This window comes from Tardiphaga sp. 172_B4_N1_3, assembly GCF_052076035.1.
GTDB lineage: Bacteria > Pseudomonadota > Alphaproteobacteria > Rhizobiales > Xanthobacteraceae > Tardiphaga > Tardiphaga robiniae.
In genome coordinates this window covers 745496-976181 of record NZ_CP197238.1, presented here as the reverse complement: position 1 = coordinate 976181, position 230686 = coordinate 745496, and the positions used below count along the sequence as shown (strand labels likewise).

Below are 230686 nucleotides of genomic sequence, written 5' to 3'. Positions count from 1 at the left end.
GCGCGACGACGAGAGCGAGCGCATCGGCGACAAATCCTTGAGCCTCGCTCCAATCTCCGTCTCGGTTTCCTCCGGCACCAGATAGCCACCATCGGCATTGGAGCCGACCGACATCGCCTTCGTCTCGATGGCGCGCAGGGCCCCACTCTCACCATTGCGAATATAGGCATCGAAGGCTGACTTGTGTTCGGAAGGTTGGGGGCGCGCGGCGCCGTCCGCAGCAAGTGCGGGCCGCGCGCCCTTCAGGGAAAGCTGATCGAGACGTTGCTGATGCGCGTCGAGGGCGGCGTCGATGCGCGCCACCTTCTCCTCGACGAGAACATCGCCGGATCGTTTCTCGATACTGACGAGGCGCGCATCGTTCTCGGACTTGAAGTCTTCGAAGGTGCGCATCATCGCGTCATAGACGTCCTGCGCATCGCCGGAGGGAATGCCGGCCTTGATTTCGAGCGCGCTCTGGTTGTGGTCGAAGGTCATTCGCTTCTCCTGGTAAGACATGGGTGAAGGAGCGGTACGGCGATGCCGTAACGCGTTGTAAAAACTGAATTTTGGGTCGTGTTTGCCGCCGCGTCGGGTTGACCGCCTGGCCACAATGTTCTTATTTTGTTCTTATGTCGTCAGAGGGCCAAAACAGACGTTTCCCGCCGCCTTGGCGGGTCCAGAGCGACAACGCCGATAGCTTTCGCGTGGTCGATGCCAACGGCATCACGGTCGCCTGGGTATACAGCCGCGACGATCTGCAGAAGTACAGTTTCGGCCACGACAAGCTGACATCCGACGAAGCCCGGCGCATCGCCAAAGGCATCGCGCGGCTGCCGGAATTTCTGATGAAGCGGCATGGCTTCTATCCGCGCGGCTCGGGTCATTATCGGTGGCGTTCGGACCGCCCCTATCATGTCGCGCTCGAAGACACCTATGTGCGCGAGAACTGGTTCGACATCGACGAGATTTGCAAGTTGAACGGCATCCCCTTCAATCCCACCGGAGAGCGGATCGGTGGCGGCGGCCGATGGCGTGTCTTCGATTTCACATGGCAGATGGACGCCATTCTGTTCTGGAATCACTTTCAGGCACGATGGCTGCACGGCAGCGAATTTCATTATCCGGACAAGCCGGCAGACTTGCCGCAACTGAAACTGCCGCAGTCATATCGGTTCAACAAACCACGGCCGGAGCGATAAACTTCAACGGCCGAGGAATGTCACACTTTTTAGTTGATAACAAAACAACATCAAGACGGCCGCCACTCATCGCGGTTAGAAGAAGCAAGCGACGGTTCATATCTCTGCTAGGTGCGGTGCATGACAAGAACAATAAGCCAAGCCAAGCCGGGACTCGGTCGTCCCTTCGCTTTTGCACTCCTCGCGCTATTCATTTTAGCAACTGCCATTATCGGTACCGCGATCTACGTAGGATACCATAATGTTGACTGGTACAAAGACCTCGGAACGTGGGGAGATTTTTTCGGCGGTACTCTCAATCCAATCCTGACGTTCCTTACGTTCATCGGCGTTTTGCTAACAATCGCCCTTCAGAAAATCGAAATGAACCTGACGAGAGAGGAACTCGGTCGTTCTGCTGATGCTCTGGAGAATCAAATTCAAACAACGCGAAAGCAAATTTTCGAGTCAACGTTCTTTCAAATGCTCTCGCTGCACAACAACATCGTCAACTCAATCGATCTATTTAACAGCGAGACCGGCGTTACAACGCAAGGCAGAGATTGCTTTCGAGCTTTCTATACTCGGTTGACAAAAATTTATCGCGACAATCAAAAAAAGGCTCAAAAAAATCATTCAGACGAAAAAATACTTGAGCTCTCCTACAAGCTCTATTGGAAAGAAGTGCAACTCGATCTCGGTCACTATTATCGCTACCTCTTTAATATGATCAGGTTCGTCAAGAAGAACTCACCGGATGACGATTTTTACATCAAGCTGATACGATCCCAGCTTTCTGATCAGGAACTCTTACTGCTATTTTACAACTGCCTTTCGGAGCAGGGCCAAAACTTCAGACTGTACGCTGAAGAATTTGCATTGTTCGACAATATGCCACGACGATTACTTGAACAGGAACATCGCGCCAGATTTTCTCCGGCCGCTTACGGCGAGCAGTAAGTATTCGGCGATCACTCCCAATCCAGTGCGAATATTCGGAAGCGTGGCGCAATCGTGATATGAAATTTGATCTGGAGCAGCGAACCCACTAGCCTGAACGGCGTTATGGTTCGGTATTCCGGTAGATTGCCACGCACGGAGTTGGCGATGATGAAGCATGCTCAACCACCGATGACGAAATACGACCAGTTCCTGCAACAGGCGAACGAACAGATGCTCGCCTTCGAGCGGCGCGAGCGTGAATTCCGCAAGCAGGATCGTGAGGAGCGCGCGGCGCAACTGCACCTGCCGATCCCGCGCAACGAGCTGCACTAGAGCCGTTCGCGCGTTGCGCCGCGCAACGCAGCGGCGCAGCCAATTTTTCCCAGTGCTATTTTCCGGCCAGCGCGAGAGCGCAGCGAACAGGCCTGTGTGGGCCCGCACACTGCGCTCCCGCGCCGTGTCACCGACGCCGGTGCATCCGCGGCGCCGGCAAGACCTGTCCGATGTGAGCTTGCGAGGTTTGTCCAGTCGCGCGCGGCAGCGCAAAGGCCGCCTTGTGCTCGGGCGCAGCGTCGGTGATGTCGTAGGTCATGGTGTGGTCTCCGTGGGGGTTCGTGAACGTTGGAGGAAATCGGGCACGCGAACGCGCCGCGCGGCGTTGATTGGCGATGATCGAGGTCACTTGTCTCGGACGCGGCGGAACTGTGCGGAATGGCACAGACCCGCCTTCCCCGCTCTGCCTAGGCTGCTGCAAGCGGGGATTCGCCCCGCCGCAAAGGGGGGAACGACATGCGCAACATCACCATGACTGGAATGCTCGCCGGCCTGGTCGCGGCCGGAGCCGCGCAAGCGGCCGATGTGACCGTCAAGGCGCCGCGGCTGCCGCCGGCCGAGACCTCGTGGGTGCCGCACTCCGGCTTCTTCGTCGGCATCGGCGGCAGCGCCAATACGCTCGATTTCGGCACCCAGAATGTCTATGCGGTGGGGACGTCGGACGTCTTCACCAACGGCGTGCTGACCTCCTCGGGATCGGCCGCCGGCCCGGCGACGCTGTATCCGGACGACCGTGCGCAGATCGCCTTCTCGGCGCAGGGCGGCTACTTCTCCCGTTTCTCCGGCAGCGACTGGCTGTGGGGCGCCAAGTTCGGCTACAGCTATCTCGGCGCCAGTTCCAACATCCGCGCGGCGCTGCTGCCGCAGGTGGGATCGTTCACGCCGACCGGCACGAGCACGGTGGTGCCGTTCACCGGCAACGCGCTGGTGCAGTCCTACCAGATCCATATCGATCACCAGATGACGTTCGTGCCCTTCATCGGCCATGCGTTCGACCGCGGCTTCGTCTATCTCGGCGCCGGCCCGACGCTGACCCGGGTCCGCACCGACCTCAACGGCCTGATCGGCTTCGCCGACCTCAACGGCAACCGCACCGACGTCTCCGGCGCGCCGATCAACCTGACCAGCAAGAGCTGGGTGCTCGGCGGCGCCGCCATGGTCGGCGCCACCTACTTCCTCGATCCGACCTGGTTCGTGGATGTGAACTACATGTTCGCCATGACCGAAAACAACACCGCGAACTATGCGAGCCCGTTCACCAATCCGAACGGCACCGGCGGCACCACCAACCAGGGCACCATGGTCGGCACCGCCGCCGCGCGGACCCAGACCCAGGCGATCACGGCGACGATCAACAAACTGTTCTGAGCGCGCATCGCGGCGCGGCGCGTTGTCCTCAGCGCCCGGCGAACCGGGCGTGGGCGGCGACGCCGTGCAGCGCGCGTTTGCGATCGGCGCGGGCGCGCAGCGAACAGGCCTGGACAGGTCCGCCCGCTTTGCGCCCACGCCGGATGACCAGCGCCGGTGCATCCGCGGCGCCGCTCAAATCGGTGCGATATGAGTCGATGACGTGTTGGCCGGTGAGCTGGGTCCAGTCGCGCTCGGCCTGATCGCGTAGCCGCGACATTGGCGCGTCCTTCACGGCACTCACCCGCGCGCCGTTCAGCAGCGGGAATGTGACGATGGACACTTCCCAGAGATCGACCTGATAGAGTTTGCGCACCCGCGTCTTCGGCTCGATCTGGCCGCGCTGGGTGCGATAGCCGATCGACAATCCATCCACCGCGCCGGCCTGCAGCAGCGCCAGCAATTCGCGGGCGCGTATCACATCCGGGATCAGCCGGCCCCGCGCCCATAATCCGCGCAGGTCTTCCTTCATCTCGAGCCAGACGCCGACGGGCTCGGAGGGATCGTGCTGGAACAGCATCGGGATCTTTCTGAGACCGCGCTGCTTCAGCGTCTGCGTGAAGGCGCCGGGCATCACCATGTCGCGCGCCTGATCGATCTCGCCGAACAGCGAGGCATAGCCCTCGATCACGCCGTCCGGCGTGAGTGCGAGGCGCGCGGGAGATGGCTGGGGGAATGGCGTCAGGAATGGCGTCGGGGCATGCATCGGCGGCCTCCCAGGATGCGGGGGGGAAGAAGAGCGACAATCGATGTCAGGAGTGTCCCCTCTCCCCCGGGCGCAGCGCAGCTGCGTCTGGCGGGAGAGGGTCAGGGAGAGGGGGCGCGACACGCGACGTCGCTTGCGGCGCCCTCTCCCGCCTTCGCTACGCTCAGGCACCCTCTCCCGCGGCGCACGGCTTCGCCGTGCTGGAGGAGAGGGAAAGAAAGAATGCGAACTACACTTTCGCGCGCCGCGGCGGCTTCCGTCGTGCCGCCGGCTTCACCCGCGGCCTCGAAGCTAGCGCCTTGCGCTGCAACTGATCGAGATGAGCGAGAAATTCCCTGAAGACACTGAGATGATCCTTGCCCGCTTTCGTCTCCGGGCGGATCGAACGCATCACGTCGTGCAGACTGTCCATGGATGATCCCTCTCAGATGTCATCGGTGTCGTCGCGCATGCGGTGGCGGCGATGCGCACGGCGGTTGAAGCGCGCGAGCTGGCGCACGAATTCGTCGAAGCGGCGCGAGGCGCCGGCGAGTTCGCGCAGCGCGAACAGAGCCGCAGCGCTGGCGACGCTCGCCCACAGAAACAGAGCGAGATGCGCGAGGTCGCCGCGCTCAGTGAAAATGCGGATCAGGTCATCCATGGCGATTGTACTTCCATCTTGCGCGCACCCGCTGCCGCGTTCACGCGCCGTCGAACCTTTCGGCTGACGCCGCCGACCAAGCAGCAACGCCGTCCCGGCTCCCTCGCCATCCGAGCACGACACATGCACCCGAACGCACGATCTGGCCTGTCCTTGCGCCTATCCTTGCGCCTGCCGTTTTGCAGCACGCTGATGGCAATGGCGCTGGCCGCCAGTGCCGCCGCAACGCCGACTTATGCCACTGCCGCCACACTGGCCGGCCCTGGCGGCGATTATGCCATGTGCCTGAAAGGCCGCGGCACGAAGGCGATGGAGGCCTGCGACCGCGCCATCGGGCTCGACTATTACCGCGGCGGAGATCTGGCGGCGCTGCATCGCAGCCGCTCGCTCTTGCATGAGACCTATAGCGAAACGGATGCAGCCATCGCCGACGCCGACGCCGCCATCCGACTCGAGCCGGACGACGCATCGGGCTACGCCATGCGCGGCCACCTCTGGCAGGTCATGAAAGTGTATGACCGGGCCATCGCCGATTTCAGCGCCGCCATTCGGCTGCGGCCCGACGATGCAGACTTCTACAAGGACCGCGGCAGCATCTGGTTCGACACCGCCAAGCCCGACCAGGCCATCGCGGATTTCGATGCCGCGATCCGCCTCGCGCCGAACGACGCCTCCGCGCATGAGCGCCGCGCCCGGGCCTGGAAAGACAAGCACGATCTCGACCGGGCCATCGCCGATTACAGCGAAGCGATCCGTCTCGATCCCACCAATGCCGTGACAGTCTATTGGCGCGGCCGCACCTTTGACGACAAGGGCGACAGGGACCGCGCCATCGCCGATTTCGAGACAGCGATACGGATCAGTCCGGACTATCCCAGCGCCTATAACAGCCGCGGCGTCATCCACTACATGCGGAACGATCTCGACCGCGCCATCGCCGATTTCAGCATGGCCATCAAGCTCACCCCCGAGTCTGAGCTCTATCTGTTCAACCGCGGCGCGGCCCTGATCGACAAGCACGAGCCGCTGCGCGCTATCGCCGATTTCGATGCCGTGCTGACGCACACGCCCGACAATGCCAAGGCGCTGTATTACCGCGGCGTGCAGAAACGCGTCACCGGCGATGCCGAAGGCGCACTCAACGATATCGCTGAGGCGACCCGCATCGATCCCGACTGGGTCGCGGCACAAACCACGCACTAGACGCCTTTGCGGGGAGCCGTAACGCGCAGCGCGATACGCACCGCCATCTGTCAGCGATCGCGATGGACGTCCCAGTAATTGGTCACACCCTCTTCATGATTCCTGCCGCTGGGCGGCGCCCGCGGCGTGTGCAGGAAGGCGCGATATAGAACGGCGAGGATTCCGATCAGCAGCAGCAGCGGCAAGATCCAGTCCGGCATCGGCATGTCCCTTCGTGTGTTACTAGGCCGCAAACAGCGGTTCCATCGGCTGGCCGTCGAGATCGCGCAGATCGTAAGCGGCGCCGAGCGTCACCAGCGCATGATGCAGCAGGCCGAACGGATCGGCGGGAATCCCGAGGCCGAGCTGTTGCTGCAGCAGCGGGCGATTGGTTTCGATGGCCGGATCGTTATCGATGGCGTCCGCGTCCAGGTCAGCGCCCTCGTCATCCAGCATTGCGCGCATCGCGGCCAGATCACCGTCGCAGCCCGATGCGATCTGTTCCCACCAGGGATGTTCGACAACGAGTTCGAGGAATTCCTGCAGGCTGGCGGCGACGATGCCGGCCTGCCCTTCGCTCGTCAGGTGCAATACATGCTTGATATCGCCGACCAGCGCGAAGACCCCGCCCGATCCGTTCTGCCCGACGACCTCGAATGGCTGCAGCGCGGTGACATCGATCCAGACCGGACCGTGGGATTGATTGTCCGTGACCGTGAATTCGAACGGCCACAACATGTCGCGCAGCGCTTGGCTGGCGCCGAGCATCGCCGGTGTCACAGTCATGGCGATCACTCCGTCCGCGTCGCCACCGCGCGGCGCAGGCGCCAGAACCACACCAGCAGCAACCCACCAGCACCGATGCCGACAAGACCACCGATCACCAGTGCCTGCACGCGCTCAGTGCCGGATGACGACAGTGCCACGACCGCGCCGGCCACGAGGCAGGTCGCTCCTACGGCGTCCCCGACCCATGGCCATCGCGCTGTCACCCAGCCCCAGACGAGCTCGGCAAAAAATTCGACGACGGTTTCGATGATCGAGGACATGCCAGCGTGCCGGTTCAGTTGCGTTGCCGGTTAGGCGTCGCGGCGCGGTCTTTGGTTCAAGAGGTCATATCCGCCTCAAGGCGCCGGCGGCGCGGTGATCTCGATCAGCTCCACCGGCCCGCCCGGCAGCGCGTCATCGAACACGCCGATCACCAGCCGGCCGGTTTTCCAGGCATAAGTATCAAGATTGCTGCGGCCCTGTTTCAACAGCGGCCCATCGGCATGGCGGTCATGGCCATGCACCACATGGCGCGCGCCCTCGCCTGCATCATGGCCGGACGCGTCATCATCCGCATAGCGCTTGGTCATCAGCAATACCGGATCCTGCTGCGCCAGCGGCAGCGCGGGATCGACGCCGGCATGGACATAGACGCGATGCGCATCCATGTGCCACAGCGGCCGGCCATCGAGCCAGTCGATGTCATGCACCGGCACATCGGCGATGTCGCCGCCATAGGAGGCGAGCGCGGTATCGCCGCCTTTCGTCATCCAGTTTGCCATCGCCACATCGCCGCGCAGCGCCGCCACCATCAGCGCATCGTGATTGCCCTTGAGCATCGCCAGCCGCAGGCCAAGTGCCACCCCTGCCCGCAGCCGCGCAATGACGCGGCGCGAGTCCGGCCCCTTGTCGACATAGTCGCCGAGCACAATAAGCGTGGCGTCTTCACCAGCCCGATGCGTCTCGATCCGCAGCAGTGCCGCATCGAGCAAATCGCGTCGGCCGTGCAGATCAGGAATGACGTAGGTGCGGGGCATCGCGCAATCATATCCCAACCGGCGCGATCTCTCCACCGGCGCAACTGGGCAGCGGTGATACGTCCCGTTCTCTGTCATTCATGTGACATGAGCCGCATGCTCCGTGCATTGCCACAGAAAAAGCCCGGCACGAGGCCGGGCTCTTACGTTTTCGGGACAAGATCTCAGGTCATCAGTAGCGCGCAACCACCGGGCTGCCGAACTTGTAGTTCAAACCGACGCGCACGGTATGGAATGTGAAATCCTGCGAGATGTTCTCGCGGTAGTTGAAGCCCGGCGGAGCGAAGGTGCTGCCCGGAAGATAAGTCGAGTTATAGGAAATGCTGCCGAGGTCGGTGTAGAGATATTCGAGTTTCACCGTCCAGTTCGGCTGGAAGGCATGCTCGACGCCAGCGCCGACCGTCCAGCCGACCTTGGTTTCGCTGCCCGAGCCGGTCTTGTTGTAGCCATTGCTCGACAGCAGCGTCCAGCTGCCCTGCACATCGCCGACCGCCAGACCGCCAGTGGCGTACCACAGCGTATTGTTCACCGCGTAACCCAGGCGCGGACGCACAGTGGCGAACCAGTCGCTCTTGGTGGTCTCCGTGAAATTGCGGGTGATGAAGCCACCATTGAGGCCCGACAAGGCAATCGTCTTGCTCATGCCGGACGCGTTGATATCGGCCTCGAGGCCAAACACCCAGCTGCCGACCTGATAGTTGTAGCCGACCTGCCCACCGCCGACCACGCCCTGCGGGCTGTAGCGCTGGTTGCTGAGGCCGATCAGTTCGTTGCGGAAAGCAGGCGATTCAATGGCCCAGCTGCTGGTCGGATCGAGAACCGTATCGGCTCCGCTGCGACCGAAGCCGTAGCCGACATTGCCGCCGATATACCAGCCGGTCCAGCTGTAAACGGGATCGACCATCACCGGCGCTTTCGTGTATGGGCGCGGCGCCATATCAGCGGCCCATGCAGAGGTTGCGCTCAAGGCGAGAACCGAAGCTGCCAGAATGATCTTGTTCACGAGAATCTCCCAAGTCTGTCGTCTTATTATGTCAGCGATCCTAGGCCGCCCACGGCCCGAATGCTGTCACGCGACGGCAACACCCACGGTCAAACTCAACCCCTGATTGTGAACAAATGCGCAATACACTCCAGTACTGTTCGCGTCTGTCCATGACGTCGGGCGGGTCCGTCCGCACCGCTTGGGGAACGCGTTGCAGTCACCTACCCCAGCCGGTCCCCGCCCTCCACCGGCGCATAGCCCACCGCTTCGCGCTTCTCGTTCAGCGTCAGGAAGTCCGCGCTGCTGACGCGCTCCCACAGCGCGGTGCGATCGGCGGCGAGCGCATCGACGCGGTCGGTGTCGATGTCGATGCGGATGCCGTCGCCGAATTCGGGCGCCAGCCATTGCGCCAGCGCGTTGCCGGTGCGCGCCGCCAGCGGCAGCACGGTCTGGCGGAAGAACACGCGGTTGGCTTCCTGGAAGTTCGCGAATGTGTTGTCGCCGGGGATCCCCAGCAGCATCGGCGGCACGCCGAAGCTGAGCGCGATCTCGCGCGCGGCATTGTGCTTGGCGTCGAGGAAATCCATGTCCTTCGGCGTCAGCGACATCGCCTTCCAGTCGAGCCCGCCTTCCAGCAGCAGCGGACGCCCGGCATTGGCGGCGCCCTGATAATTGCCCTCGAGTTCGCGCTTGAGGCGATCGAATTGCGGCTCGGACAGCACCGATCCCTCCGGTCCCGCATAGACCAGCGCCCCCGACGGCCGCGCCGCATTGTCGAGCAGCGCCTTGTTCCATTTCGACGAGGCATTGTGGGTGTCGAGCGCCGTCGCGGCGGCGTCGATCGGTGCCAGACCATAGTGATCGTCGAGCGGATGAAAGAAAGTCAGATGCAGGATCGGCGGTACGCCCGACGCCCGCTGATCGAAGCGCACGCTGCGGCCGCCGACGCTGTAGTCATAGGCCTCGGCCCAGCCGTCGCTGCCAGGCACGACTTTCATGCGATCCGGCCGCAGCGCGTAGAGTTCGCGGACCTCGTGCTGCCGCACCTGCGTGTCGAGCATGACGGCTTCGACATAGGCGTTGCCGGCGAGCAGCAGATGCGCATAGAGCGTTTCGAAGAACACCCCGCCATCCTGCCGCGGATTCGGCCGCGTCAGCAGCTGCGCCAGCGGATGCGCCTCGCGTTCCTGCGCACCGTCGAAGACGAGGAAGCTGCATGCCGCAGCATTCTCCGCGATCAATCGCACGGCGCGATGCACGATGGCGTTGGAGAGATAGCCTTCGCGGGCGAGCGCCGCAAAATCCTTCGGCGTCCAGCGCGCACGCCCGCCGCTCTCGAATGCGAGCACGCGCGCGGTGCGCGACGCCTTCACTTCCGGCGCGGCCAGATAGGCTTTCAAGCGATCGAACATGATATGATCCAATTCAACTGTGCACGGGACACGAGGTCACAACACCCTGATCCTTGGCCCATCCCCGCGCGGCACCAGCGCCAGCGAGGCAACCGCCCAGACCATGGCGTCGAGACGATCCGGCGAGTGCCCCGACGACAGGCCCGAACTTGCGAAGTCGCACATCTCGTCTTCCAGCGCGGCAAAACTGCCGGCATGTTTCACGCGGCCCTGCTCGTACAGGGTCGCCACCGGCTCGGCGCGCAGCCATTTGCCGCGCAAGGCGCGCACCGGCGTCACCGGCACGGTGTGGTCCACCTCGTTGATCACACTGCGCACCATCTCGCCGCCCTGGTTGACTTCCACCACCAGCGCGTCGGCCTCCAGCTTGCGCCACAGCGCGATGGCCTTGTTGGCCCAGGCTGTCGGCGTCACTGACGATACGGTGTCATCGGCCAGCACATAGACGATGCCGCCCTCGGCGATCCCCGCCGCAACGATGCCACAGGCATCCGCACGTTTGCCCGACGACACTGGCGGATCGACAGCCACGACGATGCGTCGGAGCGGCGGCACCTCGCGCACGCGGCATTGTTCGAGCAGCGCTCGCGACCACAATGCATCGGGCCGATCCTCGATGATCTCGCCGTCCAGTTCCTGCCGTCCCAACCGCGTGCCAGCATAGCGATCCATCACGCTCTGCAGAAACGTCGGCGCGAGGTTGAACGCATTCACTACGGTTGCGGCGCGCGTCGTCACCGTCGTCGGATCGCCCATCAGGCGTTTCAGCAGCGCCGTCGGCCGCGGCGTCGTGGTGATCATCTGCCGCGGCCGGTGGCCCAGCCGCAGCCCGAATTGCAGCATGTCGAACGTGGCTTCGGCATAGCGCCACTTCGCCATCTCGTCGGACCATGCGCAGGAGAATTGCGGGCCGCGCAGGCTCTCGGGGTCCTCCGCGGAAAACACCTGAGCGACCGCGCCGTTGCTCCATTCCAGCCGCTTGCGCGACGGCATCCAGACCGGGCGCTCGTGATCCGGATGCACACTGAGCAGCCCGGACACTCCCTCGATCATCACTTCACGCACGTCGTGTTCAGTTTCGCCAACAAGCGCAATGCGACGGGCTTTTTCGTGCGCTAGTGGCGCCTGACCGAGCGCCTGCGCACGCACCCATTCGGCACCGGCGCGTGTCTTGCCTGCGCCTCGTCCGCCAATCATGAGCCATGTCAGCCACGGCGCACCATTCGGCGCGATGTCAGGCGGCACCTGATGCGCATGCGCGAAGACATTCCAGCACTCACTCAGGAAGCCTCTCTCGCCCCGCGTCATTCCCGTCGACAGGAATTGGCGGTCGCCCGCCAGGCCGTCTTGCAAGACGTTCAGCAATGCGTCGACGGAGTTCGTCGAGGTCTCGGGGGCGGTCGTCATCTTCGGCGGGCCTCTGTTCGTTGTCGCCCTGCACTTTCTTCAGTTCGGTCAATGTGCGCGCCAGGGAAGCCAGCGTGCGGGCGCGGCGCTCGGCCTCTGTGCGCAACGCTTCATTCAAGCGCCGGCGGCCAACGATCTTCTGGATCGAATCGAGTTCGCGTTCGATGGCATGGGTAACGCGATCGGTCAGCGGCGCGTCAGGCGGCAAATCATTGAACCGATCGACGGCCGTTCGCCGTCTTGCACGCGGAGCGCTGGACCGCTTCTTGGTAACAGCTTTCATTGCGGCCGGTCGCTTCTTGATTTGAGTTGGAGGTATATCAACTTCAGCAGCGGATGCTGGTTTCGGCCTCCCCGGTCCGGCGAAGATTGTCGTTGCCGCAATCGTCCTCTTCCGGGCCGCCACGCTGGCCCGGATTTTTTCAGCGGCTGCTGCCATGGTGGCCGGGTCAACGGCGCTCCATGTTTTCTGTGAATTCTTTACTTTCGAGTTCTTGGAGCTCTTCTTCGCCGCCCTTGGTTTCCGCGCGGCCTTCACAACGACAGAAGCCCGCGCCGGCTTTCTCGCCGGGCGGGCTATTGGCTTTCTGACCATGTTGGGAACTCGTTGCTGCTGTCAGTCGATCGTGCCGGACTGACTGAAATTGATCGGCCGATCGCCGAAACCGATCACGTCCTGAAGAACACAAACCAGACCACGCCGAGGATCAGCACAGCGAGGCCGAGGCTGATCGCCAAAAGCGCGAGGATCGACGGACCCGGTTCGGCCTGGCGTGCCTCCGTCGCGGATTCGACGATCTGCTCTTTTTGCTTGGTTGCCGAATTCCTGATTATCATGGCACCCTCGTTTGGCTTGCTGTTGGATGCCGATGAGATTCCTTGCGGCACCGTATGGAAAGCAACGCAGGATTTGGATCGATGTTCCGGGTATTCACCGCACACCGGGCTAAACAGCACGGCGCAGATTCGCCGCCAATCAGCAGCGGCGTTTCCTGCGAACCCAATTGTGGAGCATGCCGCAAACCTACTTCGACAGCGCAACGCTGTCAAGGCTAAAAGTCCTATGACTTGAATTTAGTCCTTAACTCGGAGTTTTGTCCGCGCGATCAACGCGCTGGCTATCGCGGCGGCTGCGACCACGCCGCTCCCGGCGCACCGGTGATCTTGCCGGGATAGTCGATATTGACCACGCAATTGCCGCGCAACGCAGCCGCGGCCTGCAGGCACTGCTGATAGTCGAAGAACCGGCAGATCTGCGGCACACTCCCCGGCCCGCGGGGGCCGCCGGTCAACACGCAGAACGGCGGAATACCGGAGCTGGCCGCGACCGATGGCCGCGCCTGCGCAGAATCCACAGCCGGCAACGACGCCGCCGCGATTGCAATCGCGGCCACAGCCCATACGAGCCCGCGAATCCTTGTTGTCATCGATGTGTCCCTCACGAACCGGCGATCACTCAACGCGCGCGCCGGCGACGTTGGGGCGCGGGTTCCGTGGCAGCTCCGCCGCGATACTCGACATTGCCCACGCAGTTGCCTCGCGTACCGACGGCAGCATTGATGCATTGCTGGTAGTCAGAAAAGATGCAGTTGCTGACATAGGAGGATTCGCCGTTGGCGCCACTCTGGGCGATGCAGAATTGCGCACCAGCCGCCGAGGCCGGCGTTGCTCCCGCGAGGACGAATGCCGCAAATCCCAAACCGGCCAATGCCGAAAGCTTCAAACGCGAATTCAATGTCATGATGGTCATCCATATGAAAATACGCAGGCTCGAGGCCCGCGCACGATCATATAGGGTGCAACACCGCAATCGATAGGACATTCACAACATTGCGTTTCGACAAGACAGCCATGTCTTTTGTCGATTGCAATGGCGGCGCGCCCGGCACCGGCTGGTCTTCGCTGCCCTATTTCAGCGAGGTATTCACGGCGGCGTAGCGCCCGTTCAGCGTGGTACCAAGGCCCTGCACAGCCACGATGATCGCGAGGCTGATGCCAGCAGCGATCAGCGCATATTCGATGGCCGTTGCACCGGACTCATCGTCGATAAATTTCGAAATCAAACGCAACACGGAAATCTCCTCATACGGCCGCGGATTTCTTCCACGCCGTCCCCTGAAAACTGCACTCAACCTAAGCGGCAGAGGTTGCAGGAAGGTTCACCAACAGGCTCAATTATGAATTAATCATGCGGTAACTATGTGTGCGCTCGCCCGGAGCAGCGGGACTTGGGAGTATCGTGGGGCCGGGTATCGTCTGCATTTCAGCTTGCGCTTAACCAGAAGTGTCGAGGCTTGTCCCAATGGCATCTGAACCTGTCGCATGCAGCCAATCCGTCGCGACATTCATTCCCGAATTCGAGCATCTTGTCGTAGAGGTCATGAAGGAGTGGAAGGTCCCGGGCCTCGCCGTCGCTATCGTGCAAGACTTGGAGGTTGCGTTCGTCGGGACCTATGGCCTTCGCGATATCGAAGCCGGCCTGAACGTCACGACGGATACGCAGTTTCAAATCATGTCGGTCTCGAAGTCGTTCGCTGCTACGGGCCTGGCTCTATTGGTTGACGAGCGACACATGGATTGGAAGAAGCCGGTGCGGGAATATATCCCGGAATTCCGGCTCTATGACACCGTTGCGAGCGACCGCGTCACGGTGCGCGATCTGCTATGCCACCATTCCGGATTGCCACGTCACGATTGGATCTGGCTACCCGGCGATCTGCCACCCGCCCAAATGCTGGCAGCGCTGCCCTATCTCGAACCGAGCGCCGACATTCGCAGCGCCTTTCAGTATTCGAACCTCGGCTACCTCATTGCGAGCATGGTGGCCGAGCGCGTCAGCGGTCGGTATTGGGCCGACTTAACCCGCTCGCTGACCGACAAGCTGGACATGAAGGTGACGTTCACTGTGGAGGAGCTTGCCGCAGCTACCGACGCGGCCGTGCCCTACGGGATGATGGGAGACACTTGTCAGCGCACGAAACTCTGGCCCATCAGCGTGCCGGCTGCGGGCGGCATGAGCACGTCGATTGCAAGCTTCGCGAACTGGCTTCGTTTTCATCTCGGCCAGGGCGCGTTTGAAGGACAACGTCTTCTGTCATCCAGCCTGATACAGGAGCTCCAGAAGCCGCGGGTGCATGTCGGGGCAACCGGATTCGCCGACTACAGCGATGTGCATTACGGTTTCGGCTTCCGCTCACACTGGTATCGCGGAGAACGCGTGGTGTGGCACGGAGGCGGCTTCACCGGCACGAATGCGCTGATGATGATGTTGCCCGATCGGGGCGTCGGTGTCGCGGTGCTCGCCAACAACGGAATGACTCCGGTCCTCGCTCCGCACATCCTCGCGAATTATGTCTTCGACCGCGTCTGCGGCAAGGAACCGGTACCCTGCTTCGATCGCTTCCGCGAGCAACGCCGCAAATTCGTGACGCAATACGAGGCCTGGCTGCAGGCCGAGAAAGCGGCACCGACGCCGGCCGCCCAGCGGCCCCGTAACCTCGCGGATTATGCCGGTGAGTACGCGCATCCAGGCTACGGTTGCATGACCATCACGCATGCCGCAGGCAAATTATATTGGGCGTTTCGCGGCATGTCGGAGCCACTCGCGCATCGAAACGGGGATACGTTCGAACTGCTCAAAGCACCGGGGTCGCCCGGCGGCCTGATGCCGAGCCGGCTTTCCCTCTCATTTTCCACCGGAAGCGACGGGAATATTGCGAGCGTGGCAGTCCCGCTCGAGCCGCTGGTCAAGGACATCGCCTTCACACGCGTGGCAGCGGAACATTTCTGAAGTCGGATGACGGCTTCGCCTACTCCGAAACCAGCGACGGCTTCGCCTTTGCCGGCCCTGCCAGCGGGCGTTCCTCCATCAGCAGCAGGAACAGTGTCGACAGCGCCAGCAGAGCCGCCGCGGCTTCGAACACGTAACGGAAGGCGCTGACCATATCGCTGGCCGCAATCGGATGCGTGCTGGCGGCATGCTCGCCTGAGATCGAGATGTCCGTGCCGAGCGCCATCAGGAGAATGGTGGTGAAGGCGGCGACGGTGAAGGACGCCATCAGCGCGCGAAAGAAGTTCATGGCGCCGGTCGCGGTCCCGATCTGCGGGCGTGGCACGGCGTTCTGGATCGACACCAGGCTGACCGGAAATGCCGTGCCGAGCCCGATGGAGAACAGGCCGAGCATCGTGAGCAGCGCCCACAGTGGCAGCGGCGTCGCGAGCGCCAGCGCCAGACCCATCAGCGCCGACATGGCGGTGCCGGCGATGGCGACGCGCTTGTAGTGCCTGGCCTTGGTCATCATGTGGCCGGCAAAGGCAGCGCCGCCGACGGACACCGCCGCGATCGGGATCAGCGCAACGCCGGCTTGACCTGCAGTCAGACCGTAGACCACTTCGTAATAGAGCGGCATGTGTACGGTCAGCCCGAGCATCGCACCCATCGCGCAGCCGCCGGCGGCCATCGCGAAAGGCACCACCGAGCCCGACATCAGCGGTAACGGCAGGAACGGCTCATCGTGATGGATCGCATGCCAGATGAAGGCGAAACCCATCACCGCTGCTGCGCCGATCATCGCGACGATGGTCGGCGACGCCCAGGAGAATTTGGTGCCGCCCCATGTCAGCACCAGCATGAAGACGACGGCGGACGCCATCAGCAGCACGCCGCCCAGCCAGTCGACCTTGCGGCGGCGATGAAACACAGGAAGCTTCTTCATCTTCGGCAACAGCAGCGCCAGCGATCCCACACCGAGTGGAATGTTGATCCAGAAGATCATGGACCAGTGCAGATGTTCGGCGAACAGGCCGCCGATGATCGGGCCGCCGATGCCGGCCGCCACCCACACGCCGCTGAAATAAGCCTGATACTGGCCGCGCTCACGCGGCGACACCACGTCGGAAATCACCACCTGCACGATGGGCAGGATGCCGCCGCCGCCGAGGCCCTGCAGGGCACGTGCGATGATCAGCACGATCATGTTCGGCGCCAATGCGCACATGATCGAGCCGACCATGAACAGCGACATCGCGGTGATGATCATGGCGCGGCGGCCATAGATATCGCTGAGCGTGCCGAACACTGGCGCCACCGCGGTCGATGCCAGCAGATAGGCGGTGATGACCCAGGACAGGTTGTTCACGTCGGCGAATTGCCGGCCGATGGTCGGCAGCGCGGTGGCGACGATGGTCTGGTCGAGCGCTGCCAGGAACATGGTCAGCAGCAGGCTCATCAGGATGGTGCGGACTTCGGCGGGGGTCAGCGGCGCCTTCACAGTAGGCGCGTCGCCGGGTTCGATTACTTCTGTGGGGATCCGCGACAGTTCCTGCGCGATTTCGTCCGACAGGAGCTCATCCGACGAGATTTCCTCGGGCAATACCTGATCATCGGCCGCTGACCGGCTCTGTCGCTCGAACTTGTTCATGAAACTTCGGATTCAAAGGACTTGGGAGGTAACCCGAGAGCCATATCGGCGCGAACTCCCGCGCACAGACTCTCTTTGAAAGAAATCTATTCCCCTGCCCTATGCAGCAACAGTTGTTTCCTTGCATGGGAGCGTCCCGCGGCGATCATCTGACCGTCATATGCGCGTGATCGGACACCGCGCGCTGCGGATTCTACGCCGGCCGCTTCTTCAGCTTCGCCTTGCGTGGCAGCAGCGCCGGCCAGGTCACAATGTGATCCTGCAACTCGTCGTCGGAGATCGTGTCCTCGCTGCCCTCGACCCGCCCGCGGACCGATACGCCGGCTTCATGGACGGTGTCGGGGCTGCCGGAAATCAGCGGATGCCACCAGTAGAGATCGCGCCCCTCGGCTGCGAGCTTGTAGCCGCAGCTCGGCGGCAGCCAGCTCAGGGTGCGGACATTGTCGGGGGTCAGCCGCACGCAATCGGGAACATGGTCGGAGCGGTTCGGATAATCCTTGCAGGCGCAAAGACCCGCATCGAGCAATCGGCAGGACACATGGGTGTAATAGATCTTGCCGGTATCCTCGTCTTCCAGCTTTTCCAGACAGCAGCGTCCGCAGCCGTCGCACAGGCTTTCCCACTCGGCGCCGGACATCTCTTCCAACGTCTTGGTTTTCCAGAACATTCCCTCCTGTGCGGAAGGACGCGGGGGACGCGCGGTCATGCGATTTGAACGATCCAGGTTGCGGCGAAACGCCCTTCTAGGAGGTGCGGCGCAGGCTCTGCAAGCAACATCGTGTCGGCCGGCTCGCAAACAAGGGCAAAACCGGCAAGCTGTTAGCCCTGTCGTGCAAATGATAAGCAATGCCATTGGTTTATCCGCCCTGCTCGGCTAGAACTTGAACGACTCTCCGGCGGCCGCAAACCTGCCGCCGGGTTGCCGCATTATTTCAGCATGACGTCCGCGCGGTGCCGGTGGGTGCACGCGAGCGCTGCAACAAACCAAGGGCCCCTGTGCCTCAGATCGTGCCATCCCGTTGGAAGACCAAATTCCGGCATTTCCTGCTGGATCTGGATGCGCGCATCGATTCCGGCCTGTTCTCGTCCGGCCGCGGCACCCGCGAGCTGTGGGAGCGCTACTCCACGTTTATGGACCGCTTCTATGTCGGTCGCTGGAAGCGCTGGGTGTTCATCGAGCCGCTGTCGGAAATGGCCACCATCGGCCTCGGCGGTCTGATCCTCATGCTCGCTCTGGCGCAGCCGGCGTTTCGCGAAACCGCCGATGAAGACTGGCTGAAGAAATCCGACCTCGCGGTCACGTTCCTCGATCGCTACGGCAATCCCATCGGCAGCCGCGGCATCAAGCACAACGACTCGATCCCGCTGGAAGACTTCCCGGACAATTTGATCAAGGCCACCCTCGCCACAGAGGACCGCCGCTTCTACGATCACTTCGGCATCGACATCGCCGGCACCGCGCGCGCTCTGGTCACCAATGCGCAGGCCGGCGGCGTGCGCCAGGGCGGTTCGTCGCTGACGCAGCAGCTCGCGAAGAACCTGTTCCTGTCGAACGAACGCACCATCGAGCGCAAGGTCAACGAAGCGTTTCTGGCGATCTGGCTGGAAACCCGCCTGACCAAGAACGAAATTCTGAAGCTCTATCTCGACCGCGCTTACATGGGCGGTGGCACGTTCGGCGTCGACGGCGCAGCGCATTTCTATTTCAACAAATCCGCGCGCGACGTGAACCTCGCGGAAGCCGCGATGCTCGCCGGCCTGTTCAAGGCCCCAACCAAATACGCGCCGCATATCAACCTGCCCGCCGCCCGCGCCCGCGCCAACGTGGTGCTCGACAACCTCGTCGATGCCGGCTTCATGACCGAAGGTCAGGTTTTCGGTGCGCGGCGTAATCCCGCCGTCGCCGTCGATCGTCGTCAGGAAATCTCGCCGAACTACTATCTCGACTGGGCCTTCGACGAGATGCGCAAGCTCGTCGATACATTCCCGAAATCCTATGTCGAACGCGTTTTCGTGGTCCGCACCGCCATCGATATGAATGTGCAGCGCGCCGCCGAAGCCGCCGTGGAAAACCAGCTTCGCCAGTTCGGCCGCGACTATCATGCGACGCAGGCCGCCACGGTGGTGTCGGACCTCGAAGGCGGCGTCCGCGCCATGGTGGGTGGCCGCGACTACGGCGCAAGCCAGTTCAACCGCGCGGTGGACGCGATGCGCCAGCCCGGTTCCTCGTTCAAACCCTATGTCTACACGACGGCACTGCTCAACGGTTACAAGCCGACCTCGATCATCCTCGACGGCCCGGTCTGTATCGGCAACTGGTGCCCGCAGAACTATGGCCACTCCTATTCCGGCAACGTCACGCTGACGCAGGCCATCACCCGTTCGATCAACGTCGTGCCGGTGAAGATTTCGATTGCGCTCGGCAAGGGCGCGCAGAATCCGGCCAAGGCCGGCCGCGTCAAGATCGTGGAGACCGCGCGCCGCTTCGGCATCACGGCGCCGTTGCTTGATACGCCGTCGCTGCCGATCGGCTCCACCGAAGTCACCGTGCTCGAACACGCCGTCGCCTATGCGACTTTCCCGAACAAGGGGCGCTCGTCGAAGCCACATGCCGTGCTGGAAGTCCGTACCGGCGCCGGCGATCTGGTCTGGCGCTTCGACCGCGACGGCCCGAAACAGTTGCAGGCGATCCCGGCCTCCGTCGCCGCCGATATGGCCGGCATGATGAGCCACGTGGTCAGCGAAGGCACCGCACGCCGCGCGGCGCTGGACGGCATTCCGACAGCAGGCAAGACCGGCACGACCAATGCGTATCGTGACGCATGGTTCGTCGGCTATACCGGCAACTTCAGCTGCGCAGTCTGGTACGGCAATGACGACTACTCGCCGACCAACCGCATGACCGGCGGATCGCTGCCAGCGCAGACATGGCACGACATCATGGTCGCAGCCCATCAGGGCATCGAGATCAAGGAAATCCCGGGTGTCGGCGCGGGTACCAAGAATCCTGCCGCAGCCGCCTCGTCCGTGATGGCCGCCAACGCGCAGGACGCCAAGCCCGGCCCGCCACCGGTGCTGACGCGCCGCGGCGCCGACGTCCTGCTGCGTGTCGAGAAGCTGCTCGATGACGCCGGCAAGACCGCCGGCCGCACATCATCCAACGAACCGTTGAAGCCCCGCGCTTCCTCCGCGTTGGCCTTCCCCGAGAGCTACGCGTCGGCGAATGATGCACCGGATGCCAAAACGACCACATCCGCAACCGCCCCCGCGTCGCGCAAGAACTGAAGCTGCTATCATGACGGTGCGCACGTGCGGCTGATCTTCCTCACGCTCCTGGCGCTCGCGATCGCCACTGCTGTCGGTCTCGGCCTGACCTGGACCACCGCGACCCGCGGCACAGACCTTGGCACGCTCACCATCGGTGCCTGGACTGCGCGCCCGCGCACCGGCACCAGCGAGATTGATCCCTATGCGCGTGCGTCCATTGCACGGTCCGGCGAATTGCCGATCGGCACGGGCGACGGCGTCACTTTCACTGCCACCACCGATGACAAGAAAAAGCCGCTAGACGGTCGCTGCGATATCGTCGTGTCAGGCGTGACACCGGCTGCGCGCTTCTGGACGCTCTCGCTCTATGACACCAAGGGCCGCCTGGTGCCCAACACATTGCAGCGCTACGGCTTTACCAGCCAGGAAGTGGTGCGCAATGCCGACGGCGCGTTCGAGATCCGCATCGCTGCACGCTCGCGCGCCGGAAATTGGCTGCCGACATCAGCGCTGGAACGCTATGTGTTGATGCTGCGGCTGTACGATACGCCGGTTGGCGTTGCCACCCGGACGCAGAAAGACGCACCGATGCCCGCCATCGCCACGGTGAGCTGCCCATGATCCGGCTGATGTTTGCGCTCATCGGGGGTGTCGTGCTTGGCGGCATCGTGCATCTTGTCAGCGTGCTGGCGCTGCCGCGTATCGCGACGCAGGACGCCTATTCGCGCCTCGCTTCGGTGACGAAAGAAAATGCGGTGACAGCATTGCCGCAGACCGAGCCGGCCAATGCGCTGCTGCCATTCATGGACCCGGCCTTCGCCATGGCGGTCTGCCGCTACGATCTGGCCAAAGGACCGATCAAGCTCACCGTGCCGGTCAGCCAGTCCTATACATCGGTGTCGTTCTACACCCGCAGCGACGTCGCCTATTATGCGATCAACGACCGCTCCGCCGGCCGCCGCGTCATCGAGCTCGATCTGATGACCGAGGCGCAGCACGAAGCCCTGCCCGAGGAAGAGGACGTCACGTCCGCCGACCGCCTCATCATCGACTCGCCGACCGCGACCGGCCTGATCGTACTGAAGGCGCTCGCCGCCGAACCCGGCCTGATGATCCAGGCCCAGGCATCCCTCGCCGCATCGAATTGTCGGGTGCAGACCGATCCGCCGGCTGCGCCGGTGAAAGGCAAGCGCTGATAAGCGATCGTCATCGTAGGATGGGTAGAGCGTCTTCGCGAAACCCATCATGTCGTCGTGTGTATTTGATGGGTTTCGCTGCGCTCTACCCATCCTACGTGCGCTATCCCGTAGCCAGCGGCGTGCCGATATCCGCAACGAGCTTCACGAGATCGGCCTGCCGCGAGCTGCCGGTCTTGGCATAGATCCGGTTGAGATGTGTCTTCAGCGTATTCTCCGAGATCCCGAGCGAAGTGGCCGTCTGGGACGGGTTGAGCCCCTTGCCGGCGCTCACGAGCACGCGCGCTTCGGCCGGCGTGAGCTCGAACAGCGTCGTCAACACGGCTTCGGGCATTGGAGAGGCCGAGGTCGTTGTCGAGACGAAGACGGCGGCACATGCGGGGCGGAAAGCGGCACGCGCCGTACCAGCGGTCAAAGGCAGGACATAGGCGACCGCGGGCGGTTGTCCTGCCGCCGACACCGGCAAGCCAATGCCTTTGGCGCCGAGCGAGAGATCCGATGCAGCGCTTGCGATCGCCTGCAGCAAGGCATCGCCCATTAATGCGTTCTGTGCCTGAATGGTTCGCCCCTGACGCAGGATCGGACCATCAGTTGCGAACATGCGTTCGGCACTTGCATTGGCATGGAGCACCGATCCGACCGCGTCGGTCAGCACGACGGGCACTGCAAGATTCTCGAGGGATTCGCGAAACAGATGCGCCGTCACGCGCACGTCATCGAGCAGGTCGCTGATCATCGCAGCCCTGCGCAAATGCGGAGACAGCAAGGTCAAAAACCGTTGATCCTCGGCAGATACGGCAGCCTTGTCCGCCCAGGTGGTGCAGCCGAGTAGACCGATGCGATCCGGCGTATGAACGAATTTGACAATGCACCCCTCCCGCAATCCCTGCGGTCCGGCCCAATTGCGAAAGAACGCGGTCTGCTGCAATTCACTTTCAGGCATCAGCGAGAGCGTGGATACGGGCGTATCGATATCGCCGACCACCGCAGCTTTCAGGCCCGGAATATCATCGAAACTATAGTCCTGCAGCGCGCGCATGCGCTCGGCATCCCAGGGCGACTGGGCAGCAAACCGGCCATGATTGTCCGATGTGCCTGCCAGGGCGATCGTCGTGTAAGCCGCATCCATCGTCTGCGTGATGCGGGTGAGAACACGCGACCATCCCTCACGGTTCAGAACGCAATCGTAGATATCTCCGATGATTGAAGAGAGTACGTCATTGTCGACAACGTCCATGAACATTCCAAATCCGTGATTGCGCGCGCTCTGGTGTGGCAGGGCGAGATCGAAGTCAATTTCCGGACGCGCACACGCAGCATATTTTACCACATCATACTTCGGGGTGACGACACGGGATTCCGCCACGCGTAGCAGTGGCGATGGCGACTCTCGACTTTTCGGGGGCGCGAATGAGCGGCCTACTTGTCCGGCGGGCCCGCACGTCTGGAAGTCACGTCTTGAAGTACTGGAGATCTCGATGTCGAAATCCGCTAAGTTGGCCTGCGTGATCGGCTGCGTTCTGCTTGTGTCAACGCCCGCGCTAACCGCGGACAATCTCGCTCAACCGCATTACAAGGCGGCAGTATCCCCACAAATCGTAACATGGACAGGCGCCTATATCGGCGCCACCTTGGGCTATGGCTGGACCGAAAGTGCGTCCACCATTACGGCCATCGACACGATCATCACGCCATTTTTCCTGTCGCAGGGCACGATGCCCCGGTCGCTCAATTCCCGCTTCGATGGATTCATCGGTGGCGCTGAAATCGGCTACAACTGGCAGATCGACCGTTGGGTAACAGGTCTGGAAACAGACTTGTCCTATTCGAAAATGGGCGCGGGCGTCACTTATTACGCCCCGGAGATTGGTGCCAATCCGGAAACCCTGACCAGCCATAACACCGAGCTGAGCTGGTTTGGTACCGCGCGTGCACGATTGGGCTATCTGGTGACACCGGAGACATTGTTCTTCGCTACCGGCGGTCTGGCCTACGGCCACGTGAAAGTCTCGTCCACTCTTGTGCCGGAGCCGACATTTCCATGTGCCCGGAACGCTCTCTGCTCCGCAGGGTCTGCATCGGAGACACGGATCGGCTGGGCGATCGGCGGCGGCGTGGAATCGAAGATCGCATCGAACTGGACAGCGAAGGTCGAATATCTGCATTTCGATCTCGGAACGATCAGCGATACGACGTTGAGCAAGGCCACCTTCGCGGCCTGGCCAGGAAAACCGATCATGGGCGTTAATTCGGACATCACAGGCAATATCGTCCGCATCGGCGTGAATTATCAGCTGTAAGACGACCTCGGCGTGACGTTTTTCCGCATAGAAAACGTCCAGGGAGCCCTCTGGCGTAATCTGCCTGCAATCTCCCGCAGCGAAGCTCCGCATCCATCGCCGACCCACGAATCGGCGCGAATGCGGGGCCTCCATGCAACACGACCAAGAGCCGTCCGATACGGCCGTCAGCTATTTCCTGTCCCTGATCTGGTGGCCGCTGCTGTATTTCGGGGCGCTGTTCGGTGCCGGCATGGCTTTCGCCAGCAATGCGCCGCTGTTCTGGTTCAATATCGTCTATGCCGCGCTTCTGCTGGCGATTGTGCTGCTCGAACGCATGACGCCGCATCGCGCCGAGTGGCTGGAGCATGATGGCGAAACGCTGAATGACCTCGGTCACACGTTGCTGACCAAGGGGGCGGCGCAACTGGCCGTCGCCGCGACCTCGATTGTGCCGATGGCGGTGGCGACCGTAACGCGCGCGGACGATCACGCCTCGCATTTGTGGCCGACACAGTGGCCGCTGATCGCGCAGGTCGTGCTCTCGCTGGTGATTGCCGAATTCGGCCTCTACTGGTCACACCGGATCGCCCATGAAAACCTGTTCTTCTGGCGCTTCCATGCGCTTCATCACAGCGTGGTCCGGCTCTGGGTGGTGAATACCGGACGCTTTCACGTGATCGACTCGCTGATCAAGATGGCGCTCAGCCAGGCACCGCTCTACCTGCTCGATGCGCCGTTGCCGGTGTTCCTGTGGGTCGGCGCGGTGACGGCGATCACCGGCCTGCTCACCCATTGCAATGTGGAGACGCGCACGGCGCTGTTCGATCCGATCTTTGCGACGCCAAAACTGCATCGCTGGCATCATTCGAAGACGCTCAAGGAAGGCAACAGCAACTATTGCGAGAACATCATGGTGTGGGACCATGTGTTCGGCACCTATCTCAATCCCGCCAAGGCATCGCCGGACCGGCTCGGCATCAGCGGCAAGGTTGCACCGGATTTTCTGGGACAGATCGTGCAGCCGTTTTCGCGCAAGGGCGCGCGGCAGATTCTTGGCCGCCAGACCGTGCCGGATGATCAGGTGAAGCCAGTGGAAAAGTCCGACGCCGTAGCGCGGATCAGCGAAGCGTAATCCCCCTACACTTCCAGCCCTACACGTCCAGCTATCCGCCGACCTGGAGCACCTTGCCGGGGCGAACCGGCGTGAGGCTGCCGGCCATGGCCGTGGTCTGCGCCGCCAATTCGCCGATCAGCATATCGGCGCCGGATGCCATGCCATCGGGGGCGTGGATCACCATGCGTTCCAGCGCCCACTTATAGGACGACACCCGGCGCTGCAGACATTGCTCGACCCACTGCACGATCAGCGCGTTCTCATCCATGCGCGCGATGGCGTCGGCGCGCTCCTTCGGCTCCAGCGCCGACACCAGCTTCAGGCTGGCATTGCGCTTGCGATCGAGCTCGACGACCTTTGCGGCCGTCGCATAGAAGGCTTCGAAGCGCAGGATGTCGTCGCGCGCGTCGTCCATCAGCACGCTGTAGCGCGATGTATGCGAGCGATGCGGCTCGTCGATCAGGAGCCGACCATAGGCCGTGCGATCGTAAGTGACGTTCTGCCGCCATGGCGATGCGATCGGCTTGTAGTCGCCGAACACACTCTTCCACAGGGGGCGCGAATGCGGCGGCTCGATCAACGGATAAGCGAGATCGCGCATCTGGCGTTCGAGATCGGTGAGCTGAAATTCCGACGACTTCAGGCCGACGCTGCCGGTCGCCTCGACACCGATCCAGCGATGCATGTCGTCGGTCACCGCATTGTTGCGGGTACGGCCGAAATCGCCGCCGGCGCAGCCGCCGAGCGTGCTGCCTATCAAGCTCGCAAGTACGAAACACGGCGCAAGAAACGACGTCTTGCGCCGAAGCCGTATCCGGTTCGGATGGGATATCGCCGACATCAGAACAGGTCCGGGGTCAGGAACGGGCGCGGCGCTTGCGGCGGCGTCCCGGCGCAGTGCCCTCTTCCGGGCCGCTGCCGCCATTGCTGTCGTCGATCTGACGCTCGATTCGGATCACCGGCAGGATCAGGATTTCTGCGGCGGTTTCGCGGGGAGACGGCGCCACATTCACGCCCAGCCGTCGCGCTGCCGCATCCGCCGGGAACTTGATGATGGTGCTCATTATCCAGTCTCTCCGCGCCGCTTCGCCCGTTTTGCCGACGCACGATCATTAAGGACAGTCATGGTTAATAGCGTGTTAACGCCACAGGTGTCGTCGAAACAACGGTTCGTTGATGCCGCGCGATGTCAACGAACGCGCGCTCCGCTCGCACCCGCATCGTTGAAGCGACTCGTCGGAATCAGGTCTGCCTCGGCCAGAGGCCCATGGTTAAACACATATTAATGCGTCCGCGATAATTTGAGGCAAGGTTCCCTTAGTAAGCGTATGCCATGCCTGCCTCACCTCCAATGTTTCCGGGCTTTGACGGATTGCTGACGCTCTCGCGTCGCGAAGGTGTGGACGTGCGACCGACCTTGCTGCGCGTGCTGACGGATCTTTATGTCCAGGCACCGAACCATACGATCGACGAAGAGAAGCAGTTCGTCGAACTCACCGCGCGCCTGATCGATCAGGTCGACGACGCCACCCGCGCCGCTGTGCGCGCTCGGCTGTCGATCTATCCGAACACCCCGCGCGCGATCCTCAACCGGCTCAATCTGCGCCCGACCGAACCCGGCCAATCGGTGCCGCTCGCGCAGCCCATTTCCGCCGCGGAATCTGCCGCGCCGACCGTGAAGCAGCCGAGCGAAGCGCAGATGCGTGTCGCCGCCAACATGGCCATGGCACCCAGGGACGCGTCCGAGATCAGTACGCTGTTCTTTGCCGCGTCGAGCAGCGAGCGTGCGCAGATCCTGCATAACCTCGCCGAAACGCCGCTGCGATCCTCCGCCCGGATTCCGCAAGCGCGCGCCGCACGCGCGATGCACATTCTTGAAATGGCCGCCTTCGCCGAAGACCGCGACAACTTTGCGCGCGAGCTGAGCGAAGCCCTGATGCTGCCCGCTAGCATTGCCGAGCAGGTCGTGAGCGATCCCGGAGGCGAGCCGCTTGCCTGCTGCGCCAAGGCGCTCGGCATGAAGAGCGACATCTTCCAGCGCGTGTTGCTGTTCCTCAATCCGGAATTCGGCACGTCGGTGCCCAATGTCTACCGGATCGCACGCATGTATGACGTGCTCAGCGAGCGCTCGGCACTGATCATGGTGGCCGCCTGGCGCGGCGCGCATATGGCAGCGACGCGCGCCAAGTTCCGCCCTGCGCTCTATGACGACGAACGCCATCGCGCACGGCCGAGCGCGCCGCAGGCACGGCCAAGCGTCCAGCCGGATGTGGATATCACGCGCGTGACGCGGAATTTGTCGAGCCGTTAAAATTGAAGCTGTGAAGGCGTCGGGAAAGATACGCTTTTGTAGCAAGCTGCCCCGATGAGCGTTTTGCCTCTACCCAAATGGGTTCGAAACACACGTAGAACTATCCTATGCGTCGGCATCGGATGGCCCGCGATTGCCTACATGATTTCCCTCGGCCATCCCGCAGGCGGAATCTGGTTCGCGATAGGCAGCATATTTCTGGCAATAATCTTTCTTCCGGGAGTCCTGCTTCTAACGTTCGTGCTCCCGACCTACAGAAGCAGGATCATCGCAATTCCCCCGCTTCTACTTTTTATCTTCTGGCTGATATCCCGCCAGTCACACACCTATGACAGCTTCTCGCTACCGGTCCCAATGCTGCTTTGGATCTGCACTTTCATGGCCATTGCGATGCTTATTCCGCAATGGTCGAGCATTGAGCTGGCAGCCCGACGGCTTTTTCGCCGGCAAACCACTTGGTATTGAAGAGCTGATCCTAGCCCTTCGCCAGTTCAAGGAAATGCCGTCCAGCCTTGTCCTCGGTCTCGACGATCCACACGTCGGGATCGAACGAGATCTCCTTCTGCAAGCGCTCTTCGATCTTGCGTTCTTCGACGGGCTGCGGCGGTGAGGCTGCGAAGACGCGATCGACAGGGCGGCTCTCGTCATAGGCGGTTTGCGGCGCCGGCGTGTAGAGCATCGCGGTGCCATCCAGCAGCGCGACCTTTACGAACACGGCGCCCGCCTCCTCCGCACCACGACGGCGCACGGCGCCGAACACGCCTTCGGTCTGGCAGCGGCGCAGATATGCGGCCACCCATATTGCTGACTTCAATCTCATGGAATCGACGATAAGCCAGCCGCAGGGCTGGCGCTAGTCGATCGCGCGCCCGGTGACGGTGGCGAGTTCGCGCACCATGCGATCGGACACCTGCCCGGTGACCGGCAGCTTGCGCTCACGCTCGAAGCGCTGGATCGCAGCCGCGGTGTCCGAGCCGACATTGCCGGTCGGCTTGAGCTGACCATAGCCGTATTCCGTCAGCGCACGCTGAACAGCGGCGACGCGGCGCGTATTGGTGATGAGATCACCGAGCGGATCGGTGCGGGTCGCATTCGGGATCGCCGCCGGCGGGCGCGCCACGGCGCCCGTGGTCGCCGGTGAGGCCGGTGGTGCCGGCGCCTTCAGGAGATTGCCGACCGGATCGGCCGCGCGCTGCTCGACGGGTTTGGCGGCGAGTGACGGCTTCGGCTCATTGGCGCTGTTGACCGGCTTGGAATCCAGCATGCGGGAATCGAGCTTGGTGTCCGGCGAAGCAGCATCCAGCGGACGCGGCTTGGGCAGCGGATTGGCGACCTGCGCCGGTGCCGGAAATGCAACGACGGTGCTCGAACCGAACATCGGCGACGGATGATGGCCCTTCTGCAGGAAAATGGCATTGGCGATGATGGCGCTGACCGCAGCGAATGCGATCAACCCGGCGACCATGTCCTTCGGGCTGTGCAGCAGCACGCGCAGGACGATACCGCGCTCCGCGGGCTCGTCGACGATGGCGACGGCGCGGCCGCGTTTGGACTTGGTCGCTTTGGAACTGGCTTTAGGCACTCTTCTTCACCTGATGGGCTTGGTCGGACGGCGCGGTGCGCGCCGCGGGATTCAAGATCGCGATATTACTGACGTGTTCAGCCTGCGGCGTAAACTCCAGCGGCAGCGCGATGGTGATGGTGGTGCCTTCGTCGATCCGGCTCTGCACCTGCATCTCGCCACCATGCATGCCAACGAGGCTCTTCACAATGGACAGGCCGAGGCCGGTGCCCTCATGGCGCCGCTGATAGGTCTTGCCGGCCTGGAAGAACGGATCGCCGATGCGGGCGAGATCGTCCGATGCAATCCCGACGCCGGTATCGCTGACGCGCAGCATCAAGCGTGATCCTTCGACGCCCGCTGCCACGGTGACGCTGCCGCCGCGCTCGGTGAACTTGATGGCATTGGACACGAGGTTGAGCAATATCTGACGGAATGCGCGCGGATCGCCGTTGACCTCAGGCAGATCCTTCGGCGCATCGGTGATGAGATCGATGCCGTTCTCGCGCGCCTTCAGCGCCAGCAGATTGCAGCAATTGATCAGCGCGGGACGTGGGGCGAAGGGCTCCGGCGAAATCTCGAAGTTGCCGGATTCCAGCTTCGACATATCGAGGATGCCATTGACGACTGACAGCAGGTGCTGGCCGGAATCGTTGATGAGCTGGGCATATTCCTTGCGCTTGGTCGCATCGAGCATCATCAGCTCTTCCTGCACCAGCATGTCGGAGAAGCCGATAATGGCATTCAGCGGCGTACGCAGCTCGTGGCTCATGGTGGCGAGGAAGCGCGTCTTCGACGCATCGGCGCGCTCGGCTTCGATGCGGGCCTGCGCCAATGCCTCTTCCTGCAGCTTGCGGTCGGTGACATCGCGCAGCACCGCGACGACTTCCGCATCGGCATTGGACGACGAGATATCAGCGCCCTGCTCCAGCGGCCGGCAGCGCATCTCGACCCAGATGAATTCGGCGCCAGACGGACGCATGCGATCATTGCCGCGCACAACATCGCGGCGCAGGCGGAATTCGACGGAGCGGGCTTCGCCGCCGCGTGCGGCGTCGGACAGAGCCGTGAGATAGGCCGGGCGATCCGCAACATGGACGCGATCGAACAGGCCATGGCCCAGCAGTCGCTGTGCCGGGGCGCCGACCAGTGCTTCAGCCGCGGGCGAAATGAACTGCACGGCGCCATTGTGACGATGACGCGAGATCACGTCGCTCATATTGCGCGCCAGTAGGCGATAACGGTCTTCCTCGACATAAAGCAGCGAGACGCTGGTGCGCGCCAGCGACTCCGCGCCGAAGGCCAGACCGGCTGCATAGATGGTGGCGGACGCAATACCGAATGCCATGAAGACGCCATGGCCGGCGACACTGGCTTCGGATACAGGCAACCAATCGAGGCTGGTCAGCACGATGAGAATGCCGACGCAGGACAGCGCCAGCGCCGATGCAAAGGCGACGATACGGCGCGAAGCCGAGAGTGCCGCCTCGATCGGCACCACGACAAGCCAGATCGCCGCGAACGAATTGATGCCACCGGTGGAGATCGCCATCATCATCACGAGGCCGGCGAGCGCGACGGACGACAGCACCTGTGCGCTTTCATAGCGGCCGGTACGCGACAGAAAATATGAACAGAGGATCGGCGCCATCAGCCAGGCGAAAGCTGCGACCTCGATCGCGTTCGGCGCGCCGCGCAGCGCGAGATAGACAGGAAAAGCCGCAAAGGCCGCAAGACTGCCGAGCAGACGCGGGGCCATGAATGCGCGATGACGCGCGCTCGTCAGCGCATCGTAGCGCACTGAAGGGTGCAGCATGGCATCAAGGCAGTCGCGGATGATGGTCGATACTGTCACTGGTCTCGCTTCGGCTTGATCGTCAATTCAGACGCGCCGAAACGCCTCCTTTTATCGTTGCGCCAACGTGTCAGAGCGACATTAAGCGAACACTAAAGTGACCGCCGCGTTCGCCATGCCTAACGTGTAAGTGCTGATTTAAGAGGAGTTTTCGCGTTTCCATTCGACAACGATGGTGAACGAGTAGTTTCCATCGCCGCGTCCATATGGTTTCGAAAGTGTGCATCCCCAACATCGTGTCGGAAAACACACGAACGGCTCATCAATGGAAAATTTACGCCAAACCGAATGAAGCTAATTTTCGTCGATTTAACCGCATCGCAAATACTTGCAATTTATCGACTGCTGCTAACTTCGATCCCAATTGCGACAAATCGCAACGGTTCGAAGAGACTAACGGGGTTCGCGATGTTCTTCCTGCTTCGCATGGCATTCTGGCTCGGGCTCGTGCTCGTGCTGCTGCCGAGGGACAAGACGCCGGAATCGGACAAGCTGCCGCAGATCGGCGCGTCCGATGCGGTATCGGCTGCGAGTGCGGCGATGTCCGACATGGCTCAATTCTGCAAGCGCCAGCCGGCCACCTGTGAAGTCGGCGGCCATGCGGCCACCGTGATCGGCGAACGTGCCAAGGACGGCGCGAAGAAAATCTACCAGATCATCACCGAGAAGAAGCCCGATACCACCGGCTCGATCGGTGGCGAAGGCGAAGACCAGGGCGCGGTTGCCATGGTGAAGCCTGATACGCTCACCCAGGACGACCTCGCCGCCGAGTGGCAGCCGCCCACCGTTGCTCCCTAAACGGCTGATTGCGGCGGATAATTACCGCAAACGGCGGTCGCTTTCGGCGCTGTTCGTCCCTATATAGGGCCTGACATTGCTTGCAGGCCCCGATGACCACGATTGACGATATCCGCGATAATTTCGAGCTACTCGAGGACTGGGACGACCGCTACCGGTACGTCATCGAACTCGGGCGCAGCCTCACGCCGATGCCGGATGAGGAACATTCCTCCGCCAACAAGGTCAACGGCTGCGCGAGCCAGGTCTGGCTGTCGCGCCAGGTCGCCCGCGACCACGGCACGCCGGTGCTCAGCTATCTCGGCGACAGCGACGCACATATCGTCCGCGGGCTGATCGCGATCCTGCTGACGCTGTATTCGGGCCGCAAGGCCGAGGACATCCTGGCCACCGACGCCATCAAGGTGTTCAACGAGCTCGGCTTCAAGGAACACCTCACACCGCAGCGCTCCAACGGCCTGCGTGCCATGGTCGAGCGCATCCGCCGGGACGCCACCGAGACCCTGGCAGATGCGAACCAGGGCGTGACCCCATAGGCTCGAGCGTCCGCAGGCGCTGCGCCAAAACGCCCGCCAGGGATTTGCTGACTGGAGCCCAGCTGAGGCACGTTTACCGGGCTTCAGCCCCAGGCGCGCCCGACCGAGCCCTCGCCTGCAGCCGGGACACCGCTTCGGCCAAAGGAACGTCGGCCTGTGAGCCATCGCGCTCGCGGAGGCTCACCCGGCCGTCCCTCATCTCGCGCCCGCCTACGATCGCCATCACCGGCACCGCCATGTCATGAGCCGCCACGATGCGCCGCGAAAGCGTATCGGCGCCGTCATAGGCAATGGCCCGGATCCCCGCATCCTCGAACGCTGCCACGACGTCAGCGCCGTAGCCGGCCTGGTCTTTCGAAATCGGCGCAACGGCGACCTGATCCGGCGACAACCAGAAAGGAAGCACACCGCCGTGGTGCTCGAGCAGGATCGCGATCATGCGGCCAAGCGATCCGAAGATGGCATGGTGGATCATCAGGGGCCTCGCGCGGCTGCCGTCGGCGGCGATGTAGGACGCGTCGAGCCGCTGCGGGAGCACGCTGTCGAGCTGCACCGTGCCACACTGCCAGGATCGTCCCAGCCGGTCGCGCAACGCGAATTCCAGCTTCGGTCCGTAGAACGCGCCTTCGCCAGGATTGATTTGAGACGCGAGGCCGCATTGCCGCGCGGCATCGCCGAGCTTCGCCTCCGACCAGTCCCAGGTCGCATCGTCGCCAGCGCGCACCGGTGGTCGCGTCGACAGCGCCACTTCGTAATCGGGAAAACCGAGGTCGCGATAGACCTCGCCCAGCAAAGCGATGAAGCGCGCAACTTCGTCCTCCACGTCCTGCTCGCGGCAGAACACATGCGCATCGTCCTGCTCGAAGGCGCGCGTTCGCATGATGCCGTGGAGCGAACCGGATGGCTCGTTGCGGTGGCAAGCGCCAAACTCGGCATAGCGGATTGGAAGTTCTCGCCACGAGCGCAGACCCTTGTTGAAGATCTGCACGTGGCAAGGGCATGACATCGGCTTCAGTGCCATCGCCAATTCGCCGTCATCGACCCGGAACATGTGCTCGCGGAATTTGTCCCAGTGGCCGCTGCGGCTCCAGAAGTCCTTTGGCAGCAGCTGTGGCGTTTGGACCTCGACATAGCCGGCTTGGCGCATCTTGCGCCGGAGATAGTCCTCCAGCACCCGGTAGATCGCGTAGCCGCGCGGATGCCAGAACACCATGCCCGGCGCATCGTCCTGCAGGTGCCAGAGTTTGAGTTGTACGCCGAGATTTCTGTGGTCGAGATCGTCCATGACTGTGTTCCTTACGAGGGGAAAAAGCGCGGACGGGGATCATCAAAAACAGAAAAGGCCCCGTCCGTCGCCGGCGGGGCCTTTTCTGGATGAAGTACGCTTGTCTCTAGCGCGCGCGACCAGAAGGCGATCCGCCGTGAGCGGTCGCCGTGGTGGTCAATGCAGCTGATCGAAGCTTGTTCATGCGCTGTATATGGCGGCAAAACACGCAGGCGTCAACGAAAGCTGCTTGGCGTCGCAGATATATGATGCGCGGGCCTATGAGCGCGGCGAACGACTTGGCCGTCGTCAAGCTCGCATCCATCAGCATCTGGCTGCGCGCTATCGACTCCACACCCTAGCTCTCGAACGCCGCATCGTCTGCGAGCCAGGTTCGCACTTTCGATGGCTGCCCCCTGACCTCACTGGCGAAGCCGTAGTGCCGCGCGAGGCGATCCAGCGCGAGTTGCAGCACGACCTTGGCGGAGCGGGCCGGCCAGTTGCGTTCGCGCTCGATGTCTTCGAGGCCACGCAGAAAACAGCACACATCCATCAGAACCCCTGAAAACTCGGGCCCGCAAGCCTCCAGCGCCTGACTGACGCGCTGGCGCGCTGTCATCATGATATCCGTCATCTCGCCGGGGCTGCTGCCCGCCCCGCGTGGTCGGCTACCGGTCGGCGCGGCCCAGTTCGCCGTCATGCGCGGCGCCATGTTGCCGCGCGTGAAATCGGCACGCAGTTTCTCGCCGGCGATGAACTGATGCGGACTGATCATGCTGCGGCCATCGCGGCCCTTGCGCCGGGCCAGCCAGCCGAGCGGGCTTTCACTGTCGTTCACGAGGACGCTGGCGACGCCGTCCTCGGTGAGGATCTGTCGCGTCTCCAGCGACAGATGCTGCGCGCGATGGTGATCGACGCGGTCGGGATGCCTGGTGGTGCTGCGGGATGTCTTCATCGGGGCGACTCCATTTAGGATAATAAGCTCACATCCCGAATGGCGCCGCAAGCAGAAATTTAGACTTTATTCCTTTATGGGCTTTTATTCAAAAGAACCAGTGCCTTCGCACGATCGCTCGAAGCCGCGGCGTTGAGAAAGCGGGTTTCCGGCGGCGACAGCGATTGATCCGCGGGCGGCGCGCGCGAAGAGTTCATCGCAGTCCTCGGCCACGACCTGCGGGCAAAGCCCTCCCCCGTCGTACGACAGATCACTTCCAGATTCGCGGCACGGCATCGATGCGCGGGATGGCTTCAACGTCCGCTTGAAAGTCTCCCGTCATACCCGCCAAGTTCACGTATCGCCTGCCTGTGTTGTCACACACCAATTGCGCGTGGCGGGAGATGTATCCCGCATCCTGACGTAGAACTTTCTTCGTCTCCGATTTGTTCTATATTGGTTCCTGCGGATGGAACCTGACTTTATTGCTTAGCTTTACTTGTGCGGATTACTTACGGGATCACTCGCCCAGATCGCTTGCTCAAGTCACCTGTTCAGGTCACTTGCGCCGGCGGCGCTGCTGACCCAGCCCCATTTTCTTGGCGAGCTGCGAACGCGCCACCGCATAGTTCGGCGCGACCATCGGATAGTCGGCCGGCAGGCCCCATTTCTCGCGATACTGTTCCGGCGTCATCGCGTACTGCGTGCGCAGATGGCGCTTCAACGACTTGAAACGCTTGCCGTCCTCGAGACAGACCAGATATTCGGCGGTCATCGATTTCTTGACGGACACCGCCGGTTTGGCCGGCTCCGCCGCGACCTCCGGCCGGCCGTTCGACACCCGCACCAGGGCGGCGTGAACCTGACCGATCAGCGCCGGCAATTCGGACGCCGGTGTTGGATTGTGACCGACATAGGCCGACACGATCGTCGCCGTGAGATCGATGAAGCTCTTGCCGGCGATGTCGTTCATGGTCCGTCGTCTTTCAAGGATTGGAGCCGCACTTTACTTGACAATCATGCGGGCATTACAGCCACAAGGGCAAGAACAACGTATAGCGCGCCGGTTTCATTCTGCGTGCAAGATTAGTCGAGATCAGCTGAAAGTGACCGCCAACGGAAATGGCTGAGCGGCGTCAGCCCCTGTTGTCGAGATGCTCGCGCAACTCGTCGATCGAGGCGAAGCGCATCATGCCTTCGGGCATCTGCGCCTCGATGGAGCCGTCGGAATACAGCGAATAGGCCATGCCATCGACGACCCCCGATTTCAGCACGGTGACGTCCGATGCCTGCGGCGGCTCTTCAGCCGGCGTCGGCGGAACGTAGCGATCCGGAATCAGCGCGGCATCCGGCAGCTTGTCGCTTGGCGACGACGAGGTACGGGCGGCACGGCGGATCGCGTCGGAGCGTGATCGATCCGGCTGCGGCCAGGCATCTTCGAAACTCTTCGGCTGCTCGGCGGGCGCCTCCGGCGTTGGCATGGCCGCCTCGAATGCGGCAGCTGCCTCGGCCCTCTCCCGCTCCCGGCGCGATGACTGGAACAGCAGATTGCGACGCTTCGGCTCCTCAGGCACCGGTGCCTCGGCGGCAGCGGACGCAAGCCGCTCACGGTCGCGCAGCACTTCGTCCTGCCACGGGGGAACACCTGGCTCCGGAACGGCAGGTCGCGCGGCCGGCTGGTCGCGGCTGAACAGCGGGGTCGGCGCGGGCGCGTCATCCGCCTCCTCAGCGCCCTCCCCCGGAACCGGCGGCAGCTTCAGTTCCCGGCGCGGCAGCCGGGGCGACGGAACCGGTTCATCGATCTCGCCCTGCGGCCCAAACTTCTTGAGCTCGCCGACGGCGAGCGCCATGCTCACCATGATCAGGCCGGTGCAGGCGCCGACCGTTCCAGTCAGGATCAGGGTATTGCCGAAGCCGAATTCCTTGACCGGAATGCCGAAGCCGATCGCGGCAAGGCCCGCCAGAATGACCCCGATCCCGGCAATCAGCAGCAATTTCATAGTCTTCGAACTCCTCGACGGACCACTCGCGAGTCTCGTCATGGGTGCCACGATAGCGTCATATTGCGTGCACCGCCAAACGGCATTTTGCGTTCATCCCTTGTACATCGGCCTGGTGGTAAGTTTTGGGAGAGTTTTCTTCCACCGGAGACAACAGGTTTGGGACAGCCGACGCCGATCTATCCCTAAACGGTAAAGCTTTTACCTTGTCCCGTTTGTTGCAACGCATTAAGAAACTTCAGCCACAATTCTCAATTACTTCAAAAGAGAAGTGCGCTATATCGATGCCGGGGAAACGAGGCTCAAAGAGCGCTAAAGCCGAGCCATTGGGGACACCGGGTTATCCATCGCCATGTCATCGATTACGACTGCGGCCATCGACACGCCAGTAAGGCGCTCGGTGGAACGGACGTGTGACGACCTCGCCATCCTGGCGCTTGTCGTTGTCAGTATCGTCGCAAGCTTCACGTTCCGGGACTATGGTCTCGGATGGGACGACTATACCCACGCTGAATATGCAGATCTTCTATTGAAGATGTACGGGTCGGGCTTCACCGACACCGGCGCTTTGTCGTTTGCAAATCTCTACATGTATGGCGGCGGCTTCGATATGGCGGCCGCGCTGCTGCACAAGATCATCCCGCTGGAGCTGTTCGAGACGCGACGCCTGCTCGGCGCGATCGTCGGCGTCATCGGCCTCGGCGTCACCTGGCGCCTCGGGCGCCGCGTCGCCGGCCCCGTGGGCGGCCTCGCCACGCTGTTGCTGCTGGCGCTGTGTCCGACCTTCTACGGCCATATGTTCATGAACCCGAAGGATGCGCCTTTCGCCGTGGCGATGGTCATCCTGATGCTCGGGCTGGTGCGCCTTGCGCAGGAATATCCAAACCCGTCGCCGCGCACGGTCCTGATCCTCGGCCTCGGTGCCGGCTGCGCGATCGGCTGCCGCATTCTCGCCGGCCTCACGCTGATCTATGCGGTGATCGGTTTCATGCCTCTGTGGATCGAGGATGTCCGCACCAATGGTGTGCGCGAGAGCGTGCACCGCTTGCTGCATGTCCTTTACGTGCTGCTGCCCGGCCTCGCCTTCGGCTATCTGATCATGGGCCTGATCTGGCCGTGGTCGATTCTCGAACCCGCCAATCCGCTGCGCGCACTGGGCTACTTCTCTCACTTCTTCGAAAAGCCGTGGAAGGAGATGTTCGACGGCGCGATGATCTCGGTGCCGGACATGCCGTGGTCCTATCTGCCGACGCTGTTCGCGCTGCAGCTTCCGGAAGTGCTGCTCAGCCTCACCTTCGGCGGCATCGCGCTGACCATCATGTCGCTGTCGCGCGACACCGTGCCGGCGCGTCGCAAGACCATCCTGTTGATGCTGACCTTTGCCGCCACTCTGCCGCTGGTGATCGCCATGGTGAAGCGCCCGGCGCTGTATAACGGGATCCGGCATTTCATCTTCGTGCTCCCACCGATGGCGGTGCTCGGCGGCGCGGCTTTCGCGGCGCTGATGGACTGGCTGCGCGTCAATCATCGCGGCGCGCAAGCGGCTGCCGTCGCCGTGTTCTCCTTCGGCCTGATGCTGCCGACGGCCGAGATGATCCGGCTGCATCCGTATCAGTACACCCACTTCAACTACATCGCCGGCACCGTTCGCCAGGCCGATGCGCTGTACATGCTGGACTATTGGGGCCTTGCGCTGAAGCAGGCCTCCGATGCGCTGCGCGAGCAGATCGTCGAGCGCCAGGAAAGCCCGCCGGTCGGCCGCAAGTGGAAGGTCGCCGTGTGCGGCCCGCAGCGTCCGGCACAGGTCGCGCTCGGTCCCGACTTCACCATCGGCTGGGACAGCCAGTCGGCCGACTTTGCGATGACGCTTGGCGAGTTCTACTGCAAGGGCCTCACCGCCCCCGTGATTGCCGAGATCAAGCGCGACGACGTCGTCTTCGCCAAAGTCTACGACATCCGCGGCAGCAGCATTTCGAGCCTGCTCGCGATCCCCGCGCCGTAAAATTCTGCGTTAGTACTAAGTTCCAAGTTTTCGTCATGGCCGGGACAAGCCCGGCCATGACGACTCTTGTTGTTCATGGCCCGTGTCGGCCCGCGTCGTTGACTAACGCGCCGCCTGAAACCTGATGTCGCCGTTGTTCAGAAAGCACGTCTTGCTGAACAGGCCGAGATCGACAGGATTCGGCAACCGGACATCGTCCAGATCGGGATATGGCTTCACGGCCGGATCGTAGGACCGGTGGATCTGCGAGATGAAGACGAAGATCAGCCCGCGCTCCCTGGCGAATGACTGCAGCGCGCGCACCTGCACCATCAAGGCTGGGTTCTCGCGTTTCTGATCGAGCAGTTGCAGATAGTCGATCACCACAAGCGTGCCGCGCGGCGCGTCCGCCAGTTTCCGGGCGATGTAGTCGGCGCTGATATCGTCGGAATTGTCGAATTCGAACAGAGTATCGAAACGCCCCCGCTCCACGCCGATGGCACTGAAACGGTCCAGCACGTCCTTTTCGCTGTATTCCAGCGAAAAGAACACGCTGCGATGGCCGGATTGCATCGCCTCTACGGCGAGCTTCAGGCTCATCAGCGTCTTGCCATGGCCCGGGCGCGCGCCGACCAGCACGAGATCGCCCGGAGACAGTTGTTCGAACAGTTTCGCGGCAGGTGTCACCGAAGACATCCGCGCCACGAGCAGGCTCCAGGCAGCAAAGCCTTCTCGCACGGCGATCCGGTCGAGTGCCTCGTGCAGCGGAATGTTATCGGCGCGGGAGAGAAGCCTGGCCTTGCGCTTCAATTGATAAACAGGCGCAGAAAGACGCATTGTGAGAACCTCCTGGTGCGAGCGTTGTCACAACCCCTCCTTATGCTTGATGCTCGAACAGTTGGTTCGGTGATCAGAGAGCCCGGTATGATCGATACTTTCCCGCTGGAGGGGGGAGGCGTGGGCCGCGCCAGAATCAGAGTGTAGCGCAATCCCCTTCCCCGCGAAATTGCCGATCCGCAATCGCCCGCCATCAATTCTCCCTCTTCGCCCGCGAATGACACGCCATGATGATCAATCGACGAACATTGCTGGCGGCTGCGCCGGCGCTCATGGCCTGGCCGGCCTTTGCCAAGGAAGCGGCAAAGGACGCGCCGGCAGCGTTGCAAGCTTATGAACGCGACACCGGCGGCCGGATCGGTGTCTATGCCGAGAACCTGAAGACGGGCGCAAAGATCGCGTGGCGCGCCAATGAGCGCTTCGTGATGTGCAGCACGTTCAAGGCCTCGCTCGCCGCCTGCGTGTTATCGCGGGTCGATCGCGGCGAGATGAGGCTCGACCGGATGATCGCCTACCGCGAAGCCGACGTTCTCGAATACGCGCCGGTGGCGCGCGACAATCTCGCCAAAGGCGCGATGTCGGTCGAGGAGATGTGCAAGGCTGCCGTCGAACTCAGCGACAACACCTGCGCCAACATGCTGCTCGACCTCGTAGATGGCCCGCGCGGGCTGACGGCGTTTTGGCGCAAGACCGGTGACGGCGTCTCGCGTCTCGACCACAACGAGCCAGCGCTCAATTTCTCGAAGCCCGGCAATCTGCAAGATACCACAACGCCCGCGGCGATGGCCGGCAATCTCAGGCGCTTCCTGCTCGGCGACGTGCTGAAGCGGGAATCGCGTGTGCGGCTCACCGACTGGATGGTGAATTGCAAGACCGGCGCCAAACGCCTGCGCAGCGGCCTGCCCAACGACTGGACAATCGGCAACAAGACCGGCAGCAGCGGCAAGGACGCGGCCGGCGATATCGCCATGGCGTGGCCGAAGCCGGACACGCCGATCCTGATCGTCGCTTACACCCAGGGCGGAACACCGGTGCCGGCGCAATTCGAGGCCGCGTTTAAGGCGATTGGCGAGATGGTCGGGCGGCAGTTGGGATAGGCTGCGCCGCGGGTCGCGCATCCGGCCTCTTGCGCGACATCGTTCCGATGACAATCCCGCCAAGGATCATGGCCATCGCTGCGATCAGCGACAGCTCGATCGCCTCGCCCAGCACCAGTGCGGAGATCGCGACGCCCATCACCGGCGTCGCCAGCAGCCCGAGCGACGTGATGGTCGCCGGCAGGCTGCGGTTGATGATCACCATCGCCCAGTGCGCCAGCGCCGTGCCGAAGATCCCGCCGAACAGCAATGCGCCGACAAGTTCGCGCGTCCAGGCGATATCAGGGACACCTTCGCGGATCTGCGCCAGCACTGTCAGCAGCACACTCGCGAGCAGCGCCTGCCAGAACACGAGTTGAAACGGCTCGGAGATCCAGCGGTGGCCACGGACATAGACGATGTTCGCCGCCCAGCACAGCGCCGCGAGCAACAGCAGCCCGCTGCCGATCAGCGCATTGCCGTTGCTCCAGTCGAATGCCGACGGGTTGAACATGACAGCGATGCCGGCAAGCCCAAGCACGATGCCCGCGAGACGTTCTCGCGGAACGGGTTCGCGCAGCAGCAGCCACGCGGCGGGCGCGACCCAGAGCGGCGTGGTGTAGCCGAGGACGATGGAGCGCCCGACCGGCACGAATTGCAGGCCGAAGGCAACGAGCACCGAGAATAGGCCCATATGCAGCACCGCGACACTGACGATCACAGGCATGTCGCCGCGCCGCGGCACGATGAATTGCCGGCGCGCCAGCGTAATCGCCGCAAGAGCGAGCGTGGCAACGATCGCGCGGATCGCCACCGACCACAGCGGCGAAATGTGCTGCACCAGAAATTTCGTCAGCGTCCAGTTCAGCCCCCACATGGTCACGACGACGGCAAACAAAAGCAGCGCCGTGCGGCGCGACAGGGGATATTCGGACATGGCTTCATCTCACGGCTTCGGTGCATGGCGCACTCGACAGACCGAGGACACTAGGTTTTACTGGCCCCAATCAAAGATCCATTCCAGTAAAAATGACTGAGCCAGTTTGATGGGCGACATTCTCGCAGGGCTGATCGATATCGCTCGCGGATCCGCGAGCGGCGAGACGTTGACGCGGCAGCTCTATGATCAGCTCCGCGCGGCGATCCTGAGCGGCGCGCTGCCGCCGGGCCATCGCCTGCCGTCGAGCCGCGACTGCGCGCAGCAGCTCGGCCTCGCCCGCAACACCGTCTCGTCCGTCATCGATCAGTTGGCCATGGAAGGCTATCTCGACGTCGCGCAGGGACGACGCCCGACGGTCGCCGCCGCTGAGCGCAAGGCGTTGCTGACCGGGCCCAACATTGCCGGCAAGACGCCGAAGCCGCTCGGCCTGTCGCGCTGGGCCGAGCGCGTGCAGAAGTCGGATTGGCCGTTCATCAACAAAGGGCGGCCACTGCTGTTGGCCCCGGCGCTGGCAGATGCGCGGCTGTTTCCCCACGACATCTGGGCGCGCTGCCTGCGCCGCGCGGCGCGACGCGGATCGACCGGCGATCCCGCCATCAATCGCGCCTCGTTGCGCAACGCCCTGCTCCGCCATCTCATCGCCTATCGCGGCGTGCGGGCCGAGGCACGACAGATTATCCTGATGCCATCGGCGCAGTCTGCGCTTGAACTCATCGCGCGCGTGTTACTCGATGCCGGCGATCTCGCCTGGGTCGAAAGCCCCGGCTATGGCGGCGCATATGCGGCGCTCAATGCGGCCGGCGCGACCATGCGCGGCATTTCGCTGGATGGCAGCGGCCTCTCCATCAAAGGCCGGCGCGATCGCCCGCGGCTGATCTTCGTGACCCCGTCGCATCAGCATCCCACCGGACGGCTGATGCCTGTGAGCCGGCGGCAGCAATTGCTTGCATTTGCCAATGACATCGGGGCTGCCATCGTCGAGGACGACTATGACAGCGAATTCCACTATGACGGCCGCCCCGTCGCCGCCCTGCAGGGCCTCGATGACAGCGGCCGCGTGTTCTATGTGGGCACGTTCTCGAAACCGATGTTCGCGGATGTGCGCAGCGGCTACGCCATCGTGCCGCCGGATCTTGCCGACCTGTTCGAAAAGGCGCAGCGCCACGGCAGCCATATCGTGCCGGCGCCGGTGCAGGATGCGCTGGCCGAATTCATCGACGACGGTCACTTCGCGGCGCATATCCGCAAGATGACGCGTGTCTATCGCAACAGGCGCGATCACCTGCTGCAGGCACTGCAAGTTCATGCCGGCGATCACCTGACGATCGAACCGCCGGCCGGCGGCATGCAGTTGCTCGCCCATCTCGATCTCGATCGCGACGACCGCACCATTTCCGCACGACTTGCCGAGCTCGGCGTGACCGGCCGCCCGCTATCGATGTATTTCACCGGACCTGTGGCCGGCCAGGGATTGTTCATGGGCTTTTCCGCCTGGAACGAACAGGAGATCGACAAGGCCGCCGCCATCGTCGGACAGGTGCTGCGCGCCACAGCTCCGCCACGCGGCCGCTCCGGCAAGGCACCGAAGCGGCCGAAGGGCTGACGCGTTCCTATGCAGCCGCGAGCTTTTTCTCGACGGCCAGCGCAGCCGGCAGCGGTCGCCACAGCACCGTCATTTCCTGGATCAGACCGGCATCGTTCACACGCCAGTAGTCGACGCCGTCCAGTTGTTCCGTGCCGACGGTGATCCCGAAGAAGGCAGACACGTGTTCGGGCCCCTGCAGCACTTCGCGGAAATCGAAACTGTCGACGACACCCAGCAGCGCCGTCACCACCGGGCGGATCGCAGCCTTGCCCTTGAATGGCTCGGCAGCAAGCGGCGTCTTCAGAACGATGTCGTCGGCCATATGCGAGAGCATGGCATCGAGGTCTTTGCGCTGCATCGCTTGGGTAAACGCATGGATGTGCGTGAGGTTCATGGTCATGATCCTTTCGATCATATTAGATGCGGCTTGCGCAATTCACTCCGCCGCTGTCGGCACGATGATGCCAAGCTTCGTCGCGATGCGTTGTGCGGTGGCCTCGCGTTGCGCGGTGATCTTCGCCACCGACTGACGGGTCTGCGCCAGCACCGTCGCCGGTGCGGTTTCGGGCGTGCCACTGTTGAACGGCGGCTGTGGCGCATATTCCATGAACAGCTGAATTCCCTGCGCCACCTCGTCGCCGCGCAATTCCGCAGCCAGACGCAGCGCGCCATCGATGCCCGACGTCACGCCGGCGGCGAAGATCCAGTCGCCGTCGATCACCACGCGCTCGTTGACCGGCGTTGCGCCAAAATAGCGCAGCAGATGAAACGACGCCCAATGCGTGGTCGCGCGGCGCCCCATCAGCAGGCCCGCAGCGCCGCAGATCAGCGCGCCGGTGCAGACCGAAAAGATTCGAGCATGTCCGGCCTGCTGACGGAGCCAATCGAGCACAACCGTATCGTCCATCAGCGCTTCCTGGCCGAAGCCGCCGGGCACATGCAGCACGTCGAGCTGGGGCGCGTCGCCAATGGCGGCATCCGGCGTAATACGGAGCCCCCTGTAGTCGCGCACGGGATCGGTGGTCTTGCCATAGATTCGATAGGTCGAATTCGGGATCCGCGACAGCACTTCGAACGGGCCGGTGAGATCGATCTGGTCAAGCCCCTCAAACAACAGCGAGCCGATCTGGAGATGTTGGTCTGGCGGGATCATGGAATGCTCCAAGCATTTGTGAATGGACAAGCCGAACCTAGCCCGGCACAGTCTGGCGAATATGCCAAAGACCCCTCGTTCTCCGCCAAACTCTGTTGCGACGGTTCCGCGCGTTATCGACGTGCTGGCGTTCCCGTCGGTGCAACTGCTCGACGTGTCCGGCCCGCTGCAGGTCTTCGCCACGGTCAATGAGATCATGCAGCGCAAGGGACAACCTGCGCCCTATGTGCTGCGCGTGATCGCGCGCGGCGGCCATAGTGTGACCGCCTCTGCCGGACTTGGCCTCGCCGTGAGCGATCTGCCGCGCCAGGCCGAACCGATCGACACGCTGCTCATTGCCGGCGGTCCCGGCGTCCATGCCGCCGCTTCCGATCCCGCTATGGTCGCCTGGGTGCGCAAGCGCGCGGCCAAGGCGCGGCGCACCGCCTCGGTCTGCACCGGCGCGTTCCTGCTTGCGTCAACCGGCGTGCTCGACGGCCGTCGTGCCGCCACCCACTGGTCCTGGTGTTCCGAACTCGCGCAGCGCTTTCCCGACGTGCATGTGGAGTCCGACCCGATCTTCGTCCGCGACGGCGTGTTCTGGACATCGGCCGGCGTAACCGCGGGAATCGATCTCGCGCTGGCGCTGGTGGAGGAAGACCTCGGACGCAGCGTCGCGCTGATGGTGGCGCGTCATCTCGTGGTGTTTCTCAAGCGCCCCGGCGGCCAGTCGCAATTCAGCGCGGCATTGTCGCTGCAGACCGCGGACGACAAATTCGGCGCGCTGCATGACTGGATCGGCAAGCATCTCGCCGACGATATCTCGCTGCCCATGCTGGCCGAACAGGCCGGCATGAGCGAGCGCAGCTTCAGCCGGCACTATGCGGACGCCACCGGCATCACGCCCGCCCGCGCCGTCGAGCAGTTGCGCGTCGAAGCCGCACGGCGGCTGCTCTCGGAAACGAAACTGCCGGTGAAACGCATTTCGCAACGCTGCGGCTTCGGTTCCGAAGAAACCATGCGACGCAGCTTCCTGCGATTGCTTTCTGCCACGCCGCAGGACTATCGCGCGCGTTTCAGTTCCTGAATGTCGCGATCGGGCCTTCTGCCACCCTGGTAAGCATGTCTGCCGCGCAAACCGTCTGGCTTGCTGCCGCAACAGGGCGGGATTAGGCTGGCTTCAGCCAAACGCCAAAACACTGCCAGTCAATCCGGGAGCACTCAACATGTCACCAGCCGAAGCCCGCCTCAAGGAAGTGCCGTCGCATATGAGTGAGGGCGAATGGGCCCAGCGCGTCAATCTCGCCGCGGCCTACCGTCTCGTTGCGCTTTACGGCTGGGACGATCTCATCGACACCCACATCTCCGCCCGCGTGCCCGGCCCCGACCATCACTTCCTGATCAATCCCTATGGCCTGATCTTCGAAGAGATCACCGCATCGTCGCTGGTCAAGGTCGATCTCGACGGCAACCAGCTCTCCGAAAGCGAATACAGCATCAACCCGGCCGGCTTCACCATCCATTCGGCAATCCACGAAGTCCGCGAAGACGCCGGCTGCGTGATGCATCTGCACACCCCGGACGGCACCGCAGTGGCCTCCTGCATGGAGGGCCTGCAGCCCCTGAACCAGACTGCTCAGCTCGTGATCCCCGAACTCGCCTATCACGACTATGAAGGCGTCGCGCTCGATCACGACGAACGCCCCCGCCTGCAGAAGGATCTCGGCACCAAGAACGCCATGCTGCTGCGCAATCACGGCACGCTGACCGTCGGCCGCTCGGTCGCCTCGGCGTTCGAGCGCATGTATTACCTGGAACGCGCCTGCACCATGCAGGTCCGCACCCGGATGCTCGGCCCGACCGCCTATCCGGTCGACCAGATCGTCATCGACAAGAACGCCGCGCTGGTGGGCAACCCCGACAAGGCCGAATTGCGCTCGACCAAGCTGGTCTGGCCGCCGATGCTGCGCAAGCTCGACCGCCGCGATCCGTCTTACAAGACCTGAGATTTGGTGCTATAGAGAGGTTACATACCTCTACACAGTGATTCAAAACGCCGTCCAATTCCGGGCGGCGTTTTTTATTTGCGCTTCAGCCACACTCGTCATTCCGGGGCGCCCGCTCTTGCGGGTGAACCCGGAATCCCGGCATGGAAAGCTCCCGCGGACGCTAGGCCACATCGAGATTCCGGGTTCGCGCCGCATCGCCTGCGGCGACGCACCGCGCCCCGGAATGACGAGGAAATCTCACGGCCGCATGAACGCAAAATCCGTGTCGGGATCGCAATTATCGGCAACGAAACGCAGCTCCGATTGAACGTCAGCCGTGGTCCTTGTCTCCAGATACTTCGAGACCACGAGATTCACGAGGGAGCGACAGACGCTGTCCTGATCGACCCCGGCGGTCTGTGCTGCCGCCATCGCGGCAGAGAAATGAGTATTGGCGATTTCGGCTGCGGACATTGCATCCTCCCTTTTTTATCTTTCGATCAGGAAAGCCTGACGCAAGCCTTGATGTGGGTCAACGCGCAGCCATACTCGTCATTCCGGGGCGGAACGGGCGCCGAAGGCGACAGGACCGAACCCGGAATCCCGCAGTGATGAACACGTCGAGATTCCGGGTTCGCGATCGCCAAGTGGCGCTCGCGCCCCGGAATGACGAATGTGTAGCTTACTTCTTCACATCCGCCAGCGCCGCAATGATCCGCGCCCACGACCGGATGCCCTTGTGGAAGCTCTTGAGGTCGTACTTCTCGTTCGGCGAATGGATATTGTCATCATCGAGGCCGAAGCCGATCAGGAGCGAGTCCAGACCGAGCGTGCGCTTGAAATCCGCGACGATGGGAATCGACGCACCTGAGCCGATCAGCAGCGCCTGCTTGCCCCATTCGTCGGTCAGCGCATCGCGCGCAGCGGCGAGCGGCTTCATGTTCCAGTCGAGCGCGATAGCCGGCGCGTTGGAGTGATCGAGAAACTCCGCGGTGCAATCGCCGGGCAGTTGATCGGTGACGAATTTGCGGAACGCATCGCGGATCTTGCCGGGGTCCTGACCCTCGACGATACGGAACGAGACTTTCGCCGACGCATGCGAGGCGATCACGGTCTTGGAGCCCTCGCCCGTATAGCCGCCGACGATGCCGTTGATGTCGCAAGTGGGGCGCGACGTGATCTGTTCGATCAGTTCGCGGCCCTTCTCACCGGCCGGAATAGAAAGACCGATCGGCTTGAGGAAGCTCTCCGCGGTGAGACCGAGGCCCTTCCACTGCGCCAGAATATCGGCAGGCAAATCCTTCACGCCATCATAGAAGCCGGGAATGGTGATGCGGCCATTGTCGTCATGCAGCTTGCCGAGAATATTGGTCAGCACGCGGATCGGATTGCGCGCACCGCCGCCATAGATGCCGGAATGCAGATCGCGGTTGGCTGCGGTGATCTTCACCTCTTCGTAGACGAGCCCGCGCAGCGACGTGGTGATCGCCGGGGTCGACGGGTCCCACATGCCGGTGTCGCACACCACCGCGAAATCGGCGGCGAGATCCTTCTTGTTGGCTTCGAGGAACGGCACGAAATTCTTCGAGCCGACCTCCTCTTCGCCTTCGATGCAGATGGTGAGATCGATGGGCAGCGAGCCCGTGACATTCACCCAGGCGCGGCATGCTTCCACGAAGGTCGAGAGCTGGCCCTTGTCGTCCTGCGCACCGCGCGCAACGATGATGTCGCGGCCATCGGCATGTTTGGTGACGACCGGCTCAAACGGCGGACGATGCCACAGGTTCAGCGGATCGACCGGCTGAACGTCGTAATGACCATAGAACAGAACATGCGGCCGCTTGCCGGTGTTGCCCTTGGCGGTGGCGACGATAGCGGGATGGCCCGCCGTCGGCCGTACCTCGGCGTTGAAGCCCAGGCCCTCGATCTCGCCGGCCAGATGCTTTGCCGCCGCCTTGCAGTCCTCGGCGTAAGCCGGATCGGCGGAAATCGACTGGATCCGCAACAGCGCGAACAACCGCTCCAGGGCCTTGTCGAAATCGGCATCGACGCGATCGAGAACGGATGCAAGCTGCGTATTGGACATGAGCGAATTTCCTTAAGCGTGGTGGTCCGGAATTTCGGTGGAATCTAGCAGCACCGGCGGGTGGTGCATATGCCAGATCAATCCGCCTGCGAGGATGGCCGTTGCCAGCAGATTATTGCCCCAGGCCTGCAGCATGGCCGGGAATACCGGGATCGACAGCGCCATCAGCATGCCAATGATGCCAAGCAGCCACCATGTCCCGGTCCGTACATTCGGCCTGGGATCATCGGCGGCGCGATGCATCAACACCGTGAGCGGCAGGAACAGCCACATGAAGTAATATTGCCGCGCCAGCGGCGATGCCACCGTCATCAGGCAGAACAGGATGCCGAGTTCTTCGGCACGTGAGCGCGGCGTGAGTTTCGATCGCGGCAGCAGCGACCAGATGAAGCCGAGGCCGATCAGACCGGAGACTGCGAGCACGATCAGGTTCGCGGTTTTGTAGCTGACATCGATCACGTTCATCGTGGCCGATCCACGCTTGCGATCATCCTGGAAATAATCGATCGGCCGCACCAGACGATGCGTCATCGCGATGATCGACTGATTGACCCATGACCAGTTCTGTTCGTCGCGCTGGCCGAACCCCTTCTCGGAGCTGGAGCCGACCATTTCGGTGTACCAGGTCTTCACCTCGGCCGCATTGCGTTCGAAGCCGCGAAACGGCGCCGGCACCACATAGAGCAACAGCAGCGTGCAGATGATCATGCTCGCCGAGGCGGCCCAGTGCCGCCGCCAGATCAGATAGGGCAGCACCGCCACCGGGAACACCTTGATGGCCGTGGCGAGCGCGAACATGCTGCCGCCGAGCCACGGCCGATCCTTCTGCATCCACCAGAAGCCGAGCAGCATCATCGCCAGCAGCACGAGATTGGGCTGGCCGAGATCGTACATGTCGAACACGAAGGTGATGGTCGCAAAGCCCGGCAGCGCCGCAAGCCACGCCGCCGGAATTTTCTTCGAGCCGGTCATGGCATTGGACAGCTGGCTGGTGATCGCCCAGGCCGCCGAATTCAGGATCGAGAGCAAGAGATAAAGCGGGATCTTGCCGAACCAGCTCGGGAGCGCCAGCAAAACCGCCGACAGCGGCGGATAGATGAAGTCCAGCGCACCATTGGTCTTCGCCTCATAGAGCGGCGCACCGTGCAGCACCTGCCGCCCGGCCCAGAACCACAGCGCGTAGTCCTTGGTCTTGCCGTTGCCGAAGATTTCCGGAACGAGCACATCCGCCGTCAGCAGGACGCAGGTGATCAGGAACAGCACGTCCAGCGGCTGCCGCAAGGACGGCCACCGCAAAACCGGCATTTCGCCGTCACTTTTCGTCACTTCGCAGTCCCGCTTAAAAGACCCGCCGGCACGGCGCGGTTCAGACCGCGGTGGGTAGCAGATGGCGCCGGGACCTGCAAAGCCGCGGGCGGGTGCATAATGGACAGTCTGGACGGTCCTTACCGCTTCAAAATCCCGCCCAGCGTCCCGCGTACGATCTCGCGGCCGATCGAACTGCCCAGCGAGCCGCCCACCTGCTTGCCGATATTGGCGACGATGCCGCCGACGACCTTGTTGGTCACGCTGCGGGTGACGCTGCGCGCAATCACCTGGCCGGTGGAGAGCCTGTTGCGGCCGGTATTGGTGCCGAAGATGGTGCCGACGATCGCACCGAGCTGGCCCAAAAATCCACCACCGCCGCCACCGCCCGCCGCGTCGCCAGCCTCGGCCGGCGTCGCCGCCGTCCCGGCGATGCGCTTCTGCAGCGTCTCGTAGGCGGATTCGGAATCGATCGCGGTGTCGTATTTGCCCTTCACCGGGCTCGCCGCGAGGATCGCCTTGCGCTCCTCAGGCGTGATCGGCCCGATACGTGCGGTCGGCGGACGCACCATGATGCGTTCGACCATCGCAGGCGTGCCGTTGCCTTCGAGGAACGAGACCAGTGCCTCGCCCTTGCCGAGTTCGGTGATGACCGTGGCCGTGTCGAGTTTCGGATTGGCACGGAAGGTCTGTGCCGCCGCCTGCACCGCCTTCTGATCGCGCGGGGTGAAAGCGCGCAGAGCGTGCTGAACGCGATTGCCGAGCTGGGCGAGTACGCGATCGGGCACATCGATCGGGTTCTGGGTGACGAAATAGACGCCGACGCCCTTGGAGCGGATCAGGCGCACGACCTGTTCGATCTTGTCGAGCAGCGCCTTCGGCGCATCGTTGAACAAGAGATGCGCTTCGTCGAAGAAGAATACCAGTTTGGGCTTCGGCAGGTCGCCGACTTCGGGCAATTCCTCGAACAGTTCCGAGAGCAGCCACAGCAGGAAGGTTGCGTAGAGCCGCGGGCTCGACATCAGCTTGTCGGCAACGAGGATATTGACCATGCCGCGACCGTCGCGGTCGGTCTTGAGAAAATCTTTCAGCTCCAGCGCCGGCTCGCCGAAGAATTTATCGGCGCCCTGGTTCTCCAGCACGAGCAATTGGCGCTGGATGGTACCGATTGTCGCCTTGGTGACGTTTCCGAAGCTCAAGGCCGACTTGCGGACATCGGCAAGCGGATCGACCTCGTCCTTCTTGGCGGTCATTGGCACGATGGCGTCGAGCAGCGCGCGCAGATCCTTCATGTCAAGCAGCGTCAGGCCGTTCTCGTCGGCGACGCGGAAGGCGACGTTGAGCACGCCTTCCTGCACATCGTTGAGATCGAGCAGCCGCGCCAGCAGCAGTGGCCCCATCTCCGAAATGGTCGCGCGCACCGGATGGCCCTGCTCGCCGAACACGTCCCAGAACACGGTCGAGAACTGATCGGGCTGGAACGTCAGCGCCATCTCCTTGGCGCGCTGCAAAATGAAGTCCTTGCCCTCGCCGACTTCGGCTATCCCCGAGAGGTCGCCCTTGATGTCCGCAGCGAAGACCGGCACACCGGCACGTGCAAAGCCCTCCGCCATCACCTGCAGCGATACGGTTTTACCTGTTCCCGTCGCGCCCGTGACGAGACCGTGGCGATTGCCGAGGGCCAGCGTCAGCCATGCCGGTTGGTCGCCCTTGCCGATGAAGATCTTGCCGTCGGTATCGCCTGACTTCAGTTCGGTGGTCGCCATCGGATCGCCTCTGTCGCGCGCATCAAGAAAAAGATTTCAAAAAAATTTGCGGCTCACCATGATCTTACCGCATCTTGGCGAGCGATTGAAACGCAAAGCGTTCCCGCCACACCTGAAACCCGTCCGTCGTTCCCACGGACGAAACACAAGCCGTATCTTTTTGCTCTTTCCAAAGTACGGCGCTGTCGCATCTGCGAACAATTGACCAAAATTTCACGTTTGCTCTTGCATTGGTGCAACACTCGATACGCGATCACACTGAATCGCACGTCGGGCGAGTTGGCGCGCTTGTAATTCGAATCACAGCGGCTCAAGATCACTTTTCAACATAAGGGCATCGGCACTCAACCGATGTGAGGCGGGGCATCATGGACGAATTGATCAAAGCGCTGACCGCAAAGGTCGGCATCGACGAAGCTGTGGCTGAAAAGGCTGTCGGCATTATCTTGGGGTTCCTGCGCAAGGAAGCACCGGCCGCGCCGGTCAATGCGCTCATCGAAAAAATTCCGGGTGCGGATGCAGCCATCGCATCTTCAGAGGGCGGTGGTGGATTGAGCAGCCTGATGGGCGGCGGCATCATGGCCCTGGGCAGCAAGCTGATGGGTCTTGGCCTCGGCATGGGCGAGATCCAGAGCGTCGCGCGCGAACTGTTCAAGTTCGGCCGCGAGAAGATCGGCGCGGATGCCATGGACGAGATCGTTGCCGGCACACCTGGCCTGAGCCAGTTCTCCTGACCGTCTGTTACGTCAGCAGCCGCGCGTAAGCGTCCAGCATCTTCATACGTCCGATCTTCATACGTCTGAGTACCATGACATATCCCATCTCCAAGATTGACGGTTTGACGGCCTTCGCCGCAACCAAACTGAAAAAGGCAGGCATCCGCACCATGGAAGGGCTGCTGGACGCCGCTCACTCCGCGAAGTGCCGCAAGGAACTCGCTGCCAAGACCGGGTTCAGCGAACAGCAACTGCTCGAATGGGCGAACCTCGCCGACTACCTGCGCATCCCCGGCATGGGCAAGGCCAAGGCCGAACTGCTCCGCGCCTCCGGCGTCAACACGGTACGCGAATTGACCCACCGCAACCCGTCCCGCCTGGCTCAGGCGATGCGCGAGGCCAACGACAAGCGCAAGCTGGTGCGGGTGATGCCCTCGGAGAAATCGGTCGGCGACCTGATCGAAAAGGCGCGCCAGCTGCCGCTGAAGATTTCGTATTGAGCCTCTCGTCATTCCGGGGCACGCGCAGCGCTAGCGGAGCGTGAACCCGGAATCCCGAGATGGCTGAAACGCCGGATCGCTTCACACTGCAAGATTCCGGGTTCGCCTGCGGCTCACGCCGCATGCGCCCCGGAATGACGTTTTGATCCATCTTGACTCCCTCCCCCTGACCGCGCAAAGCGACCTCATGATCGCGCGTCCGACAACGTCTGCTCCGACGGTCCACCCGGTGCTGGCCGCGCTGCTGGCATCGCCGGTGCCTGCCGTGATGGGCATCCTGAACGTCACCCCGGATTCCTTCTCCGATGGCGGCCAGTTCGATGCCCCCGAGCGTGCGCTGGCGCAGGCCAGGCGAATGATCGCCGAGGGCGCGGGGATCATCGACATCGGCGCCGAGTCCACGCGCCCCTATGGATCCCGGCCGGTCACTGCCGATGAAGAATGGGCGCGGCTCGTGCCGGTGCTGGCCGACGTCATCGCGCTCGGCACGCCGGTATCGATCGACAGCATGAAGGCGTCCGTCGTCGCCAAAGCGCTCGCCGCCGGCGTCGCCATCGCCAATGACATCTGGGGCCTGCAGCGCGATCCCGACATGGCACGCGTCATCGCCGAGCACAGCGCGCCTGTCGTCGTCATGCATAACCGTGAGACCGTCGATGGCAGCATCGATATCGTCGCCGACATGAAAAGCTTTTTCGCGCGCTCGCTGGAGATCGCCGCCCGGGCCGGCATCCCTGCGGGCCACATCGTACTCGACCCCGGCATCGGCTTCGGCAAGACGCCTGAGCAGAGCATGATTGCGCTGGCGCGGTTCGACGCGCTGACCAGCTTCGGCCTGCCGGTGCTGATCGCCGCCTCGCGCAAGAAATTCATATCGACCGTCGTGCCGTCGGAGCCGCAGCAGCGCATCGGCGGATCGCTCGCCGCGCATCTGCTCGCGGTGCGGCACGGCGCCAAAATCGTCCGCGCCCATGACGTCGCGGAAACCGTTCAGGCCCTGCGCGTCACCGCAGCCATCGAGGACTTAAGATGACCGACATGATCTTCATCAAGGGCGTATCCGTGCATGCCCATCACGGCGTGCTCGATTACGAAGGCGTCGTCGGGCAGCGCTTCGTCATCGATCTCGAACTCGATGCCGATATCGACCTTGCCTCGCGCACCGACCGCCTCGCCGATACCGTGTCCTATGCCAATGTCGTCGCCACCGCGATCGCTGCTTTCAAAGACACCAATTACAAGCTGCTAGAACGCGCCGCCGGTGCGGTGGCCGATGCGGTGCTCGCGGATTTTCCGCGCATCAGCTCGGTCAAGGTCACCGTGCACAAGCCGCACGCGCCGATCGCCGCGATCTTCGACGATGTCGGCGTGGTACTGCGCAGATCGCGGGCGTAACCGATGGCCAGCGTCCTCATCGCGCTCGGCGGCAATGTCGGCGATGTCCGCATGACCTTCCGCAAGGCGATCGGCAATATCTGCGGCATGACGCAGGCCGCGTTGATCGAACGCTCGGCAGACTACAGCACGCCGCCAGTGGGCGATGTGCCGCAGGACCACTTCGTCAATGCGGCAATCGAGATCGAGACCGAACTCGATCCGCACGCGCTGTTGTTCACGCTGCACAGGATCGAACACAAGTTCGGCCGCAACCGCGTTGCCGAGGGGCACTGGGGTCCGCGACCGCTCGATCTCGACATGATCGCCTATGACGACGTCGTCATCGCCAAGCCGGAACTGCACCTGCCACATCCCCGCGCCACGGAACGCGCCTTCGTCCTGGTGCCGCTGGCCGAGATCGCCCCGGACCGGGTGATATCAGGCAAGACCGTTGCCGAGCATCTGAAGACCCTCTCAACCGACGGCATCGAGAAGCTGCCGGATCTGGATTGAGCGCCAACACGCCGGAACTATCCTCACAAGATCACTCGCAGATCCCACGGCGCGACCAGCTCCGACCAGATTGGTTTGGCTCTGTGCCCCGCCCCTCACCCGTCGTCGCTGCGCGACGCCGCCCTCTCCCCGCATTGCGGGGAGAGGGAAGAAAGCGCCAATTCCGCGCATCCCCATGCTCGAACAGCCATTGGCAACCCCTTCTCGGCATGGCATTTTCCGGCTCAACCACGAAGCAATACCGGGAGTGAAGTTCCTCAATGTCGACTGCGACTGATGACCTGCGGCTGGCCGCCGATTTTGCGCCTGCGAGTTACGATGACTGGCGCAAGCTCGTCGATGGCGTGCTGAAAGGCGCGCCGTTCGAGAAGCTGATCAGCAAGACCTATGACGGCGTCAAGATCCAGCCGATCTATCCGCGTGCCCATGATGCTGCCCCGATCGCCGGCCGGCCGCCCGCGGCGCCCTGGCAGATCATGCAGCGGATCGACCACCCGGATGCCGCGAAATCGAACAAGCAGGCGCTGCACGATCTCGAAAACGGCGCCACTGGTCTCACGTTGGTGTTCGAAGGTGCCAATGGCGCGCGGGGGTTCGGCCTCGTCGCCTCGCCCGACACCATCGAGACGCTGTTCGACGGCATCTATCTCGACGCCGGGATCGGCATCGAACTCCATGCCGGCCCGCAGTCGCGCATGGCCGTGACGCATCTGGCCGATTACATCAAGACGAAGGGCATCGATCCCGCCACATGCGATATCCGCTTTGGTCTCGATCCCATCGGCGCCACCGCCGTATGGGGCACCAGCGCTTATAACTGGTGGGAGATGGCGCCGGCCGTCACCGACACCATCAAGAAGCTCGCCGCGCAAGGCTTCAAGGGCCCGTTCGCCGTCGCCGACGGCCGCATCATCCACGATGCCGGCGGCTCCGAAGTGCAGGAACTGTCCTACGTTCTGGCGGTGATGGTGTCCTATCTGCGCGCGATGGAAGACCATAATATTCCGCTCGAGGCGGCCCGCAGCATGGTCTATGCGCGTCTCGCGGCCGATGCCGATCAGTTTCTCACCATGGCGAAATTCCGCGCGCTGCGCCTGCTTTGGGGGCGCGTGGAGGAAAGCTGCGGCCTGACACCGAAGCCACTGTTCATCGCCGCCGACACCGCATGGCGCATGCTCACGCAGCGCGATCCCTATGTGAACATGTTGCGCGCCACCATGGCGACTTTCGCGGCTGGCCTCGGCGGCGCCAACTCCATCTGCGTGCTGCCGCATACGCTGGCGCTCGGCCTGCCCGATGGCTTTGCGCGCCGTGCTGCGCGCAACACCCAACTGGTGCTGCTGGAAGAGTCCAATCTCGCCAAGGTCACCGATCCCGCCGCCGGTGCCGGCGGCATCGAGACGCTGACGCGCGAACTGTGCGACGCCGCATGGGCGCAGTTCCAGGACATCGAAAAAGCCGGCGGCGCCTTCCCGGCGCTTGGCAACAATGTGATCCAGCCGAAGGTCGCCGCGACCCGTGCCGCCCGTCAGGCCAGCGTGGCCAAGCGCCGCGAAGTGCTCACCGGCGCCAGCGAATTCCCGAACCTGCATGAGGGCCGCGCCAGTGTGCTGAAGGTCAAGCCGATCCCCGGCAAGCCCTATGGCAAGGACAAGATCAAGTTCAACCCGCTGGAACCGATCCGGCTGGCCTCGCCCTTCGAGGTGCTGCGCGACAAGTCGGATCACCTGCTGGCACGCAAGGGTGCCCGTCCGAAGGTCTTCCTGGCCAATCTCGGCACGCCCGCCGATTTCACGGCACGCGCGACCTTCGCCAAGAGCTTTTTCGAGACCGGCGGCATCGAAGCCCTCGACAGCGACGGTTTCTCCGATCCGGCCGTACTCGCCAAGGCCTGGAAGGCCTCCGGCGCCGCGCTGGTATGTATCTGCTCGTCCGACAAGCTCTATGCCGGCCAGGCCGCGCCCGCAGCAAAGGCGCTTCAGGCCGCCGGCGCGAAGCATATCTATCTGGCAGGCCGCCCCGGCGACCTCGAGGCGCCCTTGCGCCACGCAGGCGTTAGGGATTTTATCATTGCCGGCGGCGATGCGCTGGCGATGCTGGTGCAGGCCCATAATCTACTAAATTCGGCCTGATGGAGTAAGCCATGACGGCAACGGCGAGCAAACCCGCGCTGACCGGCGGCTGCCAATGCGGCGCGATCCGCTTTGCGCTGTCGGCTGCGCCGACCCGGGTCAGCATCTGCCATTGCCGCATGTGCCAGAAGGCCACCGGTGCGCCCTTCGCCTCGCTCGCCGATATCCCGAACGAGAATTTTGCGTGGACCCGCGGCAAGCCGGCGGCGTTCAAGTCATCGTCGATCGCGGAACGCGACTTCTGCGCCAAATGCGGCACGCCGCTGAGCTACCGCGCGATCGGCGGCCCCAAGATCGAGATCATGACCGGCGCCTTCGACCGCCCGGACCGCGTGGTGCCGACGCAGCAATTCGGCACGGAGTCACGCCTGGGCTGGGTCGGCAACGTGTCGAACCTGCCGAGCAAGACGACGATGCAGAATTTCGGACCGGAGAAATGCGCGGAAGTGTTCAGCTATCAGCATCCGGATCATGATTGAGATAGCGTGTTTCAACAAGGATCGCGCGCATGGGCAGTTTGCTATTCGACTTGCTGATGTGGCCGATCGCCAAGGTGCTTGAAAAAGTGTTTGACGTGGTACTCTGGCGGAAAACTGAAACGCCCCCGTCAGACGACCCGACCTACAAGAAGAACGTTCAGAGACTCATCGAACGCAATCGAGAATTCGAGAAACGACCATGACCAAGATTCCTGACTTTACCAACATCGCTTTCTCGCCCATTGCCGCCGGCGCGCCGTCGCAGGGCGAGCCGTGGCTGACGCCGGAAGGCATTCTGGTGAAGCCAGGTTATGGCGAGGATGACGTCAAGGGCATCGATTTCCTCGATACCTATCCCGGCATCGCGCCATTCCTGCGCGGCCCCTACCCGACCATGTATGTCAACCAGCCCTGGACGATCCGGCAATATGCCGGGTTCTCCACCGCGGAAGATTCCAACGCCTTCTATCGCCGTAATCTCGCCGCCGGCCAGAAGGGCCTCTCGGTCGCGTTCGATCTCGCCACCCATCGCGGCTATGACAGCGATCATCCGCGCGTGTCGGGCGACGTCGGCATGGCCGGCGTTGCGATCGATTCCATCTACGACATGCGCACGCTGTTCGCCGGCATTCCGCTCGACCAGATGAGCGTGTCGATGACCATGAACGGCGCGGTGCTGCCGATCCTCGCGCTCTATGTCGCCGCCGCCGAAGAACAGGGCGTGCCGCCGGAAAAACTGACCGGCACCATTCAGAATGACATTCTGAAAGAGTTCATGGTGCGCAACACCTATATCTACCCGCCGACGCCCTCGATGCGGATCATCTCCGACATCTTCGCCTACACCTCACAGAAGATGCCCAAGTACAATTCGATTTCGATCTCCGGCTATCACATGCAGGAAGCCGGCGCGACGCAGGATCTCGAACTCGCCTATACGCTGGCCGACGGCGTCGAATATCTCCGTGCCGGTCTCGCCGCAGGTATCGACGTCGACCGCTTTGCGCCGCGGCTGTCGTTCTTCTGGGCGATCGGCATGAACTTCTTCATGGAAGTCGCCAAGATGCGCGCCGCGCGGCTGCTGTGGGCCAAGCTCCTGACGCAGTTCAATCCGAAGGACCCGAAATCGCTTTCGCTGCGCACCCATTGCCAGACCTCGGGCTGGTCGCTGACCGCGCAGGACGTCTACAACAACGTGATGCGCACCACCATCGAGGCGATGGCGGCGACACAGGGCCACACCCAGTCGCTGCACACCAACGCGCTCGACGAAGCATTGGCGCTGCCGACCGACTTCTCCGCGCGCATCGCCCGCAACACGCAGCTGTTCCTGCAGCAGGAAACCGGCACCAACCGCATCATCGATCCATGGGGCGGCTCCTATTATGTCGAGCGCCTGACCCACGATCTCGCCACCAAGGCCTGGGCGCATATCCAGGAAGTAGAAGAGCTCGGCGGCATGGCCAAGGCCATCGAGGCCGGCGTGCCCAAGCTGCGCATCGAAGAAGCCTCGGCCAAGACCCAGGCCCGCATCGATGCCGGCCGCCAGGCGGTGATCGGCGTCAACAAGTACAAGCCGGAGAATGAAGAAGCGCTCGACGTGCTCAAGGTGGAAAACTCCACCGTGCGCCGGCTGCAGATCGACAAATTGAAGAGGCTTCGTGGCGAGCGCAGCCAGGCCGACGTCGATGCCGCGCTGGCGGCGCTGACGCGCTCGGCCAAGGACGGCAACGGCAACCTGCTGGCGCTGGCCATCGACGCGGCGCGGGCCAAGGCCACCGTCGGCGAAATTTCGGACGCGATGGAGAAAGTGTTCGGCCGCCACCGCGCCGAGATCAAATCCATCACCGGTGTCTACAAGCGCGAGGCGTCCACCATGAACGACAAGGTCCAGAAGGTTCAGGCGCTGATCGACGCCTTCGAGGACGCCGAGGGCCGCCGCCCGCGTATTCTCGTCGCGAAAATCGGCCAGGACGGCCACGACCGCGGCCAGAAGGTGATCGCGTCCGCTTTCGCAGACGTCGGTTTCGACGTCGATATCGGGCCGCTATTCGCCACCGCCGATGAAGCCGCCCGGCAGGCCGTCGAAAACGACGTGCACATCCTCGGCCTGTCGTCGCTGGCCGCAGCCCATCTGACCGCGGTGCCCGAACTCAAGGCCGCGCTCAAGAAGCAGGGCCGCGAGGACATCATGATCATCATCGGCGGGGTCGTCCCCCCGCAGGATTACGACGAACTCTACAAGGCCGGCGCCGAGGCGATCTTCCCGCCCGGCACGGTGATCTCCGAGGCCGCCGAAGAGCTGATCCACAAGCTCAATGCGCGGCTGGGCCACAGCGAGGCAGCGGAGTAATCAAGACCACAATCAACCAATCGGGTGCCTGATGAGCTGGTCCATGGAAACTGGCACAATTCCGCCACCGTCCGTTGCAGAGCGTTTCTCGCATATCTACGAGAAAATTGCGCTGGTCGAAGAAGCTATCGCTGGTCGCACGTCGGCAGACCTCGCCAAGGACATGAGGACTTGCGTGGCCATGGAGCGGTTTTTCGAGATTATCGGAATTGCTTCGGATCACATCCCGAATGAGATAAAGAAGCGCGAAGCTGAAGTAGACTGGACAGCGGTTGCCGAGATGAGTGATCGTCTCGGCAACGTCGCAATCAGAGTTGGGCCAGACACTCTTCTACATTGGGCTCACGATTTGATGCCTCCTCTCGAACGGTGCGCCGCGCGGCTCAGGTCTCCAGAATGAAACTTGCTTATATCCGTAATACTTCTCGTCTCGCAGGCTTGGCCTGTGCCTTCCTAATCACTTCCATAGCGATCTCCCTCGCCGCCGAGCCAAAGCCCGACATCCAGCTCAAGGCCAAATACACCGAGGTCGCCGTCTTCTTCGATGCCGCGATCAAGTCCGATGCGCCGCTGCTGAAATATCTCACATCCGCCAGCAATGGCTGGGCTGCGAAGACGCTGAAGGAACTGGCCGAGCAGCGCAAGGACATGCGCGATCTGCCTGCCGATATCCGCAACCGGCCCTGGGAATCGGAGCGCAGCTATACGCAGAGCTCGCTCGTCTCCAGCCGCTATGTCAGCATCATCCGCGCGGACTACAACTACACCGGCGGCGCGCATCCCAATCGTGCCAACGACACGCTGCTGTGGGACAGACAGGCCGGCAAGATGATCAGCATCCGCCCTTTCTTCACCGAGCTCGCCGATGGCGGGCCGGCGATGACGGCGATCCGCGATGCGGTCGTCGCCGATCTGAAACTCGAGAAGAAAAAACGCGACAACGACAATCCCGACATGAGCCTGGTCGAGGCGCTGGAGCCGAAGCTGCTCAAGATCGGGCCGGTATCGCTGACGCCATCGACATCGGCCGGCAAGAGCTCCGGTCTCAGCTTCCATTACGGCCCCTATGCGGTCGGATCCTATGCCGAAGGCGACTACGACGCCTTCGTGCCGTGGGAGACACTCAAGCCCTATCTGTCCGCCGAGGGCAGCGCGATCTTCGCCGGCGAGCGGCCGAAGGACGACGACAAGGGGCCGCAGTGACGAAAGCCCCCATCGACATCGACGCGCTCGCCAAAGACCTCCGCGCCGGCAGCCGCGCCGCGCTGGCGCGGGCGATCACGCTGGTGGAAAGCCGCCGCGCCGATCATCAGGCCGCCGCGCGCGAACTCGTGCAGGCACTGCTGCCCGCCACAGGCAAAGCGTTTCGCGTTGGGATCACCGGCTCGCCCGGCGTCGGCAAGTCGACCACCATCGATGTGCTCGGCATGTATCTGATCGAGCGCGGCCACAAGGTCGCGGTGCTGGCCGTCGATCCCTCCTCGGCGCGCACCGGCGGCTCGATCCTCGGCGACAAGACGCGGATGAACGATCTGTCGGCTCATCCGAACGCCTTCATCCGCCCCTCGCCGTCCTCCGGCACGCTCGGCGGCGTCGCGGCGAAAACCCGCGAGGCCATGTTACTTTGTGAAGCCGCCGGCTTCGACGTGGTGCTGGTGGAAACCGTCGGCATCGGCCAGTCGGAAACCGCGGTCTGCGACATGACCGACTTCTTTCTGGCGCTGATGCTGCCCGGCGGCGGCGACGAGTTGCAGGGCATCAAGAAAGGCCTGATCGAACTCGCCGACATGATCGCCATCAACAAGGCCGACGGCGACAATCTCAAGCGCGCCAATATCACCGCCGGGGATTATCGCGGCGCGCTGCATATCCTGGCGCCGCGGTCGGAGCACTGGCATCCGCCAGTCGTGACCTATTCGGCGCTGACCAAGACGGGTATCGCCGAACTCTGGGACAAGGTCGTCTCACATCGCACGGCGATGAATGCGTCCGGCGATTTCGCCGGCCGCCGCCGCGAGCAGCAGGTGAAATGGATGTGGACCATGCTGGAGGATCGGTTGAAGGCGCGGCTGCGCAGCGATCCCGGCATTCGCAGCAAGGTCAAACAAGTCGAACGCGACGTCGCCGACGGCACGATGACGCCGGCCGTCGCGGCGGAAGCGATCGTGGAGTTGTTGAGGTAGCGCGCCCTAACCTCTCCCCGCTTGCGGGGAGAGGTCGGCTGGCGGAGCGCAGCGAAGCCAGACGGGTGAGGGGGACTATCCACTCGCTCCGAGTTCGTGGAGAGTCCCCCTCACCCGCCTTCCACATGCTTCGCATGTTACAGGCGACCTCTCCCCGCAAGCGGGGAGAGGTTAGCGCGCCGTCGCGATCATGGAGGCGAATGTTGAACCGTCCCGGTACATCCCCCCGCATCCTCATCACCGGCTTCGGCCCGTTCCCCGGCGCGCCGTTCAATCCAACGCAGGCGCTGGTGCGGAAACTCGCAACGCTGCGCCGTCCCGCTTTCGCCGACGTCACCCGCATCGCGCATATTTTCGACGTCACCTATGCCACCGTCGATCGCGACCTGCCCGAGCTGATCGCACGCCATCGTCCGGATGCGCTGCTGATGTTCGGCCTCGCCGCGCGCACGCCCTATATCCGGATCGAGACGCGCGCCCGCAACGCGGTGTCGATGCTGTGGCCCGATGCCGGCCACACAACGGTGCGCCGCGCCTGCATCGTGCCTGGCGCCAACGCGCAAAACTTCGGCCCGCACACGGCGCGCCTGTTCCGGGCCGCCCTCGCCAGCGGCGCCGATGTGCGCCCCTCACGCGATGCCGGCCGCTATCTCTGCAATTATCTGTCCTGGCGCGGCATCGAGGCCTCCCGCACCCCCGGCGGCCCGCACCTCGCGGCCTTCGTCCATGTGCCGCTGGCACAAGACACCGCGTCGCGTCGCATGACCTCCGATGAGCTTACCGATACCGGTGAAGCGATCCTGCTGGAGATGCTCCGCATGACCCGGGTCAAGCTGCGTGACGCAGCCCGGAATTCCGGGGTGTGAGGCCGTCGAGACGGCGCCCCCGGTTATTCTCTGAACATTAATTCATAAGTTGGGGAAATTCCGCCGGTTTCCGCGACGCAGCCATGCCGAAAGTCAACTTGTGCATCGCAACATGAAGACCCTAATGGCGGGAATGCTTTCAGGGACAGCTTTGTGACCGACATCAACGCCGACGCCCCCCTCGCGGTGTCATCGACCCATAGCCCAATGAAATTTGGCGAATTCGTCGTCGTGATCGCTTCGATCATGGCGCTGAATCCGCTTGCCATGGACATCATGCTGCCGGCGCTGCCGCATATCGGTGCGGCCTTCAAGGTCCCTGATGCCAACCACCTTCAGACCGTCCTCTCGGTCTTCCTGCTCGGCTTCGGCGTGGCCCAATTCGCCATGGGCCCGCTGTCGGACCGCTACGGTCGGCGCCCCATCCTGCTCGGCGGAATGGCCGTCTATTGCGCCGCGAGCGTGCTCGCGCTGTTCGCACCGTCGTTCGAAATCCTACTGCTTGCCCGCCTGCTGCAGGGCGTCGGCACCGCGGCGACGCGCGTGATCGCGGTGTCGATCGTCCGGGACTGCTATGCCGGCGGTCGCATGGCCAGCGTCATGTCACTGGCCATCATGGTTTTCATTTCCGTGCCGGTCATCGCCCCGTCTTTCGGGCAGGCCCTAATGGTGTTCACGGAATGGCGGGGCATCTTTGTCGTGCTGATGCTATACGGCCTTCTGACGCTGGCATGGAGTGCCTGGCGAATGCCGGAGACGCTGCCGGTCGCCAAACGCCGCTCGCTCGCCATTCGTGATGTGCTCTATGCCTATCGGCAAACCGTCAGCCATCGGCAGACGCTCGGTTACGGCCTCGCTGCCGGCATCCTGCAGGGCGCACTGTTCGCCTTCGTGTTTACGTCGCAGCAGGTGTTCACCGAGATTTTCCATCTTGGGCCATATTTCCCGCTTGCCTTTGCTTCCATCGCTTTCGGCGTCGCTGCGGCCAGCTTCTTCAACTCGCGCGTAGTCCATCGCCTTGGCATGCGCGCACTCTCCCACGGCGCCCTGCTCGGTTTCGTCACTGCTGGCGCGGCGATGTTATTGGCCGTGGCGATGGGTTTCATGCCGCTATGGTTGTTCATCGCGCTGTCGATGCTCATGATGTTTGCCTTCGGCCTGATGTTCTCGAATTTCACCGCACTGGCGATGGAGCCGCAGGGCCACATCGCCGGCACGGCCTCCTCTCTCTACGGGACGCTGACCACGCTGCTGGGTATCGCCATCGGCACGGTTATCGGCCAGCACTATGACGGCACTCTGCTGCCGTTCGCGACCGGCCTTTTTCTTTGCACCCTCACTGCATTCGCGGTGATCCTCGTGGTGGAAAAGGGCCGCCTGTTCAAGTCTCACAAGATGGTGAGCTGAACGCTCTCGCGACGCAGCCGAATGGCCGCCGCGCAATTTTGAAATGTCTGGGAATACGTCGGGGCGAACCCGACGCCGCCATGAACGTTATCAATTTTTACCGGAGCAATCCGATGCCCTATGCACTGTTCTGTGACGACGCGAAACTGAGTAAAGCCTATCCGACCGAAGCCGACGTGTGGAAACTTGCCGCCGAGAGCGGCCTTGTCACCGATGTCGAAGCCAAGAATTCGAAGCCGACACCGCGCCGCGTGCTCGACAACGACTACGAGATCCGTCCCTGCCAGGCGGAGCCCGGTGAATGCCCGGAAAAGAACGAACGCGACGCCCAGGCCGAGAAGGATTTCCAGCTCGCGCTGACGGGACGATAGCGCCCGGGGCCCTCGGGCGCCCCAGCGAAGCGACGTTCGACATTAAGCGCCTGCGCGCTCCGCCGTTGGCATTCTCCCCACCACACGTCGTCATTCCGGGGCGCGCGTCGCCGGCGAAGCCGGCAGAGCGAGAACCCGGAATCTCGAAGTGTTGCTGAACAGGTCGGGATTCCCCGCCACTCCAATTGGAGTGGCTGAGGTTCGCCTGCGCGAAGGCGCGCAGCCGCCCCGGAATGGCTTGGGGCGATACGGCACGGGAACATTTTTTCCTATTTTCTCTTGACAACATCCTCGTCAGGTTTATATTCCCCTGTGTCCTGCCCCACCGAGAGGGGCGATCGCGATCGTCACGTTCGCGGGGTGGGATGCGGTGGACGCCGGAGATGCGGCGTTACGCGGTTTGGGGGTGACGTCTGTCTTCGGGCAGGACGGATCTGCGCCAGCACTGCCACTGGCAAGGAGACGGCCGACCTTGAGATGGAAAGATCCCTGGACAGTGTGACGGACGACCAAATCGAAACGCGTTCGGCCAAGTGCTTTGCGGCTACCCTGTCCCTCCGCCCTGGGACATTAATTTTGGCGATGGGACCGTTCGCCATGGCAGATGTGCAAGCAACCGAAAAAACACCGCATGCGGAACGCCGGGCACTTGCTCGGCGCCTCCGAAAGTCCTGATGCACTCTCAATTGCGGAAGACCGCATTCGCATCAGGCCCAAGGGTGCAACGGGCACCCGGCGTTCCGCACGCCCTCTCACAAGGGGGCGGGAATGCAAGCAACGACGGCGCCCCCGCGCCGCAAACAATGGGGGTGATGACGCATGTCTGAAGAGCAGTGGCTGTTTGACAGTTGAATCTGCGATGGCGCGACGAAGGCGCCGCACCCACAGGTGTCATCCCCGGGCTCGACCCGGGGATCCAGCTTGGCCCGCACACCGTCGCACAAGACAAGGTGGATGGCCGGGTCAAGCCCGGCCATGACGTGGGGAGAAGCCTGGGATTATCACGAAGCTCGCTTCGCGCTGTCGGGCCATGACGACCGGGAGTGATGCACGCGCGTGCCGCCTGTCCAGCGCGCGCAGGTGAGCGCATCATTAACCCTACCCTGCACATTCATCGCGGCCACTCTCGCCTGGCAACGTCACACGCATCATCTTGCGTTACCTCATCAGCGGACATCCACCGGGACCTCGAACCATGGACCTGCATCGCCGCCATCTGCTGACTGCGTCCGGCGCGGGTCTCGCCGCCGGCGCATTCGCCGCATCGAGCGATGCGGCACGCGCCGCCCCGCTCACCTCGACGCTCGGACGCGACGCCGCGCAATATGGCGTGCGCGCCAATAGCCAGGACGACCAAACGCGCGCATTGCAACGCGCCATCGACGAGGCGGCACGTGCGCAGGCACCGCTCGCATTGCCGCCCGGCAACTATCGCACCGGCATGCTCAGGCTCGCGCGCGGCTCGCAGATCATCGGCATGCGCGGTGCAACGACCCTCACCTTCAGCGGCGGCGCGTCACTGCTGTCAGGCGAAGGCGCGGACTATGTCAGCCTCAGCGGCCTCACGCTGGACGGCAATTTTGCCAACCTGCCGCCGCGGCGCGGGCTGCTGCACATGGTGCAGGCGCGCGAACTCCGCATCAGCGATTGCACCGTGACCAATAGCGGCGGCGCGGGCATCTGGCTGGACAACACGGCGGGCGCGATCACCGGCAATACACTCACCAACATCGCCACCACGGCCATCGTCTCGTTCGATGCGCAGGGATTGATCGTCGCGCAAAACACCATTTCCGGCACCAGCAGCAACGGCATCGAGATCCTGCGCACCGCCATCGGCGACGACGGCACGCAAGTGATCGACAATCGTATCGAGGATATCAAGGCCGGCCCTGGCGGCTCCGGTCAATATGGCAACGCCATCAACGCCTATCGTGCGGGCAATGTCATCGTCTCCGGCAATCGCATCCGCAACTGCGATTACTCGGCGGTGCGCGGCAACTCAGCATCGAACATCCACATCACGGGCAACAGCGTGTCGAGCGTGCGCGAAGTCGCGCTCTATTCGGAATTTGCCTTCGAGGCTGCGGTGATCGCCAACAATACCGTCGATGGTGCGGCGCTCGGTGTCTCCGTCTGCAACTTCAACGAGGGCGGCCGCATCGCAGTGATACAAGGCAACATCATCCGCAACCTGCTCCCGAAGCGGCCGATCGGTACGGCGCCCGACGACGATGCCGGCATCGGCATCTATATCGAGGCGGACGCCAGCGTCAGCGGCAATGTCGTCGAGAACGCGCCGTCCTTTGGCATGATCGCGGGCTGGGGCAAGTATCTGCGCGATGTCGCCATCACCGGCAACATCGTGCGCAACAGCTTCATCGGCATTGGTGTATCGGTCGCACCGGGCGCCGGCACCGCGCTTGTCAGCAACAACATGATTTCAGGCGCGCCACGCGGCGCTGTCGTCGGCCTCGATCATGCAAAGCCGGTGACACCTGACCTCACCGCCGATGGCGCACAGCGCTATCAGCAGGTTGCGCTGTCCGGGAACACGGTGCGCTAAAGCGCTGTCCGCAGCATCGGATAGCGCGCGCTCATGACCAGAGGATCAAGCGCCTTCTGCCAATCCAGATCTGCCGGCGTCACCGCCGCTTGGCGTGGCGGTGCCTGCCGCAACAAGGTTTCGATCGGAATCAGGACGGGCGAAGCCGCTTCAGCCACCGGCTCGATGTCGGGCTGCAAGGGCGCAACCGCTGCAATGGCAGGAGCCGCGACGGCAGCAGGCCGTGGTTCAGGGGCGCGCGGCGCCCGGTAGATCACGCCTTCCGGAGACAGCACGCGCCTCACGGCGGCAGTCTCGCCCTCGACCATCAGCCGCCAGCGCTCAACCGCTTCCTTGGCTTCCTGAATGTTGTCGAGGAATTCAGCTTCACTGTGAAAACGGCGCCACCGCCCGCTCTCGAACAGTTCTGTCAGGTAATCCAGCCGGCTCTCGGCAAGAGCGCACCAGCGCTGGGCCAGTGGCCGACCGATGCCGGCATGCGGGTAAGGAAAATTCAGGTGAGATGACATGGAAATGTCCGCAAGAGAAAAAACGGACGCAAAGCAACAAACGAATCACTCACCAATACTTGGAGAGTTTCTGTGGAAAAGTTTTCGGGGTCCAGCGCAATGTGGTCAAACTTGGACAATTGCGTTGGAAACACGTGAGAAAGCCCCGTCAAACCTGAGGTATTGCAGTCAAGCCTTGCTTGAGCCTTGCTCGATGCCGGGCCATGCACCGGCAATCTATGACCTGAAGGTTAAAATTTTTGGTTAACAAAAACGAAAGACCCGTCCGGGGGGACAACCGGACGGGTCAAGCTATACCGGCACGAATGTTTGGGCGCATGCGCCGGATACGGCCTCGTTGGGGAGGGAATGCCGCTCCCACATCCATATGTCCGGTCCACCCGGCCAAACGTTCAACGATCAGCGGATTATTTTTGGACGTCTGACGCCATCGACGGCGACGACGCCTCGACCGCACGCGTCGTCGGCGCCGGAGCGGTGACGACAACCGGCGTGACCGGCGCAGGCACTGTCGCCACGGGTTGCTGAGCGCCCTGCTGCACTGCCGATACCGCACTATAGGCATCCGCCGCGCCGGCACCGAACAGGTCGTCACGGCCGGGCGCACCAAGATCACGCGCGGTTGTCATCAGGATGCTGCGGATCTCGTTCGGCTGTAGTTGCGGATTGCGCTCGATCATCAATGCGGCGAGCCCGCTGATGTAAGCCGCCGAGAACGAGGTGCCCGACGTCATCTGGTACTTGTTGTCCGGCGCGGGCAGGAAGATATCGACGCCCGGCGCAGCCACCGCGATGTGGCTGCCACGGTTCGACGCGGAGAACAGCCTGTCATACGCATCGGTGGCGCTGACTGCGATCACGCTGGGGCTTGCAGCAGGATAAAGCGGCGGCGATTTCGGTCCGGCATTGCCTGATGCTGCGACCATCACGATGCCCTTGCTGGCTGAGGCCGCAATACCGCGCTCGATCAGCGGATCCTGCGGGCCGGCAAAACTCATATTGATGACCTGGGCGCCATTCATGGCCGCGTGGTTGATACCCTTGAGGATCACGAAAGACGAACTCTCGGCACCGCCCTGCGACACACCAAAAGCGCGAATGGCCAAGATGCGCGCGCGCGGCGCGCTGCCCATCAGCCGCGCATGCGATACGATCGCACCCGCAATGCCAGTCCCGTGCACATGCGCACTTTCCTTGCTGCCAAGCGCATCGAACGAACCCACGATGGCATCGGCGAGTTCGGGATGCGCGACGTCGATGCCGGAGTCGATGACAGCGACCGTGACATTGGCACCGGCGGACAGCTTGTGCGCCTCGGGCAGACGAAGCTTCGCCAGCGCATATTGCGCGGGATCGCCCTCGCCCAATGCGGGCATTGTCACCTGATCCTGCAGGACATAGCGGAAGTTGGGTTGCACAGCGCGCACGTCGGCCTCGGCGCGCATCTGGGACTCAACAGTCTCGACCGAACGATTGTCGGTGATCCGGAACAGGTTGATCGTCGCGCCGATCAGCGGAAAATCCTGCGACGACAGACGCTCCAGGCGCAGACGGCGCGCCAGCGCATCTGTCTGGTCGGGCGTCAGCGCGCTGTCGAGTTCGGCGACGATCTGCCGTGGGACATAACGCGTGTTCAAAGCCGTCTGTGGGCCATTGCTGCGCGGTCCACCACCAGCATTCTGGCTGCGCGGCGTCGGGCCGCCGCCGCCGAGATCTGCAACGAATGGCTTCTCGTTGCATTCGCCGGATGCCGCGCGATTGGCATAGGCGCAGCTCGGATAGGTGTTGGGGGAATAGCGCACATAAGGAATGGTTGGCAGCACTCCCACGATCTTCAGCGGCGGCGTACGCCCTGGCCGCGAGGATATGGGCGGTGTCCGGCTGGCTGTCGTGCCGATCGCCGCCCCGCGCGGGCCGACGCTGGTGATACCGACGCGACCAGCAATGGGTCCGCGGCTCGCGATACTCGGGCCACGGCCGGCGATGCCGCCCGCGCCGGCAGCGATGTTCGGATTAATGCGCGGTGTTGTGCTGGGTGCGATCGTGGGAACGCGCGAACCGATATTGAGGCTCGGCGAGCGCATCATGCTCTGCGCGCCCGCGACCGAAAGGCCGAACGGCCACGCGACGGCGAGCGAAAGCACAGCGGCCGTGCATTTCATCATTGGTCCGGAGGCACCACGATCATGTCTCATGGAACAGGCCTCGCACGCACAATGCGGATCGGATCAACCGACGGCGCCTACTGCGCCTGAACCGCCATGCTGACGATCTTCTCGTTCTCCAGCCGGCGGATCAGCCCGGCGATCTGGTCCTTGGTCATCACCCGATTGCCGAACTGCAGCCGGAACAGCCCGTCCTTGCCGCTATCGACAATCGTGCCCTGATAGCCGTCGAGCAGCGCTGTGATGTCCGACACCCGCGCAGTCGGCGCAAAACGGACGAACAGGCGCGTCGGAGCTTCTACCGAGGCCGGTGCCGGCGCGAGCGACCGGGTGACGGTGGTCGGTGCACTTGCTGGCGAGGGTGCGGCTTCATAGGACGCGGTCTGGAATGAGTGTGTATCGCGCTGCATCAGCACGGTACCAATCACACCCGCCTGCAGCATGATCGCGAGCGCGCCAACAGCGGCCGAAGCCGCCAGCGTCCGCGGCGAAAGCGATGCGAAAAATCCGGAAATCCGCGCCGACAGACCGACCGATGTCGATCCGCTGCGCACCGGCTCGGCGTCAATCGCAGCAAACAGCCTCTGCATCGCCCGCGAGGACGGCGCACCGAGGCTCTCATTGAGGCCAATGGTCTCCGCGTATTCCTCCTGGATCACGGCATATTGCTTCGCCAGTTCCGGATCCTTGGCCAGTGCATCATCGACGCGACGCGCATCACGCGCGTTGAGCGTGCCCGCGGCGTGCCAAGGCAGCAATGCCTCGATCTCGCCTGGCTCCTGGGTCGGCACTTTGTTGCTCATCGCCATCATGGCCAGCCTCGTTCAATGCCGGCTGCCTTGAGCAGATCGGCTAATTTCTTGCGCGCATAAAACAGGCGCGTCTTGACGGTGTTCTCGGGAATTCCAACGATCTCGGCCACCTCTTCCACGGACTTCTCGTGGTAGTAGACGAGATCGACGATTTCCCGATGCTCGGGCGAAAGGGATGTCAGGCACTTTCGCAACGCGTCACTGGTATCCTTTTTCTGAACCGACACTTCGGGATTATCGGACGTATCCTCGATCGCGTTGGCCGTCTCGTCGTCCAGTTCGGCGTCCTTGCGCTTGCGCAGCGCGGACAGCGCCTTGAACCTCGTAATCGCCAGGAGCCAGGTCGAGACCGCGGAACGACCTTCGAATTTGCCTGCCTGCCGCCACACATCCAGGAACACTTCGCTGATAAGATCCTCAGCAATCTGTTCGTTCCGCACCAGCCGAAGGCCGAAGCGAAACACCCGGACGTGGTGCCTGCCATAAAGCACCTGCATGGCAAGACGGTCGCCTTGCGCAATCCGGGCGATCAGAATCTCATCCGATGCCGCCTGTGTTGCACTCACTGCCCGTCTCGCAAGGTTGGTCTGAATGAGGATGTAAGAGGTTCGATTGACAAGATAAAATCTTCTCGAATGGGCAGGAATATACCGGCCGCGGCTGCTTTAGCCGTGCCGAACGGGCTTTTACCGCCCTTTTCTTGGGCGGAACGGGTAACAGGTAGCATAATGCTGGGGCATTTCCGACCCGAACGCCAGCGATTCACACGGCAACCTTACCAAGTCGTGGCTTCCGGAACAGCCTTGAGACGGCGGAACCTGCATTTTGCAGCCATATCCCGAAACCCTCGTCAATGAATACCGTAACTTGTCCTGGCGGCTTGTCCGCCACATCAAGTCAACTCGCCCGGGCCCGTCATCGGTCCGGGCATTTTTAATTAAACAACAAAGCTATTCCTGAAACCTTCTGGCAGTCCCGCTGCACGCGATCTGTCGACAGATGTCGCCGGGAGCAGCAAATGAGTAGCCGGTTACCAGATTTGACTTGCGGCAATAGATACCAAACCTAAAGGCTTTGAGCACTAGAGTTTCGTCAGCGAAACCCATCGATGGGCTCAATGACCGCAGCCGCTTCATCAGTCTTGAATCCAGTCAACGGCGACTTCGAAGCCGTCGATGGAGAGTTGCGGTCTGATATGCTGGCCCGTCGCCTGAAGCGGCGACGGCAAATGCTCGCATTGGCGGCTGCCAGTCATGCCGTCAACGTGGTGCTGCTTTTCGTCTTCCTTGCAGCAGGCACTATCGATGGCACCATCGTCGCGGCCTATGCCGGCTGCGCTTTTGCTTCTGTCCTGATCTTCCTCGCGATCTCCGAGAGCGGCTTGACGGATGACTGGCGCGATCATTTCTTCGCAGCGCCCTACACGGCTGTCACTTACGCACTTCTGCTCGCCTTCGTTTACACCGCGCCCAATGTCGCCGTCGTGTTTCTCTGCGCATTGTTTCTTGTGGCCAATGTCATCGCCTTGCGTACCTCGCCCCGTGAAGGTGTCGGCGCCTGGACCGTCATGACCGGCGGCCTCGCGCTGCTGTATTTCTTCGTCGATCTGCCCTTGACACTCCCCTCCAGCAACTCGATCGAACGCTTCGGCACCTTGCTGACATTCTCGATGACCATCGCCCGCAGTATGTTCATTGGCATTTTCTCCAGCTCGCTACGCGACGCGCTGTTTCGGCGCCGCGTCGAGCTCGAAGCCGCTTACAAGCGCATCGAAGAGCTCGCAGAACTCGATGAACTGACGGGGTCGTTCAATCGCCGCTGCATCATGCGGCTGCTTGACGATGAAATCATCCGCGCACAGCGCAGCAACACACCCTGCACCGCCGCGCTGATCGATCTCGACTGGTTCAAGCGGATTAACGACAATTTCGGACACCCAACCGGCGACGAAGTACTGCGGACCTTCGCCATCACCATTTTCGCCAATATCCGCAGCATCGACAAATTCGGCCGCTATGGCGGCGAGGAATTCCTGCTGGTGCTGCCGGACACGCCGCATGACAAGGCCGTGCAAATGCTCGACCGTTTGCGGGGGATTGTCGAAGCCCTGGATTGGAGCGCATTTTCCGACGGCTTGACCGTGACGATTTCGGGCGGCGTTGCGACATTGGGTCCGAACGACACGCCAGACACCTTACTCGCACGCGCCGACAGCGCACTCTACGCCGCCAAGGAGCGCGGGCGAAATCGAATTGCAAGCGCCTGAACGAATTTCACGACCCCTGGCCGCAACATATTAGCGGCAGGACACGATTAGAATTACGGGATTTGATTTATGTCTTCGAAGTCACCGTTATCGGCAAATTTACTCGACGAACTTGACGCCGCACTGGCCCACGGAACGGTCGCACGGCGCGTGGAAACGCTGCGCCGTGTCACGGATCTGTTCGTCAACAATGCCGTGGACTACTCCGATGCGCAGATCGCAGTGTTCGATGACATCTTCGATTGCCTGCTGACGCATATGGAAGCGTCTGCAAGGACCCTTCTGGCCGAGCGATTGGCACCCGTCTCTGTCGCACCGCCCCGGGTCGTCCGGACTCTCGCATTCGATGATTTGATCGAGGTCGCCGCCCCCGTGCTCTCTCAATCGGAGCAACTGGACGACCATGCGCTGATCGAAAATGCACGCACCAAAAGCCAGGACCACCTGCTGGCAATTTCGACGCGCAAGGTCCTGAGCGGCGCCCTGACGGATATTCTCGTCGAGCGCGGCAACGACGCCGTCGTCACCAGCACCGTCAACAACCGCGGTGCCGACATTTCAGAGCGCGGGTACAATACCCTGCTCTCCCGTGCCGAGGGCAACGACGCGATCGCGACATGTGTTGGCCTGCGTCCCTCCATTCCGCGCCACCACTATCTGAAGCTCGTCGCCAAGGCGTCGGCCTCGGTCCGAGCGAAGCTGGAAGCCACCAACGCACACCACACCGCCGACATATCGCTTGTGGTTCAGCAGGTCGCGCGGCGGGCACGCTCCGCACCAGGCGGCATCAGTCAGCAGACCATCATTGCTCATGGTCTCGTGCGCTCGCTGTTTGAAGACGGTCGACTGGATGAAAACGAAGTGGCGAAATTCGCCGAAGCCGGCAAGTTCGACGAAGCAAACGCCGCGCTCGCGTGCCTGGCCAACGTGCCAATCTCCGTCGCGGAAACCATGATGGTCGAATCCCGCAGCGAGGGCATTTTCATTCTGTGCAAGGTCGCAAATTTTTCATGGAAGACCGTCAAGACCATCATCAACATGCGCGAGCAACTCGCTGGAACACAGCTGTCTGACAGCGCGACCGACCGCGAGACCTATGAACGTCTGCGCATCTCCGCGGCACAACAGGTCCTGCGCTTCCACCGTATGCAGCAGGCGACGTCCGACCTACCTGCCGCCTGACGTTTGTCAGTCGACATGTTTCCACGCGAATGGCCGCAGTCTGGCCATTGAGACCGAGCGCCGCAACGCCAATTGCGCTGAGCAGCCATTCCGTCAGCAGGCATCGACTTGCCAGTGAAGGCGCTGATAGTGATGCCTCGATCACGGCGAATAACGCCGGAACGGGTTGGCATCAAGCAGGGCGGGATTCATGCGCGTCTTGATTACAGGCGCCGGTGGCTTCATCGGCAGAACACTCACTTCTGCGCTGCTTCAAGCAGGCGCGCTCACCAATACTGCAGGCACAAGCGAAACAATCGAGGAGCTCCTCCTTCTCGACACACATTTGCCGCCTGCATCCGACCGACGTGTGAGGCACTTGCAAGCCGACATCGACGCACCCGATACGCGGAAAAAAATCGCTGCATGGAAACCCCATAGCGTGTTTCATCTCGCCGCTGTGCTGACCAGCGCCGCAGAACAGGACCCGGCGCGCGCGCTGGCGGTGAATGTTTCGGCGCTGGCGGAATTGATCGACGCGATCGGCGCGAAAGATGCTCCGCCGCGCCTGATCTTTCCAAGTTCGATCGCGGTCTTCGGCGGCCTATTGCCTGATCATGTCGATGACGATCATTTGCAGCGTCCACAAACCTCCTATGGCACGCACAAGGCCATCGCCGAATTGATGCTGGCGGACGCCACGCGTCACGGAATGGTCGATGCACGCGCCCTGCGCCTGCCGATCGTGCTGGTGCACCCCGGCCCGCCAACACAGTCGGTATCTGACCGGATCGCGGGCATCGTTCGTGATGGCGTCGCCGGAAAGCCGTCGATTTGCCCATTGCGCGCCGATACGAAAGTGCCTGTCGTCTCGGTGGAGACCGTTGCGCAGAATTTGATCACGCTTCACAATACCGATCAGGTCAAGCTGCGCGGCAAACGCGTGCTCAATCAACCTGCTCTGACGATCAGTATGGAAGATATCATTGAATCGATCGCACGGGTCACCAACACCGCCCCGAATGTGACCTACGCCCCCGACCCGGATCTGAAGAAGATCGTCGATAGCTGGCCAAAAGGCTCTATCTCTACCCGCGCGCCATCCGTCGGCGTCGTCGCCGACAAGAGCTTTGAGGACATCGTGAGCCAGTATCGTCAGAAACTCGCCAAGAAATCTGCTGCATGACCGAGCCTGCAGCCGACATCTGCATCATTGGCGCCGGGTCATCCGGCATTGCCGTTGCCAAAGCCCTACACGACAAGGGGCTCCGTTTCGACATCTACGAGAAGGGCTCAGACATCGGCGGGATGTGGCGCTACGGCAACGACAATGGCCTATCCTGCGCCTATCGCAGCCTGCATATCGACACCAGCCGCAACAATCTCGGCTATTCCGATTTTCCGATTCCAGCCGACAAGCCCGACTTCCTGTCACACCAGCAATTGCTGGACTATCTGGAAGCCTATGCTGATCGGTTTGGCGCACGATCTCGCATCCGCTTCAACTGCGAAGTGACATCGGTCGAAAAGACCGATGTCGGCTGGCGCGTGACGACGAAGGAAAACACCCGCGAATACAAGACGGTGATCGTTGCCAACGGCCATCTCTGGGATCCGCGTTGGCCGACCTTCTCTGGCACATTCAACGGCACCGCGATTCATTCCAGCCAGTATCGCACCGCGCAGCCTTTCGAGGACAAGAAGGTGCTGGTCGTTGGCATCGGAAATTCGGCCGTCGATATCGCCGTCGATCTTTGCAAGCGCGCCAGCAGCGTCGTACTCTCTACGCGAACCGGCACCCACATCATGCCGAAATACATGATGGGCATCCCGATCGATCGCTGGTCGGCCTTCTTCGCGCGCAAGCTGAAATTCCCGACACTGCTGACGCGCATGATCATGGCACGTCTGATCTATCTCGCCGTCGGTGATCAGACCCGCTTCGGCGTGCCAAAGCCGAGACATCCCATGTGGCGCGAACATGCGACGTTGAGCCAGGAACTGCTGCCTTATATCGGCCATGGCTGGATCAGCATCAAGCCGAACGTCACCGCGCTGGAGGGGGACGCCATCGCTTTCGCCGATGGCACGCAGGAGAGCTTCGACGCGGTGATCTACGCAACCGGTTACAAGGCCAGCTTCCCGTTCCTCGCGTCCGAGATCTTCTCGGTGCCGGAAGACGGTGGCATGGTCGATCTCTATCGACGCATCACGCCGCCGAACCGGCCCGGCCTGTTCTTTGCCGGATTGGTGCAGCCCATCGGACCGACCATTCCGCTGGTCGAAATCCAGGCCCGGTGGATCGCAGCCGTACTGACAGGCAAAGTCGCCCTGCCCAGCCCCGGCGATATGGCGCTGGAGGTCCGCGACTTCCACCAGAAGAAGATCAACACCTGGCTGAATTCGGCGCGCTACACGCTGGAAGTCGACTTCAAGGACTATGCCAGCGAGTTGAACGGCGACATCGCGAAGGCGGCGAGCGGCCGTCCTGCGGCCGTGGCATCGGCCTGACCGGATTCATTCTCTCGGAACGCGTGGCTCACGCGCTGCTCAATAGCGCAGTACTTTCGAACCGATGGCTGCCCCCAGCGCCGCCACGACGAGGGCTGCGAGCGTGTACCAGGTCGCCACAAACAGCGGCGAGTCGTCTGCGCAATGCGCGGCGTAAAACGTCGCCCCTAGGCCGGCTGACATCAATCCCGCGAGCGCACCGGCAACGGCGGGGCGTGACGGCGCGCCGTGGCGCAGCGCGATCATCGTGCCGCCGAGGATCGGCAGCGACAGCAATGTGATCGCCGCCGAACACAGCGACGAGTTTCTGCCGATAATACGCACCATCATCGGCGCGCGCTGCGGCATCGTCATTTCGACGATCAACGCGACGATGAGAATAAACGGCGACAGCAGCAACAGCCAGATCCAGCGTCCCAACGACGCCTCGGGCCGGGACAGATGGACACTGATCACGATCGCGGGAATAGCGAGCGCCAAGGTCACCAGAAACTTCGTATCGAAGAACGGATTACGCATCGCCGACATGAAGTCCGGGCGAATGCCAAGCGTCACCAGCAACATCGCGGCCACGACCGGCAGCGTGACCAACAAGGCCATCGCGAGCTGCGTGCTCACGGGACGCGGCCTCTGATCATTGTCGGCGGCGAGCGTCTGAATCAGGCGATCGGTATCCATGGTCAATCCTTTCGCAGCTTGGCTGCGAGGCTCGCGAGCCCACGATGCAACGCCACGCGCACGGCGCCTTCGGTCATCGACAATTTCGACGCCGTGGTCTTGATGGATGCGCTTTCCACCGCGATCGATCGCAACACGTCGCGCTGCCGCGGCGGAAGATCGGCGAGATGATTGGATATCTCGACGGTGGGTAATGTTTCGGCGGGCGGTTCGCTCGGAATCGTCTCGGCAAAATCGTCGATGTTGACGAAGGTCCGACGCCCGCGCCGGCGCAGCGCATCGATCAGTTTGTTGCGGGCGATCGCAAACAGCCACGGCGCGAACGGCGCGTTCGCGTCCCAGGTTTGCCGCTTCAAATGCACCGCCAGCAAAATGTCCTGCACAATATCCTCGGCCTGATCGGACGGCTGGCCAGCCCGTGACAGGCCCTGCCGCGCTCCGGCACGCAGCACGGGCGTAACCGACTTCAGCAGGCGATGATAAGCAACGCTATCTCCTGCATTGGCCGACCGCATCAGATCGGTCCATTCGTCGTCACGTCCGCGCACGCGCGCTCCTAAAGCCAATTCGGCGGATAGTTCAATTTGTTACGTCAGCTGAGAGAAAAATCACGGAACCGTGAAGCCCCTCACCTACGTCCCAATCCCGGACCGAAGATTTCAAAGATATCCGGCTCATAACATCGAACCGTCAGAGTGGCATCCGTCGCCTTGATTTCAAAGGCAGATTTTTCCTGAGGCCTGTGGAGACGATGGCTGCGGCGGTGTTCATGCCCCGTTTTTGCCGGACTCGTCCGAAGATTCCCTTTTTTTGCCCCGGTGTGAACACCTGCGCAGTTTCCCTTGCGGCCATTGGGGGCCGGTATTTTGGGGAGATTTCCATGAACATCAGAGCCAGCGGGCGTGCGGCATTGGTCATCGCAGCCGGATTGTGGATCTGCACATCGGCACCGCTTCACGCGACCGAAAACGACGCCGCGGCATCCGAGCCGGCCGCAGCGGTCGGCAGCGCCGCAGACACCTCCGCCGAACCAGCAGCGAAGGCCACCAAGCACCGCAGTGCCAGGAAGAGCGAAACGAAATCGCGCAAGTCCGACCGGCAGGCAACCAAGGCGTCGAAAAAGCCCGCTGAGGAGGACGCCGCCAAGACGGAAGACGCGAAGCCGGGAAGCAGCGATACTGCCATCCCGTCATTGGTCGCCAATGCCAATGCGCAATGGCCCTCTGAGACCGCAGCAACCAACACCTACAACATGTCATCGCAAGCCGGCGGCGCGCTCGGCCAAATCAGCGGCCAGCAGGAACAGCCCGCAACGACGTCGCCGGATTCCGGCGCCAGCAACGCGCAGCTCGTTGCCGCTGACCAGCTCAACGACCTCGATCGTGCCATCAGCAACGACAAGCCGCCGCTGACGCTCGCAAAGGCCACTATCGATACGCCGGCACCGGAAGTCGCCAGCGAGAACAGCACGACCTGGGACAAGACCTCCCTTGTTGGTAAGATCTTCATCGCATTTGGCGGTTTGCTGACCATGGCCTCTGCGGCCCGTATGTTTATGGCTTGAACCCCATCCCCTGAGCGGGCAAATTGCGCGGGGCCGCCGATCCTGGCGGCTTCGGCAAAAAATCCGCGGGATGGAACATGAGCAGCTACGAACACCTCATCGTTGAGCGCAAAGGCGCGGTCGGCATCATCACGCTGAATCGCCCGAAGATGCTCAATGCGCTTTCTTTCGGTGTGTTCAGCGAAATCAAGATCGCCGTCGACGAGCTGGAAGCGGACACTGCCGTGGGCTGCATCATCGTGACCGGCAGCGAGAAGGCATTTGCCGCCGGCGCGGATATCAAGGAGATGCAGCCAAAGAGCTTCATCGACATGTTCTCCAGCGACTTCACCGCGATCGGCGGCGACCGTGTCGCTACCTGTACCAAACCGACCATTGCTGCCGTCTCAGGCTATGCGCTCGGTGGTGGCTGCGAGCTCGCCATGATGTGCGACATCATGATCGCAGCCGACACAGCCAAATTCGGCCAGCCGGAAATCACGCTTGGCACCATTCCCGGCATCGGCGGCACCCAACGCCTCACCCGCGCCATCGGCAAATCAAAGGCGATGGACCTCTGCCTGACGGGCCGCATGATGGATGCGGCGGAAGCCGAGCGCTCCGGTCTCGTCAGCCGCGTTGTCCCGGCCGACAAGCTGATGGAAGAAGCCATCTCCATGGCGGAAAAGATTGCGGCCATGTCGCGGCCCGTGGCGACGATGGCGAAGAACGCCGTCAACCGCGCTTTCGAGACACCGCTCACCGAAGGCCTCAAGGTCGAACGCGATCTGTTTCATGCGACCTTTGCGCTAGAGGATCGCTCCGAAGGCATGGCCGCCTTCATCGAGAAGCGGAAGCCGGTCAACAAGAACCGCTAGACGGACGCACTACGCGCGAGCGCCGCGGACACCAGCACACGATAGGCACGTTCGGCCCATGTGGCCGGACGATCGAGCCCAAGCCGCGCAAGCGCCGCTTCATCTGACGCACTCGGTGCGTGTGTCATGCCCTGCCAGAACAAGCCTGCGAGTTGTTGTGGCGACACCGATGCGGCGCTCAGGACCTGCAGCGCAGGGATCAGGCGCTCCTCCACGTCAGTGAAATCGCTCCCAAACGGGAACATGGGCAGCAGACCGGCGTCCCGCGCCGGCCTGAGGACAGCGGAGATTCGCTCGGGCACGTTGTCGCGATACGCAGCAGGAATGTCATAGCTCTTGGGAAGCTTTCCAGCCTCCTTGGCTTGTCGCATCAGCTCCGGCTGAAAGCGCGAGTCCGACACCTGCAGCATGGCCGCGATCACATCGGCATCCGATTTCCCGCGCAGATCGGCGACACCATACTCCGTCACGATGATATCGCGCAGGTGTCGCGGGATCGTGGTGTGACCGTAGCTCCAGCGAATATTGGAGGCTGGCTTCTTGCCGGCGCGCGTCGCTTCGAGAGTCAGGATCGAGCGTGCACCCTCCAGAGCAAAAGCCTGTGAGACGAAATTGTACTGCCCGCCGACCCCGCTCACGACCTGGCCGTTCTCGAGACCGTCGGAGATCGCGGCGCCCATCAGCGTCGCCATCATCGTGTTGTTGACGAAGCGCGCATCGACGCGCGCACGGCGCTTGGCATCTTCGTCACCGTAGAGTTCGTTGGTGAATGACACCGGCATCATCTGGATTTTCGCCAGACGCTCCGGCGTCATGTCGCGCAGCGCCTGATAGAATGCCTTCGGCCCAAGAAAGAACGCGCCATGCACGATGGTGTCATCCACCTCGCGCTTGAGAATGCCCGCATCAATCAAACCGAGAAATGCTTCGAACAGCATTTCGCTGACGCCGTAGAGGCCACGTTCGAACGTTGCGACTTCCTTCGGAGGCGCGTCGGGGGCAAGATGCTGCATCAGACTGCGGAACGCCGCATTGTCGCGGTGGCGAACGATCAGGCCCTGCGCCAGCGCATCACCCACTTGTCCAATGCCGATCTGCAGCGTGCCGCCGTCGCGCACCAGGCCGGCAGCGTGCAATCCAATCGCGTATTTGGTGTCGTTGACCGGTTCGGACGGGGGCGCAAACAGCGGAAATTCAGTCTCCGGGCTTTCGAGCACCGCGTGAAACTCATCGCTGGTAAGATCACCCTGCCCCGGCATGAAGGGCAATTCCGAATTGACCTGACCGATTAGCCTGAACGAGACGCGACCTTCATTGCGCGCCCGCATCAGATCAAGCGTGGTGTCGGTATTGCAGCTCAAACTGTAGCGCGCGGCGCCATCGACCACACGCTTCGACACCAATTGCGTGATGACGTTGAGCCCGCGCGTCAGAAGATAGGACGACGCATGGGTGTAGTTCGCCGAAATATAGTGCTGCTGCGCGTCGGCAACCCGCAGCCATTTTCCCGCAAGGAAGAAGAATTCGTTGACCTGAATGTTGGGCGGGAGCTCGCCTTTATGCAACGCGTTTGCATAAGCGAGATCGGGATAGCCCCCGAACAGCCGTTCGATCACCGGATTGATGAAGCGCTTCTCCAGCTCGCTGGATGGTCTCGGCTTCTCCAGTGTCAGGGCAGAAAAGAACGTCAGTCTGACATTGCGATCGGCCAGCGCGCGCTGATAGAGCGCATTGATGATATGGTTGGCCTTGCCAAGCCCGAGCGGCAGCCCGACCACGAGCGTCGTCCCAACGTCGCGAATGATGTCTTCGGCGATGGCGTCGGGATCAGTGAAGATCTTGGGCATAGGCATTCCGGCTGGGCAGGATCGGCAGCTCCTCAGCGCAATCGCGCAGCAAAGCCGGACAGAGTTACCACTGCGTGCGGTTATTCAGAAATGTGCCCGACATGCAACACACGCGGCCATGTGAAGCGGGTTTATTCGTCGCATTCACGGAGCGCTTCATCCTCCCTAGAGTCCTGATCAATCAAGCAAATCGGGGCAGCCAAATGCCCTGTGGGGAAAGCGCAAAAGCCCGGAGGTTCTTCGCCGGATGGTTTGCCTGCAAAGGCAACGCCCTCTAAACATACCTAGACGTCAGCGGGGGCGGACGTCCGAAGATTGCTTTGGGATAATATGGTTCGTCACGGCATATTTGGCCTCGCCGCAAGGCGCGCGCTTCGGACAGGCACGGCCCTGAGCCTGATTGGCTACGGCATTTTTGCTGCGGTCGATGCCCGAGCCGAAACGGTGTCGGAAGCCCTTGCCAAAGCCTATCAGTCCAATCCGCAGCTGAACGGCGAACGGGCCCGCCAGCGTGCCACCGATGAGAACGTTCCGCAGGCGATGGCCGGCTACCGGCCCCAGGTGGCAGCCACACTGAGCTATGGCCTTCAGGCCGTGCGCAACCTGCTCGTAGACAACACCATCCAGGGCGCAACGCTGAAGCCATGGACCATCGGCGTCACGGTCACCCAGACGCTTTATAACGGAAACAAGACAGCCAACAGTGTCCGCGTCGCGGAATTGCAGGTCCAGTCCGGCCGGGAAGCGCTGCGCAATGTCGGCCAGGGCGTGCTGCTCGATGCTGTCGTTGCCTATACCAATGTTCTCGCCAACCAATCGCTGGTCGAAGCCCAGCGCACCAACGTCACCTCCCTGCGCGAAACCCTCGGCATCGCCCAAAAGCGGCTCAATGCCGGCGACGTCACACCCACCGACACGTCACAGGCGGAGGCGCGACTGGCGCGTGGTCAGGCCGATCTCAACGCCGCCGAGGTCAATCTCGCCATCAGCCAGGCGACTTATACGCAGGTGATTGGTGCTGCACCCTCGCGGCTCAGTCCGGCGGAACCGATGGATCGGCTGCTGCCGCGCAACCGCGACGATGCCGTCAATCAGGCTTTCAAGGCGCACCCCGCCGTACTGGCAGCCGGCTACGATGTCGATGTGGCGACCACGACCATCAAAGTGGCCGAGAGCAGCCTGTTGCCTACTCTGACGCTGCAGGGTAGCGCCAGCAAATCCAGCCAATCGGATCCGACGCTTGGCACTTTTGGCACTGACCAGGCTTCGATTGTCGGCCAATTGACGGCGCCGATCTATGACGGCGGCCTCGGTGCTGCGCAGACGCGCCAGGCCAAGGAACTGTCGTCGGTCAGCCGCCTGGTGCTCGAACAGGTCCGCAATCAGGCCCGCACCGCAGTCGTCGGTGCATGGGTGTCAAATGAAGGCGCGAAGACGGCGGTGAGTGCCGCTGAAGCCGAAGTACGCGCTGCCGGCGTTGCACTGCAGGGCGTACAGCGCGAGGCCCAAGGCGGTCAGCGCACCACTGTCGACGTCCTGAACTCACAGCAGGATCTCGTACAGGCAAAGGCACGCCTGATTGGCGCGCAACGTGACCGGGTCATCGCATCCTATTCGCTGCTCAGCGCAATTGGCAGGCTGGATGTGAAGACGCTTGGGCTGAACACGCCAGACTATCTACCAGAAGTTCATTACCATCAGGTGCGCGATGCCTGGCACGGGCTGCGCACGCCCTCGGGGCAGTAAACTATCCGGCCGAGCTCTTCTTCGTCATCGCCGTGGTCATCGCGGCGACCAGCGATGCGAGGTCGTAGGGCTTGCGTACGATCGGCACGTCATCCATCGACGCCGGGATCAGGCTGGTTTCGCCATAACCTGTGGCGAAGACGAAGGGGATGCCTCGCTCGCACAATGCCTGGGCCACCGGCACCGAACTGCCATTGCCGAGATTGACGTCGAGGATGGCAACATCAGGCCTCATGATCGCCAGCGCGATCAATGCCTCCTTGACCGAAGATGCTGTCTCGACCGATGCCGCGCCCTCGTGGGTCAGCATGGTCTCGACGTCCATGGCAATCAGAAGCTGGTCCTCGACCATCAACACCTTCAAGCCGCGCATCGACGCCATCGGCCTGTCATCCTCGCGTCGGGCGCGCACGTTGCGCGCCGCCGCCGGCGCGGGCCAGACAACGAAGCGCGCCGGGATGAGCAACCGCACGCGCGCGCCCGCCGGCTCATAATCGACATCACTTTCACCCCCGAGATCATAGGGAATGCTGCGACTGATCAGCATCGATCCAAAGCCCGGCCGCAATGGCGGTGTGACAAGGGGGCCGTCGCGCTCAAGCCAGTGGATTTCGCAGTCGCCGATATCGGTGCGTTTCCACTGGAGCGACAAGCGCCCCGTGCTTACGGAAAGCGCACCATATTTGGCGGCATTGGTGGCCAGTTCGTGCAGCACCAATGCGAGTACCGAATAGGCCCGAGCGTCGAGCGAAACATCGGGGCCGGTCACCTCGATCGCTTTCACCGATTCGCGATACGGCGAAAATTCCGCATCGAGCAATCCCTCTAACGCACCGCCACCGGCGCCGCGGATGACCTGATCATGCGCAAGCGACAAGGCCTGAATACGTCCCTTCAGGGAGGCGACATAATCCTCGATGCTGCGGCCATCCTCGACCGGGTGGGAGACCAGCGATTTAATCAGTGCCAGGATATTCTTGACGCGATGATTGAGCTCTTCATTCAACATTTTCTGGCGTAGGTCAGCCTTGTGCCGCTCATCCGCCAGTAATTCGTTGTGGCGAAGCACCACTTCCACCAAAGCCGAGCGCACGGCCTCGGCGGTGTCGCGCTCGTTTTGCAACCATGGCTGGGACTGGCGCTGTACGGTCTCCTTCCAGATCGCGAAGCTCTTGCGCGGTGTCAGCCGATCGCCCAATGGACCGATTTCGTACGTCTTGTTGGGATCACCCGCCCAGTTCAAGGTTTGCGCAACTTCGCTACGAAAGAACAGAAGATAATCGCGCGGCAGTTGCGACAAGGGCACGGCCAGCACGCCGGAAACGGCAACGGCATAGTCTTCAGCTGCCGGTAATCGATCTGACAATGCGCTCGTCGCCCACACCCTGCCCTCGGCCACTGAATTGATGAAGCCCATCAGCGCCGGCGCTGCGGCAGCCGGTGGCGCGCTGCCATAAGACGTCCAGGTCTTGTTGAGATATAGGCCAATACCGTCACACGGCATCAGTACGCTAAAATCGCGAATGCTTTCCTTGAGCAGGTCTTCGACATCGCCGTGATGCGAAACATTGTGCAACAGCTGGTCGAGATAGCGCCGCGCGCTTTCGCTAGCAGCCAGTTTGCGTTTTTGAAGAAGCCCGGCCAGTTGCATGGAAAAGAACTCGCCAAACATCTCTGCAGCAACGCGTTTCTCCATGGAAAGCGCGCGCGGTGCATAGTGATGGCAGGCGATCAGCCCCCAGAGCACGCCGTCGTGGATGATGGAAATCGACATCGACGCACCGACGCCCATATTGCGCAGATACTCGCAGTGGATCGGCGAAACGCTGCGCAGATGTGCAAAGGACAGGTCGAGCGGTTCACCAGACGTGTCGAACTCCGGCTCGATGGCCACGCGCTCACCGCTTGCATCCGAGACGATACGCACGGTGTTCTGGACGTAGAGCACCCTCGCCTGCTGCGGGATGTCGCCGGCCGGGAAGTGCTGCCCCAGAAAGCTCTCGAGATCGCCGCGGCGCGCCTCGCTGATCACCCGGCCGGAACCATCATGAGCGAATTGATAGACCATCACCCGGTCGTAGCCGAGTCCGCCACGCAGCAGCCGCGCCGCATTGTCAAACAGCACGTCGAGATCGTTGCATTGACCGATGCGGCCGATCAGCAAGCGCGACAACTCCAGAGGCGGTGTCGCCTCGCTGGCGTCCACAGGCTCGAATTCGATGATGTTGACGCCCTTGTGCCGATGCACAGCGACGTTGAACGCGGTCTGCGAATGCGCGACCTTGAAATCAATCAGCAGTCCCGGGCGCTGCTGGTTGCCCCATTTGGCGATGGCATTGCGAATGTCGTGCGCCGGCCCCTCGCCGATCAGATCGTCCAGCCTGCGGCCATTTATGTCGCTTGATCCCACGCCCAGCATCGCACCCGCATTGACCGAATGGCGCCGGACCATCCCGACGGATCCGTCGCAGGCGAGCAGACAGCCATAGGGCTGGATGCTGCCGGGAATGTGGATCGGCTCGCGATCGCAATTGGTCAGGTCGACAGGGTCGGTCTTGATGAGCATCAAAGGGTCTCTGAAAAGATACGGCGCTCGAAACGACGGCCACCAGCATGGCACGGCTGCATGTTTTGAAAAAGATCAGCAAATACAGCGTTCAAGAGCACCAACCGCAACGCGCACGGGCGGAATAGCCCGGTGGGGAACCGGTCAACGGGCAAGCGCCGGTTTCGATCCATTTCGAGGCCGGTTTTTTAGGTATGCGCGATTGGGCTGCCTCAGGGACAGCCCGAGCCGCTCCCGTCGCAAGCTGGTTTAACGCGCCCGGCTTGAGAAGAACGAGATCAGCACCGGCAGGGTGATCAGGATCACCAGCGGCGCCAGCATCATGCCGGTGACAACGACAACCGCGAGCGGCTTCTGGACCTGAGACCCGATTCCCTCCGACAGCGCCGCCGGCAGCAGGCCGACACCCGCAACGATGCAGGTCATGAGCACCGGCCGCAGTTGCAACTCGCCGGTCCGGATCACAGCCTTGATGCGCTCATAGCCCTCGTCGATCAGCTGATTGTATTGTGACAGGATCAGGATGCCGTCCATGACAGCAATGCCGAACAGCGCGATGAAGCCGATCGCCGCCGATACGCTGAACGGAATACCCGTGATCAGTAGACCGAGCACGCCGCCAAAGATCGCCATCGGGATCACACTCATAGCCAGCAGTGTGTCGGCCATCGAGCCAAAGTTGAACCAGAGCAGCACGCCGATTAGAGCGAGGCTGATCGGCACCACGATGGAAAGCCGTGCGATAGCGTCCTGAAGATTGCCGAACTCGCCGACCCATTCGGTCCGCGAGCCCGGCGGCAGCTGAACGAGCGCGGCGACCTTGTCCTGCGCTTCCTGAATGGCGCTGCCGAGATCGCGTTCGCGTACCGAGAACTTGATCGGCAGATAACGCTCCTGGTTCTCGCGATAGATATAGGCCGCACCGGAGACGAGATTGATCGACGCCACTTCACTTAGCGGGATCTGCGCGATCGTGCCGTTCGGACCGGGCGCGCCGATGCGCAAATTCTGAATCGCCTCAGCGCTACGGCGATATTCCGGCGCTAACCGCACCATGATCGGGAAATGCCGATCGCTGCCGGGCTCATAGAGATCGCCAGCGGAGTCGCCGCCGATGGCCACCTTGATGGTGGCGTTGATATCGCCGGGCGACAATCCGTAGCGCGCAGCCTTGGCACGGTCGACGTCGATCTGGATGGTTGGCTGCCCCAGCGATGTGAACACGGCGAGATCCGTCACGCCCTGCACCGTCGACAGTACGGCCTTGATCTCGTTAGCGGTCTTGGTGAGTGCATCCAGATCGTTGCCGTAGAGCTTGATCGAGTTCTCGCCTTTCACGCCGGAGACGGCTTCAGAGACGTTGTCCTGCAGATATTGCGAGAAATTGAACTCGACGCCGGGAAATTTCGTTTGCAGTTCCTTGAGCAGGCGCGCCGTCAGCGCATCCTTGTCCTGCGGCGCCGGCCATTCGGAGGCAGGCTTCAGCGGGGCGAAGAATTCCGCGTTGAACAAGCCAGCCGCGTCGGTGCCGTCATCGGGACGGCCGTGCTGCGAGACGACGGATTCTACCTCGGGCTGCTGGCGGATCAGCCTGCGCATCTCGTTGACGTAAGTGTTGCCTTCTTGCAGCGAGATCGTCGGCGGCAGCGTGGCGCGGATCCAGAGATTGCCCTCTTCCAGCTTCGGCAGAAATTCCAGGCCGAGGAAACGCGCCATGAAGAAAGTCACCACGACGAGACCAATCGCAATGCCCAGTACGATCTTTCGGCTGGCGACCGCCCAGTGCAGCACCGGCATATAGAGGCGGTGCAGCTGGCGCATGATCCAGGTTTCAGTCTCATGGACATGCGCCGGCAGAATGATCGCGCTCAGCGCAGGCGTGACGGTGAATGTCGCGATCAGGCCACCGGCCAGCGCATAAGCATAGGTCCGCGCCATCGGTCCAAAGATATTGCCCTCGACGCCAGACAGCGTGAACAGCGGCAGGAACGCGGCGATGATGATAGCGGCGGCAAAGAAGATCGAGCGCGACACGTCAGCGGATGCGCTGAGGATGCCATGCTTCTTCATGCCCATGATGGTCTCGGGCGAGATGTGGCTACGCTCCGCTTCGGAAAGCTCTGTGGTCTGGGTCAGCCGTCTGAAGATGGCCTCTACCATGATGACCGTACCATCGACGATCAGGCCGAAATCGATGGCGCCCACCGATAGCAGGTTGGCGGATTCGCCGCGTAGCACCAGAATGATGACAGCGAAAAACAGGGCGAATGGAATAGTGGCGCCGACGATCAGCGCGCTGCGCAGGTTGCCGAGGAACATCCACTGCAGCAGCACGATCAGCAGGATGCCGACGACCATGTTGTGCAGCACCGTATGCGTGGTCGTGTCGATCAGGTCCTTGCGGTCATAGATGCGTTCGATCCGCACGCCGGGAGGCAGGATGCCTCCGCGATTGATCTGCTGCACCAATTGTTCGACGCGCGCGATGGTCGGCGAACTCTTCTCGCCGCGACGCATCAGCACGATGCCCTGGACGATATCGTCTTCCTGATTGAGACCGGCAATGCCGAGGCGCGGCTTCTCGCCGACTGACACCGTAGCAACGTCCTTGACCAGAACCGGATTGCCGTTGGTCTGGGAGATCATTGTATTGGAAAGGTCGTCGATCGACCGAATGAGGCCGACGCCGCGCACCACGGCCGATTGCGGGCCGATATTCACGGTGTTGCCACCGACATTGATATTGGCATTGCCGACAGCGGTCAGCAGTTGTGGCAGCGTCAAGCCATAAGCAACGAGCTTGCTGAAGTCGACCTGGATCTCATAGGTTTTGGTCTTGCCACCCCAACCAATGACGTCGATGACACCTGGCACCGCACGAAAGCGGCGCTGCATCACCCAGTCCTGCAGTGTCTTGAGATCGAGCACGCTGTAGTTCGGCGGTCCCACCAGACGGTAACGGAAGATTTCACCCACCGCGGAGATCGGCGATATCGTCGGCTGTGCATTGCCCGGCAAGGTCCCGAGCTGCGACAACCGGTTCAGGACTTGCTGCAATGCTTCGTCATAGGTGTAGTCGAACGAAAACTGCAATTTGACGTCGGAGAGACCGTAGAGCGAGATAGTGCGGATCGTTTTGAGGTTCTTGATGCCCGCGACCTGCGCTTCGATCGGAATCGTGATGTAGCGTTCGATTTCCTCGGCAGAGAGACCGTTGCTCTGGGTCACAATATCGACCATCGGCGGGGTCGGATCGGGATAGGCCTCGATATTCAGCTGATTGAAAGCAAACAGACCACCGATGAAAACGACGGCGAACATCGCCACCATCAGGAAGCGACGGTCGACGGCCAGAGCAACAAGACGATCCATCCAGATCGGACCTTTCAGAAGAGCCGAAGCTGGGGGTTAGCTGGCGGAGGCCGCGCGATCGATAAACAAGCTGCCTTTGGTGACGATGCGTTCGCCGGCTTTCAGGTTGCCATGGACCTCGACGAGATTGCCATTGGTCATACCGGTCTTGATCGTGCGCAGCTCGATGGTCTTGTCGTCATGCGCGACCCAGACGCGGACCTGATCGCCTTCATAGATCAGCGCTGTTTTCGGCACGCCTATCGTCGGCTGGTCGCCAGGCGCGTAGATCGTCACGGTGGTGAACATTTCCGGCTTCAGCAGACCGTTGCTGTTGTCCAGCGTGGCACGTACCAGCAGACGACGCGTCGCGGGATCGAGCGCAGTCGCGACATAGCTGATGCGGCCAGTGAGCACACGGCCCGGCAGTGCGAGTGCGGTGAAACTCATTTCCTGACCGATCTGCACGGCAGCAGCTTCGGTCTCGCGCACGAAGGCCGTGAGCCACACCGATGAGAGATCGCCGATCACGAAGACCGGATCGGCAGCGCCGGCGCTGATGTACTGGCCGGGACCGATCTTGCGCTGAACCACCGTGCCGGCAAGCGGCGCGTAGATCGTCGTTTCCGGATTGATACGGCCTTTCTCCTGAAACGCCGTGATGGCGTCTTCCGAGAGGCCAAGAATACGAAGGCGATTGCGTGCGGCTTCGAGTGCCGTGTCGGCGGTGCGCAGATCGTTCTGTGCCTGCAGCAGCGTGGCCTGGCTCTGCTGATAGTCTTTCAGCGGCACAGCCTTGCCTTCGAACAGGTCGCGGGCGCGCTTGTCCTGGATCTGTGCGAGGTCGACTTGCGACTTCGCCTTGTTGAGAGCCGTGGTCGCGGCAACGAAATCATTCTGCGCGCCGACGGTGTCGGCTGCTTCGATCACAAAGAGCGGCTGGCCCTTTTCGACGTGGTCGCCTGGCTTGGCGAGCAGCTTGGTGACGCGGCCGGCATAGGGTGAGAAGATCGGGGTCGAGCGGTCCTCATCGACGGCAATCTTGCCCTCGGTGACATGTTCGGCGCGGAAGGCACGCACGGTGACCGGCTCGATGGTCAGACTGGCCCATTCCGATGGGGAGGTCGTGTAGCGCTGCGGATTCTTCCGCGACTGGCTCGAAACGTCGGAATGCCCCTTCGACGGGGTGGACAACCGCACGTAGCCGATGCCTGCGGCGACCAGCATAGCAGCAATGCAACCGCCCGCGATCAGGCGTTTTCCGCTAAACAGCTGAGATCGTTGATCTAAATTCGTCACTGTCCAGTCCTTGGTAGGAAACGCACTTATTCCGCGGCGATTTGTCCCATTCACGCGCTAATAGTGCGCATCTGGGCGTTCAGACAATCTAAAAACGCGTGTGCACTTACGAATCTTCGTTAAAATTTTGAAATCCTGCGAATGGGTTTCAATTGCCGGACGGCCATACCGCCGGATGGCTGCCGAGGGGCATGGCCGGACGCACCCACGACGCCGGGGTTCGCGATAACACGGCTGCATGACGGACCGCCGACAACTGGCCGAAGCCGGACGGCATATCCTCAGTAAAGGCTTTGACCATCTCACCCTTGAGGTCGTCGACCGCGAGACCTTCCGCGATTCTTCCCATATCCCACAGCCATTGACCGGTGCGGGCAAGAGAGACCTGCACGTGCCAACTGCCGCCTTCACGCGCCTGACGTGCACGGGCGATCATGGCGCCGAATGCCATTAAGTAGCCTGTGGCGTGATCCAGCATCTGGGCCGGCAATTCCTTCGGCCCATCGACGCCCGCCGCCTGCCCTTCGGCATGGTTGAAGCCGGTCGCGCATTGCACGAGAGAATCGAAGCCGCGGCGCCCGGCCCACGGCCCGGAACGGCCATAGGCGGAGAGCGAGACATAGACGATACCGGGACTGACACGGGCCGCCTCCTCCGGCGAGAAGCCGAGCGCCGCGAGCGATTGCGGGCGGTAGCCCTGCGAGAAGATATCCGCCTGCGCGAGCAATCCTCGCAGAGTGTCGCGCCCCTGCCCGCTCTGGAGATCCACGAAGCTCGAGAGCTTGCCGCGGCCGGTATCGATGGTGAGCCACGGGATCGCCGGCAGATCGGGACTGGAGACCAGCATCACATCCGCGCCATGGGCCGCAAGCGTACGACCAGCGACGGGACCGGCGATAACGCGTGAGAGATCGAGTACGCGCAGACCGGCAAGCGGCCGGGCGCCGATCGGCCACAGCTTCGGTTCGGCGTCACCAATCCGGGTGATCTCGACGAGCGGCAGTTCAGCAACGGCTTTGGCCTGCGGCAACCCCATCCATTCGTCATGGGATCGCATCAGCGCTACGACACCGCCGGCTGCATAGGCCGCGGTCTCGAAGGCCTCGCCGTTCCATTGCATCAACGCGGCCTGCACCGCCTCACGCGTCGGCGCACATGACAGCACCTGGCAGACAGCATCGCGATGATGCGGAAAATTTGTATGCAGCCGGACGAACTTGCCGTCACCGGTCTGGTAGACGCCGGCGATCGCATCCCAAGCGGGCGGCGGCGGATTGCCGTCGCAGCGCAGATAGCGTTCGCTGCGGCATTCGACGATGGCATGGCGCATATCGACGGAGACAGTCTGCGTCTGCCCGCTGCGTAGCCGCCAGATTTCGGCAGCCGCCATTCCGGCCGCAGCGATGCTGACCTGAGCGGCCGCACCGACATGGAATGACGATGGCAATTGCGGCTCATTGCCGGTCAGCGTGACACGCTGGAGAGCCGCAATATCACCGCCAACCTGCCGCCAGAGGTCGGCGAGCGGTTCACGAATGCCGTACATCAACACTCTCCCCCTTTCCCACGCCACCGATTCAGCTCACGCTTCCAGGTGACCACATCCGTCATCGCATCGTCTTGTACAAGCATGGAGGAGAGACCATGGCCACCATCGATCCATTGACAGCCGGTGCCGTGGTGCTGGCCACGGCTGCCACCGACGCGGTCTATGTGATGTTCACCTCTGCAGTGGTGGCCCGTCGGCGCATCCCTGCGGCCACCTGGAGCAGCGTCTGGTATGTACTCTCGTCCTATGCCGTCATCAGCTATACCGAAAACTGGATGTATGTGGGTTTCGCCGCCGTCGGTTCATGGATCGGCGCCTATGCGACTATTACTTTCCTGCACCGGCCACCCGGCGGACCGCCAGTCGGTGCATCACCTGAATAGGTAATATCGGCTGAATGGTTTCTGAACGGCGCTTAATGGAAGTCCCGCGAGCGCGGCAGGATCCGGACATTGCGCGGATGGCGAATGCGCTGAGCGGGATTGTCGGGATGCTCGCGGCGATCGTCATTGATCGGTTCGGGGCCTGACAGCATTTGTCGGGGTCCGCCAAGCGCATCGTTGCCAAGATACTTCAGATCGTCCGAGCGATCGATCAACCGTTCGGCAACCAGATGGACGACCTTGTCCGGGCTGCTCTGGATGCGCCCCTCGACCAGGATCAGCCTGGAACCCATGACTTCCCTGCGAAACTGCTCCATCACCTTCGGCCAGACCACGATATTGGCGATACCGGTTTCGTCCTCCAGCGTCATGAAGACCACGCCATTGGCACTACCCGGCCGCTGCCGCACCAGCACGACGCCGGCACAACGCACGCGCCGTCTGTCATTGGCATCCACAATGCTCGCGCAGGTCACCACTTTTTCCCGCGTGAAATTCGCGCGCAAGAACTCCATCGGATGTCCCTTCAGTGACAGCCGGATAGTCTGATAATCGGCGACCACCTGTTCGGGCAAAGGCATCTCAGGCAGAGGCTTCGCATTCTCGTCCGGCTGCTCGCGTGCGGTCGCAACTTCGAACAACGGCAACGGCAGATCATCGGGTAATCGCCTTACCGCCCATAGTGCGGCACGGCGATCGAGCCCGATCGAGCGAAATGCATCGGCATCGGCCAGCATGATCAGCGCGCGTTTTGGCAAAGCGGTATCGCGGGCGAAATCTTCCAGCGAGGTGAAAGGCTGTCGCTCTCGCGCGGCAACGATGCGCTCGCCCCAGTCTTCTCCCGGCGGTTTGCCAGCTTTTTCACGTTCGCGCTTCTCATCCGGATCCGCCCATTTGAATCCATCGATCTGGCGAAAGCCGAGGCGAACGGCGCAATAGTCTCCACTGGGTTCTTCCAGCGTATTCTGCGAATGACTGAAGGATACATCGATCTGGCGCACATCGACGTCGTTGTCGCGCGCGTCGCGCACGATCTGCGAAGGTGCGTAAAATCCCATCGGTTGCGAATTCAAGAGCCCGCAGCAGAATACATCCGGATGATAATGTTTCAGCCATGACGAGACATAGACCAATTGCGCAAAACTCGCCGCATGGCTCTCGGGAAAACCGTAGCTGCCAAAGCCCTTGATCTGATCGAAGCAACTGGTGGCGAAAGCCTTGTCGTAACCACGGTCGATCATCTTGCCGACCATCTTCTCCTCGAACGTATGCATGGTGCCGACATTGCGAAACGTCGCCATGGCGCGGCGCAGACCGTTAGCCTCCTCCGGAGTGAAATGCGCCGCTTCAATCGCGATGCGCATGGCTTGTTCCTGGAACAACGGCACGCCGAGGGTTTTGTGCAGAACCTTGCGCAACTCATTTTCATCCCCCCCTTTGGGGTGTGGATATTCGATATCTTCCGGCTTCATCGCCCGTCGTTTTAGATAGGGATGCACCATGTTTCCCTGGATCGGCCCCGGACGAACGATCGCCACCTCGATGACAAGGTCGTAGAATGTCTTCGGCTTCAGCCGCGGCAGCATATTCATCTGCGCGCGGCTTTCGACCTGGAACACGCCCAGAGATTCACCGCGTTGGAGCATCGCGAAAACCGGTGGGGCATCCTTGGCCTCCGCTTTGATGTCCTTGAGTTCGTAGCGCCTCTCCTTGTGACGAAAGATCAGATCAAAACATTTGCGGATGCAGGTCAGCATGCCTAACGCCAGCACATCCACCTTCATCATCTTCATGGTGTCGACGTCGTCCTTGTCCCATTCGATGAAGGTACGATCATCCATTGCCGCATTGCCGATCGGCACATAGGTGTCGAGCCGGTCCTGCGTCAGCACATAGCCACCGACATGCTGCGACAGATGGCGCGGGAACTCGATCAGCTCGGTGGCAAGTTCGACGGCCCGCACGATCATCGGATTGGACGGATCAAGCCCTGCCTGCTTGACCTGCATCTCGTTGAGGCCTTTGCCCCAACTGCCCCAGACAGTATCGGCCAGCGCCGAGGTGACGTCTTCGGTCAGTCCCAGCGCCTTGCCGACATCGCGGATCGCCGAGCGCGGGCGGTAATGAATAACGGTGGCGATGATCGCCGCGCGATGGCGGCCGTAGCGGCGATAGACATACTGCATCACCTCCTCGCGCCGGACGTGTTCAAAATCGACGTCGATATCCGGCGGCTCAAGTCGTTCCTTGGAGATGAAGCGCTCGAACAGGAGATCGACCTCGGCGGGATTCACCGAGGTGATGTCCAGCATGTAGCAAACCGCTGAATTGGCCGCCGAGCCCCTGCCCTGACACAGGATGTTCTGGCTGCGCGCATAGCGGACGATATCGTGGACAGTCAGAAAATAATGCGCATAGCCGAGCTCCTTAATGAGCGCGAGTTCCTTTTCCAAGGTGGCAACAAGCTTCGGATCTTCTGTCTTAGGAAAATGCCGTTTCATTCCTTCCCAGGTCAGATCTTCAAGATGCTGCTGCGCGGTCTTTCCCGGCGGCACCGGTTCGTCGGGATATTGGTATTGGAGTTGGTTCAATGAAAACGTGATGCGATCGGCAAAACGGATGGTTTCACGGATCGCATCGGGATAATCACGAAACAGTCTGACCATCTCGGCCGCTGACTTGAGATGCCGTTCGGCATTCATTTCCAGCACGCGGCCGGCCTGCTCGATGGTGGTCTTCTCGCGAATACAACTGACCACGTCCTGCAGGATGCGGCGATTTGGCGTGTGATAGAGCACATCATTGGTAGCAATCAGGGGCACGCGCGCAGTGGCTGCGATGCGCTGCAACTTGGCCAGACGGCGTTTGTCATCACCCCGATGAAACGGACTGGCGCCGAGCCATACACCGCCCGTCGAAAATTGAGACAGTGCGTCGAACGTGCGAAGGACAAGGTTGCTCTCAATACGATAGGCCGGCATCAAAACAAGCAGCAGCCCTTCGCTAAAGTCAGCGAGATCGCCGAGCTGCAGCAGGCATTCACCCTTGTTGCCGCGCAGCTTGCCCATGCTGAGTAGCCGACACAGTCGACCATAGGCAGCGCGGTCGCACGGATAGGCAAGGATGTCAGGCGTGCCGTCATTGAAGACCAGCCGTGTGCCGATCAGAAGCTTCGGTTTGTAGACAAGATCCTTGTGGTCCAGCTCGGCAAAGGCACGCACCACACCGGCCATGGTGTTATGATCGGCAATGCCGATGGCATAAAGCCGTTCGATACTGGCCTGATGCACATAGTTCTGCGGATGCGACGCGCCGCGCAGGAACGAGAAATTGCTGGTGACGCCAATCTCGGCATAATCAGGCGCGCCGGCGCCGCCCGTGCTCATGCGAACAGCCCATGCACGAACCATTGCGGCGAAACGACTTGATTGTCCGCATCCCTGATCTCGCCATACAGCCCGTCGCGGAAGAGCCAGAAGCGTTGACCTGCCTCATCCTCGACACGAAAGTAATCGCGCGTCGGCTTCGCCTCCTGCGAGCGCCACCACTCCATCGACACACGCTCCGGACCTTCCACATAAACGACGTTGTGAGAGACGCGTCGCCAGGTGAACTTCTTCGGTGGCTTGTCTGGAAACTCCGCAAGCGGGACGTCGATCAGTTCGGGCTGCTCGAACAACCGTAATGGCCGCAAAGGCGGTTCGTCTTCACGCACTGGCCATGCTGCCTGCATGGCGGCAGCCAGATGATGCTGTGCCGGCACACCCAGCATCGCGCGTTCCGGAATGTGACTCTCGACGGGCAGATAAACCAGCACACGCCGCGGCCCGATCCGCGCGGCGATACGATCGATCAGGTCGGCCAGTTCGTCATTGGCGTGAACATTGGCATCGAGGTCGCGCTGCTGCTGCACGACGATTTCCGTACGGCTGGCTGACAGGCGGATCATATCGAAACCGAATCCGGGATCGAGTGGATCTGCAATCGCGTCCAGTCGCTCGCGGAACAACCGGTCGATCACCTCGCCTTTGGTCACCGGCAGGCCGGTTTCCGCGGTGATCACCCGCACCGCGCCATCGGTGCGGAAGAACGCCGCTTCCAGTCGTCGCGCGCCCTTGCCCTGCCTGTCCATCGCATCGATCAGCGTGCGTGCCAGCTTGGCCAGTGTCAGCGTAATCACGCCATCGGTGGCAATCGGTTCGGCGAAACGTTGCTCGACGATATAATCCGGCAGCGGCTTGCGCGGGGAAATCGGTGCATCGCTTTGCCCCAGCGCCTGTTCCAGCAGCGTCGTGAATTCCGCGCCGAAACGTGCGGTGATTTCGGGGCGCGAGCGCGAGGCGACATCGCCGATGGTCTTCAAGCCGGCGCGGCGCAATCCACGGATGATCGCCTCATCGGCGCCGAGCGTGAACAACGGCAGCGACGTCACTGCCCTGGCCTCCTCGCCCGCGGCGATGATCCGGCCATGTGCATATCGACTGAGCGTGCGCGCGCATGTCGATGTCCCCGCAATCGCTGCACTGACAATAAAACCCTGCCGCGACAGCGCCGCGCAGAGCTGCTCCATCAGTGCGGCCTCGCCACCGAACAGATGGGCACAGCCGGTGATGTCGAGAAACAGGCCATGCGGCAGATCCAGCGCCACCAGTGGCGTGAAGCGGTCGCACCAATCGGCGATGTCGGTCAATACCTGCGTATCGGCGACAGGATCAGCATCGAACACCTGAATGTCCGGACAGACCGCACGGGCATTGGCGAGCGGCAGACCTGGTTCAAGGCCGAGCTTCGCCGCGGCATCGTCCAGCGCGGAAATCTGCAGCGCATTGCTTTGCTTGGCGACGACAATACTTGCTTGCAGATTAGCTGGCGCGCCGTTGCGCGCGAGCTGACGTTTGATGCGATCGGTTGGCAGGCGCGGCAGCCACAGGCTGAGGATGCGCCGATGTGTCACGGAAAACGCACTCATCACACTTCCATTCCATGATCCATTGCCCGTTCGGGCCGTGACGATTTCGAACGAGTTGCACATCGAGCATGGGCGCGCCCCATGATTGCCATGGCCTGAATGGCGGCGAATGCGCGGAGCGGATGATCCAGCGCGTCTCTGCCGTACTCGAGACCGGAACGCCTGCAGTCCGCAGCAACAGGCACGTGACGCCAGAGCCGCGCGCTGCCAGCGTGAGTTTGCGGCTGGCGACGAGGTCGAACTGTTTGCTGTCGCCCCAGGTTTCCAGCACGACGCTGCCCAGCGCATCGCAGGCCAGCGCATCAGCCGTGGTCCGCAATGCCGTCTCGACATCGGGCGCGCGCACGGTGACCAGCAGGCGCGGATCGAGGCCGAGCTCACGCCAGCCGCTCATGGCCAGCGCGCCGCATTCGCGTTCGGAGAAATCCTGCCGGATCCACAGCAGCGGCCGCTTTGCCGAGACACGATGCGCAAGGCCGGCGACAAAGCCCGTGGCCGCCGCGCTGTGCCGGCCTTCGGCGAACACCTCATGCATGGTGCCACGTGCGAGCCCGCCTTGCAGCGCCGCGTCCGCCTCGGCATGACCGAGCGACACGCGATCCGGCGCATAGGTATCGCTGTGGGTCTCGATGCGCTCGATGCTGCCGCGCAATTGCGCGAGCGTGGTCATGCGTGCGCCGGTCATGCGCCGCTCCTCGAAATTGTTTTGCCGTGGAGGGTTTTTAGTGAACCCATTGCCGGCCCATTTGTTCATGATATGTTCTAATATAAAGCTAAGATGGCAAGCCGAGTCAATCGGGATCATCAGCCACTTTTTTAGCGTTTGGAATCAAAGGGATTTTTGAACATGGACGTGAAGCGCAAGCTGGAGATCCTAGCGGATGCCGCGAAATACGACGCGTCCTGTGCGTCCAGCGGTACCGAGAAACGGGACTCCCGCGACGGCAAAGGCATCGGCTCGACCGATGCAGGGATGGGGATCTGTCATTCCTATGCGCCGGACGGCCGCTGCATCTCGCTGCTGAAGATCCTGCTCACCAATGCCTGCAATTACGATTGCCTTTATTGCGTCAACCGCGCCTCCAGCAATGTGACGCGCGCCCGCTTCACCGTCGATGAGGTCGTCCAACTGACGCTGGATTTCTACCGGCGCAATTACATAGAGGGACTGTTTCTCTCGTCGGGCATCATCCGCAGCGCCGATTACACGATGGAACAGGTTGTCGCCGTCGCGCGGAAACTGCGCGAGGAGCATCACTTCCGCGGCTATATCCATCTCAAGACCATTCCGGAAGCCGACGAGGTACTGATTACCGAGGCCGGCAAATATGCCGATCGCCTCTCGATCAATATCGAGGTGCCGGAAGAAGACAGCCTCGCCAAGCTGGCTCCGGAAAAAGACGTTCGCGCCATACGCCGCACCATGGGCCGTTTGCGGCTGAAGCTCGACGAAGCCCGCGAAGGACGCAAGCCGACGCCGCGCGGCAAAGTCGGGCCGCGTTTTGCGCCGGCCGGCCAGAGCACGCAGATGATCGTCGGCGCCGACAGCGCCAATGATTCAACCATCATCCGCACCTCGGCCAATCTGTACGGGTCCTACAATCTGAAGCGTGTCTATTACTCCGCTTTCAGCCCGATCCCCGATGCCAGCCGCGCACTGCCGCTGCGCGCCCCGCCGCTGATCCGCGAGCATCGGCTGTATCAGGCCGACTGGCTGATGCGTTTCTATGGCTTTGATGCCGACGAGATCGTCGATGACAATGACGGCATGCTATCGCTGGACATGGATCCGAAGCTCGCCTGGGCGCTGCGACACCGCGAGCGCTTCCCGCTCGACGTCAACCGCGCCAGCCGCGAAGACCTTTTGCGCGTGCCCGGCTTTGGCGCCAAGGCCGTGCAGCGGATCATCGAAACCCGCCGCATCTCGTCGATCCGCATCGGCGACCTCGCCCGGCTGCATATTCCGCGGAACAAGGCACTGCCTTTCATCGTTCTTCCGGATCACCGCCCCGCCGTGAATTTGCTGGACGGCGCGAGGCTGGCGGAGCAGTTCAAACCGAAGGCAACCCAATTGGGATTTGGATTTTAGACTTTCATTTCAGGAGATCCGATGCACAGTATCGTGCTGGAGAGCGACACCGACTTTGAAGGCTGGCGCAAGGCGGCACGCAAACTGGCGCTCAACAACATTGCTCCCACTGACGTGACATGGACGGTTGCAGGCGCCGAGCCTGAATTGTTCTCCGCCTCGCCCGAGACGTTGCTCTCTGACGCCACGCAAGGCACTTTCAACGTCTCGGCCAAATTCGTCGAACTGGCGCACACCGCGATCCTGCATCGCGATCCCGAACGCTTCGCCCTGCTCTATCGCTTGCTGTGGCGGCTGCGCGACAATCCCGATCTGATCCACGTCGCGATCGATTCCGACATCGTTAAATTGCAGGCGATGGCCAAGGCTGTCCGGCGCGATGAGCACAAGATGCATGCTTTCGTACGGTTTCGCGAAATCGGCCGCGAGCCAAAATCGCATTTCGTCGCCTGGTTCGAGCCCGAACATCACATCGTCGAACTCGCCGCGCCCTTCTTCGCGCGGCGCTTCGCCGACATGGCGTGGTCGATCCTGACGCCGGATCTCTGCGCGCATTGGGACGGCCACGCGATTTCCATCACGCCCGGCGTCAGCAAGGCCGATGCGCCGACCAAGGATCGGCTCGAAGAAGTGTGGCTGACCTATTACGCCAACATCTTCAATCCGGCGCGGTTGAAGACCAAGGCGATGCAGAACGAGATGCCGAAGAAATACTGGCGCAACCTGCCCGAAGCCGCGCTGATCAAACCGCTGATCGCGGAAGCTGAACGCATCACAGGTGACATGATCGCGGCAGAAGCCAGCGCGCCAAAGAAACCGCAACGTCGGGAGGAGACGATGGTCAAGTCGCATGCAACCAAAACGGCCGAACATACCGGGAAGGAAATTCTTGCCGCATTGCGCGACGAAGCTGCCGATTGCCGTGCCTGTCATTTGTGGAAAGACGCGACGCAGACCGTATTTGGCGAGGGACCACAACATGCATCGGTGATGATGGTCGGCGAACAGCCCGGCGACAGGGAAGATCTCGCCGGCAAGCCGTTTGTCGGGCCGGCCGGACAGATGCTTGACAAGGCGCTGAAGGAAGCCGGCATTGTCAGGGACAAAGTCTATGTCACCAATGCCGTAAAGCATTTCAAATTCGTGCCGCGCGGAAAATTCCGTCTGCACCAGAAGCCGGCAACGCCGGAAATCAAGGCGTGCCGTCCCTGGTATGAGCGCGAAAAAGCGTCCGTGAAACCCGAGCTCGTCGTCGCGATGGGCGCGACAGCCGCGCAAAGCGTGCTTGGCAAGATCACGCCGATCGGCAAGACCCGTGGCCGGATTATCGAGGCTGACGACGGCACACAGGTTCTCGTGACCGTGCATCCATCCTATCTGCTACGATTGCCCGACGAGGGGGCCAAGGCCCGCGAATATGCGCATTTCGTTGACGACCTGCGCATCGTCGCCCAGCATCTGAGCGCTGCAGCGCGCGCTGCCTGACGGTCAGACCACGAATTCACGCATCACACGCCGCGTATCCATCTCGAATTCGAGATCGACCACCGGCGGCCGCGCAAAATGCCAGGTCATGCCCTGCCGCGACGCACCGCGCTTGACCAGCTCATCGGCCACCACGGGATGGAAATCCTGTACCGTGTAGATCTGCGTCGCAGTCGTGTCCTTCCACGAGAAGCCGAAGGCGTCCAGACGCTCCTCCATATTGCTCATGGTCATCCGCGTTTTCTCCCGGAATGCGTCCAGCGAGGTCTCGCGATAGCGCGTGATGCGCTCGGGATATGTTCCAGGACCGCCGCGCGCTTCAGCACCACCCGCAATCACGAAAGTCGGCTTGGCACCGAGCGACGGCCGCGTGAACGAGAACGCGTAAAACGACGGTTCACTCGGCGGATCGATCTCGAGGCACACATTGCTGCGCGCAACGGGATTATTCATGCCGTCGAAGATGCCCCATTCAGCAAGCGTCTTGACATAGTGCTCGTTGAATGTCCGGAAGCCAGCTTCATCGACCACCGCAGGCGAACGCAACTCGCAGGCGCAGAACGATGTCAGTGGACGATCGGCTGCGAGAATGTAATCGGCAATACGCGCAAACCCATCGGCCAATGGCAGCCATGTGTCGAAACGCACGCGCTCGATCTCGAAATCCGCATTGGCGGCAACGCCGCTGGAATACTGAAACACCGCGGGAAGATAGCGATAATTGCCGGCTGGAAAATCGCGCGTCATGGGGTGGGTCCTGTGGGAGCCATGCGGGCCGCCAAAAGATAATGGCGGATCGCATGAAGCGATCCGCCATCCAACCTCAAACCATGTGGCCCCGCAAGCTCAGCTTCGCAAGGCCGCGTCAGTGCCGATCAGGCCGTCCGCGTGTGCTCCAGATCGAATTCCTCGATCTGCTTGGCACGCTCCGTCTCTTTGCCGGCGCGGTGATCGGTGGCGATGGCCACGTAAACCGCGGGCAGCACGAACAGCGTGAACAGCGTGCCGATCATCATGCCGGAGACGACGACGAGGCCGATCGAGAAGCGGCTCGCTGCACCAGCACCCGCCGCGGTGAGCAACGGCAACAGGCCGGTGACCATCGCGGCCGTCGTCATCAGGATCGGACGCAGACGCACGCGGGCGGCCATCTCGATAGCCGAACGACGATCGAGACCTTCCTTGAGCTGCAGTTCGTTGGCGAACTCCACCATCAGGATGCCGTGCTTCGAGATCAGACCGACCAGCGTCAGCAAGCCGACCTGGGTGTAGATGTTGATCGTCGCCATGCCGAAGAACAGCGGGATCAACGCGCCCAGGATCGCCATCGGCACAGTAATCATGATCACGAGCGGATCGCGCAGACTTTCGAACTGCGCTGCCAGCACCAGGAAGATGATGATCAGCGCGAAGCCGAACGCCACCGCGAGCTGGTTGCCTTCCTGCACATATTGTCGGCTGTCGGCGAGGTAGTCATGATTGAAGCCCGACGGCAGTTGCTTGGCGGCCCCCTCAAGGAAGTCGACCGCCTGCCCCACTGTCACGCCGGGCATCGGCACCGCCTGGAAGGTCGCTGAATTCAGCTGGTTGTAATGCGACAGCGCGTTCGGGTTGGTTCCGGTCTCCACCTTCACCAGCGTCGATAACGGCACCTGCTGACCCGTGATCGTCGGCACATAGTAGTTCGCCAGCGAATCCTGCGAGAGCCGCATGCCGCGCGGCACCTGCGGGATCACCTGATAGGAGCGCCCCTCGAGGTTGAAGCGGTTGGTGTAGTTGCCGCCGAGCAGCGTCGCCAGCGTATTGCCGATGCTCGACATCGTAATGCCGAGGTCGTTGGCCTTGGAGCGATCGATGGAGACGCGCACCACCGGCTGATTGAAATCGAGATCGCTGTCGCTGACGATGAACAGGCCGCTCTTGCGCGCGGTGTCCTTCAACTTAACCATCTCTTCATAGACCGACTGGAAACCGTTGGTCGAGCTGATCACCATCTGGATCGGCAGACCGCCGGGACCGCCCGGCAGCGCCGGAAGGTTGAATGCGAAGGCGTTGACACCCTCGATCTTGCTGAGTTCGGCCTGCACCAGCGGCTTCAGCTGCGTGGACGAACGCTTGCGCTCGTCCCACGGCTTCAGCAGCATGCCGGCGATACCGTTGCTCGGACCGTTGGTGCCGTTGATGATGAAGCGCAGATCGGTTTCCGGGAACTTCTTGAACGCCTCGTCCATGCGATCGCCATAGAAATCCGCGTAGTCGATGTTGGCGTATTTCGGTGCCTTGGTCACCGCAAACAGAATGCCCTGATCTTCCTCGGGCGCCAGCTCTTTCGATGTGTTCATGTACATGAAGCCGACGAGACCGAGGATCACAACGGCGAACATGGCCGTGATGGGGCGATAGTCCAGCGAACGATCGAGCTGCCGGCCATACCAGCGCGTGGTGGCGCCGAACACCTTGTCCACCTTCTTGGCGAACCAGCCCGGCTCTTCCTGCTTCAACAGCACCGAGCACATCATCGGTGACAGCGTCAGCGCGATAACGCCGGATACGATCACCGAGCCCGCCAGGGTGAAGGCGAATTCGCGGAACAGCGCACCGGTCAAACCGCCGATGAAGCCGATCGGCGCATACACCGCCGCCAGCGTGATGGTCATGGAGATGACCGGACCAACGATCTCGCGCGCGCCTTCGAGCGACGCCTGCACCGGCGATTTGCCCTCCTCGAGATGGCGGTGGATGTTCTCCACCACCACGATGGCGTCGTCGACCACGAGGCCGATGGCGAGCACCATCGCCAGCAGGGTCAGCAGATTGATGCTGAAGCCCATGACGAGCATGAGGCTGCAGACGCCGACCAGCGACAGCGGAATCGTCACCACCGGAATGATGACCGAGCGGAACGAAGCCAGGAACAGGAAGATCACCACGATCACGATGCCGACGGCTTCGATCAGCGTGTTCTGAACTTCCTCGATCGACGACGTGATAAACTTGGTGGAGTCGTAGGCGACCTTCATCTTCAGCGATGGCGGCAGGTTACGCTCGAGTTCGGGGAACAGCGCGCGCACGCCCTTGACGATGTTGAGCGGATTGCCGAGCGGTGTCGCCTGCACGCCGATAAAGATCGCGCGCTCGCCACTAAACGCCACGCTCGCGTCCGTACTCTGCGCGGCAAGCTCGATGGTGGCGATATCCTCCATACGGACAAAGCCACCGTCCTTGGCTTTCACCGTCATGCGCTTGAATTGCTCGACGTTCTGCAGGTCGGTATTCGCCGTCACATTGGAGACGATGTAATAGCCCTTGGTCTGACCGGCGGCCGCCTGGAAGTTGTTGGCGCGGATCGCCGCAGCGACATCGTCCGGAGATACACCGCGGCCCTGCATGCGCAGCGGATCGAGCCACAGGCGCATGGCGAAGGTCTGACCGCCGAGGATTTCGGCCGACGCCACGCCGTCCACCGTCGACAGGATCGGCTGCACCGCGCGCGTCAGGTAGTCGGAGATCGCCGAGCCAGACAGTTCCTCACTGGAGAAGCCGAGATACATCACCGCCGTCGTCGATCCCGTGGACTTCAGAATGACGGGGTCATTCGCTTCGCGCGGGATCAGATATTTGACCGAATTGACCTTCGACAGCACTTCGGTGAGCGCAGCATTGGGATCGACGTTGAGCTTGATATAGACCGAGATCAGGCTCTGGCCCTGCGTCGATGCCGACGTCATGTAGTCGATGCCTTCAGCAGCCGCGACGGCCTGCTCGATCGGCGTGGTGATAAAGCCCTGCATCAGGTCCGGCGACGCGCCGGGATACACCGTGGTGACGGTGATCACGGTGTTCGACAGTTTCGGATACTGACGGATCGGCAGGCTGGTTGCAGCCTTGAAACCGATCAGCAGGATCAGCAGGCTGACGACCAGCGCCAGCACCGGGCGCTTGATGAAGATATCCGTGAAGACCATTGCGGTCGCTCCGTCATCGGCACCGTCTGCCGGCCATTACAGGCCGCGCGACGATGCGAGAAAATTCATTCAGATGAACCGGGACGGACCGCATTTCGCGGCCCGTCCGTCGGGTTTCAGTTCAGCGGCGGTTTCGCCGGAATCTGCGGCAATGGATCGGTCGAGATCGACACCAGCGCGCCGGACTGCAACTTGAGCTGTCCAACCGCCACGACGCGATCGCCGGCTTTCAGGCCCTGCGTGATCACCGCACGGCCATCGATGCGATCGCCAGTGCGCACGAAGGTACGCACCGCCGAGAGCTCGGTCTTGCCATCGTCGGTCTTCTTTTCGGTGATCAGGTAAACCGAGTCACCATAGAGCGTGTAGTCGACTGCGGTTTCCGGCACGGTGATCACAGCCGGTTTGTCCGGCAGCACGACGGTCGTGGTCGCGAACATGCCCGGCTTCAGAATGCCTTCCGGATTCTGCAGCGTCGCCTGAACACGAATGTTGCGCGTATCCGCGCTGATCTGCGGCTCGATCGTGGTGATCTTGCCCTCGAACTTGCGGCCCGGATAAGCGTCCACCGAAATGCGCACAGCCTGACCGACCTGCAGCTTGCCGGAGTCTTTTTCCGTGACCGTGAAGTTGTTGTAGACGGCGGACAGATCAGTGAGTGACACGATCTGCGTGCCGGCCGTCAGGTACTGGCCGACCTCGACCCGACGCGTGCCGAGCACGCCGTCGAACGGCGCGCGCACCTGCTTCTGCGAAATCACCGCTTCGGTCTTGGCGATATTGGCCTGCGCCTGATCATACGCCGCCTGCGTGGTGTCGACGGTGGCCTGCGGACCAACCTGACGCTCGGCGAGCTGTTTGGCGCGGTCGAGATTGATGCGCGCCACGGTGGCAGCCGCCTTGAAGTTGGCGAGGTCGCCCTGGTCCGGTCCATCGAACAGTTGCACCAGCGGCTGGCCGGCCTTGACGGTCGCGCCCGCGGTGAACTGGATGTCGGTAATGCGGCCGTTGACGTCGGAGGTGACGTTGACCTGATGCACAGCGGCGAGATCGCCGACGGCGCTGATCAGGTTGGGCACCACTTCGGACTTGGCATCCGCAACACTCACCACAGTCGGCGGCGGCTTCATGGTGGCGAAGAACTGCTTGATCATGTGGGCGCGGAACGCGTTGAAGCCCACCAGGCCGCCCACCAGGATCGCCAGCAGGATGCCGACGATGATGAACCAACGCACCATCCGCGGACGCGGACGGGGCTTCTCGACAGTCGCACGCGGCGCCGTAGTGCTGTTGGGTTCGGTCGTGAGTGTCATGTCATGCGCTTTCTGTCGTAGTCGCTGGCACCAGGTACGCCGGAAGCTCGCGATCGATATACGTCGCGATCGCCGTGTCTTTCAGTCCGATACCGCGGAGAATAAACTCACAAAGTTGCCGCTCGTTGTCGGCGGTGCTGGCATAAGGCAAACAGGGAACCGAGGGAAGGCGCGATAATGCCGCCATCATCGCGGTGTGGTGCGCGAACCAGAAAAGACCCATCGGCTCTTTTCCGATCCGAACCGCGTCGTTTGTCCGGACAGCGTGTTCAAGTGACGCTGTAAAGGTCGGGCCAATCAGTTCGCCGATCTTGTCAAACAGCAGCCGGGCGAATTCGCCGTCCTGCAACTGGCTGATGACCATTAGCCGCAGGCGCTGCGCCTCTTCATGATCGGGATCGGGATCGCGCGGAATGTCGAGGAAATGTCTGACCATGCCGCGAATCAGAATCACCAGCGTCTCGGTCGACGGCGGCAGACCGAGAAGCTTGTTCAGTCCGGGGTCGGCTTCGCATTCCTCCGCCAGGATCTCGGCATAGAGCGCCGACTTGGTCGGGAAGTGCTTGAACAGCAAGCCTTCCGAAATCGACGCTGCAGCCGCCACGCTCTTGGTCGTGGTGCCGGCAAATCCATTGCGCGCAAAGCATCGCTTCGCCGCGCTGAGGATCAGCTCGCGCCTGAGGTCATGGGTCATTCGAAGTGTGCTCATAGCGTCGTGAGTAAGCACTCACCCAGGTTTCTGTCAACAAAATGGTGCGCCGCGTCAGGAGAATGACTGCAGGTGGTATCTGGCCGCCACAGTGTTGCATTCTCGCGACGCCAATGCGCCCGAGCTATGCGGTCCCCTCAAGATGAGGGGTGGCAGCGCGCCGTGAGGCGCAAAGGGTGGTTTTTATCGCGATCCGCTCCACCGGAACGCCGGTAAGCTGCAACCGCGCACGCCTCACGGCGCGCCACACCGCAGACAAGTTTACGCAGTCTGCGACTGCTAGGGACGATTTCTGTCCACGGGCCGTGCTTCCTGGGACGTGGCGCCGGCAGGTTTCCCCGCTTTTGCCTGTCCCAGTCCAGCCGTTTCCGGCAGAGCCCCGTAATGGGCCCGGACGGCTACCCAAGGCCTCCCGAGTGCGCGAGGTAAGTCCCCTCGCCGCCCGCGGGCGCCGCAATCCCAGCTCCACCTCAAGACGCCTCTAGAAGCGCGCCTCGCGAACCGGATGAGCGGAGGACAATCCTTCTAGGTATATTATCAATATATATAGGAAAAAATGTTTAAGCTCTACCCTCTCAATTGTCATTCCGGCCCGCGCAAGAGCGCGTCCCGGAATGACAATTGAGAGCTTCGTGCGTTTCGGCACCACACCGTGCTCTACACCACCGTTTTATGCCGCTCGATGCAGGTCGTCATCACCTCATCCATCGACTTGCTCCACCAGTTCTCCGAGAAGATCTCGATCTCGGAGTAACCGGCGAAGCCCTGCGCCTCGACAGCCGCGCGGGCGGATTTGATATCGATGACACCGTCGCCCATCATGCCGCGGTCGTTGAGGATGTCCTTGGTCGGGACCAGCCAGTCGCAGACGTGAAATGCGAGCAGACGATCCTGCCCTGCCCGCGCGATCTGGGCATGCAGTTCGGGGTCCCACCAGATGTGATAGACGTCGAGGGCGACGCCGAGCATGCCGGTACGGTTGGGATCGAGACGGTCGCAGATGTCGAGCGCCTGTTCGGTGGTGTTCACGCAGGCTCGGTCGGCCGCATAAGCCGGATGCAGCGGCTCGATGGCCAGCGGCATCTTCGCCTGCCGGGCGTATTCCATCATCTCGGCGATGCCATCATCGACCTGCGCGCGCGCATTGATGATGTTCTTCGAGGGCGCACTGCCTGGCCGCGAATATTGCGGCAACCCACCGACCACGAGCACGATGCACGGCGAACCAAGTGCCACGGCCTCGTCGACACAGCGGCGGTTATCGTCGCGCTGCTGCTGGCGATGGGCTTCGTCCGAGACGAACATGCCGCCGCGGCAATAGCCGGACAGTTCGAGGTCGTGATCCCGCACGGCCTTCACGGCCTTGTCCAGACCGACGGTGGCCACCTGATCGCGCCACGGCGAGACGCCGCGGATCTTGTGACGTGCACAGGCCTCGGCGATGGCGACGAAGTCGCCCTGCTTGCGGACTGTCGCCGTGTTCAGCGACAGCCAGCGATGGTCGTTGGAAAAGTCACGCATCTCAGGCTTCGATCCCACGGGTGGCCATGATCGCCTTCATGCGCTGCGTCGCCAGTTCGGGATTGGCCAAAAGACCGGCCTTGTCGGCGAGACGGAACAGTTCGGCGAGATGCTGGGTCGAGCGCGTGCTCTCCTGACCGCCGATCATGGTGAAGTGATCCTGATGGCCGTTGAGATAGGCCATGAACACGATGCCCGTCTTGTAGAACCGGGTCGGCGCCTTGAAGATGTGACGCGACAGCGGCACCGTGGGACCAAGTACGTCGTGGAAGCCGGCCTCGTCACCGGCCGCGAGACGCGACAGCGCATAGGATGCCGCCGGCGCGATGGCGTCGAAGATGCCGAGCAGCGCATGGGAGAAGCCCTTGTCGTCGCCGGCGATCAATTCGGCATAGTTGAAGTCGTCGCCGGTATACATCTTGACCTTGGGGTCAAGGCGACGACGCATGTCGATCTCGCGCTGTGCATCGAGCAGCGAGACCTTGACGCCATCGACCTTGGCGGCGTTGCGGTTGATGACGTCCACCGCGATATCCATCGCTGTGTCGAGGCTGGACGTGCCCCAGTAATTCGCCAGTGCCGGATCGAACATGTCGCCGAGCCAGTGGATGATGACGGGCTGCGCCGACTGCGACAGGATGCGGTCATAGACGCGGCCGTAATCCTCGGCGCTCTTGCCGAGCTTGGCCAGCGCACGCGACGCCATCAGGATGATGCGGCCGCCGACCTTCTCGATCGCTTCGAACTGCTGTTCATAGGCCTTGATCACGTCGTCGATCGACTTGGCATCTTCCACCGCGAGGTGATCGGTGCCGGCGCCGGAGAACACCAGCGCGCCGCGCGGCTTGGCCGCCGCGACGGAGCGCGTGATGAGTTCGAGCGAGGTCGGCCAGTCCATACCCATGCCGCGCTGAGCGGTGTCCATCGCTTCTGCGACGCCGAGACCGAGATCCCAGACGTGTTCACGAAATGCGATGGTGCGGTCCCAATCGATGGTCTGATTGAGCCACGGATCGCACTCCGCCAGCGGGTCGGCGACGATATGCGCCGCCGAGAAGGCGATGCGGTTCAGCGTGCCTTCCAGCTTGGCCGGAAACGTGCGCGACGCTGCGAGACGATAGGTCTCGATCGAACGATCGGCCTTCGGCAGCTTCAGCGACAGCAACGACGCAGTCGACGTGGGCATGACTGGCTTGTTCATGGCGGACCTCAGACCTTGAGTGTGGGAACGTCGATCCAGCGGCGCTCCTTCCAGCTTTCCAGCGCGCATTCGACGAGTTGCACGCCCTTGGCACCTTCGAGCAGCGTGTACTTGTAGGGCGCATCCTCACAGACGTGACGGATGAACATTTCCCACTGCTCCTTGAAGCCGTTGTCGTAGACGGCGTTGTCCGGAACCTTCTGCCAGTCGGCATAGAAATCGTGGGTCCGCTTCTCGTCGGGATTCCAGATCGGGCGCGGCGTCGCCTGACGGGCCTGGATCATGCACTCGGTGAGACCGGCCACGGCCGAACCGTGGGTGCCGTCGACCTGGAAGGTCACGAGATCATCGCGATAGACGCGCGTCGCCCAGGACATGTTCATATGGGCGATGACGCCGCCCTTCAGCTTGAAGGTCGCATAGGCCGAGTCGTCGGCAGTTGCCGTGTACTTCTTGCCTTGCTCGTCCCAGCGCGCCGGAATGTCGGTGGTGCCGAGGCAGGTCAGGCTCTCGACTTCGCCGAACAGGTTGTCGAGCACGTAACGCCAGTGGCAGACCATATCAAGGATCATGCCGCCGCCGTCTTCAGCGCGGTAGTTCCAGGACGGGCGCTGGGCTTCTTGCCAATCGCCTTCGAACACCCAGTAGCCGAACTCGCCGCGTACCGAGAGCATCTTGCCGAAGAAGCCAGAGTCACGGAGCATCGCAAGCTTCTTCAGACCGGGCAGGAACAATTTGTCCTGCACGGTGCCGTGCTTGAGACCCTTGGCGTTGGCCTTCTTGATGACGTCGAGCGCGGCTTCGAGATTGGTCGCGATGGGCTTCTCGCAATAGATATGCTTGCCGGCCTCGATGGCGCGGTTGAGCAGACCCGGGCGTGCCTGGGTGGTCGCTGCGTCGAAGAAGATGCTGTCGTTCTTGTCGGCGAAAGCCTTGTCGAGATCAGTGGTCCAGCGCTCGATGCCGTACTTCTTGGCGAGGCCTTCGATCTTCTCGGCATTGCGACCGACCAGGATCGGATCCGGCATCATGCGGTCGCCGTTCTTCAGGGTCACGCCGCCCTGCGCACGGATCGCGACGATCGAGCGCACGAGATGCTGGTTGAGACCCATACGGCCGGTGATGCCGTTCATGATGATGCCGAGGCGGTGGACAGCCATAGTCAGGACTCCTGGAGAACTTTAGTTTGAGAATGATCGGATGAAGCGAGCTGGAGCGGCGACAGCACCGACCAGTCCGGATGTGCGCCGGATGCAAATCCGGCAGAGGTCAGCGATCCCGTAAGAAGATCGCCGTCGTGAATCGACAGACGGACGATATCGCCATCGCGGCGGTAGAGATCGGGATGCGCCGTCAGGAAGGCCTCGGCCTCCTCCGCTGGTGCAGTGCCGAAACCATCGACGTAGTGATGGCCGTTGCGTTCGGCATGGGTGACGCCAATCAGCGCACCAAGCGCCAGATCCTGCTGCACGCCGAGCCCGGCCTGACAGGTAAGATCCTCGCCGGTGATAAAATGCTCGACGCCCTGCGCGCTCCACGCCGCAGCGCGAGTCGCATTCGCAATCGACTTGTAGAAGCCCTTGCAGGATTTCGAGGAAATGCCGCGATAGCCCAGCGCCTTGGCGGCGGGGAATGCATCCCAATTGTCGTCAGCTTCATCAATGATGAAATTGCGCGACGACAAATTGCCGAGCGGCGACTCGCGCGTGATGTCGCGCGGCATCGGCTGTTCGATGTAAAGTAGCCTGGATGCAATCGGCGCCAATGCGCGGTCATTGTCGAGACGATCGACCAGCGCGCCGAGCGCGTTGAGATCGGCATATTGCTCGTTGGCGTCGAGCGTCACCTGATAATCGTAAGGCAGCTTCGTCAGCGCGTTGCCGATCCGGGTCAAACGTGCGGCGTCCGCCGCGGGATCGCCGTTCATCTTCAGCTTGAAGTAACGCGCGCCGCTATTCTCACGGGGGTCGGCGACACCGCCCTCGCCTTCGATCACATCATCGAGGCCGACAGTGTGGCGCAGCGCGACGCGCTCAAGCCGGTGACGGCTGGCGAGGAACGTCGCGATGTCGTCGGCGCCGAGATCGGGCGCCAGACGCGCGGTAAGACCGGCGACGTTGGCCTTCATGCCCGTGAAGAAATCCGTGCCCAAGCCACGCAGCAGTGCGTCGAGCACAGCCTTGTCGATTTCCGCCGGTCCGAACGCGGCGGCAAGCGGTGGAATGTCCAGTTCGGCGCAAGCCGTCATCTGGTCGCCGATGCAGGCCGCATGCAGACCGAAGGCAGAGATGAAGCCCGATTGCGCGCGATAGAGCTCTTTCGCGATTGCCAGCGACTGCCGCAGTTCGTTCACGGTGTCATCGATGGCGAGATGCGGCCGCTTGTCGAACCACTTCGGCACCATCAGCTCGGCTGAGGCACCGACGAACACGCCTTTGCCTTCGACCTCCAGCTCGACCCGCACGAAAGCCTGCGGCGCGGCATTGACCGTCACGGCGCCAAAGCGAAACGGCCGCACGAATGCCACGTGGCGCTCGAACAGCGTAATGTCTCGCAAGGCGATCCGTGTCGACATGGACATGGGCCTTAGTCCAGCGTGCTGTTGGTCATGAAGTGCTTGCGGATGCGCGCGACCAGGTCGGTGAAGATCGGGTTCGACATCGCATCGAGCGTGCGCTCGCGGCCGAGCGGCACGTCATAGATTGCGGCGATACCGCCGGGGCGCTCGGTCATGACCAGCACCTTGTCGGCAAGGAACACCGCTTCCGGGATCGAATGGGTGATGAGGAGAATCGTCTTGCCGGTGGTGCGCTGGATGCGCGACAGCTCGACATTCATCTTCTCGCGCGTCATGGCGTCGAGCGCGCCGAACGGCTCGTCCATCATCATGATCTTGGGATCGTGCACCAGCGCACGGCAGATCGAGGCGCGTTGCTGCATGCCGCCGGAGAGCTGCCACGGCAGCTTCTTCTCAAAGCCCTCGAGGCCGACCATTTTCAGCAACTGCTTGGCGCGGTCTATATACTGCGCGCGCGGCAGGTTCTTCATGTCGATGGGCATCAACACGTTGTTGATGATGTTCCGCCACGGCAGCAGCAGCGCATTCTGGAACACGATACCGACATCGCCATGAGGCTCGGTGACTTTCTTGCCGTCGACGTGGATTTCGCCTGATGTCGGCGCAAGAAGGCCCGAGATCAGTTTGAGCAGTGTGGACTTGCCGCAGCCGGATGGGCCGACCACGACAAAGAACTCACCGTCATTGATATGGAAGTCCAGGGGACGCAGCGACTGCACCTGGCCGTCGCCGGTCCCGTAGGTTTTGGAGACGCCGGAGAGATTGATCCCCGACGCCTTCGATGGTGCGGACTGCTCGGATACGACGCGAAGATGCGCACTCGGTTGATCGACGCTCATGGTCCTCATCGCTGCAGTCATTACGGCTAGTCCTGTTGGTTTCGTCAGTTCGGTCGAGATAACCGGTCCGGTTACTTCGGCAGATATTCGTTGGTATAGAAGGCCTTCGGATTGTCCTTGGCCTTGGCTTCCAGACCGCCGTATTCGACCATCAGCTCTACCGATTCCTTCATGTTCTGATCGGTGACCTGGAACGGGCGCTTACCCTTGGTTTCCGGCGTGGTGTAGAGCGGGATGGTGAGTTCGAAGCCCTGGGTCAGGGTCTCGATCTTGCCGCCCTTCGGGTTGGCATCGAGGATCGACTGCGCGGCAGCCTTCGGCTCCTTCGACGCAGCTTCGACCGCCTTGGTGGTGGCCGACATGAAGCGTTTCACGAGATCCGGATTGGCCTTGGCATAGTCGGTATTGGTGATAATGCCCGACGACACGAGATGAATGCCGTAATCGGCAAACTTGATCGGATACACATCCTTGCCGGTGGCATCCTTGATCTTCATGGACTGGTCCATGACGTAGCCGAGCAACAGGTCAGCCTGGCCGTTGATGACGGCGTTGAGCTTGGTCTGTCCGTCGCCGGCGACGGTCTTGAAATCGGATTCCTTGAGGCCCGCCTTCTTGAGGAACAGCGGCCAGATCTGGGTCATGGAATCCGCCGGCGTGATCGCCACGGTCTTGCCCTTGATGTCGTCCGGCTTCCTGATGTTCTTGTCGACGAAGCCCATCACCGACATGGCCGAGGTCTGCAGCAGCACGCCGGTGGCGATCACCGGGGCGCCCTTCACGGCTGCGCGCATCATGGTGGGAACGTCGACATAGCCGAAGTTCACGCTCTTCGCGGCGACGGCCTGCACGGTGGCAGCCGAACCGCGGCCTTCCTGGATGTCGAGATCGATGCCTTCGGCTTCATAGATGCCCTTGGCCTTGCCGTAATAGAACGGCGAATGTTCACCATAGACATACCAGTTGAGCATCAGCGTCACCTTGTCGGTGGCAGCGGCCGGCGTGGCGAGTGCGAGCGTGACGGTGATCGCGGCAGTCGAAACAGCAGTAACCCATTTCAGCATTTTTAGCCTCCCATTGAAGCAGGTGATCGCGGCCCGTTTCGCCGGACCGCTTGTTTGGAAATTGCGCGTCCCCGATCAGGACCCGATAAAGACATCCGCGCGCTGACTGACGTGCCAGGGAATCGCAAAACGTTCGATGCGATCGACCAGCCAGAACAGAATGACGCCGAGCAGCGCGAGGATCACGAGAGCCGCAAACATCGTCGGCAGATCGAAGGTGCCGATCGAGCGCTGCAGCACATAACCGATGCCGGAATTGGAGCCGACGAATTCACCGACCACCGCGCCGACGACGGCGAGCGTGACGGACACCTTGAGACCGGAGAAGATCGCCGGCAGCGCGTGTGGCAGGTTCACGGCGCAGAACACGCGCAGTCTGCTGCCCTTCATGGCGCGGGCGAGATCGACCATATCAGGATCGACCGACTTGAAGCCCTGCACCGCCGACACGACGACCGGGAAGAAACCCAGCAAAAATGCCGCGATGATCTTCGGCACGATGCCGAAGCCGAACCACACCACGAACAAGGGCGCGATGGCGACTTTGGGAATCGACTGCGAGAACACCAGCAGCGGATAGACATAGCTTTCGACGGTCCGCGAACCGGCGATCAGCATGGCAATCGGGATGCCGAACACGGCCGAGGCGAGAAAGCCGAGCAGCGTGGCGTAAGTCGTCGGCCCTGACTGCGCGAGCAGCTCGGGCCAATCGGTGTAGAGCACCTTCACGACGTCGCCGGGCGCAGGGATCTGATAGGCGGGAATGTTGAAGATGCGGATCGCCAGATCCCAGCCGACAACGATCATCACCAGCAACAGGAATGGGCGCAGCCATGAGGCGTTCAGCAGCTTCGATACACTGCCGGGTGCTTTCTTCTCACTCACGCGTCTCGTCTCCCAGATGCCGGCTTCGCGGTCGCATTTAACTCGTTGGATAAATACAGCGCATGGCTTCGCCGTTGTCAATTGGCCGCTTAACTAGCGAAAATTAAACAATGATTTCAGGCGCTTTGGCGGGCCGAGGTGTGGACAACCGTCGCTGGCGGGAGCTGGAATTCGGCCACGGATCGGCCGGTGAGCGCCGCCAGGACGAGTGCCACCATATGAGCCAGCCGCTCGTCCCTCGCCTCCTTCGCCAGCAGATCCCTGCCGAAAATCACGCTCAGCGTGGCGTTGTTGCCGATATAGAAAAAGCTCAGCGCGGCGATGGAAATGTAGAGCTGCACCGGATCCATCGCGACCTTGAAATCGCCTGACGCGACGCCGCGCAACACCACTGTGCGGATCATCTCCACGAAGGGCGAATGCATCGACTTCACCTTGGTAGAACGCTTGATGTGCTTCGCGCGCTCCAGATTCTCGGTGTTGAGCAACGCGAGGAATTCCGGGTTGCGGATAAAATAGTTCCAGGTGAAGGCGATCAGGCTCTCGATGGCCTCGGGCGGATCGAGATGTTCGAGATCGAGCGTGCGTTCTTCGGCGCGGATCTGCTCATAGGCACCTTCGAGTACCGCAAGATAGAGCGCATCCTTGTTGCCGACGTGATAGTAGAGCATGCGCTTGTTGGCGCCGGCCTGCGCAGCGATGCGATCGACGCGCGCACCGGCGAGGCCCTTGCTCGCGAATTCCTTCTTGGCAGCCTCGAGAATGCGCAGACGCATCCCTTCCGGGTCACGCTGCCACTTCAATGCTTTCTTCGGCGCTTTTTTAGTTGTTTTTGCCAAACCCGGATCCCGTCGCTCAGCGGAATGACGCAACAGCCGCACGTCTATCGCGTGTAGCATGCGTTTGCCCGCTTGAGAACAAAGCATGTTCCGGGCCATATGCGCAAACGGGCATCGCCTTTTGCGGGTGTCGTCGCTATCACTGCCCTGCCCCAACCGGACCTGCTTGTGCCTGCCATCATCACAGACCCGTTCTTCTATGCCGTCGCCATTCCGGCGGTGATTTTCCTTGGCCTCTCCAAAGGCGGCTTCTCCGGCGTCGGCATTGCCGCCACGCCGCTACTGGCGCTGTATCTGCCGCCGCTCGAGGCGGCCGCCTTGCTGCTGCCGGTGCTGATCACGCAGGACCTGATCTCGATCTATGTCTATCGCCGCGAATGGGACGCCTCGAATCTGAAGATCATGCTGCCGGGCGCGGTCGCCGGCATGACGCTGGCGTGGCTGCTCGCCTCCTATATTTCCGACAATGCCGTGCGCATCACCGTCGGTTTGATCGGTCTCATCTTCGTGATCGATGTCTGGCGTAAGCGCGCCCGGATCGAACCAACGCGCATGGGTCCGGCCGGCGGCGTGTTCTGGGGCGCGGTATCTGGCTTCACATCCTTCATGACCCAGGCGGGCGGTCCACCGTTCCAGGTCTATGTGCTGCCGCAGCGGCTGCCGAAGCTGGTGCTGGTCGGGACCACCACGATCTTCTTCGCCGTGGTTAATGCGCTGAAGATCGTGCCCTATTTCGCGCTCGGCCAATTCCACGCCGGCAATTTCGCGACATCGCTGGCACTGCTGCCTATGGCCATCATCGCGAACTTCATGGGCATCTGGCTGGTGAAACATACGCCTACCAATCTGTTCTACAACATCGCCTATGCCCTGCTGCTGGTGATCTCGCTGGTGCTGCTGTGGCAGGGCTGTTCGATGTTGTGGCGGTAGGTGGCAATACGTAGGATGGGTAGAGCGCAGCGAAACCCATCGCTTTCATGCGTTTAAATGATGGGTTTCGCGAAGACGCTCTACCCATCCTACACCTCTACACATCCTTCCCCGTCCGCTCGATCAGCAGCGTCGGAATTCCGCAGGTGCCATCGCGGAGGCTGACAACACGGGTGCCCGGCTTGCGGCCACTACGCACCTCCGACACGTTGACATGCGCGGCGAGCAAGCGCTCGCGGACGGCATCCGCGTCAGCGACGCGCCAGGTCATGCCCCAGAGCTTGTCGCGATTCTTGTCGGCCTTGTCGTCGGGGCGATGCACGACCTCGACGATCAGATCGCCGCAGCGGAAGAACATCAGATGGCCCCACTCTGGATTGGAGCGATCCAGTGCCATGTCGAGGCCCAGTCGCGCGCCATAGAGCGCAGCGGCGCGCTCCGGATCCTGCGTAGCGACAACGATATGGTCGAGGCCAAGGAACGGCGCATCGCCCACCGGGGGCGACACCGGACGCTCGTCGGACAGTTCGAGAAAGAATTGCCGGACACCGCGCGTCGCGTCCGTCGCCGCACGGGTACGCTTCCAGGAGAGTGTGGCGCCGGTCTCGGTATCCCTGCTCTCGACCTCGGCGATGGGATCAGGCTTCAGCGCCAGGCGATCGAGCCGGCGATGCATCCCAGCGATATCGCCAGTCCGGAAACAGATGCTGGCCAGCGTCGCGCCCTGCTCCGGCAGCACGGCCCTGATGCGATCGGCGGCCGGGCCGTGACCGACAGGCGCCATCAGCTCGACCGACATATTGGCCACCGTGAAGATCGCCATGGCCGCACCGTCGCTGGTGCTGCGCCAGGCGGGCGCGCGGGCGAACAGGGTCTGATAGGTGGCGATCCCCACCTCCAGGTCCTCCAGCAAAATGACGACGTGATCCAGCCCGGTGATCATCGCATCCCTCCCGTCTTCGTGGCGTTGTTGTGATCGAACTATGCCAGTTTTCGAGCCGCAATGCTGAAAACCGACTCCGCCCGGCTGCGGCATCCTGCGGCATCGCACAATTTCGGTGGTGACCTCGTCGCAACCGCTGTTAAGCTGACTGATGCGCCGTCTCCGGACGGGTGCAGCCATCCCTCAGGCGAGACGGACGGATTCATGAAGGCACTCTTTATCGGACAGACCTATATCGACGTCACGTTCATCACCGACCATATGCCGACCGGCGACGAGAAACACGTCGCCTCCGACTATGCCGTGTCGTTCGGCGGCAATGCGGTCACCGCCGCCTTCTGCTGTGCCAAGCTGGGCATCGTGCCCGATCTGATCGCCACCGTCGCCAATGACTGGCTCGGCCGCATGTTCATGGACATGTCGGCGAAATACGCCATCGAGGTCCATCCGCGCAAAGTGGCGAGTTCATCGCTGTCCTTCATCATGCCGAAAGACGGCAAGCGTGCCATCGTCCGCTGCCGTGACGACGAACACATCCATCCCTTCCCGCTGCTCAATCTCGGCGCCTGTCGCGCGCTGCATATCGACGGCCATCAGCCCGATGCCGCGATCCACTACGCGAAGCTCTGCCGCGAGGCCGGCATCCTCACCTCACTCGACGGCGGCGGATTGCGCACCAACACCCATGAGTTGCTTGAGTTCATCGACGTCGCCATCGTCGCCGAACGTCTGTGCGAGCAGATGGATCTGACGCCGGAGAAGATGCTCGACTATCTCAAGAGCCGCGGCTGCCGCGTCGGCGGCGTCACGCTCGGCGAGAAGGGCCTGCTCTGGTATGACGAGGCCAGCACCGTACACACACTGCCCGCGCTGCCGATCCCGCGCGAAAAGGTGATCGATACCAATGGCGCCGGCGATGTTTTCCACGGCGCTTACGTCTATTCGTACCTCGCCAATCCCGGCCATAGCTGGGCCGAGCATTTCAAATTCGCGCGGGCCGCATCGACCTTCAAGATCCAGCGGCTTGGCAATGAAGCGGGACTGCCGACATTGTCGGATATCGCGGCGGTGCGTGAGGAATATCGGGCGCAGGTGTGACAACAATGGGCCAGGTTGTCGTCGCCGGCAGCATCAATATGGACGTGGTCGCGACAGCCGACCGCCATCCGGCAATCGGTGAGACTGTAGCAGGCCGCGAAGTGTTGTATTTTCCCGGTGGCAAGGGCGCCAATCAGGCCGTTGCTGCGGCGAAACTTGGTGCAGCGACCATACTGATCGGCTGTACCGGCGCGGATGCCTTTGGCCGCGACACCAGGGCATTTCTGGCCATGCAGGGCGTCGGTCTCGCTTACGTGCGTGAGGTCGCTGGCGCCGGCACGGGAACAGCGATCATCACCGTTGCGAAAGCTGAGAACACCATCATCGTCATTCCCGGCGCCAATGCGTTGGTCAATGCGGCCGATGTCGCCGCGCCCGCATTTCGAAAAGGCGATGTCGCCGTCAGCCAGTTTGAAATTCCGCTGCCGGCCATCACGGCTTTCTTCACGCGGGCGCGCGCATCCGGTGCAATAACGATTCTCAATCCGGCACCGGCGATGCAGATCGACCATGAGCTCATGGCTCTGGTCGATGTCTTGATCCTCAATGAAAGTGAGCTCGGCCTGCTTGCAGGTGACGAGCTGCATGAAACAGATCCCGATGCGCGATTTGTCGATGCAGCATCGACATTGCAAATCGATCACCGGCCAAACATCTGCGTCACGCTGGGCAAGCGCGGCACGATCGCACTGATCGACGGAGATGTACATTTTGAGGCTGGCCGCCCCGTGAAGGCCATTGACACCACCGGTGCCGGCGACTGTTTCGTGGGGGCTGTTGCCGCAAAGCTTGCGGATGGACATTCACTGCAGAGCGCCATTGGCTATGCTAATGGCGCCGCAGCGCTTTGCGTACAGCGGATGGGCGCCGGGCCGTCGATGCCAACCGCGGAAGAAGTGTCAGCGGCCGCCGGCTAGCGTCAGCCCTTCCCCTTCGCCGTCATGAAGTCGAAATCGCAGCCGTCATCGGCCTGCAGGATCGTGGTGTGAAACAGATGCGCATAGCCGCGCTTCGCCCAGTCCGGCGTCTGCGCTGGCGGGAGCGCAGCCTGGCGCTTCGCAAGCTCGGCATCGTCGACCAACAGATCGATCGACCGTTTCGCCACATCCAGACGGATCATGTCGCCGTTCTTCACAAGCGCCAGCGGGCCACCCACGGCGCTCTCCGGCGTGATGTGCAGCACAATGGTGCCGAAGGCTGTACCGCTCATGCGCGCGTCTGAAATACGCACCATGTCCTTCACGCCGGCACGCGCCAGCTTCATGGGGATTGGCAGATAGCCGGCCTCCGGCATGCCCGGTGCGCCCTTGGGACCGGCATTGCGCAGCACCAGCACGTCATCGGCATTGACGTCGAGATCGGGATCGTCGACGCGGTTCGTCATGTCCTCGACGGATTCGAACACCACGGCACGGCCGGTGTGCTGCATCAGCTTGGGCGACGCGGCGGAATGCTTGATGACGGCGCTGCGCGGCGCCAGATTACCGTGTAGGATCGCCAGTCCGCCTTCGCGCTTGATCGGATTGTCCTTCGAGCGGATCACGTCCTGGCCCGGCACTTCTTCGGCATTCGCCACGATCTCGCGCAATGTCTCGCCGGTGACGGATTTCGCATCGAGATCGATGAGATCGCCGAGCTGCGCCATCAGTTTCGGCACGCCGCCCGCGTGATGGAAGTGCTCCATATAGTGATCGCCGGACGGCTTCAGATCGACCAGCACCGGCACGTCGCGGCCGAGCTCGTCGAAAGCAGCGAGATCGATCCGGTTCGGCGTACGGTTGGCCATCGCCGTGAGATGGATCAGTCCGTTGGTCGAGCCGCCGATCGCCTGCAGTACGACCTGCGCATTGCGGAACGAGCCCGGCGTCAGGAATTCGCTCGGCTTCGGTCCCTTGTTCTTGGCGAGCGTCGCGGCAACCTTGCCGCTGGCTTCGGCGGAGCGAAAGCGCTCGGCATGCGGTGCCGGGATCGTCGCGCTCATCGGCAGCGACAGGCCCGTGGCTTCGGTGATGCAGGCCATGGTCGACGCCGTGCCCATCACCATGCATGTGCCAACCGACGGCGCGAGGCGCGCATTGACGTCGTCGATTTCCTGCTGGTCGATCTCGCCGGCGCGGAACTTGCCCCACATGCGCCGGCAGTCGGTACAGGCGCCGAGCACTTCTCCCTTGTGATGGCCGACCACCATTGGGCCGACCGGGATCACCACCGTCGGCAGATCGACCGACAGCGCCGCCATGATCTGCGCCGGCAGCGTCTTGTCGCAGCCGCCGATCACCACCACTGCATCCATCGGCTGCGCCTTGATCATCTCCTCGGTATCCATCGCCATCAGATTGCGCAGATACATCGAGGTCGGATGGGCGAAGCTTTCGCCGATCGAGATGGTCGGAAACACCATCGGTAGCGCGCCGGCCAGCATCACGCCGCGCTTCACGGCCTCGATGATCTGGGGCGAATTGCCGTGGCACGGATTGTAGTCGCTATGGGTGTTGGTGATGCCGACGATGGGCCGGTCCAGCGCATCGTCGGAATAACCCATGGCCTTGATGAAGGCCTTGCGCAGGAACAGCGAGAACCCGGCATCACCGTAACTGGTCAGCCCCTTGCGCAATCCGTCGGCCATGTCGCGTTCCCATTCCAAGCTTGTTTTGAATGCTTCTTATGAAGCCACCAAAATTCTTGTCAATGCGCGGGACGGACTGGCTGGGCCCCTATTTCGGCTCCCACACCTTACTGAAATCACCAGCGAATTCGGCGCTGCAAAATGCCCCGCCCTGATAGAAATCACCGACCGGATCGGATTTCATCTTCGCCTGTTCCGCCATTGCGTGTTCGCGATGATCCTCGGCTTTGCCGACCGGGCGATAGCCGAGTTCATAGGCGCGGGAGTTATCCCACCAGGCACGCTCGTTATAGGAGGCGCCATACAGCACCTCGAAATGGATGGCGGGATGTTCGAGCCCGATCTGGCAGAGCTGCACCAGATCCTCGGGCTTGAGCCAAATCGACAGCCGACGTTGATCAAGCGGCCTGTCGCCGAAATTGCCGATCCGCAGGCATGTCACCGACAGCCCGTATTTGTCGGCATAGAGCGAGCCCACCGCCTCGCCGAACACCTTGCTGACGCCGTAGCGGCTGTCCGGCCGTGCCGTAACGTCCGGCGGGATTTTGCTGTGGCGTGGATAGAAGCCGACCGCGTGATTGGACGACGCGAAGATAATGCGCTTGACGCCCTTCTTGCGCGCTGCCTCGAACAGATTGTAACCGCCGATGATATTGGCCTGCAGGATGGTGTCCCAGGGCCCCTCCACCGAGAAACCGCCGAAATGCAGGATGCCATCGACGCCTTCGCAGATCGCCTCGACGGCGGCGAGATCGGCCAGATCAGCCTGCTTGAAGTTTTCATTTGGCTTGAGATTCGGTGGCGTGGTGAGATCGCTCAGCACGAGGTCCGGATAGATCGGCGGCAGCAATTCGCGCAAGCGCGTGCCAATTCCGCCAGATGCGCCCGTCATCAAGATCTTCATTCCGTCCCTCGTAATGTTGTCAGTTGTCAGACAAGTATGGCGCGGCGCGGGCGCGACGGCAAGGCAGTGGAACCGGCATTGCTTGCCGCCTACCCTCGCCAATGTTAGCAAACGCATCCGAGGAAACGACAGAGAACGAGACGCCAATGTCCGACACATCATCGCGCGGCTGGCAGCCGGCGACCTATTATCCCGACCCCGCCATTCACGCCCTCGATCCCCGCTTCGAAAAATACTGGATCAAGCTCGGCGCCATTGAACGCATCGCGACCGGCATGCGCTGGGCCGAAGGTCCGATATGGTTCGGTGACGGCCGCTATCTATTGTGTTCAGATATTCCCAACAACCGCATTATCAAATGGGAAGAGGAAACCGGCGCGGTCAGCGATTTCCGCAAGCCGTCGAATTACGGCAATGGCAACACGCGGGATCGCCAGGGACGCCTGATCACCTGCGAACACGGCCGCCGCATCACCCGCACCGAATATGACGGCTCCATCACGGTGCTGATGGACAATTTCGAAGGCAAGAAGCTGAACTCGCCGAATGACGTCGTAGTGAAGTCCGACGGCTCGATCTGGTTCACGGATCCCCCCTTCGGATTGATGAGTGACTATGAGGGCAACAAAGCGCCATCCGAGATCGGACAGAATATCTATCGCATCGACGGCGATACGTTGACGTCCACCATCGTCGCCGATGATGTTCTCGGCCCGAACGGACTGTGTTTTTCGCCTGACGAGAAGCTGCTCTATGTCGTGGAATCCCGCGGCGTGCCGAACCGCAAGATTCTCGCCTACGACGTTGCTGCCGACGGGAAGACGCTGAAGAACAAGCGCATACTGATCGATGCGGGCCCGGGCACACCCGACGGCATGCGCTGCGATATCGACGGCAATCTCTGGTGCGGCTGGGGCATGGGCAAGCCGGAGCTCGACGGCGTCTTCATCTTCGCCCCCGATGGCGAACAAATCGGCCGTATCGCGTTGCCCGAGCGCTGCGCCAATGTCTGTTTCGGCGGCGTGAAACGCAACCGGCTGTTCATGGCATCGAGCCAGTCGATCTATGCGGTGTATGTGAATACGCAGGGGGCACTGGGGGGCTGAGGGTACACCGCCCTCTCAACGTCATTGCGAGCGTAGCGAAGCAATCCAGTCTTTCCACGCTTGTGGCCTTCTGGATTGCCGCGTCGCTTCGCTCCTTGCAATGACGGCGGAGACCATCGTAGAAACAAAAACGCCGGCATGGATGGCTCCATGCCGGCGTTTTCAGTCACGAAGCTTGCGCTTCAACGACGCGGTCTTACGCCGCGGTGTAGCCGGCGATTGCCTTGACCTCGAGGAAGTCCTCGAGACCGTGCTTGCCCCATTCGCGGCCGTTGCCGGACTGCTTGTAGCCGCCGAACGGCGCAGTGCGGTCGTTCGGCGCGCCCTGCAGGTTGACATTGCCCGCGCGGATGCGACGGCCGAACTTGCGAGCGTTATCGATGGTGTCTGCCGAGACGTAGCCAGCGAGGCCATAAGGCGTGTCATTGGCGATGCGGAGCGCATCGGCTTCGTCCTTGGACCCCATGATCACGAGCACCGGCCCGAAGATTTCCTCGCGTGCGATGGTCATGTTCTCGGTGACGTCGGCGAAGATCGTCGGACGGACGTAGAAGCCCTTGTTGACGCCTTCCGGCAGGCCGGGGCCACCGGCGACCAGCGTGGCGCCTTCCTCGATGCCCTTCTGGATCAGGCCCTGGATCTTGTCCCACTGGCCGCGATTGACCACCGGACCGATGACGGTGCCGTCGGCACGGGGATCGCCGGCCTTGGTCTTGTCGGCCTGCGCCTTGGCGATGGCAGCGATTTCCTTCATCTTCGCCTGCGGCACGATCATGCGGCTCGGCGCGTTGCACGACTGTCCGGAATTGTTGAACATGTGCGCGACACCGCCGGTGACGGCCTTCACGAAGTCGGCGCCGTCGAGGATCACGTTCGGCGACTTGCCGCCGAGTTCCTGGCTGACGCGCTTCACGGTGTTCGCGGCGCGCTTGGCAACGTCGATGCCGGCGCGGGTCGAGCCCGTGAAGGAGATCATGTCGATATCGGGATGCTCGCTCATGGCGACGCCGACGTCGGGGCCCAAACCATTCACGAGGTTGAACACGCCCTTCGGCACGCCGGCTTCATGGAGGATTTCCGCGAAGATCAAGGCCGAGGTCGGGGTGTATTCCGACGGCTTCAGCAGCATGGTGCAGCCGGCAGCAAGCGCGGGTGCGACCTTGCAAGCGATCTGGTTCAGCGGCCAGTTCCACGGGGTGATCATGCCGACGACGCCAATCGGCTCCTTCGTGATCATGGCGGCGTTGTGCGCCTCGTCGAACTTGTAGGTCTTCAGCACGTCGAGCGTGGCGACGAGGTGACCGAGGCCGGCACCGGCCTGCAGCTTCTCGGCCATCGGCAGAGGAGCGCCCATTTCGTCGGAGACCGACGCACCGATATCCGACATGCGGGTCTTGTAGACCGCGATGATCTTTTCGAGCAGCGCGATGCGCTCTTCACGGGTGGTCTGGGAGAACGTCTCGAAAGCGCGCTTGGCAGCAGCGACAGCCTTGTCGACGTCGGCCTTGGAGCCCAGCGCAATGTCGTACATCGCATCTTCAGTCGCCGGATTGACGACAGGGGTGGTCTTCTTGACGACGGGATCGACCCAGGCGCCATCGATGTAGAATTGCAGGCGGTTGACCATTGGTAACCTCTTTGATTTCGGGAACGTCTGTCGTCAGAAAATTCTGTGCAGCCGGGTCTATCTGGGAAGGAACGACACGTCCGGCAAGCACCCTTGCGCGGTCATTTCGCCTCATGAGCCCGTCATGCACGGGGTGCCGCGTGAAAGCAGCAAATGCATATAAATCCAGCCGCGTGGCAGGAGCAAGGCCCCGTGATTTGCGCACGTTCTAAAATCGAAATGTCACAGCTTGCCAGCAAAGCGCAGTGTGCATTGCAACAAAATTGAGCGAAAAATCAACGCGACTTTGCGCGGACAGCGATGGGCGCATCGGGATCGGCCTCGTCATCGGCCATGGTGGAAATCGGCGACATCGGTGTATCGCGCAACCGCTTCAGGCCGAGATGGCGCTCGCGCAGAATGACGAAAATGCCGGCCCCTGCGACGATCACCGCGCCGCCCACCACATAGGGCGTCGGCACTTCGCCGAACATCCAGAAGCCGAGCAGGAAGGCCCACAGCATCGCCGTATAGTCGAACGGCGCCAGGAAGGACGCCGGCGCATAGCGATAGCTCTCGGTGAACAGCATCTGGCCGAGACCACCGGAAATGCCGATGCCGACCAGCAGCGCCAATTCGAAGTCCGTAGGCCAGCGCCAGCCGAATGGCGCGGTGAGCAGCGACGCCGCCATCACGATCAGCGTCATGAAGATGACAATCGCGGATGAGGACTCCGTTGCGGTCAGCCGGCGGATCTGGATGGTCGCACCGCCCGACGAGAAGGCATTGAGCAGCGCCAGCGACAGACCGACGATCATCGACGTGGTCAGCGCCGCGTGATCGTGGAAATACGGCGACAGCATCAGGATCACGCCGGAAAAGCCAATCGCCACCGCCGACCAGCGATAGGCATGGACCTGCTCTTTCAGGAAGATCGCGGCGAACACCACGGTGATCAGCGGCGCGATGAAGGCAATGGCGGTCACATCCGCGATCGGCAGCCGCGCCAGCGCGCCGAAGGTGCAGAAGGTGCCGATCACGCTGAACGAGCCGCGCACCAGATGCGCGGAGACGCGGTTGGTGCGCAGCGCGCCGCGCAATTGACCGCGCCAGCCGAAAAAGAGCACGATCGGGATCAGCGCAAACAACCCGCGGGCAAACACGATCTCGCCGAGTGGCACGTCGCTGCCGAGATAGCGACCCTGCGCGCCCATGATGGCAAACGCCATGGTGCTGGCAATCTTCAGCGACACGGCTTTGAAGATGTTCATGAGTTCGGGGAAATGGAGATCAGGGGAATCGTGGGGGTCTTCATGTTGCAGCACACAATCATGTGAGCCTCCTCACGAAAACCGCCGATGCGACATGGCTTGGCGGGTTTCCATGCAAGGCTGCACCTCGCCACAACCCAACCTTGCGCGGGCGGTTTTAGCCCTTTTTGGCGGGCCTAATGGGCCCGTCCACCGCAGGGAGCGACTTCAGATAGAGCGCCATCGCCGAGCGGTCGTCTGCGCTCAACTGGGAGGTATTGCGGATCACGCGGGCCATGGAGCCACCGGCGGTGTCGCCGTCCGGCGTCTGCCCGGTTTCGAGAAAATACGCCATGTCCTTTTCGCTCCAGTCACCGAGACGCTTTTGGGTGATGTTAGGTACCCAACCCTCTCCGTCAGGATTCGGACCTCCGGCAAAGCGCTGTGCCGTCACGATGCCGCCCAGCGCGTTGCGCGGGCTGTGGCACTCGGCACAGTGGCCCAGCGCATTCACCAGATAGCTGCCGCGATTCCACTGCGGCGACTTCGATGCATCCGCCTCGAAGGGTTTGCCATCGAGGAACAGCAGCTTCCAGACGCCGAGATTGCGGCGGATGTTGAACGGGAATGGCACCGCATGATCCGGCGCCTTGCTGGCGACCTGTGGCAGCGTCTTTAGATAGCCGAACAGATCGCGCACGTCCTCCATCTTCATCTGCTGATAGGACGTGTAGGGAAAGGCCGGAAAGTAATGCGAACCGTTCGGCGACGTCCCCTTCAACAGCGCCGTGACGAAATCAGCCTCGCTCCAGCGGCCTATCCCGGCGACCGGATCCGGCGAGATGTTTGGCACATAGAACGTACCGAACGGCGATGTGAGCGGCAGCCCGCCGCCAAGCTTGAGCCGATCCTGCTGCGCCGGCGTCGCATGGCATGACGAGCAGCCACCGGCATTGAAGACCACTGCGCCATTGCCGGGATTGGGCGTGTGCGGCGGGAGCGTGCTCGCAGCCACTGTTACGGGAATCGTCAGCCACCAGAACACGCCGAGGCCGATGACAGCCGCGACAAATGCGAGAATGAAAAGCCGTTTCAGCACGTACATGTCCAATTGGTATCCGGGTCAAACTTCAGCACATAAAGCGCGTCGAACAGCCGCTGCCGGAACGAAACCGTGATTCATCCCTTAGGCTCCCGGGGGAATGAATTAGCGTCTCGGATGTTTCCAGCCATGACGACCTCACCATCATCAGGGAGAAAACCATGTCACCTCGTTCGATCATGCTCGCGTCCCTCGCACTCGGCGCCAGCATCGCCCTAGCCGGCCCCGCTTCCGCCGACAAGATGAAGGCGACCCTCGACAGCGCCTCCGAAGTGCCCGCCAATACCAGCGCCGGCAAGGGCACCGCCGATATCGACTTCGATCCCGCCACCAAGAAGCTGACCTGGAAGCTGACCTATTCCGGCCTCACGGGTCCTGCGACCATGGCGCATTTCCACGGCCCCGCCGAAGCCGGCAAGAATGCCGGAGTGGCCGTACCGATCACACCAGCCACATCCGGCTCCGAAGGCAGCGCCACGCTGACCGACGCACAGGCCGCCGACCTGTTGGCCGGCAAGTACTATGTCAACATCCACACTGAGGCCAACAAAGGCGGCGAGATCCGCGGACAGGTGACGAAGTAACATTCGTGCCGAACATGGCTTGGACACGAGGGCGAGTGCTACAGCACTCGCCCTCGTGCTGTCGGGAAACATCTCATTTCCGGAGCAAGACATCCACTTGAACAATGTAAGGACTTTCCTTACATTGTAATCTGAGGATGCTCGATGATCACCAGCAAGATGACCAGCAAGGCTCAGACGACGATCCCCCAACCCGTGCGCGCGGCGCTTGGGCTGAAGGAAGGCGACGAGATCGCCTATGCCATCGAAGAAGGCCGCGTCGTCCTTACGCGTGCCGAGCAGAGCAAACACGAAGACCCCTTCGCGACATTCGACGAATGGGATAGCGCCGCTGACCGGAAGGCCTATGGCCGACTTTGAGCAAGGCGATATCATCCGCGTCCCATTTCCTTATACAGATAAGGACACGAGGCAACGTCGCCCCGCTTTGGTCGTGTCTTCCGGCCCGATAGGAGAAGCCAGCGCGTTGCTCTGGGTCGTCATGATTACATCCGCAGAGAACAGGCCATGGCTCGGCGATGTACCCATCCCGAACCACGAGCGTAGCGGCCTCCCCGTCGCATCAGTCGTTCGCCCGTTCAAGATCGCGACCATTGAAGTTCGGCACGCTGACCGCATCGGCAAGATCGCCAAGCCTGCGCTTCGAAATGTCATGCACCAACTTCAGACAATCTTGTCCGTAAGTAGCTCTGCCGACTGAGGTCTGACTCAGATCTTCAGCCTGAACGTCTCGTGGCAGCCGCCGCATGCCTTGCCGATGCCGCCGACATTGGCCTTGAGGCTGTCGAGATCCTTGATCTTCGCCTTGGCGTCGGTGACAGCTTTGGCGAAGGTGACGATGTGGGCATCGAAACCGGCCTTGTCTTCCCAGACCTTCGGCGACGTCGAATAGTCACCTTCAGCCTTCAGGCCCTTGGTGCTGTCCGGAAACAGCGTCGGCAGCTTTTTGGCGGTTTCGTCCAGCACGGTCAGCGCGGCCTCGACCGCGGCCTGATCATAGGGCTTGTCGCCCTTGGCCATCGCGCTGAGCGTCCCACCCAAGGCGCGGCCGTTGGATTTCATCAGCGTCTGGCGTTCCTTGACGATCTCCTGCTGGGCCGAGACTGCCCCCACACTCAACAGCAAAGCTCCGACTACGAGAAGCGCACGTTTCATCGACCAATACCCCTGTTTGGAATTCGATTAGGACTAGTTCGCAACATGTAGATGAACCCCGCCGCCATCGGGCTATTCCCGGCGGCGACGCTTTACAGCGTGTGGAGCCGTTCGTGCTCGCGGATCGCCATCCACACCCGCTCAGGAGTTGCGGGCATGTCGATGTGCTCGATTTTGTATTCGCGATAGAGACCATCGATGATGGCGTTCATCACAGCCGGACAGGAGCCGATGGCGCCAGCCTCGCCAGCCCCCTTCACGCCCAGCGGATTGGTCACGCAGGGGATGTTGTGGGTCTCGAACGAGATCGGCGCGCCGTCGGCCGCGCGCGGCAGCGCATAGTCCATGAAAGTGCCGGTGACGAGCTGGCCGTCCTCGGGATCATAGATCGCCTGCTCCATGAGCGCCTGGCCGATGCCCTGCATGGTGCCGCCATGAACCTGGCCGGCCAGCAGCAACGGATTCAGCGTGACGCCGAAATCGTCGACGATGACGTAATTGACAATGGCGATCTTGCCGGTCGCAGGATCGATCTCGACTTCGACCAGATGGGTGCCGTTGGGGAAGGTGCCGTCGGCGCTGCTGAAGGTTTCAGACGCATTGAGCTTCGACGGATCGGCCTTCTTTGCGAGATCGGCGAATGACACCGAGCGATCAGTGCCGGCGATCTTCACCACGCCGCCATCGATCTCGAGGTCGGCGGCGCTGGTTTCCAGCACATCCGCCGCCAGCTCCTTGAGGTTGATACCGAGCTGCCTGGTGGCGCGCTGCACGCTGACGCCACCGGTCGGGATCGATGCGGAGCCGCCGGTGCCGAGACCGGTCGCCACCTTCGCCGTGTCGCCCTGAATGATGTGCACGCGATCCGGCGTCACGCCGAACTGTTCGGCGACGATCTGCGCGTAGGCGGTGTGGTGGCCCTGTCCTGTGGATTGGGTGCCGATCAGGATCGTGATGTCACCATCGGCGCCAACAGCAACGTTGGCGGTCTCGTCGCCCATGGTGCCGCAGACTTCCACATAGGTGGCCATGCCGATACCGCGAACCAGGCCCTCCTTCTTCGCGGCCTTGGCCCGCCTTGGAAATTCCTTCCAGCCCGCGACATCCATCGCGCGTTTCATATGCGCGGTGAAATCGCCGGAGTCGTAAACCTTGCCCGTCGCGGTCTTGTACGGCATCGCCTTCGGCGAAATGAAATTCTTGCGGCGGATCGCATCCGGCGACATGCCGAGCTTGCGCGCGCATTGATCGACGAGACGCTCGACCACATAGGCGGCCTCCGGACGGCCGGCGCCGCGATAGGCATCCACCGGCACGGAGTTGGTGAACACCGTGCGCACGCGGCAATGGAATGTCTGGATGTCGTAGAGACCCGGCAACATGCCGGCGCCGCCATGCGGGATATACGGCCCGAAGGTCGACAGATACGCGCCCATGTCGGCCATCAGGTCGACATCCATGGCGAGAAACTTGCCGTCGTCACTCAGCGCCATGCGAGCATGGGTGACATTGTCACGGCCCTGCGCGTCGCCGAGGAAGTGATCGGTCCGGTCCGCCACCCATTTCACATTCTTGCCGAGCTTCTTGGCGGCAAAGGCCACCAGCGCATATTCACGGTAGGGAAACAGCCGCGTGCCGAAACCACCGCCGACATCGGGGCATATCACGCGCATCTTGTCCTTCGGCATTTTCAGCACGTTGTCGCAGAGAATGTCACGCAAACGATGGCTACCCTGGCTGCCGATGGTCAGCGTCATGTGATCGCGCTTGGCGTCGTATTCACAGATCGCCGCGCGGGTCTCCATATAGTTGATGATGACGCGCGGATTGACGATCTTCACCTCGGCGACAGCTGGCGCCTTGGCGAACACCGCATCGACCGCCTTCTTGTCGCCGATCGGCACATCGAACAGGATGTTGCCGGGATGCTTGGCCCACACCTGCGGCGCGCCCTTGGCGACGGCATTGACCAGACCGTTCACAGACGGCAGTGGCTTCCAGTCGACCTCGATCGCCTCAATCGCATCGCGCGCCTGCGCGACAGTCTCCGCAACCACGAAGGCCACGGCGTCGCCGACATGGCGGACTTCCCCGGCGGCGAGGATCGGATAATCCGGCCCGGTGAAAGGATGATCCTCGAGATTGAACAGGCAGGGCAGACCGCCGAGGTCCTTGGTGTCTTCCGCCGTCAGAATCGCAGCGACACCCGGAAGTGTGCGCGCCTTGCTGACATCGATGGTGAAATTGGCATGGGCATGCGGCGAGCGCAGCACGAGGGCATGCAGCGTGACGGGCGCATGATCGTCGGTATAGCGGCCACGGCCACGAATGAGGGCGTCGTCTTCTTTGCGCAGGACACTCTGTCCGACGCCGAATTTGATGGGGGCCATCGTTCCTCCGCATGCAGCTTAGACTCAATCTACACTGCGGGAGGATGGCGGCAAGTGGCACAGAGCGTCGCCCTGCCCGACTTTGGGACACGATGAAGCGAGCTATCTGGCGCGGACCAGGCTGCGCAGCCAGCTTTTGCCGAAAAGCATCAGGACCAATGCCGAATAGACCAGGACGGTCACGATGATGAGAACTCCCAGCGTCGCTTCGTCGCGGAGGCTGGTGAGGCCCGCAAACTGCTCCGCCGCAAGACGCGCGGTCCCCCACAGCACCGCAGCGAGGACCACGCCGGTCAACGCGAATTTGCCCAGCGCCAGCAGGAATGCGCGGTCGAATTCAAGATAACCGGCCCGCATGGCGAAGAAGATGACCAGCAGCAGATTGATCCAGGCTCCCGCCGCGGTGCCAAGCGCAAGGCCGATCTGCGCCAGAGGCCCCATCAGCAGAATCTTCAGCGCGACATTGACCGCGATGCCGGTGAGCGCGGCAATCATCGGCGTCGTGGTATCCTTGCGGGCATTGAAGGTTGCGACCGCGCTGCGAATCATCACGAAGGGGATGAGCGCTATGGCATAGGCGGCGAGCGTCGCCGCAGCGACGGCAGCATCGGCCTTGGTGAAGGCCCCGCGTGCAAACATCGCCCGCATGATGACATCGGGTACCACGAGAAATGCAGCCACGAAGGGCAGCGAGAACAACAGCGTGAACAGGAAGGCGCGGCGCTGCGCGCTCATGGCGCCGACGTGATCGTCTGCCGCCATCCGCCGCGACATTTCCGGCAAGAGCACCGTGCCGATGGCGATGCCGATCACCCCGATCGGCAACTGGTTGAGACGGTCGGCGTAATACAGCGCCGACAGCGCGCCGACCGGCAGGAAGGTCGCGATGATGGTGTCGGCAAACAATGCGACTTGCGTGCCCATTGAGCCGAGCGTGGCCGGGCCGAGCGCGCGGAAGAAGCCGCGCACGTCCTCGTCGAGGCGCAGCGGCGCGAAACGCGGTAGCCCGCCATGGCGCTGCAAGTCTCCGGCGAGCAGGAAATATTGCAGAAAGCCCGAAATCAACACGCCCCAAGCCGCCGCGTGACCTGCACTCGGAAAGAACGCAGCCAGCGCCAGCGTCGCCATCATGGAGATATTGAGGAAGATCGAGGCCGCCGCGGCACTGGCAAAGCGCTGCATGACGTTCAGCATGCCGCCATAGAGCGTCACCAGCGTGATCAGCAGCAGATAGGGAAAAGTGATGCGTGTCAGCTCGATGGCGAGATGACGCTGCGCGGGATCATCGGTGAAGCCCGGCGCCAGGATGCTCATGGCCTGCGGCATGAACAGAATGGCCAAAATGAGCAGGACGACCTGCGACGCAAACAGCAGCGTGAAGATGCGATCGGCAAACAGATGTGCCGATGCCGGCCCGCCCTTTCCCGTCACATGGGCATAGGCCGGGACGAAAGCGGCATTGAACGCGCCTTCGGCGAAAATGGCGCGGAAGTGATTGGGCAGTCGCAGCGCCACGAAGAAGGCGTCAGCCACCGGCCCGGCGCCAAGGATCGCCGCGAGCATGATGTCGCGCGCGAAACCGGTGATCCGCGAGAGCAGCGTATATCCGCCGACGGTGAAAATGCGTCCCAGCATCAGCCGCTTCTACAGCATGAAGCGGCGGTGCAAAATGCTCAACTTAGGTCGCCAGCGCGTCGCGCACAGCCTGGATGACACGATCCTGGGTAGCCTCGTCGAGATAGGCATGCACTGGTAAGCTGATGACATCTGCCGACAGCGCCTCGCAGACCGGCAAGCCGCCATCGACAACCGGATAGTCCCTATAGGCGGTCTGCATATGCATCGACTTCGCGTAATAGATCGCGGTCGGCACGCCCTGCGCCTTCAGCGCATTGGCAAAGGCGTCGCGGTCCGTGCCCTTCGGCAGGCGGATCACGTAGCAGGCCCAGATCGACGTATTGCCTTCGGCGACTCGCGGCACCGTGACGAGATTGCCGAGGCTGCGGGCGTAGCGGTCGGCTACTTTGTTGCGGGCGGCGATTTCGTCGTCGAAGATCTTCAGCTTTTCCAGCAGCACCGCGGCCTGGATGGTGTCGAGGCGGCCGGTGATGCCCAGACGGACATTGTCGTATTTGTCCGAGCCCTGGCCATGGATGCGGATGCTGCGCAGGTCCTCGGCGAGCTGGTCGTCATCGGTGAAGATCGCGCCGCCATCGCCGAAACAGCCGAGCGGCTTGGCCGGGAAAAAGCTGGTGGTGGTGGCCAGCGCCGAGGTGCCGACGCGCTTGCCTTTATAGGTCGCGCCGAAGGCCTGCGCGGCGTCTTCCAGCACAAACAGGCCCTCGGCCTCGGCGATGGCGTTGATCGCATCGAGATTCGCGGGCTGGCCGAACAGATCGACCGGGATGATCGCCCGGGGCTTCAGACCGGCCTTTTTGGCGGTCGCGATGCCACGCTTCACGGACTCAGGGCTGATGTTGAAAGTGACTTCATCGACTTCGACAAATACGGGCGACGCGCCGACCAATGCCACGGCCTCGCCGGTGGCGCAGAAGGTGAAGGACGGGCACAGCACGGCGTCGCCCGGGCCGATCTTTTTAGCCATCAGCACCATCATCAGCGCGTCGGTGCCGCTGGCACAGCTGATCACATGTTTAGCGCCGCAATATTTGGCGAGTTCTGCTTCGAGCTTGGCGACTTCCGGACCATTGATGAACTGGCAGTGATTGAGCACGCGGGTGACCGCCTCGTCGATCGACGCACCCAGCCGCTGACGCTGCGCATTGAGGTCGATGAAGGGAACGGGGTCGATGCGGGTGTGCTGGTTCATGATGCCTGGCCTGCAGAGTGTCGTGTTGAAGTCTGGATATTGGACGCCGGCGTATGCATGCGCCGGGCCGCGCTTGCGTCAGCCAACCACCTTGCGGGGCGCCGGACGTGATGCTGTGGCCGCGCGCTTCTTCGGCGCTTCAAGGCACTGGATCGCGATTTCGAGGGAAGCAACGCCCTCCTCGCCGGTCACCGCCGGCACGCCGCCGGTGCGCACCGCATCGAGAAACGCCATCAATTCGGCGCGCAGCGGCTCGTCCTGCCCGACCGGCAGATGCCGCATCGAATAACTGCCATCGGTCTTAAAGCCGAAACATTCGGTGACCTGACGGGTCAGCAGATCGCCCATCACATATTTTCCGCGCGTCGCGACCGTGACGGTGCGCGCCTTGAACGGCGTCAGCCAGTTGGTGTTGATATGAGCGAGTACGCCGGATGCGGTGCGGAACTGCAGCAGCGCTATGTCTTCGCGCTCGGCGACGGCGGAGGCCAGCTGCGGCTGCACCTCGACGATGTCGCTCTCGGTGAACCAGCGGATCAGGTCGATGTCATGCACGGCGAGATCGATGACAACGCCGACATTGGACATGCGCGGCGGGAACGGGCCGACGCGCGTGATGCCGATCGACAGAATGTCCTCGCCCTCGATCGCCTTCTTGATGGTGGCAACGGCAGGGTTGAAACGCTCGACATGGCCGATCATCAGCGTGACCTTGGCGTTGCGCGCGGCCTCGACGATCTCGCGTCCCTCTTCCACAGTCGACGCAATCGGCTTCTCGACGAGCACGTGAATGCCCTTGGCGATGCAGGCCAGCGCGACTTCGTGATGCAAGTGAGTGGGCGCTGCGATGGTCACGGCATCGACGCCAGCGGTCAGCAGTGCGTCCAGATCGGCAAAGGTCTTGCAGCCGATCAGTTTCTCGGCGCGGGTGCGATGTTCGAGCATGGGATCGACGATGCCGACCATTTCGATGCCCGGCAGCCCGGCCAGCACGCGGCCATGATTGGTGCCCATGACACCTGCGCCCACGACGCCGACACGCAGCGTGCGCACCGCATCCTTCGCTGCGGAAGTTTCTTTCGACACCATTCAACAAACCTCAAAATTCTTAAGAGCCGGCGCGGCGATTCACCATACTGGCGCCGTGGGTTCTCCTAGCATGCCCGCCACAGATGTGGCGATTGCCCCGCGGAGCTACCCAAACACGTTTTGATTCAAAGAATTACACCAAGTCGTGAGACCGGCCAACCGCCCCTCATCAACCCGGCCTACGGGCGCCCGATCCATTGATATGACAGTACTTTTGCTGCATCCTTGGGATGTCGCGCCGCGCTGTTATTACCTGCCAATCGAGAGAAATTCCATGTTTCGCAAGCCGGTTGTCGCGCTGAGTCTCGTCATAAGCACTCTGGCGGGAACCGGTGCCGGAACCGCCGTTTGGGCTCAGACGCCCTTGCCTATGCCGCCTGCCGCGACACCGACTGTCGTCGAACGGACCGCCAAGGGGCCGACCGCGCGCAACTTCCAGGTCGGCGTTTATCTCAACGTCCAGCCCGACTGCACCTCGGGCACCCTGCCCGCCTTGCGCATGGTCACCCCACCTGCGAACGGCACCGTCAGTATCAAGCGCGGCAAGGTGAGCGCTACCAATTACAAGCAGTGCCTCGCGCTCGAAGTACCAGGGTTCATCGCCTTCTATCAATCGAAGGCGGACTTCGTCGGCAGTGACGAAGTGACCATCGAGGTGAAGTATCCGGCCGGGCGCACCGAGGTGCAGCGGATCAGGATCGATGTGGGCGGGAGCGGCGGAGGCGTGGTGCCAGCATTGCCGAAGACGCCGCAGGGGCAGAAGATCTAGGACGCAGGGCTCCGAGCCCCCCCGCAAGAGCCACCCCCCCCGAAACGAAAAGCCCCCGAAGATCGGGGGCTTTCTTTTTCTACTTCGAGAAGACAGCCAGGCCACCGGCCTGGCCGATCTCTTATGCTGTCATCGTGTGGTCGGTGTTCTTGAACACCATGTTCACGATGTCAGCATTGCTGGTGCCGTAGCCAACCAGCGTCGCAACGTCATGGGTGTTGCCGGAGAAATTGCCGGTACCGCTCGTATCGACCTTCACCGACAGGTCGTTACCGTTCTGGGTCAGCTGAACATAGTTGCCGATGTTCGACCCGTTCGCCGCAACGCCCGCGATGCCATCGAGCAAACCGGACAGATCGATCTTGTCGCCCTCCGCATTGCTGAAGTCGAGGATCTTGTCGAGGTTCGCGGCGCCGGTTTCAGCGAACTTGAAGATATCGCCGCCGGATCCACCATACAGCGTATCGTTGCCGATCCCGCCAATGATGGTGTCGTTACCGCCACCGCCATAGATCGTGTCGTTACCTGCGCCGCCATCGAGGTAGTCAGCGAGATCCCTGACCACGTTAACGACGGCCGTAGCACCGCTGGTACCGTTCGCGACGAATGCCGCGCTACCTGACCCGCCGCCGTTTTCGAGCGTGACGGTTACAGTGGCACCGACAGTCCCCAGCAGATAGGCATCGCCTTCCGCATTGCTGCCGGAGCCTAGCTTGTCGATGTCGACGTTCAAGCTGATGCCCATGCCGACGCCGAACTGCTGGCTTAACGGATTGACCGTCATCGACCCCACATTGTCTGGGTTGTCGGTATTGAAATTAAACTCGTTCGCTCCCCCTGTAGCATTCGAGAAGGTTGGGCCCCAGTGACTGTCGCCGTTAAGCCCGCTGCCACCGTTATTGCTGTCGAAGACCGCATTGCCGTCGGTACCGGCCTGCAGATTTATCGTCATCGTATCAACGAAGTCGGTCGCACTTCCCTTAAGGAATTCGAAGCGGAAGTAGTTCGCATTGCTGGCTAGATCCTGGCCCGTCGCCCGAATCTGCACCGTCACGTCGTCCTTGCCACCCACGAGCACATCGTCGCCGCCTCCGCCGATCAGCGTATTCGCTCCGGAATTTCCGGTAAGCGTGTCATCGCCGGCACCGCCGGTGACATTTTCGACGTTCGCGATGCTGGTGAAGCCAGTCGCAACCGCATTTGCCAGATCGACCGTGATCGCCTCGGTCGATGCCGTACCGGCATAGCTGAGCGTATCGCCTGCCGTCCCATGGGCGCCGAGATCGAGCGTAACACTCTCGACATCCTGCACCGTACCGCCGGCGAACTGCGTGATTGTGCCGTTCGACACCACGACGTTGAGCGTATCGCTGCCCGTAGTTCCGGTGATTGCAAGTGTATCAGTACCGGTGCCGCCGTATACACGATCGACCCCATCACCGATGGTGTAGTTGAAGGTATCGTTGCCGGCACCGCCGATCAGCGTGTCATTACCGAGGCCGCCGGTCATGGCGTCGTTGCCGCCCTCACCGACCAGCCAATCATCACCGTCATTGCCATTGATGGTGTCGTTCTCAGCTCCGCCATTGATGTAGTCATTACCGTTGCCGCCGCTCATCGTGTCGGTGCCGGTATTGCCATAAAGAACGTCGTTGCCGTCACTTCCGTTGATGGTGTCGCCGCCGCCATTGCCATCGATGAAGTCGTTGCCACTGTTGGCGTTATGCGTACTTCCGGAGCTTCCGCCAATAAGTGTATCTTCGGATGGTCCGCCGCTTCCGGAACTCCAGCTCGAGGTCGATCCAGCGACCCAGACCTTGATGACCTCGCTCGTAGTGCTCACGCCATCGCTGCCATAGAGCGTGATGTCGTAGACGCCAGTCGGCGTCGCCGTCGTGAAGGTAAGCGTCTTGCCGGACGGATCGAAAGAGAAGCCGGTCGGCAGAGCGCCCGTCGACCACGTCACTGCGCCGTTTTCGGGATCAGCGAACAGCGACGGATAGATCGCGTCGACGTCGATCACCTGGTTCGCGTAAACGCTGTTGGCGCCGGTCACCGCGTAACCACGTCCGACTGCGAGCGGCTCTGCCGCCGCCGCGGGAGCGTCGTTGACGTCAGTCACCGTGATCTGAACGACCTTGGTCGTATCGACAATACCATCCGTCGCATGGACGATGATATCGTACTTGTTGTTTGCGCCGCTATCCGCCGGAGCCTCGAAATTCGGCGCGTTCTTGAATGTCACGGAGCCGGTCGACGACACATTGAATAACGCCGCATCGGTGCCGGTGAGCGAATATGTCAGGACGGCTCCGGCATCGGCATCCGTTGCAACGATCTGATAGGCGGTGGTCGCATTTTCCGGAACGCTAACGGCTGCGGCGGAGGAGATAACCGGCGCGTCGTTGACCGGAGTGACCGTCACCGGGATCGTCAGCACAGACGTGGCGGTGTCGAAGGTCGCCCCCGTCGACAGAGCCGCGTCATCATGCACGGTCACCGTAGCGGTCATCGTGAAGGTGCCGTTGTAGTCCATCGCGGGCGTCATCATCAGCGCCGCAAGCTGTGCGGCTGTGGGACTATCGATAACCCACTTGGTCGCATCCTGGGCATCCACGTGGCCAATGTTGAACGTCGTCCCGACTTTCAAGCCACTCAGCACAACCTGGCTGACATGCTCTGAGCCATCCGTATCGGTGAAAGTGATATTGAGCGGTACTGCCGCAGCAACATCCTCAGTAGCCAGGATGCCGGCTGGCAAAGTGATCACGCGGGCATGAACTTCGCCGTCGGTATTGGCCGATGGGCTCTGGGTCCACACCGTGACGAGCTCACCCGAACTCAACTGCGTGATCAGATTGCCGGCATGTCCGGTGTCATAGTCGCTGGTCGTCTGGTCGATCAGGAACTCGCTACCAGCCTTTACGCCGGATGCGGTGTAGCGCTGACCGTAGATGTTGGAGATACCGTTGTTGATTGACGACCAGGTCACAACGAAACCGCCATCCGCCAGAGCGACGGTATCAGGCACAAGTTGGCTTCCAATGACGGTCGTATTGATAACGAATTTGTTCCCGACCGCACTGCCATTGGCGTCGTAGAGCTGGCCCTTGATGTCGGCTTCCCAATCGGTCTGGGATGACCACACCACGAGGAAACCACCGCCCTTAAGGCCGACCACCGAAGGTGTGTCCTGACTTCCGCCGATACCGGTGGTCTGCGCTGCAACCTGGAATTCGCCTCCAATTTTCACACCTGCGGCATCGTACCGCTGCGCTTGTACCGTGAATGCCCCCGAGCCCGAATTCCAGGCAACGACGAAGCCACCATCACTCAGTGCACCGACGCTGGAACTAAACTGATAGCTGGCGGTATTGCTGTTGACCCGGAACTCGCCTCCAACCTTGGTACCATTGGACGTGTAGATCTGGCCGAACACGTCGCTCGTCCCATCTATCTGGTAAGTATAGTTGTCCCAGGTGACGACGAAGCCGCCCCCGGAAAGCGCCGTAATGGAGCCATTTCCATTAATGTTCAGATTGCTGGTGTTGACCTTAATCTCCGATCCACCAACGCCAGCGCTGTCATAGATGCGGACATATTCGCCGACATAGGGCTTGTCGTACATCACGACGTAGCCACCATTTGCGAGCCCAACAACTTCGGGCGCTGTATACGGGGCGTTCACACCCGTAACGGTTTGAACGATGACTTCGCCGCCAAACGGATTCTTATCAGCGCCGTAGCGCTGCTGAACGATATTGTAGCTGGTGCTTGACGTCTCGGACCGCCAAGTAACAACGAAACCGCCGTTCGATAGCGCGGCAACCGACGGCTCGGATTGATCGTTCGCCGTTGTCGTGTTGACCCGGAACTCATTTCCGGTCGGCACCGGGGTGGTCGAGCTGACCGTGGTCAGACTGTAGCTGTCCACAAGAGGAGCGACATTAACCGTTGCAGTGCTCGGCGTTGTATCTTCAAGACCTGTCGTATCGCGAGCCGTGTAGTCGAAATTCGTCGTTCCGCTCCAGTTCGCATTCGGCTTGAAGTACACTGTCAACGGGCTCGTGCCCGAGATGAGCTGCTCGTCGCTGATGGCGCCAGTACCGTCCGCATTGAGATACAGCGCACCATCCGTCGGCAGGCTCTTGATGCGGAAGCCCGCAAGAGCGCCATCGTCCGTGCCTTTGAGCTGAACAGCGATCAGCGTGTCTTCGTTCCCGGAAGCTGTGACAGCCTGAGTTTCCGGCGCCGCATTATCTGCCGTTCCGGTGATGTTGATCTTCACAGAAGTTGCCGTGCCGTCTGCCGACGTCACCGCGAAGGTCTCGCTATAGACCTGGCCCGCCACGAACTCGTCATGGGCCGAGCTGGCCGTATAGGTCCAGGCGCCGTTGGTGCCGATCGAGAACGTGCCGTAGGTACCCGCCACGTTGCTCTGCGCAACGAAGGTCTGCGGGCTGTCGACATCGATGATCGTCAGCGTCCCGCCAGTGCTGATCGCGGCAGCGGTGTTGCCTTCGGTCAGCGCCACCACCGCAGACGACAGCACAGCCGCATCGTTGGTGCCGGTGATATTGATCTTCACCGAGGTCGCCGTGCCATCTGCCGACGTCACCGCAAAGGTCTCGCTGTAGACCTGACCCGCCACGAACTCGTCGTGGGCCGAGCTCGCCGTGTAGGTCCAGACACCGTTGGTGCCGATCGTGAACGTGCCGTAGGTGCCGGCCACGTTGCTCTGGGCAACAAAGGTCTGCGCACTGTCGACATCGGTGATCGTCAGCGTGCCGCCCGTGCTGATCGCGGCAGCCATATTGCCCTCGGTCAGCGTAACCACCGCAGACGACAGCACAGCCGCGTCGTTGGTGCCGAAGATGTTGATCACCACCGAGGTCGGCGTGCCGTCTGCCGACGTCACCGCGAAGGTATCGGTATAGACCTGGCCAGCCACGAATTCGTTATGGGCCGAGTTCGCCGTGTAGGTCCAGGCGCCGTTGGTGTCGATCGAGAACGCGCCGTAGGTGCCCGCCACGTTGTTCTGGGCAACGAAGGTCTGCGGGCTGTCGACATCGGTGATCGTCAGCGTGCCGCTGGTGCTGATCGCAGCATTGACTTCAGTCAGCGCAACCACGGCAGACGACAGGACAGCCGCGTCGTTCGTGCCGGTCACCGTGACCGTCACCGTCTGGGTTGCCGAGGCGCCATGGTCATCGGTCACAGTCGCGGTGAAGACTTCCGTGACCTGCTGCCCACCGGCCAGACCCTGGACTCCCGGCAGGCTGTTGTTCAGCGTGTAGGTCCACTTGCCGGTCGCATCGATCGCGATCGTGCCATAGGCCGGCGTACCGGACATCGTCCAACTCTGCGTCGCATCATTGTCGATATCGGTGGCGGTCAACTGGCCGCTAACGGCATTGACCGGGGCGTCTTCCACGACCGTTCCCTTGGCATCGCTCGCGACGGACGTGATGACCGGCGCATCGTTGGTGCCGATGATGGTGATATAGCCCGTTGCCGCGGCCAGCGCGCCATGACCGTCGTCGATCACATATGTGAATTCGTCGGTATGGGTTTGCCCGACGGCAAGCTGCTGAAGAATTCCGACAGACCTCGGATCATAGGCGATCATGCCGGTGGCTTCATCCAGCGTCAGCGTAGCACCGGTGCTGGTTACGCCAAGATAGTGGATCTTGAGCGTGTCGCCCTCGGGATCCGTATCATTGCCGAGCAACAGGCTGGTCGAGAAGGTCGTGACGACATTCTGGTCGACGCCCGCGCCAAAGAGATGGTCGTCATTTGCAACAGGCGCATCATTGGCGCCGTTGATCGTGACCGTCACAATCTGCGGGGTGCCATCCACCGTTTGGATGGTGAAGGTATCGGTGAGATGCTGACCGACTTGCAGCGCATTCACCGTCGTATTCGAGTCGTTGACGGTATAGGTCCAGTGCCCAGTCGCATCGATCGTGTACTTGCCATAGTCACTGGCCGTCGCAATCGCCGTAGCGACGACGGTCCAGGCATCTGCAGGGTTATCGATATCGGTCGAGTTGAGATCGCCCGACGCCGAAGTTCCCGCGGAGAGGTAGCCAGGCTCGACGGCCGTACCGGAGATCGCCCCCGTGATGACCGCAGAGTCATTCACCGGGGTAACGTCGATATGAACGGTGTCGGTATCAGTCAGGAAGCCGCCGGATCCGGTATGGCCCAAATCAGAAGTGGTGACTGTCAGGTCGACTCCACCGTTATGGTTGAGCGCATCCTGGTAGACGACGCCGTTGGCCAGGGCCAGTGCGGCGTTGATATCGGCCTGGCTACCCGTGAGCGTGACCGTAGCCGAGCCATTGCCGGCGATGGTGACACCTGAACCACCCAGCACCGTGAGCATACCGCTGGTGACCGACAGGGTCGTCGTCACCGACGACGTACCAGCATCGCTATCGCTGATCGACAGGCCGGTGATCGCAAGCGGGGTATCCTCCGCAACCGTGAGCGTACCGGCTGGCAAGGTGTTGACCGGCGCGTCGTTCACGCCCTCCACCGTGAAGGTGAAGGTGCCCGGGACCGGCGTCGAGCCGTCCTGGTTGCCATCCTCAACAGTGACCTGGAAGGTCGTCGTCGAATCTTCCGAGCCGTCATGGGTGAACTTGATCAGGCCGGCGGCAAGCTCGGCGGCCGTGAATGACGTCGCCGGAGCGCCGCCATTCGTGATGGTGCCGTGCTGGACGTTCGATACGTGGAAGACGACCTCGGAGGCGGTGTTGTCCGGATCGGTGTAGCCGAGTTCGGCGGCCGTGAGGGTATGGATGCCGCCTTCGGTGACGGTTGCCGCAAGCGGACCCGCCAGCGACGGCGCATCGTTCATCGGCAGCACATGCACCGTTGCCGTGTGCGTGATGCTGTTATCCAGACCGTCATTGACAACCACGGTCACAGTGCGGTCGCCCGTGCTCGGGGCGTCGCCGGTGTACTGATAGACAACACCGCGCATGATGGTCTGGTAGACGGCGTTGGACGCATCGCCGGTCACTGTGAGAACGCCGGTGGTCGCGTCATAGCCATAGGTAAGGCCGGCCGTCGTCAGAGCGTTCGTCGCACTCGTATTGAACGAAAGGCCCTCGACACCGAGCCCATCCGGCTGCGTTGTCAACGTGACCTTCATCGAATGCATCGTCGTGGAATCGACGTCGGTAATAGTTGCGCTGCTCAAGATCCACTGCGGCAACGACTCGACGGCGGTGACAGCGATGTCATTGCCTGCCGGCGCAGCACCGTTCAGATCGACGACCGGCGCGTCATTGGTGCCATGGATCTTGATCTCGACCACATGAGTGTCCATGCCGCCGTGACCGTCCGAGACCTGGATCGTATAGCTGAGGACGGATTCCCAGCCATTGGGCAAGAAATCGAAGGCCTGGCCCTGCGAATTGAAGGTCCATGCAAGATCGCCGGCGGCGCTGCCAGCCGGGGTCACGTCACCGGTTGCAACCGTCATGAAGGCCAGCAATTGCGCATTGGTGAAGTGCGATTCAATTCCAGAGCCCGATGCTGTCACCGACAACACGTTCGCGGTGACCGTGTCGGAGAGATCGACGTCCGTCACGCTCAGTGTACCGTTGGCGGTCAGCCCGGCATTGGTTTCGGTCAGGAACACATGATCGCTGTCGCCGCCGTCAATCGAGATCACCGGCTTGTCGTTGCTGCCGACCAACGTGACCGTGATGTCGCGATAGGCCGACGAACCGTGCCCGTCGCTGACGAGGATGCGGAAGACCTCTTGCTTGGTCTCTCCAGCGCCGAGGAAATTCAGCTGTGCATCGGTGACGTGATACTGCCAATCGACGAAGCCATTGCCGTCATTCAACGTCTCTTCCGCGACCACTGCAGTCACGTATCCGATATAGCCCGTGCCCTGAGGCGTCACGGTCAGCGTATGGGTGTCGCCCTGGTCATCGTAGATCCAGAAGCCGCCGCCATTGTAGCCGCCGCCCCATGAGCTGTCGGTGAAGCGCGTGCGATCTGCCGTTGATCCCGCCTGCGGATCGGTCTCCACATACTCGGTCATCGTGCCGGCATCGGGGAAGCCCTCCGACGTCGTCACGGCGTCATTGGTGCCGTGAATCGTGAACTGATAGACTCCGGACTTGCTGTCGCCATCCGAGTCCGTGACCGTGAATGGCACCGACAGGGTTGCGATCTCACCTTCGCTCAGGCCGTTGAAGCCCCAGCCCGGATTGACCGTCACCTTGCCCGTGACCGGATCGTAGGAGATCGACGGCACGCCGAGCGTGGTACCGGTCGGCGTGGAAATGGTGGCGTGTGCAGTGTCGAATGCCACAGAGCCCGGGCCATCGGCACCGAAGCGGTAGTTGGTCCCGCTGACCAGCGACACGACGGACGAGCCATCCTCGCCGATATCCGCGTGGAAGAGCGGCAGCGACGTCGACGACGCCTGAACCAGGCTGACATTCGCCAGATAGGTGCCGGTATTGTCCGCGGCGTTGCCGACCTCCTTGAAGGTGACGGCGTTCGCACCACCGGCCGCAATGAGGTCGAGCGTCTGGATGGCCATGGTCGAGCCCGGCGCATAGGTGCCAACGAGCTGCCCGTTCCAATAGACCTGGAGTCCCGAGGACGACGGATCGTACGTGCCGATCTCGAAGCTCAGCGTATAGTGCTGGCCGGCCGTCAGACCGTTGAGGGTCTGGGAGACTGCGATGTTGCCCGGCGACGCACCGAGGTCAACCATCGGTTCGCCATTCGACGTCACAACCCCGAAATAGCCGCTTGGGACGCGCTCGAGCTGAACACCGGTCTGGCCGGCTTCCGTACCGGTGATCTTCCAACCGGTAGCGCCCGTCGCCCAATCACCGTACGAGGCGTCATGCCAGGAGCTGCCGTCCGAGAAATCGCCGTTGGTGAGCAGGTTGGCCTGCGTCGCGTTGCCGATGATCACCGGCACGTCATCGCCGACAACGACGCGCAGATAGCTCTCCACATAGTCGCCGTCACCATCGGTGACGCGATAGCTAAGATTGAATCCTTCACCGAGTTCGCCGGCGCCATTCGGATGATGGATGGCCGCGAACTGCTCCACCTGATATTCGCCGGTGGTCGGATTGAGAGTGACCGTGAAGACCTTCACGTTCACGTTGTTCTGCAGTTGATAGACCTCAAAAACGTTGCCGTTGATAACGCTGGTATATCCACCGGTCGGCAGCGTCGCGCTGACCCACGACAGATGACCGTTGCTGTCCGCACCGAAGTTGTGGCTCAACGTACCCGACGCCGTTGCCGTATCGCCGGGCTCAGGATTGCCGTTGATCAGCGCATCGTCCTGTACGCCTGCGCGCTGAACTGTCGTCGCCGGAATGGTCGGGACCGAATCCGTCACGTTGATGTGGATCGCCTGATCCACATAGTCGCCGTCCCCGTCGGTCGCGCGCACCGTGAAGCCGAGATCGAGCGTGTTCGAATTCGCCGCGTGATCGAGGTTCTGGAACAGCGTGAAGATATAGGTCGGGTTCGAGGGCGAGCTGAGCGCCACGATGAAGACCGGATTGTCGACCGTGTCACCATGCTTGAAGGCGACGAGCTGCTTCTCGCCATACTGGGTGGTCCGCAGCACGTAGTCGAGCGCCACGCCGTCCGATGTCAGACCGGCCGGATGCACAGGCTGGCCATTGCTGTCGGTCGCAAAGTCGAGATGCGCGCCGACCTTGTCACCGCCGATCGTGATCTTCAGGCTGCCATAGGCCACCTGCGCCAGGGGCGTGATGGTCTCGTCGACTGTCACAGTCGCCGCAGCACCAGCCAGGACGGGAGCATCGTCGGTCACGGTCACGATGAGCTGATCGTGCAATGCAACGGTATCGCCGTCGCCATCGCGAACGGTAACCGCCGAAGAAAGATCGAGCGCAAGCGTATCTGTTCCGCCGGTAACGGCGATGTCCTGATGACCCGAATTTACCGTCGTCTGCCCGTTCGGGGCACCCGGTCCGGTCAACTCGAAGTGCACGTTGGGCGGCGTCGAGATTTGTCCAACGTTGATAAAGATCGTCGTGTTCGCAGCGATCGACAGCGGATAATCGGTGCCGCCGGACGTGTTATCCAGGACCCAGTTAACCGCCGTGTTTCCGCTGTTCGTGACGCTGATGATGACATCGCCGTCTGGCAGGCGGCCTTCAAAAGCACGAGGATTGCCGTTGATCGCCGCAACCGCATAGATTTCGCCCGGCTGGTCGATCGCTGCGACCGGAATCGAGGCATTGTCGATCACGTAATTCGCAACGTGATCAATTTGCCCCTTGAGCGTGAACGTATAAGCGCCGGTCGAGGCATTGACCGCGAAGGTGAATATCTGGTTCGAACCAGCCCAAGCGATGAGCGTGTTTCCGACGACCGTATAGGTCAGCGCAACACCGCCCGAAGTCAGTGAAGTCAGTGACGCCGACAGGCCCATGGTCTCCACCACAAAGGTACCGGGCGAATCCGCTCCCATTGAAACCAGTGACGACAGATTCCCGACGAGGATCGAATCGTCGGTACCTGCATCACCATTCTTGTTATCGGCGTTTCCGGCCTGCGTGCCGGTCGACAGATCGCCGGTAGCGGTGCTCAGTTCGCTTTCATAGACCGCTCCCGTAAGCACGGCAGCAGTCGCGGTCGGAGCGTCGTCATCGACGGTGACCGTGAAGTGTCCGTTCGCCTTGTCACCGTCGCCGTCCTTGGCAGTGAAGTTAAAGGTAAAGGTGAGATCGTCCTCCTGGCCCGCGATCGGATGATCGAGGTTTGCGTTCTGCGTGAAGGTGTAGGCACCGTTCGCCGAGGCGCTCGACAGAACGGCCGAGAACACCACACGGGCATCGCTGAGCGACGTCGGCGCGGTGGCGCCGGTGTAACCGATCAACGTCACGGCATCGATCATCGCATAGTGAACAGCCGCGCCATTCGACGTCAGCGAAGCGGTAACGTCGTTGCCATTGGCATCCTTGACAACGAGGTTGGCGAGTCCGTTCGAATGGTCGGTGAAGGTGACGGCGGCATCGACCACGATCGGGCCGCTGCTCGTATTCTGCGTGACGACCAAGTTGTCGGCCATCACGTAACCGTTGAAGCCATTACCAGTATAGATCTCGAGCCTGTCGATCAGAACATTCGCGAATGGTGTACCCGCGGCATTGAAATGCGTGGGCGTGCCCGACACAAGCGATGCGACATTGGCCACGCTCAGCGTATAGGTCGCGACGAGATTGTTGTTGGAATCGTAGCCCTTCAGAATGACGGTCGGTGTCGTTTGAGCACCCGACAGTCCCAGGTCGATCCCGTCCAGCTTGAACGGCAAGCTGTCATTGGCATTGATGATAATCGGATTGTTGATGCCGCCGAACACGATCCCCGAGGCAGATGGATGATTGACCGTGCCCTGGGTGACGATCAGATCGGCAGTCAGGTTGCTGTTGCCGCTGAACGTAAATGTCTGCGTCGACGTACCGCCCGTAACGGTCGCCGCCTTGCCGTCGGCGCCGAACGCAATCGCTAGGGAGCCGGACGTGGTGCGCGTGCCATTGTCGCCCTGGGCAATCGTCAGATCGCCCGGATAACCGTCGTCCTTGTTGCCGCCGGCCAGATTGCCTTCGTCGACGAAGCCCGCCACGGCGGTCCCGAGGACGACGGTGTCATCGTTGACATTGACGGTCAGCGAGCCGGTCGCCGTATCACCATCGCCGTCGGTGACAGTGATGTTGAAGGTCAGCGCCTTGTTCTCTTCCGTCGTGCTGCTGACTGCGTGGACGATCGGTGCGTTGACGGTGAAGCTATAGGATCCGTCGGCATTGATCACCAGAACGGCTGCGGAGCCGTAATGCGCGCTGGTTGCTGTCCAGGTCGTGGCGCTATTGGGGCCCACCACCGGCGAGCCCCAGGTCGCAGTCTCGGTCTGCGCGAAGCCATTGGCGTCCTTGTAGATGACGCCGAAGGTTGCCGACGTCATCGCAACGGATTTCACGCCGTCTGCACCGGCAGTGAACAGGCTGCCGGCAGCGCCGGAGACCGTCTTGACGTCGGGGCTCACATCGCCCGACACATTTGCGGTGTTGGCCGGGAACAGCGACTGCGCTTCGTCGTCAAGCGTCGTCGCGGCCGTCACGATGCCCTTCGACACCGGTGTGTCGTCATTGACGTTGACCGTCAGCGAGCCGGTGGCGGTGTCGCCATCGCCGTCGGTGACCGTGAAGTTGAAGGTCAGCGCCTTGTTGTCTTCCGCAGTTCCGGGCGTTGCATGTGCGATCGGCGCGTTCACGGTCAGCGTGTACGAACCGTTCGCACCAATGACCAGAACAGCGGCAGAGCCGTAGTGGGTGCTGGTCGCCGTCCAGGTGGTGGCGCCATTGGCGCCCACCACGGGCGAGCCCCAGGTCGCGGTCTCGGTCAGAGCGAAGCCGTTGGCATCCTTGTAGACGACGCTGAAGGTCGCGGATGTCATTGCAACCGATTTGAAGCCATCAGCACCGGCGGTGAACAGGCTGCCGGCGGCTCCCGACGTGGTGTTGGTGTCCGGGCTCACATCGCCAGACCCACCTCCGGCATTGGTCGGCGTGAAGACGGTCTGCGCTTCGTCATCAAGCGTCGTCGCGGCCGTCACGGTGCCCTGGGATACCGGGGTATCGTCATTGACGTTAACCGTCAGCGATCCGGTGGCTGGATCGTTATCGCCGTCGGTCACGGTGTAGTTGAAGGTCAGCGACAGGTTTTCTTCATTAGCTCCGGCCGTTGGATGCACCAATGGCTTGGAGGTTGTGAAGGTGTAAGAGCCGTTTGCACCGATCGCCAATGTTGCCACGGTGGCGCCACTGACGGCACCGATCGCGGTCCAGGTGGTCACGCCACCCGATACACTTGCCGATCCCCACGTGACGGATTCCTGGTGAGCAACGCCGTTGGCATCCTTGTAAATCGCACTGAATGCCGTCGTCGTCCCAAGCGTCACGCTCTTGAACCCGTCCGCGCCGGCCGAGAACAGCGCACCGGCTGCGCCCGTTGCCGAGGTGGCATTGGTGACATCGCCGGCGCCGCCCGCGTTGCCGCCAGCAAACGCATCGTCGTCCAGCACCGTCGCCGCGGTGACCGCTCCCGTCGCAACTGGCGAATCGTCATTGACCGTGACGGTGAATGTCGATGCCGCTGTGACATCGCCATCGGCGTCCGTGGCCTGATAGCCGAAGCTGAGGGTGATATCGTTCTCGTTGTTACCTGCCGGGTGATCGAGATGCTTCAGCAGGTTGAAGGTATAGTTGCCCGAGGATAGATCGCTGAGCGAGACCGTGAACACCTGGCTGCCGGCCGATGGCGGCGTCGAGCCATTCACCGGGTTGCTGCCGGTGTAGCCATAAACCGTATTACCGACGACCCACAGTTTGACCTGCGCCCCATCGACGGTCAGAGGGCCGACATTGGACATCGCATTCTGGCCATCGCTGATGCCAGAGAACGCAACCGAGCGATCGGCCGCCCCGGAATTGTTGTTGTCAGCTCCCCAGGAGATAGCAAGCGATCCCATCGCTGACGTTGCGGCACCGGCGAGATCTCCGGTGGCAGGCTGCGTGTTGCCGCCCGTCAGACCGTCCTCATCGACCGAAACCGCCTGCGCCGTTCCGATAGACGGCCGGCCGTTATCATCGCTGATCGTAACCGTGAAGCTGCTGCTGTCGGTGTCACCGTCCGCATCCGTGGCGACGAAGCCAAGCTGCAGCGACAGTGCACTGCCCTGGCCAGATCCGACGTGATCCAGATTATCCAGCAGCTCGAAGGTGTAGGTGCCGTTGCCCGTATCGGACAGCGTGATGTGGAACACCTTGCGATCGTTGATCGTCAGCGAGCCGCCGTTGTCGTTGGCCATGCCCCAGATCTCCGTATCGGAGATCCGCAGGAACTGCACGGTCACACCGTCTGACTTGAGCACGGGACTTCCGGAGCCCGTGGTGTGCACGCTGTCGCCGGAGTCGATGGATGACGAGAACGCGACCGAACGGTTTGCAGTGCCGCTGTTGTTGTCGTCCGCGCCCCAATTGATGTTCAGCGACTTGTTCAACGCAGTCTGGGGCACGAATTCCTCGCCCCCGCCCACAATGGTCGTATCTTCGGTCAACGTCGAAGCAATCGGTGCGCCGATTTCCGGCACGTCGTCGCGGATCGTCACGGTAAAGTTGCTGCTGCTGGTATCGCCGTCACCGTCAGTCGCGGTGTAGCTGAAGGTCAGGTTAACCAGATTGGTGCCGCTGCCGGTAGGATGATCGAGGTTACCGAGCAGCTTGAAGGTGTAGGAGCCATCATTGGCATCGCTGAGCGTCACTTCGAAAATGCGCGTGCCGCTTGCCAGGTTGGCGCCGATATAGCCGACCAGCTTCTGACCGTCGAATGCGTATTGAACCGTCTGGCCATCCGAGCGGAGCGTCAGGTTCTGGCCATTGCTGTTCTCTGCATCGACGTTGTCCGCCGCCGAGTTGAAGCGGAAGCCCACAGTGCGATCGCCGAGCCCGCCTCCGGCGGACGGATTCGCGTCATCCGCGCCCCAGGAGATGTTGAGATCACCGGTAGTGGTCAGACCGGGCGCATTCGGCGATGTGCCATTCGAGAGATCATTTTCATTGATGGTCCGGCCATCGCCGGTATGTGCCTCAGGCGCGTCATCCACGACGGAGACCACGAAATCGGCCGTCGCGGAGTCGCCGTCGGAATCGGTGGCCTTGATGCCAAAAGATAGAGTCCGGCTGTCATCATTCTGCCCCGACGCAGCGTGATCGATATTGTCAAACAGCGTGAATTTGTAGCTGCCATCACCACTATCGGACAGTTCGACGGTGAACACTGTGCGGACGCCAGCCTTCGCAGTCAGCACAGTTCCGTCCGCCGAGATCGAATAGACGATCGCGGTACCGTCGGACGTCAGACCCGTGGCGCCCGCTGCGGTCGTGAAAACGACCGAACGGTTGTTTGTTGCGCCCGAATTATTGTTATCTGCACCCCAGTTGATGTTGAGATCACCGAGCTGAACGGTCGAGTTCGGCGCGTCCGGGAATGTCGTGTCATAGAACGTGGTCGGCAGACTGTCCTCACGAACGGATTCGGACTCCGCGTTACCGATGGTCGGCACATCATCCTTGACCGTAACGCTGAATACGCTGCTGCTCTTGTCGCCGTCCGAGTCGGTGGCCGTATAGTCGAACGTAAAGGTCAGTGTGTTCTGACCATCGGCGGTCGGATGATCGACATGTCCGAGCAGCGTGAACGTGTACGAGCCGGTGTTGTCATCGTCGAGAGAGACGACGAACACACGGTTGAACAACGGGTTGTTGCCGGCATAGGCGACGAGATCCCCGCCAATAATAGCATAGTGGACGGTGGCTCCGTCGGATGTCAGGCTCACCGGATTATTATTGGCATCGCGCACCACGACATTGTCCGCAGCCGTCGTGTGCTCGAACGACACCGAACGGTTGGCAGTATTCCCACCATCGTGATCGTCAGAGTTCCAGTCGATGTTCAGCCGGCCGCCGACCTGCAGGTCGAAGATGTTCGGCGATGTCCCACTCAAGAGATCGTCCTCGTCCACGCCGCGCGTGTCTCCCACGCCTGCCACCGGCACGTCGTCGGTCACATGGACGGTGAAGCTGGCTGGCGCCGTCGTGTCGCCGTCGCTGTCGGTCGCCGTGAAGCCGAAGGTGAGCGCCAGGTCGTTCTTGGCGTTGCCTGAGGCATGATCGAGATTGTCGAGAAGCTTGAACGCATAGGTGCCGTTGGCCGTATCGGATAGCTGAACGGTGAAGACCGTCGTTCCACCTGCCTTGGCCGTCAGCAACTGCCCATTGTCCGAGAAGCTGTAGGTCAGCGCCGTCCCGTTCGATGTCAGATGCAGCGCGTTCAGGCTCGTCAGCGTCGCGGCGGTGAAGACCACCGAACGATCGCTCGTCCCTGGTCCTGACACCTGGTTGTTGTCATCCGAATTCCAATCCACCGCGAGTGAGCCGGTTGCGGTCGCGGAAATGAATGCGTTCGACGACGACGGACTGGTGCTCTCGACGAGAGTCAGGGCATCCGGGGTACCGATGCTCGGCGAGTCGTCGGTGACATTGACCGTAAAGGATGCAGGCGGCGTGGTATCGCCGTCACTATCAGTCGCCGTGAACGAGAATGTCAGCGGCAGGCTGGCGCCATTCGCGCCGGCGTGGTCCAGGTTGTCGAGCAGATTGAACGTGTAGGCACCGTTGCCGGTATCCGAGAGCTGCACAGTGAACACCGTGCGTGCGCCCGCTGTCGCTGTCAGCAACATGCCGTTGTCGGACAGCGTGTAGATGATCGTCTGGCCGTTGGAGGTCAGACCCGACGGCGCCGCGCTGGTGGTGAAGGCGACGCTGCGATCATTCGTGCCGCCGGCGTTGGCATCATCGGAATTCCAGTCAACATTCAGCGAGATGCCGTTCAAGGCCTTCGCGATAAATGCGTTGGAGCTCTCGGCTGATGTACTCTCGACCAGGGTTTCGCCAGCAACGGCGCCGGTCGTCGGCACGTCGTCGTTGATGTTGACACTAAATGACGAACCAACCGGGTCGCCATCGGCATCCGTCGCCGTGAAGTTGAAGCCGAGCGCGATCGACGCACCGTTGGCTCCGACGTGGTCCAGGTTATCCAGCAGGGTGAAGGTGTACGTGCCGCTATCGACGTCAGACAGCTTCACGGTGAAAACGACGCGTTCACCCGCCGAGGCAGTCAACAGCGTTCCGTTTTCCGACAGCACATAGGTGATGGCCTCACCATTCGAGGTGAGCCCGGAAGGCGCTGCGGCGGTCGTGAAAGCGACCTTGCGGTCGATCGACGCGCCGTTGTTGTTCACGTCGTCGGCGCCCCAATTGATATTGAGCGAAACATTATCGAGCGAAGTCGACACAAAGCCGTTCGTCGCACCGCTCTGCGTCTGCTCGGACAGCGTCTGGCTCTCGATTCCACCTGCCGTCGGCACATCGTCGGTGATGTTGACCATGAAATTCGCTGGAACCGTCGAGTCGCCATCGCTGTCGGTCGCAATGAAGCCAAATGTCAGCGCCTGGCTGCCTTCGGAGCTGCCCCGATGGTCCAGATTGTCCAGCAAGGTGAAGTCGTAGCTGCCATTTCCGCTGTCGGACAACTGCACGGTAAAGATGGTGCGCGCGCTATGGCCTTCGCTGGCCGCAGTCGTCGCCGTCAACAACGTGCCATCCGTGGAGATCGTGTAGATGATCGTCGCACCGTCGGAGGTCAGGCCTAGGTTCTCGAGAGCGGTTTGCGTCGCAGCGGTGAATGTGACCGAGCGATCATGCGCGCCGCCCACGGCCGTCGGATTCTGATTGTCCGAACGCCAATCGATGTGCAGCGATACGGCGCCCGTGTCCTTCGGCGTAAATGAACCGCCGACAACCAGCAAGGAGAGCATGTCCCCGCCGCCTTCGCTCGGCGGCGTTTCGCCGTTGCCTTCGCTCAGTGTGCTTGCGTCGGCCGGACCGGTCACAACCGGCACCGTATCCGCGATCACCGCATGCAGCGTGCCGTTTACCGTATCGCCATCGCTGTCTGTCGCAGTGAAGTTGAAGGCCAGATCGATGTTCTGGAACGTGGCTGAACCATTATCGTGATCCAGCGAACGATACTGGGTGACGACATAGCTGCCGCTATTGCTGGCGTCGGACAGGGTCACGACGAAGACGACGTTGTTGGCAATTCCACCTTCGCCACCCTCGCCTTCACCGCTCGGCGTGCCGCTCTGCTGCAGGTCGGCGAGGCTGGTCGGCGCGGTCGCGCCTGTATAGGCAACCAGCACAGTGCCGTTTTCGAGCAGCACGTAGTGGACGGTCTCGCCATGCGACGTCAGCGTACCGATGGCCGTTGCGCCGTCGCCGGTGGCCGTCACCTGCGTGTTGGCAAACACGACCGAGCGGTCGCCCATTGCGCCGGTGGTCGCGGATACGCCGCCATCGACATGATCGTTGTAGCGATCGGCACCCCAGGAGATTCCCAGCGAGCCCGTCTGCGTCGCCGGATTGCCGGACAGCGGATCCGTCAGCTCGGCATCGGCAGGCGTGCCGATCACTGGCGTATCGTCGTTGATGCCGATCGGAATCGTGACGGCCACAGTGTCGCCACTACCATCCGTCGCGATCACGTTGATCGAGAGATTGATCGTGTCTTCGGTACCGCCGATCGGATGATCGAGCGGACGCAACAGCGTGAAGGTATAGTTGCCCTGCAGCGATGAAGCATCCAGGGACACCGTGAAGACCTGATTGGCGGCGACATTGAAATCGCCACCGACATAGCCGATCAGCACGGGCTGGCCGTTCACGGTGGTGAAAGCGAGCTGAACGGTCTGACCATCCGAGGTCAGGCCGGCGAGCGTCGGCTGATTGAGCGAGAACGCGAAGCTGCGATTCGAACCATCGGTACCGAAATCGACATTGAGCGAACCGGTCACGGACGTCGCGGTGCCGCCCGTGTCACCGGTGCCGCCGAGATTACCTTCCGCAAAACCGTCTTCGTTCAGCGTCACCGCCGTCACGCCGCCGGGAATCGGCGACGGGTTAGGCGTTCCATCGTCGAGATTGTCGAAGCCGCCGCCAGTGTCTTCGCCCGTCAGCAGCGCGAGACGCGCGCCCGAAGCACCGAGCGCGCCAACGGTCGCATCACCGAAATTCGCGCCGCCCGTCGGGCCCGTTGCACCGCCGGCTGCGGGCAGAACGGACTGATCGGTGGTGATCGGAAATGTTTGCGCGAACTGCTCGCCTGTCAGCGTGCGATCGGAGCCCATGTCGAATGCGAGATCGGTGAGCGGCTTGCCCATCGAGTCGAACACCGGATCGACAGTCACCGTCGACTGATTGTCGAACAGGATGATCAGCTTTTCACCAACCTTGACGAAGGTCAGCTTCTCGCTCGCGATATCAGCAAAATCGAGCTTGGTGTTCCCGTCGAGATGGACCGAAATGGCCTGCCCATTTTGCGGCTTCTCGAGCTTCAGGTTCTTCGGAGACGGCGGGGTCTGCGTGGTGGAACCGGCGAGCTGCGCGAGCAATACGGGAGCGTTCATGACTACAACCTCAAGCTGATCGGACCGAAAAACGTCCAAGTCCTGCGAGGGTTAAAATATTCTTAAGAACGCAGAGACGTCAATGAATACCTGTAAAATTTGAAGCGTTTTCGTTGCATTGGTTAAGTTCAAAAATGAAACAGCGTATTAATAAAGATGAACCATTCGACAGTAATACTTCATTTAGACAGTCTATTTTTGGGAATGCCCGGAAAAATCCACAAATTGCGGCGTATCTATTGTAAAAATAAGGAAGTATTCGAAAAAACGACTTATTTTATACTTTGTAAGATGACTTCTCATATCGCACTGAACAACGAAATCAGCTCACAACCACAGGCACCACCGCCAATATTGGACGGGCGCCTGAATTTGCTTTCGCGAGCCGATATCGACAGCGGCGCGAACCGCCGCGTGGTGATCGCCCTTCGCGAGTAAATTTCGAAATGGGACAGTTGCTTAAAGCGCATTCGTGTCACGGCCAGATGGCAGGGTCGCCATTTGCAGTGCGCATTCCGCGAATCTCTGGGATCGCGGACTTGTTCTCCGGACACAGACGTGAGTCAGCAAGCTGCGCAGATGCGCAACTCGCTATCGCAGGACTGCTATCGCAGGAGATAATTGATAGGATAAAAGTCTAGATGCGGGTAACGACGCACGCGACCGGGCTATACTTGGCCCTATACAGAAGCGCGTGCTCGCGAATGCCATCCAGCCATACGCCACGGCCAGCATAGCGATATCCCTCACCCATCGGGATCAGGCGAACAGGCATTGCACGGTGCGGGGTCAGGTACAGATGGCCGGTGACAATATCACCGGGAAAGGTCACACGGCCGGAGGTCAGCTTGTAGACCGCCCCATTCTGACAATCGACGGAGAAGGCAGCGCCTGGAAGCAGGCCTTCGGCATGCGAGACAGTTGCACCGGAAGCCATTCCGGCCGCCACCAACAAACCCAACAGCGTGTGCTTGAAGCGCATCTCAATCCCCTCGTCGACCTCACCCTGGCGCATTAAGAGCCCAAGATGCACGGAAGTACAAGATCGCGAAGCGCATAAAACGTCGATATCAGGCCGATTATCGACGTTGTGTTGTCGAACTATCTCAGAGCGCCAGCGGCAAGGAAGAGCCCCCGCCGAAGCCGTCCACCTCGGCCGCGGGCAACATGTCGGTCTCGCTCTCGTGATGCGGACGCGCGGCATAGGGCGCGGCAAACAGGCTGACGCCTTTGTGGTCGATAGCGAAAAGCGGCATGAAATGCGGCAGATCACGTGTTTCCGACAGTCGGGAGTAGCGATTGTCGAGAACCAGCCAGCGGCCATCGACACGGACGGTCAGCACCGCATGGTCCTGGCGCACCGCCATGTCGCGCACCAGCATCATCTTGATATCGGCCTCCGGCACGCCCGTTGCGACGAGCATGGCGAATTTGGCGATCGCATAATCTTCGCAATCACCGATGCCCGCAGACAGCGTCTCGAGCGGCGAACTCCACAGATCGGCGACGCCGTGCTGCTGATAGTCTCCGACATAGCGGATCGCATAGTTGACGTCGCGATTGATCGCCTCGACGCGTGTGCGCAGACCCAACTCGGCGGCGGAACGCGTGACGGCGACAAACTTGCGCGCACCGGCGGCGCAGTTCTCGCTATCAGCCTTGCAGTCCTCGATCGATTTCAAGTCGGCGCGCATACGCGCTTCCACACCGCGCCATTTCGTCCATAGCAGCCCTTCAGGCGCGCGGAACGTGAACAGGCCGAACGGCTCCTCGCTGGTGGCAGGCAGGATCGCGGCCGGAGACGGCGCATCGCTGATCACCTTGGCATCTGATCCCTGCGACGCGTCCAAGGATGCGAGTTCGATATTGCCGGGCTTTGCACGGTTCTCGCTGTCACGCTTGGCCAGCACCTGGTTGATCGTGAAGAACCGAACCGGCGGCGCGGTCATGCCCGCGATCACCGATTCCATCACGGGGCGCTCAAGCACGGTCTTCTTCGCGCGTGACTTTGCAAATGCTCCATCGCAAGCGCTGACGCTTACAACACCGGCGAGCACGAACCCCAGCGCACGCGGGAATGCCCGCGTCTGATCGATACGCAACATGACTGACGCCCCGTTGTCCGGAGCATCGGCCGACGTCATTGCGTCGATCCCCGTCCGGATCTTGTGGCATCAGGGATAAATCGAGGGCTGCTTCAGGCCGGTTAAAACACGTCAACCTGGGCTTGTATGTCGTTGAACGCGCTCAATCGCCTACCAACGCATTCGCTCGAATTTTAGCGAAGCCTGCGTTTTAAGAGTTCGTTGACTCTAATGGACTGGGAGCAAGGTAACATACGGAGCAGCGGAGATGCTCCGTAGCGCTATCAGCGTTCGCGAAACGCCTCGTCACGCAGCATGCGCGCAGGCTTCACGAGATAATCCAGCACCGACTTCTTGCCGGTCAGGACTTCCACTGTCGCCACCATGCCAGGAATGATCGGCAGCGGCTGCTCGGCAGTGCCGAGGTGGTTCTTTTCGGTGCGCACCATGACGCGGTAGAACGTCTCGCCGCGCTCATTCTTGTCACCCTTCTCGTCGGTGATGGTATCGGCGCTGATACGTTCGACCCGGCCGTGAAGCGATCCATAGACCGAAGAGTCGTAGGCGCTGAGCTTCACCACCGCCTCATGGTCCGGACGGATGAAGGCGATGTCCTGCGGACGAATGCGCCCCTCGACCAGCAGCGTATCCTCAAGCGGCACGATCTCCATCACGCTGGCGCCTGGTGCAACGACCGCACCAATGGTGGTGACGTTGAGTCTGTTAACGATGCCGTAGACCGGCGACCGCAGTTCGGTGCGCCGAACGCGATCCTGCGCGGACTTGATGTTTTCGTCCAGCACCGCGAGATCGCCGCGCGATTTCGCGAGATCATCTTCCGCCGTGGAACGAAATGCCGTGGTGATATTGAGAAGTCGCGACTGCGCTTCCTTCACGGCGGCCTCGGTCTTGACCATGGTTGCCTGCACCACCGCGAGCTGGCCGCGCATGTCGGTGGCCTGCCGGTCGGACCGCAGCATTTCGATCTCGGGAACAACCTTCTGCTCATAGAGCCGGCGCGTCAGCAAGGTTTCGCGGGTCAGCAGCGTCAGCGTCTCGGAGAAGCGGGTTTCCGACGCACGGAGCTCGTCGATTTCCTTTTTCTTCTGCCATTCCTGCTGGGCAATCACGTCGATGTCCTGCGCAAGCTTGCGCATATGGGCGTCGAACACGCTGCGTTCGGTCTGAACCGCACGCGGTGCAAGCTTCGTGAGATCTTCCGGAAACTCGACGCTGGTCTTACCGAAGGTCTCCGCTTCCAGTCGGATCACGCGGGCAGCCATGGCACCGCGCCGCTCGCGGATTTCGCCAAACTGCGCCGCGAAGTTGGTATCTTCGATGCGCGCCAGCGGCTGATCCTTTCTGACGATGGCGCCTTCCTGAATCAGCAATTCGCTGATGATGCCACCTTCAAGCGATTGCACCACCTGGGTCTGGCGCGACGGCACCACCTTGCCATTGCCGCGCTTCACTTCATCCAGCACGGCGAAGTGCGCCCACAGCAGGAACACGACGAGCAGACCGGTGACGGTCATCAACAACATCCGTGCCGTGCGCGGCGTGCGCATTTCCATGGCGGCACGAACGTCGTTCGAAAATGCGAAATCAGACTGCGACATTGACCGGCCTCCCCGCTGCTTGAGGAGCCTGCGGCTGCGGACGCAAGCGCGTCAGGATCTGATCGGCGGGACCGTCGGCGACGATCTTGCCGTTGTCGAACACGAGAATGCGATCGACCAGCGACAGTAGCGACGGGCGATGCGTCGAGACGATAATCGACATCTCACCCTTGGCGAGCGTCTTGAGGCGATCGAGGAATTCACCTTCACTGCGCACATCGAAATGCGCCGTGGGTTCGTCGAGAAACAATACGCGCGGCTTGCGGATCAGCACACGCGCGAGGCCGATCGCCTGTTTCTGGCCGCCCGACAGGCTACGGCCGCCTTCGGCGACCATCATATCGTAGCCCTGCGGATGACCGGCGATGAAGGTCTCGACGCCGGACAGGCGTGCAGCCGCGAGCACTTCCTCATCGGTCGCATCGGGACGGCCCAGCGTGATGTTGTCGCGCAGCTTGCCGTAGAACAGATCGGTGTCCTGCAGCACGAAACCGATGCCGGCGCGCAGGTCCGCCGGGTCGTATTGCCGGATATCGATGCCGTCGATCAGGATGCTGCCTTCGCTCGGCGGATAGAACGCCGTCGCCAGACGACCGACCGTGGTCTTGCCTGAGCCGACCCGGCCGATGATGCCGATCTTCTCGCCAGGCTTCACATGGAAAGAGATGCCGTCGAGTGCTTTGGCCGGGCTGTTCGGATAGGAAAAGCTGACATTGCGGAATTCGATGCTGCCCTTGGTGATCTCGCGGGCCACGAAGATCTTTTCCGGCGGCCGCTCGCGCTCCGTCGCCATCAGGCGATCGATCGACCGCAGGGCCGACATGGTCTGCGTCGCGCGCGTCATCACAGCCGCGATGCCCGCGATGGGACCGAGAATGCGGCCCGACAACATATTGGCCGCAACCAGCGCACCGACCGACAGCTTGCCGTCGAGAATGAGGAACACACCGACCACGACCAGCAACAGGCTGCACAGCTGCGTCGCCACGCTCGCACTGGTCATCGCCAGCGACGACCAGAACTGCACGCCTTCGCTTGAACGCGCCGTCGCTGCGACGGAACGTTCCCACACTGTCTGCACCCGGCTTTCGCCGGCGACAGCGCGAACGGTCTCGATGCCGTTCAGCGACTCGATGAGGATGCCGTGGCGTGCGGCCGATTCCGCCTGCAGGCGCTTCATCGCACGATCGAGCGGCCGCTGGATCAAGAGACCGACGAGGATCATCACAGGCAGCATCGCCAGCGGGATCCAGGCCAACGGCCCGGCAATCACGAACAGCACCGCAATGAAGATGATCGCGAATATCATATCGGTCGCCGACACGACCGTGCCCGACGTGAAGAATTCGCGCACCGAGTCGAAGTCGCGCATCTGATTGGCGAGAATGCCGACCGAGGGCGGACGCTTGTCCATCTTCAGCGCCATCACATGTTCGAAGATGTTCGACGCCAGCACCACGTCGATCTTCTTGCCGGTCATGTCGATGATGCGGCTGCGAACCACCTTGAGCAGGAAGTCGAATGCGATCGCCAGCGACAGGCCGATACCAAGTGCAACCAGCGACGGGATCGCACCATTCGGAATAACGCGGTCATACACGCTCATGGTGAACAGCGGCGCGGCGAGCGCCAGCATGTTGACGATGAAAGCTGCAATGGCGACATGGCTGTAGTTGGAGCCGAACCGGCTGACGACGGACCAGAACCAGTGAGCCTTCGGCAGATCGCCGGCGGCGATCGCGCGCGGATCGCTGACGGACGCCGGACGGACGAAATAGACGAAGCCGGCATATTTCTCTTCGACGGCTTCGATCCGCTCCATGGCGATCGCACCGTCACCGACGGGGGTTGCCAGTGTCAGACGGCCACTCGCCAGATCGATGCCGCGCAGAATCCGCGTCGAACCATCGTGAAACAGAAGCACAGCAGGCAGGACCAGCGCAGGGATATCCTTGAGCGGTCGCTCGTTGAGTTCGGCCTCGAGGCCCGCCCGCTGCGCCGCGCGCTCATACAGAGCCGTTGTCAGCACGCCGCGCTCGACCGGGAGACCGGCAAGCAGCGCACTGCGGCTGACAGCTCTGCCGTGGTGAGCGGCGAGATAAAGCAGGCTGTCCGTTAACGGATCAGCATGCTGATGCTCGACCTCCGCTACGGGCGCAGCCGGCAGGTCCATTGCAATATCGAACTGGGGTGAGCGAATGTTCAATGCAGCCTCGGAAATTCCAGGCGCCTTGTATGACCCGTGCGCGGATCTACTGGCCTTACAAAATATGACTTGCCAGCTTTACAGGCGATCCTTGCGGAGCGCCTGTACTATTTCGCGGTTCAGACGAATTGCTGAACTTACGGTAAACCCGACCGCGGATTATAAATCCGCGTGCTTAATTGGTTAACGGCGCCCCGCAGAAGCATCGGCCGACACGCTGCCCTGCCCGACCTGGCCCGATGTCACGAACAATGCGTTGGCGTTCGACAGATCTTGCGAGGCCCAGCGATCACCGAACAGCACGGCTTTCGGTTCCAGCGCCGGTGCGAAAGGCGAATTCCAGGTTTGGAAGGGCAAAACCGTATTGAGCGGTTCGGATCCCGGCTCCGGCGCCGTCAGCAGGATCGGCGGCAGGCGATACGGGATCAGGCCGGATGCACGGCTCTCGATCGGCTCAGACTCCGGCGGCTTGCCGGTCTTCAGATAGGACAGCAGCTGTCCCATGGCAGCCAGCAACTGATAGTCGGCGAACACGGTGACGCCGCGTGCAGACACCAGCGAGACGTTGGCGTTGAAGTACTGGTTCTGCGAGTTGAGCAGATCGATCAGCGTGCGCTGGCCGAGCTCATATTCCTTGTTGTAGGCCACGAAGGTGCGACGGGCGGCTTCAACTTCACGCACCAGCGCTGCTGCACGCTCCGTCGTGATCGTCCGCGCAGCCCATGCTTTGTCGAGCGACTCCAGCGCATCACGCTGCAGGCGTGCATGGCGCTGCTGCTGCTCGATCATGCGTTCGCCAGCTTCGGCGCGCTTCCACGCATCCTGACCGCCGCGGAAGATATCCCAGCTGACGACAACCTTGCCGCTGACTTCGTCGCGGTTGCCCGGATAGGTGATCGAGTCCTTGCCGCGCAGCGCGCGGCCTTCCAGGGCGACGTTCGGAACGAATGCGCCAGCGGTCGAGTCGAAAGCGCGCTTGGCCGCATCGACATCTGCACCAGCGGCGCGGATCGTCGGATTGTACTTGAAGGCGACGTCGAGCGACTCGTTCTTGGTGGCCGGCATATCCGGCAAGCGACCGGGGAAACGCACATTGAACGGCTCAAGACCAACGGTCTTGCGATACTTGGCGCGCGCGAAATCGAGGCTGAGGCGGAAATCCGACAACACGGCCTCTGCCGCAGCCACCCGCTCTTCCGCCTGCTGGGTATCGCCCTCACCGGCACGACCGCCAGCGAAACGCGCACGGACATTGGCGCGCAGTTCGAGATGAACCTTGAGATTTTGTTCGGCAAGCGCGACCAGACGCAAATAGCGGGTCACATCGACATAGGCTTCAGCCGCATCGAGCGCGATCAGTTCGGTCCGTTCAAGCACCCGGAACGCCGCAGCATCGACGCGCGCAGCCTGACGCCAGATGTCGTTGATGGACGCAAAGCCGTCGAACACCAGCTGGCGCACCGTTACCGACGCCTCGCTGCCGTTGACATAGGAGCCATTGCCGGCCGGCGCAGGAACGATCGCCCGGTTCAACATCTCGGGGCCGGTATTCGCCTGCAGCCTGATCTGAGGCAGCAAAGTACCTTGGCTCTGGCGAAGTTCGGCTTCGGTGGCGCGGCGATTGGCAGACGCCTCGCCGACACCTGGGTTCGTCTTTACCGCCTGATTGATGGCGTCAAGAATAAAAAATGGCTCGGCTGCATGAGCGAACTTGCCGCTCGATCCCAGCAATACAACTACAAGGAAAATCTTTGCGATCTGCTTCATGGATTGAGCGCTAACAAGAAACGGAACTTGCCGCAATCCGAAAGCCACATTTTGGATCGAAAACTGACTCATTGTTGCAAGAATGCATTACCTCGTCCGGAGGCGGCACGGTCCGCTTATCCGTCACGGCACTGTCATTTTCGGCCCTGATTTCAGGTATTTATCAATGCCTAACAACAGGTTAACACGATTTCGTGAGCGGCAGAACCGCCACCAGGATGATGAATGCGCGCTGGGCGGGCCAGAGCGCGCCCAATTGTGGCAAACATCGCTATTTCGTAAAATGGAAAAAGATACGACATGAAGGGATCGTGGTAGCCCCTCACCGACACCAATTCAGGTGAGTGCACGCTGTGGGTGCATCGATTCGGGCGAGTATCGCCCGACGGCCCCTAGTTCCGCTTGTAGTCATCCTCGATGCGAACGATGTCGTCCTCGCCAAGATAGCTGCCTGTCTGCACTTCGATCAGCTCGAGCGGAATCTTGCCGGGGTTTTCCAGACGATGCGTGGCACCGAGCGGGATGTAGATCGACTCGTTCTCGTGGACGGTCTTGATCAGATCGTTGATCGTCACCTTCGCGCTGCCACGCACAACGATCCAGTGCTCGGAGCGATGGTGGTGCATCTGGAGTGACAGCCGCTCTCCGGCTTTCACCACAAGGCGCTTGACCTGATAGCGCTCGCCATCCTCAAGGGCCTGCACGGATCCCCATGGGCGATGCACCTTGAGATGATCCTCGGTGACCTGCGGCGCCGTGACCTTCAGCTTCGCCACAAGCCGTTTCAAGCCGTTGGCATCCTTCTGGCGGGAGACCAGCACAGCGTCGTGCGTCGCCACCACCACGAGATCGTCGACGCCCTCCAGCGCCACCACCGGACCATCGCTGGCCACGTTGCAGTTGCGCGAGTCCTCGAACACCGCCACACCCTGCGCGGCATTGCCCTGCGCATCCTTGTCGGACAGCTCCCACACTGCGAGCCACGAGCCGACATCCGACCAGCCGCAGGACACCGGCACCACGGCTGCCTTCGTCGTCTTCTCCATTACGGCATAGTCGACAGAGATCGATTTTGCCTTCCCGAAAGCGTCCGCATCGAGCGTAAAGAAGCCGAGATCGCGGCCGGCCTTCGCCACAGCGCTGGTGATGGTCTCGACACTATCGGCGTCGACACCACGATATTCATCAAGCAGCATCCCCGCCCGAAACATGAAGTTGCCGCTGTTCCAGAGATAGCCGGCCTCAATATAATCGGTTGCCGTCTTCAGGTCCGGCTTCTCGACGAATTTGGCGACGCTCTTCACCTTGTCAGAAAGCGACTGGCCTGGTGAAATATAGCCGTATTCGGTGGCCGGACGCTCCGGTTGCACGCCGAACGTCACGATGTGCCCGGCATCGGCAACCACCAGACCCGCCCGGCACGCCGCAACGAAAGCCGGCACGTCGCGCACCACGTGATCAGCGGCAAGCGCAAGCACGACCGCGTCCTCATCGCGGGTTTGGGCGAACGCGGCACCGGCGGCAATGGCCGGGCCTGAATCGCGCCGCGCCGGCTCGAGCAGAATGTCTGCATCGAGCCCGATCTCGGCGAGTTGTTCGCGTACCATGAACCGATAGGCAGCACTGGTTATGACAATGGGACGATCGAACAGGCCTGCATCGGATACACGAATCACGGTGTCCTGAAAGGTCGAGCGCGGCCCGAATAATGGCAGAAATTGCTTCGGGCGCCCCTCACGTGACGACGGCCACAGGCGCGTCCCGGCACCGCCACACATGATCAGGGGAATAATGCGCTTGCTCATCAGTCGCTCTCAACCCTTCGCGTTCAGATTACCGTAGTGGCTGCGATACCACGTCACGAATTGCCGAATCCCCTCCTCGATCGAGGTATCCGGCTTGAAGCCGACGTCACGCATCAGATCGTCCACATCGGCAAAAGTCTCAGGCACATCGCCCGGCTGCATCGGCAGCATCGTCTTGATGGCTTCCAGCCCCAGTTCTTTCTCAAGAACGGAGACCACATGCAAAAGGTCCTCTGGCTTGTGGTTACCGACGTTGTAGATTCGCGCCGGCGCCTCGTCCTCGCTACCCGTCGGCACGTGATCGATCAGCCGCCCGATAGCACCGACAACATCATCCACAAAAGTAAAGTCGCGCCGCATGTTGCCGTGGTTAAACAGCTTGATCGGCTGCTTGTCGAGAATCGCCTTGGTAAACAGGAAGATCGCCATATCCGGCCGGCCCCATGGACCGTAGACGGTAAAGAAACGAAGCCCGGTGGTCGGCAGGCGATAGAGATGGCTGTAAGAATGCGCCATCAACTCGTTGGCCTTCTTCGTCGCAGCATAGAGACTGACCGGATTGTCGACTCTGTCGCTGACGGAGAACGGTTTCTTCTTGTTGGCGCCATAGACCGAGGATGACGACGCATAGAGCAGATGCGCGCAGCCATTGTGCCTGCAGCCTTCGAGGATATTGAGAAAACCCTCAAGATTGGCATCGGCATAGGCGTGCGGCTGCTCGATGGAATAGCGCACACCCGCCTGCGCAGCGAGATGAATGACAACGGGGAATTTGTATTCGCCGAACAACGCCGAGATCGCGGGGCGATCTGCCAGATTCGCCCTCACAAAGGTAAAGCGAGGCTGGCCCTCCAGCAGCTTCAGCCGCGCCTCCTTCAGCGCCGGATCGTAATAGCTGTTGACGCTATCGAGACCAACGACCGTTCGGCCTTCGGCCAGCAGCTGCCGCGTCACGTGGAAACCGATGAAGCCGGCAGCACCGGTGACAAGGATGGGTTGTTCAGACATCGTGTCCCCAGACATTCGCCAGAAATCGCCATGTTGCATGACGATCCGTGTCGCATTCCATTAGCCATCCAGGCGATGATGTTGCAACACTTCGGCATCGCAGCATCCGATTGCGTCAGAAGCGCGGCCTTCGCCGCTAGCTATGCCATGAAAACAGGGTAAGAAGAGCCGCCGTGCATAACTCCGAACTATTTGTCTCATTGCGACCCAAATCTTCCCCGCAACGCATGTCTTTCCTGCGATCAATGTCATCCCGATGTCGTCATTCGAATTGATTACAACCTTCGTCGCTCTGGTTGTAGCCGCCGTTCTGTCCGCGGTTTGCATCAACGCTATTCATCCGCTGCTCATCCGCTATGCAATGGCGCGACCGAACGCCCGATCGTCCCACAAGGTGCCGACACCGCAAGGCGCCGGCATCGCGGTGATATCAGTCGCGCTGCTGGTTGCCGGGTGCTCGATTGCAAGTCTTTCCGTTTCAGCGACACCGGCGCTGTGGGTACTGTTCGGGGCAACGATCCTGATCGCGACCATCGGCGCGATTGATGATCTGCGTCCGATTTCCGTGACGCCGCGACTGCTGCTGCAAGCCGTCAGTATTGCCGCGATCCTGTTTGCTCTGCCCCCGACACTGCAGATTACACCGGACCTGCCTCTCTGGATCGAACGCGGCTTGCTGCTGCTGGCTGCACTCTGGTTCGTCAATCTCGTGAATTTCATGGATGGGCTCGACTGGATCACAGTGGCCGAAGTGATTCCGATCACCGCGGCGCTGGTGCTGATCGGCTTCTCCGGGCAACTGCCGTTATCGACGGCGCTCATTGCCGCTGCGCTCTGCGGCGCCACACTCGGCTTCGCGCCGTTCAATCGGCCCGTTGCGAAGATGTTTCTGGGCGACGTCGGCAGCCTCCCCATCGGGCTATTGCTGGCCTGGTGCTTCCTGCAACTGGCCTATGCGCACCATCTGGCTGCCGCCATCCTGCTGCCGCTGTATTACCTTGCCGACGCGACCATCACCCTGCTCCGGCGGCTGGCAAAACGCGAGCCGGTATGGCTGGCGCATCGCTCGCATTTCTATCAGCGCGCGACGGACAATGGCTTCGCCGTGATCGAGGTGGTGCGAACGGTGTTCGTACTCAATATCGGCCTGGCGGCCCTCGCCGGGCTGTCGATCTATTTCCGCTCAGGCGTCGCCGACACAGCTCTGCTTGTCCTTGGCAGCGTCGCCGTCGCCGCAGTATTGAAGGCATTCTCGACGCCGCGCCGCTGACGCAGACTCACTGCGCCGCCGCCCGATATTCCGGCACCGCATCCTTCAGCGTCGCCACAGCGACCTCGTGCTGATCCGCCTCAATGGCTTTCCGCAAGATCGCAAGCCAGCTGTTCAGCGTCTCCAGCGGCAGTTCGTTCGGGCGGGCGGCGACGATGCCGGCGATACCGATCTCGCTGGTTGGCTCCTGCTCGGCGAACAGTATCTCGTTGAGCCGCTCGCCCGGTCGGACACCGGTGAACACGATATCGATATCGTAGCCGGGCTGAAGACCGGACAGCCGGATCATGCGGTCGGCGAGATCGACGATCTTCACCGGCTGCCCCATGCTGAGCACATAAACCGATGCATCGGCATGCTGCGCATTCATCGCATGGGTTGCCGCGGTGACGACCAGATCGCAGGCCTCGCGGATGGTCATGAAGTAGCGCACCATATCGGGGTGCGTCACCGTCACCGGCCCACCGGCTTCGATCTGCGCCTTGAACTTCGGCACGACGGACCCATTCGACGCCAGAACATTACCGAACCGCACCGAGATTAGCCGCATGGGTGATTTGGCGTCACTGCCGCTGATGGCGTCGCCATCGAGCGCCTGGCAATACATCTCGGCAAAACGCTTGGTGAGGCCGAGCATCGACACCGGCTCGATTGCCTTGTCGGTCGAGATCATCACCATCGCATCAGCGCCCGATGCGAGCGCCGCATCGGCGACATTCACAGAACCGAAGATGTTGGTCTTGACACCCTCGCCCCAGTCACGCTCCAGGATCGGCACATGTTTCAGCGCGGCTGCGTGAAACACCGCATCCGGCTTGAAGGCGATCATCAGTTGATGAATGCGCTCGCGGTCCCTGACATCGGCGATGCGGCCCTCGATCGCTGCGCTGGTGACTTTGGCCGCCAGCTTTTCCATAGCCGCATGAAGCGCCGGTTCTGAATTCTCGATAATGAGCAGCCGTGCCGCGCCGAACGTGATGACGCGGTCGCAGATCTCGTAGCCGATCGAGCCGCCACCGCCGGTCACGACGATCGCCTTGCCGCGCACGAAATTCTCCAGTCGGGCATAGTCGATCTTGACGCTCGGCCGCAGCAACAGATCCTCGACTGCCACCGGCGCCAATTGCGGCGTATCGCGGCTTTCCTCGAGCGACGGAATCCGGCTAACCGTCAGCCCGAGCTTGCGCGCACGCATCAATACCGACTCAGGTAACGCCTCTGCTTCAAACGCCGACGGCGTCATCACGATCCGTTCGATCGGGCGTTGCCGCGTGCTGAAATCATCAACGACATTACCGAGATCATCGATGCCGCCCAGGACCGGCACACCTCGGATCGCCTGTCCGCGGTCGGACATCGCCGGCGACAAGATACCAACCGGCCACATGCGCTTGACGGCACCACTCTCAATGCCGCGCAAGAACACCTCGGCATCGGCCGCACGACCAATCAGCAGTGCCGGTGACGCATCCATCGCGCGCGCCTGATTGCGCGTACGCGTATAACGAAAATAGCGATAGGCCAGTCGCGATCCGCTCAGAAAGAATATCTGGATGAACCAGTAGATGATGATCGTTGTCTTGCCGAGGAAGAACGTGCCGTACACGTTCGGCGCCAGGAAGATATAGTCGAGCACCAGAAGCGCGCCCGTCAGCACCGTGGATGCCTTGATGATATTCAGCAAATCGGGCAGCGAAATGAAGCGCCACTTCGTCGTCGTCAGATTGAACAGGTAACAGACGAAAAAGCTGAAGACGACGAAGTACGGCAGGATCTTCAGGAGCAGCGGCAGCCGATCCCACAGATTTTCGCCATCGAAACGCAGCACGAAGCTGAGAACGACCGCGGCCGCCGTGACGATGGCGTCATGCGTCGCAATCAGCCAGTTGCGGGCAGAAAACTGTGTGATGCGTGTCATGACTGTCCGCTGCGCGCGCGCTCGACCAGCGACGTCGTGCTGTGGCCTTGCAGGATATCGATCAGGATCACCTCTCCGCCGTTGGCGGCGACAACCTCATGGCCGACCACCTGCTCTCGCGTGTAATCGCCGCCTTTGACCAGCGTCGCCGGCGCGATCTGCGTAATCAGGTTCAGTGGGGTATCCTCTTCGAAAATCACAACCAGATCGACGGCCTCCAGCGCCGCAAGCACTTCTGCGCGGGCGCGTTCGTCCTGCACCGGGCGCCCCTCGCCCTTCAGACGCTTCACCGACGCGTCGCTGTTGAGGCCGACGATCAGGCGATCGCAAGTCGCGCGCGCAGCCGTCAGAACCTTTACATGACCGGGATGCAGGATATCGAAACAACCATTGGTGAAACCGATCCGCAACTGCTGTTTGCGCCAGTCGGCCAGTTGCGCATTGAGCTCAGTCGATGCCACGATTTTCTCTTCAGCGGCCAGAAATGCATGCGGCAAAATCCGGCGACGCAGTTCGGACGGTGTGACCACCGCCGTCCCCTTCTTGCTGACAGCGACCGCTGCTGCGGCAGTTGCCGCGCGCAATGCCGCTTCCCAGTCAGCTCCGGCCGCGAGCGCTACAGCCAGCATCGCCGCCACCGTGTCGCCGGCACCCGAGACGTCGCGCACCTTGACCGGCAGCGCTGGCACATGGATGGGCTCGCCATCGCGCGGCACCAGCGTCATGCCATGCTCGCTCTGGGTCACCAGCATCGCGGCGCAGTCCGCCAGAATCATCGCTTCCTGCGCGGCGGTCGCGATGTTGATGTCGCTGTCTGCACGGCTACGCGTTGCCTCGGCGAATTCCTTGCGGTTCGGCGTCAGCAAGGTCGCGCCGCGATAAATCGCAAAATTTGCACTCTTGGGATCGACGATGACGCGCTTGCCGAGCTTCTTCGCCGCGTCGATGACGTTGCGGATCACCCGCGCGGTCAGCACGCCCTTGGCGTAGTCGGACAGCAGTACGATGTCGACACGCGCGAGTTGCGGCAAAATTGTATCGATCAATTGCTTCTCGATGGCGGCGGACGCGGGCGCAGCCAGTTCCCAGTCGGCACGCAGCATATGCGTCGAGAAATGCTCGGACACAAAGCGCACCTTGCGCGTCGTCGGGCGCGATGAATCCGTGACCAGCAATGCTTCGATCAGAGGCTCCTGCGCGAGCGCATTCTTGAGCGTTGCACCGGCATCGTCCTCACCGACCAGACCGACAAAGATGCATTTCGCGCCGAGGGCTGCAATATTACGTGCGACATTGCCGGCGCCGCCAATATTGATCTCGCTGCGCTGGACCGCGATGACCGGCGCAGGCGCTTCCGGCGAAATCCGCGACACCTCGCCATAGACGAATTCGTCGAGCATCAGATCGCCGACGCAGAGCACTGTCTGGTCGGCAATCGCGTGCGACAGGGCGTCGAAATCAAACATCACACCGGTACCTGTTGTGCCGTCAACGGAAGCGATCGGGCTGGTCGAGGAAGCCCTTCACATAATGCGAGACCGCATCTTCCAATGTTGTAAAACCGCCGTTGTAGCCGGCGCCGCGCAACCGATCGACTTCGCTCTGCGTGAAGTACTGATAGCTGCCGCGAATCTGCTCGGGCATATCGATATAGTCGATGTTCGGCCTGGTGCCGAGTGCAGTGTAGGCAGCCAGCATCAGATCCTTGAAGCTGCGCGCGGTTCCCGTCCCGACATTGAAGATGCCGCTGACATTGGGTGACGCCAGCAGCCACATCATTACGCGGACGACGTCCTCGACATAGATGAAGTCGCGGCGCTGATCGCCATCGGCAATACCTTCGCGATGCGACTTGAACAGCTGGATGCCGCGGCCGGCCTTGATGTCGTCGAAGCGCCGCGCCAGCACGCTCATCATCGAGCCCTTGTGGTACTCGTTCGGCCCGAACACGTTGAAGAACTTCAGGCCTGCCCATTGCGGCGGCATCTTTTCGCCTTTGGCGACGCGCTCGGCCACCGCGAGGTCGAACAGGTGCTTGCTCCAGCCGTAGAGATTCATCGGCCTGAGCTTCTTCAGTTCGGGAACGGTCTGCTCGTCGCGAAAGCCCTGCGCACCATCGCCATAGGTCGAAGCGGACGATGCATAAATCAGCGGCGTCGCATTGGCCGTGCACCAGTCCAGCAGGCGCATCGAGAGGCGGAAATTCGTCTCGATCACAAGATCACCGTCGGTCGCGGTGGTTTCCGAAATCGCGCCGAGATGAATGACCGCATCGAGCTTGCGGCCCTTCAGCCAGTCCATCAGCTCGGCTGGCGGCACCACATCTGCAAGTTGCCGCTTGGCAAGATTACACCATTTTCCATCATGGCCGAGCACATCGCAGACGGCCACGTCCGCGCGGCCGGCGTCATTCAACGCGGCCACGACATTCGATCCGATAAAACCGGCTCCCCCGGTCACAAGCAGCATGAAGTCCCCGATCTCATGATTGACCCACCTTTGCCTCAACCCTGCCCCACAGGCAACTTGGGCAACGGGATGTTCGTCGCCGCTATGGGGACATGGTTGGAAACATCCCAAATGGCTTTACCTGTCCGAATGGAGCGGGTACCGACGTGAGCCGGATATAGCCCGCGGCAGAACAGCGAAGTCCTTGAAAGAATGAACGTAAATTCCCCATACCAGGGCGTGATGGTCGATCCGGACGATACCCGGCCGATCCTGATCGTGCCCTATATGTGGATCGGTGATTTCGTCCGGGGTCATACAGTCGTCCGGGTCCTGAAGGAGCGCTGGCCGAACCGGCCGGTCGATTTGCTGGTGACCAGACTGGTCGCCCCGCTGGTCGACTACATGCCGGGCGTGCGCGCAGGCATCGTCTGGGACCTGCCTCGCAGCCAGCTCGCGCTCGCCAAGCAATGGGAACTGGCGGCCACCCTGCGCGCCCGGAACTATGGCACCGCGCTGGTGATGCCGCGGACCTGGAAATCGGCTCTGGCACCCGCTCTGGCGGGCATCCCGGAGCGCATCGGCTTTGTCGGCGAGGCGCGCTTTGGCCTGATCAATCAGTGGCGCTGGGGCGAAAAGAAACTGCCGCGCATGATCGACAAGAAATGCGCGCTGGCGCTGCCGGACGGCACGCCACTGCCGCCGGAATGGCCGGTGCCCCAGTTCCGCGTGCCCGCCGACGAGATCGCGCGCTGGCGGCAGACCAATGGACTGGGAACCGGTCCGGCGGTCGCGCTCGGTCCCGGCTCGGTCGGTTCCTCCAAGCGCTGGACCTATTATGCCGAGGCCGCAAAACTGCTGGTCGAGCGCGGGCTGGACGTCTGGGTCATCGGCGGCCCGGGCGAGAAGGACCTCGCCAACGAAATCATTGCCGCCGCCGGTCCCCGCGCTCGCGACCTCACCACGGGCGACCTGCGCAATGGCGTGATCGGCATGGCCGCCGCCAATGTCGCCGTGGCCAATGATTCCGGCCTGATGCATATTGCTGCGGCCGTAGGCACGCCAACCATCGGCATTTTCGGACCGACCAGCCCGCAGCTATGGGGTCCCCTCAATCCGCTGGCGGCCACCGTGCAGACCAAGACCATCGTTCCCTGCCAGCCGTGTCACAGACCGGTCTGCACCATGAACAACCATGCCTGCATGCGGGACATTCCGGCCGACGATGTCGCCGAGATTATCCAGAGCGTGATGGCCGAGGCGTCCAACAGAAGCGCGCAGATATGACGACCACGCAAGCAAAGCCCGCAGCGTTTCTCGATCGCGACGGCGTCATCAATTACGACGACGGCTATATGGGCACATCCGATCGCATCCGCTGGATGCCGAACGCGGCCAAGGCTATTCGCCGGCTCAACGATGCCGGCTATTTCGTCTTCCTGTTTTCCAACCAGTCCGGCGTCGCACGCGGTTATTTCACCGAAGACGAACTCAATACGCTGTTTAAGTGGATGCGCTCCGAACTCGCGGCACAAGGCGCCCGCATCGATGACGTCCGCTATTGCCCGCATCATCCGGCTGGATCAGTTGCTGGCTATCTGGAAGATCATCACTGGCGCAAGCCGAGCCCGGGCATGATCCTCGACCTGATGCAGCACTGGCCTGTGCAACGCAAAGGTAGTTTTGCCATCGGCGACCGCGATTCGGATATCGAAGCGGCCAAGGCTGCGCACCTGCCCGGCTTCCTGTTTGCAGGCGGCGACTTGGACGCGTTCGTTGCGGATATCCTGCAGGGTCAGAGCAGCCTGCGATAAACTTCCGCGATTCCGCGCGCTTCTGCATCGAGGCTGAATTTGTCGAGCACGCGCTGGCGTGCACGTTCACCCATGGCTGCAGCGGCATCGGGATCGCGCATCAGCGGCTCCAATGCCAGCGTGATTGCCACTGCATCGCCGGTTGGCACGAGCTTGCCGGTCACGCCCTCCTCGACCACGATCTCCGCGGCGCCCGCACGCGTTGCGACCAACGCAGCTCCCGCCGACATAGCCTCGATCAACGTCAGACCGAAGCCTTCATTACGCGAAGTGAAAGCGTAGATCGTCAGGCGTTGATACCATCGCTCGACCTCTTCGATCGGCAATTCGCCGGTGATGACGATGCGCGACTGCAGACCGGCGTCAGCGATCTTCTTCTTGAGCTCATTGGCAAAGCCGATCTGGTCCGGCGTGATTGCCCCGACAATGACAGCGGTGAAATCCGGATAGCGCGGCAACAACTCGCACATCGCATCGACGAAAAGATCAGTTCCCTTCTGCGCACGCACGCGGCCGAAGCAACCAATCGCATAGCGCCCCGGTAAACTTGCTTCCGCAAACGCCACCGCACGATCGATGGGCGGCGCGTAGCGATCGGTATCGACGCCATGCGTCACCACAGTCGCCGATCGCTTCAGATACGACGCGGAGATCTCGCTGGTGGCGATGATGGCGTCCATCCTGCCGATCAGCCAGCGCGTGATCCACGTATGATGGCGCTGCGCAGCCGAGGTAAAGAGCAGTTTCAGCGGCCACCCGAGCGCCTTGAGCAGAACGCCGGCAATCATCTCGTTGTTGCGCCGCGCGTGCCAGATCACCGGCTTGCGGCGCAGCCACAATTTCACGAGATCGCCGATATCCATGCGCGCGATGCCGGCGGGCGCGTCGGATCCAAGCCAAGCCACGTCGAACATGTCTGCGAGTTTCGGCGCCACCATGCGATTGGTCGCCGTCACACCGGAGTAGCGCCAGTGCAGATTCGTGACGATCAGCTGCAATTTATCGGCCGTTTTGCCCGCAATCGGCACAGGTGACTCCATTTCGCCCGATTTCCTATACGCAACATTAAGCATAGTGGCCAGTTGCCGGCCGTCGAAACCCACTCTTCATCCCGGGCGCGATAGCGTTCCCAAAACGGGAGAGTGAGTAAATCCAATGACCGTCCTTGTCACCGGCGGCGCCGGTTATATCGGAAGTCACATGGTCCATGCGCTGGTGGAAGCCGGCGAGAGCGTGGTCGTGATCGACAATTTGTCGACGGGCTTCTCAACATATCTCCCCGAGGGCGTTCCGCTGTTTATCGGCGATGTCGCTGATGAGAACCTTGTCGAGGGCGTCATTGCTGCCCATGGCATCGACGCCATCATCCATTTTGCGGGCTCTGTCGTCGTGCCGGAATCGATGCGCGACCCGCTTGCCTACTATCGCAACAACACGATGACGACACGCAACCTGCTCAGCGCGGCAGTGAAGTGCGGCGTCAAAAAATTTATCTTCTCATCGACCGCTGCCGTCTACGGCAATCCCGATTTCACGCCCGTGGCAGAAGATGCCCCCACACGACCGCTGTCGCCTTACGGATCATCGAAGCTGATGACCGAGATCATGCTGCACGACATCGCACCGGCCTATGGCATGGAGTTTGTCGCGCTGCGTTACTTCAACGTCGCCGGCGCCGATCCACAGGGCCGCACCGGTCTGGCCACCATGGGCGCGACGCATCTGCTCAAGATCGCCGTCGAGGCCGCCACCGGCCAGCGCAGCAAGATCGACGTGTTCGGAACCGATTACCCGACGCCCGACGGAAGCTGCATCCGCGACTTCATCCATGTAAGCGACCTCGTTCAGGCCCACCGCGCCGCATTGAACTACCTGCGCGAAGGCGGCGCATCCACGACCCTGAATTGCGGCTATGGCCGCGGCTATTCGGTGCTGGAAACCATCGAAGCCGTGCGCCGTGCATCGGGCCGAAATTTCGCGGTTCAATACGCCCCGCGCCGCGACGGCGACATCATGACCATGATCGCCGATACCACCCGAATCCGCGCGACGCTCGACTGGACGCCCCAATACGACGATCTCGAAACCATCGCCCGCCACGCGCTGGCCTGGGAAGAGAAGCTCGCCCGCGAGCGCCATGGCATCGAATTGATGGCGAAATCGGCCTGAGTAGTTAGATCAGCGCCGGCACTGCGTCGGCGTCTCACCGAAACGCCGACGAAATCGCTGATTGAAGTATGAGATCTCGTTGAAGCCACTGGCTAGCGCGATTTCACTGATCTTCAGCCGATCACCCTGCTCGCTCGTCAGCAAACGCATTGCATGTTGCAGACGGCGCTCCAGAAGGCGTTCGGTGAAACTCGATCCGGTATCTTGCAGAAGGTCCTGGAGATAGCGCGGCGACACATCCAGCCGGCGCGCAACCTGCCCCACCGAGAAACCCGGCTCCGCGAAATGGCGATCGATCTCGGCGATGATTTCCTGCGTTCGCGACGCGCGCAGACCGCGCATCGACGCAAGTTGCGCAGCGTCGCCGCGGGCACCTAGCGCGAGCGCCGTCAGATCCAGCAATGTCGTGCTGATATGGCTGTCGAGCTCCGCATCATGCGGATCGCGCAGCAGATCGACCGAGATGTCGATGTAGCGTCGCAGATGAGCCACGGCTGCGCGCCGTTCGTCGAGCGGCTGGATCAGGAGATCGTCGACATTTCCAATGAGAGGCAACAGGCGCTCCCTACTGACGGTCAGCGTCGTCGACGAGAAATCCGCATCCGATCGCAAATCTGCCGGACGTCCGTTCGTGCCGAGAAAAGCGCAGTCTGACGACAAGGCCATTTCGCGCCCCACCTGATCGACGACCAGCGTCCCCTCGCCTCGATGAAACATCAAACAGAAATCATCGTCCGGCCCGCGCGAGATTGCCGTTCTGGATCGTCGGATTCGACTGAACGTGCCGCCGAACCGGGTGACCCGCACATTCGAATAATCTGCCCAGTGCACGAAAGCCGAGAATGGCTGATCTTCAGCACGTGTGATGTCCACGCAGCAGGTGAGCGCTTCCATGTTTTCGCACCACAGTGCGAATTTCTGGTGATCCAGCAATTCCGGATCAAATCCATCTGAGACGAAACTGGCCTGATGCATACGTCCAACTCATTTCCGACGAATAGTGTAGCAACACAGAACAAACTCATCACGAAAAATCTCGGCAGTGCGACGTTCTGTAACCGTGATTGTATAGTGCGCATATGTGCTGTTGCGACAACGCCACATCGACGCGAAGTTTAGTGGCAGTGCGCGAAAACTAAAATCTGCTACGCGCGTGAACAAGACCTCCCCGCCAGCCCTGTCATTGTGCACGTGGAAGCCGCGAGTCCCGGCATCATTCGCAGATGCCTTGGCCCGACGACACTTCACATGCGATCGCTGATGACGGCGATGCATCGGAAATCACTTGCCGAGAGCAAGAAACTGAGGGGCCTGATCATGAAGAGAGTATTCGCTGGCGCAGCACTGCTTATCGGTGCAGCCGTTCCTGCCATTGCGGCCGACATGCCCTATCCGGTGAAGGCGCCAGTCGCGCCCGTCCAGGTGTTCTCCTGGACCGGCTTCTATGTCGGCGCCAATGTCGGTTTCGGCGGCGACAAGTTCGACTATCCGTTCCAGGCTACACAGCGGCAGTTGCAGGCCGAGGCAGCCGCGCTCGTTGCCAGCACCAACGGCAATTTCAGCCTGACCTCGAGCGGTTTCTTCGGCGGTGGACAGGCTGGCTACAACTATCAATACAACGGCGGCTTCGTCGTCGGCATCGAGACTGACTTCCAGTGGTCCGGCATCAAGGGCCGCTTCGAGGGCAATCAGACGCTGAACAATAACGGCGTGACCACGTCCGCAGCATTCGGCACCGGCTCCGAAGTCGAATGGTTCGGCACGATTCGCGGCCGGCTCGGCTATGCATGGGACCGCGTGTTCCTGTACGGCACCGGCGGCGGCGCCTATGGCCGGGTCAACACCAACGGGAACTTTACTCTGACCGGCCCGAATGGTGTGCTCGGCCAGGTTGCGGCGGCGTCGGCCGGCCAGACACAGTGGGGCTGGACCGCCGGTGCGGGCCTCGAATACGCATTCACCCCGCAGTGGTCGTTCAAGACCGAATATCTCTATGTGGATCTTGGCCGGAGCACGCTGTTCTCCACTGCCGTCAACGACATCGCCAATGGCTTCTCCTCCAACTCCAGCATCGCGGTCGATACCAGGTTCCACACCATGAAAGCAGGGGTGAATTACCGGTTCTGATCGGGTTACATCCTGCCAACCGGAAGCATGGCGCGTACCTGTCGCGTGCCGTGCTTCCGAGAGATTCTAGGGCAAAATCGGCCCGAATCCGGCGGCAGATGCCGCCGGGCCAATGGGTTAACAAAGTCTTGGCAAGCCCGATTTTGGCTTGAAAAACCGCGATTTAACGGGCAATCAGGCGGCTGTTTCGCAAGCTGACCCTGACGCCTCGGCAAATCCCTGCCCGGCGCCGTCGCTGGACCGCGGATGGCCAAGATTACTCGCAAAGTCACTGACGATCCTTACGGCGCCTGGGCGCTGATCCGCCGTCTGGTCGCCGAACAGGCGGTCACCTATTGGCGGCGCTACCTCCTGGCCTTCCTGCTGATGGCCGTCTCCGCCGCGACCACCGCTGGCGCCGCCTATATGCTGGGTGAGGTCATCAACCAGGCCTATGTGGACAAGAGCATCGAGCGCATCGCCCTGTTCTCGGGCTTCGTGGTGGTGATCTTCCTGATCAAGGGCGCATCGACCTACGGCCATACCGTCATTCTCTCGAAGATCTCCAACGCCATCGTTGCCAACAACCAGCGCCGGCTGTTCGCCAAGCTGATGAACGAGAGCATCGGCTTCTTCTCGGAGCGGCACTCATCGGAATTCCTGCAGCGGCTCACCGCCGGCGCCAATTCGGTGACACAGGTGCTCAGCCTGCTGATCAACGCCGTCGGCCGTGACCTGCTGTCGCTGATCGCGCTGGTCGGCGTGATGGTCATGCAGGACCCCTATATGGCGCTGTTCGGCTTCCTCGTCGCGCCGCCCGCAATGCTGGTGCTGCGCAAACTGGTCCGCCGCATCAAGGGCCTCGCCCGCAACCAGTTCACCGGGACCACCGAGATTCTGGAAGTGATGCAGGAATCGCTGCAGGGCATCCGCACGGTGAAGGCGTTCACGCTCGAACAGACCATGCAGCAGCGCATGGAAGCGAGCATCACGGCCGTCGAGCAGAACGCCAACAAGATGGCGCGCGTCTCCAGCCGCTCTAGCCCACTGATGGAAACCCTCGGCGGTTTCGCCATCGCGGCGTCGCTGATGTATGGCGGCTATCGCGTGGTCGCGATGGGCGCGACGCCCGGCCAGTTCTTCTCCTTCGTCACCGCCTTCCTGCTGGCCTATGAGCCGGCGAAGCGGCTGGCGCGGCTGAACATCGATCTCAACAGTCAGATCATCGGCGCGCATACACTGCTGGAGATCGTGGACAGTCCGGCTTCCGAGCCGAATGACGACCACAAGCCGGCGCTGAAACTGACCGATGCGCGCGTCGAGCTGCATGACGTGACGTTCCGCTATCGCCCCAACGAGGTCGTCCTGAATCGCATGAGCTTCGTCGCCGAGCCCGGCAAGGTCACCGCTCTGGTTGGCCCGTCAGGCGGCGGCAAGTCCACAGTGCTCGCACTGTTGCTCCGGCTCTATGAAGTCAGCGAAGGCGACATCACCATCGATGGCCAGTCGATCGGTCAGGTCTCCCGTCGCTCGCTGCGCGGCCAGACCGCCTATGTCGGACAGGATGTCTATCTATTCCGCGGCACCATCCGCGAAAACATCGCCTTCGGCAAACCGGGCGCCACGGAAGACGAGATCGTCGCGGCAGCCAAAGCCGCTTGCGCCCATGATTTCATCATGGGCTTCCCGCTCGGATACGAGACGTCGGTGGGCGAGCATGGCGCACAACTCTCCGGCGGCCAGCGCCAACGCATCGCCATTGCGCGCGCGCTGGTGAAGAACGCACCGGTCATCCTGCTGGACGAAGCTACCGCAGCGCTAGATTCCGAATCCGAAAAATCGGTGCAGGAAGCCATCGAGCATCTCTGCCAGAATCGCACCACGATCGTCATTGCGCACCGCCTGCACACCATCATGCACGCCGACGCCATTCTTGTGGTCGAGGGCGGCGAGATCGTCGAGCGCGGCCGCCACGACGACCTGCTGCGCCGTGGCGGACGCTACGCGTCGTTCTTCCGCTTGCAACATCGTGATGCTTCGCCGCTGGCACCGCTTCATGCGTCGGCGTAAGACTTGCTTTTGTTTTCTGCCGCGCAAGCGCGGCATCCGTTTTTGATCCCAGCCTTCACAACCAGCCCGAGAGCCGTCCATGACCGCATCGTTCGTTATCGCCCCTCCGCCACAGGCCGCCATCGCCGTTCAGGGCGAGACTTCGACATTCCCGGTGCGCCGTGTCTGGTGCGTGGGCCGCAACTATCTCGAGCACATCCGCGAACTCGGCAATGACGAGCGTAACCCTCCCTTCTTCTTTGCCAAGCACGCCGACATGATCGTGCCGGATGGCAGCGAGATCCCTTATCCGACGCTGACCAAGGACATGCAGCACGAGGTCGAGCTCGTCGTCGCGCTGAAGAGCGGCGGCCTCAACATCTCGCCGGAAAAGGCGCTCGATCACGTCTGGGGCTATGGCGTCAGCGTCGATCTCACCCGCCGCGACCTCCAGACCATCTCGCGCAAGAAAGAGCAGCCCTGGGAAATCGGAAAGTCGTTCGACATGTCAGCGCCCACCGGCGCGCTGGTGCCCGCTTCGAAGGTCGGCCATCCCTCCAAGGGTAAGATCTGGCTCTCGGTGAACGGTACCGAACGCCAGAAGGGCGACCTATCCGAGATGATCTGGAACATCGCCGAGATCATTTCCAAGCTCTCGCTGCAGGTCGAACTCGGCGCCGGCGACGTCATCCTGACCGGCACCCCTGCCGGCGTGGCGGCGCTTCAGCCGGGCGACAAGGTCGAATGCGGCGTCGACGGCATCGGCACCTTGAAGTTCGAAATCACCAAACCCAAGTAAGTCACGCACGCCTTTACTGCGAAAGGCCGCGCGTCACGCGCGGCCTTTTTCGTTTCAGCGCTCGTCAGGGAAACGGCTCATGCCTCTCGAACTCGGTCTCGATACATTTGGCGATGTCACACGCGGTGCGGACGGCGAGATGCTGTCGCACGCACAGGTGATCCGTAACGTCATCGATGAAGCGGCGCTGGCCGACCAGCTTGGTGTCGATTTCTTCGGTGTCGGCGAGCATCACCGCGCCGACTTCGCCGTATCCGCGCCCGAAGTCGTGCTCGCGGCCATCGCCGCACGCACCAAGCGCATTCGCCTCGGTTCCGCCGTGACCGTGCTGAGCTCCGACGATCCGATCCGCGTCTTCAGCGCTTTGCCACCGTGGATGCTGTCTCCAACGGCCGGGCCGAAGTCATCCTCGGCCGCGGCTCGTTCACAGAATCCTTCCCGCTGTTCGGCTTCAAGCTCGACCAGTACGAGACGCTGTTCGAGGACAAGCTGGATCTGTTCGCAGCGCTCGCGTCTGAGCCGGAAGTGACCTGGAGCGGCACGACCCGCCCGCCCCTCACCAATCAGCGTGTCTATCCGCCGATCGAAACCGGCAATCTGACAACATGGATCGGTGTTGGCGGCAGTCCTGAGTCAGTCGTTCGCGCGGTGCGCTATGACATGCCCCTGATGCTGGCGATCATCGGCGGCGAGCCCGAGCGGTTCAAACCCTATGTCGATCTCTATCACCGCGCCTATGCGCAGATTGATCGACCGGTGAAGCCGATCGGCGTGCATTCGCCAGGCTATGTAGCCGCCAGCGACGAGCAGGCGCGTGAGGAACTGTGGCCCGACTACCGGCAGATGCGCGACCGCATCGGCAAAGAGCGCGGCTGGCCGCCGATGCAGCGCCGCGAATTTGATCAGGAAGCCGAACACGGATCGCTCTATGTGGGATCGCCAGAGACCGTGGCGAAGAAGATCGCGAAAACCGCGAAGGCTCTCGGCTTTTCGCGCTTCGATCTGAAATACGGCGCCGGACCATTGCCGCATGAGAAGCTGATGACGTGTATCGAGCTATACGGAACAAAGGTCATTCCGATGGTGCGGGAGATGTTGGGCTGAGGTGAAACCGGGTCTCCTCAGCCGTCATTGCGAGGAGCCCCTGCGACGATGCAATCCAGTCTTCTTTCGTTTGTGGAAACGAAGAACTGGAATGCCGCGGCACAATGACGGTTGATGGGTTAGTGCTAATAGCGAGCTCGCAGTCGGATCAGCGAAGCGACATCCGGGGTCGGCGTTTCAGAGATCTCGACAGCCCCGCATATCGTTTGGCTCATGCTGGCTACAACTCAGGCGGGCTACGGCTGTCGTGTTGCCAAAGCGAAGAACGTGTACTACAATTATATTCAACCTTAAGTTTTTAGGCATTGTGTAGTCAAGGAGGCGCCCGATGGGCTCCAAGTTGAAATGTGCCTTGTGCTGTGCAGTACTGATGGCGATCGGCGGCAATGCTTCCGCCGCCGATATGCTGGTCAAGACCCCTCTGTATGCCAGCGTGTGGATCAATCCGATCCTGATCGCCAATACGCAGGTCGGCTTGGGGATCGTGGGACATCGCGTTGACTATTACGAGACCACGCCGACAATTCCGCGATTTAGCAGTGAACATGGCTGGCTACCCGGTCTTCAACTTGGGCTGTCTGCCATGGGGCCGATGGGCGATGTGACAAACATCTACGTCATGGGCGCGTTTACATGGATCCAAGGACGGACCGAGTACGGGGCATCGGGCGGTCCCGTGATCGCGGATCGCAGCGGCGCCGATATCAGGACTTTGGACATTCGGCTCGGAAAGGGATTCGACGTCGCAGCCAATTGGATGATCACCCCCTATCTCGGAGCAGGCTATCGCAGCTGGGACCGCGACCTTAGCAACAGATCTGGACCATTCGGATATAGCGAACTTTACGAGCACGGCTATGTCGGCGGAGGCTTGCTGGTTCAGTGGGCTGCGACCGATCGGATAGTTCTGTCTGCCTCCGGTTTGGTCGGGACGACACTCGCCCCGAAAATGGCGACTTCGTTCAACGGTGGCGCGCTGATCGATCCGTTGACCTATGACCTCGGCAGTTCGGCCGTCTACATGGCTGGGCTCTCGGCGGACTACGCCATCACGCGAGAATGGCATGCCAACGCCGGCGTCGACTTTCTGAGCTTTCGATATGGCGCGTCGGCCGTGGCACTCGACGGCTCGCTGGAACCAGATAGCCGGACGTCCAACTGGACCCTGAAGGCCGGCTTTGGCTACAGCTTCTATAAATCACCAGCGATCGCAGCGAACTACTGACTGTCGGAACCTGCAAACGAAGGAAGTGCGTAGCCGGATGAGCGCGGCGACATCCGGTGCAAGATAACTCCGTCCTCATTGTGAGGAGCGCGCTCTTCGCACGCGTCTATGATGCGTTTGTCTCCATCCTTCGAGACGCGGTCCAAGACGACCGCTCCTCAGGATGAGGGCCCAAGCTTGTATCGAACATCAACAAAAAGCCCCGGATCGCTCCGGGGCTTTTCTTATTCAGTTCGTCACGCCGAACTCAGTAGCGGTAGTGGTCCGACTTGAACGGGCCTTCCTGCTTCACGCCGATATAGTCGGCCTGGTCCTTGCGCAGCTTGGTTAGGTTCACGCCGATCTTGGCGAGATGCAGCATGGCGACCTTCTCGTCGAGCGACTTCGGAAGCACGTAGACTTCCTTCTTGTACTTGCCATCCTTGTTATTGGCGTAGAGTTCGATCTGCGCCAGCGTCTGGTTGGTGAAGGATGCCGACATGACGAAGGACGGGTGACCCATGGCATTGCCGAGGTTCACAAGGCGGCCTTCCGACAGCATGATGATGCGGTGACCGTCAGGGAACGTGATCTCGTCGACCTGCGGCTTGATGTTGTCCCACTTCAGGTTCTTCAACGACGCGATCTGGATCTCGTTATCGAAGTGACCGATGTTGCAGACGATGGCACGATCCTTCATCGCGCGCATGTGCTCGATGGTGATGATGTCCTTGTTGCCGGTCGCGGTGACGAAGATGTCGGCCTGGGGCGCAGCATCTTCCATCGTGACGACCTGATAGCCTTCCATCGCCGCCTGCAGCGCGCAGATCGGATCGACTTCGGAGACCATCACGCGGCAACCCGCCTGGCGCAGCGAAGCGGCCGAGCCCTTGCCCACGTCGCCGAAGCCGGCGACCATGGCAACCTTGCCCGACATCATCACGTCGGTGCCGCGGCGGATGCCGTCGACCAGCGATTCACGGCAGCCATAGAGGTTGTCGAACTTCGACTTGGTGACCGAGTCATTGACGTTGATCGCGGGCCACAGCAGCGTGCCAGCCTTCTGCATGTCGTACAGGCGATGCACGCCCGTTGTGGTTTCTTCCGAGACGCCCTTGATGCTCTCGGCAATCGCCTTGAAGTAGCCCTTCGGCTTTTCCTTGAGCTGCTTCTTGAGCAGCGCGAAGAAAACCTCCTCTTCTTCCGAAGCGGGCTTGTCCAGGAACGCCGTGTCGCCGTTCTCTGCCTTGAGGCCGAGATGGACATACATGGTGGCGTCGCCGCCGTCATCGAGGATCATGTTGGGGTGACCACCGCCGTGCCAGTCGAACAGTTTTGCGGTGTAGTCCCAGTATTCGGTCAGAGTTTCACCCTTGATGGCGAACACCGGAATGCCGGCAGCGGCGATCGCGGCCGCGGCGTGATCCTGGGTCGAATAGATGTTGCACGAGACCCAGCGGATGTCGGCGCCGAGTGCCTTCAGCGTCTCGATCAGTACGCCGGTCTGAATGGTCATGTGCAGCGAGCCGGCGATGCGGGCGCCCTTCAGCACCTGCTTCGGGCCATATTCCTCGCGGGTCGCCATCAGGCCTGGCATCTCGGTCTCGGCGATCGAGAGCTCCTTGCGGCCGAAGGCGGCGAGGTTGATGTCTTTGACGATGTAGTCGGTGAAACCGTTGGGGGCGGTCATATTTGAATCCTTGTTCCTATAGTGCGAGAGGTTCTCGCGGACGCTCATAATTGCGCCCTCTCCCCTCGCGGGAGAGGGCTGCACAGACGGTCACGACATTCGGTTCGGAGAGGGGGCTGGTCGTAGTCCCTCTCCCGCCTTCGCTTCGCGAAGGCACTCTCTCCCGCTGCGCAAAGCTTCGCCGGGGGAGAGGGAAAGTAAGATCAGACGTTGCGCTTCAGCGCGTCGACGAGATCGGTCTTCTCCCAGGAGAAGCCGCCGTCGGCATCCGGCGTGCGACCGAAATGACCGTAGGCCGACGTACGGGCATAGATTGGTTTGTTGAGGTCGAGATGCTTGCGGATGCCGCGCGGCGTCAGATCCATCGCGGCAGCAACGGCCTTCTCGATGGCATCGTCAGCGACTTTGCCGGTGCCGTGGGTATCGACATAGATCGACAGCGGGCGCGCCACGCCGATGGCGTAAGCGAGCTGCAACGTCGCCTTGTCGGCCAGACCAGCGGCAACGATGTTCTTGGCGACGTAGCGCGCAGCGTAAGCAGCCGAACGGTCCACCTTGGTGGAGTCCTTGCCCGAGAATGCACCGCCACCATGCGGGGCTGCGCCGCCGTAGGTGTCGACGATGATCTTGCGGCCGGTGAGACCTGCGTCGCCATCGGGACCGCCGATGAAGAACTTGCCGGTTGGGTTGATGTGCCAGATCGTCTTGTCGCTGATCCAGCCATCCGGCAGCGCCTTGCGGACGTAGGGCTCGACGCGTTCGCGCACCTGGTTCGAGGTCATGTCCTCAACGAGATGCTGATGCGAGACGACGATTTCGCGCACGCCGACCGGCTTGCCGTTTTCGTACTGTACGGTGACCTGGCTCTTGGAGTCCGGACCGAGCACCTTTTCGGTACCGGCATGACGGGCTTCCGAGATCAGGCGCAGAATCTTGTGCGCGTAGAAGATCGGTGCCGGCATCAGCTCGGGCGTTTCGTTGGTAGCGTAACCGAACATGATGCCCTGGTCGCCAGCGCCTTCTTCGGCATTGGTCGGCTGCTTGGCATCGACGCCCTGTGCGATATCGGCCGACTGCGGATGCAGCAGAATCTCGACGTCGGCGGTCTTCCAGTGGAAACCGTCCTGCTCGTAGCCGATGTCCTTGATGGCGGCGCGAACGACGGCTTCGATGTGGTCGTTGGTGACGGTGGATGGACCGCGGGTCTCGCCGGCGATCACAACCTTGTTGGTGGTGGCGAGGGTTTCGCAGGCAGCGCGAATATCCCAAGGATCAATGCCCGCCTTCGGGCCTTCGCGGAAGAACAGATCGACGATCTCGTCGGAGATACGGTCGCAGACCTTGTCGGGATGGCCTTCGGAAACCGATTCACTGGTGAAGAGATAAGACGCGCGCATCAACTGGTCCTCTAGGTTGCGCCGGAGCCCGGCAGCCTTTGTCACATTGTTCCAGAAATGTCAGTCGCGACGCCGCGAGATGACGTAGGATTCGTCGTAGAACCAGAGACCGTTGTGCTTGCGCAAAACTTCTCGGGTGGCATCCAGGTAACGGCCGCTCTCCGTCACTTCCGTCAAACGGTCATCCTCGATTTGAGCCACGTAAACCGCCGCGTTCCACGCTGCAAAAGCCGTCGAAGTTCCGATCGATCCGGTCACCTCGTTCGGCAGCGCCTCCATGGCGTAGCGAAAGATCGACCGCTGGTCGGAATAGGCATTGAAGTTCAGATCGCGGCCGGCTGAGCCCAGCTCGTATTTCACTGCGCGCAATAGCTCATGACGGCTCACGGCGAAAGGGTTTTCTTTGGGCCAGACGGCTTGGACGATCTCCATACCGGGGTCCTGCCCATGCGAGTGGATACCGATCAGTCGCCCACCTGCCCGCAGGGCCCGTGCCAGCGGCGCCATGATCCGTTTGGCCCGAAATTGTACCGAAGACTTCGCCCGATAGGGCTGGGAGGCGATAATCAGGTCAAAATTGGCCTCCGTGCGCCCTGCGCGGGGGATAATAGAATCCAGCAGGAACCGGTGATCCTCGCGATAAACCACCAGCGCCACGGGCCGTTCATAGGTCGGCATGCCTGATCGGGGGTTGATGCTGGCCCGCCAGTTGTCCTCAAGAAAAGCTCCAAGTCCGGCGATCTGGTCGGCGAATTCGCCGGACGAAGCCCCCCGCAGCGGAACTTCGTGCCAGATCATGGCGGCTGCGGCGGCCGGCGATGCTGGGGTCAGTGTGGGCGCCTCGGCATAGTGCATGTTGGTCAGCACGAAGACCGTGGCTGGATGTTCGAACAGCCGATCCGGCACCTTGTCGAGAGTCAGTCGCACATCCTCCAGGCTGAGCTCCTTGCCCGCGATGTAGAATGGCATATGCGGAAAACGGCCGTGCATGGAGCGCATCACCCGCGCCAGCACCGTGCCGTCGCCAACGCCCGCATCGAACACCCGCAGCGCTGGCGGGCGCGGATGGATGCTTGCCAATTCGAGGCCGACGCGATCGGCAATGACCCGCTTTTCCGAGCAGGTATGGACAAACAGCAGGTATTTCTGCCGGTTCTCGAAGAAGCGGAAATTGCTGCGCGGATCGCGACGTTCGATTGGCGGCTCAAGCCCGCGTGGCGGCGGCACGCCCTCCGGCATCGATTGGGCAATGAAGGCCTGAATCCGCTCCAGCGTGTCGATGGTGATGCGCTTTCCCTCACGCAGGCGATTCACCAGCTTGCCGTCGTTGACGGCCCGGCGACCGAAGGTCGACTCCGCCATCTCCGCCTGTCGGCAGAAATCCGAGATGATTCCGAGGATCTGATCGTTCTTCATGTGCGGGGATGTGACCGGAAGTGGGCAGAATTATGCTTGGCCCACTCTTTAGCACAGTCTGCCCACAGATGAAATGCCCCCTTCGATCGGCCTGCCGTCGTGTGAAAGTCGCGCGCTTCTGCTAGGATGTGCCAAGTTCAAATTCTCGCCTCTCGATCACTCAAAACGGGCTTTCTCCATGCGCATTGCGATGATCGGCACCGGTTACGTCGGCCTTGTGTCCGGCGCCTGCTTCGCCGATTTCGGCCATAACGTGATCTGCGTGGACAAGGACAGCAGCAAGATCGACGCCCTGCTCCGTGGCGAGATCCCGATCTTCGAGCCCGGCCTGGACGCGCTGGTGGCCAGCAATGTGAAAAGCGGCCGGCTCGGCTTCAGTCTCGACCTCAGTGAAGCCGTGAAGACGGCGGATGCCGTGTTCATCGCGGTCGGCACCCCGTCCCGCCGCGGCGATGGCCACGCCGATCTCAGCTACGTGCATGCCGCCGCGCGCGAGATCGCCGCCAACCTGCGCGATTTTACGGTGGTGATCACCAAGTCGACCGTGCCGGTCGGCACCGGCGACGATGTGGAACGCATCATCAAGGAAACCAATCCCGACGCCGACGTCGCCGTGGCGTCAAACCCGGAATTCCTGCGCGAGGGCGCCGCGATCCGCGACTTCAAGCATCCCGACCGGATCGTTGTCGGCACCGACGACGAGCGCGCGCGCACAGTGATCTCGGAGATCTATCGCCCGCTTTATCTCAATCAGGCGCCCATCATGTATACGGGTCGGCGCACCGCCGAGCTGATCAAATACGCCGCCAACGCGTTCCTCGCGACCAAGATCACCTTCATCAATGAAATCGCTGATCTGGCGGAGCGGACCGGCGCGGATGTCCAGGACGTCGCGCGTGGCATCGGTCTCGATAACCGCATCGGCGCGAAGTTCCTGCATGCAGGCCCCGGCTTCGGCGGCTCGTGTTTTCCGAAGGATACCCGCGCACTGGTCAAGACCGGTCAGGACTACGACGCGCCGTTGCGGATCGTCGAGGCCGTGCTCACCGTCAACGATAACCGCAAGCGCGCCATGGCCCGCAAGGTGTCTGCCGCGCTAGGCGGCAATCTGCGCGGCAAGACCGTCGGCGTGCTCGGACTGACGTTCAAGCCCAATACCGACGACATGCGCGAGGCGCCGTCGATCCCCTTGATCACCGCGCTTCAGGATCTCGGCGCGACCGTGCAGGCCTACGATCCCGTCGGCATGGAACAGGCCAGGCACGAACTGCCGGATATCACCTATTGCGACGATGCCTATGCATGCGCGACTGGCGCCGACGCGCTGGTGATTGTGACCGAATGGGAACAGTTCCGCGCACTCGACCTCGCGCAAGTGAAGCAGAAGATGAAGCAGCCGGTCATCGTGGATCTGCGCAACATCTACCGTCCCGAGGAGATGGAGAAGGCCGGCTTCACTTATGAAAGCGTGGGCCGCGGCAAGTCCTGAGAGCTCATCGTCAGGAGACTAAATGCAAATGCCCGGCAAAAGCCGGGCATTTTTGTTGGCGAGCCGCCGGTCAGGCGACAGCGGGCTTACTTGCCCCACAACTCGTTCGCGACATCGACCGCGAGCTTGAGCTTGGCCCACTGCTCTTCCTCGCTGAGGATATTGCCTTCCTCGGTCGATGCGAAACCGCATTGCGGCGACACGGCCAGCTGCTCGAGCGGCGCGAACTTCGAAGCCTCTTGCAAGCGCGCCTTGATGTCTTCCTTCTTCTCGAGCTCACCGAACTTCGAGGTGATGACACCGACCACGACAACCTTGTTGCCCTTCGGCAGGAAGCGCAGCGGTTCGAAGCCGCCGGCACGGTCCGAATCGTATTCGAGGAAGTAGCCGTCGTAATTGGTACCAGCGAGCAGCGTTTCAGCCACTGGCTCGTAGCCGCCCGACGAAATCCAGGTGGAGCGGAAGTTGCCGCGGCAGACATGCGTGGTGATCACCATATCCGCAGGACGCTCGGCGATCGCGTAATTGATGATGCGCGAATAGATCTGCTGCAGATTGTCGGCATCCTCGCCGCGCGCACGGACCTTGTTCAGCTCGTCTTCCGAGCAGAGATAGGCCCAGACCGTGTCGTCGAACTGCAGGTAGCGGCAGCCGGCGTCATAGAACGCCTTCACCGCCTTGCGATAGGTCTTGGCCAGATCCTCGAAGAACACTTCGATATCCGGATAGACCTCCTTCGAGATCGCCTTGCGACCGCCGCGGAAATGCAGAACAGCCGGCGACGGAATGGTCATTTTCGCGGTGACGCCCGCCGTGTCGCAATGCTTCTTCAGGAACTTGAAGTGCGCCAGCATCGGATGATCGTCGGGGAAATCCACCTTGCCGATCACGCGCACCGAGTCATGACGGGTCTCGACGCCGGTGAACTGGATGCCGGTGTCGGGATGATAGAGCTCGCAGCCGGTCAGCTTGGCGAGGAAGTCGAAGTGCCACCACGAACGACGGAACTCGCCGTCGGTGGCAAGCTTGAGGCCGGTCGAGGCCTGGCGATGCACAACCTTCTCGATCTCGATGTCTTCGACCTTGCGCAGGTCGTCGGCCGAAATCTCGCCCTTCTCCAGCTTGGCGCGCGCTTCCTTGATCGATGCGGGCCGCAACAGGCTGCCGACTTCGTCGGCACGGAACGGGGCTTTGGTTCTCTGCATAGTCGTTACTCCAGAATGCTCGGTTTGCAGATCAGCCGGGTGTGCCGGCCGTGTGTTTGTTCTTGCTGCCGGCCGCGCCGGCGACGCCGAGGAAATGCTCCAGCACGGCGGGATCGGATTTCAACGCTGCACTCGTTGCATCATGCACGATGGTGCCGCGTTCCAGTATCACGACACGATCGGCGAGCCCCAGTATTTTTTGGGCATTCTGTTCCACGATGATGGAACAGATGCCGCCGGCGCGTGTGATCTTGCCCAGCGCTGCCAGCAACTCATCGACGATGATCGGTGCAAGGCCTTCGGTCGGTTCGTCCAGCAGCAGCACCTGCGGATTGAGCGTCAGCGCACGGCCAATCGCCAGCATCTGCTGTTCACCGCCAGACAGCTGATTGCCGAAATTGTTCTTGCGCTCTTCGAGCCGCGGAAACATCTTGTAAATCTTCTTGACGTCCCATGGCCCAGGCTGCGCCACGGCGGTCATGTTTTCTTCCACGGTGAGCGAGCGGAAGATATTGCGCTCCTGCGGCACCCAGCCGATGCCGGCGCGGGCGCGCTGGTCCGGCCGCAGCGACGTGATGTCCTTCCCGCCAAGCTTCAGCGTGCCGCTGAAGCGGCGGGTGACGCCGACGATGGAATTGATCAGCGTGGTCTTGCCGGTGCCATTGCGTCCGAGCAGTGCCAGCACCTGGCTTTCGCCGAGTTGCAGCGTCATCTTGGGAATGACCACGGCTTCGCCATAGCCCGCGCGCAGGTCATTGATGTCGAGAAGGTCAGACATCGGCGCCCTCGCCCAGATACACGGCCTTGACGCGCGGATCGCGCGCCACTTCGTCCGGCGGGCCTTCCACCAGCATGGCGCCCGCGACCAGCACAGAGATGCGATCGGCAAAGGAGAATACCAGATCCATGTCGTGCTCGATCAGCAACACGGTGACGTCGCGCGGCAGGCTGGCGACGGCCGAGAGAATATCGTGGCGCTCGCTTTCCGGCACGCCTGCAGCCGGCTCGTCGAGCAGCAGCACGCGCGGCTTGGTGGCAATGGCGACGGCGATTTCGAGAAGGCGCTGCTTGCCATAGGGCAATGTCGCCGTCGGTTCATTCATGACGTCGAGCAGATGAAAGCGCGCGAGGTTTTCCGCGATCGCGTCATTGACGTCACTGCGGGTGCCCATGCGACGCCACCAGTCGCTGCCATGGCCGAGATGTTCGGACGCAGCGAGACCGACCGTCTCCAGCGGTGTCATGTCGGGATAGAGCTGATTGATCTGGAAGGTTCGCGACAGCCCGCGCAAGACACGTTTGTGCACCGGCAGACCGGTGATGTCGTTGCCCTCCAGCAGGATGCGGCCGGAATTGGGCTTGAGCACGCCGGTCAGAAGATTGATCACGGTTGTCTTGCCGGCACCGTTCGGGCCGATCAGCGCGTGGCGCGCACCGGCCTCGATCTTGAGCGACAGATCGCGCGTGACCCGGAGCCCACCGAAGGATTTTTCGAGATTGACGGTTTCCAGCGCGATGGTCATGGCGCCTCACCTTCCGGCGCAACGACCGGCGTCTTGGCGCGGCTGAACTTGCTTGCGATCAGGCGCGGCAGGAACATCGCCCAGCGATGCATGCGGTCGCGGCCGATCAGCACGATGACCACCAGCACGGCGCCGATCCAGAACTGCCAGTATTGCGGCGTCAGTGTCGAGAACAGCTCCTGCAGCAGTTTGAAGATCACCGCACCGATCAAGCCGCCATAGAGATAACCGGTGCCGCCAATGATTAGCACCAGCATCAGGTCGGCGGAGCGATCGAAGGCGAAACCATCGAGCGAGGCCAGCGCCGTCGTCTGCGTCGAGAGTGCACCGGCAACGCCCGCATAGAAGGCGGCGATGGTGTAGATCGCGATCAGCCGGCGATTGACGGGAATGCCAATCGCCGAGGCGCGCAGCGGATTGTTGCGGATCGCTCGCAGCGACAGGCCGAACGGCGAATGCACGATGCGTCGCGCCAGCAGGAACAGGACGAAAAGCACACAGAGACAATAGATGAAGCCGACCTTGCCGAAGATATCGAACGAGAACTGGCCGAGGATCGGCGCCATCTCGATGCCTTGAAGGCCATCGGAGCCACCGGTGATATTTGAAAAGCGATTGGCGAGTTCGCGCAGTAACAGCGCAATACCGAGCGTCACCATCAGCCGCGTCAGATCTGACCCGCGCATGACGAGGAAGCTCGTCACGAAGCCAAGCGCCATCGCGGCAAGACCAGCAACTACCAATGCAATCACCGGTTCGGTGACGATGCCATGCAATGCGAGGAGTCCCGCTGCATAGCCGCCGAAGCCGAAGAAGGCCGCATGGCCAAGCGAGACGATGCCGGCATAGCCGAGGATCAAATCCAGCGACAGCGCAAACAGCGCGAGCCAGGCGATCTCGGTGAGGATCAGGTAGCGGTTCGGGAACAGCAGGATGCAGCCGGCAGCGAGCAGCCAGAACACGACTTCGGGCCACCGCCATTGCGCGCGCGCCATGGCGAATTGGCCTACTTCCGGATGGGTGGTGCTGTTTGCTGTCATGACGCCCTCACCGCGCCGCGGTGCGGCCGAACAGGCCGTTCGGGCGCCAGATCAGGATCACGATCATCATGGTGTAGATCACGAAGGCGCCGAGCTTCGGCACGTAATATTTGCCGGCGACATCGCCGATGCCCAGCAGCAACGATGCCAGGAACGGCCCGGTGATGCTGGACGAACCGCCGACCGTCACCACGATCAGGAAGTAGATCATGAACTTCAGCGGGAAATACGGATCGAGGCCGAGGATTTCCGCGCCAAGTGCGCCGCCCATGCCAGCCAATCCGCAGCCGAACGCGAAGGTCAGCGCGAAGACCTGCGGAACGTTGATACCCAAACCTGACGCAGCCCGCGGATCGTCGACCGCGGCGCGCAGCCGGCTGCCGAAGCGCGTCTTCGACAGGATCATCTGCAATGCGATGGTGAGCAATCCGCAGATCACGATGATCATCAGACGATAGCGACCGACGCCAAGGCCGAACAGATTGATCTGGCCCTGCAGATAATCCGGGAGATGGATAAAGGTCTGCGCCGAGCCCATGAAGTAGTCCATCGCCGTCACTGACATGAAGACGAGGCCGATGGTGAACAGCACCTGATCCAGATGGCTGCGCGTATAGAGGTGGCGATAGAGCGATCGCTCCAGCGCGGCGCCGATCGCAGCGCTCACCACGAAAGCAATCGGCAAGGCCGCAAAGAATGGCAGGCCGGCGCGATTGACCAGGATCGCGCAGGCATAACCGCCTGCCATGGCGAAGGCGCCGTGGGCGAGGTTGACGAAGTTCATCAGGCCCAGCGTCACCGCCAGCCCGCACGCCAGCACGAACAGCAACATGCCGTAGGCGACGCCGTCGAACAGAATGGTGAGAAGGGTCATGCAGGCTTCGCACTTTCTTGTCCCTCCCCCCGCGCGAAGCAAAGCTTCGCTAGACGGGGAGGGTGGCCGGCCGCAAGGCCGGTCGGGTGGGGGTGCCGCATACTCTGCAGAGCTCGGGGCACCCCCACCCCGGCCTCCGCTTCGCTCGGCCGACCCTCCCCGTCTAGCGAAGCTTTGCTTCGCGCGGGGGGAGGGAGACCATTAGCGACGTCGCGTCACGTCAAGCTTGATACTTACTTCTTCGTCTTGCCGGGATCCTTCACCGCCTCGAACGTCGCGAATTCGATGTTGTAGAGTTCGCCATCCACCTTCTCGACCTTGCGGATATAGATGTTCTGCACGATGTCGCGGGTCTCCGGATCGATCGAGATCGGGCCGCGCGGGCTCTCCCACTTCATGCCCTTCATCGCCGCGATCAGGCTGTCACCGTCGGCCTTCCCGCCGGTCTTCTTCAGCGCCTCATAGACGAGATGGATGCCGTCCCAGCCGCCGACGGCCATGAAGCCCGGACGGGTGTTGTAGGCCTTCTTGTAGGCCGCAACGAACTCCTTGTTCATCGCCGAGGGATGCGCGGCTGAATAGAGATGCGCGGTCACGGCACCCAAGGCTGCATCGCCCATGTTGTTCAGCAGGTCGTCGTCCATCACGTCGCCGGGTCCGATCACCTTGATGCCGGACTTGTCGAGGCCACGCTCGGCATACTGCTTCATGAAGTTACCGCCCTGCCCGGCGGGCACGAACACGAACACCGCGTCGGGCTTGCTGTCCTTCATGCGCTGCAGGAACGGCGCGAAGTCCGGATTGGCGAGCGGCACCTTGACCTCTTCGACGATCTCGCCGCCACCGGCGGTGAAGTGCTCCTTGAAGAACTGCAGTGCGTCGTTGCCCGGTGCGTAGTCGGAGGTCAGCGTCGCGACCTTCTTGATGCCGTTCTTGGCGGCCCAGTCGCCGATGATGGTGGAGGACTGCGCCAGCGTGAACGAGGTGCGCACGATATACGGCGAGCGTTCGGTGATGATCGAGGTGCCGGCAGCCATCACGATTTCCGGCACCTTGGCCTGGGTCGCGAGCGGCGCAGCGGCCAACGCAGCCGGCGTCACGCCGAAGCCGGCGATGATGTTGACCTTCTCGTTGACGATCAGTTCCTGCGCGAGGCGCTTGGTGTTGTCGGGCAGCGCCGCGTCATCCTTGAGGATGATTTCGACCTTCTTGCCGGCAACGGTGTCGCCGTTCTTCTGCTGATAGAGCTTGATGGCGTTATTGATCTGCTGGCCGGTCGAAGCCTGGCCGCCGGTCATCGGCACGATCAGACCGATCTTGACGGTCTCCTGCGCCTGCGCGAGCCCGCCGATGGACAGCACGCTGACAGCGGTCACAGTCGCGGAAATGAAATTCCTCAGCATTAATTCCTCCTCTGTAGGTGATGCCGGCTCTTCAAGGCCGTGAAGTCATAGTCCCCATACGCTGTCGCCCGCGATGATGATCGCCCGCGATAACGGAGCCATGTTGACCTGTCAACGGCTGGGTTGACAACACAACGCGGTCTGTTGAACTGCGTAATTCCGACGCATCGTGGCATGCTGCTAAAGTCTAGCCAAGCATTCACGGGCCGCTCGATTTCCGTTCATTTCAGATTGCAGATCGTATCCAGATGACAAAGCCGGTGATCAACCATGGACGATATGTACCGGCGCTCATCAATTTCCTGGGCAACAAGCTCGCCGCGGGTGCTTCGAGTGCCTATCGGCGCGAATTCGGCGTCGGCGTCACGGAATGGCGAATCCTCTCGAAGCTCGCCAGCGAGGACGCGTGCACCGCACAACAGATTTGCCAGTATTTCGACCTCGACAAGGGTCTCGTCAGTCGCACCCTTAAATCTCTGGTCGATAACGGCAGCGTGACAGTGACCGATCTGGCTGGCGACAACAGGCGCGTCGTCATCCTGACCAAATCCGGCCGCGCGCTGCATGACCGGATCATCGAACTGGCGCTGGACCGCGAACGGGTCCTGCTGGATTGCCTCGATGAGAAGGAAGTCGAAAAGCTGATCGACATGCTGGGCCGCCTGCTGGCACAGGCACCGGCGGTCAACGCGGTACAGGTTCGCAAACCCGCTGCATCGAAGCGCAAGACCACGGCGTGAAACGACATGGCTGAGCGCGGTCACGCGCCGTCCTTGCCCGCGCCTGTGCGCGTGCGTGGCGGTCCCGGGGGTCTCCCTCGACAATGAGGGAGATGAAGCGCCGAAAGGCGCGACTTCAGTTAGTGCCGCAGCGTGCTGTCCGGATCGCCGAACCACAGAGGCCGCGGAAACGCCTTTCGACGCTCCATCGTGGCGATTTCTGTCCCCGGGACCGTTCTTCCGGGCAAAGGCGCAGACCTCCGCAGTCCGCTTATCCCGACGGTTTCCCGCCGTTCACCAATGCCACGTCCAGCCAGCATGAGTGGCAGACCCCCGTAGTGGGGCCGGACGGTGACCCAAGGCCTCCCGAGTGCGTGAGGGAACGTCTCCCTCCCGCCCGCAGGCGCCACATCCCGCCCCGCGCTAACAAGCGTCCCTGGCAACACCCCTCAAAGTGGGGCGGGATGCAGGAGAATATAATCTCATCAAAAACAGCGTCAAGGATTATTTTCAGATTTCTGCCGAATGAATGCGCGCGGCGCACCGCGCCCTCGGCACCTGCTACCACTGATAAAGCACCACGCCCTTGCCGGCATAGGAGCGCGTCACATCCGAGAACTCGCCCTCGAATGTCGCGCCGACGCTGATGCCGCTGACGAAGCGCAACTCGGCCTCCGCCGTGGTCAGCGCGGCATTAGCAGCCGGCGATGCGCCGCCCACCACGAAGCTGGCGCCGGGCAACGCCTGAAAGGTCGCTGTGGCCGAGCGGTCGGTGTTGGTGTCGTGCGCCCAGGCTGCGCGACCGCGCAAGGTGAGGATCGCATCGCTGATCGCAAACGACTTGTCGCTGCGCAGACCAAGTTCGCTGCGCGGTGCGGTGATGCCCTTGGCAGAATAGGCCAGCGCGAACGTCGTCGGCCCCGACAAGGTGGTCTCGGCATAGGCCGGCAGGTCGAGATAGGTCACCTGCGCCGCGGCATAGGGCGTGAGCCCGATGCCGCCGAGCCACGGCATCACGGTGCGATGGCCAGCCTCGAGCCGTGCCGAAAAGCTGTTGGTGGTGAAGTTGGCGCGCAACTGGTCGATGCCGGCCACGGCCACCGTGCGATCGGTGGTGACGTCCTGCCAGCCATAGGCCGCCGCCGCCGTGACATAGGCCGAGCCGGTCGTGTGGCGCACGAAGCCGCCGAGCTGGAACAGGTCGGAACGGCCCGAGCCGCCGCCTTCGACGCTGAAGCTGGTGGCGCCGCCGGACAGCGCAAAGCCGGCGACGGTCTGTGGCGACAGATGATAGTCGGCACCGACCGCCACGCCGCCGATCCGGCTGGTGGACGTGTTCGAGCCGGCCGATGCATTGCCGTCGGTGGTCTGGGTGCCGCCGAAGCCCGCGGCCCACACGTTCCAGAACGGCCGGAATGCGGGAACGATTGGCACCGCCTTGGTGATCATCGCGAAGGCATCGCGGGCGGAGCTTTTGCCGCTGGCCGCGTAAGAGCCCGTTGCGTCGCCCTCCGCGTAAGGCATCGCCGACGACGCGTTGCCACCGCGGCCGGCAATGGTCGGATCGGACATCGCGCCGACAAACTGCGTCACCGCGTTGAGCCCCGCCTGATGCGTCGCGGTCGGCGTCTCGCCGGAAATCTGCGTCAGCGCGGCGGTGAGATTGCTGCCGCTCAGGGTCAGCACCGCGTCGAAGCGCGCTGGCCGCGCCCCACCCTGGTACAAGTAGCTGTCATGTGCGGCGACCAGCGCCGCGTGATTCCGCGACAGGATCACATCGCTGGCGAAGCCACCGGTGATCGTCAGCGTCACGTCGGTGGCACTGTAGCTGAGACTGCTGGTGAAGGCGGCCGACGCGCTGACGCCGGTAAACGTGCCATTCAGCGCGGCCGCGTGCAGAATGGGCTCGATAATCGTCCAGTGTTGCCATCCCGACGCCGCGGCAATCTTCACCGTGCCGCCGAGAAACGCCGTGCCCGACACATTGACGGAGGTCACGCCATTCGGGTTGACCTGCACGAGATAGGTGGAGCCGGGCTGAAAGCCGATCGTGCCCGCCACCGTCATCGACGGCAGGGTGGCTGGAAAGCCCGGCAGGTAGAGCAGGCCCGGCTTGAAAGTGCCGCCATCTTCGACCTGCAACTTGCCCACCGTGCCGGTGCCCTGCAGCACACCGCCGCTGAGCACCGAGACCTGGCTCGAAGCAGCGATCGAACCGTCGACCTGCAGGATGCCGCTTTGGACCTGCGTCAGATTGCTGTAGCTGCTGGTGCCCGACAGGATCAGCATCCCCGGGCCGGTCTTGATGATGCCGCCGGGCGACAGGCCGTCGGCGATCGCGCCGGTGATGCGGGCATCCTGCTGGGTGGCGATGGACGCCATGCCGGCGACGCTGATCGCATTGTCGATGCTCAGTCCGGGCGCCGTCATATTCAGCGTACCGCCGGCCTGGAGCGTCAGGGCGCCGGTGCCGATGGACTGCGAATTGTTGATCGCCAGCGTGCTGCCCACCATAACGGTCGTGCCGCCGCTATAGGTGTTGATACCCTGGAGCGCGACCGTCGTGCCGGCGGCCGTGCTGATCGCGACAGCACCGCCGCCGGTAATCGCATTGTCATAGGTCCAGTTCGCGCTGGTCTGCGCCAGTGTCATCAGCCCGGAGGCGATGACGAGATTGCCGGTCAGTGTGCCGCCGCCCGACATGGTCAGCACATTGCTGCCGTCGGCGAAGACGATGGCGTTGCCAAGGCTGCCATTGCCGTTGACGGAGCCAGCGCGTCCGGCACTGATGCTGCCGTTGTTGACGATTGTAAGACCGGCGCCGGTGACGCCGGCGCCGCCAAGGCCGGCGCTGCTCTGGATTTCTTGGGCATTTGGCTGGCCCCATCCGGGCATCCCGCCGATGCCACCCTGAACAGTACCGCTGTTGAACAGGGTCGCGCCGCTGGCGCGGAAGACGATCCCGGCGCCGCCATCACCGCCATTGCCGCCGACGCCAGCACCCGGGGAATTGGTGTAAGGGGATGGACTGCCGGCATTCCCGCCGACGCCGCCGTTGCCGCCGCTGAGGATCGCGGTGCTGGCGACTGTGAGCACGCTTGCGCCGGTCACCACCACGGCGTTACCGCCCGCACCGCCGCCCCCGCCACCGCCGCTGCCATTTGGGCCAACGGTAGGACTCGGCGGGGCGCCGTTGCCGCCATTGCCGCCAGCGCCGCCGCTGCCGCCTGAAATGGACGAATTGACCAGCAGCGGGCCGGCAATGGTCTGTCCGTTGGCGCCGCCATTGCCGCCTCCGCCACCACCGCCGCCGCCACAGAAGAGGCCCGCGTCAGCTCCGTTGGCGCCGGACGTGCCGCCATTGGCCTGCGGGGTGCTGCCGCCGTTACCGCCGAGTCCGCCGCCGGCCCCACCGCCACCTCCGCCAGCACCGGGCACAGCACAGTACACATTGCTGCCGCCGGCGCCGCCCGCCGTGCCATCGCTGCCGCCGGCACCGCCGACGGTCAACTGATTGGTGGCCGACGCCAGGTTCGGCACGCCGTTGCCGCCGGCTCCGCCGTCGGCCAGCGCCGATGCCGTGCCGAGCAACATTGCGGTGAGCGCGGCGAACGAAAGCTTCGGCTTGAGGTGATGGCGACTGCCGTACAGCGATGCCTGCAAGGCAACGCCCGTGCGCGTCGTGTCGCCGCGCATCGTCACCTGCAAATTTTTCAAGTCGCTGTCCCCGGCCCGGATGTCCACGCCTGCTGGCATCAGCCGAGCGACGAATCACAGACAGCCTATCGCAACCGAAGGTGGTTCGGGTCGTTAGTTACCGATATCCCGGCTATCATGAAATAGCAGGTCGTAGGGCTGATTAGGCGAAGCCGTAATCCGCCCTACTCATCACCACTGATAACGCGCAACGCCCTTGCCGGCGTAGGAGCGCGTGACGTCGGAGAATTCGCCCTCGAAGGTGGCGGCCAGCGAGATGCCGCTGACGAAGCTCATTTCCGCCGAGGCCGTGGTCAGCGCCGCATCGCGTGCCGGCGCTGCGCCGGACACCGTGAACGAGGCGCCGGGCAGCGACTGGAACGTGGCGGCGATGCTGCGATCGCTGTTGAAGTCATGCGCCCATGCCGCGCGGCCACGCAGCGTCAGGATCGCATCGTTGACGGCGAAGGACTTATCGGTGCGCAGGCCGAGTTCGCTGCGGGTCGATGTCACTGTCTTGCCCGCGTAGTTCAGCGCAAAGGTGCTGGCGCCGCCATTGACGGTTTCCGTATAGGACGGCAGGTCGAATGCGATCACCTGCGCGGCGACATAGGGCGTCACGCCGACGCCGCCGAGCCATGAACTCACAGTGCGGTTACCGCCTTCGACCCGCGCCGAATAGGAATTCGCATTGAATTGCGCATGCAGGCGATCATTGAATTGCGCATGCAGGCGATCAAGGCCGGCGACGGTCACGATGCGATCGGTGGTGATGTCCTGCCAGCCATAGGCGGCCGCGGCGGTGATATAGGCAGACGACACGCTGTGGCGCACGAAGGCGCCCATCTGAAACATGTCCGAATGACCGCTGCCGCCATTGGCCACGGAGAAATTCGTGCCGGCGCCCGCGAGCGAGAATCCGGCCACCGTGTTCGGCGACAACAGCACATCGGCGCCGACGGCGGTGCCGCCGATGCTGCTGCGCGCGGTGTTCGATCCCGTCGCCGCATTACCGTCGGTGGTTTGCGATCCGCCGAAGCCGGAGGCCCAGACGCTCCAGCGTGTCTCGAAGGACGGCGCGCGCGGCAGCGCCTTGGTGAACATCGCGAAGGCATCACGCGGCTTGCGCGCATCCGCGTAGCCCATCGCGCCCGGCGTATCAAAGCCCCTGCCCGCGCTGAACGGATCGGTCATCATGCCCATGAACTGCGTCATGGCGTTGAATGTCGTCTGCTGCGATCCCGTCGCGGTTTCGCCGGAGGTCTGGGTCAGCGCGTTGCGCAGTGCATCGCCGGTGAGCGCAAACAGCGCGTTGAACTGGCTCGGCATCGTGCCGCCGCTCATCAGCGCATTGTCGATGGCGGTTGCGACGGCCTTCTGATTGCGGCCGGCACTGTCCGGCAGGTTCGGGCTGAGCAGGCCGGGATCGACGGTCAGCAACACGTCGTTGCCCACATAGCTCAACCGCGCATTGCGCGCGAAGTTGTTGACCAAGGTTATCGTGTCGAAGCTGCCGCTGATCGTGCCGGCATTGAGGATCGTATAGGTCGTCGTCGCGGCGATGCGCGCCAGCGGATCGACTGCGAGTTTGCCGGCCAGCGTCGCGGTGCCGGTGACGATGGTCTTGTCCGATGATGCTCCGGAGATCTGCACCAGATAGGTCGATGCAGCCGTCATGGTCAGGCTGCCAGTGACATTGAGCGTGCCGATCGAATTGCCCGGCGCCAGCACGCCGCCATTGATCAGCGTGTCGCCGACAAAGCCGTTGCCGCCGAGCGTACCGCCTGAATTCACCGTGGTCAGCGACGACGATGCGATCGAACCGTTGACGCTGAGCGTGCCGGCATTGATCGTCGTCGTGCCGGTATAGGTGTTGATCCCGCTCAGCACGGTGTTGCCCGCACCGGTCTTCACCAGTTTGCCCTGGTCGGCGCCGCTGTCGGAAATGACTCCGTCGAAGCTGTAGAAGTTCGAGCGATTGAAGATCAGCGTGCCGCCGTTGGCGACATCGCCGACAATCGAACCGGTGGTGCCGCCATTGCCGATCTGCAGCGTCGAGCAGAAGCAGATCGCGGTGCCGCCGGTATAGGTGTTGGCGCCGGTCAGTGTCGTGACGCCGGTGCCGTCGATCCACAGCGACATCTTCGCCGCCGCGCCATCTCTGATCACGCCGGCAAAGGTCGTGCTGCTGTTGTTGAGGCCGACGACCAGAACCGCATCGGCGGCGTTGGCATTGGTCACGCTGCCGGCGCCGGCCAGCGAGCCGATGAACTGGAACGGGCTGTCGAGGGCCAGCGTGGCGCCGGCCGCGATCGTATAGGCGCTGTCCGGGCTGAGCGAGCCGCTCGCGAGCAGCGTGCCGGCAAGAATATTGGTGGCGCCGGAATAAATGCTGTTGCCGGTGAGCGACAGTGTGCCGGCGCCGGTCTTGGTCAATGCGCCAGGCGTCCCGCCGCTGTCCGCGATATTGCCGGACAGTTCGAGAGTGCCGGTATCGACCTGCAGGGTGCCGCCGCCAGTGCCCAAAGCAATGCTGCGCGCCGATGAAAAGCCGGCAGTCGTCTGCAGCGTGCCGCCGGTGAAGGTCAGCGCCCCCGCTGCGCCGCCGAGATTGGCATCCTGCGCGACGCTAATCGTGCCGCCGGCAAAGGTCGTGCCGCCGGTGTAGGTGTTGATCCCGGACAGGATCATCGTGCCGGCGCCGGTCTTCACCAGCGAGCCGCCGGTGCCGCCGTCGGCGATGACGCCGGTGACGTTGGTGGAGAAGTTGTTGCCACCGACCGTCAACTCGTTTTGGCCCAGTCTGAAAGTGCCGCCGCCGTTGATCGAGCCGGCGCTGAGCTTGTTGTCGCCAAGGGGGCCGGTCGATCCGCCGAAATCCGTGGTACCCGCCGCGCCATTGGTGATAGCCGCGTTGCCGGCCGTGCTGGTGTTAATGAATTGCAGTTGGAAGTTGTTGGCGATGGTGGCACTGCCGGCCGTGCTGGAGTTGGCGAAAGTCATGACGCTGTTGTTGGTGATGTCGACTGAGCCGCCGTTGACGACGATGCCGGCGCCGACGAAAAAGAGACTGCTGCCGACGGTGAAGCTGTAAGCCGAAGCACCGGCATTGAAGGTCCAGCCGCCGAGGGTCGTAGAGGCCGAAAATGACAGCGCGGCGACGCCGGACGTGCCGAAGAACGCGGTGCCGGTCGGCACCGCGGCCGGACCCCAGTTCGCTGCCGTGTTGAAGTCGCCCGAGCCAGGCGCGCTCAGCCAGGTTGCGTCCTGCGCCGCCGCCGGCAGCGTCGTCAGGACCAGCGCCGCTGCGGTGACAAGGCGGGCGAGCCAGCAGCGCGCCACTCGTTGATTCAAAACCCGCATCGCTACCCGCCACCCGTTGCAATTTAACGCAGAGAGCGCGGTGAGTTCATGCACTCGAATCCAATATGGCATGATGCTACCGCGTCGTCGCCTCATTATTTCTCACCGCAAGCGACTGGATGAGCTGGCCAGCTTTTTGGCAGCGAGATTGCCGGAACACTGAGGCCGCCCGGCCACGCTCGGTAATATTCGACCATTGATTTGCCTTCAATTGTCGGCAAAACCCGTCGCAGATCTGCTATATTCCGCAGACCGCCTCAAATGATGTTGCCGCCATGCCAGTAGCCCGCCGCGTCCCCGTTTTTGTCTGTCTTGTGCTGTTGTCCTGCAGCCTTGGCGGTTGTGGCTCAATCAGTTCATTCATGGCCGGCGGCATGGCTGACCTGATCCCGGCATGGGCCGGCGGACTGCCAGCAGACGCGCCGCCGCGTCCGGGCTCTCCCGAATACGAAGCCTATGCGAAGCGGCACGAGCAGCAGCAGTCCGGCGCCATGACGGGGCCCGACCCCGCCACATCGCCCTCTGCAGAAGCCGTTCGCTGATCGCGCTATCGCGCCGCGACGGCGTCGCTCAGTTCATGAAAACAACGGTCTTCATGCCGTTGAGGATCACGCGATCCTCAAGGTGATAGCGCATGGCGCGCGCCAGCACGCGGCGCTCGATGTCGCGGCCCTTGGCCACCAGTTCTTCCGGCGTGTCGCGGTGGCTGATGCGCTCGACGTCCTGGTCGATGATCGGACCTTCGTCGAGATCGCTGGTCACGTAATGCGCCGTGGCGCCGATCAGCTTGACGCCGCGCGCGTGCGCCTGGTGATAGGGCCGTGCGCCCTTGAAGCCCGGCAGGAATGAATGATGGATGTTGATGCACTTGCCGGACAGTTTCGCCGACATCTCGTCCGACAATATCTGCATGTAACGCGCCAGCACCACGAGCTCGGTCTCGGTCGTGCCGACCAGATCCCAGATCGCCTGCTCCTGCTCGCGCTTGGTCTCCTTGGTGATCGGCATGTGGTGGAACGGGATGTCGCCGAAATCGAGATCCTTGAAGGCTTCGCGCGGATGGTTCGAGACGATCGCGGTCGGGATCATGTCGAGATCGCCGGTGCGCCAGCGATACAGGATATCGACGAGGCAGTGATCGGACTTCGACACCAGCAGCATGACGCGGCGACGCGTCGCCCGGTCCCGCATCTGCCAGTCCATCTTGAAGCGCTCTGCAATGGCCCCGAAGCCGGTCTGCAGCGCCGCCAGACCGACATTCACGTCGGCGGCGTTGAACACCACGCGCATGAAGAAGTGCCCGGTTTCGACATCGTTGAACTGCTGGGCATCGAGAATATTCTGGCCATTATGGGCCAGGAAGGTCGATACAGCGGACACGATGCCGGGGCGATCTGGACAGGACAGGGTCAGGACGAATTGATGGGACATGGGACGGGCTGATCTGCTTCAAGTGAACCGGAAATCGAGGCCCTGCTCTATCATCCGAAGCAAGCTTGCGCCAATCCAATTGGCGCGCTGCAATATGGACGTCATTGCCAGCGAATTAACGAACGAAAACAGGCAGAAAACGGATATGGCTGACAAGCTCAACGGTTATCGCATCCTGATCCTGGAGACCCGCGAGGAAGCGCAATTCTCCCGGCTGCTGACCGAACAGGGCGCCAATGTGCTGCAATGTCCGATGTTCACCATCGAGGACGCGCCGGATTCCGCCCCGGTCGAGGCCTGGATCGGCCGATTCATTGCTAACCCGTTCGACGACCTCGTTTTAATGACCGGCGAAGGGCTTCGCCGGATGATGAAAATCGTGCGTCAACGCGGCATCGAAAAAGAGTTCGTCGCCGCAGTCGGCAAATCCCGCAAATTCGCCCGCGGACCGAAGCCCGGGCGCGCCTTGCGCGAGATCGGCCTCGAGGCTGACATCACCACCGAGAAGCCGACCTCCGAAGGCGTCGCCGAAATGCTGTCGCGGCTCGATCTCAAAGGCCATCGCCTCGGCCTGCAGCTCTATCCCGAGAAGGACCACAGCGTTCTGATATCAGCGATCACCGCCTGCGGCGCCGAGGTCGATACGGTGCTGCCTTACGTCTACGACTCCAAGGCTGCTGAAACGAACATCCTCTCGGCCATCGACGAAATGGAAGCCGGCCGCGTCGATGCCATCGCGCTGACGAGTTCAGGTCAGGTGCGTCGCCTCGTCGATGCTGCAAAGGCGCATGACCGCGAGGATCAATTGCGCGGTGCACTTGCAAAGACACCGATCGCATCGGTTGGTCCGGTCGTGTCTGACGAATTGAAATCATACGGCCTCGAGGCCGACATCACTCCAGCCAATGATGCGTTCTTCATGAAGCCACTGATCTCGGCGATGTCGATCGCGCTCGACAAGGCTGCAGCGCGCGCCGAATGACTTGACGCCCGCATACATCTCGACATGATGCCCCGACACATAAAAAAATGATCGGGCGGAAATGCCAAACTTGCCATTATCGGATTTGCGTGTCGCGGAAATCGGATCCGGCGACACGCTGGATTACTGCGGCAAACTGTTTTCCGATTTCGGCGCCGAGGTCATCAAGATCGAACCGCCGGGCGGCGATCCTGCGCGGCACTATCCGCCGCTCGTCGATGCCGGCGACGGCCACCGCGAGAGCGGATATTTCGCCTGGCTGAATACCAACAAGCGCAGTGTCATCGCCGATCTCGACAAGTCCGACGATGTCGCGCGTGTCCGCGCGTTGCTTGCGACATGCGACCTGCTGATCGACGCACGCACGCCGTCGGAGATTCCTAACTCACTCCTGACGCATGATGATCTGCGCAAGGAGCAACCGGGCCTCGCGATCACCGCGATCTCGTGGTTCGGCGAACACGGCCTCTACAGCAATTATCAGACGACAGACTCCGTTTGTCGCAGTCTCGCGGGCAGTGTGAAGCTGGTCGGTGCGCAGGAAGGCCCGCCGGTGCTGCCGCGCGACGGACAGATCGCCGTCATGGCCGGCCTCACCGCTTTCATTCCGACGCTCGCCGGCATGTATGGTCGCAACACCGGCGCGCGGCGCTTTGCGGTCAGCGCACATGAGGCGATGCTGCAGATCAGCGAATTCGACACAGGACTCGCACTGGAAGTCGGCTTCACCCGGCCCCGCATGGCCATCAACCGTTTCGGCCGCGGCTATCCCGTCGGCAATTTCCCAACCAAGGACGGCTGGCTCGGCATCACGGTCGTGACACCGGCGCAATGGGCTGCGTTCTGCGTGATGCTCGGCCTTCCCGAACTGGAGACAGAGCCGCAGTTCAACGACGGTCTCGCGCGCACCAATAATTCCAAAGCGCTGTTCGATATCTTCCAACCCATCCTGATGCACAAGAGCGCAAACGAATGGTTCGAGATGGGCATCAAGCTGCGTCTTCCGCTCGCGGTCGTGCCGGACATGGAGACACTGCTGAAGCAGCAATACTACCGCGATCGCGGCGCCTTCGCGAAAGTCGAGATCGGCACGGCATCATTCGATGCGCCGGTGCTGCCGCAAACGCTGACCGGCTCGCGGCCGAAGCCCAATGGCCGCGCGCCATTTGCCGGCGACGACACGATCGACGCCCTGCTTGCGCATCAGCGCGTAGCGACGAGGCAGGCAACACCGGACGATCCGCAGCCGCTGAAAGGCCTGCGCATTGTCGATCTCACCATGGGCTGGGCCGGTCCATCGGCCACGCGGCAGATGGGCGATCTCGGCGCCGACGTCATCAAGGTCGAGTCCTGCCAGTATCCCGACTGGTTTCGCGGCACCGATCCACGCGGCCCGTATTTTCCGGAACGCACCTACGAGAAAATCTACTGGTTTCAGCAGATGAACCGCAACAAGCGCGGCATCACGCTGGATCTCACCAATCCCCGCGGCAAGGAGCTGCTGAAGCAATTGCTCGCCGGCGCCGATGCGGTGATCGACAACTATGCCGCCGACGTGCTGCCACGCATGGGCCTCGATGCCGCAGCCATGCACAAGATCAATCCGCGTCTCGTGGTGGTGACGATGCCCGCCTTCGGCATGACCGGTCCATGGAGCGGCGTGCGCGCCTATGGCTCGACGCTGGAGCAAGCTTCCGGCCTGCCGTCAGTGACCGGGCGTGAGGGCGATCCGCCGACCATGCTGCATGCCGCGCTTGGTGATCCCTTCGGCGGCGTCAGTGCTGCGGCGGCATTGATGCTCGGCTTCATGCATCAGAAGAATACCGGCCTCGGCCAACACATCGATCTCAGTGCGACGGAAGCCCTGCTGCCTCTTGTCGCACCCTCGGTCATCGAGCAATCAGCCACCGGCAAATCCGGCCCGCGCATCGGCAACCGGCATCCGCGCTTCGTGCCGAATGGTTGCTTTCCCTGTCTTGGCGAAGATCAGTGGATCACCATTGCCGTGCGCAGTGACGACGAATGGCGAGCGCTGTGCAAGGTCATGCATCGCAACGACCTGGCTGAAGATGCTGCACTTGCCACCACCGAGGGACGCCGCGCCGAAGAGGACCGTATCGAGGTCGCGGTCCGGCATTGGACGACGACCGTGCGGCCGGATCTGGCCATGGTGACGCTGCAGGACGCCGGCGTGCCCGCGGGTACCGCGCGACTGCCGCTCGATCTGGCCGGGGATCCGCACCTGCTCGCAGTTGGACATTGGCAGCCGGTGACCAAGGTATTTATGGGCCCGCATCTACTGCCCTCCGTTGCCTATCGCGAAGGCAGTGCGAAACTGCCCTACCCGATCACCCGGCTGGCGCCGACGCTCGGCCAGCACAATGAGGAAGTCCTGCGCGATCTCCTGGGCCTCAGTGCCACCGAAATCGACGAATTGCGCGCCGCGGAAATCATTGGCGACGCTGCGATATCCAAGAAAGCGAAGGCCGCGCCTACGACCAAGTGAGGCAGCAAGTGAGGCTTGCAGCTTCTACCGCCATGGCTCACACTCCCGGCATAAGGCCAGCGACGGATGGATCAAAAGATTCGGCGTCGCGACAACGGCCAGCACAAATGCTTCCAGGGAGAAACACCATGCGCAAACTAGCCCTCATTGCGTCTATTGCGCTGCCGATGCTCGGCGGCACGGCGATGGCGCAGGAGACCGTGAAGATCGGTTATATCGATCCACTGTCCGGCGGCGGCGCCAGCGTCGGCGAAGTCGGCCTCAAGACCTTCCAGTTTCTCGCCGACGAGCTGAACGCCAAGGGCGGCATTCTCGGCAAGAAGGTCGAGATCGTCCCGCTCGACAACAAGACCAATCCGCAAGAGAGCCTGATCCAGGCGCAGAAGGCGATCGATGGCGGCATTCGCTACATCACCCAGGGCAACGGCTCGTCGGTCGCCGGTGCGCTGTCGGATTTCGTCACCAAGTTCAATGAGCGCAATCCCGGCAAGGAAGTCCTGTACTTCAACTATGCCGCCGTCGATCCGGTTCTGACCAACGAGAAATGCAGCTTCTGGCATTTCCGCTGGGATGCCAATTCAGACATCAAGATGGAAGCGCTCACCAACTACATCAAGACCGTGCCTGCGGTGAAGAACGTCTACCTGATCAATCAGGACTACTCGTTCGGTCAGTCGGTGCGCAGCCAGGCGCGCGCCATGCTCGGCGCCAAGCGACCCGACGTCAAGATCGTCGGCGACGAACTGCATCCGCTGCTGAAGATCACGGACTTCGCGCCCTATATTGCGAAGATCAAGGCCTCCGGCGCCGACAGCGTCATCACCGGCAACTGGGGTCAGGATTTTGCCCTCTTGCTGAAGGCTGCGGCTGACGCAGGCCTGAAGGTGAGCTGGTTCACCTATTATGCCGGCGGCACCGGTGGCCCGACCGCGATCAAACAGGCCGGCCTGAATCATCAGGTATTCCAGATCGCCGAAGGCATCCCGAATCTCGGCCACGCCTCGGCCGACGTGTTCGAAAAGGCACTGCGCGCCAAGTATGACTTCAGCCTGTTCTATCCACGCGCCGTGAACGAGATGCGCATGTTCGCCGCGGCCGCCGAAAAGGCCAAGTCGCTCGATCCGGTGAAGGTGGCTGCGGCCCTCGAAGGCATGGAGTTCGAGGTGTTCGACGGCGGCAAGGGCAATATGCGCAAGGACGACCATCAGTTCTTCCAGCCAATGTACATCGCCTCGTTCGGCGAGCGTACCGACAAGGAGCCGTTCGACGAGGAAAAGACCGGCTGGGGCTGGAAGCTAGCCGCCAAGATCGACACGCCGCAGACGGTGCTGCCGACAACCTGCAAGATGGAACGGCCGTAAGCCCTGCCTTCTCCCCGCCTGCGGGGAGAAGGTGGACCGAACTTGCAGAGCAAGTTCGGGACGGATGAGGGGGACTCTCAGTTTCACTCACTGTCTCCCCCTCACCCGGATTGCTGCGCAATCCGACCTCTCCCCGCAAGCGGGGAGAGGTTAAGACGCCGCCGCACTCCGGCACACTCCTCACCCGAGAGGCAGATACTTCGTGCTTGAACTGATCGTCATCTCCACGCTCAACGGCGTTCTGTACGGCATGCTGCTGTTCCTGATGGCCTCGGGCCTGACGGTGATCTTCAGCATGCTTGGCGTGCTGAACTTCGCCCATGCCAGTTTCTACATGCTCGGCGCTTTCTTCGGCTTTCAGATCAGCCGTTGGTTCGGCTTCTGGCCGGCGCTGATCCTTGCGCCACTGCTGGCCGGCGCGCTCGGCGCCGCCGTCGAACGCTACGGCCTGCGTCACGTTCACAAGAACGGCCACGTCGCCGAGCTGCTGTTCACCTTCGGGCTTGCGTTCGCCATTGAGGAGATCGTGCAGATTATCTGGGGCAAGAGCCCGGTCGATTTTCGCGTACCGCCGCTGCTCGACTTCCCGGCCTTCACGCTGTTTTCCACCAACTACCCGGCCTTCAAGATCTTCATGCTGGTCGTCTCCATCGTGATCTTCATCGGATTGCTGGTGGTGTTGAAGCGCACGCGCATCGGCCTGATCGTGCAGGCGGCGCTGACCCATCCGCATATGGTCGGCCATCTCGGGCACAATGTCGGGCGTATCTTCATGCTGGTGTTCGGCGTCGGTACTGCGCTCGCCGCCGTCGCCGGCGTGATCGCAGGCCCGGCGCTGGTGACGCAATCCAACATGGCCGGCTTGCTTGGTCCGATCCTGTTCGTCGTCGTGGTCGTCGGCGGCCTCGGCTCGCTACCTGGTGCCTTCATTGCCTCATTGCTGATCGGCCTCGTGCAGACCTTCGCCGTATCGATGAACGGCTCGCTGGCCGGCGCCTTCGGCCCGCTCAGCCCCGACTACGCCGCCACATGGCTCTCCGATATCTGGAACGTCACCGTCGCCCAGATCGCGCCGATCATGCCCTATCTACTGCTGGTGCTGATCCTGATCTTCCGCCCGATGGGCCTGCTGGGAACACGCGACACATGAGCGACGCCACCGCCAAGATTCCGGCAACCATCGCGCCGCCCCGTCCCGCCGCCTCCGACCGGCTGAAATTCTACGGCATCTGGATCGGCGCCGCGCTGGCGCTGCTGGTGCTGCCGAAACTGTTCTCGTCGGGCGGATCGCTGACCACTTTCAGCCTGATCGGCATTTCGATCATCTTCTCGCTGTCCTACAACATCCTGCTCGGCCAGACCGGCATGCTGTCCTTCGGCCACGCGGTCTATTATGGCCTCGGCGGCTTTCTCGCGATCCACGCCATCAACATCATCGCCAGGAACAAGTTCGCGATCCCGCTGCCGCTGGTGCCGTTGGTCGGCGGCGCGGCTGGCCTCGTCTTCGCCATGCTGCTCGGCTGGGTGTCGACCCGGCGCTCCGGTACGGCCTTTGCGATGATCTCGCTTGGCGTCGCAGAACTCGTCGCGTCGTCAGCGCTGATCCTGCGCACCTTCTTCGGCGGCGAAGCCGGCGTCTCCGCCAACCGCACCAAGGTGCTGCGCCTGTTCGACTGGAGCTTCGGCCCGCAGATCCAGATCTATTATCTGGTCGCGGCCTGGACGCTGATCGCCGTCATCGCGATGTACGCCCTCACCCGCACACCGCTGGGGCGCATGTGCAACGCCGTGCGCGACAATCCCGAACGTGTGCAGTTCGTCGGCTACGATCCGCACATCATCCGTTATATCGCCTTCTGCTTCTCCGGCCTGTTTGCCGGCATAGCGGGCGCGCTGGCCGCGATCAATTTCGAGATCGCCAATTCGGCCTATCTCGGCGCCGTACAATCCGGCACCGTGTTGTTCGCCACCTATATCGGCGGCGTCGGCTTCTTCATCGGTCCGATCGTCGGCGCGATCTTCGTCACGCTGCTGTCGCTCGGCCTCTCCGATCTCACGCAGGTCTGGCAGCTCTATTTCGGTCTGATTTTCATCGCCGTGGTGATGTTCGCGCCCGGCGGCATCACCGGCCTTCTGATGATGCATCGTCCATTGCTGAAAGGCGGCACGCTCAGCCGCGTGCTGCCGAGCTATCTCGTCGCCTTCATACCGACGCTGGCGATGATCACCGGCCTGATGCTGGCGATCGAGACCACTGTCCACTTCACCGTCAATCCCGGCGAGGATTCACACATCAAAGCCTTCGGGATTCCATTCGATGCAGCGAACCCTGCGATCTGGGCCGTTGCCGCCGTGCTGCTGATCGGCGGCTTCATCATCGCGCGCAAGACCTGGGCGCGCGTCGCCGGCAGTTGGGACGATGCCCTGACCGCGGCGCGCGAGAAGGGAGTGGCCGCATGAGCACCGCCATTGAATTGCGCGGCGTCGAGAAGACCTTCGGCATCACCTCCGTGATCCGCAACGTCAACCTGACGGTCGCCCAAGGCGAACGCCACGCGCTGATCGGCCCCAACGGCGCCGGCAAGTCGACGCTGTTCAATCTGATATCAGGCTATATGAAGCCATCAGTCGGCAGCATCCTGCTGCGCGATCAGGTGATCTCCGGCCTGCCGCCGTTCCAGATCAACCGCCGCGGGCTATCGCGCAGCTTCCAGGTCACCAACGTGTTCGCCAAGATGAGCGTGTGGGAGAACCTGCGCTGCGCCGTGCTATGGGCGACCGGGCATCGTTACGCGTTCTGGAAGAATGTCGACAACCTGCCCGAGGTGCGCGACCGCACCGCGCAGATCCTGCAGGATATCAACCTCGTATCGCGCCGCGACGTGCCCGCGGGTCTTTTGACCTATGCCGAACAGCGCGCGCTCGAAATCGGCATCACCATTGCGGGCGGCGCCGATGTCATCCTGCTGGACGAGCCCACCGCCGGCATGAGTCACGCCGAAACCGAGCGTGCCGTGGCACTGATCCGGCGGCTGACCGAGGGGCGAACGCTGCTGATCGTCGAGCACGACATGAGCGTGGTGTTCGGCCTCGCCGACCGCATCTCGGTTCTGGTCTACGGCCAGATCATCGCCTCGGGCACGCCGGAGGAAATCCGCGGCAATCCGAAGGTCAAGGAAGCCTATCTCGGCGAGGAAGTGGCGTGATGCTCCAAGTTCAGGACCTGCACGCCTATTACGGCAAGAGCCACATCCTGCAGGGCGTCGATCTGCATATCGATGCCGGCGAGGTCGTCAGCCTGCTCGGCCGCAACGGCGTCGGGCGCTCCACCACCGTGAAGGCCATCATGGGTGAAGTGCCACCACACGGCACCATCACCTTCAAGGGCGCCAATATCGCCGGCCTGCCGAGCTTCAGGATCGCGCATCTCGGCCTCGGCTACGTGCCGGAGCATCGCGACATCTTTCCGGGCCTCACGGTGCGGCAGAACCTGATGCTGGGGATCAAGGATCCGCGTCATCCCGGCAAGTGGAAGCTCGATGACATGCTCGGCATGTTTCCGAACCTCGCCGCGCGCGCCGATACCGCAGCGGGCGTGCTGTCCGGCGGCGAGAAGCAGATGCTGACGATCTGCCGGACGCTGATGGGCGATCCTGAACTGGTGATGATCGACGAGCCCACCGAAGGCCTCGCGCCGATCATCGTGCAGCAGGTCGGCGATCTCATCGCCGAGATCGCACGGCGCGGCGTCGCGATCCTGCTGGTCGAGCAGAAGCTGTCGATCGCGCTGCGCATCTCGCACCGGGTCTATGTGATGGGCCACGGCCGTATCGTGTTCGAGGGCACGCCGGCAGAGCTCAAGGCCAATGACGCCGTGCGCAGGGAATGGCTGGAAGTGTAAGCGCCGACTTCCTTACCTCGCCCCGCTTGCGGGGAGAGGTCGATGTCCGCATGCGAAGCATGCGGGCGTCGGGTGAGGGGGAATCTCCACATGCTTCGAGCCCGGTGAGAGTCCCCCTCACCCGACCGCGCTTCGCGCGGCCACCCTCTCCCCGCAAGCGGGGAGAGGAAACGCGCCACCGCTGCGTCCTAGCCACGGCCTAGTCGCCGTAGCTGCCCAGCCTTTCAAGATCGACCACTGTCACGCCGCCATATTCGAGCCGCAGCAGACCCTCCTTCTCCAGCGTCTGCAGGCACTGGTTCGCCCTCTGCCGCGAAATGCCGCTGATGGCACCGAGCTCTTCCTGGGTGATGTCCAGATGGCGGGCCGCGTCGCGATAGAGGATCGGGTTGAACAGCGAGGCAATGCAGCGCGCGAGCCGCCCGGTAGAATCGAGCCTGCGGCCATATTCAGTCAGTGCGATGAACTGACCGAGCCGTTCGTTCAACAGCGAGACCAGGAAGCGGTTAAAGCCGACACTGTTCTCGAACAGCCACATGAATGCCGGACGCTCCATGAACGCCAGCTTGGAGTCGCGTAGCGGCACAATGTCGTAACGTCGCGGTTCGTTCTTCAGCACGCTGCCCTCGCCGAACCACGCGCCCGCCGTCAGGCCGGTGATGCTGACTTCCTTGCCGCTGCGCGAGATGGTGCCGATCTTCGCCAGACCGCTCACCACACCGGTCCAGTATTCGAACTGGTCGCCGCGCATACAGACGAATTCATTCGCCTTGAACGACTTCTCGACGATGCCCGCGCGCGCGACCTCGATCTCCTTCTCGTTCAGGTCCCGCGCCCAGGCCGCGATGCGCTTGAGATGATCTGCAGCAATCATAGGGTCCGCTTCACTTCGAATGTTGCAGCGCAAAAGAACGCTCGCGCGACAAATTGGCAGGCAGATTGTCCGCCGCGAGACATTTCAGGATACCGATTTGACGTAGGGAAGACCACCGCGAAAGGTCATTAGTAGAATGGCTTAGCGTGACCGGGCGATATAGGCTCGGGACCATCCGAGGAACGTGGATAAAGAGCGCGACAAGCGCCGTATCTGGGAGGATTTGAGTGGCGGTTGCTCTGGACGTGCGCGGGGTGTCACTGCGCTTTGGTGGCGTTCGCGCGCTCACCGATGTGAGCTTCGCTGTCAATGACGGCGAGCTGTTCTCGATCATCGGGCCGAACGGCGCCGGCAAGACCTCCATCGTCAACTGTATCTCTGGCCGCTATCGCCCCACCGAAGGCCAGCTGTTCTATCACGGCAAGGATATCACCGGCCTCAACCCGAATGCCCGCCCCGGCCTCGGCATCGGCCGCACCTTTCAGAACCTCGCGCTGTTTCATCATATGAGTGTGCTCGACAACATCATGGTCGGGCGCCATCACCTCCTGAAGAACAACTTCCTCACCGGCTCGCTGTACTGGCTGACCGGCGCACGCAAGGAAGAGCTCGAGCATCGCCGCAAGGTTGAGGAGATCATCGACTTCCTCGATCTGCAGAGCGTGCGCAAGGCGACCGCCGGCACCCTTCCCTATGGTCTGCGAAAACGCGTCGAACTCGCCCGCGCGATGGCGCTGGAGCCGAACCTTATCCTCCTCGACGAGCCGATGGCCGGCATGAACTTCGAGGAGAAGGAAGACATGGCGCGTTATATCGTCGATCTCAACGAAGAATACGGGATGACGGTGATGATGATCGAACACGACATGGGCGTCGTGATGGACATCTCCCATCGCGTGATGGTGCTGGATTTCGGCCGCAAGATCGCCGAGGGCGATCCGGCTGCCGTGCTCGCCGATCCGCACGTCAAGCGCGCCTATCTCGGTGAAGAAGACGAAGCCCTCGTCGATCCCGACCATGCGCCTATCGCTGCGGAGAGTGCCGCATGATGGACTATGCCGGACGCGTCAAACAGGCAGATACTTATCCGAAGCTGCTGCGCCTCAACGCCAAAGAACATGGCAGCGAGATCGCGCTGCGCGAAAAGGACTTCGGCCTGTGGCGGGAATTCACCTGGAACGATTACCATGCCCGGGTGAAGGATTTCACGCTCGGCATGGTCGAGCTCGGCATCGCCCGTGGCGACGTCATCGGCATTATCGGCGATAACCGGCCGGACTGGGTCGCTGCCGAGATCGCCGCGCATGCCATCGGTGGCATGAGCCTCGGTCTCTATCGCGACGTGCTCGATGAAGAAGCTGCCTATCTCCTCAACTATGGCGAAGCGAAGATAGTTTTCGCCGAAGATGAAGAACAGGTCGACAAGCTGCTGACCCTCGCCGACCGCGTGCCCGCGCTGAAGCACATCATCTACAGCGACCCGCGCGGCATGCGGAAATATGACGACCCGCGGCTGTTGGAGGCCGACAGGCTCGCCCAGATGGGCCGCGACCGTGCGGCGCGCGAGCCGGGCCTCTACGATCAACTGGTCGATGCGACGCAGGGCGAGGATGTCGCGATCCTCTGCACCACGTCGGGCACCACGTCGAATCCCAAGCTGGCGATGCTCGCGGCGGGCCGCGTGCTCGGCCACTGCGCGGTGTATCTGTCGTTCGACCCCAAGGGACCGGACGACGAATATGTCTCGGTGCTGCCGCTGCCCTGGATCATGGAACAGGTCTATGCGCTCGGCAAAGGTCTCCTGAGCCGGATGAAGGTCAACTTCGTCGAGCAGGCCGACACCATGATGAACGATTTTCGTGAGATCGCGCCGACCTTCGTGCTGTTCGCCCCGCGGGTCTGGGAAGGCATCGCGGCTGACGTGCGCGCACGGGTGATGGATTCGTCGCCGCTGAAGCAGAGCCTGTATGAGCTCGGCATGAAATCCGGGCTATCCGCACTCGCGCAAGGCAAGCGCTCGGCCGTCGCCGATACGTTGTTATTCCGTGCGCTGCGTGATCGCCTCGGCTTCACACGCTTGCGCTCGGCCGCTACCGGCGGCGCCGCGCTGGGCCCGGATACGTTCAAATTCTTCCGCGCCATGGGCGTGCCGCTGCGCACGCTCTATGGCCAGACCGAAACGCTCGGCGCCTTCACGCTGCATCCGTCGGATGCCGTCGATCCCGACACCACCGGCATCGCCATGGGCAGCGGCATCGAAATCGAAGTCCGCGATCCCGATGTGCAGGGCGTTGGCGAGATCGTGGTCAGGCACCCCAACATGTTCCTCGGCTATTACAAATCGCCCGAGGCCTCCGCGGCCGACCTGCGCGATGGCTGGATGCATTCCGGCGATGCCGGCTATTTCAATGATAACAAGCAGCTTGTCGTCATCGACCGCATCAAGGATCTGGCGCAGACCGCGCGCGGCGAGCGCTTCTCCCCGCAATATATCGAGAACAAGCTGAAGTTCTCCCCCTACATCGCCGAGACCGTGGTGCTTGGCGACAACCGCGATGCGCTCGCGGCGATGATCTGCATCCGCTTCTCGATCATCTCGAAATGGGCCGAGAAGAACCGCATCTCGTTCACGACCTATACGGACCTGTCGTCACGCCCCGAGGTCTATGAGATGATCCGCAAGGAAGTCGAGACGGTCAATGCCACGCTGCCGCCAGCTCAGCGGATCGCCAAATTCCTGCTGCTGTACAAGGAGCTCGACGCCGACGACGGCGAATTGACCCGCACGCGAAAAGTCCGCCGCAGCGTCATCAACGAGAAATACGCCGATATCATCGACGGCATCTATGGCGGCGCGCGGGATATCCCCGTCGACACAACGATCCGTTTCCAGGACGGCACGTCGCAGCGCATCCGCACGCAATTGGTTGTGGTGGACATGGCGCGGGATAGCGCGCGCATGGAGGCGGCGGAATGAAGAACCTGAGCTTTACCGATAGCCCCCCTCACCCGGCACGCGCGCTAACGCGCGCCTGCCGACCTCTCCCCGCAAGCGGGGGGAGGTTAAGAAACTGCGGCGTCTCGGTTCTAGCTAACCTCTCCCCGCTTGCGGGGAGAGGTCGGATCGCCCTTGCGATCCGGGTGAGGGGGAGCTTCCGCAAGCGCCGTCGCAATGACTTCGAGAACACCCTCGATATTGTCCAAGACATCATGGTTCCAGAATCTGAGCACCCGGTAATGATGCTCGACCAGCCACTGGTCACGGGCAACATCGCGCACATTGTCAGCGTGTTGCCCACCATCCACCTCAACGATCAGGCGCCGCTCCCGGCAGATCAGATCGACGATGTAGTTGCCGATCGACTCTTGTCGCACAAACTTGTGCCCGTCCAAGGAACGTGCGCGAAGGCGATACCAAAGCGCATTCTCGGCATCGGTCGAATCTCGCCGCAGCCTTCTGGCACGTGTGGTTCTGACCGCATTGGCCTTGCGCATGTGGAAGCTCCCCCTCACCCGGCGCTGCGCGCCGACCTCTCCCCGCAAGCGGGGAGAGGTTAGCACTCCGGCCATCGCATGAACACGCAGTTCCTCCTCCAGCTTCTGGTCAACGGCCTCGTGGTCGGCACGCTCTACGGCGTGGTCGCGATGTCATTCGTGCTGATCTACAAAGCCACCCAGGTCGTAAACTTCGCGCAGGGCGAGTTGCTACTGATCGGCGCCTGGGTGTGCTGGACGCTGCTGACCAAATACCAGGTGCCGTTCTGGCTCGGCATGCCGATGACGCTGGTGTTCATGTTCGCCTTCGGCATCCTCATCCAGGTCGTGATCCTGCGGCCGCTGGTCGGCGAGCCGGTCATCTCGGTGATCATGGTGACGATCGCACTCTCGGCCGTATTCCAGGCCGCGCTGAAATGGATCTATGGCGTCAACCCGCAGCCATTCCCGCGTGTCTTCACCAGCCAGTCGGTGACGATCGGTAGCCTACAGATCCAGACCGTCTATGTGATGAGCCTCGTAGTATCGGTTGCGATGATGATCGGCATGGCGTGGTTCTTCAAGGTGTCGAAATGGGGCCTGGCGATGCGCGCCACCGCGTTCAACCAGCAGGTGGCGCAATCGCTGGGCATCTCCGTCAAGACGGTGTTCGCCATGGCCTGGGCGATCTCGGCGATGGTCTCCGCCGTCGCCGGCGTGGTGGTTGCCGTGGTCAACGGCGTATCATCGGGCCTGTCGATCTACGGCATCAAGGTGTTTCCCGCGGTGATCCTCGGTGGCCTCGACTCCATTGGCGGCGCGGTGGTCGGCGGCATCATCATCGGACTGCTGGAGAACTTCGCGCAATTCATCGACAGCGAATATCTGCACTGGGGCAATCTCTATGAGGTCGCGCCATTCTACGTGCTCATCATCATCCTGATGATCAAGCCTTACGGCCTGTTCGGCACCAAAGACATCGAGCGGGTGTAAAGCATCATGGCAAGCCCCTCCCTCATTCCCGCCGGTGACTTCCGCAGCAGCTATGCGGTCGACACCACCATCTTCCCGACCACCACCAGCCGCAACGCGGCGATCCTCGGCGTGGTGCTGATCTGCTTCGCGCCACAACTGCTCAGCGAATACTGGCTCAGCCAGCTGATCATGATCGGCATCTACGGCATCGCGGCGCTGGGGCTCAACATCCTGGTCGGCTTTACCGGCCAGATTTCCATCGGCCACGCCGCGTTCTTCCTGTTCGGCGCTTTCACCTCGGCCTATATCTCCAACAACTATCCGATCCCGGTGTTTTTCTCGATTCCCATCGCCGGCGTGGTAACGGCCATCGTGGGACTCATTTTCGGCCTGCCGGCGGCGCGGTTGAAGGGGCTGTACCTCGTTATCGCCACGCTGGCCGCGCAATACATTCTGCTCGACTTCTTCTCCCGCGCCGACTGGTTCAGCGGCGGCTCGGTGCCGGCGACGGCCAAAGCGTTCTCGATCTTCGACCATACGCTGCGCGGCGACCGGCAGTATTTCTATGTGGTGCTGGCCTATGTGGTAGCGAGCTATCTGCTGGTTACCAACCTGATGCGCTCGCGCGACGGCCGCGCGCTGGTGGCTGTGCGTGATCACTATCTCTCGGCCGAGATCATGGGCATCAATCTCACCAAATATCGCACGCTGTCCTTCGGCCTCGCGGCGTTCTTCGCCGGCATCGCCGGCGCGCTGTACGCGCATAACCAGCTCGTGGTCTCCAACGAGGGTTTCGGCATCGAGCGCTCGATCCTGTTCCTGGCAATGGTCATCATCGGCGGTACCGGCTCGATCATGGGCACGCTGATGGGCACGGCCTTCGTGGTGCTGGTGCCCGAAGCGATGGAATGGATCAGCATGGAGCTGAAGGGCGGCGTCATCGACAAGGCGCTGGCGCTCAACAACAACCTGACCTTTCTGCGCGAGATCGCCATCGGCCTCATCATCATCGCCTTCCTGGTGTTCGAACCCGACGGGCTCGCGCATCGCTGGCGGCAGATCAAGACCTACTGGAAACTCTACCCGTTCTCGCATTGAGAACGGGACGGACTGGACGAAACGACAAAATATAAAATCCAACGGGAGAATGCTCATGACGATGAAAACATTTCTAACGTCCGCATCCATTGCCCTTCTCATTACGGGCGCCTCCGCCAGTGCGCAGGCGCAGATCGCCGTCGGCCACCTCGCCGATTATTCCGGCGGCACGTCTGACGTCGGCACGCCATATGGCCAGGGGGTTGTCGATACCTATGCCTGGATCAACAAGAATGGCGGCGTCGGCGGCAAGCAGGTCAATCTCGATAGCAATGACTACGGCTATCAGGTGCCGCGCGCCATCGCGCTGTACAAGAAGTGGTCGGGCGCCGACAAGGTTGCGGCGATCATGGGCTGGGGCACCGCGGACACCGAAGCGCTCACCGGCTTCCTCGCGCAGGACAAGATCCCGGATATCTCGGGCTCCTACTCGGCCGCGCTGACCGACCCGACCGGTGCCGGCGGCAAGGCGAAGCCCGCGCCGTATAATTTCTTCTACGGCCCGTCCTATTCGGACGCGCTGCGCGCCGAACTGACCTGGGCAGCGGAGGACTGGAAGTCCAAGGGCAAGTCGGGCAAGCCGAAATATGTCCATATGGGCGCCAACCATCCCTACCCCAACGCCCCGAAGGCCGCGGGTGAAGCGCTCGCCGCCGAACTCGGCTTTGACGTCCTACCGCCATTGGTCTTCGCACTCGCGCCTGGCGATTACAGCGCACAGTGCCTCAGCCTGAAGAGCGCCGGCGCGAACTACGCCTATCTCGGCAACACCGCAGCCTCCAACATCTCGGTGATGAAGGCCTGCAAGGCAGCCGGCGTCGACGTTCAGTTCATGAGCAATGTATGGGGCATGGACGAGAACGCCGCAAAGGCCGCAGGCGATGCTGCTGATGGCGTGATCTTCCCGCTGCGCACGGCGGTGAGCTGGGGCGGCAACGCGCCCGGCATGAAGACGGTGCAGGAGATTTCCAAGATCTCCGATCCGTCTGGCAAGATCTATCGCCCGGTGCACTACATCGCGGCGGTCTGCACCTCGCTCTACATGAAGGAAGCGCTGGACTGGGCCGCGAAGAACGGCGGCGCCACCGGCGAGAACGTCGCCAAGGGCTTCTACCAGAAGAAGGATTGGGTACCGGCCGGCATGGAAGGCGTCTGCAATCCCTCGACCTGGACCGACAAGGATCACCGCCCGACCACCAAGGTCGACCTGTATCGCTCGAAGGTCACCGGCGCGACCGATGGCGATCTCAACGACCTGATGGCCAAGGGCACGATCAAGCTCGAAAAGGTGAAGACCGTAGAACTGCCGCGCAAGCCGGAATGGCATGGGTGGTAGTTCTCCCTTCTCCCCGCCCGGCGAAGCGGAGCTTCGCTAGGCGGGGAGAAGGTGGCGCGGACGTAGTCCGCGTCGGATGAGGGGGAGCCTGAGCAGGCTCGGAGCTAATGGCGAGTCCCCCTCACCCGCCCCGGCTTCGCAGCGCTACGCCGGGTCGACCTCTCCCCGCAGGCGGGGAGAGGTTAGCACCAGCCGATCTCAGGAGCGTCATTGATGCAGACAGCTATCGACACCAGCGCGCAAGTTTCAACAGCGCCCGCCACCGCCCCCCTCCTCGACATCCGCAACATCGAGGTCGTCTATGACGACGTGATCCTTGTGCTGCGCGGCTTAAGCATGGAGGTGCCGAAGGGCGCCATCGTCGCGCTGCTCGGCGCCAATGGTGCCGGCAAGTCGACCACATTGAAGGCGATCTCCGGCCTCCTGAAAACGGAAGATGGCGAAGTCACGCGCGGCGAAATCCTGTTCGACAATGAACGGATCGACGGCATCGATCCCGACAAGATCGTCCGCCGCGGCATCTTCCAGGTGATGGAAGGCCGCCGCATCGTGTCCGACATGACGTCACTGGAAAACCTACGGCTCGGCGCCTTCACGCGCAGGGACAACGAGGTCTCCGCCGATATCGACATGGTCTACGATTACTTCCCGCGGCTGAAGGAAAGAACAGGCTTGGCCGGCTATCTCTCGGGCGGCGAGCAGCAGATGCTGGCGATCGGCCGAGCGCTGATGGCGCGGCCGAAGATGATCCTGATGGACGAACCCTCCATGGGCCTGTCGCCACTGCTTGTGAAAGAGGTGTTCGCGATCATCAAGAAGATCAACCGCGATCTCGGCGTCACCATTCTGCTGGTCGAGCAGAACGCGCGCGCCGCGCTGTCGGTGGCAAGCCACGGCTACATCATGGAACAGGGCAAGGTGGTGCTCGACGGTACAGCCGACGAATTACGCGACAACGAGGACGTGAAGGAGTTTTATCTCGGCGGCGCCGGCGACCAGCGCAAGAGCTTCAAGAATCTGAAGAGCTTCAAGCGCAGGAAGCGATGGCTTTAGCTGCTCACGGTCCCACAGGTCGCGATGCCGGTCTTGCACGCAAGGATCGCGCGAATGCGGCGCGACACCAGCAAGAGGATGACGAACACAATGACCAGGGCCATGGCAATCAGCACACGGTTGAGCGGCATTGGTCCATCATCGAGCAACAACGCCCGTCCGGACGCACCGAGATACACGTAAAGCACGATCTGCGGCAGCGTGAACAGGAAAGTGACCAGGGCGAACGGGAGCAGTCCGATATTTGTCAAACCGAACAGATAATTTTGCACCGAATTGGGCAATGGTCCGCCGAACCGCATCAGTGCGACGATGCGCCAGCCTTCGTCATCGACGGCCTGGGCAATAAGGCGCCAGGCCGCGCGTTTTTCGGTCTGCCGTTCCACCCAACCGCGCAGAACGGAGCGCGCCAGCATAAAGGCCAGAGCGGATGCAGCCGCGGCGACTGGAACAATGACGACGAGAGAGCGCAAGCCGAAAGCAGCACCGGCACCGAACACGATGAATGTTCGCGGGACCGGCAAAAACGAAGAGGCAACCACCAATGCGGCCAACACGACGGCAGCAGGAAAATCAAGCTGGCCGAAGCTGTCGAGCCATTGGACGATACGTTCTGACGACATGATTTCCCACTAGCACGGCGCCACAGGCTACCGGAATAACCGCGACGACGCCAAACCACCAGGACACACCCAGATGCGCCACTTCGACACACTCGAAAATTGCGATCCGTCGCAGCGCCAGGCCAATCTGTTTTCGCGCCTGCCTGATGTGCTACGTCACGCGATGCAGGCGCCCGCTTATGCGGAGCATCTCAACGGCATCGATCCCGCCGCCATCATCAACCGCGCGGCACTGGCGCAACTGCCGGTGCTGCGCAAATCCGACCTGCCGGCCCTGCACAAGGCCAGCCCACCCTTCGGCGGTTTCGTGTCGGGCGCGACCGGCTCATTCGGCCGGTTGTTCACCTCCCCGGGGCCCATTTTCGAGCCGGAGTCGAAACAGGCTGATCCCTGGCGCGGCGCGCGGGCGCTCTATGCCGCCGGTTTCCGCGCGGGCGACGTGGTGCTGAATACTTTCAGCTATCACCTGACCCCCGGCGGCTTCATCTTCGACGGCGCCGCGCGGGCACTCGGCTGCGCTGTGATCCCCGCCGGCCCAGGTAATACCGAGCAACAGCTCGAACTGATCGAAGCCTATCGTCCATCAGCCTATAGCGGCACGCCGGATTTTCTGAAGATCCTGCTCGATGTCGCGAAAGCCGCCAAGCGCGACATTTCCTCGATCAAGCGCGCCATGGTGTCCGGCGCGGCCTTCCCGCCCTCGCTGCAGGCCGAGATCGCATCGCGCGGTGTCGAGGCCTATCAGGCCTTCGCCACAGCTGATCTTGGTTTCATCGCCTATGAGAGCACCGCCCGGGACGGCCTGATCGTCAATGAGGACCTGATCCTGGAAATCGTGACCCCCGGGACCGGCGCGCCCGTGGCCGAGGGCGATGTCGGCGAGATCGTGGTGACGTCGCTGGATCCGCACCACCCGTGGATCCGGCTGGCGCTGGGCGACCTGACGGCCGCCCTGCCCGGCCCCAGCGCCTGCGGCCGGAGCAATATGCGCATCCGGGGCTGGATGGGCCGCGCCGACCAGGCCACCAAGGTCAAGGGCATGTTCGTGCGGCCCGAACAGGTCGCCGAAATCGGCAAGCGGCACCCGGAACTCGGCCGGCTACGGCTAATCGTGTCCAGAGACGGCGAGAATGACGCCATGGTGCTAAAAGCCGAAGCGGCGGCCAAGGACAAGCCCGGCCTGCAGGAGGCCGTCACAGCCACGCTCAGGGCCGTCAGCAAGCTCGGGGGGGCCGTGGAGCTGGTGGCGCCGGCCTCGCTGCCTAATGACGGCAAGATCATCGCCGACGAGCGCGGGAACTGACCGCGCAGGACTGCCGCGGCGCATCATAAAAAGCCGGACTTCCCCGGGCGATCCTGCTATGCAGCCGCCCAGATTGAGGATGCCTGCTGCCGTGAGACTGATTTTACCACAAATTGTCGAGACCTGGCTGTCGCGCCCCACGGTGTCGAAGATCATCAGCTTCGGCGTGATTGGCCTCGGCAACACCCTCATCGATCTCGCTATCTTCACCCTCGCCTATCAGGTGCTGAAGCTGCCGCTGGTGCCCGCCAATGTCATAGCCTGGCTGGTGGCCGTATCGTGTTCCTACGTGATGAACACCATGATCACGTTCCGCGCCGAATCCGGCCGCGTGCTGCGACGGAAGGATTATCTCAGCTTCGTCGCCTCGGGTGTATTAGGCGTGATCGCGACCACCACCACGCTCGTGGTGCTGTCGCACTTCATGCCGGTCTATGCCGCCAAGCTTCTGGCCATTTTGGTCAGCTTCATCGTGAATTTCACGATGTCGCATTTCGTGGTGTTTCGGACCAAGCCGACAGATCCGAACGAAGCCATCCGCTAGATCGCACAGGCGGTCAGGCGCCGAGCACCCGGTCGGCTTCGGCGACCGCGCATAGAATATGATAGAAGGATGACGCCGGGATCGTATCGACCAGCGAGCGTCCCTCGCCGTCGAACTGATCGTACCAGCCGCCTTTGACGGGATGCTGCAGATAATACTGGTCCAGCCGCATCAGCGCCGCCCGTGCCTCGTCGGCCGCGCCCTCAACGCCTGATTCCGCCTGCGCGACCCAGGCCTTGATGATCTCGGTCTGCGGCCAGCAGCGCCGTGTGGCCTTGACGATATTGCCCTGGGCATCGCCTTCGTCCACCAGGCAGCCGGTGGCGTCGCGATAGCGCAGCGCGGATTCGAGCAACGCGGCACGCTGCTTGCCGGTCGGGCAGCCGGTGATGCGTTCGAAGCCCTTGAGCAGCCAGACCCATTCGGCCTGATGGCCGGGCTCGACGCTGACCGGTTCGATCCGCGACCAGTCCTGTTCGAAATATTCGCCGAGCACGCCCTTCTTCGCATCGAACAGGTTCGACGTGAACAGACCGAACAGATCGCCGGCCCGCGCCTGAAATGCCTGATCATGAGTCGCGTCAAAGGCGGCGATGAAGGCCTCCAGCAGATGCATCTGCGGATTCTGCCGACGCGGCATCGAAGCCGGCACGCCTTCGAGGTAACCGCCGTCTGGCGAGCGCAACTGCGTATCGATGAATTGCATCAATTCGTCGATTTCGGCGCGCACCTTTGCATCGCGATCCAGCTGATAGACCGTCGCCAGTGCCAGCAGGACGAAAGCGTGGTCATAGGTGTCACGCAGCGGGTTCAGCACCGAACCATCGGGCGCGAGAATATGCACGAAGCCCGGCTTGCCATCCGGCGACTTCGCTTTCGCGAGCATGTAATCGAGACCCTTGCGCGCAATCTCGGCGCCCTGCGGATACCAGCCGAGCTGCGCAGCCTTGGCGAAACAGTAAATTTGGCGCGCTTGAACGCGGACACGGCGGGGGGCGTCCGCGTCAGCCTTACCAGCAGCATCGAGCTTTTCGATAAAGCCGCCGGCCTGGGAATCCCACCCTTCGGAGGACCACAACGGCAGAGCATAAGTAACTATCTGGGACTTCAACGTTTCAACGATACCGTGTAGGTGAGTATGTGTCTCTCCTGCGGCGCTGCCAACATCAGCCATTTCGATCCTAGGCCTTTCCAGATGAAATCGAATAAACCCGTTCGAAGCGAGCGGGCCATTGACCTCATGCATCTATTTCGTGTCAACGTCGTGGCTTCGCTCAAACTATCAGCCCCGCTCCAGAGATAAAAGACACCTTCAGGAAGCTGCCCCCCTCACTTTGGTCCCGCACGGTAATAACCCTATGAGCTTGATCTTTCGTCTCCAGGCTGTTGCACGCACCATCCGTCTCAAAATATTACGGCTGGCGAAGGCCAAGCTCATCGCGCTCCGTGATCGTATCGATGCTTTTGTGGTCGCAAAAAGCAGCAGCTCGGGAAAACCGCCTGTCGATACCAAACTTCCGGATATCAATCACACGCTGCACGACTCGCGCTCCGCAAGACTTCGGCAGTTGCCGCAGTTCTCAGGAACGATGTTGAGTGCCGGATGTGCCGGGCGATGGTATTTCGACTGGATTGAAGCGCGGACCGGACATCACGGCCGGCATATCGGTATTGAATTCTATAGCCCGAAGCCGGCAGACCTGCCAGCCAATGTCGAGTGGATCGCAAACACCGCCGGCGATATGAACGCAGTGGCGGACGCCACCTGCGACGTTGTGTTTTCCGGAGAGAATCTTGAACATCTATGGCCGCAAGATGTGGTCGGGTTCTTCCTGGAAAGTCATCGCGTTCTGAAACAGGGAGGGCTTTTGATTGTCGACAGTCCCAACCGCCTCATTACAGAGCCGCTCGTGTGGAGTCATCCGGAGCACACCGTCGAAGTGACACCGGCGGAAGCCCGCAGACTCGCAGAACTGTCCGGTTTCGAGGTGATCACGGTTAAGGGCATATGGCTTTGTCGCGATCCCCGAACTGGCCGGATGCTGCCGCTTGATCCGGCAATCGTGGATCCGGATTTCACCTATGCCGAACGTCTGCTGACGGCCGAGAACGATCCCGACAATTCGTTCATCTGGTGGCTTGAGGCACGCAAGGCCTCGGAGCCGCGCCCGGCAGAACTCAGGGCCGAGATGGATCGGATATTCGCCGCTGCATGGCCGGAACGTCAGCGCAGATATCTGTCTCTCGCGGGAGACCGTGTACAAGTCGGCGATCACGAGGCCATCCGCTGCCCCGCCGGCACCAGCGGCGTGATGGTATATGGCCCATATATGCCTTTGGAGAGCGGCGACTATACTGCATCGTTTCATCTCCGGGTGCCTGACCCGACGGACTCCGGCAACGCCGTACGATGCGACATTCTGGGAGACCAGGGACGCGTCATTGTGGCGCAAGACTATTCAAGTCGAGATATTCACGCCGCGGGAGGTCAAGTGAGCCTAGCATTCACTCTGAAGGATCTCGAATTCGGGATCCAGGCCCGATGTATTTCACGCGGAAGAACCGACGTCGAATGCGATTTGCCCATACGCTTCTCACGCATGGCCAACTGAAAGTATACTTGCCCGGATATGGCAGGCTCTGAAGGACGTCGCGGCGTCGCGGGAAACTATCTCGCGTCCCGCCACACCACAGCAAATTCTCCTTCGGTCACCACCCTCTGCGTGCCGAGATATTTAACGCCTGGCAACACAAGTGCCCACTTGATGCCGTCCGGCATGTTTGTGTCATCGACCCGATCATCAGGTGGCGCAAATCGACCCAGGCTAAGTGACTTCAGATAAAACAAAGCCCGGGCGAGTTCATCCGCCTTCGACTCCCGGCCAATCACAACGCCGTCGGATCGGCCGATCAGTTGGTCCAACTGGCTCGTCGGAGGCGCATCGAGGAACGCTGCATCGAACGGCTTCCGGGCCAGAGTCAGGGGCGCAGCAAGGACGAATGCGCAGGTCGTTGCCAATGCGGACAACACGAACACGGCACACGAGATCGCGACAAGCTGCCGTGCACTCGCGCAAAACCAGCCATAGATCGCGACCCCCGCCTGTAGCCCGACGAAGGCAATCGAAACCGACAGCAAATAGCGCCCCCCCCACAATGCGAGATCTGGGAAATCGACCGGGCCGACCTCGTAGAACAGCAGGATCGCCGCGCCACACAGCGGTGACGCGATCAAAAACGCCATTGGCCAAATCTTCGCGGAGATGGGCGCCGCTGGATTGCGATACAGCGAAACCACTCCGATCAGCAAAAACAGCGGGAACGCATACAGATAATAGCGACCGTGGAGGCGCGTAATCCGCTCGGTTGCCGGCGCAATCTGGTAAACGCCCTGCGAAAAATAAACGGTCATGGCGAGCATCGCCAAAAGAAGGCATACGGCGAGCAGGCTGAACTGCCCCATCGCGCCCGACCGATCGCACCACCAGACGACAACGGGCACGATCACCAGCGGTCCCAGCAGCGTCGCGAGCGCCGCGCTATGCCCCGCCATGTTGATCAGCACTGCCAAAACGTCGATGCGCGTTTGCATCGTTCCGGCATAAGACCCACCCGAGAGCGACCAGACGGGATGCCCCGTGAGCAAATAGCCGACGCCGGCATGCACCAGGAGGAACAGGCCAAATTGAGCGACGGCGGCCAAGGCGCCGCGGAGATTCAACTGCCTCAACGCAAGAAACAGCGACAGTGCAACCGCAAACGCAACCGCGTGCGGCTTGACCAGCGCCAGCAGGCCGAGCACCACACCGCCGGCAATCGCGGCGGCAGATTGGGACCAGTCCAGCGCGCGCCAGATCACCCATAGTGCGAACCAGAACCCGAAAAAATACATCGGTTCAGGCATCACATATCGCACGAACGATGCGATCGGCATTGCGACGACGAAGCAGGCGAATAACAGTGCCGCCGTACCCGTCATAAAGCGCTTCGCGATCAGATAAGCTGGCAACGCTGCCGCCGCGATAAAAACAGCGTTCAGCGCCTTGATCCACAGATGAAGATTGTCGCGTGGCAGGAATGAATAGAGCCAGAAATAAAGATAGGCCGGGTACTCCATCACGGCACCCCACTTCTGATAATTTGCCGCCGACGTCCCGAAAATGATGGGCAGGAAATAGCCGGCCTCGTCGCCGAACACGAAGGCGGACGGCGTCGCCCGGGCGCTCAGAAACAGGACACAGCACCATGCGCCGGCGGCCAGGGCCAACAGGGCCGAACTAGTGGTTTTCATCTAAACAACCCAGACAGCGACACGCACGCGCGCAACGGCAGCTGCGAACTCTAAAACATCCCCGTGCCATTTCCAGGACGTTATGAGCCTGAGACAGGGCTGCGAATCCCCCCCCGCCGGAAGCAGCTATCTTGCGAACAGCCGTGACAAGAGGGATTTCGGACCAAGCTCCGTGGGCGCGTGCGGAGCGGCCTGCGGCGATACTGGCTGCGGAGCTAGTCTGAGCGCCTGCTGCGTTTCTGCCAGATCATAAATCGGGTTACGAAAGATTCCGTTAGAGTATCGGTTGAAGCTGAGTTTCGGTGCATTCCAGGCCAGCGGCTCGGCTCCGAAATAGACTGCAATCAACCCATCACCGCTGAAGCTCTCATGGACATCGTGCTCGGCCAATATCTGCCCGCCGAAGTCTTTCAGCATCGCAAGACACTTTTGATGCGTCAGGGGATCGCCGCTGATCTGATACGCATGGGTCGAGAATATCCCGAACTTTATCTTCCGCGCCTTAAATAGTGCCTCGCAGGATGCAACAACGGAAGTCTCAGCGCCTTGCGTATCGCAATGCAGAATATCCAGCATGCCGATATCTCGGCTGGCAAGGATATCGGCAACGGCGAACTCCGGAATCTCTATCATGCCAGATGTCTCTGTCGGAAAAGGCTGCGGCCCGGCAGAGACTGCCCCCACGCTGCCTTGGATAAATTCAATATTGGCGGCATCGTTAAGCGATGCGTTGCGACGCCCTACCGTCAGATGGGACGGATCCGGCTCCAGGACGACGGCACGACGTTCGACAAATCCGCGTAGAAACCAGAGGGAGTAATAGGACCAGAACCCTCCCAACTCGACCATGGTCGCCGTCGGACCCACATGCCGCAGGATCTCGTGAAAAATGACCTCTTCCTGAGGCTCGTGATGCCCTTCGAGCCGTTCGATGATCTCCGACATCCAGCCACCATGGTAGCCGCCCGAAATCACGCGTAGGCCATTATGCATCAACTGATAGCGCGTGCCTGCTTCTTCGAAAATCTTCCCCGCGCCACCAACTTTGGGTATAGACGCGCAATCCGCGCAACTGACCGTGAGTTCTACTCGAAAGCGATTTGGATCTTGATGCATTCGGAATAGTATCGCGCGATAGATGGCTCGGCAACTCGACGAGTTACGTTTTGACCGTCTTCAAGATTTCATGCTAGAAATTCGAAGTTAAAAGATGCGTTGTAAACGACGCGTCGGAGGTTTTGTGCGTCATTTGCGGCTTTGCAGTTTACGCTCTGAAATTCGAGCAAGACGCCTAGCCCGGAAACTCTTAAATACACTCACCAAACATCATCATCCAGCAAAAGTGCTGACCTCCATGGCAGCGTGTTGATCTCGATGGCAATGCTCGATGCAGCAATGGCTTCGACTGATTTCTATCTTGCAATAAGGACTTTACCTTTGGAGCTCGTTTCATACGCTCAATTTCTGGAGGACATCCGCCTTCATCGTGCTCTCAAAGATGTTGAGAATGGCTTCTATATTGACGTCGGCGCGAACCACCCACTCGATCACTCGGTCACCAAGCTTTTCTACGAAAAGGGTTGGAATGGGATCAACATCGAACCAAGCCCGGGCTGGTTTGACGAGTTGCTCAAAGACCGCCCGCGCGATATCAATCTGAAACTTGCCGCGTCGTCCGCTGCGGGCGAAGCTACTTTTCACGATATTGCTGGGACAGGCCTGTCGACGCTTGTGGATAAATTCGCCGAGCGCGGAGCCGCAGCCGGCTATCCCGGTACGACGATCCGTGTTGAAACACGACGGCTTGAAGATATCTGCAATGAGTATGTGCGCGGCGACATTCATTTCCTGAAGATCGATGTCGAAGGCGCTGAGAAATCCGTCATCGACGGCAGCGATTTTGCCAAGTATCGGCCATGGATCGTTCTGATCGAGGCGACCGAGCCAATGACAACGACTGCCAATCATTTCGATTGGGAGCCGACACTCATAGCTAACGGATATCTCTTTGCAGGATACGACCGGGTTAACAGGTATTACGTCTCGCGCGAACACTCCGAGCTTTTGCCCATTCTGCAAATTCCTGCTGACCAATACACTCTAAGAGAAGCTCAGCTGCAGAAAGAGCAACTCATTCAAGAAAACGCGACTCTTATTGAGCAGTGTCAAAACCAGCAAGAAACAAGCGCTGAATTGCAGAAAGAATTGGATACTCTTAGAGGCGAGCTTATTGCGATAACAAACAGCTCATTTTGGAAAGCAACACGCCCGCTGCGCGCTTTTGGTACAATTCTCAAAGGCAAAAGACAGTAACCGGACTAGCCGCACGCGCCACTACGCTTGCCACAGCAACAGCGCGCAACACTTCTCTCGTGAAGATTGGCCGCTGGAGACGATCGCATCTGGAACCCAGCAAGTGCGCCGCCGATATGCTCGGCATACTGATCTCTGAGATCTCAAAGCGGTGACGCTGAGCAATCGGCGGATCGACTTATGCGCCTCGAAAAAGCGAGCCAAGACACGATAAGCCTCAAAGCATTCGTCACGCGTCGAAACGGTCAGTCCAACAAAGAATATTACTCAATAAAAACATAATGATAGGCGTTATTTTCAAAGTACACGCCCGTTTTTCATTGCTGGTCACGGCCTTCCATTATTATCCGGAACTCTAGTACGCTGCGGAAGCACCATAGAATTCGCAAATGACGAGCGGCGCCTTTCGGCCGCGACGTGCCTAAAGTCCCCTTTTCCCAACCACAAACATTGCCTAAAAGCCCCCCCGCGGAGTAGACCTTGGCAACAAGGACACATAAAACTGTCGTAACTTCGGGCTAGATGCCCCCTGTTATCTCGACAAGG

186 protein-coding genes and 1 pseudogene (1 of these 187 only partly in view) are annotated in these 230686 nt (G+C 61.8%); 82 read left to right on the top strand and 105 right to left on the bottom strand.

What is annotated here, in order from left to right; all coding sequences use genetic code 11:
• On the bottom strand, positions 1 to 477 hold the beginning of the coding sequence (locus AB7783_RS04280) for a phage major capsid protein (protein ID WP_441276938.1). The gene continues 780 nt to the left of window position 1, outside the view; 477 of the gene's 1257 nt are visible here — the first part of the coding sequence; it begins with the start codon at positions 475 to 477; the stop codon falls past the left edge of the window.
• A 209-nt stretch (positions 478 to 686) separates the two neighbouring features.
• Here AB7783_RS04280 and AB7783_RS04275 point away from each other — a divergent pair, with 209 nt between their 5' ends.
• From AB7783_RS04275 to AB7783_RS04265, 3 genes are all read left to right on the top strand, one after another.
• Positions 687 to 1181 (top strand): hypothetical protein, encoded by a 495-nt coding sequence (locus AB7783_RS04275; RefSeq protein WP_441276937.1) that lies wholly within the window; start codon positions 687 to 689, stop codon positions 1179 to 1181.
• A 120-nt stretch (positions 1182 to 1301) separates the two neighbouring features.
• Positions 1302 to 2120, top strand: coding sequence for a putative phage abortive infection protein (locus AB7783_RS04270; protein WP_441276936.1), 819 nt, complete (start codon positions 1302 to 1304; stop codon positions 2118 to 2120).
• A gap of 147 nt (positions 2121 to 2267) precedes the next feature.
• Positions 2268 to 2435, top strand: a complete 168-nt coding sequence (locus AB7783_RS04265) for a hypothetical protein (RefSeq protein ID WP_441276935.1) — start codon at positions 2268 to 2270, stop codon at positions 2433 to 2435.
• A gap of 127 nt (positions 2436 to 2562) precedes the next feature.
• Here the strand turns inward: AB7783_RS04265 and AB7783_RS04260 are convergent, their stop codons facing one another.
• On the bottom strand, positions 2563 to 2694 hold the full coding sequence (locus AB7783_RS04260; protein WP_441276934.1) for a hypothetical protein: 132 nt from the start codon (positions 2692 to 2694) through the stop codon (positions 2563 to 2565).
• 197 nt (positions 2695 to 2891) lie between these two features.
• On the opposite strand from AB7783_RS04260, the gene AB7783_RS04255 reads away from it, so the two are divergent.
• Positions 2892 to 3803 (top strand): outer membrane protein, encoded by a 912-nt coding sequence (locus tag AB7783_RS04255; protein WP_441276933.1) that lies wholly within the window; start codon positions 2892 to 2894, stop codon positions 3801 to 3803.
• A gap of 28 nt (positions 3804 to 3831) precedes the next feature.
• On the opposite strand, the gene AB7783_RS04250 is transcribed toward AB7783_RS04255, so the two are convergent.
• The 3 genes from AB7783_RS04250 to AB7783_RS04240 form a co-directional block, all read right to left on the bottom strand.
• Positions 3832 to 4548 (bottom strand): HK97 family phage prohead protease, encoded by a 717-nt coding sequence (locus tag AB7783_RS04250; protein ID WP_441276932.1) that lies wholly within the window; start codon positions 4546 to 4548, stop codon positions 3832 to 3834.
• A 229-nt stretch (positions 4549 to 4777) separates the two neighbouring features.
• Positions 4778 to 4960, bottom strand: coding sequence for a hypothetical protein (locus AB7783_RS04245; RefSeq protein WP_093759004.1), 183 nt, complete (start codon positions 4958 to 4960; stop codon positions 4778 to 4780).
• Positions 4961 to 4972: 12 nt separating this feature from the next.
• Positions 4973 to 5188: a hypothetical protein gene (locus AB7783_RS04240; RefSeq protein WP_089267037.1), complete on the bottom strand. Its 216-nt coding sequence runs from the start codon at positions 5186 to 5188 to the stop codon at positions 4973 to 4975.
• Between the two features lie 192 nt (positions 5189 to 5380).
• Between AB7783_RS04240 and AB7783_RS04235 the strand changes: the two genes are divergently transcribed.
• Entirely contained in the window at positions 5381 to 6391 is a 1011-nt protein-coding gene (locus tag AB7783_RS04235; protein ID WP_441276931.1) for a tetratricopeptide repeat protein, read from the top strand.
• A 50-nt stretch (positions 6392 to 6441) separates the two neighbouring features.
• Here AB7783_RS04235 and AB7783_RS04230 read toward each other — a convergent pair whose 3' ends face one another.
• The 12 genes from AB7783_RS04230 to AB7783_RS04175 all read right to left on the bottom strand — a co-directional run bounded on the left by AB7783_RS04230 (position 6442) and on the right by AB7783_RS04175 (position 14051).
• Positions 6442 to 6591, bottom strand: coding sequence for a hypothetical protein (locus AB7783_RS04230; protein WP_170849706.1), 150 nt, complete (start codon positions 6589 to 6591; stop codon positions 6442 to 6444).
• Between the two features lie 22 nt (positions 6592 to 6613).
• Positions 6614 to 7156: a hypothetical protein gene (locus AB7783_RS04225; RefSeq protein ID WP_141137162.1), complete on the bottom strand. Its 543-nt coding sequence runs from the start codon at positions 7154 to 7156 to the stop codon at positions 6614 to 6616.
• 5 nt (positions 7157 to 7161) lie between these two features.
• Complete coding sequence (locus AB7783_RS04220) at positions 7162 to 7419, bottom strand: hypothetical protein (RefSeq protein WP_441276930.1); 258 nt, start codon at positions 7417 to 7419, stop codon at positions 7162 to 7164.
• A 75-nt stretch (positions 7420 to 7494) separates the two neighbouring features.
• Positions 7495 to 8175 (bottom strand): metallophosphoesterase, encoded by a 681-nt coding sequence (locus tag AB7783_RS04215; RefSeq protein ID WP_441276929.1) that lies wholly within the window; start codon positions 8173 to 8175, stop codon positions 7495 to 7497.
• Positions 8176 to 8347: 172 nt separating this feature from the next.
• Positions 8348 to 9178, bottom strand: coding sequence for an outer membrane protein (locus AB7783_RS04210; RefSeq protein ID WP_441229248.1), 831 nt, complete (start codon positions 9176 to 9178; stop codon positions 8348 to 8350).
• A gap of 203 nt (positions 9179 to 9381) precedes the next feature.
• Positions 9382 to 10572: a phage portal protein gene (locus AB7783_RS04205; RefSeq protein WP_441276928.1), complete on the bottom strand. Its 1191-nt coding sequence runs from the start codon at positions 10570 to 10572 to the stop codon at positions 9382 to 9384.
• Between the two features lie 36 nt (positions 10573 to 10608).
• The gene (locus AB7783_RS04200; protein ID WP_441279637.1) at positions 10609 to 11880 is read right to left on the bottom strand and encodes a DNA-packaging protein; all 1272 of its coding nucleotides are present in this window, start codon (positions 11878 to 11880) and stop codon (positions 10609 to 10611) included.
• The gene (locus tag AB7783_RS04195; RefSeq protein ID WP_441276927.1) at positions 11849 to 12574 is read right to left on the bottom strand and encodes a hypothetical protein; all 726 of its coding nucleotides are present in this window, start codon (positions 12572 to 12574) and stop codon (positions 11849 to 11851) included. Before AB7783_RS04195 ends, AB7783_RS04200 begins: the two co-directional genes overlap by 32 nt.
• A gap of 74 nt (positions 12575 to 12648) precedes the next feature.
• Positions 12649 to 12816, bottom strand: a complete 168-nt coding sequence (locus AB7783_RS04190) for a hypothetical protein (RefSeq protein ID WP_176454703.1) — start codon at positions 12814 to 12816, stop codon at positions 12649 to 12651.
• Between the two features lie 281 nt (positions 12817 to 13097).
• The gene (locus tag AB7783_RS04185; RefSeq protein WP_441276926.1) at positions 13098 to 13406 is read right to left on the bottom strand and encodes a DUF3551 domain-containing protein; all 309 of its coding nucleotides are present in this window, start codon (positions 13404 to 13406) and stop codon (positions 13098 to 13100) included.
• A gap of 29 nt (positions 13407 to 13435) precedes the next feature.
• Positions 13436 to 13720: a DUF3551 domain-containing protein gene (locus AB7783_RS04180; protein WP_176454702.1), complete on the bottom strand. Its 285-nt coding sequence runs from the start codon at positions 13718 to 13720 to the stop codon at positions 13436 to 13438.
• A gap of 166 nt (positions 13721 to 13886) precedes the next feature.
• Positions 13887 to 14051 carry a Flp family type IVb pilin gene (locus tag AB7783_RS04175; RefSeq protein ID WP_093759013.1) on the bottom strand — a complete coding sequence of 55 codons (165 nt, stop codon included), beginning with the start codon at positions 14049 to 14051 and terminating at the stop codon, positions 13887 to 13889.
• 230 nt (positions 14052 to 14281) lie between these two features.
• Between AB7783_RS04175 and AB7783_RS04170 the strand changes: the two genes are divergently transcribed.
• Positions 14282 to 15769, top strand: a complete 1488-nt coding sequence (locus AB7783_RS04170) for a serine hydrolase (protein ID WP_441276925.1) — start codon at positions 14282 to 14284, stop codon at positions 15767 to 15769.
• Between the two features lie 19 nt (positions 15770 to 15788).
• Here AB7783_RS04170 and AB7783_RS04165 read toward each other — a convergent pair whose 3' ends face one another.
• Together AB7783_RS04165 and AB7783_RS04160 are read right to left on the bottom strand one after the other, a co-directional pair.
• Entirely contained in the window at positions 15789 to 17399 is a 1611-nt protein-coding gene (locus tag AB7783_RS04165) for an MDR family MFS transporter (protein ID WP_441276924.1), read from the bottom strand.
• A 193-nt stretch (positions 17400 to 17592) separates the two neighbouring features.
• Positions 17593 to 18105 carry a YcgN family cysteine cluster protein gene (locus AB7783_RS04160; protein WP_184515499.1) on the bottom strand — a complete coding sequence of 171 codons (513 nt, stop codon included), beginning with the start codon at positions 18103 to 18105 and terminating at the stop codon, positions 17593 to 17595.
• Between the two features lie 290 nt (positions 18106 to 18395).
• On the opposite strand from AB7783_RS04160, the gene AB7783_RS04155 reads away from it, so the two are divergent.
• The 3 genes from AB7783_RS04155 to AB7783_RS04145 are packed head-to-tail and all read left to right on the top strand — an operon-like array spanning position 18396 to position 21862.
• Positions 18396 to 20684 (top strand): transglycosylase domain-containing protein, encoded by a 2289-nt coding sequence (locus AB7783_RS04155; RefSeq protein WP_089267024.1) that lies wholly within the window; start codon positions 18396 to 18398, stop codon positions 20682 to 20684.
• Positions 20685 to 20708: 24 nt separating this feature from the next.
• Complete coding sequence (locus tag AB7783_RS04150) at positions 20709 to 21287, top strand: DUF1214 domain-containing protein (RefSeq protein ID WP_068730494.1); 579 nt, start codon at positions 20709 to 20711, stop codon at positions 21285 to 21287.
• Entirely contained in the window at positions 21284 to 21862 is a 579-nt protein-coding gene (locus AB7783_RS04145; RefSeq protein ID WP_089267023.1) for a DUF1254 domain-containing protein, read from the top strand. The genes AB7783_RS04150 and AB7783_RS04145 overlap by 4 nt, the downstream gene beginning before the upstream one ends.
• 103 nt (positions 21863 to 21965) lie before the next feature.
• Here AB7783_RS04145 and AB7783_RS04140 read toward each other — a convergent pair whose 3' ends face one another.
• The gene (locus tag AB7783_RS04140) at positions 21966 to 23099 is read right to left on the bottom strand and encodes a LuxR C-terminal-related transcriptional regulator (RefSeq protein ID WP_441276923.1); all 1134 of its coding nucleotides are present in this window, start codon (positions 23097 to 23099) and stop codon (positions 21966 to 21968) included.
• Positions 23100 to 23340: 241 nt separating this feature from the next.
• Here AB7783_RS04140 and AB7783_RS04135 point away from each other — a divergent pair, with 241 nt between their 5' ends.
• Both AB7783_RS04135 and AB7783_RS04130 read left to right on the top strand, forming a co-directional pair.
• The gene (locus AB7783_RS04135) at positions 23341 to 24162 is read left to right on the top strand and encodes an outer membrane protein (RefSeq protein WP_441276922.1); all 822 of its coding nucleotides are present in this window, start codon (positions 23341 to 23343) and stop codon (positions 24160 to 24162) included.
• A 133-nt stretch (positions 24163 to 24295) separates the two neighbouring features.
• Positions 24296 to 25276: a sterol desaturase family protein gene (locus AB7783_RS04130; RefSeq protein ID WP_441276921.1), complete on the top strand. Its 981-nt coding sequence runs from the start codon at positions 24296 to 24298 to the stop codon at positions 25274 to 25276.
• A gap of 31 nt (positions 25277 to 25307) precedes the next feature.
• On the opposite strand, the gene AB7783_RS04125 is transcribed toward AB7783_RS04130, so the two are convergent.
• Together AB7783_RS04125 and AB7783_RS04120 are read right to left on the bottom strand one after the other, a co-directional pair.
• On the bottom strand, positions 25308 to 26099 hold the full coding sequence (locus tag AB7783_RS04125; protein ID WP_441276920.1) for a hypothetical protein: 792 nt from the start codon (positions 26097 to 26099) through the stop codon (positions 25308 to 25310).
• Positions 26100 to 26115: 16 nt separating this feature from the next.
• Complete coding sequence (locus tag AB7783_RS04120) at positions 26116 to 26322, bottom strand: hypothetical protein (RefSeq protein WP_441276919.1); 207 nt, start codon at positions 26320 to 26322, stop codon at positions 26116 to 26118.
• A gap of 269 nt (positions 26323 to 26591) precedes the next feature.
• Here AB7783_RS04120 and AB7783_RS04115 point away from each other — a divergent pair, with 269 nt between their 5' ends.
• Positions 26592 to 27569 carry a DUF2336 domain-containing protein gene (locus AB7783_RS04115; RefSeq protein WP_441276918.1) on the top strand — a complete coding sequence of 326 codons (978 nt, stop codon included), beginning with the start codon at positions 26592 to 26594 and terminating at the stop codon, positions 27567 to 27569.
• Between the two features lie 475 nt (positions 27570 to 28044).
• On the opposite strand, the gene AB7783_RS04110 is transcribed toward AB7783_RS04115, so the two are convergent.
• The 3 genes from AB7783_RS04110 to AB7783_RS04100 are packed head-to-tail and all read right to left on the bottom strand — an operon-like array spanning position 28045 to position 30985.
• Positions 28045 to 28389, bottom strand: a complete 345-nt coding sequence (locus AB7783_RS04110; RefSeq protein ID WP_309944772.1) for a DUF1491 family protein — start codon at positions 28387 to 28389, stop codon at positions 28045 to 28047.
• 33 nt (positions 28390 to 28422) lie between these two features.
• Positions 28423 to 29151, bottom strand: coding sequence for a peptidoglycan-binding domain-containing protein (locus tag AB7783_RS04105; RefSeq protein WP_231077362.1), 729 nt, complete (start codon positions 29149 to 29151; stop codon positions 28423 to 28425).
• Positions 29144 to 30985, bottom strand: a complete 1842-nt coding sequence (locus AB7783_RS04100; protein WP_441276917.1) for a PAS domain-containing sensor histidine kinase — start codon at positions 30983 to 30985, stop codon at positions 29144 to 29146. Before AB7783_RS04100 ends, AB7783_RS04105 begins: the two co-directional genes overlap by 8 nt.
• 408 nt (positions 30986 to 31393) lie before the next feature.
• Here AB7783_RS04100 and AB7783_RS04095 point away from each other — a divergent pair, with 408 nt between their 5' ends.
• Positions 31394 to 31783, top strand: a complete 390-nt coding sequence (locus AB7783_RS04095) for a DUF5330 domain-containing protein (protein WP_116660479.1) — start codon at positions 31394 to 31396, stop codon at positions 31781 to 31783.
• 92 nt (positions 31784 to 31875) lie between these two features.
• Entirely contained in the window at positions 31876 to 32319 is a 444-nt protein-coding gene (locus AB7783_RS04090) for a SufE family protein (RefSeq protein WP_441276916.1), read from the top strand.
• 73 nt (positions 32320 to 32392) lie between these two features.
• Here AB7783_RS04090 and thrS read toward each other — a convergent pair whose 3' ends face one another.
• From thrS to AB7783_RS04070, 4 genes are all read right to left on the bottom strand, one after another.
• A complete protein-coding gene (gene thrS / locus AB7783_RS04085) occupies positions 32393 to 33604 on the bottom strand; it encodes a threonine--tRNA ligase (protein ID WP_441276915.1) in 1212 nt (403 codons plus the stop codon).
• 337 nt (positions 33605 to 33941) lie between these two features.
• Positions 33942 to 34538: a DUF6456 domain-containing protein gene (locus AB7783_RS04080; RefSeq protein WP_441276914.1), complete on the bottom strand. Its 597-nt coding sequence runs from the start codon at positions 34536 to 34538 to the stop codon at positions 33942 to 33944.
• A 538-nt stretch (positions 34539 to 35076) separates the two neighbouring features.
• Positions 35077 to 35490: a MucR family transcriptional regulator gene (locus AB7783_RS04075; RefSeq protein ID WP_089267012.1), complete on the bottom strand. Its 414-nt coding sequence runs from the start codon at positions 35488 to 35490 to the stop codon at positions 35077 to 35079.
• 163 nt (positions 35491 to 35653) lie between these two features.
• A complete protein-coding gene (locus AB7783_RS04070) occupies positions 35654 to 36517 on the bottom strand; it encodes a hypothetical protein (RefSeq protein ID WP_441276913.1) in 864 nt (287 codons plus the stop codon).
• A 352-nt stretch (positions 36518 to 36869) separates the two neighbouring features.
• Here AB7783_RS04070 and AB7783_RS04065 point away from each other — a divergent pair, with 352 nt between their 5' ends.
• The gene (locus AB7783_RS04065; RefSeq protein ID WP_089267010.1) at positions 36870 to 38519 is read left to right on the top strand and encodes a glycosyltransferase family 39 protein; all 1650 of its coding nucleotides are present in this window, start codon (positions 36870 to 36872) and stop codon (positions 38517 to 38519) included.
• A 102-nt stretch (positions 38520 to 38621) separates the two neighbouring features.
• Here AB7783_RS04065 and AB7783_RS04060 read toward each other — a convergent pair whose 3' ends face one another.
• Positions 38622 to 39335 carry a DNA helicase gene (locus tag AB7783_RS04060; RefSeq protein WP_441276912.1) on the bottom strand — a complete coding sequence of 238 codons (714 nt, stop codon included), beginning with the start codon at positions 39333 to 39335 and terminating at the stop codon, positions 38622 to 38624.
• A gap of 230 nt (positions 39336 to 39565) precedes the next feature.
• Here AB7783_RS04060 and bla point away from each other — a divergent pair, with 230 nt between their 5' ends.
• Complete coding sequence (bla, locus tag AB7783_RS04055; protein WP_441276911.1) at positions 39566 to 40432, top strand: class A beta-lactamase; 867 nt, start codon at positions 39566 to 39568, stop codon at positions 40430 to 40432.
• Here bla and AB7783_RS04050 read toward each other — a convergent pair.
• Positions 40392 to 41348: a DMT family transporter gene (locus AB7783_RS04050; protein WP_441276910.1), complete on the bottom strand. Its 957-nt coding sequence runs from the start codon at positions 41346 to 41348 to the stop codon at positions 40392 to 40394. The two genes, bla and AB7783_RS04050, sit on opposite strands and share 41 nt — an antisense overlap.
• Positions 41349 to 41457: 109 nt before the next feature.
• On the opposite strand from AB7783_RS04050, the gene pdxR reads away from it, so the two are divergent.
• On the top strand, positions 41458 to 42954 hold the full coding sequence (gene pdxR, locus AB7783_RS04045; protein WP_441276909.1) for a MocR-like pyridoxine biosynthesis transcription factor PdxR: 1497 nt from the start codon (positions 41458 to 41460) through the stop codon (positions 42952 to 42954).
• A 7-nt stretch (positions 42955 to 42961) separates the two neighbouring features.
• On the opposite strand, the gene AB7783_RS04040 is transcribed toward pdxR, so the two are convergent.
• Both AB7783_RS04040 and AB7783_RS04035 read right to left on the bottom strand, forming a co-directional pair.
• Positions 42962 to 43330: a nuclear transport factor 2 family protein gene (locus AB7783_RS04040; RefSeq protein ID WP_441276908.1), complete on the bottom strand. Its 369-nt coding sequence runs from the start codon at positions 43328 to 43330 to the stop codon at positions 42962 to 42964.
• 42 nt (positions 43331 to 43372) lie between these two features.
• The gene (locus tag AB7783_RS04035; protein WP_089267005.1) at positions 43373 to 44089 is read right to left on the bottom strand and encodes a DJ-1/PfpI family protein; all 717 of its coding nucleotides are present in this window, start codon (positions 44087 to 44089) and stop codon (positions 43373 to 43375) included.
• A 61-nt stretch (positions 44090 to 44150) separates the two neighbouring features.
• Between AB7783_RS04035 and AB7783_RS04030 the strand changes: the two genes are divergently transcribed.
• Together AB7783_RS04030 and AB7783_RS04025 are read left to right on the top strand one after the other, a co-directional pair.
• Positions 44151 to 45155, top strand: a complete 1005-nt coding sequence (locus AB7783_RS04030) for a GlxA family transcriptional regulator (protein ID WP_441279636.1) — start codon at positions 44151 to 44153, stop codon at positions 45153 to 45155.
• Between the two features lie 139 nt (positions 45156 to 45294).
• Entirely contained in the window at positions 45295 to 46074 is a 780-nt protein-coding gene (locus AB7783_RS04025) for a class II aldolase/adducin family protein (RefSeq protein WP_089267004.1), read from the top strand.
• A gap of 240 nt (positions 46075 to 46314) precedes the next feature.
• Here the strand turns inward: AB7783_RS04025 and AB7783_RS04020 are convergent, their stop codons facing one another.
• The 4 genes from AB7783_RS04020 to AB7783_RS04005 form a co-directional block, all read right to left on the bottom strand.
• Positions 46315 to 46530 (bottom strand): hypothetical protein, encoded by a 216-nt coding sequence (locus AB7783_RS04020; RefSeq protein ID WP_184515462.1) that lies wholly within the window; start codon positions 46528 to 46530, stop codon positions 46315 to 46317.
• A 208-nt stretch (positions 46531 to 46738) separates the two neighbouring features.
• The gene (locus tag AB7783_RS04015; protein ID WP_441276907.1) at positions 46739 to 48142 is read right to left on the bottom strand and encodes a M20/M25/M40 family metallo-hydrolase; all 1404 of its coding nucleotides are present in this window, start codon (positions 48140 to 48142) and stop codon (positions 46739 to 46741) included.
• A gap of 12 nt (positions 48143 to 48154) precedes the next feature.
• A complete protein-coding gene (locus AB7783_RS04010) occupies positions 48155 to 49447 on the bottom strand; it encodes a glycosyltransferase family 87 protein (protein WP_175367529.1) in 1293 nt (430 codons plus the stop codon).
• A gap of 140 nt (positions 49448 to 49587) precedes the next feature.
• Positions 49588 to 51213: a helicase HerA-like domain-containing protein gene (locus tag AB7783_RS04005; protein WP_089267002.1), complete on the bottom strand. Its 1626-nt coding sequence runs from the start codon at positions 51211 to 51213 to the stop codon at positions 49588 to 49590.
• A 368-nt stretch (positions 51214 to 51581) separates the two neighbouring features.
• Between AB7783_RS04005 and AB7783_RS04000 the strand changes: the two genes are divergently transcribed.
• The 16 genes from AB7783_RS04000 (at position 51582) to AB7783_RS03925 (ending at position 66676) form a co-directional block, all read left to right on the top strand.
• Positions 51582 to 51947, top strand: coding sequence for a hypothetical protein (locus AB7783_RS04000; protein ID WP_068734292.1), 366 nt, complete (start codon positions 51582 to 51584; stop codon positions 51945 to 51947).
• 74 nt (positions 51948 to 52021) lie between these two features.
• Complete coding sequence (locus tag AB7783_RS03995) at positions 52022 to 52429, top strand: DUF4332 domain-containing protein (protein WP_089267001.1); 408 nt, start codon at positions 52022 to 52024, stop codon at positions 52427 to 52429.
• A 187-nt stretch (positions 52430 to 52616) separates the two neighbouring features.
• The gene (folP, locus tag AB7783_RS03990; protein ID WP_441276906.1) at positions 52617 to 53462 is read left to right on the top strand and encodes a dihydropteroate synthase; all 846 of its coding nucleotides are present in this window, start codon (positions 52617 to 52619) and stop codon (positions 53460 to 53462) included.
• Positions 53459 to 53824, top strand: a complete 366-nt coding sequence (folB, locus tag AB7783_RS03985) for a dihydroneopterin aldolase (protein WP_089266999.1) — start codon at positions 53459 to 53461, stop codon at positions 53822 to 53824. The genes folP and folB overlap by 4 nt, the downstream gene beginning before the upstream one ends.
• A gap of 3 nt (positions 53825 to 53827) precedes the next feature.
• Positions 53828 to 54319 (top strand): 2-amino-4-hydroxy-6-hydroxymethyldihydropteridine diphosphokinase, encoded by a 492-nt coding sequence (gene folK, locus AB7783_RS03980; protein ID WP_441276905.1) that lies wholly within the window; start codon positions 53828 to 53830, stop codon positions 54317 to 54319.
• A gap of 260 nt (positions 54320 to 54579) precedes the next feature.
• Positions 54580 to 56451, top strand: coding sequence for a methylmalonyl-CoA mutase family protein (locus tag AB7783_RS03975; protein ID WP_441276904.1), 1872 nt, complete (start codon positions 54580 to 54582; stop codon positions 56449 to 56451).
• An 11-nt stretch (positions 56452 to 56462) separates the two neighbouring features.
• Positions 56463 to 56930: a GFA family protein gene (locus tag AB7783_RS03970; RefSeq protein ID WP_093759041.1), complete on the top strand. Its 468-nt coding sequence runs from the start codon at positions 56463 to 56465 to the stop codon at positions 56928 to 56930.
• A gap of 29 nt (positions 56931 to 56959) precedes the next feature.
• Positions 56960 to 57133 (top strand): hypothetical protein, encoded by a 174-nt coding sequence (locus AB7783_RS03965; protein ID WP_170849709.1) that lies wholly within the window; start codon positions 56960 to 56962, stop codon positions 57131 to 57133.
• Positions 57130 to 59283, top strand: a complete 2154-nt coding sequence (gene scpA, locus AB7783_RS03960) for a methylmalonyl-CoA mutase (RefSeq protein WP_320443706.1) — start codon at positions 57130 to 57132, stop codon at positions 59281 to 59283. The genes AB7783_RS03965 and scpA overlap by 4 nt, the downstream gene beginning before the upstream one ends.
• A 43-nt stretch (positions 59284 to 59326) precedes the next feature.
• Positions 59327 to 59683: a HepT-like ribonuclease domain-containing protein gene (locus tag AB7783_RS03955; protein WP_441276903.1), complete on the top strand. Its 357-nt coding sequence runs from the start codon at positions 59327 to 59329 to the stop codon at positions 59681 to 59683.
• Positions 59680 to 60486 (top strand): DUF3298 domain-containing protein, encoded by an 807-nt coding sequence (locus AB7783_RS03950; protein ID WP_441276902.1) that lies wholly within the window; start codon positions 59680 to 59682, stop codon positions 60484 to 60486. Before AB7783_RS03955 ends, AB7783_RS03950 begins: the two co-directional genes overlap by 4 nt.
• The gene (meaB, locus tag AB7783_RS03945) at positions 60483 to 61466 is read left to right on the top strand and encodes a methylmalonyl Co-A mutase-associated GTPase MeaB (protein ID WP_441276901.1); all 984 of its coding nucleotides are present in this window, start codon (positions 60483 to 60485) and stop codon (positions 61464 to 61466) included. The genes AB7783_RS03950 and meaB overlap by 4 nt, the downstream gene beginning before the upstream one ends.
• Positions 61467 to 61666: 200 nt before the next feature.
• Positions 61667 to 62332 carry a pyroglutamyl-peptidase I family protein gene (locus AB7783_RS03940; protein WP_441276900.1) on the top strand — a complete coding sequence of 222 codons (666 nt, stop codon included), beginning with the start codon at positions 61667 to 61669 and terminating at the stop codon, positions 62330 to 62332.
• A 153-nt stretch (positions 62333 to 62485) separates the two neighbouring features.
• The gene (locus AB7783_RS03935; protein ID WP_441229218.1) at positions 62486 to 63739 is read left to right on the top strand and encodes a multidrug effflux MFS transporter; all 1254 of its coding nucleotides are present in this window, start codon (positions 62486 to 62488) and stop codon (positions 63737 to 63739) included.
• Positions 63740 to 63852: 113 nt separating this feature from the next.
• On the top strand, positions 63853 to 64110 hold the full coding sequence (locus AB7783_RS03930; RefSeq protein WP_089267288.1) for a hypothetical protein: 258 nt from the start codon (positions 63853 to 63855) through the stop codon (positions 64108 to 64110).
• Positions 64111 to 65305: 1195 nt separating this feature from the next.
• Positions 65306 to 66676 carry a TIGR03808 family TAT-translocated repetitive protein gene (locus AB7783_RS03925; RefSeq protein ID WP_441276899.1) on the top strand — a complete coding sequence of 457 codons (1371 nt, stop codon included), beginning with the start codon at positions 65306 to 65308 and terminating at the stop codon, positions 66674 to 66676.
• Here AB7783_RS03925 and AB7783_RS03920 read toward each other — a convergent pair.
• The 4 genes from AB7783_RS03920 to AB7783_RS03905 form a co-directional block, all read right to left on the bottom strand.
• The gene (locus AB7783_RS03920; protein ID WP_441276898.1) at positions 66673 to 67185 is read right to left on the bottom strand and encodes a TIGR03809 family protein; all 513 of its coding nucleotides are present in this window, start codon (positions 67183 to 67185) and stop codon (positions 66673 to 66675) included. The two genes, AB7783_RS03925 and AB7783_RS03920, sit on opposite strands and share 4 nt — an antisense overlap.
• A 407-nt stretch (positions 67186 to 67592) precedes the next feature.
• A complete protein-coding gene (locus tag AB7783_RS03915) occupies positions 67593 to 69347 on the bottom strand; it encodes a S8 family serine peptidase (protein ID WP_441276897.1) in 1755 nt (584 codons plus the stop codon).
• Positions 69348 to 69427: 80 nt separating this feature from the next.
• Complete coding sequence (locus AB7783_RS03910) at positions 69428 to 70162, bottom strand: hypothetical protein (RefSeq protein WP_441276896.1); 735 nt, start codon at positions 70160 to 70162, stop codon at positions 69428 to 69430.
• Positions 70159 to 70728 (bottom strand): sigma-70 family RNA polymerase sigma factor, encoded by a 570-nt coding sequence (locus AB7783_RS03905; RefSeq protein ID WP_089266985.1) that lies wholly within the window; start codon positions 70726 to 70728, stop codon positions 70159 to 70161. The genes AB7783_RS03910 and AB7783_RS03905 overlap by 4 nt, the downstream gene beginning before the upstream one ends.
• 551 nt (positions 70729 to 71279) lie before the next feature.
• On the opposite strand from AB7783_RS03905, the gene AB7783_RS03900 reads away from it, so the two are divergent.
• The 4 genes from AB7783_RS03900 to AB7783_RS03885 all read left to right on the top strand — a co-directional run bounded on the left by AB7783_RS03900 (position 71280) and on the right by AB7783_RS03885 (position 76100).
• Positions 71280 to 72428 carry a GGDEF domain-containing protein gene (locus AB7783_RS03900; protein ID WP_175366660.1) on the top strand — a complete coding sequence of 383 codons (1149 nt, stop codon included), beginning with the start codon at positions 71280 to 71282 and terminating at the stop codon, positions 72426 to 72428.
• A 69-nt stretch (positions 72429 to 72497) separates the two neighbouring features.
• Complete coding sequence (locus AB7783_RS03895; protein ID WP_441276895.1) at positions 72498 to 73610, top strand: DUF2336 domain-containing protein; 1113 nt, start codon at positions 72498 to 72500, stop codon at positions 73608 to 73610.
• A gap of 190 nt (positions 73611 to 73800) precedes the next feature.
• Positions 73801 to 74775 carry an NAD-dependent epimerase/dehydratase family protein gene (locus AB7783_RS03890; protein WP_441276894.1) on the top strand — a complete coding sequence of 325 codons (975 nt, stop codon included), beginning with the start codon at positions 73801 to 73803 and terminating at the stop codon, positions 74773 to 74775.
• A complete protein-coding gene (locus AB7783_RS03885; protein ID WP_441276893.1) occupies positions 74772 to 76100 on the top strand; it encodes a flavin-containing monooxygenase in 1329 nt (442 codons plus the stop codon). The genes AB7783_RS03890 and AB7783_RS03885 overlap by 4 nt, the downstream gene beginning before the upstream one ends.
• A gap of 39 nt (positions 76101 to 76139) precedes the next feature.
• Here AB7783_RS03885 and AB7783_RS03880 read toward each other — a convergent pair whose 3' ends face one another.
• Both AB7783_RS03880 and AB7783_RS03875 read right to left on the bottom strand, forming a co-directional pair.
• Positions 76140 to 76778 carry an NrsF family protein gene (locus AB7783_RS03880; protein WP_441276892.1) on the bottom strand — a complete coding sequence of 213 codons (639 nt, stop codon included), beginning with the start codon at positions 76776 to 76778 and terminating at the stop codon, positions 76140 to 76142.
• Between the two features lie 2 nt (positions 76779 to 76780).
• Positions 76781 to 77326: a sigma-70 family RNA polymerase sigma factor gene (locus tag AB7783_RS03875; RefSeq protein ID WP_441276891.1), complete on the bottom strand. Its 546-nt coding sequence runs from the start codon at positions 77324 to 77326 to the stop codon at positions 76781 to 76783.
• Positions 77327 to 77658: 332 nt separating this feature from the next.
• Here AB7783_RS03875 and AB7783_RS03870 point away from each other — a divergent pair, with 332 nt between their 5' ends.
• Together AB7783_RS03870 and AB7783_RS03865 are read left to right on the top strand one after the other, a co-directional pair.
• Positions 77659 to 78342, top strand: a complete 684-nt coding sequence (locus AB7783_RS03870; protein ID WP_441276890.1) for a hypothetical protein — start codon at positions 77659 to 77661, stop codon at positions 78340 to 78342.
• A 77-nt stretch (positions 78343 to 78419) separates the two neighbouring features.
• A complete protein-coding gene (locus AB7783_RS03865; protein WP_441276889.1) occupies positions 78420 to 79199 on the top strand; it encodes an enoyl-CoA hydratase in 780 nt (259 codons plus the stop codon).
• On the opposite strand, the gene AB7783_RS03860 is transcribed toward AB7783_RS03865, so the two are convergent.
• A complete protein-coding gene (locus tag AB7783_RS03860; protein WP_441276888.1) occupies positions 79196 to 81046 on the bottom strand; it encodes an acetyl-CoA hydrolase/transferase C-terminal domain-containing protein in 1851 nt (616 codons plus the stop codon). The two genes, AB7783_RS03865 and AB7783_RS03860, sit on opposite strands and share 4 nt — an antisense overlap.
• A 330-nt stretch (positions 81047 to 81376) precedes the next feature.
• Between AB7783_RS03860 and AB7783_RS03855 the strand changes: the two genes are divergently transcribed.
• Positions 81377 to 82792 (top strand): TolC family outer membrane protein, encoded by a 1416-nt coding sequence (locus AB7783_RS03855; protein ID WP_441276887.1) that lies wholly within the window; start codon positions 81377 to 81379, stop codon positions 82790 to 82792.
• 1 nt (position 82793) lies between these two features.
• Here the strand turns inward: AB7783_RS03855 and AB7783_RS03850 are convergent, their stop codons facing one another.
• From AB7783_RS03850 to AB7783_RS03835, 4 genes are all read right to left on the bottom strand, one after another.
• Entirely contained in the window at positions 82794 to 85358 is a 2565-nt protein-coding gene (locus tag AB7783_RS03850; protein WP_441276886.1) for an HWE histidine kinase domain-containing protein, read from the bottom strand.
• Between the two features lie 249 nt (positions 85359 to 85607).
• The gene (locus AB7783_RS03845) at positions 85608 to 88730 is read right to left on the bottom strand and encodes an efflux RND transporter permease subunit (RefSeq protein ID WP_441276885.1); all 3123 of its coding nucleotides are present in this window, start codon (positions 88728 to 88730) and stop codon (positions 85608 to 85610) included.
• Positions 88731 to 88766: 36 nt separating this feature from the next.
• The gene (locus tag AB7783_RS03840; RefSeq protein WP_089266974.1) at positions 88767 to 89936 is read right to left on the bottom strand and encodes an efflux RND transporter periplasmic adaptor subunit; all 1170 of its coding nucleotides are present in this window, start codon (positions 89934 to 89936) and stop codon (positions 88767 to 88769) included.
• 220 nt (positions 89937 to 90156) lie between these two features.
• On the bottom strand, positions 90157 to 91554 hold the full coding sequence (locus AB7783_RS03835; protein ID WP_441276884.1) for a CoA transferase: 1398 nt from the start codon (positions 91552 to 91554) through the stop codon (positions 90157 to 90159).
• Positions 91555 to 91652: 98 nt separating this feature from the next.
• Here AB7783_RS03835 and AB7783_RS03830 point away from each other — a divergent pair, with 98 nt between their 5' ends.
• Positions 91653 to 91940 (top strand): hypothetical protein, encoded by a 288-nt coding sequence (locus AB7783_RS03830; RefSeq protein WP_089266972.1) that lies wholly within the window; start codon positions 91653 to 91655, stop codon positions 91938 to 91940.
• A gap of 32 nt (positions 91941 to 91972) precedes the next feature.
• Here the strand turns inward: AB7783_RS03830 and AB7783_RS03825 are convergent, their stop codons facing one another.
• The 3 genes from AB7783_RS03825 to AB7783_RS03815 are packed head-to-tail and all read right to left on the bottom strand — an operon-like array spanning position 91973 to position 97594.
• Entirely contained in the window at positions 91973 to 95326 is a 3354-nt protein-coding gene (locus tag AB7783_RS03825) for an error-prone DNA polymerase (protein ID WP_441276883.1), read from the bottom strand.
• On the bottom strand, positions 95323 to 96909 hold the full coding sequence (locus AB7783_RS03820; RefSeq protein ID WP_441276882.1) for a Y-family DNA polymerase: 1587 nt from the start codon (positions 96907 to 96909) through the stop codon (positions 95323 to 95325). Before AB7783_RS03820 ends, AB7783_RS03825 begins: the two co-directional genes overlap by 4 nt.
• On the bottom strand, positions 96803 to 97594 hold the full coding sequence (locus AB7783_RS03815) for an ImuA family protein (protein WP_441276881.1): 792 nt from the start codon (positions 97592 to 97594) through the stop codon (positions 96803 to 96805). The genes AB7783_RS03820 and AB7783_RS03815 overlap by 107 nt, the downstream gene beginning before the upstream one ends.
• A 162-nt stretch (positions 97595 to 97756) precedes the next feature.
• On the opposite strand from AB7783_RS03815, the gene AB7783_RS03810 reads away from it, so the two are divergent.
• Both AB7783_RS03810 and AB7783_RS03805 read left to right on the top strand, forming a co-directional pair.
• Positions 97757 to 98998 carry a putative DNA modification/repair radical SAM protein gene (locus tag AB7783_RS03810; protein WP_441276880.1) on the top strand — a complete coding sequence of 414 codons (1242 nt, stop codon included), beginning with the start codon at positions 97757 to 97759 and terminating at the stop codon, positions 98996 to 98998.
• Positions 98999 to 99019: 21 nt separating this feature from the next.
• Positions 99020 to 100483 carry a UdgX family uracil-DNA binding protein gene (locus tag AB7783_RS03805; protein ID WP_441276879.1) on the top strand — a complete coding sequence of 488 codons (1464 nt, stop codon included), beginning with the start codon at positions 99020 to 99022 and terminating at the stop codon, positions 100481 to 100483.
• A 3-nt stretch (positions 100484 to 100486) separates the two neighbouring features.
• On the opposite strand, the gene cnbZ is transcribed toward AB7783_RS03805, so the two are convergent.
• The 12 genes from cnbZ to AB7783_RS03745 all read right to left on the bottom strand — a co-directional run bounded on the left by cnbZ (position 100487) and on the right by AB7783_RS03745 (position 115334).
• Positions 100487 to 101230 carry a 2-amino-5-chloromuconate deaminase CnbZ gene (gene cnbZ, locus AB7783_RS03800; RefSeq protein WP_441276878.1) on the bottom strand — a complete coding sequence of 248 codons (744 nt, stop codon included), beginning with the start codon at positions 101228 to 101230 and terminating at the stop codon, positions 100487 to 100489.
• A 128-nt stretch (positions 101231 to 101358) separates the two neighbouring features.
• Entirely contained in the window at positions 101359 to 104448 is a 3090-nt protein-coding gene (locus AB7783_RS03795; protein WP_089266965.1) for a MexW/MexI family multidrug efflux RND transporter permease subunit, read from the bottom strand.
• A 116-nt stretch (positions 104449 to 104564) separates the two neighbouring features.
• Positions 104565 to 105761 carry an efflux RND transporter periplasmic adaptor subunit gene (locus AB7783_RS03790; RefSeq protein WP_089266964.1) on the bottom strand — a complete coding sequence of 399 codons (1197 nt, stop codon included), beginning with the start codon at positions 105759 to 105761 and terminating at the stop codon, positions 104565 to 104567.
• 1 nt (position 105762) lies between these two features.
• A complete protein-coding gene (locus AB7783_RS03785) occupies positions 105763 to 106470 on the bottom strand; it encodes a TetR/AcrR family transcriptional regulator (RefSeq protein WP_441276877.1) in 708 nt (235 codons plus the stop codon).
• A 657-nt stretch (positions 106471 to 107127) separates the two neighbouring features.
• Positions 107128 to 107991 carry a sugar phosphate isomerase/epimerase family protein gene (locus AB7783_RS03780; RefSeq protein ID WP_439076571.1) on the bottom strand — a complete coding sequence of 288 codons (864 nt, stop codon included), beginning with the start codon at positions 107989 to 107991 and terminating at the stop codon, positions 107128 to 107130.
• Position 107992: 1 nt separating this feature from the next.
• Complete coding sequence (locus AB7783_RS03775; protein WP_441276876.1) at positions 107993 to 109192, bottom strand: dihydrodipicolinate synthase family protein; 1200 nt, start codon at positions 109190 to 109192, stop codon at positions 107993 to 107995.
• Between the two features lie 8 nt (positions 109193 to 109200).
• Positions 109201 to 110352: a Gfo/Idh/MocA family protein gene (locus tag AB7783_RS03770; protein ID WP_089266960.1), complete on the bottom strand. Its 1152-nt coding sequence runs from the start codon at positions 110350 to 110352 to the stop codon at positions 109201 to 109203.
• A 2-nt stretch (positions 110353 to 110354) separates the two neighbouring features.
• Positions 110355 to 111767, bottom strand: a complete 1413-nt coding sequence (locus tag AB7783_RS03765; RefSeq protein WP_441279635.1) for a hypothetical protein — start codon at positions 111765 to 111767, stop codon at positions 110355 to 110357.
• Positions 111768 to 111778: 11 nt separating this feature from the next.
• Entirely contained in the window at positions 111779 to 112630 is an 852-nt protein-coding gene (locus tag AB7783_RS03760; protein WP_441276875.1) for an ABC transporter ATP-binding protein, read from the bottom strand.
• Positions 112631 to 112680: 50 nt separating this feature from the next.
• The gene (locus tag AB7783_RS03755) at positions 112681 to 113673 is read right to left on the bottom strand and encodes an ABC transporter substrate-binding protein (protein ID WP_441276874.1); all 993 of its coding nucleotides are present in this window, start codon (positions 113671 to 113673) and stop codon (positions 112681 to 112683) included.
• Between the two features lie 75 nt (positions 113674 to 113748).
• On the bottom strand, positions 113749 to 114480 hold the full coding sequence (locus AB7783_RS03750) for an ABC transporter permease (protein ID WP_246297556.1): 732 nt from the start codon (positions 114478 to 114480) through the stop codon (positions 113749 to 113751).
• A 194-nt stretch (positions 114481 to 114674) separates the two neighbouring features.
• Positions 114675 to 115334, bottom strand: a complete 660-nt coding sequence (locus AB7783_RS03745; RefSeq protein ID WP_309949136.1) for a TetR/AcrR family transcriptional regulator — start codon at positions 115332 to 115334, stop codon at positions 114675 to 114677.
• 231 nt (positions 115335 to 115565) lie between these two features.
• On the opposite strand from AB7783_RS03745, the gene AB7783_RS03740 reads away from it, so the two are divergent.
• Positions 115566 to 116327, top strand: a complete 762-nt coding sequence (locus AB7783_RS03740) for a sulfite exporter TauE/SafE family protein (protein ID WP_120291166.1) — start codon at positions 115566 to 115568, stop codon at positions 116325 to 116327.
• 97 nt (positions 116328 to 116424) lie between these two features.
• Here the strand turns inward: AB7783_RS03740 and AB7783_RS03735 are convergent, their stop codons facing one another.
• Positions 116425 to 117270 carry a VOC family protein gene (locus AB7783_RS03735; RefSeq protein WP_439057888.1) on the bottom strand — a complete coding sequence of 282 codons (846 nt, stop codon included), beginning with the start codon at positions 117268 to 117270 and terminating at the stop codon, positions 116425 to 116427.
• Positions 117271 to 117474: 204 nt separating this feature from the next.
• Here AB7783_RS03735 and AB7783_RS03730 point away from each other — a divergent pair, with 204 nt between their 5' ends.
• On the top strand, positions 117475 to 118368 hold the full coding sequence (locus AB7783_RS03730) for a sugar kinase (protein ID WP_439076565.1): 894 nt from the start codon (positions 117475 to 117477) through the stop codon (positions 118366 to 118368).
• Between the two features lie 5 nt (positions 118369 to 118373).
• Positions 118374 to 119285: a ribokinase gene (locus tag AB7783_RS03725; RefSeq protein ID WP_439076564.1), complete on the top strand. Its 912-nt coding sequence runs from the start codon at positions 118374 to 118376 to the stop codon at positions 119283 to 119285.
• Positions 119286 to 119287: 2 nt separating this feature from the next.
• Here AB7783_RS03725 and AB7783_RS03720 read toward each other — a convergent pair whose 3' ends face one another.
• Both AB7783_RS03720 and AB7783_RS03715 read right to left on the bottom strand, forming a co-directional pair.
• Complete coding sequence (locus AB7783_RS03720; protein ID WP_439076563.1) at positions 119288 to 120994, bottom strand: IlvD/Edd family dehydratase; 1707 nt, start codon at positions 120992 to 120994, stop codon at positions 119288 to 119290.
• A gap of 88 nt (positions 120995 to 121082) precedes the next feature.
• Positions 121083 to 121898 carry an NAD-dependent epimerase/dehydratase family protein gene (locus AB7783_RS03715; RefSeq protein WP_320443669.1) on the bottom strand — a complete coding sequence of 272 codons (816 nt, stop codon included), beginning with the start codon at positions 121896 to 121898 and terminating at the stop codon, positions 121083 to 121085.
• 146 nt (positions 121899 to 122044) lie between these two features.
• On the opposite strand from AB7783_RS03715, the gene AB7783_RS03710 reads away from it, so the two are divergent.
• A complete protein-coding gene (locus AB7783_RS03710; RefSeq protein ID WP_441276873.1) occupies positions 122045 to 123004 on the top strand; it encodes an SMP-30/gluconolactonase/LRE family protein in 960 nt (319 codons plus the stop codon).
• A 196-nt stretch (positions 123005 to 123200) separates the two neighbouring features.
• Here the strand turns inward: AB7783_RS03710 and AB7783_RS03705 are convergent, their stop codons facing one another.
• From AB7783_RS03705 to AB7783_RS03695, 3 genes are all read right to left on the bottom strand, one after another.
• A complete protein-coding gene (locus tag AB7783_RS03705; protein WP_441276872.1) occupies positions 123201 to 124631 on the bottom strand; it encodes an aldehyde dehydrogenase family protein in 1431 nt (476 codons plus the stop codon).
• Positions 124632 to 124906: 275 nt separating this feature from the next.
• The gene (locus AB7783_RS03700; RefSeq protein WP_441276871.1) at positions 124907 to 125881 is read right to left on the bottom strand and encodes a DMT family transporter; all 975 of its coding nucleotides are present in this window, start codon (positions 125879 to 125881) and stop codon (positions 124907 to 124909) included.
• Positions 125882 to 126038: 157 nt separating this feature from the next.
• Positions 126039 to 126959, bottom strand: coding sequence for a c-type cytochrome (locus AB7783_RS03695; RefSeq protein WP_441276870.1), 921 nt, complete (start codon positions 126957 to 126959; stop codon positions 126039 to 126041).
• 164 nt (positions 126960 to 127123) lie between these two features.
• On the opposite strand from AB7783_RS03695, the gene AB7783_RS03690 reads away from it, so the two are divergent.
• The 3 genes from AB7783_RS03690 to AB7783_RS03680 all read left to right on the top strand — a co-directional run bounded on the left by AB7783_RS03690 (position 127124) and on the right by AB7783_RS03680 (position 128246).
• Positions 127124 to 127546, top strand: coding sequence for a CHRD domain-containing protein (locus AB7783_RS03690; RefSeq protein WP_089266947.1), 423 nt, complete (start codon positions 127124 to 127126; stop codon positions 127544 to 127546).
• Positions 127547 to 127690: 144 nt separating this feature from the next.
• The gene (locus AB7783_RS03685; RefSeq protein ID WP_441276869.1) at positions 127691 to 127906 is read left to right on the top strand and encodes a type II toxin-antitoxin system PrlF family antitoxin; all 216 of its coding nucleotides are present in this window, start codon (positions 127691 to 127693) and stop codon (positions 127904 to 127906) included.
• Positions 127893 to 128246: a type II toxin-antitoxin system PemK/MazF family toxin gene (locus AB7783_RS03680; protein ID WP_441276868.1), complete on the top strand. Its 354-nt coding sequence runs from the start codon at positions 127893 to 127895 to the stop codon at positions 128244 to 128246. The genes AB7783_RS03685 and AB7783_RS03680 overlap by 14 nt, the downstream gene beginning before the upstream one ends.
• Before the next feature lie 8 nt (positions 128247 to 128254).
• On the opposite strand, the gene AB7783_RS03675 is transcribed toward AB7783_RS03680, so the two are convergent.
• The 5 genes from AB7783_RS03675 to AB7783_RS03655 all read right to left on the bottom strand — a co-directional run bounded on the left by AB7783_RS03675 (position 128255) and on the right by AB7783_RS03655 (position 135010).
• On the bottom strand, positions 128255 to 128701 hold the full coding sequence (locus tag AB7783_RS03675; RefSeq protein ID WP_439057874.1) for a c-type cytochrome: 447 nt from the start codon (positions 128699 to 128701) through the stop codon (positions 128255 to 128257).
• A gap of 92 nt (positions 128702 to 128793) precedes the next feature.
• Positions 128794 to 131091, bottom strand: coding sequence for a xanthine dehydrogenase family protein molybdopterin-binding subunit (locus AB7783_RS03670; protein ID WP_441276867.1), 2298 nt, complete (start codon positions 131089 to 131091; stop codon positions 128794 to 128796).
• A gap of 102 nt (positions 131092 to 131193) precedes the next feature.
• Positions 131194 to 132726, bottom strand: a complete 1533-nt coding sequence (gene murJ / locus AB7783_RS03665; protein ID WP_441276866.1) for a murein biosynthesis integral membrane protein MurJ — start codon at positions 132724 to 132726, stop codon at positions 131194 to 131196.
• A 43-nt stretch (positions 132727 to 132769) separates the two neighbouring features.
• Complete coding sequence (locus tag AB7783_RS03660) at positions 132770 to 133921, bottom strand: DegT/DnrJ/EryC1/StrS family aminotransferase (RefSeq protein WP_441276865.1); 1152 nt, start codon at positions 133919 to 133921, stop codon at positions 132770 to 132772.
• A gap of 78 nt (positions 133922 to 133999) precedes the next feature.
• A complete protein-coding gene (locus AB7783_RS03655; RefSeq protein WP_441276864.1) occupies positions 134000 to 135010 on the bottom strand; it encodes a Gfo/Idh/MocA family protein in 1011 nt (336 codons plus the stop codon).
• A gap of 370 nt (positions 135011 to 135380) precedes the next feature.
• Between AB7783_RS03655 and AB7783_RS03650 the strand changes: the two genes are divergently transcribed.
• Positions 135381 to 135779, top strand: a complete 399-nt coding sequence (locus AB7783_RS03650) for a hypothetical protein (protein WP_441279634.1) — start codon at positions 135381 to 135383, stop codon at positions 135777 to 135779.
• Positions 135780 to 135900: 121 nt separating this feature from the next.
• Here AB7783_RS03650 and AB7783_RS03645 read toward each other — a convergent pair whose 3' ends face one another.
• The 8 genes from AB7783_RS03645 to AB7783_RS03610 all read right to left on the bottom strand — a co-directional run bounded on the left by AB7783_RS03645 (position 135901) and on the right by AB7783_RS03610 (position 165379).
• Positions 135901 to 154890, bottom strand: a complete 18990-nt coding sequence (locus tag AB7783_RS03645; RefSeq protein WP_441276863.1) for a T1SS-143 repeat domain-containing protein — start codon at positions 154888 to 154890, stop codon at positions 135901 to 135903.
• Between the two features lie 637 nt (positions 154891 to 155527).
• A complete protein-coding gene (locus AB7783_RS03640; protein ID WP_089268234.1) occupies positions 155528 to 155872 on the bottom strand; it encodes a hypothetical protein in 345 nt (114 codons plus the stop codon).
• A gap of 124 nt (positions 155873 to 155996) precedes the next feature.
• Positions 155997 to 157034, bottom strand: a complete 1038-nt coding sequence (locus tag AB7783_RS03635) for a transglutaminase-like cysteine peptidase (protein ID WP_244528488.1) — start codon at positions 157032 to 157034, stop codon at positions 155997 to 155999.
• A 224-nt stretch (positions 157035 to 157258) separates the two neighbouring features.
• A complete protein-coding gene (locus tag AB7783_RS03630) occupies positions 157259 to 158593 on the bottom strand; it encodes an HlyD family type I secretion periplasmic adaptor subunit (protein ID WP_116660556.1) in 1335 nt (444 codons plus the stop codon).
• The gene (locus tag AB7783_RS03625) at positions 158580 to 160766 is read right to left on the bottom strand and encodes a type I secretion system permease/ATPase (RefSeq protein ID WP_089268213.1); all 2187 of its coding nucleotides are present in this window, start codon (positions 160764 to 160766) and stop codon (positions 158580 to 158582) included. Before AB7783_RS03625 ends, AB7783_RS03630 begins: the two co-directional genes overlap by 14 nt.
• Positions 160767 to 160982: 216 nt before the next feature.
• A complete protein-coding gene (locus tag AB7783_RS03620) occupies positions 160983 to 162566 on the bottom strand; it encodes a TolC family outer membrane protein (protein ID WP_093761952.1) in 1584 nt (527 codons plus the stop codon).
• A gap of 392 nt (positions 162567 to 162958) precedes the next feature.
• Positions 162959 to 164371 (bottom strand): mannose-1-phosphate guanylyltransferase/mannose-6-phosphate isomerase, encoded by a 1413-nt coding sequence (locus AB7783_RS03615; protein ID WP_441276862.1) that lies wholly within the window; start codon positions 164369 to 164371, stop codon positions 162959 to 162961.
• Positions 164372 to 164380: 9 nt separating this feature from the next.
• Positions 164381 to 165379, bottom strand: a complete 999-nt coding sequence (locus AB7783_RS03610; RefSeq protein WP_441276861.1) for an NAD-dependent epimerase — start codon at positions 165377 to 165379, stop codon at positions 164381 to 164383.
• A gap of 256 nt (positions 165380 to 165635) precedes the next feature.
• Here AB7783_RS03610 and AB7783_RS03605 point away from each other — a divergent pair, with 256 nt between their 5' ends.
• Entirely contained in the window at positions 165636 to 166649 is a 1014-nt protein-coding gene (locus AB7783_RS03605) for an MraY family glycosyltransferase (protein ID WP_441276860.1), read from the top strand.
• Between the two features lie 7 nt (positions 166650 to 166656).
• Here the strand turns inward: AB7783_RS03605 and AB7783_RS03600 are convergent, their stop codons facing one another.
• From AB7783_RS03600 to rfaD, 3 genes are read right to left on the bottom strand one after another with little or no spacing between them, the layout of a single operon-like run.
• Positions 166657 to 168567: an SDR family NAD(P)-dependent oxidoreductase gene (locus AB7783_RS03600; RefSeq protein WP_439068183.1), complete on the bottom strand. Its 1911-nt coding sequence runs from the start codon at positions 168565 to 168567 to the stop codon at positions 166657 to 166659.
• Positions 168564 to 170033 carry a D-glycero-beta-D-manno-heptose-7-phosphate kinase gene (rfaE1, locus tag AB7783_RS03595; RefSeq protein ID WP_441276859.1) on the bottom strand — a complete coding sequence of 490 codons (1470 nt, stop codon included), beginning with the start codon at positions 170031 to 170033 and terminating at the stop codon, positions 168564 to 168566. The genes AB7783_RS03600 and rfaE1 overlap by 4 nt, the downstream gene beginning before the upstream one ends.
• Before the next feature lie 22 nt (positions 170034 to 170055).
• On the bottom strand, positions 170056 to 171036 hold the full coding sequence (gene rfaD / locus AB7783_RS03590; protein WP_441276858.1) for an ADP-glyceromanno-heptose 6-epimerase: 981 nt from the start codon (positions 171034 to 171036) through the stop codon (positions 170056 to 170058).
• A gap of 192 nt (positions 171037 to 171228) precedes the next feature.
• Here rfaD and waaF point away from each other — a divergent pair, with 192 nt between their 5' ends.
• On the top strand, positions 171229 to 172302 hold the full coding sequence (waaF, locus tag AB7783_RS03585) for a lipopolysaccharide heptosyltransferase II (RefSeq protein WP_441276857.1): 1074 nt from the start codon (positions 171229 to 171231) through the stop codon (positions 172300 to 172302).
• On the top strand, positions 172299 to 172829 hold the full coding sequence (locus AB7783_RS03580) for an HAD family hydrolase (protein ID WP_093761968.1): 531 nt from the start codon (positions 172299 to 172301) through the stop codon (positions 172827 to 172829). Before waaF ends, AB7783_RS03580 begins: the two co-directional genes overlap by 4 nt.
• On the opposite strand, the gene AB7783_RS03575 is transcribed toward AB7783_RS03580, so the two are convergent.
• Positions 172811 to 173869 (bottom strand): glycosyltransferase family 4 protein, encoded by a 1059-nt coding sequence (locus tag AB7783_RS03575; protein WP_441276856.1) that lies wholly within the window; start codon positions 173867 to 173869, stop codon positions 172811 to 172813. The genes AB7783_RS03580 and AB7783_RS03575 overlap by 19 nt on opposite strands.
• A gap of 115 nt (positions 173870 to 173984) precedes the next feature.
• Here AB7783_RS03575 and galE point away from each other — a divergent pair, with 115 nt between their 5' ends.
• A complete protein-coding gene (galE, locus tag AB7783_RS03570; RefSeq protein ID WP_441276855.1) occupies positions 173985 to 174998 on the top strand; it encodes a UDP-glucose 4-epimerase GalE in 1014 nt (337 codons plus the stop codon).
• 9 nt (positions 174999 to 175007) lie between these two features.
• On the opposite strand, the gene AB7783_RS03565 is transcribed toward galE, so the two are convergent.
• Positions 175008 to 175973 carry an AraC family transcriptional regulator gene (locus AB7783_RS03565; RefSeq protein WP_441276854.1) on the bottom strand — a complete coding sequence of 322 codons (966 nt, stop codon included), beginning with the start codon at positions 175971 to 175973 and terminating at the stop codon, positions 175008 to 175010.
• A 342-nt stretch (positions 175974 to 176315) separates the two neighbouring features.
• On the opposite strand from AB7783_RS03565, the gene AB7783_RS03560 reads away from it, so the two are divergent.
• The 5 genes and pseudogenes from AB7783_RS03560 to AB7783_RS03540 all read left to right on the top strand — a co-directional run bounded on the left by AB7783_RS03560 (position 176316) and on the right by AB7783_RS03540 (position 182281).
• Complete coding sequence (locus tag AB7783_RS03560; protein WP_441276853.1) at positions 176316 to 177125, top strand: outer membrane protein; 810 nt, start codon at positions 176316 to 176318, stop codon at positions 177123 to 177125.
• A gap of 246 nt (positions 177126 to 177371) precedes the next feature.
• Entirely contained in the window at positions 177372 to 179174 is a 1803-nt protein-coding gene (locus AB7783_RS03555) for an ABC transporter ATP-binding protein (RefSeq protein WP_441276852.1), read from the top strand.
• A 79-nt stretch (positions 179175 to 179253) separates the two neighbouring features.
• A complete protein-coding gene (locus AB7783_RS03550; protein WP_441276851.1) occupies positions 179254 to 179952 on the top strand; it encodes a fumarylacetoacetate hydrolase family protein in 699 nt (232 codons plus the stop codon).
• A 79-nt stretch (positions 179953 to 180031) separates the two neighbouring features.
• Positions 180032 to 181056, top strand: a pseudogene (locus tag AB7783_RS03545) (LLM class flavin-dependent oxidoreductase).
• Positions 181057 to 181426: 370 nt separating this feature from the next.
• Positions 181427 to 182281, top strand: coding sequence for a hypothetical protein (locus tag AB7783_RS03540; RefSeq protein ID WP_441276850.1), 855 nt, complete (start codon positions 181427 to 181429; stop codon positions 182279 to 182281).
• 247 nt (positions 182282 to 182528) lie between these two features.
• On the opposite strand, the gene ahcY is transcribed toward AB7783_RS03540, so the two are convergent.
• The 3 genes from ahcY to AB7783_RS03525 form a co-directional block, all read right to left on the bottom strand.
• Positions 182529 to 183950: an adenosylhomocysteinase gene (gene ahcY, locus AB7783_RS03535; protein WP_320443641.1), complete on the bottom strand. Its 1422-nt coding sequence runs from the start codon at positions 183948 to 183950 to the stop codon at positions 182529 to 182531.
• Positions 183951 to 184153: 203 nt separating this feature from the next.
• Positions 184154 to 185347: a methionine adenosyltransferase gene (gene metK, locus AB7783_RS03530; RefSeq protein WP_089268239.1), complete on the bottom strand. Its 1194-nt coding sequence runs from the start codon at positions 185345 to 185347 to the stop codon at positions 184154 to 184156.
• Between the two features lie 60 nt (positions 185348 to 185407).
• On the bottom strand, positions 185408 to 186763 hold the full coding sequence (locus AB7783_RS03525; RefSeq protein ID WP_089268228.1) for a hypothetical protein: 1356 nt from the start codon (positions 186761 to 186763) through the stop codon (positions 185408 to 185410).
• Positions 186764 to 186941: 178 nt separating this feature from the next.
• On the opposite strand from AB7783_RS03525, the gene AB7783_RS03520 reads away from it, so the two are divergent.
• Entirely contained in the window at positions 186942 to 188252 is a 1311-nt protein-coding gene (locus AB7783_RS03520; protein ID WP_441276849.1) for a UDP-glucose dehydrogenase family protein, read from the top strand.
• Positions 188253 to 188338: 86 nt separating this feature from the next.
• On the opposite strand, the gene AB7783_RS03515 is transcribed toward AB7783_RS03520, so the two are convergent.
• The 6 genes from AB7783_RS03515 to AB7783_RS03490 all read right to left on the bottom strand — a co-directional run bounded on the left by AB7783_RS03515 (position 188339) and on the right by AB7783_RS03490 (position 194297).
• Positions 188339 to 189457, bottom strand: a complete 1119-nt coding sequence (locus tag AB7783_RS03515; protein WP_116660575.1) for a cobalamin-independent methionine synthase II family protein — start codon at positions 189455 to 189457, stop codon at positions 188339 to 188341.
• 31 nt (positions 189458 to 189488) lie between these two features.
• A complete protein-coding gene (locus AB7783_RS03510; RefSeq protein ID WP_441276848.1) occupies positions 189489 to 190235 on the bottom strand; it encodes an ABC transporter ATP-binding protein in 747 nt (248 codons plus the stop codon).
• Positions 190228 to 190980 (bottom strand): ABC transporter ATP-binding protein, encoded by a 753-nt coding sequence (locus tag AB7783_RS03505; RefSeq protein ID WP_089268231.1) that lies wholly within the window; start codon positions 190978 to 190980, stop codon positions 190228 to 190230. Before AB7783_RS03505 ends, AB7783_RS03510 begins: the two co-directional genes overlap by 8 nt.
• Positions 190977 to 192020 carry a branched-chain amino acid ABC transporter permease gene (locus AB7783_RS03500; RefSeq protein ID WP_441276847.1) on the bottom strand — a complete coding sequence of 348 codons (1044 nt, stop codon included), beginning with the start codon at positions 192018 to 192020 and terminating at the stop codon, positions 190977 to 190979. The genes AB7783_RS03505 and AB7783_RS03500 overlap by 4 nt, the downstream gene beginning before the upstream one ends.
• 7 nt (positions 192021 to 192027) lie before the next feature.
• Positions 192028 to 192894 (bottom strand): branched-chain amino acid ABC transporter permease, encoded by an 867-nt coding sequence (locus AB7783_RS03495; RefSeq protein ID WP_441276846.1) that lies wholly within the window; start codon positions 192892 to 192894, stop codon positions 192028 to 192030.
• A 233-nt stretch (positions 192895 to 193127) separates the two neighbouring features.
• Positions 193128 to 194297, bottom strand: a complete 1170-nt coding sequence (locus AB7783_RS03490; RefSeq protein ID WP_439076537.1) for an ABC transporter substrate-binding protein — start codon at positions 194295 to 194297, stop codon at positions 193128 to 193130.
• A gap of 248 nt (positions 194298 to 194545) precedes the next feature.
• Here AB7783_RS03490 and AB7783_RS03485 point away from each other — a divergent pair, with 248 nt between their 5' ends.
• Complete coding sequence (locus tag AB7783_RS03485) at positions 194546 to 195037, top strand: MarR family winged helix-turn-helix transcriptional regulator (protein ID WP_068738189.1); 492 nt, start codon at positions 194546 to 194548, stop codon at positions 195035 to 195037.
• Between the two features lie 540 nt (positions 195038 to 195577).
• Here AB7783_RS03485 and AB7783_RS03480 read toward each other — a convergent pair.
• Both AB7783_RS03480 and AB7783_RS03475 read right to left on the bottom strand, forming a co-directional pair.
• On the bottom strand, positions 195578 to 198733 hold the full coding sequence (locus AB7783_RS03480; protein WP_441276845.1) for an autotransporter domain-containing protein: 3156 nt from the start codon (positions 198731 to 198733) through the stop codon (positions 195578 to 195580).
• A 171-nt stretch (positions 198734 to 198904) separates the two neighbouring features.
• Positions 198905 to 202054 (bottom strand): autotransporter outer membrane beta-barrel domain-containing protein, encoded by a 3150-nt coding sequence (locus tag AB7783_RS03475; protein WP_441276844.1) that lies wholly within the window; start codon positions 202052 to 202054, stop codon positions 198905 to 198907.
• A 395-nt stretch (positions 202055 to 202449) separates the two neighbouring features.
• On the opposite strand from AB7783_RS03475, the gene AB7783_RS03470 reads away from it, so the two are divergent.
• Entirely contained in the window at positions 202450 to 202617 is a 168-nt protein-coding gene (locus tag AB7783_RS03470) for a hypothetical protein (protein ID WP_439057829.1), read from the top strand.
• 28 nt (positions 202618 to 202645) lie between these two features.
• On the opposite strand, the gene purU is transcribed toward AB7783_RS03470, so the two are convergent.
• Positions 202646 to 203506 (bottom strand): formyltetrahydrofolate deformylase, encoded by an 861-nt coding sequence (purU, locus tag AB7783_RS03465; protein WP_089268114.1) that lies wholly within the window; start codon positions 203504 to 203506, stop codon positions 202646 to 202648.
• A 145-nt stretch (positions 203507 to 203651) separates the two neighbouring features.
• On the opposite strand from purU, the gene AB7783_RS03460 reads away from it, so the two are divergent.
• The 7 genes from AB7783_RS03460 (at position 203652) to AB7783_RS03430 (ending at position 212256) form a co-directional block, all read left to right on the top strand.
• On the top strand, positions 203652 to 204488 hold the full coding sequence (locus AB7783_RS03460; protein ID WP_441276843.1) for a uroporphyrinogen-III synthase: 837 nt from the start codon (positions 203652 to 203654) through the stop codon (positions 204486 to 204488).
• Positions 204489 to 204549: 61 nt separating this feature from the next.
• Positions 204550 to 206994 carry a CoA transferase gene (locus AB7783_RS03455; RefSeq protein ID WP_441276842.1) on the top strand — a complete coding sequence of 815 codons (2445 nt, stop codon included), beginning with the start codon at positions 204550 to 204552 and terminating at the stop codon, positions 206992 to 206994.
• A 128-nt stretch (positions 206995 to 207122) separates the two neighbouring features.
• Positions 207123 to 208355: a branched-chain amino acid ABC transporter substrate-binding protein gene (locus tag AB7783_RS03450; RefSeq protein ID WP_441276841.1), complete on the top strand. Its 1233-nt coding sequence runs from the start codon at positions 207123 to 207125 to the stop codon at positions 208353 to 208355.
• Between the two features lie 202 nt (positions 208356 to 208557).
• Positions 208558 to 209505 (top strand): branched-chain amino acid ABC transporter permease, encoded by a 948-nt coding sequence (locus tag AB7783_RS03445; protein ID WP_068738207.1) that lies wholly within the window; start codon positions 208558 to 208560, stop codon positions 209503 to 209505.
• Complete coding sequence (locus tag AB7783_RS03440) at positions 209502 to 210815, top strand: branched-chain amino acid ABC transporter permease (RefSeq protein WP_441276840.1); 1314 nt, start codon at positions 209502 to 209504, stop codon at positions 210813 to 210815. Before AB7783_RS03445 ends, AB7783_RS03440 begins: the two co-directional genes overlap by 4 nt.
• Positions 210812 to 211561 carry an ABC transporter ATP-binding protein gene (locus AB7783_RS03435; RefSeq protein WP_231077459.1) on the top strand — a complete coding sequence of 250 codons (750 nt, stop codon included), beginning with the start codon at positions 210812 to 210814 and terminating at the stop codon, positions 211559 to 211561. Before AB7783_RS03440 ends, AB7783_RS03435 begins: the two co-directional genes overlap by 4 nt.
• Positions 211561 to 212256, top strand: coding sequence for an ABC transporter ATP-binding protein (locus AB7783_RS03430; protein WP_089268120.1), 696 nt, complete (start codon positions 211561 to 211563; stop codon positions 212254 to 212256). The genes AB7783_RS03435 and AB7783_RS03430 overlap by 1 nt, the downstream gene beginning before the upstream one ends.
• A gap of 199 nt (positions 212257 to 212455) precedes the next feature.
• Here AB7783_RS03430 and AB7783_RS03425 read toward each other — a convergent pair whose 3' ends face one another.
• Entirely contained in the window at positions 212456 to 213130 is a 675-nt protein-coding gene (locus AB7783_RS03425; RefSeq protein ID WP_441276839.1) for a Crp/Fnr family transcriptional regulator, read from the bottom strand.
• A gap of 227 nt (positions 213131 to 213357) precedes the next feature.
• Between AB7783_RS03425 and AB7783_RS03420 the strand changes: the two genes are divergently transcribed.
• Together AB7783_RS03420 and AB7783_RS03415 are read left to right on the top strand one after the other, a co-directional pair.
• On the top strand, positions 213358 to 214179 hold the full coding sequence (locus AB7783_RS03420; RefSeq protein WP_093760123.1) for an ABC transporter ATP-binding protein: 822 nt from the start codon (positions 213358 to 213360) through the stop codon (positions 214177 to 214179).
• Positions 214176 to 216107, top strand: coding sequence for a long-chain fatty acid--CoA ligase (locus tag AB7783_RS03415; RefSeq protein ID WP_441276838.1), 1932 nt, complete (start codon positions 214176 to 214178; stop codon positions 216105 to 216107). The genes AB7783_RS03420 and AB7783_RS03415 overlap by 4 nt, the downstream gene beginning before the upstream one ends.
• 110 nt (positions 216108 to 216217) lie before the next feature.
• Here AB7783_RS03415 and AB7783_RS03410 read toward each other — a convergent pair whose 3' ends face one another.
• The gene (locus tag AB7783_RS03410) at positions 216218 to 216625 is read right to left on the bottom strand and encodes an endonuclease domain-containing protein (RefSeq protein ID WP_441276837.1); all 408 of its coding nucleotides are present in this window, start codon (positions 216623 to 216625) and stop codon (positions 216218 to 216220) included.
• Between the two features lie 78 nt (positions 216626 to 216703).
• On the opposite strand from AB7783_RS03410, the gene AB7783_RS03405 reads away from it, so the two are divergent.
• The 4 genes from AB7783_RS03405 (at position 216704) to AB7783_RS03390 (ending at position 221066) form a co-directional block, all read left to right on the top strand.
• Positions 216704 to 217597, top strand: coding sequence for a branched-chain amino acid ABC transporter permease (locus AB7783_RS03405; RefSeq protein ID WP_089268124.1), 894 nt, complete (start codon positions 216704 to 216706; stop codon positions 217595 to 217597).
• Between the two features lie 6 nt (positions 217598 to 217603).
• Positions 217604 to 218677 carry a branched-chain amino acid ABC transporter permease gene (locus AB7783_RS03400; protein ID WP_439057823.1) on the top strand — a complete coding sequence of 358 codons (1074 nt, stop codon included), beginning with the start codon at positions 217604 to 217606 and terminating at the stop codon, positions 218675 to 218677.
• Between the two features lie 55 nt (positions 218678 to 218732).
• On the top strand, positions 218733 to 220013 hold the full coding sequence (locus AB7783_RS03395; protein ID WP_309946339.1) for an ABC transporter substrate-binding protein: 1281 nt from the start codon (positions 218733 to 218735) through the stop codon (positions 220011 to 220013).
• 213 nt (positions 220014 to 220226) lie between these two features.
• Positions 220227 to 221066, top strand: a complete 840-nt coding sequence (locus AB7783_RS03390) for an ABC transporter ATP-binding protein (protein WP_441276836.1) — start codon at positions 220227 to 220229, stop codon at positions 221064 to 221066.
• On the opposite strand, the gene AB7783_RS03385 is transcribed toward AB7783_RS03390, so the two are convergent.
• A complete protein-coding gene (locus AB7783_RS03385) occupies positions 221063 to 221689 on the bottom strand; it encodes a TVP38/TMEM64 family protein (RefSeq protein WP_441276835.1) in 627 nt (208 codons plus the stop codon). The two genes, AB7783_RS03390 and AB7783_RS03385, sit on opposite strands and share 4 nt — an antisense overlap.
• A gap of 73 nt (positions 221690 to 221762) precedes the next feature.
• Here AB7783_RS03385 and AB7783_RS03380 point away from each other — a divergent pair, with 73 nt between their 5' ends.
• Both AB7783_RS03380 and AB7783_RS03375 read left to right on the top strand, forming a co-directional pair.
• Positions 221763 to 222992 carry a phenylacetate--CoA ligase family protein gene (locus AB7783_RS03380; RefSeq protein WP_441276834.1) on the top strand — a complete coding sequence of 410 codons (1230 nt, stop codon included), beginning with the start codon at positions 221763 to 221765 and terminating at the stop codon, positions 222990 to 222992.
• A 91-nt stretch (positions 222993 to 223083) separates the two neighbouring features.
• On the top strand, positions 223084 to 223536 hold the full coding sequence (locus AB7783_RS03375) for a GtrA family protein (RefSeq protein ID WP_089268162.1): 453 nt from the start codon (positions 223084 to 223086) through the stop codon (positions 223534 to 223536).
• 13 nt (positions 223537 to 223549) lie between these two features.
• Here the strand turns inward: AB7783_RS03375 and AB7783_RS03370 are convergent, their stop codons facing one another.
• Positions 223550 to 224710, bottom strand: a complete 1161-nt coding sequence (locus AB7783_RS03370; RefSeq protein ID WP_441276833.1) for an AGE family epimerase/isomerase — start codon at positions 224708 to 224710, stop codon at positions 223550 to 223552.
• 184 nt (positions 224711 to 224894) lie between these two features.
• Here AB7783_RS03370 and AB7783_RS03365 point away from each other — a divergent pair, with 184 nt between their 5' ends.
• On the top strand, positions 224895 to 226148 hold the full coding sequence (locus tag AB7783_RS03365) for a methyltransferase domain-containing protein (protein WP_441276832.1): 1254 nt from the start codon (positions 224895 to 224897) through the stop codon (positions 226146 to 226148).
• A 56-nt stretch (positions 226149 to 226204) separates the two neighbouring features.
• Here AB7783_RS03365 and AB7783_RS03360 read toward each other — a convergent pair whose 3' ends face one another.
• Together AB7783_RS03360 and AB7783_RS03355 are read right to left on the bottom strand one after the other, a co-directional pair.
• Positions 226205 to 227827: a hypothetical protein gene (locus tag AB7783_RS03360; protein ID WP_441276831.1), complete on the bottom strand. Its 1623-nt coding sequence runs from the start codon at positions 227825 to 227827 to the stop codon at positions 226205 to 226207.
• A 126-nt stretch (positions 227828 to 227953) separates the two neighbouring features.
• Positions 227954 to 228943, bottom strand: a complete 990-nt coding sequence (locus AB7783_RS03355) for a hypothetical protein (protein ID WP_441276830.1) — start codon at positions 228941 to 228943, stop codon at positions 227954 to 227956.
• 258 nt (positions 228944 to 229201) lie between these two features.
• Here AB7783_RS03355 and AB7783_RS03350 point away from each other — a divergent pair, with 258 nt between their 5' ends.
• On the top strand, positions 229202 to 230140 hold the full coding sequence (locus AB7783_RS03350; protein ID WP_441276829.1) for an FkbM family methyltransferase: 939 nt from the start codon (positions 229202 to 229204) through the stop codon (positions 230138 to 230140).
• Positions 230141 to 230686 lie beyond the last annotated feature (546 nt).

What these genes read in the sequence shown, in the direction of transcription:
- AB7783_RS04115 (WP_441276918.1), top strand. Translation starts at nt 26,592, where the DNA reads ATGCCTGCCTCACCTCCAATGTTTCCGGGCTTTGACGGATTGCTGACG.
- AB7783_RS03625 (WP_089268213.1), bottom strand. Translation starts at nt 160,766, where the DNA reads ATGGACCTGCCGGCTGCGCCCGTAGCGGAGGTCGAGCATCAGCATGCT.
- AB7783_RS03715 (WP_320443669.1), bottom strand. Translation starts at nt 121,898, where the DNA reads ATGAAGATCTTGATGACGGGCGCATCTGGCGGAATTGGCACGCGCTTG.
- AB7783_RS03785 (WP_441276877.1), bottom strand. Translation starts at nt 106,470, where the DNA reads ATGAGCACACTTCGAATGACCCATGACCTCAGGCGCGAGCTGATCCTC.
- AB7783_RS03435 (WP_231077459.1), top strand. Translation starts at nt 210,812, where the DNA reads ATGAGCACCGCCATTGAATTGCGCGGCGTCGAGAAGACCTTCGGCATC.
- AB7783_RS03355 (WP_441276830.1), bottom strand. Translation starts at nt 228,943, where the DNA reads ATGCATCAAGATCCAAATCGCTTTCGAGTAGAACTCACGGTCAGTTGC.
- AB7783_RS04180 (WP_176454702.1), bottom strand. Translation starts at nt 13,720, where the DNA reads ATGACATTGAATTCGCGTTTGAAGCTTTCGGCATTGGCCGGTTTGGGA.
- AB7783_RS04110 (WP_309944772.1), bottom strand. Translation starts at nt 28,389, where the DNA reads ATGAGATTGAAGTCAGCAATATGGGTGGCCGCATATCTGCGCCGCTGC.
- AB7783_RS04000 (WP_068734292.1), top strand. Translation starts at nt 51,582, where the DNA reads ATGGACGAATTGATCAAAGCGCTGACCGCAAAGGTCGGCATCGACGAA.
- AB7783_RS03815 (WP_441276881.1), bottom strand. Translation starts at nt 97,594, where the DNA reads ATGACCGGCGCACGCATGACCACGCTCGCGCAATTGCGCGGCAGCATC.
- AB7783_RS03880 (WP_441276892.1), bottom strand. Translation starts at nt 76,778, where the DNA reads ATGGATACCGATCGCCTGATTCAGACGCTCGCCGCCGACAATGATCAG.
- AB7783_RS04225 (WP_141137162.1), bottom strand. Translation starts at nt 7,156, where the DNA reads ATGACTGTGACACCGGCGATGCTCGGCGCCAGCCAAGCGCTGCGCGAC.
- AB7783_RS03385 (WP_441276835.1), bottom strand. Translation starts at nt 221,689, where the DNA reads ATGTCGTCAGAACGTATCGTCCAATGGCTCGACAGCTTCGGCCAGCTT.
- metK (WP_089268239.1), bottom strand. Translation starts at nt 185,347, where the DNA reads ATGCGCGCGTCTTATCTCTTCACCAGTGAATCGGTTTCCGAAGGCCAT.
- AB7783_RS03510 (WP_441276848.1), bottom strand. Translation starts at nt 190,235, where the DNA reads ATGTCTGACCTTCTCGACATCAATGACCTGCGCGCGGGCTATGGCGAA.
- AB7783_RS03790 (WP_089266964.1), bottom strand. Translation starts at nt 105,761, where the DNA reads ATGACACTCACGACCGAACCCAACAGCACTACGGCGCCGCGTGCGACT.
- AB7783_RS03775 (WP_441276876.1), bottom strand. Translation starts at nt 109,192, where the DNA reads ATGAACAAGCCAGTCATGCCCACGTCGACTGCGTCGTTGCTGTCGCTG.
- pdxR (WP_441276909.1), top strand. Translation starts at nt 41,458, where the DNA reads ATGGGCGACATTCTCGCAGGGCTGATCGATATCGCTCGCGGATCCGCG.
- AB7783_RS03620 (WP_093761952.1), bottom strand. Translation starts at nt 162,566, where the DNA reads ATGAAGCAGATCGCAAAGATTTTCCTTGTAGTTGTATTGCTGGGATCG.
- AB7783_RS04120 (WP_441276919.1), bottom strand. Translation starts at nt 26,322, where the DNA reads ATGAGCACCATCATCAAGTTCCCGGCGGATGCGGCAGCGCGACGGCTG.
- folK (WP_441276905.1), top strand. Translation starts at nt 53,828, where the DNA reads ATGGCCAGCGTCCTCATCGCGCTCGGCGGCAATGTCGGCGATGTCCGC.
- folB (WP_089266999.1), top strand. Translation starts at nt 53,459, where the DNA reads ATGACCGACATGATCTTCATCAAGGGCGTATCCGTGCATGCCCATCAC.
- AB7783_RS04170 (WP_441276925.1), top strand. Translation starts at nt 14,282, where the DNA reads ATGGCATCTGAACCTGTCGCATGCAGCCAATCCGTCGCGACATTCATT.
- AB7783_RS03755 (WP_441276874.1), bottom strand. Translation starts at nt 113,673, where the DNA reads ATGCTGAAATGGGTTACTGCTGTTTCGACTGCCGCGATCACCGTCACG.
- AB7783_RS03380 (WP_441276834.1), top strand. Translation starts at nt 221,763, where the DNA reads ATGCGCCACTTCGACACACTCGAAAATTGCGATCCGTCGCAGCGCCAG.
- AB7783_RS04250 (WP_441276932.1), bottom strand. Translation starts at nt 4,548, where the DNA reads ATGCATGCCCCGACGCCATTCCTGACGCCATTCCCCCAGCCATCTCCC.
- AB7783_RS03470 (WP_439057829.1), top strand. Translation starts at nt 202,450, where the DNA reads ATGGCTGACCTGATCCCGGCATGGGCCGGCGGACTGCCAGCAGACGCG.
- AB7783_RS04065 (WP_089267010.1), top strand. Translation starts at nt 36,870, where the DNA reads ATGTCATCGATTACGACTGCGGCCATCGACACGCCAGTAAGGCGCTCG.
- AB7783_RS03750 (WP_246297556.1), bottom strand. Translation starts at nt 114,480, where the DNA reads ATGATCGTTGTCGGCTGGGATCTGGCGATCCGCATCTTCAACATTCCC.
- purU (WP_089268114.1), bottom strand. Translation starts at nt 203,506, where the DNA reads ATGTCCCATCAATTCGTCCTGACCCTGTCCTGTCCAGATCGCCCCGGC.
- AB7783_RS03725 (WP_439076564.1), top strand. Translation starts at nt 118,374, where the DNA reads ATGGGCCAGGTTGTCGTCGCCGGCAGCATCAATATGGACGTGGTCGCG.
- AB7783_RS03360 (WP_441276831.1), bottom strand. Translation starts at nt 227,827, where the DNA reads ATGAAAACCACTAGTTCGGCCCTGTTGGCCCTGGCCGCCGGCGCATGG.
- AB7783_RS04025 (WP_089267004.1), top strand. Translation starts at nt 45,295, where the DNA reads ATGTCACCAGCCGAAGCCCGCCTCAAGGAAGTGCCGTCGCATATGAGT.
- murJ (WP_441276866.1), bottom strand. Translation starts at nt 132,726, where the DNA reads ATGCTGGGACGCATTTTCACCGTCGGCGGATATACGCTGCTCTCGCGG.
- AB7783_RS03825 (WP_441276883.1), bottom strand. Translation starts at nt 95,326, where the DNA reads ATGAGCACGGGCGGCGCCGGCGCGCCTGATTATGCCGAGATTGGCGTC.
- AB7783_RS04245 (WP_093759004.1), bottom strand. Translation starts at nt 4,960, where the DNA reads ATGGACAGTCTGCACGACGTGATGCGTTCGATCCGCCCGGAGACGAAA.
- AB7783_RS03670 (WP_441276867.1), bottom strand. Translation starts at nt 131,091, where the DNA reads ATGGCCCCCATCAAATTCGGCGTCGGACAGAGTGTCCTGCGCAAAGAA.
- AB7783_RS03730 (WP_439076565.1), top strand. Translation starts at nt 117,475, where the DNA reads ATGAAGGCACTCTTTATCGGACAGACCTATATCGACGTCACGTTCATC.
- AB7783_RS03965 (WP_170849709.1), top strand. Translation starts at nt 56,960, where the DNA reads ATGGGCAGTTTGCTATTCGACTTGCTGATGTGGCCGATCGCCAAGGTG.
- AB7783_RS04220 (WP_441276930.1), bottom strand. Translation starts at nt 7,419, where the DNA reads ATGTCCTCGATCATCGAAACCGTCGTCGAATTTTTTGCCGAGCTCGTC.
- AB7783_RS03370 (WP_441276833.1), bottom strand. Translation starts at nt 224,710, where the DNA reads ATGGCTGATGTTGGCAGCGCCGCAGGAGAGACACATACTCACCTACAC.
- AB7783_RS03795 (WP_089266965.1), bottom strand. Translation starts at nt 104,448, where the DNA reads ATGGTCTTCACGGATATCTTCATCAAGCGCCCGGTGCTGGCGCTGGTC.
- AB7783_RS03460 (WP_441276843.1), top strand. Translation starts at nt 203,652, where the DNA reads ATGGCTGACAAGCTCAACGGTTATCGCATCCTGATCCTGGAGACCCGC.
- AB7783_RS04230 (WP_170849706.1), bottom strand. Translation starts at nt 6,591, where the DNA reads ATGCCGGACTGGATCTTGCCGCTGCTGCTGCTGATCGGAATCCTCGCC.
- AB7783_RS04080 (WP_441276914.1), bottom strand. Translation starts at nt 34,538, where the DNA reads ATGAAGACATCCCGCAGCACCACCAGGCATCCCGACCGCGTCGATCAC.
- AB7783_RS03440 (WP_441276840.1), top strand. Translation starts at nt 209,502, where the DNA reads ATGAGCGACGCCACCGCCAAGATTCCGGCAACCATCGCGCCGCCCCGT.
- AB7783_RS03840 (WP_089266974.1), bottom strand. Translation starts at nt 89,936, where the DNA reads ATGCTGGTCGCCGCAGGCATCGGCTACGTGCGGTTGTCCACCCCGTCG.
- AB7783_RS04090 (WP_441276916.1), top strand. Translation starts at nt 31,876, where the DNA reads ATGACCACGATTGACGATATCCGCGATAATTTCGAGCTACTCGAGGAC.
- AB7783_RS03390 (WP_441276836.1), top strand. Translation starts at nt 220,227, where the DNA reads ATGCAGACAGCTATCGACACCAGCGCGCAAGTTTCAACAGCGCCCGCC.
- AB7783_RS03405 (WP_089268124.1), top strand. Translation starts at nt 216,704, where the DNA reads ATGAACACGCAGTTCCTCCTCCAGCTTCTGGTCAACGGCCTCGTGGTC.
- AB7783_RS03955 (WP_441276903.1), top strand. Translation starts at nt 59,327, where the DNA reads ATGGAAACTGGCACAATTCCGCCACCGTCCGTTGCAGAGCGTTTCTCG.
- AB7783_RS04060 (WP_441276912.1), bottom strand. Translation starts at nt 39,335, where the DNA reads ATGCGTCTTTCTGCGCCTGTTTATCAATTGAAGCGCAAGGCCAGGCTT.
- scpA (WP_320443706.1), top strand. Translation starts at nt 57,130, where the DNA reads ATGACCAAGATTCCTGACTTTACCAACATCGCTTTCTCGCCCATTGCC.
- AB7783_RS03540 (WP_441276850.1), top strand. Translation starts at nt 181,427, where the DNA reads ATGGCGATCGGCGGCAATGCTTCCGCCGCCGATATGCTGGTCAAGACC.
- AB7783_RS04160 (WP_184515499.1), bottom strand. Translation starts at nt 18,105, where the DNA reads ATGACCGCGCGTCCCCCGCGTCCTTCCGCACAGGAGGGAATGTTCTGG.
- AB7783_RS03810 (WP_441276880.1), top strand. Translation starts at nt 97,757, where the DNA reads ATGGACGTGAAGCGCAAGCTGGAGATCCTAGCGGATGCCGCGAAATAC.
- AB7783_RS03400 (WP_439057823.1), top strand. Translation starts at nt 217,604, where the DNA reads ATGGCAAGCCCCTCCCTCATTCCCGCCGGTGACTTCCGCAGCAGCTAT.
- AB7783_RS03350 (WP_441276829.1), top strand. Translation starts at nt 229,202, where the DNA reads ATGGCAATGCTCGATGCAGCAATGGCTTCGACTGATTTCTATCTTGCA.
- cnbZ (WP_441276878.1), bottom strand. Translation starts at nt 101,230, where the DNA reads ATGACGCGCGATTTTCCAGCCGGCAATTATCGCTATCTTCCCGCGGTG.
- AB7783_RS04130 (WP_441276921.1), top strand. Translation starts at nt 24,296, where the DNA reads ATGCAACACGACCAAGAGCCGTCCGATACGGCCGTCAGCTATTTCCTG.
- galE (WP_441276855.1), top strand. Translation starts at nt 173,985, where the DNA reads ATGACCGTCCTTGTCACCGGCGGCGCCGGTTATATCGGAAGTCACATG.
- AB7783_RS04030 (WP_441279636.1), top strand. Translation starts at nt 44,151, where the DNA reads ATGCCAAAGACCCCTCGTTCTCCGCCAAACTCTGTTGCGACGGTTCCG.
- AB7783_RS03505 (WP_089268231.1), bottom strand. Translation starts at nt 190,980, where the DNA reads ATGACCATCGCGCTGGAAACCGTCAATCTCGAAAAATCCTTCGGTGGG.
- AB7783_RS04070 (WP_441276913.1), bottom strand. Translation starts at nt 36,517, where the DNA reads ATGAAATTGCTGCTGATTGCCGGGATCGGGGTCATTCTGGCGGGCCTT.
- AB7783_RS04125 (WP_441276920.1), bottom strand. Translation starts at nt 26,099, where the DNA reads ATGTCGGCGATATCCCATCCGAACCGGATACGGCTTCGGCGCAAGACG.
- AB7783_RS03900 (WP_175366660.1), top strand. Translation starts at nt 71,280, where the DNA reads ATGACCGCAGCCGCTTCATCAGTCTTGAATCCAGTCAACGGCGACTTC.
- AB7783_RS04240 (WP_089267037.1), bottom strand. Translation starts at nt 5,188, where the DNA reads ATGGATGACCTGATCCGCATTTTCACTGAGCGCGGCGACCTCGCGCAT.
- AB7783_RS03495 (WP_441276846.1), bottom strand. Translation starts at nt 192,894, where the DNA reads ATGACCCTTCTCACCATTCTGTTCGACGGCGTCGCCTACGGCATGTTG.
- AB7783_RS03915 (WP_441276897.1), bottom strand. Translation starts at nt 69,347, where the DNA reads ATGAAATGCACGGCCGCTGTGCTTTCGCTCGCCGTCGCGTGGCCGTTC.
- AB7783_RS03650 (WP_441279634.1), top strand. Translation starts at nt 135,381, where the DNA reads ATGCCGCCTGCCGCGACACCGACTGTCGTCGAACGGACCGCCAAGGGG.
- AB7783_RS03920 (WP_441276898.1), bottom strand. Translation starts at nt 67,185, where the DNA reads ATGTCATCTCACCTGAATTTTCCTTACCCGCATGCCGGCATCGGTCGG.
- AB7783_RS03685 (WP_441276869.1), top strand. Translation starts at nt 127,691, where the DNA reads ATGATCACCAGCAAGATGACCAGCAAGGCTCAGACGACGATCCCCCAA.
- AB7783_RS03855 (WP_441276887.1), top strand. Translation starts at nt 81,377, where the DNA reads ATGGTTCGTCACGGCATATTTGGCCTCGCCGCAAGGCGCGCGCTTCGG.
- bla (WP_441276911.1), top strand. Translation starts at nt 39,566, where the DNA reads ATGATCAATCGACGAACATTGCTGGCGGCTGCGCCGGCGCTCATGGCC.
- AB7783_RS03395 (WP_309946339.1), top strand. Translation starts at nt 218,733, where the DNA reads ATGACGATGAAAACATTTCTAACGTCCGCATCCATTGCCCTTCTCATT.
- AB7783_RS03925 (WP_441276899.1), top strand. Translation starts at nt 65,306, where the DNA reads ATGGACCTGCATCGCCGCCATCTGCTGACTGCGTCCGGCGCGGGTCTC.
- AB7783_RS03560 (WP_441276853.1), top strand. Translation starts at nt 176,316, where the DNA reads ATGAAGAGAGTATTCGCTGGCGCAGCACTGCTTATCGGTGCAGCCGTT.
- AB7783_RS03845 (WP_441276885.1), bottom strand. Translation starts at nt 88,730, where the DNA reads ATGGATCGTCTTGTTGCTCTGGCCGTCGACCGTCGCTTCCTGATGGTG.
- AB7783_RS03430 (WP_089268120.1), top strand. Translation starts at nt 211,561, where the DNA reads ATGCTCCAAGTTCAGGACCTGCACGCCTATTACGGCAAGAGCCACATC.
- AB7783_RS04265 (WP_441276935.1), top strand. Translation starts at nt 2,268, where the DNA reads ATGATGAAGCATGCTCAACCACCGATGACGAAATACGACCAGTTCCTG.
- AB7783_RS04255 (WP_441276933.1), top strand. Translation starts at nt 2,892, where the DNA reads ATGCGCAACATCACCATGACTGGAATGCTCGCCGGCCTGGTCGCGGCC.
- AB7783_RS03565 (WP_441276854.1), bottom strand. Translation starts at nt 175,973, where the DNA reads ATGCATCAGGCCAGTTTCGTCTCAGATGGATTTGATCCGGAATTGCTG.
- AB7783_RS03675 (WP_439057874.1), bottom strand. Translation starts at nt 128,701, where the DNA reads ATGAAACGTGCGCTTCTCGTAGTCGGAGCTTTGCTGTTGAGTGTGGGG.
- AB7783_RS03660 (WP_441276865.1), bottom strand. Translation starts at nt 133,921, where the DNA reads ATGAACCAGCACACCCGCATCGACCCCGTTCCCTTCATCGACCTCAAT.
- AB7783_RS03600 (WP_439068183.1), bottom strand. Translation starts at nt 168,567, where the DNA reads ATGACACGCATCACACAGTTTTCTGCCCGCAACTGGCTGATTGCGACG.
- AB7783_RS03895 (WP_441276895.1), top strand. Translation starts at nt 72,498, where the DNA reads ATGTCTTCGAAGTCACCGTTATCGGCAAATTTACTCGACGAACTTGAC.
- rfaD (WP_441276858.1), bottom strand. Translation starts at nt 171,036, where the DNA reads ATGCTGCTTGTGACCGGGGGAGCCGGTTTTATCGGATCGAATGTCGTG.
- AB7783_RS03415 (WP_441276838.1), top strand. Translation starts at nt 214,176, where the DNA reads ATGATGGACTATGCCGGACGCGTCAAACAGGCAGATACTTATCCGAAG.
- AB7783_RS03640 (WP_089268234.1), bottom strand. Translation starts at nt 155,872, where the DNA reads ATGCGCTTCAAGCACACGCTGTTGGGTTTGTTGGTGGCGGCCGGAATG.
- AB7783_RS03830 (WP_089266972.1), top strand. Translation starts at nt 91,653, where the DNA reads ATGGCCACCATCGATCCATTGACAGCCGGTGCCGTGGTGCTGGCCACG.
- AB7783_RS03680 (WP_441276868.1), top strand. Translation starts at nt 127,893, where the DNA reads ATGGCCGACTTTGAGCAAGGCGATATCATCCGCGTCCCATTTCCTTAT.
- AB7783_RS03550 (WP_441276851.1), top strand. Translation starts at nt 179,254, where the DNA reads ATGACCGCATCGTTCGTTATCGCCCCTCCGCCACAGGCCGCCATCGCC.
- AB7783_RS04005 (WP_089267002.1), bottom strand. Translation starts at nt 51,213, where the DNA reads ATGGCGACCACCGAACTGAAGTCAGGCGATACCGACGGCAAGATCTTC.
- AB7783_RS03425 (WP_441276839.1), bottom strand. Translation starts at nt 213,130, where the DNA reads ATGATTGCTGCAGATCATCTCAAGCGCATCGCGGCCTGGGCGCGGGAC.
- AB7783_RS03710 (WP_441276873.1), top strand. Translation starts at nt 122,045, where the DNA reads ATGTCCGACACATCATCGCGCGGCTGGCAGCCGGCGACCTATTATCCC.
- AB7783_RS04145 (WP_089267023.1), top strand. Translation starts at nt 21,284, where the DNA reads ATGATCCGGCTGATGTTTGCGCTCATCGGGGGTGTCGTGCTTGGCGGC.
- AB7783_RS04215 (WP_441276929.1), bottom strand. Translation starts at nt 8,175, where the DNA reads ATGCCCCGCACCTACGTCATTCCTGATCTGCACGGCCGACGCGATTTG.
- AB7783_RS04020 (WP_184515462.1), bottom strand. Translation starts at nt 46,530, where the DNA reads ATGTCCGCAGCCGAAATCGCCAATACTCATTTCTCTGCCGCGATGGCG.
- AB7783_RS03975 (WP_441276904.1), top strand. Translation starts at nt 54,580, where the DNA reads ATGTCGACTGCGACTGATGACCTGCGGCTGGCCGCCGATTTTGCGCCT.
- AB7783_RS03700 (WP_441276871.1), bottom strand. Translation starts at nt 125,881, where the DNA reads ATGAACATCTTCAAAGCCGTGTCGCTGAAGATTGCCAGCACCATGGCG.
- AB7783_RS04165 (WP_441276924.1), bottom strand. Translation starts at nt 17,399, where the DNA reads ATGAACAAGTTCGAGCGACAGAGCCGGTCAGCGGCCGATGATCAGGTA.
- AB7783_RS03995 (WP_089267001.1), top strand. Translation starts at nt 52,022, where the DNA reads ATGACATATCCCATCTCCAAGATTGACGGTTTGACGGCCTTCGCCGCA.
- AB7783_RS03615 (WP_441276862.1), bottom strand. Translation starts at nt 164,371, where the DNA reads ATGAGCAAGCGCATTATTCCCCTGATCATGTGTGGCGGTGCCGGGACG.
- AB7783_RS03580 (WP_093761968.1), top strand. Translation starts at nt 172,299, where the DNA reads ATGACGACCACGCAAGCAAAGCCCGCAGCGTTTCTCGATCGCGACGGC.
- thrS (WP_441276915.1), bottom strand. Translation starts at nt 33,604, where the DNA reads ATGGACGATCTCGACCACAGAAATCTCGGCGTACAACTCAAACTCTGG.
- AB7783_RS04075 (WP_089267012.1), bottom strand. Translation starts at nt 35,490, where the DNA reads ATGAACGACATCGCCGGCAAGAGCTTCATCGATCTCACGGCGACGATC.
- AB7783_RS03410 (WP_441276837.1), bottom strand. Translation starts at nt 216,625, where the DNA reads ATGCGCAAGGCCAATGCGGTCAGAACCACACGTGCCAGAAGGCTGCGG.
- AB7783_RS03455 (WP_441276842.1), top strand. Translation starts at nt 204,550, where the DNA reads ATGCCAAACTTGCCATTATCGGATTTGCGTGTCGCGGAAATCGGATCC.
- AB7783_RS03635 (WP_244528488.1), bottom strand. Translation starts at nt 157,034, where the DNA reads ATGACGTCGGCCGATGCTCCGGACAACGGGGCGTCAGTCATGTTGCGT.
- AB7783_RS03655 (WP_441276864.1), bottom strand. Translation starts at nt 135,010, where the DNA reads ATGGTGTCGAAAGAAACTTCCGCAGCGAAGGATGCGGTGCGCACGCTG.
- rfaE1 (WP_441276859.1), bottom strand. Translation starts at nt 170,033, where the DNA reads ATGTTTGATTTCGACGCCCTGTCGCACGCGATTGCCGACCAGACAGTG.
- AB7783_RS03705 (WP_441276872.1), bottom strand. Translation starts at nt 124,631, where the DNA reads ATGGTCAACCGCCTGCAATTCTACATCGATGGCGCCTGGGTCGATCCC.
- AB7783_RS04015 (WP_441276907.1), bottom strand. Translation starts at nt 48,142, where the DNA reads ATGTCCAATACGCAGCTTGCATCCGTTCTCGATCGCGTCGATGCCGAT.
- AB7783_RS04040 (WP_441276908.1), bottom strand. Translation starts at nt 43,330, where the DNA reads ATGAACCTCACGCACATCCATGCGTTTACCCAAGCGATGCAGCGCAAA.
- AB7783_RS03630 (WP_116660556.1), bottom strand. Translation starts at nt 158,593, where the DNA reads ATGTCGCAGTCTGATTTCGCATTTTCGAACGACGTTCGTGCCGCCATG.
- AB7783_RS03860 (WP_441276888.1), bottom strand. Translation starts at nt 81,046, where the DNA reads ATGCCCAAGATCTTCACTGATCCCGACGCCATCGCCGAAGACATCATT.
- AB7783_RS04270 (WP_441276936.1), top strand. Translation starts at nt 1,302, where the DNA reads ATGACAAGAACAATAAGCCAAGCCAAGCCGGGACTCGGTCGTCCCTTC.
- waaF (WP_441276857.1), top strand. Translation starts at nt 171,229, where the DNA reads ATGAACGTAAATTCCCCATACCAGGGCGTGATGGTCGATCCGGACGAT.
- AB7783_RS03490 (WP_439076537.1), bottom strand. Translation starts at nt 194,297, where the DNA reads ATGCTGAGGAATTTCATTTCCGCGACTGTGACCGCTGTCAGCGTGCTG.
- AB7783_RS04205 (WP_441276928.1), bottom strand. Translation starts at nt 10,572, where the DNA reads ATGTTCGATCGCTTGAAAGCCTATCTGGCCGCGCCGGAAGTGAAGGCG.
- AB7783_RS03690 (WP_089266947.1), top strand. Translation starts at nt 127,124, where the DNA reads ATGTCACCTCGTTCGATCATGCTCGCGTCCCTCGCACTCGGCGCCAGC.
- AB7783_RS03910 (WP_441276896.1), bottom strand. Translation starts at nt 70,162, where the DNA reads ATGATGGCGATGAGCAACAAAGTGCCGACCCAGGAGCCAGGCGAGATC.
- AB7783_RS03820 (WP_441276882.1), bottom strand. Translation starts at nt 96,909, where the DNA reads ATGAGTGCGTTTTCCGTGACACATCGGCGCATCCTCAGCCTGTGGCTG.
- AB7783_RS03865 (WP_441276889.1), top strand. Translation starts at nt 78,420, where the DNA reads ATGAGCAGCTACGAACACCTCATCGTTGAGCGCAAAGGCGCGGTCGGC.
- AB7783_RS03780 (WP_439076571.1), bottom strand. Translation starts at nt 107,991, where the DNA reads ATGCGTGACTTTTCCAACGACCATCGCTGGCTGTCGCTGAACACGGCG.
- AB7783_RS04035 (WP_089267005.1), bottom strand. Translation starts at nt 44,089, where the DNA reads ATGATCCCGCCAGACCAACATCTCCAGATCGGCTCGCTGTTGTTTGAG.
- AB7783_RS03485 (WP_068738189.1), top strand. Translation starts at nt 194,546, where the DNA reads ATGACAAAGCCGGTGATCAACCATGGACGATATGTACCGGCGCTCATC.
- AB7783_RS03870 (WP_441276890.1), top strand. Translation starts at nt 77,659, where the DNA reads ATGAACATCAGAGCCAGCGGGCGTGCGGCATTGGTCATCGCAGCCGGA.
- AB7783_RS03890 (WP_441276894.1), top strand. Translation starts at nt 73,801, where the DNA reads ATGCGCGTCTTGATTACAGGCGCCGGTGGCTTCATCGGCAGAACACTC.
- AB7783_RS03885 (WP_441276893.1), top strand. Translation starts at nt 74,772, where the DNA reads ATGACCGAGCCTGCAGCCGACATCTGCATCATTGGCGCCGGGTCATCC.
- AB7783_RS03365 (WP_441276832.1), top strand. Translation starts at nt 224,895, where the DNA reads ATGAGCTTGATCTTTCGTCTCCAGGCTGTTGCACGCACCATCCGTCTC.
- ahcY (WP_320443641.1), bottom strand. Translation starts at nt 183,950, where the DNA reads ATGACCGCCCCCAACGGTTTCACCGACTACATCGTCAAAGACATCAAC.
- AB7783_RS04260 (WP_441276934.1), bottom strand. Translation starts at nt 2,694, where the DNA reads ATGACCTACGACATCACCGACGCTGCGCCCGAGCACAAGGCGGCCTTT.
- AB7783_RS03950 (WP_441276902.1), top strand. Translation starts at nt 59,680, where the DNA reads ATGAAACTTGCTTATATCCGTAATACTTCTCGTCTCGCAGGCTTGGCC.
- AB7783_RS03500 (WP_441276847.1), bottom strand. Translation starts at nt 192,020, where the DNA reads ATGACAGCAAACAGCACCACCCATCCGGAAGTAGGCCAATTCGCCATG.
- AB7783_RS03605 (WP_441276860.1), top strand. Translation starts at nt 165,636, where the DNA reads ATGTCGTCATTCGAATTGATTACAACCTTCGTCGCTCTGGTTGTAGCC.
- AB7783_RS04190 (WP_176454703.1), bottom strand. Translation starts at nt 12,816, where the DNA reads ATGATAATCAGGAATTCGGCAACCAAGCAAAAAGAGCAGATCGTCGAA.
- AB7783_RS03520 (WP_441276849.1), top strand. Translation starts at nt 186,942, where the DNA reads ATGCGCATTGCGATGATCGGCACCGGTTACGTCGGCCTTGTGTCCGGC.
- AB7783_RS03930 (WP_089267288.1), top strand. Translation starts at nt 63,853, where the DNA reads ATGCCCTATGCACTGTTCTGTGACGACGCGAAACTGAGTAAAGCCTAT.
- AB7783_RS03760 (WP_441276875.1), bottom strand. Translation starts at nt 112,630, where the DNA reads ATGACTGCAGCGATGAGGACCATGAGCGTCGATCAACCGAGTGCGCAT.
- AB7783_RS03970 (WP_093759041.1), top strand. Translation starts at nt 56,463, where the DNA reads ATGACGGCAACGGCGAGCAAACCCGCGCTGACCGGCGGCTGCCAATGC.
- AB7783_RS03720 (WP_439076563.1), bottom strand. Translation starts at nt 120,994, where the DNA reads ATGGCCGACGGATTGCGCAAGGGGCTGACCAGTTACGGTGATGCCGGG.
- AB7783_RS03735 (WP_439057888.1), bottom strand. Translation starts at nt 117,270, where the DNA reads ATGATCACCGGGCTGGATCACGTCGTCATTTTGCTGGAGGACCTGGAG.
- AB7783_RS03645 (WP_441276863.1), bottom strand. Translation starts at nt 154,890, where the DNA reads ATGAACGCTCCCGTATTGCTCGCGCAGCTCGCCGGTTCCACCACGCAG.
- AB7783_RS04095 (WP_116660479.1), top strand. Translation starts at nt 31,394, where the DNA reads ATGTTCTTCCTGCTTCGCATGGCATTCTGGCTCGGGCTCGTGCTCGTG.
- AB7783_RS04195 (WP_441276927.1), bottom strand. Translation starts at nt 12,574, where the DNA reads ATGGTCAGAAAGCCAATAGCCCGCCCGGCGAGAAAGCCGGCGCGGGCT.
- AB7783_RS03515 (WP_116660575.1), bottom strand. Translation starts at nt 189,457, where the DNA reads ATGCAGAGAACCAAAGCCCCGTTCCGTGCCGACGAAGTCGGCAGCCTG.
- AB7783_RS04200 (WP_441279637.1), bottom strand. Translation starts at nt 11,880, where the DNA reads ATGACGCGGGGCGAGAGAGGCTTCCTGAGTGAGTGCTGGAATGTCTTC.
- AB7783_RS04235 (WP_441276931.1), top strand. Translation starts at nt 5,381, where the DNA reads ATGGCAATGGCGCTGGCCGCCAGTGCCGCCGCAACGCCGACTTATGCC.
- AB7783_RS03940 (WP_441276900.1), top strand. Translation starts at nt 61,667, where the DNA reads ATGTTGAACCGTCCCGGTACATCCCCCCGCATCCTCATCACCGGCTTC.
- AB7783_RS03610 (WP_441276861.1), bottom strand. Translation starts at nt 165,379, where the DNA reads ATGTCTGAACAACCCATCCTTGTCACCGGTGCTGCCGGCTTCATCGGT.
- AB7783_RS03745 (WP_309949136.1), bottom strand. Translation starts at nt 115,334, where the DNA reads ATGCGTCTGCGCATTCTCGAGGCTGCCAAGAAGGAATTCGCGAGCAAG.
- AB7783_RS04185 (WP_441276926.1), bottom strand. Translation starts at nt 13,406, where the DNA reads ATGACAACAAGGATTCGCGGGCTCGTATGGGCTGTGGCCGCGATTGCA.
- AB7783_RS04140 (WP_441276923.1), bottom strand. Translation starts at nt 23,099, where the DNA reads ATGGACGTTGTCGACAATGACGTACTCTCTTCAATCATCGGAGATATC.
- AB7783_RS03555 (WP_441276852.1), top strand. Translation starts at nt 177,372, where the DNA reads ATGGCCAAGATTACTCGCAAAGTCACTGACGATCCTTACGGCGCCTGG.
- AB7783_RS03765 (WP_441279635.1), bottom strand. Translation starts at nt 111,767, where the DNA reads ATGTCGACACGGATCGCCTTGCGAGACATTACGCTGTTCGAGCGCCAC.
- AB7783_RS03835 (WP_441276884.1), bottom strand. Translation starts at nt 91,554, where the DNA reads ATGTACGGCATTCGTGAACCGCTCGCCGACCTCTGGCGGCAGGTTGGC.
- AB7783_RS03805 (WP_441276879.1), top strand. Translation starts at nt 99,020, where the DNA reads ATGCACAGTATCGTGCTGGAGAGCGACACCGACTTTGAAGGCTGGCGC.
- AB7783_RS03850 (WP_441276886.1), bottom strand. Translation starts at nt 85,358, where the DNA reads ATGCTCATCAAGACCGACCCTGTCGACCTGACCAATTGCGATCGCGAG.
- AB7783_RS04010 (WP_175367529.1), bottom strand. Translation starts at nt 49,447, where the DNA reads ATGCCGGTTTTGCGGTGGCCGTCCTTGCGGCAGCCGCTGGACGTGCTG.
- AB7783_RS03450 (WP_441276841.1), top strand. Translation starts at nt 207,123, where the DNA reads ATGCGCAAACTAGCCCTCATTGCGTCTATTGCGCTGCCGATGCTCGGC.
- folP (WP_441276906.1), top strand. Translation starts at nt 52,617, where the DNA reads ATGATCGCGCGTCCGACAACGTCTGCTCCGACGGTCCACCCGGTGCTG.
- AB7783_RS03525 (WP_089268228.1), bottom strand. Translation starts at nt 186,763, where the DNA reads ATGAAGAACGATCAGATCCTCGGAATCATCTCGGATTTCTGCCGACAG.
- AB7783_RS03770 (WP_089266960.1), bottom strand. Translation starts at nt 110,352, where the DNA reads ATGGCTGTCCACCGCCTCGGCATCATCATGAACGGCATCACCGGCCGT.
- AB7783_RS04050 (WP_441276910.1), bottom strand. Translation starts at nt 41,348, where the DNA reads ATGTCCGAATATCCCCTGTCGCGCCGCACGGCGCTGCTTTTGTTTGCC.
- AB7783_RS03575 (WP_441276856.1), bottom strand. Translation starts at nt 173,869, where the DNA reads ATGGAGTCACCTGTGCCGATTGCGGGCAAAACGGCCGATAAATTGCAG.
- AB7783_RS04135 (WP_441276922.1), top strand. Translation starts at nt 23,341, where the DNA reads ATGTCGAAATCCGCTAAGTTGGCCTGCGTGATCGGCTGCGTTCTGCTT.